Source organism: Salmonella sp. 32031103-2018-00083-FB-01-SM-01 (genome assembly GCF_017571995.1).
In the GTDB taxonomy this organism is placed as follows: domain Bacteria; phylum Pseudomonadota; class Gammaproteobacteria; order Enterobacterales; family Enterobacteriaceae; genus Salmonella; species Salmonella enterica.
The window spans coordinates 1-230,686 of sequence record NZ_JAGEQL010000005.1 but is presented as its reverse complement, the minus strand read 5'-3'; the positions used below and the strand labels follow the sequence as shown (position 1 = coordinate 230,686).

Sequence of the window (230,686 nt, the reverse complement as noted above, 5' to 3'; positions counted from 1 at the left end):
ACGTCCTGCCAGTTCATATCTGAACGGGTGCCTTGCAGCGGGTCGGAACCGGTGGGGCCGAAGGGACGAGCGGATTCATCGCCGTAAAAGATCTGCACCGCGCCCGGTGAAAGCAGCAGCAGTTCCGCCGCCTTATCACCGCCCTCACGGAAAAGGCGCGTATCATGCGAGGAGAGGTAACTTAATACGTTGAAATCCTGCATTTTATCCGCCATCTGCTGCCAGACTGGCCCCATTTCCGCCAGGCAATCGACCGCTTTCGCCGCCTGCTCCTGATAATCAAAATTGATCATCGCGTCGAAACCATAGCGATAATAATCACTTTTCATGACGCCGTGGCCCCACGCTTCGCCAGTCATCCAGAACGGGCTATCATCCAGCGCTTTGTCCGGATTGGCCTGCTTCCATTCATGTAACGCCGCGCTGGCCTGGGTTTTTAGCTGTTGCCAGGCAGGAAGCTCAACATTTTTGGCAGTATCGACCCGGAACCCGTCAATGCCGTAATCATGCACCCACTGGCTTAACCAGTGAGTCAGATAATCCCGTGGCGTATAGCCTTCAATGAACTTTGCTTTAGTATCGGGTTTGTTGGCATAGAACGCGGGTAGGCCGGAAGGCGTGGTAGATTCCGTTTTTATATCCGGCAGGAAGGCCAGCGACAGGGTTAAATCGTCAAATCCCGGACTGTCGTAGTCGCCAATATCGGTACGAATCCACTTTTTCCCCCACCATTTTTCCCAGGCGGCGCTGTCGCTGAAGTTGATGTAGTCGTTAAAGCTGTGCCAGCTTTGTCCGGCGGCGGGTCGCCAGTTTGTCCAGCGATCGCCGAGAATTTTTTGCCGTTCCGCGCCGGATAAATAGAGCGCGCCGAACTGATACTCCTGCATATCCGCCAGCGTGGCGTAACCGGCATGATTCATTACTACGTCAAATAAAATACGGATGCCGCGCTGGTGCGCGCCGTCGACCAGCGCGCGGAGATCGGCTTCGCTGCCCATATTGGCATCCAGCGTTGTCCAGTCCTGAGTGTAATAGCCGTGATAGGCGTAATGAGGAAAATCGCCTTTTGTTCCGCCGCCGACCCAGCCGTGGATCTGTTCAAACGGCGAGCTTATCCACAAGGCGTTCACGCCTAATTGCTGTAGATAGTCCAGTTTACTCGTCAACCCGCGTAAATCGCCGCCGTGGAAAGTGCCAATCTCTTGCATACCATCCTTATGGCGACCATAGCTGTGGTCGTTGGTTGGATCGCCATTGCGAAAGCGATCCGTAAGCACAAAATAAACGGTGGCGTTGCGCCAGTTAAAAGGCGCTGATGCATGGGTTTCCGCGCGTTCCAGCAATAAAAGCCCGTGGCTGTCGGCAGGTCGCAGCGTGATTTGTCCGTTTTGGACGGTATCGGTTTGACCACTGTAATAATCGCGCACTACCGTCCCTTCCGGAAAGGTTTGGCGAACATCCAGCGTGAGCGGCGAACCATCCCAGACGGGACACTGGTAGGCGAGCTGCGCGGTGCGTTCAGGTTCAGTTTTTATCGATAACAGCAGAGTCGGCGTACCGGAGCGGGTATCTACCGTTATTGTATAGTCGCCATCTTTAAACAAACGCCATTGCGGTGGCGCGCCTTCGCAGGGTTTTAACGACAACATCTGGTTGAGTTTTATGGCGCCGGAGGGCTGCCAGCACTGCTGGTCAATATGGAGCGTTAACGCGCGTGTACCTTTTGTTAATGCAGCATGGCTGGTAAAGCGTCCGGTTTCCTGCGTCGAGAACGTCGGAAAACCGGGCGAGGTCCATGATGAGGCGATCGCGATACCGGGTATCAGCGTCAGAGCGAAGGCGGCAAGTTTCATCACGCTATCCTTTGTGGGCAATATTCATCAGCTTGCCTGGTTTTTAGGCGAATGAACTCCTCCCCCGCAGAGAGTCGCGCAGGAGGAGGCGCGAGGGTGAGCGACGAGGCGCAAAAAAACGCCTCTATTTGCGATAAGCGCCACATTTTATTGGCATTATTGCTGTCTGTTATCGTTAATAGTTGACATAGTTTCGGATTAAGACTATTCCCTGAGGTGCTTTTTAAGCCTATTTTTGCTAGAATTTGGGGTTCAAACCTTAACTTCGTGAAAAATAAAAGGTGTTGGAATGTATCAATCCGACCAGGAGACCTAATGATATTGACTCCCATGCGACGATATGGGGCAATGATTCTTATGTTACTCACCATCGCATTTTCGGGTGAGGTGCTGGCAAAGACGCACGCAACGCAAACGAGTCAAAAGTCCCACATAACCGAGAAAAGTTATAAACAGGTTAGCAGTAAACAAGAGTATTCTCGCAATAGTGCAAAGAGCAGTTCACTTCCTGATTTGCGAAAATACCCTTCCGGAACCCCCAGAAAAAAAGCGTTTCTCCGGACCGTTATGCCTTACATCACCAGCCAAAATGCCGCGATTACCGCGGACCGTAATTGGCTGATCTCAAAACAGTACCAGAACCGCTGGTCGCCGTCTGAGCGCGCGCGTATGAAAGATATCGCGAAGCGCTATAAAGTGAGCTGGTCCGGCAACACGCGTCGTATTCCGTGGAATACGTTGCTGGAGCGCGTCGACATTATCCCAACCAGCATGGTGGCGACGATGGCGGCGGCGGAAAGCGGCTGGGGAACCTCTAAACTGGCGCGTAGTAACAATAACCTGTTCGGCATGAAGTGCACGAAAGGGCGTTGTACCAATACGCCGGGTAAGGTGAAAGGTTACTCGCAATTCGCGTCGGTTGAGGAGTCGGTGAGCGCGTATGTCGCCAACCTGAACACGCATCCGGCTTATTCCTCTTTCCGCAAGTCGCGCGCCCAACTGCGTAAGGCGGATCAGGAAGTCACCGCCACGGCGATGATTCATAAGCTGAAGGGTTACTCTACCCAGGGGTCGCGCTATAACAACTACTTGTTCGCGATGTACCAGGACAACCAGCGTCTGATCGCCGCGCATATGTAATTCTGTGTGCCGGATGGCGCTACGCTATCCGGCTTACAAGGCGTCTGTAGGCTGGATAAACTACAACAACGCTTCACTATGCTGGTCGCGATACTCCTTAGGCGTAGTGACGTACTCCTTTTTAAACACCGAATAGAAATATTGCAGTGACGGGTAGCCGCACATTTGCGAAATTTCGTTTATCGCCAACGTGGTAGAAATCAACAAACTACGCGCTTTTTCCAGCTTTTCGGCGTGGATCAGCGCATGTATCGTCTCGCCAACTTCTTCCTTAAAACGTTTTTCCAGGTTTGAACGTGAAATCCCAACCGCATCCAGCACCTGCTCGACTTTAATGCCCTTACAGGCATGGTTACGAATAAAGTGCATCGCCTGGATAACCGCCGGATCGGTCAGGGAGCGATAGTCTGTCGAGCGGCGCGCAATGACGCGCACCGGCGGCACCAGAATGCGCTGTAACGGCATCTCTTCGCGCGCCAGCAAACGGTGCAGCAGCTTCGCCGCCTGATAGCCCATTTGCCGCGCCCCCTGCGCGACGGAGGAAAGCGCCACGCGCGACAGATAACGGGTTAACTCTTCGTTATCAATACCGATAACGCAAAGTTTTTCCGGCACCGGAATATGCAGGTGTTCACAGGCCTGCAATACGTGGCGGGCGCGGGCATCCGTTACGGCAATGATGCCGGTTTGCGGCGGCAGCGTCTGAAGCCAGTCGGCGAGGCGATTTTGCGCGTGCTGCCAGTTTTCCGGCGCGGTTTCTAGCCCCTGATAGACTACGCCGCGGTATTTTTCCTCGGCGACCAGCTGGCGAAAGGCGTATTCCCGTTCCGCCGCCCAATGTTTACGGCTGGAGTCGGGCAAACCGTAAAACGCGAAGCGGTTAACGCCTTTTTCTTTTAAGTGCAGGAAAGCGCTTTCAACGAGCGCATGATTATCGGTGGCGATGTAATGAACGGCGGGATAATTTTCAGCAATATGGTAAGAACCGCCGACCCCGACAATGGGTACGTCGACATCGGCCAATAATTGAGCGATATCGTCATCATCGTAATCGGCAATAACGCCGTCGCCTAACCACTCTTTAATGTTATCGATACGGGCACGGAAATCTTCCTCAATAAATATATCCCATTCGGATTGCGAGGCTTGTAAATATTCACCCACCCCCTCCACTACCTGACGGTCATAGGCTTTATTCGCGTTAAATAACAGAGTGATGCGGTGACGTTTATCAAACATGAGGATATATCCTGCAAAAGTGAACCTGGACTCATGGATACTATCAAAACGGCTGACATAACGGTCTGGCGAATGATGACAAATTATTTTGCGCCTGAAACGTTATGCGAAATTCATCACAGCAAACGGCGGATGACAATTGTCATTTCTTATCTATATATTACGGTTTTTTGTTTATTTGCCAGGATTCGATCGCGATCGCTTTTTTCTTCTGTGGTTTTCAGCGTTTTTTTGAGAGCCAGAGCACATTTGGGGATTCTCTTAATAGCGGTGTGAAATAACGTAATTGAGCAATAAATCAGGAAATTCCAGTATGACGTTATGTCGTTTACTTGCCGTCTTATCTGATTATGGAGCTCACTATGCAGGCTTATTTTGACCAACTCGATCGTGTTCGCTATGAAGGCCCTCAATCGACTAACCCGCTGGCATTTCGTCATTACAATCCCGACGAGCTGGTTTTAGGTAAACGTATGGAAGATCACCTGCGTTTCGCGGCCTGTTACTGGCATACCTTCTGCTGGAACGGCGCGGATATGTTTGGTGTAGGCGCGTTTAATCGTCCGTGGCAGCAACCGGGCGAAGCGCTGGAGCTGGCGAAACGCAAAGCGGAGGTGGCGTTTGAATTTTTCCACAAACTGAATGTGCCTTTTTATTGCTTCCATGACGTGGATGTGTCGCCGGAAGGCGCGTCGTTGAAAGAATATAAAAACAACTTCGCGCAGATGGTGGATGTGCTGGCGGCGAAACAGGAGCAGAGCGGCGTAAAACTGCTGTGGGGAACGGCGAACTGCTTTACCAACCCGCGCTATGGCGCAGGCGCCGCTACTAACCCGGATCCGGAAGTCTTTAGCTGGGCAGCGACGCAAGTGGTTACGGCAATGAACGCCACGCATAAACTGGGCGGCGAAAATTACGTCCTGTGGGGCGGGCGCGAAGGTTATGAAACGTTGCTGAATACCGATCTGCGCCAGGAACGCGAACAGATTGGCCGTTTTATGCAAATGGTGGTCGAGCACAAACATAAAATGGGTTTCCAGGGCACGCTGCTGATTGAACCGAAACCGCAGGAACCGACAAAACATCAGTATGATTATGACGTTGCAACGGTCTATGGCTTCCTCAAACAGTTCGGCCTGGAAAAAGAGATCAAAGTGAACATTGAGGCGAACCACGCGACGCTGGCGGGTCATTCGTTCCACCATGAAATCGCGACCGCTATCGCGCTGGGTATTTTTGGCTCCGTTGACGCCAACCGCGGCGATGCGCAACTGGGCTGGGATACCGATCAGTTCCCGATTAGCGTTGAAGAGAACGCGCTGGTGATGTACGAAATCCTGAAAGCGGGCGGATTCACGACGGGCGGTCTCAACTTCGACGCCAAAGTTCGTCGCCAGAGCACCGATAAATACGATCTGTTCTACGGTCATATCGGCGCGATGGATACGATGGCGTTGTCGCTGAAAATCGCCGCGCGTATGGTTGAAGACGGCGAGCTGGATAAACGCGTGGCGAAGCGCTATGCCGGCTGGAATGGCGAGCTGGGTCAGCAGATTCTGAAAGGACAACTCTCCTTAGGCGAACTGGCGCAGTATGCGGAGCAGCATAATCTGGCGCCAGTACATCAAAGCGGTCATCAGGAGCTGTTAGAAAATCTGGTTAACCGTTATCTGTTTGATAAATAACCCTATCTACCGGGCGACTCCGCGTTAGCCCGGCCTGTAGTCGTGATTAGCCCGGTAAGCGTAGCGCTGCCGGGCGCTTTCAGTAAAGGAACCCACACTATGTATATCGGGATCGATCTTGGTACATCGGGTGTAAAAGCTATCCTGTTGAATGAGCAGGGCGATGTGCTGGCTACGCATACTGAAAAACTGACCGTATCGCGTCCGCATCCCTTATGGTCGGAACAGGAACCAGAGCAGTGGTGGCAGGCGACGGATCGTGCGGTTAAAGGTTTAGGTCGGCAACAGTCGTTAAGTGGCGTCCGGGCGTTGGGCATCGCCGGACAAATGCATGGCGCGACATTGCTTGATAGCCGTCAGCAGGTTCTGCGACCAGCGATTTTATGGAATGACGGACGCTGTAGCGAAGAGTGCGCCTGGCTGGAAAAACAGGTGCCGCAGTCGCGTGCGATAACCGGTAATCTGATGATGCCCGGTTTTACCGCGCCCAAATTAGTCTGGGTGCAGCGCCACGAACCGGATATTTTCCGCCAGATAGACAAAGTTCTGCTGCCGAAAGATTTTCTACGGCTGCGAATGACGGGCGTCTTTGCCAGCGATATGTCGGATGCGGCGGGAACGATGTGGCTGGACGTGAAAAAGCGCGACTGGAGCGACGTTATGCTCAACGCCTGTCATTTAACCCGACAGCAGATGCCAGCGTTATTTGAAGGTAGTGACATTACCGGAACGTTGCTGCCAGAGGTAGCCAGCGCATGGGGAATGCCAGCAGTACCTGTGGTGGCGGGCGGCGGCGACAATGCGGCTGGCGCGGTCGGCGTAGGAATGATCGATGCCGGACAGGCGATGCTCTCACTTGGAACATCGGGCGTCTATTTTGCCGTCAGCGACGGCTTTCTGAGTAAACCGGAGAGCGCAGTACACAGTTTTTGCCATGCGCTGCCGGAACGCTGGCATTTAATGTCTGTGATGTTGAGCGCCGCCTCTTGTCTGGACTGGGCGGCTAAACTCACCGGGCAGGAGAACGTCCCGGCGCTGATTGCCGCTGCACAGCAGGCGGATGAGCATGCCGATTCGATCTGGTTTTTGCCGTACCTGTCCGGCGAGCGCACGCCGCATAATAATCCGCAGGCAAAAGGCGTTTTCTTTGGTTTAACCCATCAGCATGGCCCGGCGGAACTGGCGCGGGCGGTACTGGAAGGCGTGGGATATGCTCTGGCGGATGGCATGGATGTGGTTCACGCCTGCGGCGTCAAGCCCGCCAGCGTGACGCTTATCGGCGGCGGGGCGCGCAGCGAATACTGGCGTCAGATGCTATCTGATATTAGCGGGCTACAGCTTGATTATCGTACTGGCGGCGATGTGGGACCAGCGCTGGGCGCGGCGCGTCTGGCGCAAATTGCGGTGAATAAACAGACTCCGCTCGCCGATGTATTGCCGCAGTTGCCGCTGGAGCAGGCGCATTATCCTGATGCGCAGCGTCATGCGGTTTATCAACAACGTCGTGAAACCTTCCGTCGACTCTATCAGCAGCTGTTGCCGTTGATGTCATAAGTCAGAATGCCTTTCGGTTTTGGCTGAAAGGCATTTCCCGTAAATATTGATTCTATTGAATTATATCGAAGTAAGTATGTGTGTTTTCTGATTTTTATATTATTGCTAAGCAGGCGCCTTTTTCATCGCTATTTCTTCGCTTAATGTGTCTCACTCAACCACAAGGAGAGTGAGATGGACGATCACGTTGCGCGCAGGAAACGGATATTCGGCCTGGGAATGTTAGTCGTCGGTGCAGTGGTATACCTGGTGGGACTGTGGCCAGGCTGTCATACATTAAGCGAAAAGGGATATTTTTTTGCGGCAATCGTCATGTGCGGTTTTCCTGTCTTAATTCGCCAGGAACACACGGGGAATGACCGCTTGCTTTCTCGTTGTAAATCTTTGCTGTTGCTTGGCATCGGCATGGTCGCGGTCGGCGTATTTAACCTGGCGCTGGCGGGCGCGCTGAAAATACTGTGTCTGGTGGCGCTGGGGGTCAGTATATATGGAACCGATCTTTACGCTTCCTACAGTGATGATGAATGATGGCCGGAGCCATCATTGTCGTTTAGCTAACCCATTTCCGTTTATCAATACGCTGTAACAGCATGGAAAGTAGCAGGCTTCCTGTCACCGTCGCGGCAAAAACCCACACGATGTCTAACGGCGGCCAACGTTTTAACTCCAGACCATTAGTACGTAGCGCATGGATAATCAGCGCGTGGAAACCATAAATACCCAACGAATGGCGGGAGATAAGCCCCAGTCCAGGTAACGTCCGCGCATTCAGCTTATTTTTAACTACCGTGAACAGTGAGACAGCGCAAATAAACACCATGGGACCGCAATACAGATACCAGGTATCGGCAAAATTTCCGCGCCAGCGTAATTCATGCAATGTGCCGCGAGAAATAACAAATACCGCGATGATGAACAGGGCAGTGCAGATAAGCGTCAGCGATGACTTTTGCGTCTCCATCATTCCAATGGCGCGGCCCAGGATACCGTAGAGAATGTAGTAGAACGTGTCGCCGCTGATATACAGATTGATGGGCAACCATTCAACGCCGCCGATTTTTTGCGGCACAGTATTTGGGTTAGCAATAATACCAATGACCACCATCAGCGTCAGGAGCATTTTGCCGCTCACGTTTTTTACCTGGATTAATGGCGATACCAGGTAGATCACCGCAATCGCAAAGAAAAACCACAGGTGGTAAAACACGGGTTTTTGCAGCACATTTTTTAGCGAAAGCTCGACGTTGATCGAAGTAAAAAGTGAAATGTAAGCCAGGGCGACAACGCTGTAAAAGATAAGGCACAGGGCGATACGTAAAAAATGCCGCGGTTGCGCGCAGCGCTCGCCAAAAAAAAGATAGCCTGAAATCATAAAAAACAGGGGAACGCTAACGCGCGAAGCCGAATTCAGGACATTCGCAATATCCCAGTTTAGCGGGCTGACGCTGTGGGCGTTGGTGATGTACCACGTTGTAGTATGGATCATCACTACCATTAAACAGGCGATCCCTCGCAGGTTATCAATCCAGTTAATTTTAGGCTGCATCAGTTCCTCAGCTTCCGTTTCAATAGAGTTCCAGCGCGGTGGCTCACTGGAAAAATCTGACTTTCTACGCTACATCTTGTGATGGCGTAAGGAGATTCGCACAATGTGTCTGCTACCCACAAACCTTAATAATAAGACTGACCAGCAAACCAGACGGTAATAAAAATGATAATGAAGTATTTCTGTACTGTGATGATAGCCATCGCTCTGGTGGGATGCACAGCGACACCGCCACCGACGCAAAAAGCCCAGCAGAGTAAAGTGAGCCCAACACGCACGCTGGATATGGAAGCATTGTGTAAAGCCCAGGCGGCGCAGCGTTACAACACTGGCGCACAGAAAATTGCTGTTACCGGCTTCGAGCAGTTTCAGGGGAGCTATGAGATGCGTGGTAATACCTTCCGTAAAGAGAGTTTTGTCTGCTCTTTTGATGCAGATGGGCAGTTTTTACATCTTTCTATGCGGTAAAAGCCGCGCCTGGTGAGGTGTGATGCCGCGAAATCCGGCAATTTTCGCTAAACAAACCGGTTTCATACTGTATATCTCGCATCCAGCGGGTATACTGGCTCCTTCCTTTAAATCCACACGTATCCAGCACGAAATAATATGCAAAAGTTTGATACCAGGACCTTCCAGGGCTTGATCCTGACCTTACAGGATTACTGGGCTCGCCAGGGCTGCACCATTGTTCAACCATTGGACATGGAAGTCGGCGCGGGAACTTCTCATCCAATGACCTGCCTGCGCGCGCTGGGGCCAGAGCCGATGGCGACTGCCTATGTGCAGCCTTCTCGTCGTCCGACCGATGGCCGCTACGGCGAAAACCCGAACCGCTTACAGCACTACTATCAGTTCCAGGTGGTGATTAAGCCGTCTCCGGAGAATATTCAGGAGCTGTACCTCGGTTCTCTGAAAGAGCTGGGTATGGACCCGACCATTCACGACATCCGTTTCGTGGAAGATAACTGGGAGAACCCGACGCTGGGCGCCTGGGGACTCGGCTGGGAAGTGTGGCTGAATGGCATGGAAGTGACGCAGTTCACCTACTTCCAGCAGGTCGGCGGCCTGGAGTGCAAGCCGGTGACCGGTGAAATCACCTACGGTCTGGAACGTCTGGCGATGTATATCCAGGGCGTGGACAGCGTTTACGACCTGGTCTGGAGCGATGGCCCGCTGGGTAAAACCACCTACGGTGACGTGTTCCATCAAAACGAAGTGGAGCAGTCCACCTATAACTTTGAATACGCCGATGTGGATTTCTTATTCACCTGCTTCGAGCAGTATGAAAAAGAAGCCCAGCAGCTGCTGGCGCTGGAAAACCCGCTGCCGCTGCCGGCCTACGAGCGTATTCTGAAAGCCGCCCATAGCTTCAACCTGCTGGATGCGCGTAAAGCTATCTCCGTCACCGAACGTCAGCGCTACATTTTGCGTATTCGCACCCTGACCAAAGCAGTGGCAGAGGCTTATTATGCTTCCCGTGAAGCCCTCGGCTTCCCGATGTGCAACAAAGACAAGTAAGAGGCGGCCATGTCTGAGAAAACTTTTCTGGTGGAAATCGGCACTGAAGAGCTGCCACCAAAAGCCCTGCGCAGTTTGGCTGAGTCCTTTGCTGCGAACTTCACTGCGGAGCTGGATAACGCCGGCCTCGCGCACGGTAACGTTGAATGGTTTGCCGCCCCGCGCCGTCTGGCGCTGAAAGTGGCGAACCTTGCTGAATCTCAGCCCGATCGCGAAGTCGAAAAACGTGGTCCGGCGATTGCCCAGGCGTTCGACGCCGAAGGCAAACCGAGCAAAGCGGCAGAAGGCTGGGCGCGCGGCTGCGGGATCACCGTTGATCAGGCCGAGCGTCTGAAGACCGACAAAGGCGAATGGCTGCTGTATCGTGCCCACGTGAAGGGCGAAAGTACCGAAGCGCTGGTGCCGAACATGGTAGCCACCTCGCTGGCGAAACTACCGATCCCGAAACTGATGCGCTGGGGTGCGTCTGACGTCCACTTCGTGCGTCCGGTGCACACCGTGACCCTGCTGTTGGGCGATAAGGTCATTCCGGCGACCATCCTGGGTATTCAGTCTGACCGCGTCATTCGCGGCCACCGCTTTATGGGTGAGCCTGAGTTCACTATCGACAATGCTGACCAGTACCCGCAAATTCTGCTGGAGCGCGGTAAAGTCATTGCGGACTACGAAGCGCGTAAAGCCAAAATCAAAGCGGACGCTGAAGAAGCAGCACGCAAGATTGGCGGTAATGCCGACCTGAGCGAAAGCCTGCTGGAAGAAGTCGCCTCGCTGGTGGAATGGCCGGTGGTATTGACGGCGAAATTCGAAGAGAAATTCCTCGCCGTGCCTGCCGAAGCGCTGGTGTACACCATGAAGGGCGACCAGAAGTATTTCCCGGTTTATGACAACGCGGGCAAGCTGCTGCCGAACTTTATCTTCGTCGCGAATATCGAATCGAAAGATCCGACCCAGATTATCTCCGGTAACGAGAAAGTGGTGCGTCCGCGTCTGGCGGATGCTGAATTCTTCTTCAATACCGACCGTAAAAAACGTCTGGAAGATCATCTGCCGCGTCTGCAAACCGTGCTGTTCCAGCAACAGCTGGGCACGCTGCGCGACAAGACCGACCGTATTCAGGCGCTGGCGGGCTGGATTGCCGGTCAGATTGGCGCTGACGTTAACCACGCCACTCGTGCGGGCCTGCTCTCCAAGTGCGACCTGATGACCAACATGGTCTTCGAGTTCACCGACACCCAGGGTGTGATGGGGATGCACTACGCGCGTCACGATGGTGAAGCGGAAGATGTCGCTGTGGCGCTTAACGAGCAGTATCAGCCGCGCTTTGCCGGTGATGACCTGCCGTCTAACCCGGTGGCCTGTGCGTTGGCGATCGCCGATAAGATGGACACTCTGGCGGGTATCTTCGGTATCGGTCAGCATCCGAAAGGCGACAAAGACCCGTTTGCGCTGCGTCGTGCCGCGCTGGGCGTGCTGCGCATCATCGTTGAGAAGAACCTCGCTCTTGATCTGCAAACGCTGACCGAAGAAGCGGCGCGTCTGTATGGCGACAAGCTGACCAATGCTAACGTAGTCGATGATGTGATCGATTTTATGCTGGGTCGCTTCCGCGCCTGGTATCAGGACGAAGGTTACACCGTCGACACCATCCAGGCGGTACTGGCGCGTCGTCCGACCCGTCCGGCAGATTTCGATGCTCGTATGAAAGCGGTATCGCACTTCCGCACCCTGGAAGAAGCCTCTGCGCTGGCGGCGGCGAACAAGCGCGTCTCCAACATCCTGGCGAAAGCCACTGAGCCGCTGAACGATATCGTCCACGCCTCCGTACTGAAAGAAGCGGCGGAAATTGAGTTGGCCAGACATCTGGTTGTGCTGCGTGATAAGCTTCAGCCGTACTTTGCCGATGGTCGTTATCAGGAAGCGTTGATTGAGCTGGCTGCTCTGCGCGCGCCGGTGGATGAATTCTTCGAAAATGTCATGGTTAACGCGGAAGAGAAAGATATCCGTATCAACCGCCTGACGCTGTTGTCGAAACTACGCGAACTGTTCCTGCAGGTTGCGGATATTTCGTTACTGCAATAAGCGTTCAGTTAAATAAATAAAAACCTGCTCTCGGGCAGGTTTTTTTATTTTTAACGTAATGGTAATTCCGTCAGACAGGTCTGGCTGTCATCTCTGGTGGCAATGGCATGTGACGCCGTTTTACCGTTGTAGCTTACTTCCAGCGTCCCTTCCATATTGCGCGGTAGCCAAACACCGATAAATCCGTTTCGATAGCTTTGCATCTCTTTTTGTACGATGACAGCGCCTTTACTGTCTGTCACTTTTACAGTGAACGGTTTATTCGGCATTTCTCCCTGACAGCCGGAAAGGCTGTGGTTAAAACAGGGGTGTGTCCGCCATTCATAGGGCGCAAAAGAGAGATAGAATTTGTCGCCTAACGGCAGCGTATAAATCTGCTCTCCGTCAGATAATTTGAGTTCGGTACTGGTAATCGACGCGGAGTAAGGCAAAGGACGGCTCTGCGGCGTCTGATCAATCGTATCCACGATCTGCTCAACCGTTTTTCCCGTCAGCCCATGTTGCGCCAGAAAAGCGGATTCTGCGGATGCCGCAAGCGCGGAGCCGCTGGCGCATAAACCCAAAAGTAATAACCATGATGATTTCGACATAACTTCAATTCCTTGTGAACAATCTCCTTGCCTACTATAGGGGTTCCCCTAAGGGAAAGGTCAAAGGGACGCAGGGTAAAGTAATGCAAAGTTATGCTGGGGGGAGGAGAGGGGGAATTGGAATAAAAAAAATCCCCGCCATCAGGCAGGGATTCAAAATTCTGAGCTTTTTAAGCTTACAGGCTGGTTACGTTGCCAGCTGCCGGGCCTTTAGCGCCGCTTTCGATGGTGAAGGAAACTTTCTGACCTTCGTCCAGAGATTTGTAACCATCGTTCTGAATAGCGGAGAAGTGTACGAACACGTCTTTAGAACCGTCATCAGGAGTAATAAAGCCAAAGCCTTTATCAGCGTTGAACCATTTTACGATACCAGTCATTTTACCGGACATAGTGTATTACCTTTTAAAAAATAAGTGTGCCTTTCGGCGTTATGGCGTGCTTTACAGATTTTTTAAGCGTTAAGGAAATGCGCACTACGAGGGGTATCTAATGGATAACTCTTGAAGGGACTTGCCTTACTAAACTGCTTTAATGGTCTGTACGTCAAACCGTTGAGCACATTAACTCATGTAATGCCGGGCGATGCAACTTTTATTTTACTTTATTTCTCCAGGTCAGGAATCGAGCGGGGAAAACGGTCCTTGCGCAGGACCGTTAAAACAGAAAGGGGTAAAAATTACTCCATCAATTGCTTACTTAAGCGTGGGTTTGCCTGTATCAGGCGCATCAATTTGAGCTCTGCTGGCGTGGGTTTTTCGCGTTTCGATTCCCATTCCTGAACCATGGCAACCGTTACGCCCAGCGCTCTGGCGAATTCATCTGTTTTTAGTCCCGTCCCTCTCCGTAACTGTTCAAATTCGGTAAAAGGATTGGGTTTTTGCGTCAGGGTGATCTTTCGCGTTTCATCTTTAAAAACAATTTGTTCCAGGCTGCTCAGCAGCTCAAACATCGGATCTTTATATTCCATTGAGAACTCCTGTAAATCATACAGCGGGATCGTGAAGTGCATCGAAGCCTCTTAAGAATAGTCGGGAAACTTGCGGGTGGGGGGTGACGCGCCGCCAGGAAGCGCTATCGATTCGTTTCGATGCCTTACGCTACGCGACTTTTAGGACGCTAACAATTTGATCCAGGAAGGTATATCCGTCTTTCAGAAAATAATTGTAAAGATTAAAAAAATATTACATTCCCCGCTGGAAAGCTCTCTTGCCGCGTTTTTTATCGCAGTGTCAGGTCAAAAATTAACAATAAAATAACAAATTAAGCATTGATGCAGATAAACATAATTTTCCGCTACAAGATCGCGTGGAAAGGGTATCCTGCAAGCCTGACCTGGACTATCCTTGTAAGCCGTCAGGCACGCAGGTGTCGTTGTGCGCATTTTTGGGTGAAAGGAGTATTAACAATGGCGACAGGTAAGTCCTGCTCTCGCTGGTTTGCGCCTGTTGTGGCGTTATTAATGGTGTTTAGCCTGAGCGGGTGTTTTGATAAAGAAGGCGATCAGCGCAAAGCGTTTGTCGATTTCCTGCAGAATACAGCAATGCGTAGCGGAGAGCGTTTACCAACGCTGACGGCCGATCAGAAAAAACAGTTTGGTCCGTTCGTGTCTGATTACGCGATACTGTATGGCTACTCGCAGCAGGTAAACCAGGCGATGGATTCCGGTTTGCGCCCGGTGGTCGATAGCGTTAACGCCATCCGCGTTCCGCAGGATTATATGACGCAACGTGAGCCGCTGCGGCAGGCAAATGGTTCGTTAGGCGTGCTGGCGCAACAGTTGCAGAATGCAAAACTGCAGGCTGATGCCGCGCATGGCGCGTTAAAGCAGGCCGATGACCTGAAGCCTGTGTTTGATCAGGTCTACAAAAAAGTGGTCACCGTGCCGGCAGATGCTTTGCAGCCGCTGATCCCGGCGGCGCAGATCTTTACGCAGCAGTTGGTACAAGTGGGCGATTATATTGCGCAACAGGGCGAGCAGGTGAGCTTTGTCGCGAACGGCATTCAGTTCCCGACCTCACAGCAGGCCAGCCAATATAATGCGCTGATTGGGCCGTTGGCCTCGCAGCATCAGGCGTTTAATCAGGCCTGGACGGCGGCGGTAAACGCGACTCAGTGATGACAGTCTGCCCGATAAGCGCAAGCCAGCGCTTATCGGGCCTGTAGCGTTATCCCGCCGCCTGCGGATTGACGCAGTTCTTCTCTATTTTTCCCTGCAGCGCATCAATCAAATTATCCACCGCACAGGCCATCATGTTATAGCGCGTCTCATGCGTTGCCGAGCCAATATGCGGTACCGCGACGACATTAGACATGTTCAGCAAGGGCGAATCCACGGATAGCGGTTCCTGTTCAAAAACATCCAGACCTGCCGCATATATTTCACCGTTTTGCAGCGCGGCAATCAGCGCGTTTTCATCGACCACCGGGCCGCGTCCGGCATTAATAAAAATGGCGGACGATTTCATTCTGGCAAACTGTGTTGCGCCAAACAGATGTCGCGTTTCTGCCGTTAGCGGCAGGATCACGCAGACAAAATCAGCCTCCTGCAACAGCGTATCCAGATCGCAGTAGCGGGCGTTAAAACGGTCTTCCGCCTCCTGATGCCGCCGACGGGCGTGATAGAGAACCGGCATGGTAAACCCAAAGTGCGCTCGCTGCGCCAGCGCCATCCCGATACGCCCCATCCCAACGATACCGAGTGTTTTGTGATGCACATCGACGCCAAACCACGCCGGGCCAATGCTTTCTGTCCATTCACCCGCTTTAACCCGTTCTGCGACGTCCACCACGCGGCGGGCAGTGGCCAGCATCAACGCCATCACCGTATCGGCAACGGTTTCCGTCAAAACGGCAGGCGTGTGCATCAGGACTATTTTGCGGGCAGTAAGGGCGTCCACCTCGACATTATCGTATCCCACCGAGATGGTCGACGCCGCGCGTAGCGCCGGCATTTTTTCCAGCAGCGCGCGGTTAATGGTTTCGCTGGCGCCCAGAAGGCCTTGCGCGCTGGCAAATGCCTGCGCGTGTCGCGCGACCGTTTCCGGATGCAGGTTCGGTACCTGGGTGACGGTAAAATGCGCCTCCAGGCGATGCAGCAAATCATCAGGCAGGGTTTTGTAGAGAATGATGGACGGCTTCATGCGACTCTCCGTAAATCAAAAGGTAAGCGCGGCATGCGCCAACCGGAACAGGCTTATTATTAACCCGTTTAGCCATCATCGACCAGCCAATTTCCCCGCTGTCGGCAGCCGTGTTGTGGTAAATGATGAATGAATACCGAATGATGCGCGATGTATCCGGTTTGGCGAGGGAATGGCGAGGGAGTAATGCAGGCCGGGTAAAGCATACCGCTTTACCCGGTACGGTAGTTTACTGCAATGGACTCAAGGTAATTTCGACGCGGCGGTTTTGCGCCTTACCTTCTGCCGTACTGTTGCTGGCGATCGGGTTCGCCGGACCCATTCCGCTGGTACGGATACGGCTGGCGTCGACGCCCTGGGTGATCAGCGAGCTGGCGACGGAGTCAGCACGCTGCTGCGACAGACGCATATTCAGATCGTGGCTACCGGTACTGTCGGTGTAGCCCACCACATTGACGGCGGTCTTGGGATACTCTTTCAGCACCATCGCCACGCCGGTCAGCGTGTTAGCGCCTGCCGGTTTCAGCGTCGCGCTGCTGCTGTCGAAGGTGACATTATTCGGCATATTCAGAATGATATTATCGCCGCTTCGCGTCACGCTAACGCCTGTGCCCCGCATTTTGTCACGCAGTTTCGCTTCCTGTACGTCCATGTAGTAACCCACGCCGCCGCCCAGCGCCGCGCCAGCTGCCGCGCCAATCAGCGCGCCTTTACCGCGATCTTTTTTGGAGGAGGAGAGTGCGCCGATGCCTGCGCCGACCAGCGATCCAATACCCGCACCAATGCCGGATTTACCTGCTTCGCGTTCGCCGGTGTAAGGGTTTGTTGTGCAGCCAGATACTGCCAGGGCGCCGCTCACGATGGCAGCAATCACAAATACACGTTTTTTCATCTTAAATCCTTATCACTTTTTTATTTTTACCACAGCGACCGTGGCGGTTGATTATGACGTCTGCACATGAAGAAAATTCCAGGGAAAACTCTGAAATTTGTAAGTAACATTGATCGGCAAAATAAATAATCCCAATAATTCAGGAGCGAACCTTGACCCACGTACCATCGCGTCATTCGGTATTGACCGCCGCACACTGGGGGCCAGTCCGCGTTGAAACCGACGGAGAACGCATTTTTGCCTCGTATGGCGAACTCCCGACGGCACACCAAAACTCCCTGCAAACCGTTGTGCATGACCAGGTTCACAGTAAAACGCGGGTTCGCTTCCCGATGGTGCGTAAAGGGTTCCTGGCTTCTCCCGATAAGCCGCAAGGCATACGCGGGCAGGATGAGTTTGTTCGCGTAAGTTGGGATGACGCGCTGGATCTGATCCACGCTCAGCACAAACGTATTCGCGAAAGTTATGGACCATCGTCCATCTTCGCCGGCTCCTACGGTTGGCGTTCGAACGGCGTATTGCATAAAGCGGCTACGCTATTGCAGCGTTACATGGCGCTGGCGGGAGGATATACCGGCCATCTTGGCGATTATTCCACCGGCGCGGCGCAGGCTATCATGCCTTATGTAGTGGGTGGTAACGAGGTTTACCAGCAGCAGACTAGCTGGCCGGTGGTGCTGGAACACAGCGAGGTGGTGGTGCTCTGGAGCGCGAACCCGCTGAATACTCTGAAAATTGCCTGGAACGCCTCGGATGAACAGGGGCTCGACTATTTTGCGGCGTTGCGACAAAGCGGCAAACGCCTGATCTGCATCGATCCAATGCGATCGGAAAGCGTCGACTTTTTTGGCGATAAGATGGAGTGGATCGCCCCACATATGGGCACCGATGTGGCGTTAATGTTGGGAATCGCCCATACGCTGGTGGAAAACGGTTGGCAGGATGAAGCGTTCCTTGCCCGCTGCACGACGGGTTATGATCGCTTCGCCGACTATCTTTTGGGCACGACCGACGGTACGGCCAAAACAGCGGAATGGGCGGCGGAAATTTGCGGCGTTTCTGCGGTGAAAATCCGCGAACTGGCGGAAATATTTCATCATAACACCACCATGTTGATGGCCGGTTGGGGAATGCAGCGTCAGCAGTTCGGCGAGCAAAAGCACTGGATGATCGTCACGCTGGCCGCAATGCTGGGGCAAATTGGTACGCCTGGCGGCGGGTTTGGTTTTACTTATCATTTTGCTAACGGCGGAAACCCGACGCGCCGCGCCGCCGTGTTAGCCTCGATGCAGGGAAGCCTCCCTGGCGGGGTCGATGCGGTAGATAAAATACCGGTGGCGCGTATTGTCGAGGCGCTGGAAAACCCCGGTGGGTTTTACCAACACAATGGGATGGATCGCCGCTTCCCGGATATTCGTTTTATCTGGTGGGCGGGCGGCGCGAATTTTACCCATCATCAGGATACCAACCGTCTGATTCGCGCGTGGCAAAAACCGGAACTGGTCGTTATCTCAGAATGTTTCTGGACGGCCGCCGCGAAACACGCGGATATTGTTCTGCCTGCGACCACCAGCTATGAGCGTAACGATTTAACCATGACCGGCGACTATAGCAATCAGCATTTGGCGCCGATGAAGCAGGTCGTGTCGCCCCGGTGGGAGGCGCGGAATGATTTTGACGTTTTTGCTGAACTGAGCGAACGGTGGGAAGTCGGCGGTTACGCTCGGTTCACCGAAGGAAAAAGTGAGCTGGCGTGGCTGGAGACTTTCTACAACATTGCCGCCCAGCGTGGCGCCAGCCAGGGGGTGACGCTGCCGCCGTTTGCCGCATTCTGGCAGGCTAACCGTTTACTGGAGATGCCGGAAAATCCCGCCAACGCGCAGTTTGTGCGCTTCGCGGATTTTCGCCGCGATCCTGATAACCATCCGCTAAAAACGGCCAGCGGCAAAATCGAAATCTATTCTGCGCGCATTGCCAGCTATGGTTACGCGGATTGTCCCGGCCATCCGATGTGGCTGGTGCCGGATGAGTGGCACGGGAACGCTGATGCGGGGCAGGTTCAGCTACTTTCCGCGCATCCGGCGCACCGTCTGCATAGCCAGCTTAACTACAGTTCGTTACGGGAGCGGTATGCGGTAGCCGGACGCGAACCGGTGACGATTCATCCGCAGGATGCGACAACGCGTGGAATCGTCGATGGCGATACGGTACGCGTCTGGAATCATCGCGGGCAGGTTCTGGCGGGCGCGGTCGTTACCGACGGAATTCGGCCTGGCGTGATCTGTATTCACGAAGGCGCATGGCCGGACCCTGAACCTACCGCAGGCGGCATATGCAAAAACGGCGCGGTAAACGTCCTGACAAAAGATCTTCCCAGTTCCCGGCTGGGGAACGGTTGTGCGGGCAACACCGCGCTGGTCTGGTTTGAGAAATATACCGGCCCGGCGCTACCGCTTACGGCGTTTGATCCGCCTGCCAACTCATAATCCAGGTGGGGTGGGCGGTATCCTCCTGCCAGGCGCTATCTTCAATACGAAAACCAAGCGCATGGTAGAAGTTTACGGCGGATTGATTTTTCTGGTAAACCTCAAGGCTCAGCAGAGGAAAACGTTGCTGGACATATTCCAGAAGCGCTTTGCCAATGCCGTGTCTTAACGCGTCGGGGGCGACAAATAGCGCCCCGACAAAACGGGCTTCCAGTACGCTGACGAAGCCTTTCAGTTGTCCATTTTCCTCCCATACCCAGGTTTGCGCGGCGGGTAAATAGACGTCGCGTACAATTGCTTCGCTCTCGTGCCAGTAACGTTCTTCGATAAAGGGATGGGCATAAATAGTACTTTTCATCCACAGCGCCAGAATAGACGCCATGTCTTCACTCTGGGATTTGCGAATCATGTTTTTCTCCCGGATGGCAAAAACAGCCGGTAATATGGTCGTTGACCAGTCCGCACGCCTGCATAAAGGAGTAACAGATAGTCGTACCGACAAACTTGAAACCGCGTTTTTTCAATGCCTTAGCAAGCGCATCGGACGCAGGTGTTGAGGTGGGGATCTTATCCAGGCTGGCCGCCTGGGTGATCTGCGGCTGGCCATCAACGAATGACCAGACAAAATCGGCGAAAGACTCGCCGTTTTGCTCCATCGCAAGCCAGGCGCGGGCGTTACTGATAATGGCCTGAATTTTACCGCGATGTCGTATGATGCCCGTGTTCTGCAGCAGGCGTTCAACATCCTCCTCCTGCATAGCTGCGATGCGTACCGGGTCAAACTGATGAAAACAGGCGCGGTAGTTCTCCCTCTTTTTAAGCACGGTGATCCAGGATAAACCGGCCTGCTGACCTTCAAGACAGATCATTTCAAACAGCTTTCTGCTGTCAGTCTCCGGCACGCCCCACTCGTTATCATGATAGGCAATATAAAGGGGGTCCTGGCTGACCCAGTCGCAACGCTGCATAGACTTCCTCGTTATTGTGGTTACCGCGAAAATTTCCTTCAACCCGCCTTGACGGGCCCGCTAAAAGGACAATAGTTAATACAGGGCTGATGCCCGACATCCTTCATTCAATGACAATAATATCGCCGAATTCGGCTCTACTCTGGAGTCGCGTTGATGATTGTAAGAAAACGCCGTGGTCGCCGGACATTGCGTTGTCTGGCGGGCCTTATGGCCTGCTCGTTTTTTATCAATACCACGTATGCCTGGCAACAAGAATATATCGCTGAAGCGGCTCCGGGGCATACGACGGAACGCTATACCTGGGACAGCGATCACCAACCGAATTACAACGACATACTGGCCGAACGTATTCAGTCTACGCAAAATATGGTGGGTCCGGTGCTTAGCCTGGCGGATGAAACCCCGCTTGATGCGACCAGCGGTATCAGTATGGGCTGGAATTTTCCGCTTTCCCGACGCGTGACCACTGGGCCGGTCGCGGCGCTGCATTACGACGGTTCGACGTCATCAATGTATAACGAATATGGCGATAGCGCGACGACATTAGCGCTTACCGATCCGTTATGGCACGCCAGCGTCAGTACGTTAGGCTGGCGGGTAAACTCGCAGTTCGGCGATGTCCGTCCCTGGGCGCAAATTAGCTATAACCAACAGTTTGGGGAAAATATCTGGAAAGCGCAGTCCGGGTTGAGTCGTATGACCGCAGGAAATCAGGCGGGAAATTGGCTGGATGTCACCGTAGGCGCGGACGTGTTACTTAACCCGCACATGGCGGCGTATGCGGCGTTTTCCCAGGCGGAAAATAGCGCTACGGATAGCGATTATTTGTATACCCTGGGGGTGAGCGCTCGCTTTTAACGAGATAAACCGCCGCCTGGACTTATTAGAAGTTCATCTAATACCCTGTCTATATATTTACAAAAATATATAGGTCAATCACATTCTCTATAGACACTTTTTGCGCTTCCTGTGGTCTACTTAGCCGCGCTTGTAGACTTTCTCACATCTGCGTTAGCCGCATATTTACCTGTTTGATTAAAGAATCGTTGTACAGGTCGTTTTTATCCCGATTCCCAGGGTTTGTTTGCATGAGATACATTAAATCGATGACGCAACAGAAACTTAGTTTCTTGCTTGCGCTCTATATCGGTCTGTTTATGAATTGCGCCGTGTTTTACCGCCGTTTCGGCAGTTATGCGCAAGAATTTACCATTTGGAAAGGCCTCTCCGCAGTTGTCGAACTTGGCGCCACGGTGCTGGTCACTTTCTTCTTACTTCGTCTTCTTTCACTGTTTGGCCGACGCGTCTGGCGTGTGCTGGCCACGCTGGTGGTGCTGTTTTCCGCTGGCGCCAGTTATTACATGACCTTCCTGAACGTGGTGATTGGCTACGGCATTATTGCGTCTGTTATGACCACCGATATCGATCTCTCGAAAGAGGTGGTGGGGCTGCACTTCGTATTGTGGCTGATTGCCGTGAGCGTGCTTCCGCTCATCTTTATCTGGAGTAACCACTGTCGCTACACGTTGTTGCGCCAGCTACGTACGCCGGGGCAGCGTTTTCGCAGCGCCGCTGTAGTGGTACTCGCAGGCGTAATGGTGTGGGCGCCTATCCGCCTGCTGGATATACAGCAAAAAAAGGTTGAACGGGCGACAGGTATCGACTTACCCAGCTATGGCGGCGTGGTGGCGAACTCCTATCTGCCTTCAAACTGGTTATCTGCGTTAGGGCTGTATGCCTGGGCGCAGGTAGATGAGTCGTCGGACAATAATTCGTTAATAAACCCGGCCAGGAAATTTACCTATGTTGCGCCGAAGGATGGGGATGACACCTACGTCGTTTTCATTATCGGTGAGACGACCCGTTGGGATCACATGGGGATTTTCGGCTACGAGCGTAATACCACGCCGAAGCTGGCGCAGGAAAAAAATCTGGCGGCGTTCCGCGGCTATTCTTGCGATACCGCGACGAAGCTTTCTTTACGCTGTATGTTTGTACGGGAAGGCGGGGCGGATAATAACCCGCAGCGTACCTTAAAAGAGCAGAATGTGTTTGCCGTTCTCAAACAGCTCGGATTCAGTTCCGATCTGTACGCCATGCAGAGCGAGATGTGGTTCTATAGCAATACCATGGCGGATAATATCTCCTACCGCGAGCAGATCGGCGCCGAGCCGCGTAACCGTGGTAAAACGGTTGATGACATGCTGTTGATTGATGAGATGCAGAACTCGCTTGCCCAGAATCCGGAGGGTAAGCATCTGATTATCTTGCATACTAAGGGGTCGCATTTTAACTATACGCAACGTTATCCGCGCAGCTACGCTCAGTGGAAGCCCGAATGTATTGGGGTCGATAGCGGCTGCACGAAAGCGCAGATGATCAACTCTTACGATAACTCCGTGACCTATGTGGATCACTTTATTACCAGTGTGTTCGATCAGCTACGTGATAAAAAAGCGATTGTGTTCTACGCGGCTGACCACGGCGAGTCGATTAACGAACGCGAACATTTGCACGGTACGCCGCGCAATATGGCGCCGCCGGAGCAATTCCGTGTTCCGATGCTGGTATGGATGTCGGATAAATATCTTGCCAGTCCGCAACATGCGCAGATGTTCGCTCACCTGAAGCAGCAGGCGGAGATCAAAGTGCCGCGTCGTCATGTGGAGCTATACGATACGATAATGGGCTGCCTGGGGTATACATCGCCGGATGGCGGCATTAACCAGAACAACAACTGGTGCCATATTCCCGATGCGCAGAAAGTCGCCGCGAAGTAGGTTGTCTGCCGACTTTCTCGCCGATTGAATTGTATTTTGCGACTAAGGGATTGACGGGCGTGCGCCTGAGCAGTAAGATGCGCCCGCATTCGGTGATTGGCGCAGCCTGGTAGCGCACTTCGTTCGGGACGAAGGGGTCGGAGGTTCGAATCCTCTATCACCGACCAAATTCAGAAACCCTGCTCAATGAGCAGGGTTTTTTTGTATCTGAAGCCTGACGAGGATGAGAACCTCCGGGGGCAAGAGGTTCGACTCGAGCGAAGCGAGAGAACGTTGCGTCAGCAACGGCCCGCAGGGCGAGCCACGCAGTGGCGAGTCATCCTCTATCACCAGCAGGTTGACGCTCGCACCACCAGTTCAGGCATGATCCCGTCGCTGTGACTGACCTTCTTGCCCGCCAGCAAATCAAATAATAGTGTGATTGCCTGTCGCGCCACCTCATCAAGATGCATATTCACTGCCGTCAGCGGCGGCAGCGATTCGCGCGCGCGGATACCATCATAGCGGGTGACCACGCGCATCCGCTCCGGGATAGCTACTGCCTGTTCCTGAAAAGCGCGTACCGCGCCGCTGGCAAAGGTATCGATCAGCACCAGCACGCCGTCAACGTCGGGATGCGCCTGTAATAGCTGCTGCGCGGCCTGGTAGCCGGCATTTTCACCCTCGCTTTCATTGAGAGAGTAGACGACGGGGTCCTGGCGCCCCGCGCACCAGCGCTGGTAAGCCGCTTCGCTCTCCTGAACTGATGTTCGCCGAGTGTTACCGACAAATAACGCACATTTGCTGGCGCCGGAGGCCTCCAGATGCGTTAGCAGAAGCTGTGCTGTTGCCGCCGAGTGCAGCTCAACCCACGGCACAGGCGTGTCGGTGCCCGGCGTGCGGCCAATGGTGACGCAGGGAATGCCCGCTTGCGCCAGCGCCTGGAGCTGCGGGTCGTTCTCCGCCGGCTCAATCAGGATCGCCGCGTCAAAGCTGACGGCATCCAGTGGATTTGCCCCCGGCGGCACCAGAATCAGCGCATGCTGTTTTTCCAGCGCCATCATCGCGGACGTTAACGCCACCTCCATCATAAATCCCAGTCGTGACGCACCGGAGGCAATCGCCAGCGGCACCGAAGAGAGCAAGGCAATGGTATTGGTTTTGCCGGTTCGCAACTGGCGGGCGCGAATATTCGGCGTGTAGTTGAGCGCAACAATGGCCTCTTCAATACGCCGTCGCGTCTGCGGCTCGACAAAGCGGGTGTTGTGCAAGGCATTGGATACCGTCCCTGGCGACACGCCTGCATGGCGGGCAACATCAATCAACTTTGCGCGTTTTTTATTTTGAACAGCCATCTGCTTCCTGACCTTCGAAAGTTTGCGCACAGGGTAGCATATTTACCAGACGGTAACGTTTGCTTTTTTTCGGTGAGGATCGTAAAAAACTCTTCATTAAAACGTTTTAATGGGGTATTTTGGCGCAAATTTATTCCTCAGGAGGCGATGTGGCACACTTAACTCAGGATTCGACTTTCACCCTTGGACGCCGTCTGGCGGGCCTTATCTACGCTGATAAGGCGAAGAGCTTTGGCGGCTATACGCTTTTTGCGCCGCAAACCGCCGAAGGGCGGGTTTACCTGGTGGACGAGCAGGGCGAAGTCGCGCATCAGTGGCAGCTTCCGGTTCGCGCCGGGCGTGATGCAGTGCTGCTGCCGAACGGTAATCTGGGTTATAACGGCAGCCACCGCACTTCAGCGAACCTCTATCCGGCGTGGGATCTCTGGCACGGCGGCGACTTCTACGAAGTGACGCCGGATAACGAAATCGTCTGGCATTACGAAGATATTTACCATCACCACGATGCGCAGTGGCTGGAAAACGGTAACCTGCTGTATACCGCCGCGTCGCCGTTACCTGCCGATATCGCCGCCCGTGTTACCGGCGGCGACCCACGCCGCGATGCGCCGGACGGCGTGATTCAGAGCGACGTCGTCAAAGAGGTCAATCGCGACGGTGAAGTGGTCTGGGAATGGCGTGCCTGGGAGCATTTGAATCCGGAAGATTTCCCGATTCATGATATTTTCGATCGCCGCCACTGGCCGATGATTAACGGCCTGTCCGTCACCCGTGATGGCCTGGTACTGATGAGCCTGCGTACCACTTCCGGTGTCATTGCCGTGGATAAAGAGAGCGGGAAGGTTATCTGGCATGCAGGGCCGGAAGTCGTAGCGCAGCAGCACACGCCGGTTGAGATGGAGAACGGATCGATTCTGGTTTTCGATAACGGCAACCTGCGTCCCGGCGTCACCTCGCCGCACTCCACGGTGCTGGAGTTCGATCCGCAGACCAAAGCGATTACCTGGCAGTATCGCGATATCTTCCCGCCGGCGTTTTTCTCGCCGTATATGGGGAGCGCGCAGCGGCTGGCGAACGGCAACACCTTTATCTGTGAATCGGCGTTTGGCCGCCTGTTTGAAGTCACCCCGGAAGGCGAAACGGTATGGGAATATATCATTCCGTTCTTTAATGAATATCCGGAGCACCTCAGTAAAGGCATTATTCCTGGAAAACAGAACAGCGCCTTCCGTGCGCATCGCTATGCCGCTGATGCCATTAGTTGGTTGAAATAATGCAGACCGCCAGCCCGCGCTGGCGGTTATTTTTTTGATGTTTTATGGGAGTTAATCATGCCGCAACCTGGCCTTACTACGCCGGATAACGATGCATTACCCTGGCAAACCACCTTACTTTTGGCGCTTCAGCATGTGCTGGTCGTTGCCGCCACCCCCATTACCTCCGTCTTCCTGATCGCCAAAGCGCTGCACTTTACCGATACGGTGACAGCCTCGGTACTTAGCGCGACCTTTCTGATGTGCGGTCTGGGCGCTATTTTGCAAAGCCTGGGCGTGAAAGGGGTGGGCGCGCGTTTGCCGTTTATTATGGTACCGGGGGGCGCGCCGATTGCGATTTTCGTTGCGATCGCTTTACAGACCAATATCCAGACCGCGATTGGCGCCGTAATTCTGACCTCGCTGTTCTACTTTATCGCGTTGCCGATTTTCCGCCGCTGCCTGCACCATTTTCCCCCCTTTATCATTGGCATCATGCTGCTAATGGTGTCGATTAACCTTATTCGCCTGTACGGCGGGTTGATCATTGGCCAGCCAGGGAGCGCCGACTTCGCTCATCCAACCAGTATCATTTTATCGCTGGGGACTATCCTGATAACGCTGATTTTCGCGCTGGCGTTTAGCGGTATTTTGCGCCAGTTGGCGGTGATGTTCGGCCTTTTAGCGGGAACGCTGCTGGGAATGGCGCTGGGTAGCACCGATTTTAGCGGTGTTGGTCACGGGCCGCTGTTTAGTTTCCCACAGCTTTTGCCGTTCGGCTGGCCGATTTTTGATCTCTCCGCCTCGCTGCCGTTACTGATTTACGCGGTCATCTCTATGGCTGAAGCAACCGGGCAAACGATTGCTACCGCGGAAATAGTCAATTCCACGCAAAATGTGCAGCAGGCGATTCCACGTACCATTCGTGGTGATGCGGTAATGTCGCTGCTGGGGGGGATTTTTGGCACCTCCTTAATTATCACTTCCGGCGAAAATATTGGGGTGGTACGCACCACTAATGTGAAATCGCGTTTCGTGACTGCGGCTGCCGGAGGGTTGTTAATCCTGATTGCCATATTCGCGCCGCTGGTACGTCTGGCGACCTGTCTGCCAGGTTCGGTGGTGTGCGGTACGGCGGTGATTGTCTTCAGCATTATCGGGGTTATCGGTATTGATATGATTGCGCGTGAGCCACTGCATACGCCGGGTAAAACCTACGCGCTGGCGATGGGGCTGGCCATGGGAATGCTACCTATACTGGTACCCGGCCTGTATCAGAATTTCCCGGCGGGCGTACAGATGGTCTTTGGCAACGGCATGGCAGCGGGGACGTTGACGGCGATTCTGGTGAACTCGTTGTTTAACTGGAGCGAAAAGCGCACGCAGGCCAGGGTCAAAAGTTAGTTTTTGTGATCGCGGTAGGCCGCACGACGGCCTACTTATTTACAATTTTGTGACATATTCGATGGTGTTTTTCAATGTCCGGATAACTCTTTTTTGCACACGGCTTATGGATAACCTCAGCATTTTCGCCTGTGCGTTTTAGCGTTAGTGGTATTAATCGCTCAGATAATCAACATATCGAAAGAAATTTTTCAATTAATGGCTAATTGTTAATCACTAACTGTTGCAAAATATTAAGTGAATAACTCTGCCTTTCTGCCCATAGCACAAATTTCCCTGCTGAAAATACCCTTCTGAACTTTTTTTAATCTTTGTTTGTTAATTCTCACCGTTGTTGTAAAAGCTGGTTACCTGTATTGACGTTTTGACATTCTATTGACAGATTGTAGGGAATGAGGGGCATTTTATGGAGAATCCGCACTGCAACTCAGTCGATTATGCGAACGGAATCCCCACCTCTCACTACTGACCTGACCAGGTAAAAAACAAAAAAGGCCGGGCGGTAAAAGCCTTTGCAAAGGGCAAAACAACATACATCACAATTATTGGAGCAGAAGAATGAGTATTTCCTTGAAGAAGTCAGGGATGCTGAAGCTTGGTTTGAGCCTGGTGGCCATGACCGTTGCAGCCAGCGTGCAGGCCAAAACCCTGGTTTATTGTTCAGAAGGCTCGCCGGAAGGCTTTAACCCACAGCTCTTTACGTCTGGCACCACCTATGATGCCAGCTCCGTACCTATCTATAACCGTCTGGTTGAATTCAAAACCGGCACCACGGAAGTGATCCCGGGTCTTGCTGAGAAGTGGGATATCAGCGAAGACGGTAAAACCTATACGTTCCACCTACGTAAAGGGGTGAAATGGCAATCCAGCAAGGATTTCAAACCCACGCGCGAGCTGAACGCCGATGATGTCGTGTTCTCTTTTGACCGGCAGAAAAACGAGCAGAACCCGTACCATAAAGTGTCTGGCGGCAGCTATGAATACTTTGAAGGCATGGGGCTGCCGGATCTGATTAGCGAAGTGAAGAAGGTAGACGATCACACGGTGCAGTTTGTGCTGACGCGTCCGGAAGCGCCGTTCCTTGCCGATTTAGCCATGGACTTCGCCTCTATTCTTTCTAAAGAATATGCTGACAACATGCTGAAAGCCGGTACGCCGGAAAAAGTGGATCTGAACCCGGTCGGCACTGGCCCGTTCCAACTGGTGCAATATCAGAAAGATTCCCGCATTCTCTACAAAGCTTTTGACGGCTACTGGGGCACGAAGCCGCAGATCGACCGTCTGGTCTTCTCCATCACCCCTGACGCCTCTGTGCGTTACGCCAAACTGCAGAAGAACGAATGTCAGGTGATGCCGTATCCGAACCCGGCGGATATTGCGCGCATGAAAGAAGATAAAAACATCAACCTGATGGAGCAGGCCGGTCTGAACGTGGGTTATCTCTCCTACAACGTACAGAAAAAACCGCTGGATAACGTCAAAGTTCGCCAGGCGTTGACCTATGCCGTGAATAAAGAGGCCATCATCAAAGCCGTTTATCAGGGCGCGGGCGTTGCGGCGAAAAACCTGATCCCGCCGACAATGTGGGGCTACAACGACGATATTAAAGACTACGGCTACGATCCGGAAAAAGCGAAGGCGCTGCTGAAAGAAGCCGGTCTGGAAAAAGGCTTCACCATCGATCTGTGGGCGATGCCGGTACAGCGTCCCTATAACCCGAATGCGCGTCGTATGGCGGAAATGATCCAGGCGGACTGGGCGAAGATTGGCGTTCAGGCCAAAATTGTCACCTATGAATGGGGCGAATACCTCAAGCGCGCTAAAGATGGCGAGCACCAGACGGTGATGATGGGCTGGACCGGCGATAATGGCGATCCGGATAACTTCTTCGCCACGCTGTTCAGCTGCGATGCCGCCCAGCAAGGCTCCAACTATTCAAAATGGTGCTACAAGCCGTTTGAAGACCTGATTCAGCCTGCGCGTGCGACCGATGACCACAACAAGCGTATTGAACTCTATAAACAGGCCCAGGTCGTGATGCATGACCAGGCGCCAGCGCTGATCATCGCTCACTCCACGGTTTATGAGCCAGTGCGTAAAGAAGTTAAAGGCTATGTGGTTGATCCATTAGGCAAACATCACTTCGAAAACGTCTCTGTCGAATAATTAAAAGAGCGCTGCGCCCCGGTGTTGTGTAGGCCGGATAAGCGCAGCGCCATCCGGCGTAATGCTTTATCCGCGATGCAGTTTGCGTGGGATAAGATTTGTGAGCAATACAGACTCACGGTTCCAGGCCGTGGGTCATGAGAGAGAATTCGGGTTATGTTGCAGTTCATTCTCCGACGTTTGGGACTCGTTATCCCGACGTTTATCGGTATTACCCTTCTCACCTTTGCCTTTGTCCACATGATCCCCGGCGATCCGGTGATGATCATGGCGGGTGAGCGAGGTATTTCCCCTGAGCGTCATGCTCAACTGCTGGCTGAACTCGGTCTTGATAAACCGATGTGGCAGCAGTACCTCCATTATATCTGGGGGGTGATGCATGGCGATTTAGGCATCTCGCTGAAAAGCCGAATCCCCGTGTGGGACGAGTTTGTGCCTCGCTTTAAAGCGACGCTGGAACTTGGCGTCTGCGCCATGATTTTTGCCGTCGCCGTGGGGATTCCGGTGGGCGTGCTGGCCGCAGTGAAGCGCGGTTCTATCTTCGATCACACTGCTGTTGGCCTGGCGCTGACCGGTTACTCTATGCCTATCTTCTGGTGGGGCATGATGCTGATCATGCTGGTCTCCGTCCACTGGAACCTGACGCCGGTTTCCGGGCGCGTGAGCGATATGGTGTTCCTTGATGATACCAATCCGTTGACGGGCTTTATGCTGATCGACACCGCTATCTGGGGCGAAGAGGGTAACTTTATTGATGCGCTGGCGCATATGATCCTGCCTGCGATGGTGCTCGGTACAATCCCGCTGGCCGTCATTGTGCGTATGACCCGTTCGTCGATGCTGGAAGTGCTGGGGGAGGATTACATCCGTACCGCACGCGCCAAAGGGTTGACCAGGATGCGCGTCATTATCGTCCATGCTCTGCGTAACGCCATGCTGCCAGTCGTCACCGTGATCGGCCTGCAGGTCGGGACGCTGCTGGCGGGCGCGATTCTGACAGAAACTATCTTCTCGTGGCCCGGTCTGGGGCGCTGGCTGATCGATGCGCTGCAACGCCGCGATTATCCGGTAGTGCAGGGCGGCGTGTTACTGGTAGCGACGATGATTATTCTCGTCAACCTGCTGGTAGACCTGCTGTACGGCGTGGTGAACCCGCGTATTCGGCATAAGAAGTAAGGGGCCATCATGTCACAGGTTACTGAAAATAATGTTAATGCCGCACCGGCGCCCATGACGCCATTGCGGGAGTTCTGGCACTATTTCAAACGCAATAAAGGCGCGGTCGTCGGGCTGGCGTATGTTCTCATCGTGATCCTGATTGCGGTGTTTGCCAACTTTATTGCGCCGTACAACCCGGCAGAGCAGTTCCGCGATGCGCTGCTGGCGCCGCCGGTCTGGCAGGAAGGCGGCAGTTGGGCGCATATTCTGGGAACGGATGATGTTGGTCGCGATGTCCTCTCGCGCCTGATGTATGGCGCGCGTTTGTCGCTGCTGGTCGGCTGTCTGGTGGTTGTCCTGTCGCTGGTAATGGGGATTATTCTCGGCCTGGTCGCGGGCTACTTCGGCGGTCTGGTCGATAACATCATCATGCGCGTGGTCGATATTATGCTGGCCCTGCCGAGCCTGCTGCTGGCGCTGGTGCTGGTGGCGATCTTCGGCCCCTCCATCGGCAACGCTGCGCTGGCGTTGACGTTTGTGGCGCTGCCGCACTATGTCCGCTTAACCCGCGCGGCGGTTCTGGTAGAGGTGAACCGCGATTATGTGACTGCCTCCCGCGTGGCGGGCGCAGGCGCGATGCGTCAGATGTTCGTCAATATTTTCCCGAACTGCCTTGCGCCGCTGATCGTTCAGGCATCGCTCGGTTTCTCTAACGCCATTCTCGATATGGCCGCCCTCGGCTTTCTTGGCATGGGCGCGCAGCCGTCAACGCCGGAGTGGGGCACCATGCTCTCTGACGTATTGCAGTTCGCGCAAAGCGCCTGGTGGGTCGTGACCTTCCCGGGGCTGGCGATTCTGCTGACGGTACTGGCATTTAACCTGATGGGTGACGGTCTGCGTGACGCGCTCGATCCCAAACTGAAGCAGTAAGAGGTTCGAGATGGCGTTATTAAATGTAGATCAATTATCGGTGCACTTCGGCGATGAAGGGACACCGTTCAAAGCCGTCGACCGCATTAGCTACAGCGTGAAGCAGGGTGAGGTGGTCGGTATTGTCGGCGAGTCTGGTTCCGGCAAATCCGTCAGCTCGCTGGCGATTATGGGGCTTATCGATTACCCAGGCCGCGTGATGGCGGAAAACCTGCTCTTTAACGGACAGGATCTGAAGCGCATTTCCGAGAAGGAACGTCGCAACCTGGTGGGCGCTGAAGTGGCGATGATTTTCCAGGACCCGATGACCAGCCTCAATCCTTGCTATACCGTTGGCTTTCAGATTATGGAAGCCATCAAGGTACATCAGGGCGGGAACAAGAAAACCCGTCGTCAGCGAGCGATTGACCTGTTGAACCAGGTGGGTATTCCCGATCCGGCTTCTCGTCTGGATGTCTATCCGCACCAGCTTTCTGGCGGCATGAGTCAGCGCGTGATGATTGCGATGGCAATAGCCTGTCGACCAAAGCTGTTAATTGCCGATGAACCGACCACGGCGCTGGATGTGACCATTCAGGCGCAAATCATTGAGCTGCTGCTGGAGTTGCAGCAAAAAGAGAACATGGCGCTGGTGCTGATTACCCATGACCTGGCGCTGGTGGCGGAAGCGGCGCACAAAATTATCGTCATGTACGCCGGGCAGGTCGTCGAAACTGGCGCTGCGCAGGATATTTTCCGCGCGCCGCGTCATCCCTACACGCAGGCACTGCTACGCGCGTTGCCGGAGTTTGCGCAAGATAAAGCGCGTCTGGCGTCGCTGCCGGGCGTGGTGCCGGGGAAATATGACCGACCGACGGGGTGTCTGCTTAACCCGCGCTGCCCCTACGCCACGGACAGATGTCGTGCGGAAGAACCTGCTCTCAACCAACTGGACGATGGACGTCAGTCAAAATGTCATTACCCACTTGATGATGCCGGGAGGCCCACACTATGAGTACGCATGAGGCCACCTTGCAACAGCCGCTGTTGCGGGCTATCGACCTGAAAAAACACTATCCGGTGAAGAAGGGGATCTTTTCTCCGGAACGGCTGGTAAAAGCGCTGGACGGCGTGTCGTTTAATCTCGAACGCGGTAAAACGCTGGCCGTAGTGGGGGAGTCCGGTTGTGGAAAATCCACACTGGGCCGCCTGCTGACGATGATTGAAACGCCAACCGGCGGCGAGCTTTATTACCAGGGGCAGGATCTGCTCAAACACGATCCGCACGCGCAGAAACTGCGGCGGCAGAAAATTCAGATTGTGTTTCAGAACCCCTACGGTTCCCTGAACCCACGCAAGAAAGTGGGGCAGATTCTGGAAGAGCCGTTGCTGATCAATACCAGCCTGAGTAAAGCGCAGCGTCGTGAAAAAGCGCTGGCGATGATGGCGAAGGTGGGGCTGAAAACCGAGCACTACGACCGCTATCCGCATATGTTCTCCGGCGGCCAGCGTCAGCGTATCGCTATCGCCCGCGGTCTGATGCTTGATCCGGACGTAGTGATTGCCGATGAACCGGTCTCCGCGCTCGACGTGTCGGTGCGCGCCCAGGTGCTGAACCTGATGATGGATTTGCAACAGGATATGGGGCTGTCTTATGTCTTTATCTCGCACGACCTGTCGGTGGTGGAACACATCGCCGATGAAGTGATGGTCATGTACTTAGGCCGCTGCGTGGAGAAAGGGACCAAAGAGCAGATTTTTAACAATCCACGTCATCCCTATACCCAGGCGTTGCTCTCCGCCACGCCGCGGCTGAATCCGGACGATCGCCGTGAGCGGATTAAGCTGACCGGCGAGTTGCCGAGCCCGCTGAACCCGCCGCCGGGCTGCGCCTTCAACGCCCGCTGCCGCCGTCGCTTCGGACCCTGTACGCAGTTACAGCCGCAGCTTAAAGAGTACGACGGCCAGTTGGTGGCCTGCTTTGCCGTCGATCAGGATGAAAATCCGCAGAAACCGCTGAGTTAATTGCGTTTTATGCCGGATGGCGGCTGCGCCTTATCAAGCCTACACCGTACCTGTAGGCCTGGTAAGCGTAGCGCCACCGGGCATGGCTCTCCGGTACGACTTATTCAATCAATTTTAATAACGGCGACAGGCACAACAATATTCCATATAACAGAATAAGCCAGGTTTTCAGGCCGCGTAATTTTTCCAGTTGCGCTACTTTATAAATCAGAAAAAAGGGAATAATACACGCGACAATGCCATAAAGCGGACTGCCTAACTGGAAAAAGACCAATACTGAGACGCGAAACGAAACCCAAATAACCAGAGTCACCACGATAAAGACACAGATTCCAGATGTCAGTAACAGTGGGTTGACGTTTTTGACATCCATAATACGACTCAATACATTCAGCACAATACCTTTAAGCGCTTCGTGAAAACCTAAATAAATACCAAAGAACGCGGTAAGTACGGCAAAAATATTGAGGATGGTAGAGGTAATGTGGATGATATGGCCAGGGATTACCTGAGCTGCCAGTGCAAGGGCGGAAATATTCTGCTCGAACGCTGATACCGCCTCTTCATGGCTAATCGAAAAGGTAAACGAGAACGAGAAAAAGAGAATAATGGCAATCAGCGTAATATAGCTAATGCGATGCGTGCGAATCGCCATCCGGGTGGCCAGCACACGGTCAGGTTCGCGCTTACGATAGGCGATGTTCATTGGGTTTAGTACCTGAATGAAGACCGCAGAAAAGAAGCAAAATGGGATAGTGAGCAGTACGTCGCGAAAGAAAACCGATGCGGCGGGAAAGGCGGAAATATTATCAAGGTTCCAGTGTGGGAGCATCGCAAAACCGAATATCAGAATGATCCCGACTTTTACCACCACCATCGGGCCGGAAATTTTAAATAATAATTTTTCCCCGCCGGAGGCAATCGCCACCAGCACGGCGAAAATCGCGACTTTATAGATAATAGACTGCGAAAGATCGGCCTCAGTAAGGCCGAAGGTTTTGATATAGGAGGCGCTATCAAACACCACCGACAGGGAGTAAATAAACACCCCGTGGATAATCATAAGAAAATAGATTACACCGAGGAAAACGCCCCAGTTTTTGCCAAGATAGTGACTGATAATATCCGTATAATCGTCACAGGTTTCGCTTTCAGATAACGTTTTTAGATAAATATCCTGCACAATATAGGTAGCGGGATAGGCGATGATAAAAGCGGTAATAAATACCCAGATCCCCTTGAGACCGATTTGCACTGGCATTAAGACGGTACCGGCGCCGATCGCCATACCGATACACAAGAGCACCCAGCCAAAATCATATTTTGTAAACGGTAATCTCGTTGAAAGCGGTGTGGTCGTAGCGTTACTGTTATTTAATGGTAATGTGTCGTCCTGCATAGAGCCCCCTGCCCAAAATATAGGCAGCTCTCTCATAAAGAATGCTGCCTATAACCAGGCTATAGTGCCTTGATACCCGATGCGGCAAACCGGTGACAGCGGTTCGCCGAGCAATCGTCAGAATGCTGCTTTTCTGCTGGCGCGTTCAAGGTCATGAATAATATCGTCGGGATCTTCAGGTCCCGCTGAAAGACGGATAAGTTCGTCGGTAATACCTGCTTTTAGCCATTCCTCTGGCGCAACAGGCGAATATGTCATAGACGCAGGATGCTGAACGAGGGTTTCGGTATCACCGGGACTGGCCGCGAGGAGGCATAATTTACAGAATTGAGCGGCTGACTGCCAGCCTCAGAAATGCTGAATGTATTCTGGCAAATAAAAGTAATCGTCTGCGAAGCGTCACGCAGATTGTACGTTAGCGCCGTGCCGGGACGGGGATTTTGCCGTAATATCAGCAGCAAGCCGGGTTTACCCGGTGAGGCGCAATGTTGCGGGGGCTTGATCCCCGGCGGCATAGGTTGCTGGATAGAGAAAACCCCCGCACGTTAACTGGTATAAACCTGGCAACCTGACGGGGGCTAACTTGAACCTCAACACATCAAGGATAGCCGCGAACGGTTGCCATTGCAACAAGGCGGCTATATGACGCTTACGCAGTTGGGCGTGGCCTTCTGGCACGATCTGGCGGCGCCGATCATTGCTGGCATTATCGCCAGTGTGATCGTCAACTGGCTACGTGACAGGAAGTAACGCGTTTTGAGCGTCTGTCCGCCGTAATGGCAACATGCGCCCGAACCAGGCCGCAGGGGAAACCTTGCGGCCTTTTTCGGTTTACTGCGGGTAAGGCACCCAGTCGCCGCCATTCAGACGAACGTAGGGCTTACCCTGGTACTGAATTACCACCGCATTAGCGTTTTCTGAAACCGGCGCGGTTTGCGGCAGATTGCTGGTCAGCTTGTTCCAGTTCACACTGTCTTCGGTAAAGAGCTTACCGTCCACGGCGCGTACGACCAGTTCGGAAATCGCCAGGTAGCTGCTCGGCTGGTTAATATCAATCGGCGCGCCCTCATGCGGGGCTTTCATGCCAAAAAATTTCACGCCCGCCGGGACGTTGGTGATGGAGGGGCTGGGAATATCGCGCAGGCCTGAGATCTGCATTCTGTCGCCCTTCAGCGCGCCGCCGTGCTCCGGTACGACGACCACCATCACCTTACGCCCGGATTTCTCCAGTTCGGTAAAGAAAGCGTCCAGTTCATCGAACAGTTTCTGCGCGCGGATTTTATAATCCGCCGTTTTGCTGACGCCGGGGAAGTGGTTGCCATCGTGCAGCGGCAGCAGGTTAAAGAAAGTCGCGGAGCGGGAATTGGCTTCACGTTCTTCCCCTGTCAACCAGCGGTTCAGGACCGCCAGATCGTCATATACCGGCGAGCCGTCGAATGACAGCAGGGCGGTTGGCAGGCCGGACTGGTTCATCAGTTCGCTCTGCATACCGCCGTTTTCGCGAACTTCTTTCAGGAAGCCGCCAAATTCACCGTTATGATCCATCATCAGATGCTGAGTAAAACCCAGCTTCGCCAGGTTATCAAACAGATAACATTCGTTATCGGCTGGTTGATAAAGTCGGGTATGCGATGGTTGACCACAGCTGGCGCGCAGCAGACGAATGGCCGCCGGGCCGCTGTAAGACGTACCGGAATTAAAGTGTTTAAACAAAATGTCAAAGTGCGACCATAGCGGATGTGACATCAAGCCTGCCGCTTCGACATCCGACCAGGAGAGCGAACAAATATTGATGACCAATAGGTCGAACGGCTGCGCATCAGGCGGAAGCTGCGCCGGGAACGTCGTTTTCCGCTTTTCTTCCGCGGCATAGAAGGTGTTCAACCAGGCGTTCAGATTTGCGGTCGTCGGCGGCGCGGTTTGCGCAGGCATATCGCCGATGACCGGCTTATCGCCCGCTGTCGCGACGGTAGCGGCCGCATTACCGCCAGTCGTCGTCACCGTATCGGTTGGCTGGCCTGCCGGCCACAGCGTAAAAACCGGGCCGGTTAATGTCAGGACATTCAGCCATACCATGATGGCGACCACAAACACCGTGACCCGAATCCACTGTGATAAAAAAAGCCAGGCAACCAGCAGTACGAAGATGGCGCCGATCATTTGCCAGTTAATAAAACGGGCGATCAGATCGAGCAGATAACCGGAGCTGAATTCCGCCACCTGCGTCCCCTGGCTCATAATGCTTTGCGGGCCGGGCAGCCAGGTATCATGCCAGAACAGCGCGAAGCCGACGGGAATGGCAATCCAGTGGCGCAACCGGTGAAGGCGATACTTTGGTATTGGCATGAGCAGAAACGCCATGAATACCAGATTCAGTAAAGGATGAAAATTCAGATAGCCTGCCCATAGCAGGCCAAACTTGACCAGAAAATAGAAGTTCCAGCCGGAAAGACCGCGCCAGTATTGCCAGAGCGGAGAAGGCATTGAAGGAGTTTGAGTATGCTGAGTCATTTTTTGTCTGCCTTGACTTTCGTAGCGCGGCGCAGAGTTCCGGCTGGTTTTACATAACGAGGTTTGGCAAATAGCAGCCGGGTCGTATCACTGATACGGCGTAGCGAATGACGCGCCAGATACCCCAGCGGAAAGAAAATCAGCGCGCAAAAAAGAATAATTTGCACGATATCGCTGATGGTCATCATGATGCACGCTCCGCGGTGTCGTCGAGCAATCGCAGGGGTTCAGGAATACGACGCCAGATACGGCCATCGTGTTCGGCATTTATTACCGGGTCGGCGCGTTTTGCCAGCGGTAGCGGCGTTCCCCACAGTTCCGGCGACAATAAGCGCATCTGCACCAGCTCGGCGCTGATTTGTTTATCTTCGAACCAGACCATACGATTAGAGAAAATATCGCCCGTCGGCAAAGGGAAAATATGGTTTAACGCGGTATCCAGATCGTTGACCCGGCAGAATGATAAAAACAGCACCAGACGGTTGCCGCCGATGGTCATAATGTCGCCGGTTCGGTTTGGCCGACATAATGTTAACGCCTGTTCAACCCGAATGCCCGGCACCGGGCGCAGCGCGACCAGAACGCCTTTCCCGTCGGCGGGGAGCAGGGTGTTGCTCATCATCGTATGGATGGCATCGCAGAAGGTATCCCACGGCTGAAAACCGCGCAGTTTCAACGGCTGCGTCATCGACAGTAGCGTGGTGATGTCTTCCGGTACGTAACGGCTGAACTGCTGCCCCTGCACGCTTTCAATAAGCGTCAGACAGCGTGAAAGCGGGGCATTCCAGGGAATGATCATATTCGCGCCGCAGCCCAGCAGCAGGCGCTCATCGGTGGCGCGCAAACTGGCGATATTTTCGCGCACGACAATTTTCAGCGCGCTTCCCCGCTGGCGCCGCAAAGTATGAATGCGACGAGCAAGCGGCTCGATTTGGTTGTTCTGTGTAAGCGAAAAAATAATTGTCGCGGCCTGCGCCGTGCGCGCGTCGTTGAATAGCGCTTCGTTATTGTCGAAAAGCGTCCAGTGTTCCGAGAGCGGCGGCGCGCCTTCAAGGACGGCGACGTGGCTAAGAATGCGTTTTTCATCGCTACGCGGCTGAATTGCCGTCTCCTCCTGATGGGATAGCGTCCAGCGTTCGTCCTGCTGACACAGCAATAACTGCTGTCGGGCGCTGACGCCTTTTTCGTTACACCAGAAGGCAATATCGAACAAATGTTGGTCGCCCTGAAAACGTAAACTGGCGAGGCCGAAAAGTGAGCGATACTCGCCCATCAACAACGAGGACTGTTTATCGCTATTATTACAAGGGTTAATAACCAACAATGAACAGTGATGAAAACGAGTCCATTTATTCATTTTTTCCAGCCATTTATGCAGGCTTTCTGACGTTATATTCCGCCACGTGTTATTTGCACAAATAAGAATGAAAAAGTAATGCGTCGGGTTAACAGAACAAAGCAAATCGTGGGGCAAAGAGTATAGCCCTTTTTCTGAATCCGGCATGGTAAATAAGCGGATTTTCTCCGGACCGTGAGATTCATCTAATTTGATTACTTTGCCAGGATCGCCTTCCATGCCGATGACGGCGACATTTGCATTCTCCGTTTGTGACGCAATCGTTTGATTCACCAGGCTGATGGCATCTTGCTGGCGATCGGCGTTAACCCACCAGACGCCGCCGGTTGGCATATGGCGCAGTTCATCCCATAATGATGAGATGCCGAGAGAAAATACGGGGTCCACAGTGTCCCTCATGTCACTATTTTAACTGTTTATCAGTTTACTAGCGAAAGCACAGAAATAAACCTAACATTGAAATTAAAACGCATCAGATTTAGCATGTGAATCAATTTGTCCGGCAGGATGCCCTGTAACTCTGCGCTTTGCATTTTTACACATTATAAATGATGTCACGGAAAGATGAAAAATGCGCGTTCTCCCGTATTGACGACGGGGCGTAATGCTGCCAGTGAGAAATATTTAAAAAGGAGCAACCAGAATGTATAACAATGAACCTGGCGCTCAGTCCGATCCAACGTTGGGCTACACTTTTCAAAATGATTTTCTGGCATTAAGCCAGGCGTTTTCTCTACCCGAAATAGATTATACCGATATTTCCCAACGCGAACAGTTGGCGGCGGCGATTAAAAGATGGCCACTCCTGGCTGAATTTGCGCAACCACATTCATTAAGGAAGCCATGAATGGCGATTCTGGGACTGCAGGGCGTGCGCGGCGGGGTGGGAACCACATCTCTCACCGCAGCACTCGCCTGGGCGTTACAAATCTTAGGGGAAAATGTCCTGGTGATTGACGCCAGCCCCGATAACCTGCTGCGCATGTCGTTTAACGTCGACTTTGTCCATCAGGGCGGCTGGGCGCGATCGTTGCTGGACGGCCAGGACTGGCGCGATGCCGGATTACGTTATACCTCACAGCTTGATCTACTGCCGTTTGGACAGCTCACCGCGCAAGAGCGGGAAAATCCGCAGGCCTGGCAGGAGACGCTGGGAGAGATCGGATCGGCTATCCAGGCGCTGAAAGCGAGCGGGCGTTATAGCTGGATTTTACTGGACTTGCCCTACGGCGCGTCACCGCTGACACGGCAGCTGGTGAGCCTCTGCGACCATACGCTGGCGATAGCCCAGGTTGACGCTAACTGCCATATTCGCCTTCATCAGCAGGCGTTGCCTGCCGGGGCGCATATTCTGATCAATGACTTACGCATTGGCAGTCAGTTACAGGACGATCTGTACCAGGTCTGGCTGCAAAGCCAGCGCCGGTTGCTGCCCATTGTGATCCATCGCGATGAGGCGATGGCGGAGTGCATGGCGTCGAAACAACCGTTAGGCGAATATCGCAGCGATTCGTTAGCCGCCGAAGAGGTGTTAACGCTGGCGAACTGGTGCCTGCTGCATGATGCGGGCGACAAAACGTCCGCCGGGAGCCTGCGATGAGCGCCCTTTCCCGGTGGCTGCTTATCCCGCCGGTTAGCGCGCGTTTGAGCGAGCGCTATCAGGGTTACCGCCGCCACGGCGCGTCGCCGTTTAGCGCAGCGCTCGGCTGCCTGTGGATGATTCTGGCGTGGATAGTGTTTCCGCTTGAGCATCCGCGCTGGCAGCGTATTCGCGACGGGCATAAAGCGCTTTATCCGCATATTAACGCCGCCCGCCCGCGCCCGCTGGACCCGGCCCGTTACCTCATTCAGACCCTCTGGCTGGTGATGATCTCGTCGACTAAAGAACGTCATGAACCGCGCTGGCGGTCATTTGCGCGCCTGAAGGACGTTCGTGGACGTTACCATCAATGGATGGATACCTTACCGGAACGGGTGCGCCAAAAGACAACGCATCTGGAAAAGGAAAAAGAGCTGGGACATCTTAGCAACGGCGCCCGGCGTTTTATTCTGGGCGTTATCGTGACCTTTTCACTGATACTGGCGCTGATCTGTATTACGCAGCCATTTAACCCGCTATCGCAATTTATCTTTCTGCTATTGCTGTGGGGCGTTGCGCTGTTGGTACGACGTATGCCGGGACGCTTTTCCGCGCTGATGCTCATCGTGCTGTCGCTAACGGTCTCCTGTCGTTATATCTGGTGGCGCTATACCTCGACGCTAAATTGGGACGACCCGGTCAGTCTGGTGTGCGGGCTGATCCTACTGTTTGCGGAAACCTACGCCTGGATTGTGCTGGTGCTGGGGTACTTCCAGGTGGTGTGGCCGTTAAATCGTCAACCGGTGCCGTTGCCGAAAGAGATGTCGCAGTGGCCGACGGTGGATATTTTTGTACCGACCTATAACGAAGACCTTAACGTGGTCAAAAATACCATTTACGCTTCGCTTGGCATTGACTGGCCGAAGGACAAGCTGAATATCTGGATCCTTGATGACGGCGGACGCGAATCATTTCGTCAGTTTGCCCGGCATGTCGGCGTGCATTACATTGCCCGCGCCACGCATGAACACGCCAAAGCCGGCAACATCAACAATGCGCTAAAACACGCGAAAGGCGAGTTTGTGGCGATCTTCGATTGCGACCATGTGCCGACACGCTCGTTTCTGCAAATGACAATGGGCTGGTTCCTGAAAGAAAAACAGCTGGCGATGATGCAGACGCCGCATCATTTCTTCTCCCCGGACCCGTTTGAGCGCAACCTGGGACGTTTTCGTAAAACGCCTAACGAAGGCACGCTGTTTTATGGACTGGTGCAGGACGGTAACGATATGTGGGACGCCACTTTCTTTTGCGGATCGTGCGCGGTGATTCGCCGTAAGCCGCTGGATGAGATTGGCGGTATCGCCGTTGAGACGGTGACGGAAGATGCGCATACTTCGCTCCGGCTGCACCGGCGAGGTTATACCTCAGCGTATATGCGCATTCCGCAGGCGGCGGGGCTGGCGACGGAAAGCCTGTCGGCGCATATCGGGCAGCGTATTCGTTGGGCGCGGGGCATGGTGCAAATTTTCCGCCTCGATAACCCTCTGTTTGGTAAAGGCTTAAAACTGGCGCAGCGGCTGTGCTACCTCAACGCGATGTTCCATTTCTTGTCCGGCATTCCGCGTCTGATCTTTCTGACCGCGCCGCTGGCTTTTCTGCTGCTGCACGCCTATATCATTTATGCGCCTGCGTTGATGATTGCGCTATTTGTGATACCGCACATGGTCCACGCCAGCCTGACTAACTCGAAGATTCAGGGCAAGTATCGTCACTCTTTCTGGAGTGAAATCTATGAAACGGTACTGGCATGGTATATCGCACCGCCGACTCTGGTCGCGTTGATCAATCCGCACAAAGGGAAATTTAACGTCACGGCGAAAGGCGGGCTGGTGGAAGAGAAGTACGTCGACTGGGTAATCTCGCGTCCGTATATCTTCCTTGTCTTGCTTAACCTGCTCGGCGTGGCGGCGGGCGTATGGCGATACTATTACGGGCCGGAAAATGAAACGCTGACCGTCATCGTTAGCCTGGTGTGGGTCTTCTATAACCTGGTCATTCTCGGCGGCGCGGTTGCGGTTTCGGTAGAGAGTAAACAGGTCAGACGCGCGCATCGGGTCGAGATTGCCATGCCGGGGGCCATCGCCCGTGAAGATGGACATTTGTTCTCCTGTACCGTACATGACTTCTCCGACGGCGGGTTAGGCATCAAGATCAACGGTCAGGCGCAGGTGCTGGAAGGGCAGAAAGTGAATCTGTTGCTTAAACGCGGGCAGCAGGAATATGTCTTTCCAACGCAGGTGGTGCGCGTAACGGGCAATGAGGTCGGACTGCAACTGATGCCGCTCACCACCAAACAACATATTGATTTTGTGCAGTGTACCTTCGCGCGCGCCGATACGTGGGCGCTTTGGCAAGATAGCTTTCCGGAAGATAAACCGCTGGAAAGCTTGCTGGATATTCTGAAGCTGGGCTTCCGCGGATATCGCCACCTCGCGGAGTTCGCGCCGCCTTCAGTAAAAGTAATTTTCCGATCGTTGACGGCGTTAATTGCCTGGATTGTATCGTTTATTCCGCGTCGCCCGGAGCGGCAAGCGGCGATACAGCCGTCGGATCGGGTTATGGCTCAGGCTCAACAATGATGATAATGCGATGAAAAGAAAATTGTCCTGGATTTGTGCGGCGGTAATAGGATTAAGCGCGTTTCCTGCTTTCATGACGGCGGCGGCGCCTGCTACGCCGCCATTGATAAATGCTGAACCCACCGAGCCTGCGCCGTCGCCCGCAACTCAGGCGCCCGTCGTGGCGCAGACCGCGCCTTCGCGCGAGGTCAAGCTGACCTTTGCGCAAATCGCGCCGCCGCCGGGCAGTATGGCGCTGCGTGGCGTTAACCCTAACGGCGGCATTGAATTTGGTATGCGCAGCGATGAAGTGGCGTCGAAAGCGGTGCTGAATCTGGAATATACGCCCTCGCCGTCGCTCCTGCCGGTTCAGTCGCAGCTCAAGGTTTATCTCAATGATGAACTGATGGGCGTACTGCCGGTGACAAAAGAGCAGTTGGGGAAAAAGACGCTGGCGCAGGTACCTATCAATCCGCTATTTATCACCGACTTTAACCGGGTGCGGCTGGAGTTTGTCGGCCACTATCGCGACGTGTGTGAAAACCCGGCCAGCAGTACTCTGTGGTTAGACATCGGGCGAAATAGCGCCCTGGATCTGACCTATAACATGCTGGCGGTGAATAACGATCTGTCCCACTTCCCGGTGCCGTTTTTTGATCCGCGGGATAACCGTCCGGTGACGTTGCCGATAGTGTTTGCTGACATGCCGGATCTGGCGCAGCAGCAGGCGGCTTCTATTGTCGCGTCCTGGTTTGGCTCGCGGGCGGGCTGGCGCGGTCAGCGCTTCCCGGTGTTGTATAATCACCTGCCGGATCGCAATGCGATCGTGTTCGCCACCAACGATCGACGCCCCGATTTCCTGCGCGATCATCCTGCGGTTAACGCGCCGGTTATCGAGATGATGAGCCATCCGGATAATCCGTATGTGAAGTTGCTGGTTGTGTTTGGTCGAGATGATAAAGACCTGTTGCAGGCGGCAAAAGGTATCGCGCAAGGGAATATTCTCTTCCGTGGTTCCAGCGTGGTGGTCAACGATGTAAAACCGCTGCTGGCGCGCAAACCGTATGATGCGCCGAACTGGGTGCGTACCGATCGCCCGGTCACTTTTGGCGAGCTGAAAACCTATGAAGAGCAGCTCCAGTCGAGTGGGCTGGAGCCGGCGCCCATCAACGTTTCTTTGAATCTGCCGCCGGACCTCTATTTGCTGCGTAGCAACGGTATTGATATGGATCTCAACTACCGTTATACCTCGCCGCCGACCAAAGACAGTTCACGGCTGGATATCAGTCTGAATAACCAGTTCCTGCAAGCCTTTAGCCTTAATAGCACGCAGGAAACTAATCGACTCCTGTTGCGCTTGCCGGTACTTCAGGGACTGCTGGATGGTAAAACGGATGTGTCTATTCCGGCGCTCAAACTGGGGGCGATGAACCAACTACGTTTTGACTTCCGCTACATGAACCCGATGCCGGGCGGGTCGGTGGACAACTGTATTACCTTCCAGCCGGTACCGAATCATGTGGTGATAGGGGATGACTCCACTATCGATTTTTCGAAATATTACCACTTTATCGCGATGCCGGATTTACGCGCGTTCGCCAATGCGGGTTTCCCGTTCAGCCGGATGGCCGACCTGTCTGACACGCTGGCGGTGATGCCGAAGACCCCAACCGAAGCGCAAATGGAAACGCTGCTGAATACGGTCGGCGCCATTGGCGGGCAGACCGGTTTCCCGGCAATTAATCTGACCATCACCGATGATAGCGCTCAGATAGCCGACAAAGACGCCGATCTGCTGATTATTGGCGCTATTCCGGGCAAGCTAAAAGATGATAAGCGTATCGATCTGTTGGTGCAGGCGACACAAAGCTGGGTAAAAACCCCGATGCGGCAGACCGCTTTCCCGTCGATTATGCCGGATGAGGCCGATCGCGCGGCGGATGCGCAGTCCACCGTCACCGCCAGCGGCCCGATGGCGGCGGTGGTGGGCTTCCAGTCGCCGTTTAATGATCAGCGCAGCGTGATTGCTCTGCTGGCTGACAGCCCGCGCGGTTACCAGCTACTGAACGACGCTGTGAACGACAGCGGTAAACGCGCCGCGATGTTTGGTTCCGTGGCAGTGATCCGCGAGTCCGGCGTTCACAGTCTGCGCGTTGGCGATATCTATTACGTCGGACATCTGCCGTGGTTTGAGCGGCTGTGGTATGCGCTGGCGAATCACCCGGTGCTGCTGGCGGTACTGGCGGCCCTCAGTGTGGTATTACTGGCGTGGGTATTGTGGCGTCTGCTACGTATTCTCAGTCGCCGTCGTCTCGACCCTGACCATGAGTAACGCATGATGACTATGCTGCGCGGATGGATAACGATGCTCGTCATGCTGACGGCAATAAATGCGCAGGCAGCCTGTAGCTGGCCTGCGTGGGAACAGTTCAAGAAAGATTACATTAGCCAGCAGGGACGCGTTATCGATCCGGGCGATGCGCGAAAAATTACCACCTCCGAAGGGCAAAGCTACGCCATGTTCTTTGCCCTGGCAGCGAACGATCGACCGGCGTTCGCGCAACTGTTTAACTGGACGCAAAACAATCTGGCGCAGGGATCGCTGCGTGAACATCTGCCCGCCTGGCTGTGGGGGCAAAAAGATCCCGACACCTGGTCGGTGCTGGACAGCAACTCCGCGTCCGACGGCGATATCTGGATGGCATGGTCGCTGCTGGAGGCCGGTCGTCTGTGGAAAGAGACGCGTTATACCGAGGTGGGCACGGCGTTGCTAAAACGCATCGCCCGCGAAGAGGTCGTGAATGTGCCGGGGCTGGGCTCAATGCTGCTACCTGGCAAAATCGGCTTTGCCGAGGCGAATAGCTGGCGTTTTAACCCAAGCTATCTGCCGCCGCAGTTGGCGCAATACTTTAGCCGTTTTGGCGCGCCGTGGTCGACGCTACGGGAAACCAATTTGCGGCTTTTGCTGGAAACCGCGCCGAAAGGTTTCTCGCCGGACTGGGTGCGTTATGAAAGCAAGCAAGGCTGGCAGTTGAAAGCGGAAAAGACGCTGATCAGTAGCTACGATGCGATTCGCGTCTATTTATGGGCGGGAATGATGCATGATGGCGATCCGCAAAAAGCGCGTTTACTGGCGCGATTTAAACCGATGGCGACGTTAACGATGAAAAACGGCGTTCCACCGGAGAAAGTGGATGTCGTCAGCGGGAACGCGCAAGGGACGGGGCCGGTCGGGTTTTCCGCCGCCTTACTGCCTTTCCTGCAAAATCGCGACGCCCAGGCCGTGCAGCGACAGCGGGTCGCAGACCATTTTCCTGGCAGCGATGCCTATTACAACTATGTGCTGACTCTCTTTGGACAAGGCTGGGATCAGCACCGTTTTCGCTTCACCGTCAAAGGTGAATTATTACCTGACTGGGGCCAGGAATGCGTAAGTTCACGTTAAGTCTCATGCACGCTTTTTTGCCGGCTGGCGGTCGAAATGCCTTACCTGGCAAAAGGGGCGTTTCTCGGGCATTGTTGGGTTTATCGCTTGGTATGGCGCTAACACCGCTTGCCGGCGCAGCGACCTCCGCGCAGCAACAGTTGCTGGAGCAGGTTCGGCTGGGCGAGGCCACGCACCGTGAGGACTTAGTCCGTCAGTCGCTCTATCGCCTGGAGCTGATCGACCCCAATGATCCACAGGTTATCGCCGCCCGTTTCCGCTATCTGTTGCGTCAGGGGGATAGCGACGGGGCGCAGAAGCTACTTGACCGGCTGGCGCAACTGGCGCCGGAGTCGACGGCGTATCAATCTTCCCGCACCGCGATGCTGCTCTCCACGCCGCAAGGACGCCAGTCTTTGCAGGAGGCGCGTTTACTGGCGACGACCGGCCATACTGAACAAGCGATCGCCAGCTACGACAAGCTGTTTAAAGGTTATCCGCCGGAGGGCGAACTGGCGGTCGAATACTGGACGACCGTGGCGAAATTGCCCGCCCGCCGTCACGAAGCGATTAACCAGCTACAGAAAATCAATGCCGTCAGTCCGGGTAATAACGCTCTGCAAAATGCGCTGGCGCAACTGTTGTTCGCCAGCGGGCGGCGCGATGAGGGATTCGCGGTGCTAAAACAGATGGCGAAATCCAGTACGGGACGCAGCGCGGCCTCCGCCATCTGGTACCAGCAGATAAAAGATCTCCCGGTGAGCGACGCCAGCGTAAAAGCGTTGCAAGACTATCTGACGCAGTTTAGCGAAGGCGATAGCGTGTCTGCCGCCCGCGCCCAGCTTAGCGAGCAGCAAAAACAGTTAGCCGATCCGGCGTTCCGCGCGCGCTCGCAGGGCATCGCGGCGGTTAATGCCGGAGAAGGCGGCAACGCTATTGCGCAATTGCAGCAGGCGGTAAGCGCCCGGCAGGACGACAGCGAGGCGGTCGGCGCGCTGGGGCAGGCATACTCACAGCGTGGCGATCGCGCCCGCGCCGTCGTGCAGTTTGAAAAAGCGCTGGCGATGGCGCCGCACAGCAGCAGCCGCGATAAGTGGGAGAGTCTGCTGAAGGTCAATCGCTACTGGCTGTTAATTCAGCAGGGCGACGCGGCCTTAAAAGCGAATAATCTGGCCCAGGCGGAGCGTTTCTATCAGCAGGCGCGAGCAGTGGATAACACCGACAGCTACGCTGTGCTGGGGCTGGGGGATGTGGCGATGGCGCGCAAAGATAATGCCGCCGCCGAACGTTATTATCAGCAGACGCTGCGTATGGATAGCGGTAATACAAATGCTGTACGCGGGCTGGCGAATCTTTATCGCCAGCAGTCGCCGCAAAAAGCCGCCGCGTTTATCGCTTCTCTTTCCGCCAGCCAGCGGCGCAGTATCGACGATATCGAACGCAGTCTGGAAAATGACCGTCTGGCGCAGCAGGCGGAAACACTGGAAAGCGAGGGCAAATGGGCGCAGGCCGCAGAACTGCACCGTCGTCGGCTGGCATTAGATCCGGGGAGCGTGTGGGTGACGTACCGACTGTCACGCGATCTGTGGCAGGCCGGGCAGCACGCCCAGGCCGATGCGCAAATGCGCTCTCTGGCGCAGCAGAAGCCAAACGATCCGGAACAGGTCTATGCTTATGGGCTTTATCTTTCCGGCAGCGATCGGGACCGGGCGGCGCTGGCGCATCTCAATACCCTGCCGACCAGCCAGTGGAACAGCAATATTCAGGAACTGGCGGGCCGATTGCAAAGTAACCAGGTGCTGGAAAGCGCTAACCGCTTGCGCGATAGCGGCAAAGAACGCGAAGCGGAAGCGTTGTTACGTCAGCAGCCTCCCTCTACGCGCATTGCGTTAACGTTGGCGGACTGGGCGCAGCAGCGTGGCGATAATGCAGCGGCCCGCGCCGCTTATGACGCTGTTCTGGCGCGGGAACCGGGTAATGTCGATGCCATGCTGGGGCGGGTGGAAATCGACATCGCACAGGGCGATAACGCCGCGGCGCGCGCTCAACTGGCGGCGCTGCCTGCGTCGCAAATCACCTCTCTTAACATGCAGCGCCGCGTCGCGCAGGCGCAGCTCCAGCTTGGCGATATCACGGCGGCGGCGCGGACCTTCAACCGCATTACGCCGCAGGCAAAAGCACAGCCGCCATCAATGGAAAGCGCGATGGTATTGCGTGACGCCGCCGCTTTTCAGGCGCAAACGGGCGAGCCGCAGCGGGCGCTGGAGACCTACAAAGACGCAATGGTCGCCGCGGCGATTACGCCGGTTCGTCCCCAGGATAACGATACCTTTACCCGCCTGACGCACAATGATGAAAAAGATGACTGGCTAAAACGCGGCGTGCGTAGCGATGCGGCGGAGTTGTACCGTCAGCAGGATCTCAATGTCACGTTGGCGCACGATTATTGGGGGTCGAGCGGGACTGGCGGCTACTCCGATCTGAAGGCGCATACCACGATGCTTCAGGTGGATGCGCCCTGGTCGGACGGGCGGGCGTTCTTTCGTACTGATATGGTGAATATGGATGTTGGCCGCTTCTCTACGGATGCGGATGGAAAATACGATAATAACTGGGGTACCTGTACGCTGGAGAAATGCAGCGGACATCGTAGCCAGGCCGATACGGGCGCGAGCGTGGCGGTCGGCTGGCAGAATGAGACCTGGCGCTGGGATATCGGCACGACGCCGATGGGCTTTAATGTCGTTGATGTGGTCGGCGGCGTCAGCTATAGCGACGATATCGGGCCGTTGGGTTATACCCTGAACGCGCATCGTCGCCCGATCTCCAGCTCGCTGCTGGCGTTTGGCGGGCAAAAGGACGCCAGCAGCAATACCGGCACCAAATGGGGCGGCGTGCGGGCCAACGGCGGCGGCGTCAGTCTCAGCTATGATAAAGGCGAAGCAAACGGTGTTTGGGCGTCGCTCAGCGGCGACCAGTTGAGCGGTAAAAATGTGGAAGATAACTGGCGCGTGCGCTGGATGACCGGTTATTACTATAAGGTGATTAACGAGAATAACCGCCGCGTTACCGTCGGGCTGAATAACATGATCTGGCATTACGACAAAGATCTGAGCGGTTATTCACTGGGTCAGGGCGGTTATTATAGCCCGCAGGAATACCTGTCGTTTGCGGTGCCGGTGATGTGGCGGCAGCGTACGGAAAACTGGTCGTGGGAGCTAGGCGGCTCGGTATCCTGGTCGCACTCCCGCAACCGTACCATGCCGCGTTATCCGCTGATGAATTTGATCCCGGCGGATTATGAGGAGGATGCGCGTGACCAGACCAACGGCGGCGGTAGCAGCCAGGGATTTGGCTATACCGCACGGGCGCTCATTGAACGCCGGGTCACTGCCAACTGGTTTGTGGGTACGGCTGTCGATATTCAGCAGGCGAAAGACTATACCCCCAGTCATCTGCTGCTGTATGTCCGTTATTCCGCGGCGGGCTGGCAGGGGGATATGGATTTACCGCCGCAGCCTCTGGTGCCTTACGCTGACTGGTAATTATTGCGTCAGGCCTACGTATTGACAGGCGTCGTAGGCCTGAGAAGCGCAGCGCCATCAGACGCTATTATTAACCGTTATTCAGAAAAGTCCTTTTCAGATACAGCCTCTCTTAATGCCGCTGCAATCGGGTATACTCAGGCGGCAGTCCGGGATATCCAGGGAGAGTCAATTTGCGCGTCAGCCGCTCGTTAACAATTAAACAGATGGCAATGGTTGCGGCCGTTGTCATGGTGTTTGTTTTTGTCTTTTGCACCGTTTTGTTGTTCCATCTGGTACAGCAGAACCGCTACAACACGGCTACGCAACTGGAAAGCATCGCGCGATCTGTTCGGGAACCTCTTTCTTCCGCGATTTTAAAAGCGGATCTCCCCGGCGCGGAAACCATTCTGGAAAGTATTAAACCTGCGGGCGTGGTGAGTCGCGCCGATGTGGTATTGCCGAATCAGTTCCAGGCGTTGCGTAAGCGCTTCATTCCTGAACGCCCCGTCCCGGTTATGGTGACGCGTCTCTTCGAACTGCCGGTACAAATTTCTTTGCCGGTTTATTCGCTGGAGCGTCCCGCCAATCCGCAACCGCTGGCCTACCTTGTATTGCAGGCGGATTCGTACCGTATGTACAAATTCGTCATGAGCGCGCTCTCTACGTTAGTGACCATTTACTTACTTTTATCGCTGATCCTGACGGTGGCCATCGCCTGGTGCGTAAACCGCCTGATTGTGCATCCGCTGCGCAAAATCGCCCGCGAGCTGAACGACATTCCGCAGCAGGAGCTGATCGGACATCAGCTGGCGTTGCCGCGTCTGCATCAGGATGATGAAATTGGGATGCTGGTGCGCAGCTATAACCTCAACCAGCAGCTTATGCAGCGTCAACGCGAGGAGCAAACGGACAACGCGATGCGTTTTCCGGTTTCCGAGCTGCCCAATAAAGCCTTTTTAATGGCGCTGCTGGAACAGGTTATCACCCGCCAACAGACCACCGCGCTTATTATCGTGACGTGCGAAACGTTGCGTGACACGGCAGGCGTGCTGCAAGAAACGCAGCGGGAGATTCTATTACTGACGTTGGTTGAGAAGCTGAAGTCGGTGCTGGCGCCGCGCATGGTGCTTACGCAGGTCAGCGGCTATGACTTTGCCATTATCGCCCACGGCGTCAAAGAGCCGTGGCACGCCATCACATTAGGTCAGCAAATACTCACTATCATTAATGAACGACTACCCATTCAGGGTATTCAACTGCGCCCAAGCTGCAGTATTGGCATTGCGATGTATTATGGCGATCTGACCGCCGAAGAGCTCTATGGTCGCGCCGTCTCCGCCGCGTTTACCGCGCGCCGAAAAGGTAAAAATCAGATCCAGTTCTTTGACCCGGCGCAGATGGAGGCCGCTCAACAGCGCCTTACCGAAGAGAGCGATATCCTTACCGCGCTGGATAACCATCAGTTTGCCATTTGGCTGCAGCCGCAGGTCGAGATGCGCAGCGGCAACGTATTAAGCGCCGAAGCCTTGTTACGTATGCAGCAGCCGGACGGTAGCTGGGAATTGCCGGAGGGGCTGATTGAGCGCATTGAATCCTGCGGCCTGATGGTCACGGTGGGCCATTGGGTGCTGGAAGAGTCCTGCCGCCAGCTTGCCGCCTGGCAGGAGCGCGGCGTGACATTGCCGCTCTCCGTCAATCTTTCCGCGTTACAGCTCATGCACCCTGGCATGGTATCGGAGCTGTTGGAATTGTTAAACCGCTATCGTATTCAACCAGGTACGCTGATTCTTGAGGTCACTGAAAGCCGCCGTATCGACGATCCGCACGCTGCCGTCGCCATCTTACGTCCGTTACGTAATGCTGGCGTGCGTATCGCACTGGATGATTTTGGCATGGGTTACGCGGGGCTGCGCCAGTTACAGCATATGAAGTCGCTACCGGTCGATATCCTTAAAATTGATAAAATGTTTGTCGATGGGTTACCAGATGATCACAGTATGGTGACGGCGATTATCCTGATGGCCCGCAGTCTTAATTTACAATTGATTGCCGAGGGCGTGGAGAACGAGGCACAACGCGCGTGGCTGGAACAGGCTGGAGTCAACGTCGCGCAAGGCTTCCTGTTTGCTCGGCCCGTTCCCGCGGATATCTTTGAAGAACGGTATCTGTCGCACGAAAATCCTGATTACAAAAGTTAAAAAAGGTCGCGCTTGTGCGAGCCAGCTCAAACTTTTTAACATTTTTGTTTCAATTATGATCCTGGCGCATTTCTGTCATGTTGTGTGGGTGTTATTTTAAGGCCGCAGGTTACTCATAACCTTACAAGACCTGTGGTTTTTACTTCAAGGACACCCTATGAAAACCTCTCTGTTCAAAAGTCTTTATTTTCAGGTCCTGACAGCAATCGCCATTGGTATTCTCCTTGGCCATTACTATCCTGAACTGGGCGCACAAATGAAACCGCTTGGCGACGCGTTCGTTAAGCTCATTAAGATGATCATCGCTCCTGTCATTTTCTGTACTGTCGTGACGGGCATCGCAGGCATGGAAAGCATGAAAGCGGTGGGCCGTACCGGCGCGGTCGCGCTGCTTTACTTTGAAATTGTCAGTACGATTGCGCTGATTATCGGTCTTATCATCGTCAACGTCGTGCAGCCTGGCGCCGGGATGAACGTCGATCCGGCAACGCTGGATGCGCAGGCGGTGGCCGTTTATGCCGCACAAGCCAAGGAGCAGGGCATTATTGCCTTCCTGATGGATGTTATACCGGGCAGTGTGATCGGCGCGTTTGCCAGCGGCAACATTCTGCAGGTCTTACTGTTTGCGGTGTTGTTTGGTTTTGCGCTGCACCGTTTGGGCAGCAAAGGCCAGCTCATTTTCAATGTGATTGAGAGTTTTTCGCAGGTCATTTTCGGCATCATCAATATGATCATGCGCCTGGCGCCGATTGGCGCATTCGGCGCGATGGCCTTCACCATCGGTAAATACGGCGTCGGTTCTCTGGTGCAACTGGGGCAGCTCATTATCTGCTTCTATATCACCTGTATTCTCTTCGTGGTGGTGGTGCTGGGGACGATTGCACGGGTAACGGGCTTTAGCATTTTTAAATTTATTCGCTATATCCGGGAAGAATTACTCATTGTGCTCGGCACCTCCTCTTCCGAGTCAGCGTTGCCGCGTATGCTCGATAAGATGGAAAAACTGGGGTGCCGTAAGTCGGTGGTAGGGCTGGTGATCCCGACGGGGTATTCGTTCAACCTCGATGGCACCTCTATCTACCTGACGATGGCGGCGGTGTTTATCGCCCAGGCGACCAACAGCCATATGGATATCTTCCACCAGATAACGCTGCTGGTCGTGCTGCTGCTATCGTCAAAAGGCGCCGCGGGCGTGACCGGAAGCGGCTTTATTGTGCTGGCGGCCACTATCTCCGCCGTAGGCCATTTACCGGTTGCGGGACTGGCGTTAATCCTCGGTATCGACCGCTTTATGTCCGAAGCGCGCGCGCTGACTAACCTGGTGGGTAACGGCGTGGCGACGGTGGTGGTTGCCAAATGGGTGAAAGAGTTAGATCACCAAAAGCTGGACGATGTGCTTAATAATCGTGCGCCGGATGGCAAAACGCACGAAATTTCCTCCTAATCTCGCCACTTATGCCCGTAGTCCCTTCCAGGACTGCGGGTGTTTGCGCATAATTGACCCCTGCGCCCAAAGCATACAGCATGATGCTTAGGGATTATTTCACTTCTTCCGTGACATTTTTAGGTTCTCGCGGTCTAACACGAAGTGTTTTTACGTCATATTCAGGCATCCCTGCCGGGGCTGTCTTTTTATTACCAGGATTGTTGATCAGGGGTTCACATGCAGGGCACAAAAATTCGACTCTTAGCGGGCAGTCTGTTGATGCTGGCCTCTGCCGGCTATGTGCAGGCAGATGCGCTCCAGCCCGATCCGGCATGGCAACAGGGGACGCTGGCTAATGGGTTACAGTGGCAAGTGTTGGCTACGCCTCAGCGCCCCAGCGATCGTATTGAAGTTCGTCTCCAGGTTAATACCGGTTCGCTCACCGAAAGTACGCAACAGAGCGGGTTCAGCCATGCGATTCCCCGTATCGCGCTGACGCAAAGCGGTGGTCTGGATGCCGCACAGGCACGTTCTTTATGGCAGCAAGGGTTTGATCCGAAACGTCCCATGCCGCCCGTTATTGTTTCTTATGATTCCACGCTCTATAACCTCAGTTTACCCAATAACCGTAACGATCTGCTGAAAGAAGCGCTGACCTATCTGGCTAACGTCTCCGGTAAATTAACCATTACGCCAGAGACGGTGAATCATGCGTTAAGCAGCGAAGATATGGTTGCGACGTGGCCAGCAGATACTAAAGAGGGCTGGTGGCGTTATCGGCTGAAAGGGTCAGCGTTATTGGGGCACGATCCCGCGGAACCGTTAAAGCAACCGGTAGACGCAGCCAAAATTCAGGCTTTCTATGAAAAATGGTACACCCCGGATGCCATGACGCTGATTGTTGTCGGCAACATTGATGCGCGCTCCGTCGCCGAGCAGATCAATAAAACGTTCGGTACGCTGAAAGGTAAACGCGAAACGCCCGCCCCGGTGCCGACGCTTTCGCCGCTGCGGGCGGAATCAGTGAGCATTATGACCGATGCGGTGCGCCAGGATCGTCTCTCCATTATGTGGGATACGCCGTGGCAACCGATTCGCGAGTCGGCGGCGCTGTTGCGCTACTGGCAGGCGGATCTGGCGCGCGAAGCGCTGTTCTGGCATATCCAGCAAGAGCTTACTAAAAATAACGCGAAAGATATTGGTCTGGGGTTTGACTGCCGGGTTCTGTTTCTGCGCGCGCAGTGCGCCATCAACATTGAATCACCTAATGATAAGCTCAATACCAATTTGAGCCTGGTGGCGAATGAACTGGCGAAAGTACGCGACAAAGGTTTGTCGGAAGAGGAGTTTACTGCGCTGGTGGCGCAGAAAAATCTCGAATTGCAAAAGCTGTTCGCGACCTACGCGCGTACCGATACTGACATTTTGACTGGACAGCGTATGCGCTCGCTGCAGAATCAAGTGGTGGATATCGCGCCGGAGCAGTATCAGAAGCTGCGCCAGAATTTCCTCAACAGCCTGACCGTCGATATGCTCAATCAGAATCTACGTCAGCAGCTATCGCAGGAGATGGCATTAATTTTGCTGCAACCGCAAGGCGAGCCGGAATTTAATATGAAGGCGTTAAAGGCGACGTGGGATGAAATCATGGTCCCGACTACTGCCGCCGCTGTTGAAGCAGATGAGGCGCATCCGGAAGTGACGGAGACACCGGCGGCACAGTAAGCTGCCGCCTGTCGGCCCGGTAAGCGCAGCGCCACCGGGCAAGAGCGAATGATTTACTGCGGCATCGCGTCGTGCGGAATAATGGCCCCACGGTACTGAATCACCGTGCTGGCCGTCAGGTGTCCGCGCTTCGCGGCATCCGTCGCGCTGCCGCCCGTCAAACGAACGGCCAGATAACCGGCGCTGAAGGAGTCGCCTGCGGCAGTGGTGTCTATCACTTTCTCTTTCGGCAGTTTCACTGCCGGAACGTCAATGAGCGCCTCGCCCTGAATCGAGACCAGGCATGAGTCCGCCCCGCGTTTTACCACCACTTCCTGCACGCCTGCCGCATGGGTGCGGGCAATGACCTCTTCCACGGGTTGCTGACCCCATAGCGCGTCTTCATCGTCCAGTGTCAGGAAGGCGATATCAGTACATTCCAGCATCTTTTGATAGACCTGCTGCGTTTCTTCGCGACTTGTCCATAAACGCGGGCGATAGTTATTATCAAAAATGACTTTCCCGCCGTTGGCCCGACATTCACGCAATAAAGACAGCAGCTTATCACGGCTGGTCGGGCTTAAAATCGCGAGGCTAATGCCGCTCAGGTAGAGATAATCGAAGGTCGCCAGCGCCTCGCAGATAGCCGCTGACTGCTCGCTCTCCAGCCAGAATTTCGCTGCCGCTTCGTTACGCCAGTAGTAGAAGGTACGCTCGCCAGTATCATCGGTTTCGATGTAATAGAGGCCTGGCAGGCGATTTTCCATCCGCTGCGTTAGCGAGGTATCCACATTTTCATGCTGCCACGCCTCCAGCATCTGTTGGCTGAAACTGTCAGTACCCAGCGCCGTCACATAGTGAACGGCCAGAGCGGCAGAATCGACCTGACGGGCAATATAAACGGAGGTATTCAGCGTGTCGCCGCCGAAGCCGCGCTGAACATCAGCGCCTTTCTGCGACAGCTCAATCATGCATTCGCCAATCACGGCAATCTTTTTAGACATAGTCGTGAACCTGATCTGTAAAAATTAGCGTTAGTGTGCGCTGTGGATGTTTAGTGGTCAATAATATTAAAACATCGGTCCATTATTTTTTTGAGCAAGTGCGTATTTTTGACAAGTTTCGTGGTCTGTTTTTATTTTGCCAGGGACTGAGGGTAAAGTTCTCTGCCTGAACGCCGATAACCTTTGACGAGTCCGGACAGTCACACTCCCATTAACAGGACAACTGAGATGATAAAGCAGGTTATCCAGCAGCTACGCGTTCCTGATGCAGGTATAGAAAATTTGCAGGAACGGCGCTATTGGCTGCAATGCGAGCGTGCCTATACTTACCAGCCGATATACCAGACGGATGGCCGTCTGATGGCGGTTGAACTTCTCACTGTCGTCACCCATCCTGATAACCCTTCCAGACGTATTGCCCCGGATCGTTATTTCGCGGAGTTAGCGGTTCGACACCGCATTGACGTAGTGAAAGAACAACTTCATCAGCTTGAACAAAAAGCGGATTTTTTCACTCGCCATCACTTATTGGCATCAGTCAATGTTGACGGTCCTACGCTGATTGCCATGCGACGACAGCCGGACATTCTGGCAGCGATGGAGCGCTTACCCTGGCTGCGTTTCGAACTGGTGGAACATATTCGTTTGCCGAAAGACTCCTCTTTCGCCTCGATGTGTGAGTTCGGCCCGCTGTGGCTGGATGATTTTGGTACCGGTATGGCCAATTTTTCAGCGCTGAGCGAAGTGCGTTATGACTACATTAAAGTGGCGCGCGAGCTGTTCGTCATGCTGCGCCAGTCCGCGGAGGGGCGCAACCTGTTCATTCTGCTGCTGCAACTGATGAACCGCTACTGCCGCGGCGTTATTGTCGAGGGCGTGGAGACGCTGGAAGAGTGGCGTGATGTGCAGCGTTCGCCCGCCTTTGCCGCCCAGGGCTATTTTCTTTCTCGACCCGTGCCGCTGATATCGCTCGAAGAGGTGATTCTGACCCTGTAATGCCAGACTGTTCCCGTAATACGTGGTATTACGAGGCGCGGTCATCCTCCTTTTTCGTCTGGCTGAACTATCTTTAGGACAGGCAAGGGAAGAAGTGAGGAAATAACACATGACTAAAGCAGGCAAAATAACCGCCGCCATCACAGGGACTTTCTTGTTGTTGATCGCCATAGTGATTTTGTTGATCGCAACATTTGACTGGAACCGCCTCAAACCGACCATCAACCAGAAAGTCTCTACCGAATTGAACCGGCCTTTCGCTATTCGCGGCGATTTAGGCGTGGTGTGGGAGCGCCAAAAACAGGAGACCGGCTGGCGAAGCTGGGTACCGTGGCCGCATGTTCACGCGGAAGACGTCATTGTCGGCAATCCGCCGGATATTCCGGAAGTCACGATGGTACATCTGCCACGCGTTGAGGCGACGCTTGCCCCACTGGCGCTCCTGACCAAAACCGTCTGGCTGCCGTGGATCAAACTGGTGAAACCCGACGCGCGTCTTATTCGCCTGTCTGAGAAAACCAATAACTGGACCTTTAACCTCGCGCAAGACAAGAATACGGACCCCAATGCTAAACCTTCCGCCTGGTCCTTCCGGCTGGATAATATTCTCTTCGACCAGGGGCGAATCGCGATCGATGATAAGGTCAGCAAAGCGGATATCACTATTCTGATCGATCCGTTAGGCAAACCGTTGCCGTTCAGCGAAGTGACGGGAACGAAAGGAAAAGAAGACAAATCCAGCGTGGGCGACTATGTCTTCGGCCTGAAGGCGCAGGGGCGTTATAACGGGGAACCGTTGACCGGTACGGGCAAAATAGGCGGTATGCTGGCGCTACGCAGCGAAAGTACGCCTTTTCCTGTGCAGGCCGATTTCCGCTCTGGCAACACGCGGGTGGCTTTTAGCGGCGTGGTGAACGAGCCGATGAAAATGGGCGGCGTCGATCTGCGGCTTAAATTCTCTGGCGATTCACTGGGCGATTTATATGATTTAACCGGCGTGCTGCTGCCGGATACGCCGCCGTTTGAGACCGATGGGCGATTGGTGGCGAAAATTGACGCCGAAAAGTCATCGGTATTTGATTATCGCGGTTTTAACGGGCGCATTGGCGACAGTGATATCCACGGCTCCCTCACTTATACCACCGGTAAACCGCGCCCTAAACTGGAAGGCGATGTCGAATCGCGCCAGTTACGACTGGCCGATCTTGGGCCGCTGATTGGCGTGGATTCCGGGAAAGACGCTGAGCAGTCGAAACGGTCTGAACAGCGCAAAGGCGAGAAGAATGTTCAGCCGGCGGATAAAGTGTTGCCTTACGATCGCTTTGAAACCGACAAATGGGACGTTATGGACGCCGATGTCCGGTTTAAAGGCCGACGTATTGAGCATGGCGGCAGTCTACCGATTAGCGATCTTTCGACCCATATCATCCTGAAAAACGCCGACTTACGTCTACAGCCGCTGAAGTTTGGTCTGGCAGGCGGCAGTATTGTCTCCAACATCCATCTGGAAGGGGATAAAAAGCCAATGCAGGGGCGGGCGGATATACAGGCGCGTCGGCTGAAGCTTAAAGAACTGATGCCGGATGTGGAGCTGATGCAGAAAACGCTGGGCGAGCTGAACGGCGATGCGGATATTCGCGGGACGGGCAACTCGGTCGCCGCGCTGCTTGGCAACAGTAACGGCAATCTGAAATTATTGATGAATGATGGATTGATTAGCCGCAACCTGATGGAAATCGTGGGGCTGAACGTCGGCAACTATATTGTCGGGCAGATTTTTGGCGATGACGAAGTGCGGGTTAACTGCGCGGCGGCGAATCTCAATATTGCGAACGGCGTGGCGCGACCGCAAATTTTTGCTTTTGATACAGAAAATGCGTTGATTAACGTGACCGGTACGGCGAGCTTCGCCTCTGAACAGCTCGATTTAACCATTGATCCGGAAAGTAAGGGGATTCGTATTATTACGCTGCGATCGCCGCTGTACGTGCGTGGGACATTTAAAAATCCGCAGGCGGGCGTCAAGCCCGGCCCGCTGATTGCGCGCGGCGCGGTTGCGGCAGCGCTGGCGACGTTGGTAACGCCCGCCGCCGCGCTATTGGCGCTCATTTCGCCCTCTGAAGGCGAAGCCAATCAGTGCCGGACGATTTTAACGCAGATGAAGCAGTAACGTGAAACGTAGCGCCGGATGATGCCATCCGGCGTCCTATTACAACGCCTGATGACGCGTCTCATGGGTTAACAGCAGTGCAATCAGCGTCAGCGCCGCCATTGACGCCAGGTAAACCCCTACCGCCGCCAGCCCGTAGTGGCTTTGCAGCCATGCGGCAATATATGGCGCGACGGAAGCGCCCAGAATTGATGACACATTGTAGGAAAACGATGCGCCGGTATAGCGCACTTCCGTCGGAAATAGCTCCGGCAGCAGCGCTCCCATTGGGCCGAAGGTCAGTCCCATCAGGCTCAGGCCTAACAACAGGAATACGAATACCAGCGCTGGATTGCCTGAACCCAGCAGCGGGGTAAAGGCGAACAACGCGAAGAGAATGATGAGCGTGGTAATGATGACCATGCTTTTCCGACGGCCAAATGCGTCCGCCAGCAGGCCGGCGACGGGCACCATCACGCCGAAACCAATCACCGCCATCATCAGCATCCACAGTATTTCATTGCGCGGCAAGCCAAGCCCTACCGGCGCGGCGGCAGTGCTGTAAGTCATGGAATAGACGGTCATGATATAGAACAGCGTGTAGGTCGCCAGCATGATAAACGTGCCGAGAATGGTTACGCGGACATGCTTCGTCAGCAACGTGCCCAGCGGTATTTTTACCTGTTTTTTCGCTGCGGCGACTTTCGCAAACACCGGCGTTTCATGCAGCGACACGCGCACATACAGGCCAATAATCACCAGCACCGCCGAGAAGATAAACGGCACGCGCCAGCCCCAGCTCATAAACTGCTCGTCGGTCAGCAGCCAGGAGAGCAACAGGAAGGTGCCATTGGCAAAAAAGAAGCCGATCGGCGCGCCCAACTGTGGGAAGGAGCCATACAGCGCGCGTTTGCGCGGCGGCGCATTCTCCGTCGCTAATAACGCTGCGCCGCCCCATTCGCCGCCCAGCCCCAGTCCCTGACCGAAACGCGCCAGCGCCAGCAGCAACGGCGCGAAAATACCTATCGTCGCGTAGCCCGGTAACAGACCGATAATGACCGTGGAGATCCCCATCGTCAGCAGCGAAGCCACCAGCGTGACTTTGCGGCCTACCCGGTCGCCGAAGTGGCCGAATAGCGCAGAGCCGATCGGACGCGCCACAAACGCGATAGCGAAGGTGGCGAGCGATTGTAGCGTTGCCGCAGTGGGATCGCCCTGGGGGAAGAAGATAAGGGGGAACACGATCACCGCAGCGGTGGCGTAAATATAGAAGTCGAAGAACTCAATTGCGGTGCCGATAAGCGAGGCAATAACGACTTTATTGCGTGAGTTTACCGGAACATGTTCCTGCTCATGGTCGAGTGTTGTGGCGGTTGCTTGCATACTATTTTCTTATTTTTAGCGAACGAATAGCCATATTACGCACAGCAAAAGTTATATTTCAATGTGTAACAAAAGCCAAAAATGGTCAAAAAAAGCGCAAAAAGGGGATAATGTTTAAGCCAGCCATTTTGCGTCTATGAAATGCTTCACATAATTTTAGAATTGGTGGATAAAACTGGTTTCTGGTTAAATAAAAGTTAATTACTGGATTTATATGCTGAAACAATGAGATGAGGCGGAAGGACGTGCCTGATTGTACCGCCGGGTACGCTTTGCTTGCCCGGCCTGGGTACACACAGCAGTAGGCCGAATGACGACGCCGTGCGTGCCATTCGGCAGCAAGCCGCAGACTAGCGTTGCGTTTTACCCGGCATTCGCGGGTCGTCCTTGTATTCGGCGGTGGCTATCCAGGCCGCGCAGAATAACGTCAGACGGGCAAAAAAGTAGAAGAAGGCCATCAGACCGAGTACGGAGCCAAACGCTGCGCCGGAAGGCGATTTCACCAGTGACGGCAGCGTATAGGTCATAATGATTTTAATCACCTCAAAACCGATAGCGGCAATAAATGTCCCGCGAATCAACGCTTTTTTACGGGGACGATGGCGAGGCAGTCGCCAGAAAATCCAGAAGAAAAGCAGATAGTTGGCAAAAATAGAGATGGCCAGACCGATCAAATGCCAGGCCGGTTTTAACCATTCGATGCTGTCGAGATACAAGGCGGAGATGATCATCTGCTGGGCGGAACCGGCGATGGAAGTAATGGACAGCGTAATGATTAAAGCGATTAATAATCCAATCAGCGAGATAAAATCGCGTAGATATTTGAGCCAGATTTTCTCCTGATCCTGCGGCTTGCGCTCCCAGACGTCCCGTGACTGGGCGCGAATCGCTTCCCGCAGGTTGCCCATCCAGTTAACGCCGGAATAGAGCGCGATACCCAGTCCGACCAGCCCTACCGTGGTACGCTGTTGAACCGCCGTATTAATCGTATTTTTAAGCGTGGACGCCAGCGTAGGATCGCTCACATTCATCAATATCTTGCTGAAAATATCTTCCAGTAGATTAGGGTGCGAGGCGAGGATAAAACCTGCCGCGGCAAAGGACACCATCATTATCGGGATCATCGACAGAAACGAAAAGTAGGTGATAGCCGCGCCAAACTGATTACCCAGTCGATCGTTAAAACGTTCGGTCGCGCGAATGAGGTGGGCCACCATTGGTTGACGCTGAATTTTTTGCACCAGGGAGGTGACGGAATGCAACGCCTGATTTGCCTTTTCGTTTTTTTCCGGGGCGTCATGCGGCTGCGTTTCTATTTTTTGTATCGGGTCGTGCTCCAGTTCCTGAATAGGGCGTTTTACGTCATTTTCCTGCGTCATCAGGTCGGTAGTCCTTCATCATTAATAGAATATGTCAGTATAGCTTCTCCCCGGTGGATGCTGAAAATGCGGCTACTCTGCGGCCTCTTTAATGGTTTCAGTCAGCCATACCATAAACAGGTGTACCCGGCGGGAAAGATTACGGCGATGGGGATAATGCAGCGTCACCGGCAGTGGAGCGGCGCGATATTGCGGTAAAATTTCAATGAGCGTTCCGGCGCGTAACGCCTCCCGTACAGCAATGCGCGGCGTCTGAATGATCCCTAATCCTGCCAGACAGGCCGTATGCCAGGTCTCCGTACTGTTTACCGTTAGCATTCCGCCGGTTTTTACCCACTGCATACCGTGGGGAGTTTCAAAGGCAAAACCCGGTGAAGAGACTCCCGGTGTTAATGAATAATGCACCACCGCATGTGAGGCGAGGTCGTCAAGGTTTTCTGGATACCCAAAGCGCGCCAGGTATTGTGGGCTGGCGCAGTTCACCATCCTCAGTTTGCCAAGCGGGCGCGTCAGTATCCCTGGCGCATGTAGCGGCTCTGTGCGCACCACGCAGTCGAAATCTTCCCGTAGTAAATCGACCTGTCGATCGCTACTACAAAATTCCAGCGCAATGCCGGGATACTGATGCAAAAAAGTGGGCAGGCGCGGCATGATGAGGCTGTTTGCGAGACATGGCGGTATATCTACCCGTATTTTGCCACTGATACTGGCGGGATCAGGCTGGAAAAGACCTTCCAGTTCATCAAGGTTACTCAACAGATCTTTTGCCCGTTCGTAGTAAACCATTCCGTCCTGAGTAAGCTGTACCCGCCGGGTGGTGCGGTGGAGCAGGCGGATGCCCAGTTGATGTTCTAACGCTTGTATTTGCCGTGAGACGCTGCCTTTGGGAAGGCCGATATCCTCTGCTGCACGGGAAAAACTTTCCCGTTCCGCCACGCGTACAAACAATTTCATTGCATATATTTTATCCATCATCAGGCTCTATTATTGTTTTTATTGAAACAGTGACGCTGAAGCGGCTGGTTTTATTGATTTTCTAGCATCTAATAAGCCCTTTCGCAATCATTGCTCGCGTGACGAATACGTCTGATCACGTTGCGCGGCGGATTTATCGCCTTCCGGCCAGGCTTTTTAGCGCCAAAAAGCCGATAAACGGGACGAGAGCGGTAAAACACGCTGATAGCCGCGGGTGTAGTGGGAGAGAGAAATGCATGTACATACACGGTATTGTCATTGACCCATCGTCGCGGTTTTCAGGCAGATTGGCTATTTTTTAACAAAATGTGCTACTTTATTTTTTGTAACACATCAGGCGAAAAGCAGATATTTCCTTTGTGACGCGCCAGGCGTACTCTTCATTGAATTAATATTCAAATTAGCCTTGTCTGTTTGTACTAATAAGATATTCCTTACTTTAAAAGGCTAATTTTAGCGAATTCTGTAATCCCGATGTTGAAGCTGTAAATATTCATAACCTTTCCCTTCCTCAACCAATGACTATCGGTAAAATGGCCTATACCAAATGGCGACTTCTTATTTTACCCTACGGGTAATACCCTTCCTCATCTTGAGACTATTATCTTACCCAGGTGGAGAAAAGTAATGCAGGTAATCATGTTTGACAGGCAGTCAATATTTATTCATGGAATGAAAATCAGTTTGCAGCAGCACATTCCAGGAATAAGTATCCAGAGTGTCGGTCAGGCAGAAGAACTCTGGCAAAAAATAGAAAGCGCGCCGGATGCGCTGGTCATGCTGGATAGCGGCCTGGATGCTGAATTTTGCCGCGAGGTGTTACAAAGAATCGCGCAGCAATTTCCGGAGGTGAAGATTATTATCACGGCGATGGATGGCAGTCAAAAGTGGCTGCATGAAGTCATGCAATTTAACGTTCAGGCCGTGGTGCCACGCGATTCTGATGCCGAAACCTTTGTCCTTGCGCTCAATGCTGTCGCTCGCGGGATGATGTTTTTACCGGGGGATTGGTTAAATTCAACGGAGCTGGAGTCCCGTGATATAAAAGCGTTAAGCGCCCGCCAGCGGGAAATTTTACAGATGCTTGCCGCAGGAGAATCAAATAAACAAATTGGGCGGGCGTTAAATATTAGTACCGGGACGGTTAAAGCGCATCTGGAGTCGCTTTACCGGCGGTTGGATGTAAAAAATCGTACCCAGGCCGCCATGATGTTAAATGAATCGAATTAACGACGTTAAATTCGCAGTCCGCTTATTTCTGGCTGTGAAATATCACCCGTATTGATTAATGATAAAAAACGCTGATGTCCGATGCTGAACATCAGCGCAATAAGCGTTTCGCGTTGAAACCGATCATTAAGTTCCGGCAAACAATTCTGTAGCAGCATATCGCAGCTATTGAGGTCATCCAGCAAGAATGCCTCCGCCTGGTCGGGCGTAATGAACGTCAGCGTCTCATCCGGCGTCAACATATGCCCGTAACCAATCACCCAGTTACCCTGCCGATCGCGATACTTTTCCAGCGACAGACCCTGCCACTGTTTAATAAACGCGATGCAGGCGGAGCTAAAGCGAGATGAAATGTGCGGCATGGCATCTTTCTCATAAAAAGCGCGATTATAAAGTGTGCTGCACGCGTGGCTAGCGGTCAGATGGCCAAACGCAGGCAGGGAAAAGGTCTATGCCGTTCAGCGTCACGCCGCGTTGACAGAATGAAAAACTGATGTTTTTGGTTAGTAACCGATCTTCTTATAAATTTGCAATCATTAAGATTAAGTCACTGAAATGTGGCTAAATCTGTTATATCTATGAAAAAACATAATTAAAAGAAAACGAAGATCTCGTCGCGGGATCGTCTTTTTAGGGAAGATAATGACGAATAGCGCTTCGCAGGCGACACGCGCGCCTTTTGAACATAGCCTGGGGATTATCCGCCAGGCATCAATAGAAATCCTGCTGTTGCTGGGTATTCATACCACAGAGGGAAAAGAGCCCCGGTGGTTCATGGAACAACTTGAGCAGGCGCGTCTTAACCTGGGCGGTTGGGGCGCAGTGGCGAAAAAATTGCGGATAAATGACGCGCAGTTGAGCCAGTTTATGCTGCAACTGCGTCATCTTCAGCAGCATGTTCCCCAGTATGACAGCGGGCAAGAGGTGAGCGAAAATCAACTCCTTGCCGCGTTGCGTTTTGTCACCTCGCTGGAACATCTACGTCAGCAGCAGCCGCTACTGACGTATCAAACTGAGCTGGAAGACCCCGACCAGGAGGCGCATCTTGAGGCGCAGCGTCAGCTTCGGGCGATAGAACTGACGTTAAAAGCGCTTATTGCGCGCGCATGGCCGGATCGGGCGTCGCTGAATCACTACCTCAAGCAACATTTTGGCCCGGACCGTTTGCGCCAGTGGTTAAAACAGGGAGAAGATCAACATGCGCTGGAGGGCATGTTGTTCAGCGAACTGGCGCTTATGGTGGTCGATAAAAAATTGTTTGCCCGTCATTACGTCAGAATTTTTAATGACGCCTCAGCGTTAACGCTGTTCGCCGAGTCGCGCACCACTCTGCGTATGTTTCTGGATGATTGTCGCCTCGCGCGAAACGAGGTTATCGCCAGGCAGCCGCTCACCTCAGCGCAGCTTATGCTGCTAAACGTTCAGTATCAGCAAATCGTTCGGCCCATCCAGCGCGCCTATGCCGAAAAACGTACCCGCGTGAATCCCGCTTCGTTTCTGCTGGCGGATGAACGTGAATTGCGCCAGTTCTGGGAAACCGCGCGGCTTAAAGATCGGCAGGCCGGGGGAGATAAGCATGAGATTAGCGAGGGCATAGAACCACCGCGTAAGCGGCCTCCGCGTACGCCTGAAGAGCGTGAGCAACTTATTTCCGGCGCTTTGTGGGGCGGGGTTGGCGTCATGACGCTGGCGATACTGGCGGGCGCGTTCTGGCTATTTAGTTCGTCGTCGCCAGGCTCCGATAACGGGCAAGCTCCCGCAATGGCGCAGGATGAACCGCCGCGCGAGGCGCCTTCCGCGCGGGAAACGCTCAATCATATGGGGATTACCTGGGATGCGTTTACCATGCGGGCGGCGATAGAGCGCAATGATACGCGGGTGACGGCGCTGTTCCTCCAGGGCGGAATGAACTGGCAGCTCGCGTGGACGGAGCAGGCGTTTGCGGCAGGACATACCGAGGTGCTGCAACTGTTGTTGCGTTATCCCGCGCTGATGGATGAGGTCAAACCCTGCCGACGATTTATCACAACGTTAAGTCATGACATGTCGAGCGGCGCGCCGCTGACCGCGATGCATAAAACCTATTTGCAAACGTTTTGCACCGTTCCGGCTGTTGTGACGCGCCAGCAGCACGATACGGAGCAGGCCCGGCTGCGCGCTCAGGCACGGCCCAGCGCAGACAATAAAAAATGGCTGAAAATTCAGTCAGCCATTTATGATGCGATTCACTGAGGCCGGAGCAGGTTAAGGCTCTCCGTAAAGGCCAATCAGGCGGCGCACCACGCCATTGGTCCAGCCGAATCCATCCTGTAGCGGATACTCGCCCCCGCCGCCTTCGCGGGGCGTACCGCCGGAAATATGGTATTTCTCGATCAGTTTATGGTGCTCCTGATAAAAATGGTTCACCGTTTTTAACCAGTTATGGGCGATTTCATCGCCCAGCATATCGTCGCCATACAGTTTGAAGCCCTGAATCGCCATCCATTGCAGCGGTGCCCAGCCGTTCGGTTTATCCCACTGTTCGCCGGTTTCGTATTCGGTCGCCATAATCCCGCCGGGCGTTAACAGACGGCTGCGTACCACGTTTGCCAGACGGTCGGCCTGCTCATGGTTCGCCATACCGACATACAGCGGCACGATACTGGCGGCGGAAAAGAGCGCCATTTCTTCGCGTCGCCAGTCATAGTCCCGATAACAGCCGTTTTCATCATCCCACAGATAATGGTTCACGGCGGCGCGTCGATCGCTGGCTTTCTGGCGAAATAGCGCCTCGGTGTCACGTTCGCCTTTCAGTGCTGAAATATTGGCGATAGCGCTCTCCAGTTTATACAGAAAAGCGTTCAAATCGATAGGGATAAACTGGGTCGTACGTATGCTGGCAAGCCGGCCCGCATCGCGTAGCCAGCGTGAAGAATAGTCCCAGCCGGACGCCGCCCCGGCGCGCAAATCCCGGTAGACTTCATTGGGTGGACGACCGGAATGTTTTGCGGTTTCGACATCTTCCAGCCAGGACTCGTCGCGCGGCGTGTCGCGATCGTCCCAGTAGCGGTTCAGCAGGGAACCGTCCGGCATCCGCACAACGTGGCGATAAGCCTGGTTGAGTGCCAGCGATTCGGCGCCGTCCATCCAGAAGGCGTATTCCATTTTGAGATGGTCGAGATAACGCCGTGCGCCGCGCACGCCATCTTCTTCGAACAGTTCAACCATCAGGGCGAAAACCGGCGGCTGCGAGCGGCTCAGATAATAGGTCCGGTTGCCGTTGGGAATATGGCCATAGTTTTCAATCATCCAGGCGAAATTATCCGCCATACATTTAAGTAAGTCTTCGCGCCCGCTTTCCGCCAGACCCAGCATGGTAAAATAAGAGTCCCAATAATAGGTTTCGCTAAAACGGCCTCCCGGCACGATATAGGATTGCGGCAGCGCCAGCAGCGAAGACCACGGAATATGATCCTGCGGTTCGCGCGTCAGTATCGGCCAAAGCTGGTCAATATGTTCTTTGAGCGAGTTTTCGGGGTTAGAGACATACTCGCTGGATAAGGTTTCCGGTAGCCAGAAATGGTTCTCGACGAAGCGGCGTAAGTCAAAATCACGGTGGCGTCTGACCTTACGGTAGCGGATCAGGATATCAAGCGGGTCCATCTTCGGCGCGCAGTCCGGGAACGTTTTACTGTCTGGAAACAGTTTTGTTGACTGTACATGCTCGAACAGTTCGAGATACCGATCGGCAGGGGTCAGGGCGTCAGAGGCGGGAAGCCCCTCGATCATCTCCGGCTCCGGTTCCGCCTCGATCATTTCATCCAGCTTTAACTCGCACGGGTCTGTTTCATAAAGCAGATCGACATCAATAGTCAGATCTTCAGAAGGCGTGGGGTTTAATTTCTGGTTGAGCATAATGACAAGGACCTCCGGCTTGCGTCGTAAAAGATACGGGTGTTGCCCGGCTGTCTATTAAGCGTAGACATTCGCTTCGATACCTGAGTGGCAAAGTGTGCGGTAGATCACATTTTACAATTTGCCTCTCAAGAAAAACACTTCATAAGTTACTGAATAATATTGCGAAAATCCTATTTTCATGACGCCCGTCCCAGACCTAAAATCAGAACATTCGTTTCATAGCGGTATCACTACATCGCCGCATGGCGTGGATTCACAAGCAAAGGTAACGTAAATAGTTATAATACAAGCTATGGCACCATGATAATACAAATGGATACAAATGATCGAGCAACCCGACAGTAAAAGCGCCAAACCGCTTTATAAGCAGCTTGAAGCCGCCTTAAAAGAGGCCATTGCGCGTGGAGAGTATAAACCAGGCCAGCAGATCCCGACGGAAAATGAACTGAGCGCGCGCTGGCAGGTGAGCAGGGTCACGGTCCGTAAGGCGCTGGATGCGCTGACGCGTGAAAATTTGCTGACCCGTGTCTCCGGCAAAGGCACCTTTGTCTCTGGTGAGAAATTTCAGCGTAGCATGACCGGCATCATGAGTTTCAGCGAGTTATGCCAGTCCCAGGGACGTCGCCCGGGGTCACGCACCATCAAATCCGTTTTTGAATCGGTAGACGATGAGACAAAAGCGTTACTGAATATGAACGATGGCGAAAAAGCGGTCGTCATTGAACGTATCCGCTATGCCGACGATGTGGCGGTATCGCTGGAAACCGTACATCTTCCCCCACGTTTTGCGTTTTTGCTGGACGAAGATCTTAATAATCACTCTTTGTATGAATGCTTACGCGAGAAATACCATTTATGGTTTACCCACTCCCGTAAGATGATCGAACTGGTTTATGCCAGCTTTGAAGTCGCCCATTATCTTGGCGTCAACGAGGGTTATCCGCTGATCCTGATAAAAAGTGAAATGATTGATAACAAAGGAGAACTCTCCTGCGTTTCGCAACAGTTGATTGTCGGCGATAAAATACGGTTTACCGTATGATGTCAGCATTACGCTAACGAAGAGCAGGCTGAATCGGGATCCCGATCGCGGATCCCGATTTTTTTTGGTTTCCATCTTGAATAAATGTCTTTAAATGTCATATAAAAATAACAATACATTATGAGTCATTTATGGCGAATCCTCGCCTGTATCATTGATGGAACCAGAGGAAAGCATGATGGGTATGAAAGAGACAGTTAGCAATATTGTGACCAGCCAGGCAGAGAAAGGAGGCGTTAAACACGTCTATTATGTGGCGTGCGGCGGTTCTTATGCGGCATTCTATCCGGCGAAAGCATTTTTAGAAAAAGAAGCGAAAGCGTTGACTGTCGGTCTGTATAACAGCGGAGAATTTATTAACAACCCGCCGGTAGCGCTGGGAGAAAATGCCGTTGTGGTTGTCGCCTCCCACAAAGGTAATACGCCAGAGACAATTAAAGCGGCTGAAATCGCCCGTCAACACGGCGCGCCGGTCATTGGTTTAACCTGGGTAATGGATTCACCGTTGGTGGCGCATTGCGACTATGTGGAAACGTACACGTTTGGCGACGGTAAAGATATTGCCGGAGAGAAAACGATGAAAGGCCTGCTGAGTGCGGTCGAACTGCTCCAGCAGACGGAAGGGTATGCGCACTACGACGATTTTCAGGATGGCGTCAGCAAAATCAACCGTATCGTCTGGCGCGCTTGCGAGCAGGTTGCGGAGCGTGCGCAGGCGTTCGCGCAGGAATATAAAGACGATAAAGTCATTTACACCGTCGCCAGCGGCGCGGGCTATGGCGCAGCCTACCTACAGAGCATCTGTATCTTTATGGAAATGCAATGGATACATTCCGCCTGTATTCATAGCGGTGAGTTTTTCCACGGGCCGTTTGAAATTACCGATGCGAATACGCCTTTCTTCTTCCAGTTTTCCGAGGGCAATACGCGGGCGGTGGATGAACGCGCGTTAAACTTCCTGAAAAAATATGGCCGCCGGATTGAAGTTGTCGATGCGAAAGAGCTGGGGCTATCGACCATTAAAACCACGGTTATTGATTACTTTAACCACTCTCTCTTTAATAACGTTTATCCCGTTTACAATCGGGCGTTAGCTGAGGCGCGCCAGCATCCGTTAACGACGCGCCGCTATATGTGGAAAGTGGAATATTAATTACATCAGGATGGATAAAAAAGCAGGGACGCTTTTTATTGTAAAGACAAACAAGGAATAATGATGAGCATCAGCGTATTGGGTATTGGCGACAACGTTGTCGATAAATACCTGCATTCCGGCATCATGTACCCCGGCGGTAATGCATTAAATTTTGCTGTCTATGCGAAATTAGCAGACATCCCCAGCGCGTTTATGGGGGCGTTTGGCAATGACGACGCCGCGCAGCACGTACAGGATGTATTACACCAGCTACAGATAGATATCTCTCACAGCCGCCATTATACCGGCGAAAATGGATATGCTTGTATCCGTCTCTCGCATGGCGATCGACAATTTGTCGCCAGCAACAAAAACGGCGTATTGCGGGAACATCCTTTTAGCCTTTCTGACGACGATCTTCGTTATATATCACAATTTACCTTAGTCCATTCCAGTATTAACGGCCATCTGGAATCGGAGCTGGAGAAAATTAAACAACAAACCGTCTTACTCTCTTTTGATTTTTCCGGGCGCGGTACAGACGACTATTTTGAAAAGGTATGCCCGTGGGTAGATTACGGATTTATCTCCTGCAGCGGGTTATCGCCAGATGAAATAAAAATAAAACTCAATAAACTTTATCGTTATGGCTGTCGGCATCTTATTGCCACCTGCGGGCATGAAAAAGTTTATTATTTTTCCGGCGCGGATTATCTGGAGTGGCAACCTGTTTATATCGAACCTGTCGATACGCTGGGCGCAGGCGACGCCTTCTTAACCGGTTTTTTGCTTTCCATTTTGCAATCGGGTATGGCGGAACCCGATAAAGAAAGCGTGTTACGCGCCATGTGGCAGGGCGGGAAATCGGCGGCGCAGATTTTATCTCATTACGGCGCATTTGGTTTTGGTAAACCGTTTGCACAATAGGTTACGTCCCTCAATGTAAAGCGACACTCACTCCAGATAACCCAGGAGGAAGTATGTTTTGGACGGAATTATGTTTTATCCTTGTGGCCCTGATGATAGGAGCCAGGATCGGCGGCGTATTTTTAGGGATGGTCGGCGGGTTAGGCGTCGGCGTGATGGTTTTTATTTTTGGCCTGACGCCTTCTACGCCACCGATTGATGTTATTCTGATAATTCTTTCTGTTGTCCTGGCGGCCGCATCTTTACAGGCCTCCGGCGGGCTGGATTTACTGGTCAAACTGGCGGAAAAAATTCTGCGTCGCCACCCTCGTTACATTACGTTATTAGCGCCGTTTATCTGTTATATCTTCACGTTTATGTCAGGAACGGGGCATGTCGTTTATAGCTTGCTGCCGGTTATTTCTGAAGTCGCACGGGATTCAGGTATTCGACCGGAACGTCCTTTATCTATTTCTGTTATTGCATCGCAACAGGCGATCACCGCCAGTCCTATATCTGCCGCCATGGCGGCGATGATTGGTTTAATGGCGCCGTTGGGCGTCTCTATTTCAACCATTATGATGATTTGCGTGCCCGCCACGTTAATCGGTGTAGCGATGGGGGCAATAGCGACCTTTAATAAAGGAAAAGAGTTAAAAGACGATCCGGAATATCAACGTCGGCTTGCTGAAGGGTTAATTAAACCTGCGCAGAAAGAAAGTAAAAATACGGTGGTCACTTCGCGCGCCAAATTGTCGGTGGCGTTATTTCTGACCAGCGCGATCGTTATCGTTCTCTTAGGACTGATTCCGGCGCTTCGGCCCATGGTGGAGACAGCGAAAGGGCTACAACCGCTTTCGATGTCCGCCGCTATCCAGATTACGATGCTCTCTTTTGCCTGCCTGATTGTGTTGTTATGCCGGCCGCAGGTCGATCAGATTATCAGCGGTACGGTATTTCGGGCGGGCGCGCTGGCGATTGTCTGCGCCTTCGGCCTGGCCTGGATGAGTGAGACGTTCGTGAATGGTCATATCGCGTTGATTAAGGCAGAAGTGCAAACTCTATTGCAACAGCATACCTGGCTTATCGCCATTATGATGTTTTTCGTGTCCGCTATGGTCAGTAGTCAGGCGGCAACGACGTTAATTCTGTTGCCGCTGGGGCTGGCGTTAGGGTTGCCCGCTTATGCGTTAATCGGCTCCTGGCCTGCCGTTAACGGCTATTTCTTTATTCCGGTGGCGGGGCAGTGTCTGGCGGCGCTGGCGTTTGACGATACCGGTACGACGCGTATCGGCAAATATGTGCTTAACCATAGTTTTATGCGTCCGGGATTAGTTAACGTGATTGTCTCGGTCATTGTCGGGCTGTTAATAGGAAAAATGGTTCTGGCCTGATTGTTATTAATATTTTTATAGCACACGTCACTTATTATTTTTAATTCAGAGGAAGAAAATGAAAATCAGAGTTTTCATGGCCGCCGTGTTGCTGCTCATCAGCCACTGTGTATTTAGCACAACGTCACTACCGCATATTGTTATTCTCGCGACAGGCGGTACTATCGCCGGGACGGCAGCCAATCATACGCAAACCGCCGGATATAAATCTGGTGAACTTGGCGTGCAAACATTAATAAATGCCGTGCCGGAAATGAATAATATCGCTCGCGTTGACGGCGAGCAGGTGGCGAATATTGGTAGCGAAAATATGACCAGCGATATTATCCTGAAACTTTCACAGAAGGTGAATGCGTTATTGGCGCGGGATGATGTTGACGGTGTAGTCATTACTCACGGCACTGACACGCTCGATGAAACCGCCTACTTTCTTAATTTGACCGTGAAAAGCGACAAACCGGTGGTGTTTACCGCTGCAATGCGGCCCGCGTCGGCAATCAGCGCCGATGGCGCAATGAACCTGCTGGAAGCGGTCACGGTGGCTGCTGACCCGAATGCGAAGGGACGCGGTGTGATGGTGGTTTTAAACGATCGTATTGGTTCGGCGCGCTTTGTGACGAAAACTAATGCCACGACTCTGGATACCTTTAAAGCGCCGGAAGAGGGCTATCTGGGGGTCATCGTTAATGGTCAGCCACAGTTCGAAACGCGGGTGGAAAAAATTCATACCCTGCGATCTGTTTTTGACGTACGTAATATCAAAAAATTACCCAATGTGGTGATTATTTACGGCTATCAGGACGACCCGGAATATATGTATGATGCGGCGATCGCCCATCACGCGGACGGTATTATTTATGCCGGAACCGGCGCAGGTTCGGTCTCGGTACGCAGCGACGCGGGGATTAAAAAAGCGGAGAAAGCCGGGATTATCGTGGTGCGCGCTTCCCGCACCGGAAACGGCGTCGTACCGTTGGATAAAGGGCAGCCAGGGCTGGTGTCTGGCTCGCTCAACCCGGCGAAGGCGCGGGTGTTGCTGATGACGGCACTAACTCAGACGCGTAATCCGGAACTGATCCAGAGTTATTTCAGTACGTATTAATCATGCAGGCCTGTGCGCCCACCCTCGAAGATGGGCGCACAAGATATTAACGCATGGTCACAAACTCTTCCGATGCGGTCGGGTGAATGGCGACGGTATTATCGAAGTCTTTCTTGGTAGCGCCCATCTTCAGCGCTACCGCGAAGCCCTGCAACATTTCATCCATGCCGAAGCCGATACCGTGGATACCCACAATTTTTTCTTCCGGCCCGACGCAGACCAGCTTCATACGGCACGGCTGGCGGTGTGTCGTTACCGCGGTATACATAGCGGTAAACGATGATTTATAGACTTTCACCTGCTCGTCGCCGTACTGCTCGCGCGCCTGCGGCTCGCTTAACCCGACAGTGCCGATAGGCGGATGGCTAAAGACCACGGTCGGGATGTTGCTGTAGTCCAGATGCTCGTCCGGCTTGTTGTTAAACAGGCGTTCGGAGAGACGGCGACCGGCGGCGACGGCGACAGGCGTTAGTTCTACCGCGCCAGTATTGTCGCCAACGGCGTAAATGCCTTCAACGTTGGTATTCTGGAATTTATCGACAATGATGTAACCTTTTTCATTGGTTTTCACGCCCGCCGCCGCCAGATTAATATTGTCGGTCGACGGTTCGCGACCAATGGCCCAGATCAGGCAATCAACGGTTTCACTGCGGCCATCTTCCAGTTCCAAAGTCAGACTGCCGTCGGCGTTTTTCACCACCGCTTTCGGCACGGCGTGAGTATGCAGTTGCGGGCCTTCGGCGTTCATCACCTCAACCAGCGTTTCGCTAATCATCGGGTCAAAACTGCGCAGCGGCGCATGTTTACGGACAAACAGATGCGTTTTCGCCCCCAGCGCGTTGATAACGCCAGCCAGTTCAACGGCGATATAACCTGCGCCTACCACCGCGACGCGCTCCGGCAAGGCAGACAGCGCAAAGAAACCGTCGGAATCAATGCCGTATTCCACGCCTGGAATCTCAGGATGGCTTGGACGGCCGCCGGTAGCGATCAAAATATGGTCGGCGGTAATGGTTTCGCCGTTCACTTCAATGGTTTTGGCATCGACAAAGCGGGCAAAGCCTTTAATCACATCCACGTTATTTTTGCCCAGCACGTTGTCGTATGAAGTATGGATGCGGTCAATATACGCGGTACGGCTGGCAATCAGCTTGCTCCAGTCGAACTGATTAATCGTGGCGTCAAAACCGTAGTCCGGGCCATACAGATGAATCGCTTCACGAATCTGCGCGGCATGCCACATCACTTTCTTCGGCACGCAGCCCACGTTAACACAGGTGCCGCCCAGCTCTTTGGCTTCGATGAGCGCACATTTCTGGCCGTACATAGCGGCGCGGTTAATCGAGGCGATACCGCCGCTGCCGCCGCCGATAGCGATGTAATCATAGTGTTTGGTCATGACCGCTCCTTTATGTTCGTTGTCGGACGGATAGATTCTGCGCTACCCGCCAAAATATTCGCGATTGTATACCTGAAGGTGAAAGGTTCCACCGATGGCTGTGATTACTCCGGCACGATCCAGCTTACCGAAGTGTGTCCGTGACCGTTTGGCGCCAACCTGCTGTGCAACCACGGTAGCACGTTGTTCATCTGCTGCTCCAGTTTCCACGGCGGGTTAACCACGATCATACCGGACGCCGTCATTCCGCGCTGATCGCTGTCCGGGCGGATCGCCAGCTCAATTTGCAGGATTTTACGGATGCCGGTGGCCTCCAGATCATGAACCATGCGCTTAATTTGCTGGCGGAGCACCACCGGATACCATAGCGCGTATGTACCAGTGGCGAAACGTTTATAACCCTCGCTGATGCCGCTGACTACCGCCTGGTAGTCGGTTTTCATTTCATAAGGCGGGTCAATGAGGATCAGACCGCGGCGGGAAACCGGTGGCAATTTGGCTTTCAGTTGCTGATAGCCGTCAGCGCGTTCCACGCGGGCGCGGTTGTCTTTTTGAAACTCCGCGCGCAACAGTGGGAAGTCGCTGGGATGCAATTCCGTGAGTTGCAGACTGTCCTGCTCACGCAGCAACTGGCGGGCGATTAACGGGGAGCCCGGGTAGTAGCGTAACTGCCCGCTGCGGTTGAAATGTTTTACGACGCTAATATACGGTTCCAGTTCGGCGGGCAGATCGTCCTGCTGCCAGATACGGGCGATGCCTTCCAGATACTCTCCGGTACGTTCAGCATGTTCGCTGCCCAACTGATAACGCCCCGCGCCCGCGTGCGTGTCCAGATAGAGAAACGGTTTTTCTTTCTCTTTTAGCGACTCGATGATCAGGCTCTGAACGGTATGTTTAAGGACGTCGGCGTGGTTGCCAGCGTGAAAGCTGTGACGATAACTGAGCATGGATGCAGATATTCCGGGAAGTAAACAAGTTAGCCGATAGTTTACCGCAGATCCGCGCAGATTACCCCAGTACCGCCATGTTGTTTCGCGCGTTGTGAAAGTATTGCAAGACGTGTTCGTATCATCAAACCGTCAACTGCGCAGGCCAGCATCGCCTGTGGGCAAGGTAGTAGTTTTGACCTGGCGTTATTTTTAATGAAAGGAACCATAATGAAACTACACATTACTGTACTGGCGTCATCTCTGGCGCTGGCGATGCCGGCACTGGCGAAAGATATTCCCCTGTCCCAGGCGGAGTCGATAGCGAAAAGCGTGACGCCCGACTCGGCGAGCGTCGCCTTTAATGACCTTGAGGCTCAATGGCTGACACAGTTGCGTAAGGCATTACAAGGCGATACCGCCGCGTTGACTCGCGACGCCCTGGCTCAGATGCGACAGAATTCCATCCAGGCGGATAATGCCTGGTTACAGGCTAGCGGTTATGATTTTCATACTACTGAGAATCAACAGATGGGAATTACCCTACTTTCCGCCTTCAATACATTGCCGGAAGCAGTATTGAAAGACAATCTGGCGACGGTGACGGCGATTAATCACGATGCCGATGTTAATACCCGTCACCAGGCGCTGGCGGATGCGGAAAGCGTGGAGTATCTCTATTTCCTGAGCGACGCAATGGGGCCGCGGCTGGGGCGGGCATTTCTCGCCGCTTATGATAAAGGTGAGTTGGGCAAAGCGGCGGCGTTGATTAAAGCCTCGGAAGTCAGCACCGGCGCGGCGAAAAAATATTTTCATTACCCGCGTCCTTACCAGGTGCCGGGTAATACTATCCATTTGACGCCGGATGATGTGGTGGTAAAAGATGGTCATCCTTATACCGCGGGTGGCGGTGCTTTCCCCAGCGGACACACGAATACCGGTTATACGGATGCGCTGTTGATGGCGGAAATGATCCCGGAACGCTTTGATGCGCTGGTGATTCGTGGCGCGCGTTATGGCTATTCTCGCCTGGTCCTTGGCGTACACTATCCGCTGGATGTGATGGGCGCGCGGATGGTCGCGCAGCGTAATGTCGCGCATTATCTTAACGATCCGTATTATCGTACGTTGTTCAACGAAGCTCGCGCTCAACTGCGCGAGGCGCTGGTGAAAGAGTGCGGTACGACGATTGTCGAATGCGCGGCATCGACCGGAAAAGACGATCCGTACCGCGATCCGGCCATGCATACCTTCTACCGCTTCACCATGACTTATAACCTGCCGCAACAGAAAGGCGAGCATCAGCCGTTGAAAATACCAAAAGGCGCCGATGTTCTGCTACAGGCAGCGCTGCCGAACCTGTCGCCAGCGCAGCGTCAGGCGTTAATGGAAGAGACGGCGTTACCGGCAGGATATCCGTTGTCGGGCGAGACCGAGGATCAACAGTTCTGGCAGCGTCTGGATCTGTCCGCTGCTTACGAGATGGCGAGAAAAACGCGCTGACGTTGTCACCCGGCTTATAAAACGTAAGCCGGGATGATGTTAAAGGGGCGGCTTATTGCAGCGATACCCACGTCTGTACGCTGTCCATCATTGAAATTCCCCTTACTATCCCCCATTCTAGATCTCATCGCGAGAGCGCCAAAAGCGCGCTCCACTCACCTTCTTCTACAGGACTGCGCATATGACCAATCCATTACTAACGTCTTTTTCACTGCCGCCTTTTTCTGCAATTAAACCGGAGCATGTGGTGCCTGCGGTCACCAAAGCGTTGGCCGATTGCCGGGCGGCGGTAGAAGGCGTTGTGGCGCATGGCGCGCCGTATAGCTGGGAGAACCTCTGCCAGCCGTTGGCGGAAGCCGACGATGTTCTGGGGCGTATTTTCTCGCCAATTAGCCACTTAAACTCGGTGAAAAATAGTCCGGAGCTGCGTGAAGCCTACGAACAGACGCTGCCGCTGCTGTCTGAATACAGCACCTGGGTTGGGCAACATGAAGGGTTGTACAATGCGTACCGCGACCTGCGCGACGGCGATCATTACGCCACTCTGAATACCGCGCAGAAGAAAGCGGTTGATAACGCGCTGCGTGATTTTGAACTGTCCGGCATCGGCCTGCCGAAAGAGAAACAGCAGCGTTACGGCGAAATCGCCACTCGCCTGTCTGAGCTGGGCAACCAGTACAGCAACAACGTGCTCGATGCCACCATGGGCTGGACGAAGCTCATCACCGACGAAGCCGAGCTGGCGGGAATGCCGGAAAGCGCGCTCGCCGCCGCTAAAGCCCAGGCGGAAGCCAAAGAGCAGGAAGGTTACCTGCTGACCCTGGATATCCCGAGCTATCTGCCGGTCATGACCTACTGCGACAACCAGGCGTTGCGCGAAGAGATGTATCGCGCCTATTCCACTCGCGCCTCCGACCAGGGGCCGAACGCTGGTAAGTGGGATAATAGCCCGGTGATGGAAGAAATTCTTGCGCTGCGCCATGAACTGGCGCAACTGCTGGGCTTCGAAAATTATGCCCATGAATCGCTGGCCACCAAGATGGCGGAAAATCCGCAGCAGGTGCTCGATTTCTTAACCGATCTGGCGAAACGCGCCCGTCCGCAGGGGGAAAAAGAGCTGGCCCAGCTGCGCGCCTTCGCCAAAGCCGAATTTGGCGTTGAGGAGCTGCAACCGTGGGATATCGCGTACTACAGTGAAAAGCAAAAACAGCACCTGTACAGCATCAGCGATGAGCAGCTACGCCCGTACTTCCCGGAAAACAAAGCCGTGAATGGCCTGTTTGAAGTGGTGAAACGTATTTACGGCATCACCGCCAAAGAGCGTACTGACGTTGATGTCTGGCACCCGGAAGTGCGTTTCTTTGAACTGTATGACGAAAATAACGAGCTGCGCGGCAGCTTCTACCTTGACCTGTACGCGCGCGAACACAAACGCGGCGGGGCGTGGATGGACGACTGTGTCGGCCAGATGCGTAAAGCGGACGGCACATTGCAAAAGCCGGTCGCTTATCTGACCTGTAATTTCAACCGTCCGGTGAACGGTAAACCCGCTCTGTTTACCCATGACGAAGTGATCACCCTGTTCCACGAGTTTGGTCATGGCCTGCATCATATGCTGACCCGCATTGAGACCGCCGGGGTCTCCGGTATCAGCGGCGTGCCGTGGGACGCGGTCGAACTGCCAAGCCAGTTTATGGAAAACTGGTGCTGGGAGCCGGAAGCGCTGGCGTTTATCTCCGGCCACTATGAAACCGGCGAGCCGTTGCCGAAGGAACTGCTGGATAAAATGCTGGCGGCGAAAAACTATCAGGCGGCGCTGTTTATTCTGCGTCAACTGGAGTTCGGTTTGTTTGATTTCCGTCTGCATGCGGAATTTAACCCGCAGCAAGGGGCGAAAATTCTTGAGACGCTCTTTGAAATTAAAAAACAGGTCGCCGTGGTGCCGTCACCGACATGGGGCCGCTTCCCACACGCGTTCAGTCATATCTTTGCTGGCGGGTATGCGGCAGGCTACTACAGCTATCTGTGGGCCGACGTACTGGCGGCGGACGCTTATTCCCGCTTTGAGGAGGAAGGCATTTTCAACCGTGAGACCGGTCAGTCGTTCCTTGATAACATCCTGACTCGCGGTGGTTCTGAAGAGCCGATGGAACTCTTTAAACGCTTCCGTGGCCGTGAACCACAACTGGACGCGATGCTGGAGCATTACGGGATTAAAGGCTGATTTTACGTGCAAATCTGCTTAATGGATGAAACGGGCGCCACAGACGGCGCCTTATCTGTTCTGGCTGCCCGCTGGGGACTGGAGCATGACGAAGACAACCCGATGGCGCTGGTATTGACGCCGCAACATCTGGAGCTGCGCAAGCGCGACGAACCGAAGCTCGGCGGCATTTTTGTCGATTTTGTCGGCGGCGCGATGGCCCATCGACGTAAGTTCGGCGGCGGGCGCGGCGAAGCGGTGGCGAAAGCCGTTGGTATCAAAGGCGATTATCTGCCGGACGTGGTTGATGCCACGGCCGGACTGGGGCGCGATGCGTTTGTGCTGGCGTCCGTCGGTTGCCGCGTGCGGATGCTGGAGCGTAATCCGGTGGTCGCCGCGCTGCTCGACGACGGCCTGGCGCGCGGCTACGCCGATGCGGACATCGGTCCGTGGTTGCAGCAACGTTTGCAGTTGATTCATGCTTCCAGCCTGACGGCGTTAACCGATATCACGCCGCGCCCGCAGGTGGTCTACCTCGATCCGATGTTTCCTCACCGGCAGAAAAGCGCGCTGGTAAAGAAAGAGATGCGGGTATTTCAGTCGTTGGTGGGGCCGGATCTCGACGCCGACGGACTGCTGGAACCGGCGCGTCAGTTGGCGACCAAACGCGTGGTGGTTAAACGTCCCGATTATGCGCCGCCGCTGGCGGATGTCGCGACGCCCAACGCCATCGTTACCAAAGGGCATCGGTTTGATATTTATGCCGGAACCCCTCTGACGGAATAACGGATTGCCCGATGGCGTTGCGCTTATCGGGCCTACGATTCTCAATTATTTGTAGGCCGGATAAGGCGTAAGCCGCATCCGGCACTGAGTATTACTGTTCGGTATCTGGCGTATTAATCATTCGGTTTAACCACGGCACCATAATGGCCATCACCACGGTGACCGCCAGCGTTACCAGACCAATTTTGCTAAAGACGCCGGTATAAATTGGCAGCGTCTGCAACGGATCGGTGATGTTTTCCGGTACAGCAGTGAAGGTCGCCACATAACCGCCGAGCAGGAAGGCGGCGGCCTGGGTCAGGAACCACATTCCCAGAATAAAGCCCATCAGATGCTGCGGCACCAGAGCGGCGACCATTGCCAGCCCCAGCGCGCTAATCAGCAGCTCGCCCAGACTCTGGAACAGATACACCAGCACGATAAACCACGGCGACGTCAATCCTTGCGCATCGGCAAACCACATCCCGGCGGCGGCGGCGGTCAGAAAACCCAGCGCGCAGAGGAACATGCCGAGCGTAAACTTCATCGGCATAGTCAGATCTTTGCCTTTGCTACCCAGTCGGGTGTAAATCGCTGCCAGTACCGGACTGGCGACGACCACCCAGAATGGGTTCAGCGCCTGAAAACTCACCGGGTTAATGGCGAATCCAAGAATTTCATGATGTACGTTATTAATCGCAAAGAAGTTCAGCGAGGTAGGCATCTGCGCATACAGAATGTAAAACAGAACGGCTTCAATCATCAGAATAAACGCCACGAACATTTTATTGCGGCCGGTTTTATCCAGACGAAACGCTTCGCGAAAGAAGAAAATAGTGACGACGATAGAAAGGACGATGAGCACCAGATTGGCAATCTTAACGTTGTGCATCAGCCAGGCGCAGAGGAAAATCATGACGACGGTGCCGAGTAGTACCAGCAGCAAATTGCGAAAACGTAGCGGTTTATGATCCGGTTCAGAACCGATATTTTTCACCATGCCACGGCAGGCGAAGTACACCAGAAGCGCAACAATTAAACCAGCGCCGCACAGATTATAGGTCACCGCATAGCCAAATTTATCGGCAATCACCGGCGCCAGCGATAGCGATAACAAAGAACCGATGTTAATCGACATATAAAACAGGGTGAAAGCGCCATCCAGCCGGGGATCTTTAGGCTGATAGCATTTAGAGAGCAGGCTGGCGGGATTGGCTTTAAATAACCCGTTGCCCACGGCAATCGTACCCAGTGCGATAAAAATCAGATCGGGATTTAATAGCGACATGCCGGTCATAAAATAGCCAATCGCCAGCACAATCGCGCCCAGGACCAGGGTGCGTTTAGTCCCTAACAGATGGTCGCCAACATAGCCGCCGATGGAGATCAGGCCATAAACCAGCGCCGCAAAAGCGCCAAAGGTAATAAAGGCCTGTTCCTGAGAAAAACCCAATTGTTTAACGAAAAAGACCGCCAGGATGCCCTGGACGCCGTAATAGCCAAATCGTTCCCATAATTCTACAAAAAAGATCATGAAGAATGGACGAGGTTGCTGCAGCAAGCCCGTAGGTGCAGTTGTATTCATATTCCTTCGCCTTTTAATGCCATCCCGAAACGTATGAGCGCGTATATCAAAACGCGCCGAAAAGACTTACCCTGATATAGACTGCGGTTATTAGCCTGATCAATAGGTTATTATACAAATGATACGCAAACTAATTAGTGGATCACACTAATTATGTTTGGTGTGATGGAATGATGTACTGAGTACTGCGAAGAAGGGGGGATAAACAAAACGCCCACCTAAGCGGGCGTTGTTGTTGAGAGCCGGAATTTGCCTGATGGTTCAGGCAAACCTTATTGACTATAGACCAGATGCGGTTTTAGCCGCCAGCCGGCACGGCAAGTATTACTCTTCTTCGTCGCGCAGCGGCACAATCAGCATGTCAACGTGAACGGTGTTGATCAGCTGGCGCGCAGAAGACATCAGTTTGCTCCAGAAGTCCTGGTGATGACCGCAAACGACCAGATCCATATCGTATTTCTTGATGGCGTCAACCAGCACCTGGCCCAAATCGCCGCTACCGCTCAGGGTTTCAGTGATAGGGTAGCCAGCGTTGGTAGACAGCTCGGTCAGCGCGTGGTGGGTTTCTTCGGAGATACGTTTCTGCATATCGCCCAGATTGACGTCAATCAGACCGGTGTACAGGTCTGAATAATTCACGTCAACGTGGATGAGGGAGATTTTCGCGTTGTAGGGGCGCGCCATAGAGACCGCTTTTTCAACCAGAACTTTACTTTCCGGGGAGAGATCAACTGCGATAAGAATGTGTTTATAAGCCATAGTGTTACTCCTTCCATAAGTTGTCGATGACCATTGAGCTACTGGCGTTTCTTATGCCGCCGCGTCACCCGCGTCCTGCGAACTCTATGCGCGGGGCTAGCTCAGCCGTTTACCATAACTATCCTTACATTATAGCGACCAGGATAATCCGTCAATCTGCCTTGCTTGCCAGTTAGTTAAACAAAATTTTCAGGGAATTGCATTGATAGTGATTAACCTTCTGGTAAAAAAATTAACTGATCTCCTACAATGTGTATAAGAGCCGTTCGAATGCGGAGCGCTAATATGGACGGCTTTCGTAGTACTCTTTCACTGATTGTCTGGCAGGGTATCGGGGAGCGGTAGTCCCGGAGAGGAACTCCGTGGGCGGGTCGCCGGGGAGGAGATATGATAAGCACCGTCTCACTATTCTGGGCTTTATGTGTCGTTTGCATTGTTAATATGGCGCGCTATTTCTCATCGCTACGCGCACTGTTAGTGGTACTTCGTGGTTGCGATCCTTTGCTCTATCAATATGTCGATGGCGGCGGCTTCTTTACCACGCATGGTCAGCCCAACAAACAGGTGCGCCTGGTATGGTATATCTACGCTCAGCGCTATCGCGATCATCATGATGAAGAATTTATTCGCCGTTGTGAACGCGTGCGCCGCCAGTTTCTGCTGACCAGCGCGTTATGCGGTTTGGTGGTGGTGAGCTTGATTGCGCTCATGATTTGGCACTGAATAAAAAAAGCGGGCCAGTTTCCTGACCCGCTCGTGTTAGATAAGCCATCCCGGATGACGCCGCTTGTAGCGGCCTGTCAGGCCTGTGTTGCTTCATTCTGACAGGCCGGATTAGCGACAGCGCTATCCGGCCCATTTGGCTTAAATAATCTTCAGGGAAAGCCAGTACAGCACGCCGGAAAGAATAATCGCCGCCGGTAACGTAAATACCCAGGCCATCAGAATGCTGGTCACGGTTTTACGCTGCAACCCGCCGCCATCAACGACCATGGTTCCCGCCACTGAAGAGGAGAGTACGTGAGTGGTAGAAACTGGCATACCGGTGTAGCTGGCAAGACCGATAGAGACTGCCGCCGTCATCTGCGCCGACATTCCCTGCGCATACGTCATGCCTTTTTTACCAATTTTCTCGCCGATAGTGGTCGCCACGCGACGCCAGCCGATCATCGTACCAATACCCAGCGCCAACGCCACTGCCATAATGATCCACACCGGCGCATACTCAATGGTGCTTAACATATCGGTCTTCAGCTTTTTCAGCAGGCGCTGGTCATCGCTGCTTACGCCAGGCAATTTCACGACTTTGTCGGTCGTGTCGGAAATGCACAGCATAATGCGACGCAACTGGCTACGCTGTTCAACGCTTAACTTGTCGTAGCTTTCCACGTTTGCCAGCATCCCTTTCGCACGATTAAGCGCGTTAATGGTGTTAGCCGGATGGCAGTGGAATTCAGTCGGTTCAGTCGCGCCCGGTTCCGGAGAGGGAATCAGTTGGTCAACGCCGGTGACGGCTTTCAGCAGGTCAGGACGCTGCTCAAAGTACGTTTCGACATTGTTGATAGCATCGCGCGTACGGGTGATTTCGTAGCTGGAGGCATTCATATTGACCACGAAACCCGCAGGCGCGACGCCAATCAGCACCAGCATGACCAGGCCAATGCCTTTCTGACCATCGTTCGCGCCATGCGAAAACGCCACGCCGATAGCTGAGAGGATCAGCGCGATACGCGTCCAGAACGGCGGCTTTTTCTTGCCGTCTTTCTTTTCACGTTCGGCTGGCGTCAGGTGGATACGGGCACGTTTCTTAGTACCGCTCCAGTAGCGGCGCAGCAAGAAAATCAGACCGCCGGCGAATACCAGACCGACAATAGGGGAGATAATGAGTGAACCGAAAATATTGATAACTTTCGGGATGTTAAGCGCATCCACCACTGACGTGCCGGTCATCATCGCATTAGTTAAACCGATGCCGATAATGGCGCCAATCAGCGTGTGGGAACTGGACGCCGGCAACCCGAAATACCAGGTACCGAGGTTCCAGATAATCGCCGCCAGCAACATGGAAAAGACCATAGCGAGGCCGTGCGCGGAACCCATGTTGAGCAGGAGATCCGTCGGTAGCATATGCACAATGGCATACGCCACGCTGAGACCTCCCAGCAAAACGCCAAAAAAGTTAAACACCGCCGCCATGACAACCGCCAGCTGCGAACGCATCGCACGGGTGTAAATCACGGTTGCGACTGCATTGGCTGTGTCATGGAAGCCGTTAATCGCTTCGTAGAACAGCACAAAAGCCAGAGCAAGCAATAATAAAAGCCCGGTATGTAAATCCAGGCCAGCAAACAAATGTAGCATAGGACGTTACGCCATTTTGAGGACATGAACGCGGCGCATTATCAGTGACTTTGGCGGCGCGGGCAAAGTGAAATATAGACTTTTTTTGATGTACTTCGTGCTTTGTTTGATATCACTAAAGAATTATCTTATATATTTCAGATAAATACCATTTTCAGGTGCTTTTCGCGCTGGTGCGACCACTGAGGAAACTTTACAATTCCCGCCCGAATTTGAGAGAGGAAGGCGACGTGGAAAGGTTTGATGCCGTTATTATAGGCGCTGGCGCAGCGGGCATGTTTTGCGCCGCGCAGGCAGGACAGGCGGGTAGCCGCGTGCTGCTCATCGATAATGGCAAGAAGCCAGGACGTAAAATCCTCATGTCCGGCGGTGGGCGCTGCAACTTTACTAATCTTTATGTTGAGCCTGCTGCGTATTTGAGCCAGAACCCCCATTTTTGTAAATCAGCGTTAGCCCGCTATACCCAGTGGGATTTTATCGATCTGGTCGGCAGGTATGGGATAGCCTGGCATGAGAAAACGCTGGGACAGCTTTTTTGCGATGATTCCGCCCAACGCATTGTCGATATGCTGGTTGCCGAGTGCGACAAAGGCGGCGTAACGATGCGCCTGCGTAGCGAGGTACTGAGCGTCGAGCGTGATGAGTCGGGTTTCATACTGGCGCTGAACGGCGAGACGGTGACTACGCAAAAGCTGGTGATTGCCAGCGGCGGCCTGTCGATGCCGGGGCTTGGTGCATCGCCGTTTGGCTATAAAATCGCCGAACAGTTTGGTCTCAAGGTGTTGCCGACGCGCGCCGGGCTGGTGCCCTTTACGCTGCATAAGCCGCTGTTAGAACAGCTCCAGACGCTGTCTGGCGTCTCTGTGCCCTGCGTGATTACCGCCCGCAATGGCACGGTATTTCGGGAAAACCTACTTTTTACCCATCGTGGGCTGTCCGGCCCCGCTGTTTTACAGATTTCCAGCTACTGGCAACCGGGCGAGTTAGTGAGCATTAACTTATTGCCGGACCTCTCGCTGGAAGACGTTCTCAATGAACAGCGTAACGCGCACCCGAACCAGAGTCTGAAGAACACGCTGGCGATGCATTTGCCGAAACGGTTGGTGGAGTGTTTACAACAGTTGGGGCACATCCCGGATGTATCGCTCAGGCAGTTGAACGTTCGTGACCAGCAGGCGTTAGTTGACACGCTTACGGCCTGGCAAGTGCAGCCTAACGGCACCGAAGGCTATCGGACAGCGGAAGTGACGCTGGGCGGCGTGGATACAAACGAACTATCATCGCGGACTATGGAAGCGCGCCGCGTGCCGGGGCTCTATTTTATCGGCGAAGTGATGGACGTCACCGGCTGGTTGGGCGGCTATAACTTCCAGTGGGCGTGGTCGAGCGCCTGGGCCTGCGCGCAGGATTTGGCGGCAAAACGCTAAGTACCATTACAAACAATAAGCGAATAGACATCCCGGACAGAGGTGTTAGTATCGATTTATAGCAGTTATGAGTATGCGTGTTTCATTTACGGCCAGGAACGCTGATGATGACAACATTACTCCCTCTTTTCCGGGTACCTACATCATTCACTCCCTTTGACGGCGAGCGCTTCATCGGCGTCTGTTCGTCGTCTGGCCCCTTTTCTTTTTTCATTCTTATCCCGGATGGAAACCCCCGCTGAGCGCACGCCCGGCGGACTTTGTGACACGCATGGTTAGACAACAGGGATTACGGCGGGTCGATTATGGACAAAATGAAGCGTCATCTGGTGTGGTGGGGAGCGGGGATTCTTGTGGCGGTGGCCGCGATAGCCTGGTGGATGCTGCGCCCTGCGGGAATACCGGAGGGGTTTGCCGCCAGCAACGGCAGAATTGAAGCCACCGAAGTGGATATTGCCACTAAGATTGCCGGGCGTATTGATACCATCTTCGTTTCGGAAGGGCAGTTCGTTCGTCAGGGCGAGGTGCTGTCGAAAATGGATACCCGCGTATTGCAGGAGCAGCGGCTGGAGGCGATTGCGCAGATTAAAGAGGCCGAGAGCGCAGTTGCCGCCGCCCGTGCCTTGCTGGAGCAACGCCAGAGTGAAATGCGCGCCGCGCAGTCGGTCGTCAAACAGCGGGAAGCTGAGCTGGACTCCGTCTCTAAACGTCACGTGCGTTCTCGTTCGCTGTCACAGCGTGGCGCGGTATCTGTACAACAGTTAGATGACGATCGCGCGGCGGCGGAAAGCGCGCGCGCCGCCCTGGAGACCGCCAAAGCGCAGGTATCTGCGGCAAAAGCGGCGATTGAGGCGGCGCGTACCAGTATTATCCAGGCGCAAACGCGCGTGGAAGCGGCGCAGGCGACCGAGCGGCGTATTGTCGCCGACATCGACGACAGCGAATTAAAAGCGCCGCGCGATGGACGCGTGCAGTACCGCGTTGCGGAGCCGGGCGAAGTGTTATCGGCTGGCGGCCGGGTGTTGAACATGGTCGATCTTAGCGACGTTTATATGACATTTTTCCTGCCGACCGAACAGGCGGGGTTGTTGAAGATCGGCGGCGAAGCGCGACTGGTGCTGGACGCCGCGCCGGATCTGCGTATTCCGGCGACGATCAGTTTTGTCGCCAGCGTGGCGCAGTTCACACCCAAAACCGTGGAAACCCACGATGAACGGTTAAAGCTGATGTTCCGCGTCAAAGCGCGTATTCCGCCAGAGCTGCTGCGACAGCATCTGGAATATGTCAAAACCGGTTTGCCGGGAATGGCCTGGGTTCGTCTGGATGAGCGCGTGCCCTGGCCTGACGCTCTAAGCGTGAGGCTGTCGCAATGACGTCGCTGACGCTGGTGCCTGTTCCTCCCGTGGCGCAGCTTGAGGGGGTGAGCCAGCATTACGGAAAAACGGTCGCGCTGAACAATATCACGCTGGACATTCCCGCCCGTAGTATGGTCGGGCTGATTGGTCCGGACGGGGTGGGTAAGTCGAGCCTGCTGTCGCTGATTTCTGGCGCGCGGGTGATTGAGCAAGGGAACGTCATCGTCCTGGGCGGCGATATGCGCGATGCGAAACATCGCCGCGACGTCTGTCCGCGCATCGCCTGGATGCCGCAGGGGCTGGGGAAAAACCTTTATCACACGTTATCGGTTTATGAGAACGTCGATTTTTTCGCTCGTCTCTTTGGTCATGACAAAGCTGAACGCGAAGCGCGTATTACCGAGCTGCTGAACAGCACCGGCCTGGCGCCGTTTCGTGACCGTCCTGCCGGGAAGCTGTCCGGTGGGATGAAACAAAAGCTGGGGTTGTGCTGTGCGCTGATTCATGACCCGGAATTGCTGATTCTTGATGAGCCTACCACCGGCGTGGACCCGCTCTCCCGCGCTCAGTTCTGGGACTTAATCGACAGTATCCGCCAACGGCAGACCAATATGAGCGTGTTGGTCGCAACGGCCTATATGGAAGAGGCGGAGCGTTTTGACTGGCTGGTGGCGATGAATGCGGGCGAGATACTGGCAACCGGCAGCGCGCAGCAACTGCGGGCAAAAACCCATAGCGCGACGCTGGAACAGGCGTTTATCGCCCTGTTGCCAGAAGCGCAGCGCCAGGCGCATAAGCCAGTGGTGATCCCGCCCTATCACGCTGAGCAGGAAGAGATTGCCATTGAGGCGAAAGATCTGACCATGCGCTTCGGTAAGTTCGTCGCGGTTGACCATGTTAATTTCCGCATTCCGCGCGGCGAGATTTTTGGCTTCCTTGGTTCAAACGGTTGCGGCAAATCGACCACCATGAAAATGCTGACCGGTCTGCTTCCCGCCAGCGAAGGCCAGGCCTGGCTATTTGGCCAGCCGGTAGACCCGAACGACATCGATACCCGTCGCCGGGTCGGGTATATGTCGCAGGCTTTTTCGCTCTATAACGAACTCACCGTGCGGCAGAATCTGGAACTTCATGCCCGCCTGTTTCATATTCCGCCAGCGGAGATCCCGGCGCGCGTCGCGCAGATGATCGAACGCTTTATGCTAACGGAGGTGGAAGATACGCTCCCCGCTTCGTTGCCGCTCGGTATCCGCCAGCGTTTATCGCTGGCGGTAGCGGTGATCCATCGCCCGGAAATGCTGATTCTTGATGAGCCAACGTCCGGCGTTGATCCGGTCGCCAGGGATATGTTCTGGCAGCTTATGGTCGATCTTTCGCGTCAGGATAAGGTGACGATTTTTATCTCGACCCATTTTATGAACGAAGCGGAACGTTGCGACCGAATGTCATTGATGCACGCCGGTAAAGTGCTCGCCAGCGGTACGCCGCAGGAATTGGTGCAACAACGGGGCGCGGCCAATCTGGAAGCGGCGTTTATTTCCTGGCTACAGGAAGCTGCGGGAGCGGCGCCTGAAACCCCAATACCGCCATCCCAGACGCCCGCCGCGTCAGGTAAACCGTCGCGGCAGGGATTGAGCTTCCGGCGTTTGTTCAGCTACAGTCGCCGCGAAGCGCTGGAGCTACGCCGCGATCCGGTACGCTCGACGCTGGCGCTGCTGGGAACGGTAATTCTGATGCTGATTATGGGCTATGGCATCAGTATGGACGTGGAGAACCTGCGTTTTGCCGTACTCGACCGCGATCAAACCGTCAGTAGCCAGGCATGGTCGCTCAATCTGGCGGGATCGCGCTATTTTATCGAACAGCCGCCGCTCGCCAGCTATGACGAGCTTGACCGGCGGATGCGTTCGGGAGAGCTGGCGGTTGCCATTGAGATCCCGCCTAATTTTGGCCGCGATATTGCTCGCGGTACGCCAGCGCAGATTGGCGTCTGGGTGGATGGCGCCATGCCCAGCCGCGCCGAGACGGTGAAGGGGTATGTTCAGGCGATGCACCAAAGCTGGCTGCAGGAGGCGGCAAGTCGTCAGCCGAACCCGGTTAAACAGACCGGGCTGCTCAACATTGAAACGCGCTATCGTTATAACCCGGATGTGAAAAGTCTGCCCGCTATCGTTCCGGCGGTCATTCCGCTGCTGCTCATGATGATCCCGTCAATGCTTAGCGCCCTGAGCGTGGTGCGGGAGAAAGAGCTGGGGTCGATGATTAATCTGTACGTAACGCCGACGACGCGCAGCGAATTTTTGCTGGGTAAACAACTGCCGTATATCGCGCTGGGTATGCTGAACTTCTTGCTACTGTGCGCGCTGTCGGTCTTTGTGTTCGGCGTGCCGCTGAAAGGCAGCTTTCTCACGCTTACCCTGGCGGCGCTACTTTACGTCATCATCGCCACCGGTCTGGGGCTGCTGATCTCCACGTTTATGAAGAGCCAAATCGCCGCTATTTTTGGGACGTCGATTATTACCCTCATTCCGGCAACACAATTTTCCGGCATGATCGATCCGGTGGCTTCGCTGGAAGGACCGGGAAGATGGATCGGCGAGATCTACCCGACCAGCCATTTTCTGACGATCGCGCGTGGGACGTTTTCCAAAGCGTTGGATCTGTCCGATCTCTGGCCGTTATTTATGCCGTTACTGATTGCCGTCCCGGTGGTGATGGGTCTGAGCATTCTGCTGCTGAAAAAACAGGAGGGGTAATGCGCGGATTACGTAATATTTATAATCTCGGCGTTAAAGAACTGCGCAGTCTGCTGGGCGACAAAGCGATGCTGGCGCTGATTGTCTTCGCCTTTACGATTTCGGTTTACTCCTCCGCTACCGTCCTGCCCGGTTCGTTGCATCTTGCCCCTATCGCCATCGCCGATATGGATCAGTCACAGTTGTCGAACCGTATTGTGAATAGTTTTTACCGCCCGTGGTTTCTGCCGCCGGAGATGATTACGGCAACGGAAATGGATGCCGGACTGGATGCCGGACGCTATACCTTTGCGGTCAATATTCCGCCGAATTTCCAGCGTGATGTGCTGGCCGGACGTCAGCCTGATATTCAGGTTAACGTCGATGCGACGCGCATGAGCCAGGCGTTTACCGGCAACAGTTATATCCAGAATATTATTAGCGGCGAGGTCAACAGCTTTGTGGCGCGCGCGCGGGGAGATAACGTTCAGCCGGTGTCGCTGGAGATTCGGATGCGCTTTAACCCAAATCTGGACCCGGCGTGGTTTGGCGGCGTGATGGCGATTATCAACAACATTACCATGCTGGCGATAGTGCTGACCGGATCGGCGCTGATCCGCGAGCGAGAACACGGCACGGTAGAGCATCTGTTAGTGATGCCGGTCACGCCCTTTGAGATCATGATGGCGAAAGTGTGGTCGATGGGGCTGGTCGTGCTGGTGGTTTCCGGTTTGTCTTTGATGTTGATGGTGAAAGGCGTACTTGGCGTACCGATTGAAGGATCGATCCCATTGTTTATGTTGGGCGTGGCGCTGAGCCTTTTCGCCACCACTTCAATTGGGATTTTTATGGGCACCATCGCCCGTTCGATGCCGCAGCTGGGGTTATTAATGATTCTGGTACTGTTGCCGCTACAAATGCTTTCCGGCGGTTCCACGCCGCGCGAAAGTATGCCGCAGGCGGTGCAGGATATTATGCTGACCATGCCGACGACGCATTTTGTCAGCCTTGCCCAGGCGATTCTTTATCGCGGCGCAGGTTTGAGCATCGTCTGGCCGCAGTTCCTGACCCTGCTGGCGATAGGCGGCGTGTTCTTCCTGATAGCGCTGTTACGCTTCAGAAAAACGATTGGCACGATGGCGTGAACACTATTGCCGGAGGGCGGCTGCGCCTCATCCGGCCTACAAACGACGACGTGCGAGCGTAGGCCGGGCAAGCGAAGCGCCCCCGGCAAGGCGCTGGGGCATTAGTCTTCTTTCGGCAAGCACTGCAAGTGGCCGTGGCGCACGCCGCGCTGGGCGATAACATCATCGGCAAAATGCTGTACGTCGCCCATATCGCCCTTCAGAACGGCGATCTCCAGACAGTCATCGTGGTTGATATGGACGTGCAGCGTGGCGACGGATAAATCATGATGATGATGCTGGGTGGAGACGATGCGGCTGGCTAAATCCCGTTTCTCATGTTCATAAACATATGAAAGTACCGCGAAACCCTGTGTACCGTGTTCCTGGGTGGCCTCCTGCGCCAGAGCGCCGCGCAAAATATCACGGATCGCTTCGGAGCGATTGTTATAGCCGCGTCGCTGGCTCAGGCTGTCCAGCGTTTCCAGTAAATCGTCATCGAGGGTGATGGTGACACGTTGCATCTGACTTAAACCTTTTGGTATGGCGCGTCGGCGCATGGGAAGCTCCGCATTTTGTAACACACGTCCGCCGCCAGAGGGAAAAATTAATGTGTCATAACGCTTTTGTTATCGTCTGCGGCGTCAGCGTAAACGGTGTGGGGGTACAGACTGCCAGACTGAGCGTATCGAGCTGACACTGGCTGACCGACAAGGCAGAGGGCAACGTGCTGTCCACGCTGACGATTTGCCAGGCGCTGCCGCCGCGTTGTTTTACGATGGCTTCTTTACGCGTCCAGATACGCCAGAAGGCCGCCAGTTGTCGCTCCGGACGTTCCGCTTCCATTTCAGCATGTTCGCCGAGGCTGAATACCGCATTTGCCAGCGAACGCCAGTTATCGCGCGGGCGGATCACTTCAATATCGCAGCCGACTTCACCTTCGTCGCTAAGCAACAGAGCAATAGTGTCGCCGCTATGGCTGAGGTTAAACCACAGCGGCGTTCCGGCGGAAAAAGCCGGTTTACCCTGTTCGCCATACACCATCTCCGGTAGCGGCGAGAGCGCACGGGAAAGCAGCACGCGCCCGGCCAGCCAGCTTGCCCGGCGAACGCCCTGCGGTGCCTGAGCGATTAACGCGTCGGGCAATTGACCTGCGCTTAATGTTGACACTTTTCCCAGAACGATCTGGTACATATCAGGACCAACGTTGCCTATGAAGAAGAGGAGATTGTAGCATCTGTCGCCTCATCCCGGTAAACGGCTTTTCGGTCGGCCTGGCCCCAGCAAGATCGCCAGTTTGCTGCCGCCTTTAGTAGTTTCCATCCAGATTTTGCAGACGCTGGTCAAAGGAACGGACAAGAGCATCCCGACCGGGCCTAATAGCCATCCCCAGACCAATAACGAAAGAAATACCACCAGCGTGGACATTCCCAGACGATGGCCCATCATGCGTGGCTCCATAATGTTGCCAATCACCATATGGACCACCAAAAAGAGCGCGCCGACCAGTACGCACTCGTAAAAACCGTTAAATAACAGCGCCTGAATCATGGGGGGAACGGCGGAAATCACCGAGCCGATATTAGGAACGTAATTGAGCAAAAAGGCCAGTACGCCCCACATTAGCGCAAACTGAATATCCATTAACGCCAGTCCCAGCCAGATAATCGCGCCCGTCCATAAACTGAGCAGCGTTTTCAGCGCCAGATAATGCGAGACGCCTTTCAGGGCGCGGTGCAGGCCGGCAATATGGATTTGTGGATTGTTTAGCGCGAAACGTAATTTATAAGGCACGTGACGCACCTCAAACAGCATAAAAACCACGGTCATCACCAGCAGCACAATGCTTGCCATCGCGCCCGATACGCCGGTCATTAATGTTGTGGTGAAGAGCATGATTTTATCGGAATCCATCCCGCGGAGCATACGTTCCGGCGACATATGTAAATTCAGGAAGGGCATTAACTCCTGAAGGTGTAAGACCTTACGCGTCAGCTCCTTGCTGTATTTAGGCAGCATAGCGATAAATTCATTAAGCGATGCAGCAAGCACACCCACCAGCGCGGTAAGCACGATCAGCATGACGACCACCACGATAGTAATCGCCAGCGGTCGCTTCACGCCCCGACGAATAAACCAGGTCACTAATGGGTTAAGAACGATGGCAAAAAAGAGCGCCAGCAAGAGTTGTACAATAATATCCGCCGCGGCATGAATCCCGGCGAGAATAATAACCAGGGAGGCCAGTTTCAGCAGAATATGCATACCCGTTTTGTCGGGTTGAGCGGTTGCCATGAAGTTTTCCTTGTTGTGTTTTTTTCTAAGTGTAGCGGCTGCCCTGATACCGATAATCTGAATCTCACTACTGATTTTCACCGCGCGCCATGATAGAAAAGAAAACATGTTGTAAAAATGCGGTGATACTCATGCCCGAACCCGTCGCTGAACCGGCGCTAAACGGATTGCGCCTCAATCTGCGTATTGTCTCCATTGTGATGTTTAACTTTGCCAGCTACCTGACCATCGGCCTGCCGCTCGCCGTCTTGCCAGGCTATGTGCATGATGCGATGGGATTCAGCGCGTTCTGGGCGGGGCTTATTATCAGCCTGCAATACTTCGCCACTCTGTTAAGCCGTCCCCATGCCGGGCGGTATGCGGATGTATTAGGGCCGAAAAAAATCGTTGTCTTTGGCTTATGCGGCTGTTTTTTAAGCGGACTCGGCTACCTGCTGGCGGATATCGCCAGCGCCTGGCCGATGCTCAGTTTGTTGCTACTGGGGCTGGGTCGCGTGATTTTGGGGATTGGGCAAAGTTTTGCCGGCACCGGTTCGACACTGTGGGGCGTCGGCGTCGTCGGGTCGTTGCATATTGGTCGGGTTATCTCCTGGAACGGTATCGTCACCTACGGCGCAATGGCGATGGGCGCGCCGCTGGGCGTGCTGTGTTATGCCTGGGGCGGGTTACAGGGGCTGGCGCTAACGGTGATGGGCGTGGCGCTGTTGGCGATACTGTTAGCCCTTCCACGTCCGTCGGTGAAGGCGAACAAAGGCAAGCCGCTGCCGTTTCGCGCGGTGCTGGGGCGTGTCTGGCTGTATGGTATGGCGTTGGCGCTGGCCTCGGCAGGGTTTGGCGTCATCGCGACGTTTATTACCTTATTTTATGATGCTAAAGGTTGGGATGGCGCCGCCTTTGCGCTCACGTTATTTAGCGTCGCGTTTGTCGGCACGCGTTTGCTGTTCCCTAACGGCATCAATCGTTTAGGCGGGTTGAATGTCGCCATGATCTGCTTTGGCGTGGAGATTATTGGTCTGTTACTGGTGGGGACGGCAGCCATGCCGTGGATGGCAAAAATCGGCGTTTTACTCACGGGGATGGGGTTTTCGCTGGTCTTTCCGGCGCTGGGCGTGGTGGCCGTCAAAGCCGTGCCGCCGCAGAACCAGGGCGCGGCGCTGGCGACCTATACCGTCTTTATGGATATGTCTTTGGGGGTTACCGGGCCGCTGGCGGGGCTGGTGATGACCTGGGCGGGCGTGCCGGTGATTTATCTGGCGGCGGCCGGGCTGGTAGCGATGGCGCTATTACTGACCTGGCGCTTAAAAAAACGGCCTCCGTCTGCACTGCCGGAGGCCGCATCATCATCGTGAAGGTTACTTAATAACCAACGTATTGATGATGTTTTCAGCTGTGGTTTGCGCTTTTTGCTGATTGTCCGCAGGCAGCGTGACCTGAATCGTCAGCAATTGGTTATCCACTTTGCCCAGCACGATGGAAGAGTACGCCGTCTGGCCCTTCGCGGAGATAATGCTGTCCAGTTGTTGCAACGTATGGCCTTTGAGCTCAATAGACTTATTGGTGACGACCTGAAGCTGCGGGTCGCGGCTACGCTGTTGCTCAAGCAGGCGGTTCGCCAGCACCGGCAACGCTTCATCGGTATTATCGCCGACGATAACAATCACCGCTTTCTGGCCCGTCGGGTCAGAATAAACGTGCATATTATTCGCCTGGGTGCCCAGCTTACCGCTTTGATCGGTCATATCCGCCGGCAGTGAGAAACTGAGTTTGCCATCCATCAGACTGATGGGCTGACCGGAGGCCTGGCTTTCTGCGGCGGCGCTTTCTGCCGACGCTTTTGTATCGTTGTTATCACAGGCCGCAAGCCCCATAACCAGCAGGCCAATACCGGCATATTTAACCAAATTGCGCATTGACTTCTTCCTTTCGATAAACGGCCATAACGGCTCATTCGCTCATCTTATCACAACTCGGAAAACGAACCTTTAACTTGCCGGTAATGGGGAAATTTCAGATTTATCTGCCAGCTTTTTCAGCAACATATTCAGTAGAACGCCGTACATCGGCAGGAAGAAAATAATGCTGATGAGCACCTTAAAGCAATAATCCACCAGCGCAATTTCCATCCAGTGCTCGGCCATAAAGGCATCGGGGCTTCGCCAGAACGCAATGAAGAAAAAGGCAAGGGTATCGCTGATATTGCCAAACAGCGTTGAAGCGGTCGGCGCCAGCCACCAGCGACGATTTTGGCGCAGGCGGTTAAACACATGGACATCAAGGATCTGTCCCAGCGCGTAGGCCATAAAGCTGGCGGCGGCGATACGGGCGACAAACAGATTAAAGTTCGCCAGCGCGGCGAAACCTTGCCAGGCGCCCATATAGAACAGCGATGACACCACATATGACACCAGCAGCGCAGGGATCATGACGGCGAAGATAATGCGGCGCGCCAGCGGTGCGCCAAAAATACGCACGGTAAGATCGGTGGCGAGAAAAATAAAAGGAAAACTAAACGCGCCCCAGGTCGTGTGGAAACCAAAAATAGTGATGGGGAGCTGCACCAGATAGTTACTGGAAATGATCACCAGTAAATGGAATAGCGATAGCCAGAACAACGCTTTTACGCGCTGTGATTGTGTAAACGGAGTCATATTGTGACCTTTTTGTTGGATGGGGTGAGGGAACCCAATAAAGAACCGCCGCATAATACTGTTTTGCGCTGGCATTGCAATGGCTAATTTTCACGCAATCGTTAACCTGCCTGGCTTACTGACGAAGATGGGCGTAAAATATCGCCGTTTTTCTACCATTGAGACGAAGATGAGCGATCTGTTTTCCTCCCCTGACCATACGCTTGACGCCCTGGGGCTGCGTTGCCCTGAACCGGTAATGATGGTGCGCAAAACGGTGCGCAACATGCAAACTGGCGAAACATTGCTGATTATCGCCGACGATCCGGCGACAACGCGTGATATTCCGGGGTTCTGTACCTTTATGGAACACGATTTGCTGGCGCAAGAGACGGAGGGTCTGCCGTACCGCTATTTATTGCGTAAAGCGCATTAACCGCACGGCAGATAGCATTCTGATTAGAAGCTTTCCCAGTTCGCCTGTTCTGCGGCGGGCTGTGGCGTTAAACCTTTGCTTAACGGCGTTGGCGACGCCTCCCGACGAGGCTGTTTCTGGATGCGGAACGCGGCGACCGCCTGACGAAGTTCGTTAGCCTGATCTTCCAGCGCCGCTGCCGCTGCTGCGGATTCCTCTACCAGCGAGGCGTTTTGCTGCGTCACGCTGTCCATTTCCGATACCGCCTGCGCCACCTGCTCAATGCCTTTGCTTTGCTCATCGGAGGCAGAGGCGATTTCGCCCATAATATCGGTCACGCGAGTCACGGCGTTGACGATCTCTTTCATGGTTTCTCCCGCTTCGCGTACCTGCGTAGAGCCGGTATCAATGCGCGACACGGAGTTTTCAATCAGCACTTTGATCTCTTTGGCGGCCTGCGCGCTACGGCTGGCCAACGTACGTACCTCTCCGGCCACGACCGCGAATCCTCGCCCCTGTTCGCCGGCGCGGGCGGCTTCTACCGCGGCGTTCAGCGCCAGGATATTAGTCTGGAAGGCGATACCGTCAATCACGCTGGTGATGTCCACGATTTTTTCCGAGCTTTCGGCGATATCGTTCATGGTATTCACTACGTTATCCACCACGCGTCCTCCTTTACGCGCGGTTTCTGATGCGGTTTTCGCCAGACCCGTCGCCTGTCGTGCGTTATCGGTGTTTTGCCGTACCGTGGCGGTTAACTGTTCCATGCTGGCGGCGGTCTCCTCCAGCGCCGAGGCCTGCTGTTCGGTACGGGAAGAGAGGTCGCTGCTGCCAGCGGAAATTTCGCCTGCGCCAGTATAGATAGAGTCTGCGTTATCGCGCACCGCGCTGACGGTACGGATTAACGACTGCTGCATCGTTTTGAGACCGGCGGCCAGTTGACCCATTTCACTGCGTCCTTCAGCCTCTATCTCATGGGTAAGATCGCCGTCAGCAATAGTTTGAATGTGCGCCATAATCCGTTGCAGCGGGCGGAGTAGAACGCGTTGCAGCCCCAGCCAGATAAACGCCAGTACGATGAGCACGATAAGTAGAATTATCCCCAGCGTCCATTGCATCTGGGTAAAGCTGCTCTGATTCTGATCGCTGGCTAATTTTATTAATTGCGCATTTTGAGAGAGCCACTGGTTATATACCTGCTCCATGTCATCCTGCGCTTTTTGCGCGTCGAGGTTGCCATAGGCGGCGTAATTATCGGCTTTAAGATAGTGGATAGACTGCTGCAAAACGTCATACATCTGCTTGAAGCTGGCTTCGGCCTGGGCATCCAACGCCGGATCTTTTCCCGCGATCGCTTCGGAGTTCACGTAGTTGTTGAAATGTTTTTCCGCTTCGTTGAGCGACGCGCCAGCGTTGGTTAACAGCGTGTTCATGGCGTCCAGTGAGGCGGGATCGCGCTGATTTTTTAACATGCGTATCGCCACGCGGTTAATGGTGACGCGGGTTTCAATCAATGTCTGAAAACTGCCGCCCAGTTCCTGTTGTTGGTAACTCAGCGCGCTCGCATTCTGGAAATTCAGCCGATCGCTGCTGACGGCGGAATAAAACAGTATTCCTGTCACCAGCAATAAGGCGCTAAATATGCCCAGCGTCGCGATAACGCCGGTGATGACTTTGATATTTTTCATAGTGCCTAACATTCCTTATTTTGTAGACGGTATGATCAATATCGGTTGGATAAAAATTAACCTTACATCAAATCACGCTATTTCTGATTAATGGTTTGATAAGTAATAGAAAATAAATAATTTTCGCGTGAATAATATGTACAAAGAAAGGAATATCGCGGGATAACCCGGCGACACGACGCCGCCGGGTGGGAGAAGATTAGTTTTTACGCAGCAAACGTAGCGCATTGGCGGTCACCAATACCGTGGCTCCCGTATCCGCCAGGATTGCCAGCCATAGCCCGGTAAAACCCAGTAGCGTCGTCACCAGGAAAATAGCTTTCAGCCCCAGCGCAATGGTGATGTTCTGCCGGATATTCGCGTGGGTAGCGCGCGCCAGCGTAATCATCTGCGCTAACCCGCGCAGACGGTTATGAGTAAGGGCGGCGTCAGCCGTTTCCAGCGCGACGTCAGTACCGCTGCCCATCGCAATTCCGATACTGGCGGCTTTCATCGCGGGCGCATCATTAATGCCGTCGCCCACCATGGCCAGCGGCGCTTGTTGGTTAAGGGCGGTGACTGCCCGCACCTTGTCTTCCGGCAGTAGCCCGGCTTTAAACGCCAGATCCAGCTCGCCGGCAATCGCTGCCGCCGCCCGTGGGTTATCGCCGGTCAGAATCACGCCGTTAACGCCTAACTGATGCAGTTCGCGGATGGCGTCGCGCGCATCGTCACGCAACGTATCCTGGAGGGCGAGGACGCCAACAACGGTCTCGTTACGTAGCACCAGAACCACCGTCTGCCCGGCGTTTTCCAGTTCGCTAATTTGCCCGGCAAACGCTGCCGCAGGCTGTTTTCCCGCCGCGCAAATCAGAATACGTTCGCCGTTAACCTGCGCTTCAATTCCGGTGCCGGCCAGCGTTCGCTGCGATTCCGCCGTCGGGATCGCCAGATCGCGTGTCTGCGCTTCGCGGACAATAGCCTGCGCCAGCGGGTGCGTAGCGCCTTGTTCTACGGCTGCCGCCAGCGCCAACAGTTCAGCCTCGCTGATACCGCTTGCCGGATGAATCGCCGTCACCCGTGGTTTACCGATGGTCAACGTACCGGTTTTATCAAAGGCAACCTGCGTGATACGGCCCAGTTGCTCCAGCGCTGCGCCGCCTTTAATCAATGCGCCGCGCCGTGCCGCCGCCGCCAGCCCGGAGGTAATGGCCGCGGGCGTGGAGATCACCAGCGCGCACGGGCAACCGATTAATAGCAGCGTCAGCCCTTTATAAATCCACTCCTGCCAGCCGCCATCGAACATCAGCGGCGGAATAAGCGTCACCAGCAGCGCGATGACCATAATGACTGGCGTATAGATGCGGCTGAAACGGTCAATAAACCGCTCAATGGGCGCACGGCGCTCTTCCGCCTCTTCAATCAGCGTCAGGATACGGTCAATCGCGCTGGCGCCAGGTTCAGATAGCACCTCCAGGGTGACGAGACGGTCAACGCTGGTCGCGCCTGCCGGGACTTTGTCGCCCGTTGCGCGCTCCACTGGGATAGACTCGCCGGTGAGCGCGCTTTCATCAAAGCTGGCGAAACCGGAAACCAGTTTACCGTCGGCGGGTAAACGCCCCCCGGCGGCGACTTCGATAATATCGCCCGGTCGCAGGGTATTAATAGCGACCTCTTCCCGTACGCCGTCGCGCAGACGGGTCGCCGTTTCCGGTTTAAGCGCCATTAACGCGCTGACGCCTTTACGGGCGCGGCTGGCGGCCCATCCTTCCAGGCGCTCGCCGATGAGGAACAGCAGCAATACCATTGCCGCCTCCGCCGTCGCGCCAATAAACAGCGCGCCAATGGCGGCGACGCTCATCAGCGTTTCAATAGCGAACCAACTGCCGCTTTTCATCAGCCGCAGCGCCTGGCGGGCAATAGGATACAGACCGACCAGAGTGGTGACGATAAAGGCCAGTTGGCCGAACGGGTGGTTAAATTGCTCCAGCCCCCAGCTTATCGCCATCATAATGATCAGCGTAATAAGCGGCAGGTTCTCTTTAAGACGAGATTCAGGCGAGGCGTCGCGCGAATCTTCGCTACGCAAGGTATAACCCGCCTTCTGTACGGCGCGTTCAATTTGCGCGCGGAGGTCGGCGTCGGCATCGACCACTAACTTTTCGGTGGCGAACAGCACTTGCGCCTGGTTGACGCCGCGAATTTGGCGGACCGCATTCTCCACTTTTCGGGCGCAGGCGGCGCAGTCCATGCCGGAGATTTTCCAGGTATAGCGCGTGCCTGCCACGGCAGTAGAAACAGGCGCGCTGGACGCGCAATGTTCTTCGCAGCAGCAGCTATCGGCCTTCTGTATTGCCGGGGCTAATCTGAAGGAGGTAAAGGGCGGGACTTTTTTGCCATCGGTATCAGGGGTCGACATAACGTCCTCCGGTTGATGATAATTTTATCATTAACCGGAGGATACACTCTGGAGTCGACTCCAGAGTCAAGCGCTATTATTTACAGGTACAGCGAGCGAACAATCAGGAAGTGTCCGGCAAAGTAGCAGGCGGCGGCAATCGCGTTATCCGCCCGGAAACGGCGGCGGTAATGGCTACCCAGCCAGACGATATTGCCGATAAACAGCAGCGTCGCGCCGGTAAAGGCCGAAAGGGCTGGCGCCGTTGGGCGGAAGAACCACAGTTCGCCCGCCAGCCAGACCATGACCAGAGTCATGGCGATAAAAGTACATACCGGCCAGCGTAGCTCCTCCAGTCGCGTCCAGATAACGGCGATAAGCAACGCGCCGACTATCAGTAACGCCAGCGGCAGCGGCCAGAAGAACGACAACGTCATTTGGCTGGCAAAGTAAATGGTGTAGAGCAGATGCGATAAGAAAAATGCCCCGACGGCGTACAGCAGGCGTTGACGCGGTAAGAGCGTTAACGCATCGCCGACCAGCGAGGCGCACAGCCCGGCCAACACAAGATAACTGATGGCGTCAAACATCGGCGCTTGCCAGGCCAGTAACAGCAACAGTAATAACGTGACGGGCTTAAAAACCCAGCGTTGCCAGGCTGGCCCGCGATAGGAGGCGTCCACATACAGCCATGCGGACAGGCAGACAGCGATAAACGACCAAAGCATCTTAATTCCTTGAATTCGTTATTTTTTCGCAAACGGTATGCTTGCGGCTCTATTATTCAGTGTAGAGGCCGTGACGGTCAGATGACAACACTATAACGGGCAGGGTATGCTTATTTCCGCATTTTCTGACAGGTTAACAGTATGAGTAAGCCACCGATTTTCTTCATTATAATCATTGCATTAATCGTAGTTGCCGCGTCGTTTCGCTTCGTTCAGCAACGGCGGGAAAAAGCCGCTAATGAGGCGGCGCCGTTACAGCAAAAGCAGGTCGTGGTCAGCAATAAACGGGAGAAGCCGGTTAATGACCGACGCTCTCGCCAGCAGGAAGTGAGCCCGGCGGGAACCAGTATGCGCTATGAGGTCAGTTTTAAGCCGCTCAATGGCGGTCTGGAAAAAACGTTCCGTTTACAAGCGCAGCAGTACCACGCTTTGACGGTGGGCGATCAAGGTACGCTGAGCTATAAGGGAACGCGGTTCGTCGGGTTTGTTAGCCGTACCCCGGATAACGAATAAACCGTCATCCGGCAGCAAACGTTATTTTTTGTTCTTAAACTTCTTCTGCCAGACCAGCAGCTCAAACACGCCGAACAGGAAAATGCGGATTTTCTCTCCCGTCGTCATCTGCGGACCCTCTTTCGGTATCGTTGATTTCAGCAACGCCAACTGCATACCGTGCATCAGCGCCATGAACACCAACGCCACGTTGACGAAGATATTGAGCGGGCGCGGGAAGGGTTGCACCAGATTAAGAATCAAAAATGCCCACACGAAGAGCATTAATAAGCGGCCCAGATTAATCAACATCATTTTCTCCTTGCGCGTCGCGCTGATACAGACGATAAGCGACCTGTCCGGCCACCTTCTCTCGATACAATGCCCAGTTCGCCGGAACGGGCGGCAGACCGTTTTCCACCTCGCTTTCTACGTAGATTAGCGCGTCGTCGGCCAGCCATCCCTGGGTTTCCAGCAATTGTAACGTCTCTTCCAGCAGCCCTTTACGAAACGGCGGGTCGACAAAGACGACGTGATGCGGCGTTCCCGGCTGGCTGAGGAAGGCCAGAGTATTGGTATTGACGACGCGAGCATTGTTGGCTTTCAGCGTCGCCAGATTTTTTTGCAACTGCTGCGAAACGGCGCGATCCATTTCCAGTAACGTTGCCTGGGCCGCATAACGCGATAGCGCCTCCAGGCCCAGAGCGCCGCTGCCGGCAAAGCAATCCAGACAATGGGCGTCTACCATTACCGGAGCCAGCCAGTTAAATAACGTTTCGCGCACGCGATCGGTGGTGGGACGCAGACCCGGGCTGTCCGGAACCGGTAATTTACGGCCACGCCATTGCCCGCCAATAATGCGGATTTGGCCGCTGCCAGAGTGAGTCGGTTTTTTCATTTCTCTTGCTCGAACCGCCTGTTGCAAGTTATTCCAGGCGGTGATGTGAATTAAGTTAAGTGATAGACTATTTCATCATTTTTTTAGCTTCCATGTATATAGCGCCGCGAGGGGTGTAGTCGCAGATGGCAAAACAGAAAAAACGTGGCTTCTTTTCCTGGTTGGGCTTCGGTGATAAAGAGCAGAAGCAGGAACAGACCGAAGAACAGCAGATTGTTGAGGAACAACGACCGGTTGAGCCCCCTGTTGAAACGGCGGCAGACATAGACGCGCAAACGCCCGCGCACAGCAAAGCAGAAACCGAAGCCTTTGCGGAAGAGGTGGTGGACGTTACTGAGAAGGTTCAGGAGAGCGAAAAACCGCAGCCGGTAGAGCCGGAGCCCGCGGCGGCTGTTGAGACGGCTGCGCCGCAGATCGCGGTGGAACGCGAAGAATTGCCGTTGCCGGAAGAGGTCAAAGACGAGGCTATCTCGCCGGAAGAGTGGCAGGCCGAAGCGGAAACCGTAGAGGTCATTGCCGCGGTAGAAGAAGAGGGCGAAAACGCGGCGAAATTCACCGACGAAGAGCTGGAAGCGCAGGCGCTAGCCGCTCAGGCGGCGGAAGAGGCGGTGATGGTTGTTCCGCCAGCGGAAGAAGACGCGCCGGTGGAAGCGATCGTTCAGGAGCAGGAAAAACCGACTAAAGAAGGTTTCTTTGCCCGCCTGAAACGCAGTCTGCTGAAAACCAAAGAAAATCTCGGTTCCGGATTTATCAGTCTGTTCCGCGGCAAGAAAATCGACGATGATTTGTTCGAGGAGCTGGAAGAGCAGTTGCTCATCGCTGATGTCGGGGTAGAAACCACGCGTAAGATTATCGCTAATCTGACGGAAGGCGCCAGCCGCAAACAGCTTAAAGATGCCGAGGCGCTGTATGGTCTGTTGAAAGACGAGATGGGCGAGATTCTGGCGAAGGTAGACGAACCGCTTAATATTGAAGGTAAAACGCCTTTTGTTATTCTGATGGTTGGCGTGAACGGCGTGGGTAAAACCACCACTATCGGTAAACTGGCGCGCCAGTTTGAGCAGCAGGGTAAATCAGTGATGCTGGCGGCGGGGGATACTTTCCGCGCGGCGGCGGTCGAACAGCTACAGGTCTGGGGACAGCGTAATAACATTCCGGTTATCGCCCAGCATACCGGCGCGGACTCCGCCTCGGTGATTTTTGACGCTATCCAGGCCGCGAAGGCGCGTAATGTGGATGTGTTAATTGCCGATACGGCAGGGCGTCTGCAGAACAAGTCGCACCTGATGGAAGAGCTGAAAAAAATCGTTCGCGTCATGAAAAAGCTGGACGAAGAAGCGCCACATGAAGTTATGCTGACCATTGACGCCAGCACCGGACAGAACGCGGTAAGCCAGGCCAAACTGTTCCATGAAGCGGTAGGCTTAACCGGTATTACCCTGACCAAGCTGGACGGTACGGCGAAAGGCGGGGTGATTTTCTCGGTAGCTGACCAGTTTGGCATTCCTATTCGTTACATTGGCGTGGGCGAACGTATCGAGGATTTGCGTCCGTTTAAGGCGGACGATTTTATTGAGGCACTTTTTGCCCGAGAGGATTAACAATGATTCGCTTTGAACATGTCAGCAAGGCCTATCTCGGCGGGAGACAAGCGCTGCAGGGAGTGACATTCCATATGCGGCCAGGCGAGATGGCGTTTCTGACCGGCCACTCCGGCGCGGGGAAAAGTACCCTGCTGAAGCTAATCTGTGGGATTGAGCGGCCCAGCGCCGGCAAAATCTTCTTCAGCGGGCATGATATTACGCGCCTGAAAAACCGCGAAGTGCCGTTTTTGCGCCGCCAGATTGGGATGATTTTCCAGGATCACCATCTGCTGATGGATCGCACGGTCTATGACAATGTGGCGATACCGTTAATCATTGCCGGCGCCAGCGGCGATGATATCCGTCGTCGTGTGTCGGCGGCGCTGGATAAGGTTGGACTACTGGACAAAGCGAGAAACTTCCCGATTCAACTCTCCGGAGGCGAACAGCAGCGCGTGGGCATCGCCCGCGCGGTGGTCAATAAGCCAGCGGTATTGCTGGCGGATGAACCGACCGGGAACCTGGACGACGCGTTGTCGGAAGGGATTTTACGTCTGTTTGAAGAGTTTAACCGCGTAGGGGTGACGGTACTGATGGCGACGCACGATATTGGACTTATCTCCCGTCGTTCCTATAGGCAGCTCGTCCTGAGCGATGGACATCTGCATGGAGGCCTGGCCAATGAATAGGCGCGACGCGATTAACCAAATCAGGCAGTTCGGCGGACGGCTGGATCGACTGCGTAAGTCTCGCGGCGGAACAGGCGGCGGGCGCAACGCGCCAGGACGCCAGAAGCCGACGCCGAAACCGAACTCACGTAAAACAAATGTCTTTAATGAACAGGTGCGCTATGCCTGGCACGGCGCGCTGCAGGATCTGAAAAGCAAACCGCTGGCGACGTTTCTGACGGTGATGGTGATCGCCATCTCCCTGACGCTGCCCAGCGTCTGTTACATGGTCTATAAGAACGTCAACCAGGCGGCGACTCAGTATTACCCGTCGCCGCAGATCACCGTTTATCTGCAAAAAACGCTGGATGATGACGCGGCGGCGCGGGTCGTTGGGCAGCTTCAGGCCGAGCAGGGCGTTGAGAAGGTCAACTACCTGTCCCGTGAGGACGCGCTGGGAGAATTCCGCAACTGGTCGGGTTTTGGCGGCGCGCTGGACATGCTGGAAGAGAACCCGCTGCCGGCAGTGGCGGTGGTGATCCCCAAGCTGGACTTTCAAAATACCGCCTCGCTTAATACGCTGCGCGACCGTATCTCGCAGATTAACGGCATTGACGAAGTCCGCATGGATGATAGCTGGTTTGCGCGCCTGGCGGCGCTCACCGGGCTGGTGGGCCGTGTGTCGGCGATGATCGGCGTGCTGATGGTCGCGGCGGTCTTCCTCGTTATCGGCAACAGCGTGCGCCTGAGCATTTTTGCCCGTCGCGATACCATTAACGTGCAAAAGCTGATTGGCGCGACCGATGGCTTTATCCTGCGTCCGTTCCTCTACGGCGGCGCGTTGCTCGGTTTTTCCGGCGCGTTTCTTTCACTGATATTGTCTGAAATTTTGGTGATGCGTTTATCATCGGCGGTGACTGAAGTGGCGCAGGTCTTCGGCACGAAGTTTGATCTCAATGGCTTATCGTTCGATGAGTGCCTGTTGCTGCTGCTGGTCTGTTCCATGATCGGCTGGATCGCCGCCTGGCTGGCCACGGTGCAACATTTACGTCACTTTACTCCCGATTGATAAAATCGTGGTATAATCTTTCCCTGCAATGGGCTTCCGTTCGCAGGGAAAGAGTCCCTGTTGTCTCTTCCCCGCGCATCATCTTTATGTCACAAGATTTGTGCAAATTATGCACAGTGTTACATTGAACTTGTGGATAAAATCACTGTCTGATAAAAGAGTGGGTGATATTCTCGTTGCTCATCGGCTTTGGCACGGTTGTTGCTCGCTGACGGTGCCAGGCAATACTGATTGAGAGGATTTGAATGACCAAAGAAATGCAAAATTTAGCTTTAGCCCCTGTTGGCAACCTGGAATCTTATATCCGGGCGGCGAACGCGTGGCCGATGTTATCGGCTGACGAGGAGCGGGCATTGGCTGAAAGGCTGCATTACCAGGGCGATCTGGAAGCAGCTAAAACGCTGATCCTGTCTCACCTGCGCTTTGTTGTTCATATTGCTCGTAACTATGCGGGCTATGGTCTGCCGCAGGCGGATTTGATCCAGGAAGGCAACATCGGCCTGATGAAAGCCGTACGTCGTTTCAACCCGGAAGTAGGCGTGCGCCTGGTCTCCTTCGCCGTACACTGGATTAAAGCAGAAATTCACGAATACGTGCTGCGTAACTGGCGTATCGTTAAAGTCGCAACCACGAAAGCGCAGCGTAAGCTGTTCTTTAATCTGCGTAAAACCAAGCAGCGTCTGGGCTGGTTTAATCAGGATGAGGTTGAAATGGTGGCGCGCGAACTGGGTGTTTCCAGTAAAGACGTGCGTGAGATGGAGTCGCGTATGGCGGCGCAGGACATGACGTTTGACATGTCTTCGGACGATGAGTCCGACAGCCAGCCAATGGCGCCGGTGCTGTATCTGCAGGATAAATCGTCTAACTTTGCCGACGGCATTGAAGACGATAACTGGGAAGAGCAGGCCGCCAACCGACTGACCGACGCGATGCAGGGGCTCGACGAGCGTAGCCAGGATATTATCCGCGCTCGCTGGCTGGACGAAGACAATAAGTCTACGCTGCAGGAGCTGGCCGATCGTTACGGCGTCTCCGCTGAGCGTGTGCGCCAGCTTGAAAAGAACGCCATGAAAAAGCTTCGCGCTGCGATCGAAGCGTAATCTTCGCGAATTGCCAATGAACCCTCGAATGTGAATTCGGGGGTTTTGTTTTTTGTAGGCCGGATAAGGCGTTTACGCTGCCATCCGGCAACACGTTTGCCCGATGGCGCTTCGCTTATCGGGCCTACGGGCCCTTCCTCTCCCCCACCGACACAAATCTGTTATCTGGATGTAAATTTAGCTATTCCAAAATAATAAAAATCGGGTATGTTTTAGCAGAGTATGCTGCTAAAGCACGAGTAGCTAGCCAATAATCGAAATAAAGTGCTGAACAATAACACCACAACACACGTAACAACCAGAATAATGGGGATTATCAGGATGAATATGAAGGGTAAAACGTTATTGGCAGGATGTATCGCCCTGTCATTAAGCCATATGGCATTCGCCGAGGACATTAAAGTCGCGGTTGTCGGCGCGATGTCCGGTCCGGTAGCGCAGTATGGCGATCAGGAGTTTACCGGTGCGGAACAGGCAATTGCCGATATCAATGCGAAAGGCGGTATTAAAGGCGATAAGCTCGTCGCGGTGAAATATGACGACGCCTGTGACCCAAAACAGGCGGTAGCTGTCGCTAACAAAGTGGTGAACGACGGCATCAAGTATGTTATCGGTCACTTATGCTCCTCTTCCACACAGCCAGCGTCTGATATCTACGAAGACGAAGGCATCCTGATGATAACCCCGGCGGCGACCGCGCCGGAGCTGACCGCACGCGGCTATAACCTGATTTTGCGCACGACCGGCCTGGACTCTGACCAGGGGCCAACGGCGGCAAAGTATATTCTGGAGAAGGTAAAACCGCAGCGCATCGCGATTATCCACGATAAGCAGCAGTACGGCGAAGGGCTGGCGCGCGCGGTGCAGGACGGTCTGAAGAAAGGCGGCGTTAATGTCGTATTCTTTGACGGCATCACCGCCGGCGAAAAAGATTTCTCCACTCTGGTAGCGCGTCTGAAAAAAGAGAATATCGACTTTGTCTACTACGGCGGTTATCACCCGGAAATGGGGCAGATTTTGCGCCAGTCCCGCGCCGCAGGGCTGAAAACTCAGTTTATGGGGCCGGAAGGGGTCGCGAACGTCTCGCTGTCTAACATCGCCGGAGAGTCGGCGGAAGGCTTACTGGTCACCAAACCGAAGAACTACGATCAGGTGCCAGCGAACAAACCGATTGTGGATGCCATCAAAGCCAAGAAACAAGATCCTAGCGGCGCATTCGTGTGGACCACCTACGCCGCGCTGCAATCCTTACAGGCGGGCCTGAACCAGTCTGACGATCCGGCGGAAATTGCCAAATACCTGAAAGGCGCCACGGTCGACACCGTAATGGGACCGCTGTCGTGGGATGAGAAAGGCGATCTGAAAGGATTTGAGTTCGGCGTATTTGACTGGCATGCGAACGGTACGGCGACAGACGCTAAGTAATTTTCCTGGCGCCTTTCGCGCTGCAGGTGCGTTGGCTACGTTATTCAACCCCGGTCACTTACTTATGTAAGCTCCCGGGGATTTCATAACTTGCCGCCTGCCTGCAACGCGAAATTCTTGGAAAATTGCGAGGTGGTTTTTATCTTTTCTCCCGGCATGTAGGCCGGATAAGCGTCAGCGCCATCCGGCTTTCTTTTAGCGCTTCTCCCAGCCGTCATGCTGGGCGGTAAAACCTAACGCCTGCATAAACGCGGCCATCACGCTGCGGTCTTCAACACCGACATCCGCCATCCACCACGACGAGACGTTGGGATTATCGCGGATGACTTCTTCTACCAGGTATTGCCCGACGCCGCGACGACGGGTGATTTCACGCACGCGTAAGGAATCCAGCGCGCCCTGCGTTCCGCTCAGCGTCACTCTTACGGCGCCCAACAAACGCTCGTTAAACCGCGCGGCATAAATCCGGTGCGTTTCATCTACGCTTAATGAGGAGGCGGAATATTCCGGCCAGATTTTGCCCAGATCGATCTGATCCTGAGCGCTAAAGTGTTCTAAACGAAGGATAGTCAGCTTCATCGACGGCTTGTCCCGATTTCAAAAGATGCGATCAGTGTACCGAAACAGGCAGGCCAGATGCTTTCTCTTTTTTGTGTCATTTACCAGGTTATTAATTTTTTAACAACGATAATTACAGTTTGAAGCATTAGAGAATGGAAAACAGGCAGCATAATTCCCTGAATGCTAGTGAATTATTCCGCTTAATATGCCGTTATTTTATGCTGACAAGCATGCTTTTTTTTGTTTATCTATAGCGAAAAGCAGAATATTATCTTTTCTTAATAGACTGAAAAATAGAGATTTTAATCTTATTATGCTTTAAATGCTGCGCTAACTCATTAATGAGTCAGTAAAAAGCGCACCATTTATAAAAAGTACAGTCTGCTTTTTAACCAGCAAAAAACAAAACATATAACATCACGAATGGGGATACAGGCACATGAAACGGAAAGCGAAAACAATAATCGCAGGGATTGTTGCATTAGCAGTCTCGCAGGGGGCAATGGCAGATGATATTAAAGTCGCCATAGTCGGGGCGATGTCCGGCCCGGTAGCGCAATGGGGCGATATGGAATTTAACGGCGCGCGCCAGGCCATTAAAGACATCAACGCTAAAGGCGGTATTAAAGGCGATAAGCTGGTCGGCGTAGAGTACGATGATGCCTGCGATCCAAAACAGGCGGTGGCGGTGGCCAACAAAATCGTTAACGACGGTATTCAGTACGTTATTGGTCACTTGTGTTCTTCTTCTACTCAGCCAGCATCCGATATCTATGAAGATGAAGGTATTCTGATGATCTCCCCGGGGGCGACTAACCCGGAGCTGACCCAGCGCGGCTATCAGTACATTATGCGTACCGCCGGCCTGGACTCCTCCCAGGGGCCAACAGCCGCGAAATATATCCTGGAAACGGTGAAACCGCAGCGCATCGCTATCATTCACGATAAACAGCAATACGGCGAAGGACTGGCGCGCTCCGTGCAGGATGGTCTGAAGCAGGGCAATGCCAATATTGTCTTTTTTGATGGTATTACCGCCGGTGAAAAAGATTTCTCCGCCCTGATTGCTCGCTTGCAAAAAGAGAATATCGACTTTGTGTATTACGGCGGCTACTACCCGGAAATGGGGCAGATGCTGCGCCAGGCGCGGGCTAATGGCCTGAAAACGCAATTTATGGGGCCGGAAGGCGTGGGTAACGCGTCGCTGTCCAATATTGCGGGCGGTGCGGCGGAAGGCATGTTGGTGACGATGCCAAAACGTTATGACCAGGACCCGGCGAATAAAGCGATTGTCGAGGCGCTGAAAGCCGACAAGAAAGATCCCAGCGGTCCGTATGTCTGGATCACCTACGCCGCCGTCCAGTCGCTGGCGACCGCAATGACGCGTAGCGCCAGCCATGCTCCGCTGGATCTGGTGAAAGATCTTAAAGCTAACGGGGCTGATACCGTTATTGGGCCGCTGAAATGGGATGAAAAAGGCGATCTTAAGGGATTTGAATTTGGCGTCTTCCAGTGGCACGCCGACGGCTCGTCAACCGTCGCGAAGTAATGCCAGAAGATAAGTTATCCCACCGCCCGCACGCCGGGCGGGTTTAAAAAGGTTACCTTATGTCCGAGCAGTTTCTCTATTTCTTGCAGCAGATGTTTAATGGCGTCACGCTGGGGAGCACCTACGCGCTGATTGCTATCGGTTATACGATGGTGTACGGCATTATCGGCATGATCAACTTCGCTCATGGCGAGGTGTATATGATCGGCAGCTACGTCTCTTTTATGATCATCGCCGCGCTAATGATGATGGGAATAGACACCAGTTGGCTCCTGGTGGCCGCCGGATTTATCGGCGCGATTATTATTGCCAGCGCCTACGGCTGGAGTATCGAGCGAGTCGCTTACCGGCCTGTGCGCAACTCCAAGCGCCTGATCGCCCTGATTTCCGCCATCGGGATGTCTATCTTTCTGCAAAACTACGTCAGCCTGACGGAAGGTTCGCGCGACGTGGCGTTACCCAGCCTGTTTAACGGCCAGTGGATTGTGGGCAGCAGCGAAAACTTTTCCGCGTCCATCACCACCATGCAGGCGGTTATCTGGATAGTCACCTTTCTGGCTATGCTGGCGCTCACCATTTTCATTCGCTACTCCCGGATGGGCCGCGCCTGCCGCGCCTGCGCGGAGGATCTGAAAATGGCCAGCCTGCTCGGCATTAATACCGACCGCGTCATTGCGCTAACGTTTGTTATCGGCGCGGCAATGGCGGCGGTGGCGGGTGTGCTGCTTGGGCAATTTTACGGCGTGATTAACCCCTACATCGGTTTTATGGCCGGGATGAAAGCGTTCACCGCGGCGGTGCTGGGCGGTATTGGCAGCATTCCGGGCGCGATGATCGGCGGTCTGATTTTGGGCGTCGCCGAAGCGCTCTCGTCTGCATATTTAAGTACCGAATATAAAGATGTCGTGTCGTTCGCTCTGCTGATTCTGGTACTGCTGGTGATGCCGACCGGTATCCTGGGGCGTCCGGAGGTAGAGAAAGTATGAAACCGATGCATATTGCGATGGCTCTGTTCTCTGCGGCGATGTTCTTCGTTTTGGCTGGCGTCTTCATGGGCGTACAACTGGAGCTGGACGGCACCAAACTGGTGGTGGATACCGCCGCCGACATCCGCTGGCAGTGGATCTTTATCGGTACGGCAGTGGTTTTTTTCTTTCAGTTGCTGCGTCCGATGTTCCAGAAAGCGGTGAAGCACGTCTCCGGACCGAAGTTTATTCTGCCGGCGATCGATGGCTCTACCGTTAAGCAAAAGCTGTTTCTGATGGCGCTGCTGGTTATCGCCGTGGCGTGGCCGTTTATGGTGTCGCGCGGTAGCGTCGATATCGCCACCATGACCATGATTTATATCATCCTCGGTCTGGGGCTGAACGTGGTGGTAGGGCTGTCCGGCCTGCTGGTATTGGGCTACGGCGGCTTTTACGCCATCGGCGCTTATACCTTTGCGCTGCTCAACCACTATTATGGTTTGGGTTTCTGGACCTGCCTGCCGCTGGCGGGACTGGTCTCCGCCGCCGCTGGTTTCCTGCTCGGCTTCCCGGTACTGCGCCTGCGCGGCGACTATCTGGCGATTGTGACGCTCGGCTTCGGCGAAATCGTCCGTATCCTGCTGCTCAACAACACTGAAATTACCGGCGGCCCGAACGGTATCAGCCAGATCCCCAAACCGACGCTGTTTGGTCTGGAGTTTAGCCGCAACACCCGCGAAGGCGGCTGGGATACCTTCAGCAATTTCTTTGGCGTGAAGTACGACCCATCCGATCGGGTCATTTTCCTCTATCTGGTGGCCCTGTTGCTGGTGGTCCTGTCGCTGTTTGTCATTAACCGCCTGCTGCGTATGCCGCTGGGCCGGGCGTGGGAAGCGTTGCGTGAAGATGAGATCGCCTGTCGCTCATTAGGTTTAAGCCCGACGCGCATCAAGCTGACCGCTTTTACTATCAGCGCCGCGTTTGCCGGTTTCGCTGGGACGTTGTTTGCCGCCCGCCAGGGCTTTGTCAGCCCGGAATCCTTCACCTTCGCCGAATCCGCCTTCGTGCTGGCGATTGTGGTGCTGGGCGGAATGGGCTCGCAGTTTGCGGTGATCCTGGCGGCGGTTCTGCTGGTGGTGTCGCGCGAGTTGATGCGCGACTTCAACGAATACAGCATGTTGATGCTCGGTGGTTTGATGGTGTTGATGATGATCTGGCGCCCGCAGGGATTGCTGCCGATGACGCGTCCGCAGTTGAAGCTGAAAAGTGGTCAGGCGAAAGGAGAGCAGGCATGAGTCAGCCATTATTAGCGGTTAACGGCCTGATGATGCGCTTTGGCGGTTTGTTGGCGGTCAACAATGTATCACTGGAATTGCGTGAGCGGGAAATTGTGTCGCTGATTGGCCCTAACGGCGCGGGTAAAACGACGGTGTTTAACTGCCTGACCGGTTTCTATAAGCCGACAGGCGGTACGATCATGTTGCGCGAGCGGCATCTGGAAGGGTTGCCGGGCCAGCAGATCGCCCGCATGGGCGTGGTACGCACTTTCCAGCATGTGCGCCTGTTTCGCGAAATGACGGTGATTGAAAACCTGCTGGTGGCGCAGCACCAGCAACTGAAAACGGGCCTCTTTTCCGGCCTGTTGAAAACGCCCGCTTTCCGCCGCGCGCAAAGCGAAGCGCTGGACCGCGCGGCGACCTGGCTTGAGCGTATTGGCCTGCTGGAACATGCCAACCGCCAGGCCAGTAATCTGGCCTACGGCGACCAGCGCCGGCTGGAGATTGCCCGCTGCATGGTGACGCAGCCAGAAATTCTGATGCTCGACGAACCGGCGGCTGGTCTTAACCCGAAAGAGACCAAAGAGCTGGATGAGCTGATTGCCGAACTACGTAACCATCACAACACCACTATCCTGCTGATTGAACACGATATGAAGCTGGTGATGGGCATTTCCGATCGCATTTACGTGGTGAACCAGGGCACGCCGCTGGCGAACGGCACGCCGGAAGAGATCCGCAACAACCCGGACGTCATCCGCGCTTATCTGGGTGAGGCATAAGATGGAAAAAACGATGTTAACGTTTGAAAAAGTCAGCGCCCACTACGGCAAGATTCAGGCGCTGCACGACGTCAGTCTGCACATCAACCAGGGGGAAATCGTTACCCTGATTGGCGCTAACGGCGCGGGGAAAACGACGCTGCTTGGCACCTTGTGCGGCGATCCGCGCGCCTCCAGCGGACGGGTGGTGTTTGACGGTAAAGACATCACCGACTGGCAGACGGCGAAAATCATGCGTGAAGCGGTGGCGATAGTACCGGAAGGGCGGCGCGTCTTCTCGCGGATGACGGTGGAAGAGAACCTGGCGATGGGCGGTTTTTTTGCCGAGCGCGATCGGTTTCAGGAGCGTATCAAATGGGTGTACGAGCTGTTTCCGCGCCTGCATGAACGCCGTATCCAGCGAGCGGGCACCATGTCCGGCGGCGAACAGCAGATGCTGGCGATTGGCCGCGCGCTGATGAGCCAGCCGAGGCTATTGCTGCTGGATGAACCGTCGCTGGGGCTGGCGCCGATCATCATCCAGCAGATCTTCGACACCATTGAGCAGTTGCGCGAGCAGGGTATGACCATCTTCCTTGTCGAGCAAAACGCTAACCAGGCGCTGAAGCTCGCCGACCGCGGTTATGTGCTGGAAAACGGCCACGTGGTGCTATCCGATACCGGTGATGCACTGCTGGCGAACGAAGCGGTGCGCAGCGCCTATCTGGGCGGATAAGGCGCAGTTTACAGCTGCCATCTGGCAAACGCGCCCGGTGGCGCTACCGCTTACCGGACCTGGCGGATTACTCGCCATTCGGCAAATCAGTAGAACATTTTTCGTACCAATATGTTATAGTTGAGAATAGTTATCAACTATAACCACCGAAGAAGGAGCAAGGATGATACGTTCAGGCGCCTGCATAATGGGAACGCTGTTGTTCGCGGCTTCGTTCAGTGTTAACGCCTTAACCTCAAACGATTTTGATCCCCGCGATCCTGCTATCTGGCAAGAAGAAACCGCAACGCCTAATCCACTGGCCGCAACGACCTGCGAAGTGCGTCATCATCCGGATTGTGCAACGTGGGAGGATGAAAAATCCGACATTCAGCGTGAACGCGAGCGGCGAGATCAGCGGCGCTTACAAAATCAGTACAAAAAGTATTCTCATCGTGATTAACTGCTGACGCCAGCCAAATAACGCATGTCTGGTCAGCATTACGCTGTCAGACGTGCCGTAGCTCCCACTTTTCTTTTCCGGCGCTTTCACTGCCTTGCCATCTCTCTGTCGCCTTACTATCTTTTTTTTGTAATAAAAAAGTTATTTTTCTGTCATTCGAGCATGTCATGTTACCCCCGCGAACATAAAACGCGTGATATCGCGCATCCCGGCACAAAAAGAGAGATAACCGATGATATCGTTACGACATACAGCTTTAGGACTGGCGCTGAGTCTGGCATTTACGGGTCAGGCGTTGGCTGTCACCACTATTCCATTCTGGCATTCAATGGAAGGGGAGTTAGGCAAAGAAGTTGATTCACTGGCGCAACGTTTCAACCAGGCCAATCCGGATTACAAAATCGTTCCGGTCTATAAGGGGAACTATGAACAGAACCTGAGCGCCGGGATCGCGGCATTCCGTACCGGCAACGCGCCGGCAATATTGCAGGTTTATGAGGTTGGGACGGCGACCATGATGGCCTCGAAAGCCATTAAGCCGGTTTATGAAGTGTTTAAAGACGCCGGTATTAACTTTGACGAGTCCCAGTTTGTACCAACCGTTGCAGGCTACTACACCGATGCTAAAAGCGGGCATCTGCTCTCCCAGCCCTTTAACAGCTCCACGCCGGTACTGTACTACAACAAAGACGCCTTTAAGAAAGCCGGTTTAGATCCGGAACAGCCGCCGAAAACCTGGCAGGAGCTGGCTGACTATACCGCGAAACTGAGAGCGGCAGGCATGAAATGCGGTTACGCCAGCGGCTGGCAAGGCTGGATCCAACTGGAAAACTTCAGCGCCTGGAACGGTCTCCCCTTCGCCAGTAAAAACAATGGATTTGACGGTACAGATGCGGTGCTGGAATTTAATAAGCCAGAGCAGGTGAAACATATCGCGCTGCTGGAAGAGATGAATAAGAAAGGCGATTTTAGCTATGTTGGGCGTAAGGACGAGTCTACCGAGAAGTTTTATAACGGTGACTGCGCGATGACAACCGCGTCCTCCGGTTCGCTCGCCAATATCCGCCAGTATGCCAAATTTAACTATGGCGTGGGTATGATGCCGTACGACGCTGATATCAAGGGCGCGCCGCAAAACGCCATTATCGGCGGAGCCAGCCTATGGGTCATGCAGGGTAAAGATAAAGAAACCTATACCGGCGTCGCCAAATTCCTCGACTTCCTGGCAAAACCGGAAAACGCTGCTGAATGGCATCAAAAAACTGGCTACCTGCCGATTACCACCGCCGCCTACGAGCTGACCCGCGAGCAGGGTTATTACGATAAAAACCCCGGTGCGGATATCGCCACTCGCCAGATGTTGAATAAGCCGCCGTTACCCTTCACCAAAGGCTTGCGTCTGGGCAATATGCCGCAGATTCGTACTATCGTGGACGAAGAGCTGGAAAGCGTCTGGACCGGGAAGAAAACCCCACAACAGGCGTTGGATACCGCAGTGGATCGCGGGAATCAGTTACTGCGTCGTTTTGAGAAAGCGAGCAAATCTTAAGTGTATAAGTGCCTGATGGCGCTGCGCTTATCAGGCCTACAGCGTTTGTAGGCCGGATAAGGTGCTTGCACCGCCATCCGGCACCTTCCAGGAAAAGAACCTTCATGTCATCATCCCGTCCGGTGTTCCGCTCGCGTTGGCTGCCGTATTTACTGGTTGCCCCGCAGTTGGTTATCACCGTTATTTTCTTTATCTGGCCTGCGGGCGAAGCGCTGTGGTATTCGCTGCAAAGCGTCGATCCGTTTGGTTTTTCCAGCCAATTTGTCGGGCTGGAGAATTTCGTCGCGCTTTTTCACGACAGTTATTATCTTGACGCCTTCTGGACGACGATTAAATTCAGCGCGCTGGTCACGTTTAGCGGCCTGCTGGTCTCGTTGTTTTTCGCCGCCCTGGTGGATTACGTGGTACGCGGCAGCCGTTTTTATCAGACGCTGATGCTGCTGCCTTATGCCGTCGCGCCCGCCGTCGCCGCCGTATTGTGGATTTTCCTGTTTAACCCGGGGAGGGGATTAATCACTCATTTCCTCGGCGAATTCGGCTATGACTGGAACCATGCGCAAAACAGCGGTCAGGCGATGTTCCTGGTGGTATTTGCGTCAGTCTGGAAGCAGATTAGTTACAACTTTTTATTTTTCTTTGCCGCGCTGCAATCCATTCCCCGCTCGCTGGTGGAAGCGGCGGCCATTGACGGCGCCGGGCCGATTCGTCGTTTCTTCCGGCTTTCTTTGCCGCTTATTGCGCCGGTCAGTTTCTTCCTGCTGGTGGTCAACCTGGTGTATGCCTTTTTCGACACCTTCCCGGTGATCGACGCCGCGACCGCCGGCGGGCCGGTACAAGCCACCACGACGCTGATTTATAAGATTTATCGCGAAGGGTTTACCGGTCTGGATCTCTCGGCGTCCGCCGCGCAGTCGGTGGTGTTGATGTTCCTCGTCATCATTCTGACGGTGGTGCAGTTCCGCTATGTGGAAAGTAAGGTGCGTTACCAATGATAGAGAATCGTCGCGGGCTGACAATATTCAGCCATACCATGCTGATTCTGGGGATCGCGGTCATTTTGTTTCCGCTGTATGTCGCGTTTGTCGCGGCGACGCTGGACGACCGCGCGGTGTTTGAGACGCCGATGACGCTGCTTCCCGGCACGCAGTTACTGGAGAATATCAAAACTATTTGGGTCAACGGCGTCGGTGTTAATAGCGCGCCATTCTGGCTGATGATGCTTAACAGTTTCATTATGGCGTTCAGCATTACGGTAGGCAAAATCACGGTATCTATGCTTTCCGCATTCGCCATCGTCTGGTTTCGTTTTCCCCTGCGTAACCTGTTCTTCTGGATGATTTTTATCACCCTGATGCTGCCAGTTGAAGTGCGTATCTTCCCGACGGTGGAAGTGATCGCCAACCTGAAAATGCTCGACAGCTATGCTGGTCTGACGCTACCGCTGATGGCGTCCGCTACCGCCACTTTCCTGTTTCGTCAGTTCTTCATGACGCTTCCGGATGAACTGGTGGAGGCGGCCCGTATTGACGGCGCGTCGCCGATGCGCTTTTTCCGCGACATCGTGTTGCCGCTGTCAAAAACCAACCTGGCGGCGTTATTCGTCATCACCTTTATCTACGGCTGGAACCAGTATCTGTGGCCGCTGTTGATTATCACCGACGTGAATCTTGGCACTGCCGTAGCGGGGATCAAAGGGATGATCGCCACTGGCGAAGGTACCACGCAATGGAACCAGGTGATGGCGGCAATGCTGCTTACCCTTATCCCTCCGGTCGTTATCGTTTTAGCCATGCAACGGGCGTTTGTACGTGGTTTAGTGGACAGTGAGAAATAACATGGCAGGACTGAAATTACAGGCAGTAACCAAAAGCTGGGACGGTAAAACCCAGGTCATTCAACCGTTAACGCTGGACGTGGCGGATGGCGAATTTATCGTGATGGTCGGGCCGTCCGGCTGCGGCAAATCAACGTTGTTGCGGATGGTGGCCGGTCTGGAACGCGTGACCAGCGGCGATATCTGGATTGATCGCAAACGTGTCACCGAGATGGAGCCCAAAGATCGCGGCATCGCGATGGTATTTCAGAACTATGCTCTCTATCCCCATATGAGCGTAGAGGAGAACATGGCGTGGGGGCTGAAAATTCGCGGTATGAGCAAAGCGCATATTGAAGAACGCGTGCGGGAGGCGGCGCGCATTCTGGAGCTGGACGGCCTGCTTAAACGCCGTCCACGCGAGCTTTCCGGCGGTCAACGGCAGCGCGTGGCAATGGGGCGCGCGATCGTCCGCGAGCCGGCAGTCTTTTTATTCGACGAACCGCTTTCTAACCTCGACGCCAAGCTGCGCGTGCAGATGCGTCTGGAGTTACAACATCTGCATCGTCGCCTTCGTACCACCTCGCTCTATGTTACTCACGATCAGGTAGAGGCGATGACGCTGGCCCAGCGGGTGATGGTGATGAATAAAGGCGTCGCAGAACAGATTGGCACGCCGGTAGAGGTGTATGAAAAACCGGCCAGTCGCTTTGTGGCAAGCTTTATTGGCAGCCCGGCGATGAACCTGTTGGATGGCGTTATCAGCGCTTCCGGCGACCGTTTCGAATTGCCTGGCGGTCTGGCGTTGCCGATTGGTGCGGGCTATCTAGGTCATGCCGGACGTAAAATGACGCTGGGTATCCGCCCGGAACATATTGCGTTAAGCTCGCAGGCGGAAGGCGGCGTGCCGCTAACGGTAGACACGCTGGAGATTCTGGGCGCGGATAATCTGGCGCATGGGCGCTGGGGCGATCAGAAACTGGTGGTGCGATTGGCGCATCAGCAGCGCCCGGCAGCGGGCAGTACGCTATGGCTGCATCTGCCGGAGCATCAGCGGCATCTTTTTGATGGCGAAACAGGACAACGTGTATGAGTAACTGGCCTTATCCCCACATTGTCGCCCATCGCGGCGGCGGTAAACTGGCGCCGGAAAACACTCTGGCGGCGATTGACGTGGGCGCGCGATACGGGCACACCATGATTGAGTTTGATGCCAAGCTGTCGAAAGACGGCGAAATTTTCCTGCTGCATGACGATAACCTGGAGCGCACCAGCAACGGTTGGGGCGTGGCGGGCGAGTTGAACTGGCAGGATTTATTGCGTGTGGACGCTGGCGGTTGGTTTAGCGGCGAATTTAAAGGCGAGCCGCTGCCGTTGCTTTCGCAGGTGGCGGAGCGCTGCCGTAAACACGGCATGATGGCGAATATTGAGATAAAACCGACAACGGGGAGCGGAAGGCTAACAGGACGTGTCGTGGCGTTGGCCGCCCGCGAACTGTGGGCCGGGATGACGCCGCCGCTGCTTTCTTCCTTTGAGATAGAGGCGCTGGAAGCGGCGCAGGCGGCAGCACCTGAACTGCCGCGCGGGTTACTGCTGGATAAATGGCGTGAAGACTGGCGTGAACTGACGACCCGTCTGGGCTGTGTTTCCCTCCATCTCAACCATAAATTACTCGATGAGACGCGAGTGCAAGAGATTAAGGCCGCGGGTCTGCGGATTCTGGTGTATACCGTCAATCAGCCCCAGCGGGCGGCAGAGCTGCTGCGCTGGGGCGTGGATTGTATCTGCACCGATCGCATTGATGACATCGGCCCTCACTTTCAGTTTTAAGGGCCGTCAGTTTTAAGGGCTGATGGTTTTCAGCGGGATGTCAGGCTGCGGCGTCCCGCTGCCCTGCTGCAACATTGGCTGGGAATGGTTTAGCATCCGGTCCGGATTTCCGCTACCGCTGAGCATTCCGCCCTGCGTATTGGGCAGCGTTTGCTGACCGAGCATACCGTTGCCCGGCTGTCCCTGCTGAACCCGCTGCGTATTGGCATTCAACTGCGACTGTAGATTTTGCTGCTGGCTGCGAGCCTGCGTTTGCATCTGTTGTTTCAACATACCCTGCTGCTGAATCTGCTGCGTTTGCATCTGCGTCTGCATACGCTGCTGGCTGGGAATCTTATAACCCGGCTGATTAGGGTTATTGAGTGTATTAATTGGCTGGGCCAATACAGCAAAGGGTAACAAAGCCGTAATAAGTAGTAAGCGTTTCATTGTCGTCTCCTCCCGATGAGGCCTCTTTTTAAGTGTACCTCTATTTCGCCATGATGATGATTTTTTAAGCGTTGTGGACCAGGATTAAACGGGACATACACCCATTTATCTGGAGAAAAACAACGATGAAACCAACGTTTATGCGCTGGGTGGCGATCGCCGCTCTGCTGGCCGGGGGGACGTTTAGCGCGGTGGCCAATCCTCCCGTCGCGCCGCCAGTCTCCTATGGTGTTGAAGAAGATGTCTTTCATCCTGTGCGGGCGACGCAAGGGATGGTGGCCTCGGTGGATGCAATGGCGACGCAGGTTGGCGTGGATATCTTAAAGCAGGGCGGTAATGCCGTGGATGCCGCCGTCGCCGTGGGCTATGCGCTGGCTGTGACGCATCCGCAAGCCGGGAATCTGGGCGGCGGGGGATTTATGCTGCTGCGCACTAAAGATGGCGCTACTACGGCGATTGATTTTCGTGAAATGGCGCCTGCTGGCGCGACCCGTGATATGTTCCTCGACGAGCAGGGTAACGCCGATGCGAAAAAGTCGCTGACGTCGCATCTGGCATCCGGTACGCCGGGTACCGTGGCGGGGTTCTCGCTGGCGCTGGAGAAATACGGCACGATGCCGCTGAATAAAGTGGTGCGTCCGGCGATGAAGCTGGCGGAAGAGGGTTTTGTGGTTAACGATGCGCTGGCCGACGACTTAAAAACTTACGGCAGCGAAGTGATCCCTAATCATGAGAACAGCAAAGTCATTTTCTGGAAAGACGGCGAGCCGCTGAAAAAAGGCGATAAGCTGGTCCAGAAGAATCTGGCGAAAAGCCTGGAAATGATTGCCGAAAACGGCCCGGATGCGTTTTATAAAGGGGCGATTGCCGACCAGATTGCCGGGGAAATGCAGAAGAACGGCGGTCTGATGACCAAAGAGGATTTAGCCAGCTATAAAGCCGTTGAGCGTACGCCAATCAGTGGTGACTATCGCGGGTATCAGGTCTTCTCCATGCCGCCGCCATCCTCGGGCGGTATTCACATCGTACAGATCCTGAATATCCTCGAAAATTTCGACATGAAGAAGTACGACTTTGGCAGCGCCGATGCCATGCAAATCATGGCGGAAGCGGAAAAATATGCCTACGCTGACCGCTCAGAGTATCTGGGCGATCCGGACTTTGTGAAAGTGCCGTGGCAGGCGCTGACCCACAAAGCCTATGCAAAAACGTTGGCCGATCAAATTGATATTAATAAGGCAAAACCTTCCAGTCAGATCAAACCGGGCAAGCTCGCCCCGTATGAAAGCAACCAGACCACCCACTTCTCGGTGGTGGATAAAGACGGCAATGCTGTGGCGGTGACCTATACCCTGAACACCACCTTCGGCACAGGAATTGTGGCGGGAAATACCGGTATTCTGCTGAATAATCAAATGGATGATTTTTCTGCTAAACCCGGTGTACCTAATGTTTATGGCCTGGTGGGCGGCGATGCTAACGCGGTCGGTCCGAAGAAGCGTCCGCTGTCGTCGATGTCGCCGACTATCGTCGTTAAAGATGGCAAAACCTGGCTGGTGACCGGCAGCCCTGGCGGGAGTCGAATCATCACTACCGTGCTGCAAATGGTAGTGAACAGCATTGATTTTGGCATGAACGTCGCCGAAGCGACCAACGCGCCGCGTTTCCATCATCAATGGTTGCCGGACGAACTGCGGGTAGAAAAGGGCTTCAGCCCCGATACGCTGAAGTTGCTGGAACAGAAAGGGCAGAAAGTCGCGCTGAAAGAAGCGATGGGCAGCACCCAAAGTATTATGGTTGGACCGGATGGCGAACTGTACGGCGCGTCTGACCCGCGTTCGGTGGATGATTTAACGGCGGGATACTGATTTTTAATTCCAGGCCCGGTGTCAGACACCGGGCTATTTGCAGATTATGCCGTGAGTAATCGGGCTGGATTATCAATACAAAGCTTGCGCAGAGTATCGTTGTCTACTCCGCGAGCAGCCAGATAGGCGAGGAAGACATTCGGGACAAACCCCCAGCCATTTCCGCCATTTTTCGCCCACATCTGTTTGAGAAAAACATCATGGCTTAAAACGATTTGGTCGGCGTAACCCAGTGCAATCAGATTCGCTACTGCATCTGCGGTCTCCTGAACGCCCGGCGCGACACCTTCTTTTGGGAAGGTGATGTCCAGACCAATCATGTCAAATTCAAGCCATACGCCACGGTCGAGCATTTTACGTTGATAGACGACATCTTTTCCTGAAGGGTCCGAATGCGCCAGCGAGACTTTTGCCGGAGAGACGTTCATTTCTTCCAGCATGATATCCAGCACCTCATCACCCAGTCGCAGCCACCCTGGCATATGGATATTCATCGCCGTGTGGGGGTTGTTACATTGTGCCAGAGACGCTGCCCGCAGGCTGTTACGCTCCGCTTGGGTAAACGCGGGAGATACGCCGATTTCACCGATCATGCCCGCGCGAATATCCGTCTCGCCAATACCCTGATTCAGTTCTTTATCAATGAGTGAGGCTAACAGCTCAACAGGTTTATGGATCCGGGTGCTTTCAAATTTCTCCAGATAAGGTCCGGATGACGCAACGATATTCAAACCCGTTTTTAAGGCAACTTCTCGCAGCGCTGAGGCGTCCCGTCCAATGGATTCTGATCCGGTGGCGTCGACAATCGTCCTGCCGCCCAAAGACATAAAGTTATTGATTTCGAAGATAACATCATCAATCTCTTTGCGGTCCATGTTATCGGCGCAGCAGTATGGGTCGTGTTTCAGCCCCCACTGCAGGTCAGCACTGACTTTCTTTCCCACCAGTTGCTGTGAAAAAGCATAATGTGGCTCGTCTACGACCGAAGACAGATCGTTAAACAGATGTTCATGCGGTAGCGTCAGCCCCATATCCGTATGCGCCACCGGGCCTGTTACGGTTTGCAGGAAACCTTTCATTCTGACACCTCTATTCTTTGCGCCATTTTGGATGCTCTGTATTCAGGGATGGTGGTCACAATCGCACCGACTAACGCGAACAGCGTACCGATGATGGTGACCAGGTAGACCGTATTGCCTAATGAAGGGATCAATTCATCAATTAGCACTGAGCCAAGCAGTTGGCCTGCTGTTGACGCTACGCCCAGCATCAATAGCCCTAAGCCTCTCACCAGAATCGCCATTAGCCCGATGGACAGCAGACCCAGCGGACCACCGAGATACATCCACCATGTATCGGGTAACTGGATGGTGACATGGCCTAATGCGATACGTATCGCCAGCGCCGCGCCCAGGACACAAAAGCCGACGATGAAGTTCCATGTAATGGACACCAGCATGGAGCCCGTTGCCTCGGCGACTTTCGCATTCCCTGCAGGCTGCCAGCCAGCGAGTAACCCTGCCAAAAAGGGGAGGATAGCGAGCAGGATAAACGAGGTTGAGTGCCACTGTGGCGACACGACAAAAATGGTGGCGATAACGGCGAACAATGCGCCAGTAATGCGCCATGGCGTAAAATATTTCTTCTCCTCCACACCGATGCCAAAACGGTCGCACAGCAGGCCGGAAAGGAGCAGAGCGGAAATTAATGCCGTTTGAAAGGTGGCAACGCCCAGCGCGCTGGCAGATGCGCCTTCAGAAAATACAACCATCGCCCCGCATAATCCTGCAAACCAATTCCATAGCGGGATTTTTCTCTTTTTAATCAGAGTAGGGATTGAGGCGAATTGCTGGCGTGTTTCTTTGCGCGCAATAATAATAAAAAACATGACGACCAGACCGCTGGCAAACGAGATTACTGCACAAGCATTACCGTCTTGTAACCAATGTCCTAACTGCCCATTAACGGCAGACTGCATCGGGGAAAGCATACCGGCTAAGATGGTGGCAAGCATCAGTAAGGGGGTTGAGTACTTATTCTTGTTCATACATCAATCCTTATATTTTATAAAAGGAGTAACTTTCGTTACTCCATTGTTTTTTATTTTCTGGCGATGAATTGAAGCGTGTTGACCCACAGGTCGGTATAAAATGGCCATGACATAAACTGCTGGGTTCCCCAGTGTGGGGAGCAGTCGCTCATAAAGCAGGCGGTTTTACCCTGTTGGTATTCACCGAACACTAACAATGGGTCATTATTTATTGTTAATACGACATTGGCATCGTCTCTGGCGACGGCCTGGTTATATCCAAGAAATACCGGATAATCTGAGAACCCGTTAACAACAGGATGTTCAGGTGAGACAGCCTCAGCACAAATACCCTCTGGCTTTTCTACCCGGTCATCGCCATCAAGCATAATAACTGGCAGAACCTCAGCAAGAACGGTGTTCTTATAATTGGCTTTTGCCTCAATACCCATGAACGACAGATAGCCGCCAATCATGAGTAGTCCACCGCCATTTTTGACGTACTCTTTAATGGACTCCAGAGCGTTTGGTTTTATTTTTAGCTGATAAAATGTCTCGTTTTGCAACAGGAAGGTATTACTACCAATGTCGCTAATAACAATCACATCGTAACGATTTAATTCGTCAATACTCTCTGGAAAGGCAATTTGTACCGTGTGGGCAGGCATGTAATCAATATCAACGCCGCCTTTCCTCAAGCATTCCAGTAACCATGTAGCGCCTTCTTCATATTTACTGGAGGTGAAACTGTCATAACCTTTTGAATGAATCATATGAATATGCCAGGATTCTCCAATAAAGAGCACCTTTAGTTTTTTCTGCGTATTGTTCATAGTCTGCTCCTTGATTTAGTGAGTAGAGATAGTTTGTTTGTAATGTGAACCCTGAATACGATGAAGAACGGAGTCGTTTTCCGGCATATCAGAGGCATTAGGCGTTTCAACCGCAAGTGAGGCAAATGCGCTGGCGTAGCACAATGCGGATGCCAGTGACTTTCCTTTTGCAAGACCAGATGCGAGGGCGCCATTGAAAGCGTCACCCGCTCCCGCCGTATTTTTTACAACTGCCGGAAATGCCGGGGAATAGATGAATTGTGTGCCATCATAAGCAAGCGAACCTTTGCTACCTAATGTAATAATGGTATTTTTGACGCCTTTCTGATGAATAATTTTGGCCGCGCATTTGGCTGATTCGATATCATTAACCGCCATATTGGCCAGCAGGCCTGCTTCCGTTTCATTTGGCGTAATATAGTCAATGTTATCAATGATGGTGTTAACCATGTCATTGTATGGCGCTGGATTGATGATGACCGGTATGTCATTTTTTTGTGCGAGACGAATTGTTTGCTGCAGCGCTTCGTAATTCGTCTCCAGTTGGACAAGAACAATATCTGAATGAATAATGGCTTCTTTCTGAATGGTGATTTCATCAGGGGAAATTGTCATGTTGGCGCCAGGGTAGATAGCGATGACGTTATCTCCGGTATCTCCATTCACCATGATGGTTGCTGTACCTGTTTGTGTTTCTTTGGTCTGGTAGATAACACTTTTATGGATTTTTGATGAGTTTATAAAATTAATGGCGTAATCACTAAAATGGTCTGAGCCGACTTTAGTAATAAAATGCACATCAGAGTCGGCATAGCTTGCTGCTAATGCCTGATTACATCCCTTACCGCCGGGTGAAAAAATAAATTTATCGGCCAGCAATGATTCTCCCGTTGAGGGTAATCTCGGTAGATAACTGATAATATCAACATTGAACGAGCCAATAACACATACATTATTTTTCATGGCAGAGAGACCTTTTTTTATTTTCTGCGCTGATTCATATTTTTCCAGCACATAAGCAATTTCATTTTTTGCGACGTTATCAAGAGAATCAAGGGTAATAAATGCACCACCATGACAGCGAGTAAGATATCCCTGTCCGGCAAGTTCATTGAGATCTGAACGAATAGTTTCCTTTGTTACCTTGAGACTTTTCGCCAGATTTGAAACTTTTACAACTCCCGAAATACTGAGTTCCTTCAATATTCTATGATGGCGTTCAAATTTCATTTTTTACCTCACCGTGGTTAAATTAGTCCCGGGAGGAGTATATTGTTGTGATTGTCACCATAAAGTGATGGCAGAAACCAAAAAAAAACAAAAATGTAATATTGATATTGCTAAAATTACGGAAAAAACGGTGATAAAGCTTAAAGCGGCAATAACCATGCGGTTCAGATGGTTATTGTTTTGATATAGGGGAAGTAGGTTGCAATAACTGGAATGTTGTGAAGGTTTGTGACGTTTCGCCCCACAGGGTGGGGCGGGGAAGCGCTATTTCACGCGCGCCATAAAGTACGCATCAACGTACTCACCGTTGCGCAGGCCGTATTTCTTACCGGTGCCTTCGATTTCAAAGCCGTACTTCTTATACACCGCCACCGCGGGCTCGTTATCAACAAATACCGTTAACTCGATACGCTCGACGCGCAGCCAGTTGTCACACATGTCGATTATCGTGCGGATCAGCGCGCTGGCAATGCCGCGATTGTGCCACCGGGCATCCACGCAGATACCAAAATCGGCCACGTGGCTGCGGCGGGGACGTTGGGTGACCTGAATAGAAAGATGGCCAACGACAATATCGTCAATGCAGGCAACCAGTTGTTTAACCCCGGCTTGCTCGGTTAGCCGCGCCTGCCACATTTCGAGGGAAGGATGAGGAACCTGTAGCGTGTTGTGATACACCTCCGGCTGGGCGTGGATCTGACGAATGGCGTCGTAATCTTTCGGTTCAGCGTGGCGTATCACTATTTCACTCATTCCTTATCTCCTGCAGGGGTAATTGTGTATTTACACTCGCTGAGAAAGAAAATTCCGTCAACCGCATTTTTTTGCAAAAAGAAGTAGACAAGTGCGAATGAGAATGATTATTATTGCCGTGCGTTCAGGGGAACCCCTACGGAGAACCTGAAAGCACGACATTGCTCACATTGCTTCCAGTATTACTTTAGCCAGCTTTTGCTGGCTTTTTTTTGGGTTTTGTTTCAGCCTGGCTTACTTGTCATTTTGTCCCCGGGAAGTGCTCGTGCTCCTCACGTACATTTAGTACGCTCCGGGCCCTGCGCGCTTGCCGTGAACAAACTGACCGCGACGCCGACGGCCGATCTTGAGGCATCTGCTTTTGTAGGCCCGAAAAGTCTTCTCCGCCACCGTCAAAGAATCCAACATTCAGTCTCCTCACGCTTTGCGCTATGGTGTAAACAATCATCTTCAAAAGGATCGTCTCATGACCTTACACTGCGCATTTATTGGATTCGGTAAAAGCACCACCCGTTACCATCTCCCCTACGTTCTGAATCGGAAAGATTCCTGGCATGTCGCGCATATTTTCCGTCGTCACGCTAAACCGGAAGAGCAGGCGCCGCAGTATTCACATATTCACTTCACCAGCGATCTGGATGAGGTGTTGGGCGATCCGCAGGTAAAACTGGTGATCGTCTGTACGCATGCTGACAGCCATTTCGAATACGCCAAACGCGCGCTGGAAGCGGGTAAAAATGTGCTGGTTGAGAAACCTTTCACGCCGACGCTGGCGCAGGCAAAAGTGTTGTTCGACCTGGCGCGAAGCAAAGGACTGACCGTCACGCCATATCAGAATCGGCGTTTTGATTCCTGTTTTCTCACGGCTAAAAAAGCGATTGAGAGCGGGAAACTGGGCAAGATTGTCGAAGTTGAAAGCCATTTTGACTACTACCGACCCGTGGCGGAAACCAAACCGGGCCTGCCGCAGGATGGCGCTTTCTACGGACTTGGCGTCCACACCATGGATCAAATTATTTCGCTATTTGGCCGCCCGGATCATGTCGCGTATGACATTCGTAGCCTGCGTAATAAAGCGAATCCGGATGACACCTTTGAAGCGCAACTGTTTTATGGCGATTTGAAGGCTATCGTTAAAACCAGCCATCTGGTGAAAATTGATTACCCGAAATTTATCGTGCATGGGACTAAAGGTTCGTTTGTGAAGTACGGTATCGATCAACAAGAAACCAGCCTGAAAGCGAACATTATGCCCGGTGAACCCGGTTTCGCCGCTGACGAATCCGTCGGTGTGCTGGAGTATGTCAATGACGACGGCGTTACGGTGAAAGAAGAGGTGAAACCGGAAACGGGTGACTATGGTCGTGTTTATGATGCGCTGTACCAGACGTTGACCGTCGGTATGCCTAATTACGTCAAGGAATCTGAAGTTCTTACCAATCTGGAAATCCTCGAACGTGCTTTCGAACAGGCATCGCCTACGACGATAACCCTCGCTAAATAGCCATTACAGACTCCTCTGCGCTTATTCATATTTTTTGAACAGAGGAGTCAATTTTCACCCTCTATGATCCCGGACGGAATGAGTCCACACTTATTCCATCGAAAACATCTGGGGGTGAATACAATGATCTACTTACGCAAAGCAAACGACCGCGGTCATGCGAATCATGGCTGGCTTGACTCCTGGCATACTTTTTCTTTTGCCGATTATTACGATCCGAACTTTATGGGGTTCTCGGCGCTGCGTGTGATTAACGACGATGTGATCGACGCAGGCCAGGGGTTCGGCACGCATCCGCATAAAGACATGGAAATTTTGACCTATGTGCTGGAAGGTGCCGTAGAACACCAGGACAGTATGGGCAATAAAGAACAGGTTCCGGCCGGTGAATTCCAGATTATGAGCGCCGGGACCGGCGTTCGCCACTCCGAGTACAACCCGAGCAAAACGGATCGTCTGCGGCTGTATCAGATCTGGGTCATTCCGCAAGAAACCGGCATCACGCCGCGCTACGAACAGCGTCGCTTCGACGCCGCGCAGGGCAAGCAACTGGTGCTTTCGCCAGATGCTCGTGATGGTTCGCTGAAGGTCCACCAGGATATGGAGCTGTACCGCTGGGCGCTGCTCAAAGATGAGCAGTCGGTGCATCAGATTGCCGCTGAACGCCGCGTCTGGATCCAGGTGGTAAAAGGTAACGTGACCATTAACGGTACCAAAGCGACGACCAGCGACGGCCTGGCGATTTGGGATGAGCAGGCAATCTCGATTCATGCCGACAGCGACAGCGAAGTGTTGTTGTTTGACTTGCCGCCAGTCTAACGTGCTGTAACCTTTTGTAGGCCGGATAAGACGCGAAAGCGTTGCCATCCGGCTTTTCATCGTTTGTCATTAATTCCGCACGTCCGTGGTAAACTGGGCAAATCTATCCCTTTTATACCTTTCAGGACGATGAAAAAGAAAAGACCCGTACTTCAGGATGTGGCCGACCGTGTGGGCGTGACCAAAATGACGGTCAGCCGTTTTTTGCGTAATCCGGAGCAGGTCTCCGTCGCGCTGCGGGGTAAAATTGCGGCTGCGCTTGATGAGCTCGGGTACATTCCTAATCGCGCGCCTGACATTCTTTCCAACGCCACCAGCCGCGCCATTGGCGTTCTGCTGCCGTCTTTAACCAACCAGGTCTTTGCGGAAGTGTTACGCGGCATTGAGGCTGTCACCGACGCGCATGGTTATCAAACCATGCTGGCGCACTACGGCTATAAACCGGAGATGGAGCAGGAGCGCCTGGAATCGATGCTCTCCTGGAATATCGACGGCCTGATCCTCACTGAGCGTACCCATACGCCGCGCACCTTAAAAATGATCGAAGTCGCCGGGATTCCGGTGGTGGAACTGATGGACAGCCAGTCGCCGTGTCTCGATATTGCCGTTGGTTTTGACAACTTCGAGGCCGCCCGTCAGATGACCGCCGCGATTATCGCGCGCGGTCATCGTCATATCGCCTATCTGGGGGCGCGCCTCGACGAACGTACTATCATCAAGCAGAAGGGCTATGAACAGGCGATGCGGGACGCAGGCCTGGTTCCTTACAGTGTGATGATGGAGCAATCTTCATCCTACTCTTCCGGTATCGAACTCATGCGCCAGGCGCGACGCGAATACCCACAGCTTGACGGTATTTTTTGCACCAACGATGACCTGGCGGTGGGGGCGGCCTTCGAATGCCAGCGCCTGGGGCTAAAAATCCCGGACGACATGGCGATCGCCGGGTTCCACGGTCATGACATCGGCCAGGTGATGGAACCGCGTCTGGCAAGCGTCCTGACGCCGCGCGAGCGAATGGGCAGCATTGGCGCGGAACGCCTGTTGGCCCGCATTCGCGGCGAAACGGTCACGCCGAAAATGTTAGATTTAGGTTTCACCTTGTCACCGGGCGGATCTATTTAGTCTGACAACTTTGAAGTAGCTCACACTTATTCACTTTTGGCACGAATGGTCATTGCGTCGTGAATGGTGCGGTTGGACAATGTTACCGATAACAGTTACCCGTAACAAATTTTGCAACTTGTAGAGTGGGGGCCCGCTTTGAGCACGACTAATCATGATCACCACGTTTACGTTCTGATGGGCGTATCAGGCAGCGGTAAATCCGCTGTCGCAAGCGCCGTGGCGCATCAGCTTCATGCCGCGTTTCTGGACGGCGATTTTCTGCATCCGCGCTGCAATATTGAAAAAATGGCCTCCGGCGAGCCGTTGAATGATGATGACCGCAAACCGTGGTTGCAGGCGCTGAACGACGCCGCTTTCGCGATGCAGCGTACCAATAAAATCTCGCTGATCGTCTGTTCCGCACTGAAAAAACACTATCGCGACCTGCTGCGCGAGGGAAACCCGAACCTCTCCTTTATCTATCTGAAAGGTGATTTCGACGTCATTGAAAGCCGTCTGAAAGCGCGCAAAGGTCATTTCTTCAAAACCCAGATGCTGGTGACGCAGTTTGAAACGCTGCAAGAGCCGGGTGCCGACGAACGCGATGTTCTGGTGGTGGATATCGACCAGCCGCTGGAAGGCGTCGTGGCGAGCACCATTGAGGTCATCAATAAAGGCAGTACGCTGTGAGTACATTAACACTGGTTTTAACCGCCGTCGGTTCCGTCTTACTGCTGCTGTTTCTCGTGATGAAGGCGCGTATGCACGCCTTCGTCGCGTTAATGGTCGTCTCAATGGGCGCGGGGCTTTTTTCAGGGATGCCGCTTGATAAAATCGCCGCGACCATGGAAAAAGGGATGGGCGGCACGCTGGGCTTCCTGGCGATTGTGGTCGCGCTGGGGGCGATGTTCGGTAAAATTCTGCATGAAACCGGCGCGGTCGATCAGATAGCCGTCAAGATGCTTAAATCCTTTGGCCATAACCGCGCGCACTATGCGATTGGCCTGGCCGGCTTGATTTGCGCGCTCCCGCTGTTCTTTGAAGTGGCGATTGTGCTGCTGATAAGCGTGGCGTTCTCAATGGCGCGTCATACCGGCACAAACCTGGTGAAGCTGGTCATTCCGCTGTTTGCGGGCGTGGCGGCAGCCGCGGCGTTTTTGTTGCCTGGGCCTGCGCCGATGCTGCTGGCTTCCCAGATGCATGCTGATTTCGGCTGGATGATCCTGATTGGGCTGTGCGCCGCCATTCCTGGCATGATTATCGCCGGGCCGCTGTGGGGGAATTTTATCAGCCGTTACGTTGAGCTGCGTATTCCTGACGACATTACCGAGCCGCATCTGGGCGAAGGCAAAATGCCTTCTTTCGGCTTCAGCCTGTCGCTGATCCTGCTGCCGTTGGTGCTGGTAGGACTGAAAACGATCGCCGCGCGTTTTGTGCCGGAAGGTTCCACCGCTTACGAATGGTTTGAGTTTATCGGCCACCCCTTCACTGCGATTCTGGTCGCTTGTCTGGTAGCGATTTACGGCCTGGCGATGCGTCAGGGGATGCCGAAAGACAAAGTGATGGAAATCTGCGGCCACGCGCTGCAACCGGCGGGCATTATTCTGCTGGTGATTGGCGCAGGCGGGGTGTTCAAACAGGTACTGGTTGACTCCGGCGTCGGCCCGGCGCTGGGCGAAGCGTTAACCGGTATGGGACTGCCGATTGCCATTACCTGCTTTGTACTGGCGGCGGCGGTGCGCATCATTCAGGGTTCCGCGACCGTGGCGTGTTTAACCGCGGTCGGTCTGGTGATGCCGGTCATTGAGCAACTGAATTTCTCCGGCGCGCAGATGGCGGCGCTCTCTATCTGTATCGCCGGCGGTTCAATTGTGGTTTCTCATGTTAACGACGCCGGCTTCTGGCTGTTCGGTAAATTTACCGGCGCGACCGAAGCGCAGACGCTGAAGACCTGGACGATGATGGAAACTATCCTCGGCACGGTCGGCGCGATTGTCGGAATGATTGCTTTCCAACTGCTGAGCTGAGTCTTGTTGCCCGGTGGCGCTGTGCTTACCGGGCCTGGAAACGGGCACATATCGACACCGTAAGCCGGGTAAGGCGTAATCGCTACCCGGTTTTTTTATTGAGGTGTGCATGGCAATCGCCCAACGACATTTTGCCTCGCCATGTTTCAGTACGCGCATAAAAGCAGGCAAATTTCTACGCTGATCCATAATTAGGATCAATAAAACAGCGACGGAAATGATTCCCTTCCTAACGCAAATTCCCTGATAATCGCCACTGGACTTTCTGCTTGCGCGGTAAGGCAGGATAAGTCGCATTACTGATGGCTTCGCTATCATTGATTAATTTCACTTGCGACTTTGGCTGCTTTTTGTATGGTGAAGGATGCGCCACAGGATACTGGCGCGCATACACAGCACATCTCTTTGCAGGAAAAAAACGCTATGAAAAATGTTGGTTTTATCGGCTGGCGCGGAATGGTCGGCTCTGTTCTCATGCAACGCATGGTAGAGGAGCGCGATTTCGACGCTATTCGCCCTGTTTTCTTTTCTACCTCCCAGTTTGGACAGGCGGCGCCCACCTTCGGCGACACCTCCACCGGTACGCTACAGGACGCTTTTGATCTGGATGCGCTAAAAGCGCTCGATATCATCGTGACCTGCCAGGGCGGCGATTATACCAACGAAATTTATCCAAAGCTGCGCGAAAGCGGATGGCAGGGTTACTGGATTGACGCGGCTTCTACGCTGCGCATGAAAGATGATGCCATTATTATTCTCGACCCGGTCAACCAGGACGTGATTACCGACGGCCTGAACAATGGCGTGAAGACCTTTGTGGGCGGTAACTGTACCGTTAGCCTGATGTTGATGTCGCTGGGCGGTCTCTTTGCCCATAATCTCGTTGACTGGGTATCCGTCGCGACCTATCAGGCCGCCTCCGGCGGCGGCGCGCGCCATATGCGCGAGCTGTTAACCCAAATGGGTCAGTTGTATGGCCATGTCGCCGATGAACTGGCGACGCCGTCTTCCGCAATTCTTGATATTGAACGCAAAGTTACGGCATTGACCCGCAGCGGCGAGCTGCCGGTTGATAACTTTGGCGTACCGCTGGCGGGAAGCCTGATCCCCTGGATCGACAAACAGCTCGATAACGGCCAAAGCCGCGAAGAGTGGAAAGGCCAGGCGGAAACCAACAAGATCCTCAATACTGCCTCTGTGATCCCGGTTGATGGTTTGTGTGTGCGCGTCGGCGCGCTGCGCTGTCACAGCCAGGCGTTCACCATCAAGCTGAAAAAAGAGGTATCCATTCCGACGGTGGAAGAACTGCTGGCGGCACATAACCCGTGGGCGAAAGTGGTGCCGAACGATCGTGATATCACTATGCGCGAATTAACCCCGGCGGCGGTGACCGGCACGTTGACTACGCCGGTTGGTCGTCTGCGTAAGCTGAACATGGGGCCAGAGTTCTTGTCGGCGTTTACCGTAGGCGACCAGTTGTTATGGGGCGCCGCCGAGCCGCTGCGTCGAATGCTGCGCCAGTTGGCGTAGTAGCTATTGCAGCGCTTATCGGGCCTGCGTGTGGTTCTGTAGGCCGGATAAGGCGTGTCAGCGCCGCCATCCAGCAATATCCGCCAGATAAGGTGTAGTCGGCAAGCAGACGTCAGATTGATATGTAGGGTGCATCGTCACCCTTTTTTTTGCGTAATACAGGAGTAAACGCAGATGTTTCATTTTTATCAGGAGTTAAGCAGAGCATTGGCTATTCTTTAAGGGTAGCTTAATCCCACGGGTATTAAGCCTAACCTGAAGGTAGGACGACGCAGATAGGATGCACAGTGTGCTGCGCCGTTCAGGTCAAAGAAGTGTCACTACCTGATGTTGAATTCAGTGAGATGGAGTGACGCCACAAAACAGGATGACAAACCATGTCCAGTCGTATCGATAGAGACGTGATTAATGCGCTAATTGCAGGACATTTTGCGGACCCTTTTTCCGTACTCGGAATGCACCAGACCCAAGCCGGACTAGAAGTCCGCGCCCTATTACCTGACGCCACCGACGTATGGGTGATTGAACCCAAAACCGGACGTAAAGTCGGCAAACTGGAATGTCTCGACGCTCGCGGTTTTTTCTGCGGCGTTTTACCCCGACGTAAAAATTTCTTTCGCTATCAGCTCGCCGTGACCTGGCACGGACAGCAGAACCTCATCGACGATCCTTACCGTTTTGGTCCATTAATACAGGAAATGGATGTCTGGCTATTGTCGGAAGGCACCCACCTGCGTCCTTATGAAACGCTGGGCGCGCACGCCGATACGATGGATGGCGTCACCGGCACCCGTTTCTCCGTCTGGGCGCCTAATGCTCGTCGCGTTTCGGTTGTCGGGCAATTCAACTATTGGGATGGGCGTCGCCACCCGATGCGTCTGCGCAAAGAGAGCGGTATTTGGGAGCTGTTTATCCCCGGCGCGCATAATGGACAACTGTATAAATTCGAGCTGCTTGATGCGAATGGTAATCTGCGCATTAAAGCCGATCCCTATGCTTTTGAGGCGCAGATGCGTCCGGAAACGGCGTCGATGATTTGCGGACTGCCGGAGAAAGTGACGCCAAGCGAAGAACGACAAAAAGCCAATCAGTTTGATGCGCCGATCTCGATTTATGAGGTGCATTTAGGTTCATGGCGCCGCCATACGGATAACAATTTCTGGCTGAGCTATCGTGAGCTGGCGGATCAGCTTGTGCCTTACGCCAAATGGATGGGCTTTACGCACCTTGAACTCTTGCCGGTCAACGAACATCCGTTTGACGGCAGTTGGGGCTACCAGCCGACCGGCCTCTACGCGCCGACCCGCCGCTTTGGTACGCGGGACGACTTCCGCTATTTCATCAATGCGGCCCATGCGGCGGGCCTTAACGTCATTCTCGACTGGGTGCCGGGCCATTTCCCGTCCGATGAATTTAGCCTCGCGGAGTTTGACGGCACCCACCTCTATGAGCACAGCGATCCGCGCGAGGGCTATCACCAGGACTGGAATACGCTGATCTACAACTATGGTCGTCGTGAAGTCAGTAATTATCTGGTGGGCAACGCCCTGTACTGGATGGAGCGTTTTGGGATTGATGCGCTGCGTGTCGATGCGGTGGCCTCTATGATCTACCGCGACTACAGCCGCAAAGAGGGCGAGTGGATACCGAACGAGTTCGGCGGTCGTGAAAACCTGGAAGCCATTGAGTTTCTGCGTAATACCAACCGCATTATTGGCGAGCAGGTGCCCGGCGCGGTCAGCATGGCGGAAGAGTCGACAGACTTCTCTGGCGTGACGCGTCCACCGGAAACGGGCGGCCTGGGGTTCTGGTACAAGTGGAACCTGGGCTGGATGCACGACACGCTGGACTATATGAAGCTGGACCCAGTGTACCGCCAGTATCATCACGACAAGCTGACCTTTGGTATGTTGTACAACCATACCGAAAACTTTGTTCTGCCGCTGTCGCACGATGAGGTGGTTCACGGCAAGAAATCCATTCTCGATCGTATGCCGGGCGATGCGTGGCAAAAATTCGCCAACCTGCGCGCCTACTATGGCTGGATGTGGGCCTTCCCCGGCAAGAAACTGCTGTTTATGGGGAATGAGTTTGCCCAGGGACGCGAGTGGAACCATGACGCCAGCCTCGACTGGCACTTGCTGGAGGGGGGCGATAACTGGCACCACGGGGTTCAGCGTCTGGTACGCGATCTCAACCACACCTATCGCCACCATAAAGCGTTGCATGAGCTGGATTTTGATGCTTACGGCTTTGAGTGGCTGGTGGTCGATGACAATGAACGCTCGGTACTGATTTTTGTACGCCGTGATAAAGCCGGTAACGAGATCATCGTCGCCAGCAACTTTACGCCCGTTCCTCGCCACGACTACCGTTTTGGCATCAACCAGCCGGGACGCTGGCGTGAAATTCTCAATACTGATTCGATGCATTATCACGGTAGCAACACCGGCAACGGCGGCGTGGTGCACAGCGATGAGATCGAAAGCCATGGCCGTCAGCACTCTCTTAGCCTGACGTTACCGCCGTTGGCGACGATCTGGCTGATGCGGGAGGGGGAATGACGCAGCTTGCGATCGGCGAAGCAACGCCGCATGGCGCAACGTATGACGGTCATGGCGTGAATTTCACGCTCTTTTCCGCCCATGCGGAGCGCGTAGAGCTGTGCGTTTTTGATTCCCGAGGGAATGAGCGCCGCTATGACCTGCCAGGACGTCGCGGCGATGTCTGGCATGGTTATCTGGCAGGCGCCAGGCCAGGTTTGCGCTATGGCTATCGCGTACATGGCCCGTGGCAACCAGCGCAGGGGCATCGGTTTAATCCGGCGAAGTTACTGCTTGATCCTTATGCGCGCCGGGTGGAGGGCGAACTAAAAGATCATCCGCTGTTGCACGGCGGACACGATGAACCGGACTACCGCGATAACGCGGCGGTGGCGCCGAAAAGCGTGATAATCAGCGACCATTATGACTGGGAAGATGACGCCGCGCCGCGCACGCCGTGGGGAAAAACGGTCATCTATGAAGCGCATGTCAAAGGGCTTACCTACCTGCATCCGGAACTCCCCCAGGAGAGACGCGGCACCTATAAAGCGCTCGGTCATCCGGTCATGGTGGCGTATTTCAAACAGCTTGGCATTACGGCGCTGGAACTGTTGCCGGTGGCGCAGTTTGCCAGCGAGCCGCGCCTGCAACGTATGGGACTGACCAATTATTGGGGTTATAACCCGATGGCGATGTTCGCGCTGCATCCCGCCTGGGCCAGTTCGCCCGAGACGGCGCTGGACGAGTTTCGCGACGCGGTGAAAGCGCTGCATCGCGCGGGGATTGAGGTCATTCTGGACATCGTATTAAACCATAGCGCCGAGCTGGATCTGGACGGTCCAACCTTCTCCCTGCGCGGAATTGATAACCGTAGCTATTATTGGATAAGGGACGATGGCGATTATCACAACTGGACGGGGTGCGGCAACACGCTCAATTTAAGCCATCCTGGCGTGGTGGAATACGCGTGCGAGTGTTTGCGCTATTGGGTGGAAACCTGTCATGTCGATGGTTTTCGTTTTGATTTGGCGTCCGTCATGGGGCGCACGCCGACGTTTCGCCAGGATGCGCCGCTGTTCGCCGCGATTAAAGCGTGTCCTGTGTTATCAACGGTCAAGCTGATTGCTGAACCGTGGGATATTGGCGAGGGCGGCTATCAGGTCGGGAATTTTCCGCCACCGTTTGCCGAGTGGAACGATCATTTTCGCGATGCGGCCCGCCGATTCTGGTTGCCGCGTAACCTGACGACGGGGGAATTTGCCTGTCGTTTCGCCGCTTCCAGCGATGTGTTTAAACGCAATGGCCGCACGCCCGGCGCCTCTGTCAATCTGCTCACGGCGCATGACGGTTTTACGCTCCGGGACTGCGTCTGTTTCAATCAGAAACACAATGAGGCGAACGGTGAGGAAAATCGCGACGGCACCAACAGCAATTACAGCGACAATCATGGTAAAGAAGGATTAGGCGGTCCGCTTGATTTAATGGAGCGGCGGCGCGACAGCATTCATGCCCTGCTGGCGACGCTACTGCTCTCTCAGGGAACGCCGATGCTGCTGGCAGGCGATGAACATGGCCATAGCCAGCACGGCAACAATAACGCCTACTGTCAGGATAATGCCTTAACCTGGCTGGACTGGCAGCAGGCAAACCGTGGGTTAACCACGTTTACCGCCGCGCTGATTCGTTTGCGTCAGCAGATACCGGCTTTAACCGGCAATAGCTGGTGGGAAGAAGGCGATGGCAACGTGCGTTGGCTGAATAAAAAAGCACAACCCTTGAGTGCGGATGAGTGGCAAAACGGGCCTAAGCTGATGCAAATTCTGTTGTCGGACCGTTTTCTGATTGCGATAAATGCCACGCTTGAGGTGACAGATATAGTTTTACCCGAAGGGGAATGGCGCGCCGTTCCCCCATTCGCTGGAGAGGATAATCCGGTGATAACGGCGGTCTGGCAGGGACCTGCGCATGGACTGTGTGTGTTCCAGAGAGGATAAAAAAGGAGTTAATCATGGTGAGTTTAGAGAAGAACGATCGTGTAATGTTGGCGCGCCAGCTGCCATTGAAATCTGTTGCCCTAATCCTGGCCGGCGGCCGCGGCACGCGTCTAAAAGATTTAACGAACAAACGCGCCAAACCAGCCGTCCACTTTGGTGGGAAGTTCCGCATCATCGATTTCGCCTTATCTAATTGTCTGAACTCCGGGATTCGCCGTATCGGCGTGATCACTCAGTATCAGTCCCATACGCTGGTGCAGCATATTCAGCGCGGCTGGTCACTGTTTAGCGAAGAGATGAACGAATTTGTCGATCTGCTGCCAGCCCAACAGCGTATGAAGGGCGAAAACTGGTATCGCGGCACGGCAGACGCGGTGACCCAGAACCTGGATATTATTCGTCGCTATAAAGCGGAATATGTCGTCATCCTGGCAGGCGATCATATCTATAAGCAGGACTACTCGCGTATGTTGATCGATCACGTTGAAAAGGGCGCGCGTTGCACGGTGGCCTGTATGCCGGTGCCGATCAAAGAAGCGACGGCGTTCGGCGTGATGGCGGTCGATGAAAGCGACAAGATTATTGATTTTGTCGAAAAACCGGCGAATCCCCCCGCAATGCCTGGTGACGCCAGCAAATCGCTGGCCAGTATGGGCATTTACGTTTTTGACGCCGATTACCTGTATGAATTGCTGGCGGCAGACGATAAAGATGACGCGTCCAGCCACGATTTCGGTAAAGACATTATCCCCAAAATCACCCGCGAAGGTATGGCTTACGCGCATCCTTTCCCGCTCTCCTGCGTGCAGTCCGATCCACAAGCCGAACCGTACTGGCGCGATGTAGGTACGCTGGAAGCTTACTGGAAGGCGAACCTGGATTTAGCCTCGGTGACGCCGGAGCTGGATATGTATGACCAGAACTGGCCTATCCGTACGCATATGGAATCGCTACCGCCTGCGAAATTCGTGCAGGACCGCTCCGGTAGCCACGGTATGACGCTGAACTCGCTGGTCTCCGGCGGCTGCATTATCTCCGGTTCGGTGGTGGTGCAATCTGTGCTCTTCCCACGGGTGAGAATAAATTCTTTTTGTAATATTGATTCGGCAGTGTTGTTACCTGAGGTTTGGGTAGGGCGCTCCTGCCGTTTACGTCGCTGTGTTATTGACCGTGCCTGTATTATCCCGGAAGGCATGGTGATTGGTGAAAATGCGGAAGAGGACGCTCGTCGTTTCTACCGTTCAGAAGAAGGTATTGTACTGGTCACGCGTGAAATGCTGCGCAAACTGCAGGTCAAACAGGAGCGATAATGCAGGTTTTACATGTATGTTCAGAGATGTTCCCCCTGCTGAAGACTGGGGGGCTGGCGGATGTGATAGGCGCGTTGCCTGCGGCACAAATTGCGGATGGTGTTGATGTTCGCGTTCTGCTTCCAGGGTTTCCCGATATCCGTCGGGGGATACCCGATGCGCATGTGGTGAGCCGCCGCGATACTTTCGCCGGTAAGATATCGCTGCTGTTCGGGCATTATAACGGCGTGGGCATTTATCTGATCGACGCGCCGCATCTGTACGAGCGTCCAGGCAGTCCCTATCACGATACGAATTTATATGCTTATACCGATAACGTGCTGCGCTTTGCCCTGTTAGGGTGGGTCGGCTGTGAAATGGCCTGCGGACTTGATCCATTCTGGCGCCCCGACGTGGTGCACGCCCATGACTGGCACGCCGGGCTGGCGCCCGCCTATCTGGCGGCGCGCGGGCGGCCGGCGAAATCGGTCTTTACCGTACACAACCTGGCCTATCAAGGCATGTTTTATGCAAAGCATATGGATGACATCGAACTGCCGTGGTCATTCTTTAATATGCATGGGCTGGAGTTCAACGGACAACTCTCCTTTTTGAAGGCCGGTTTGTACTATGCCGACCATATTACGGCGGTGAGCCCGACCTATGCGCGTGAAATTACCGAACCGCAGTTTGCTTATGGTATGGAAGGCCTGCTGCGTCAGCGTCATCTGGAAGGGCGCTTGTCCGGCATACTGAACGGCGTGGATGAGAAGATCTGGAACCCGGAATCCGATCTGCTGCTGGCGTCGCGCTACACGCGCGATACCCTGGAAGAGAAGGCGGAAAACAAACGTCAGCTACAAATTGCGATGGGGTTGAAGGTTAACGACAAAGTGCCGCTGTTCGCCGTGGTAAGCCGTCTGACCAACCAGAAAGGTCTGGATCTGGTGCTGGAGGCGTTACCGGGGCTGCTGGAGCAGGGCGGGCAGTTGGCGCTACTCGGCGCGGGCGATCCGGTGCTTCAGGAGGGGTTCCTCGCGGCGGCGGCGGAACACCCAGGGCAGGTTGGCGTACAGATCGGCTATCACGAAGCTTTCTCGCATCGCATTATGGGCGGCGCGGACGTCATTCTGGTGCCCAGTCGTTTCGAACCGTGCGGCTTAACGCAGTTATATGGCTTAAAGTATGGCACGCTGCCTCTGGTGCGGCGTACCGGGGGGTTGGCCGATACGGTCTCCGACAGTTCGCTGGAAAATCTGGCGGACGGTATCGCCAGCGGTTTCGTCTTCGAAGACAGTAACGCCTGGTCGTTGCTACGCGCGATTCGGCGTGCTTTTGTGTTGTGGTCACGGCCTTCGCTTTGGCGGTTTGTACAACGGCAGGCGATGGCGATGGATTTTAGCTGGCAAGTTGCCGCGAAATCATACCGCGAGCTGTACTATCGCTTGAAATAGTCATCCAGGAATCATTTATATGAATGCTCCGTTTACTTATGCATCGCCCACACTCAGCGTTGAGGCGCTTAAGCATTCTATTGCCTATAAGCTGATGTTTACGATTGGTAAAGACCCGGTCATTGCCAATAAACATGAATGGCTGAACGCCACATTGTTCGCGGTGCGCGATCGTCTGGTGGAGCGCTGGCTGCGTTCTAATCGAGCCCAATTATCGCAGGAAACCCGGCAGGTTTATTACCTGTCGATGGAGTTTTTGATTGGTCGTACCCTCTCTAACGCGCTGCTTTCGCTGGGCATTTATGACGACGTTAAAGGCGCGCTGGAGGCCATGGGCTTAGATCTCGAAGAGCTGATCGATGAAGAGAATGACCCAGGGCTTGGCAACGGCGGCTTAGGACGGCTGGCGGCTTGCTTCCTGGACTCGCTGGCGACGCTAGGATTACCGGGTCGCGGGTATGGCATTCGCTACGATTACGGCATGTTTAAGCAGAATATTGTCGACGGGCGGCAAAAAGAATCTCCGGATTACTGGCTGGAATATGGCAACCCGTGGGAGTTCAAGCGCCACAATACGCGCTATAAGGTGCTTTTTGGCGGGCGCATTCAGCAGGAGGGTAAAAAAGCACGCTGGATTGAGACGGAAGAGATTCTGGCCGTCGCGTATGATCAGATCATCCCCGGTTACGACACCGACGCCACTAACACACTGCGGCTGTGGAATGCGCAGGCCAGTAGTGAAATCAACCTCGGTAAATTCAACCAGGGCGACTACTTTGCGGCGGTGGAAGATAAAAACCACTCTGAGAACGTTTCACGGGTGCTCTACCCGGACGATTCCACCTATTCCGGACGCGAGCTGCGCTTGCGCCAGGAGTATTTTCTGGTCTCGGCGACAGTGCAGGATATCCTGCACCGTCATTATCAACTGCATAAAACCTATGAGAATCTGGCGGATAAAATCGCCATTCACCTCAACGATACCCATCCGGTGCTGTCAATTCCGGAGCTGATGCGTCTGCTGATTGATGAACATAAATTTAGCTGGGACGACGCGTTTGAGGTGTGCTGTCAGGTCTTCTCTTATACCAACCATACGCTGATGAGCGAGGCGCTGGAAACCTGGCCTGTCGATATGCTGGGGAAGATTCTGCCCCGTCACCTGCAGATTATCTTCGAGATTAACGACTATTTCCTGAAAACGTTGCAGGAGCAATATCCCAACGATACCAGCTTGCTTGGACGAGCGTCGATTATTGATGAGTCGAACGGTCGCCGGGTACGGATGGCCTGGCTGGCGGTGGTGGTCAGCCATAAAGTCAACGGCGTTTCTGAACTCCATTCCAACCTGATGGTGCAGTCGCTGTTCGCTGATTTTGCGAAGATTTTCCCGACCCGTTTTTGTAACGTCACTAACGGCGTTACGCCGCGCCGCTGGCTGGCGTTGGCAAACCCGCCGCTGTCTGACGTGCTGGATGAGAATATTGGTCGTACCTGGCGTACCGATCTTAGTCAGCTCAGCGAGCTGAAACAGCATTGTGATTATCCGCTGGTCAATCATGCGGTGCGTCAGGCGAAGCTGGAAAATAAAAAACGGCTGGCGGTAGTGATAGCGCAACAACTGAATGTGGTGGTAAACCCTAAAGCGTTATTTGACGTGCAGATTAAGCGTATTCACGAATACAAGCGGCAGTTGATGAACGTACTGCATGTCATTACCCGCTATAACCGCATTAAAGAAAATCCGGAGGCCGACTGGGTGCCGCGGGTGAATATTTTTGCCGGTAAGGCGGCTTCCGCCTATTACATGGCAAAACATATCATTCATCTGATCAACGACGTGGCGAAAGTGATTAACAACGATCCGCAGATTGGCGACAAGCTGAAAGTGGTGTTTATCCCGAACTACAGCGTCAGCCTGGCGCAGGTGATCATTCCCGCTGCCGACCTGTCTGAGCAGATTTCGCTGGCAGGAACAGAAGCTTCCGGCACCAGTAATATGAAATTTGCCCTGAACGGCGCGCTCACCATTGGTACGCTGGATGGCGCGAACGTAGAGATGCAGGAGCATGTCGGCGAGGAGAATATCTTTATCTTCGGTAATACTGCCGAAGAGGTGGAAGCGTTGCGCAGGCAGGGTTATAAGCCTCGCGACTATTATGAAAAAGATGAAGAGCTACATCAGGTACTGACGCAGATTGGTAGCGGCGTCTTTAATCCGGAAGAGCCAGGCCGTTACCGCGATCTGGTAGATTCGCTGATTAACTTTGGCGATCACTATCAGGTGCTGGCGGACTACCGCAGCTACGTGGACTGCCAGGATAAGGTGGATGAGTTGTATCGTCGCCCGGAAGAGTGGACGACGAAAGCGATGCTCAACATTGCCAATATGGGCTACTTCTCATCGGACAGAACCATCAAAGAGTATGCCGAAAATATCTGGCATATTGATCCGGTGCGGTTGTGATTATTTTTCCGATGTGACTTAATATTTTTATTAAGCTATTAAGATGGGTGGTAGCGAATATCGCGATTGCCCATTTTTATATTTAGGATGAATAATTGTATGGATGCTGATTTATTAAATAAATATTTATGGACTGTGAAAAAACAGGCTATTGCATTTATTTCTTCAATTCTGTTGCTGGAGATGATTTCACCGCTGGGCCTGGCAGAAGACGCCTTACCAAAAGGTAAAGATTACCCTGCGGTTATTTATCATGGGAAAACGGCGACAAGCGTAGACCGCACGGATGAGTTCACCAATATGTTCCACACACGTTTCAAAGAAGCATTGCAGAACGACGCAGTTTTTGCGGGTGAGTATGCCCAGACCGAATGGGGCTGCGGCGGTTCTGGGTGTCATGTTATTGCTTTTATCAACAAGCGAACAGGGCGCGCGTTATCCCACACCTTTCAGGTCTATTATAGCGGGACGGACGAAGAGCCGCAGCCTATAGGTGAAGAGATTCTGTATATGGATAAAAAGAGTCGATTGCTGGTAGCTTATAAAACCACTGAGTCGTTGGAGAAGTCTTATGATTATTATCTTCTCAATGGCAATGAGTTAGTGCTTATTCGCAAAGTTCCAGATAAAGGAGGCTACTGACAAACGCCGGAGCCTAGTAAATGTTGGATTGCATCCAACGAAAATTTGTAACGCATTGATATTTTGGACTTGTTGGGTGGGGCGAAGCGTAACCCAACATCAAACAGCGCCAATAGCTTCGTCAGCGGTCTGAAAGGCTTATAGATTCTGGCAGCCAGACGGTGATGCTGGCGAAAGTAATGAAAAATACCCGGATGATGTCGCCACAGAAAACTGAAGTAGTGAGCGTAATGGACGGCATGATTAAGGTAATTGCCGAATATCGCAACACTCACGGCGCAATTGGCTACGCCTTCCGCTATTACGCTACGCAGATGCACAGCAATAAAGAGATTAAATTACTGGCGATAAACGATGTTGCGCCGACGGTTGAAAATATTCGTAACGGCAGTTACCCGTACACGGTTGATGTTTATATGGTCACCCGTGAACACCCCACAGCGGAAACACAAAAGCTGGTGGACTGGTTTCTAAGCCCGCAGGGACAACAGTTGGTGCAGGATGTGGGATATGTACCGCTGTATCCGGCCGCGAAATAAAGGGACTAAATGGAAGAGGTTAAATTATATGTGGAACTGGTAGGCGTAGACCCGGCCAGCGACGCTGATATTCGTATTGCACGGCGTGAATCCACTTCGTGGCATAAAGATATTGTTGCTGAGCTGATTAATCAGGTCCTCGACGAGAGTGAAGCATTCATGGGCGCGCAGGGGCTGGAAGGGCTGCATGTATATGATGTCATGTTAGGGATTGGCTTAACATCTAGTGGTATCTGGCCTGGATTTTCTCTTGAGCCTGATACGATTAGCCGTATTAGCGCCTGCGGTGCGTCGTTGGACTTCGATCCTTATATTGATGTGGTGCCAGCTCATACCTGCGACATCAAAACACTCGATGATTTCACGGTCATTTTTTCCGCGCAGGGTTTTCATCAGCAGCGGAGCGTGATAGCCACGCGTGGCCTTCGTGAGTACGGCGATGCGACTGATATTTTTATCTTTCAGGTATTTAAGGACGCCTTGAAATACCACAACGACAATAGCCTGAGGGTATTCAGGAAAAAGCAGTCGGCGTTGACGCTATACGCCCGGTTCTATCAGGCTAAAAGCGGTTGCGAGGAAAGTTGTACGAGCTGTCAGGAGTTGTGTACCAGGCCTGGCTTTCATTTGCCGCGTGAGGTCTTTATTCGCCTCAATGCCGCTCAGGCGCGCTTTGTATATTGGCCATTTGAGAGACGGCGGCTACCGGTATGGTGAGGTGGGGCGCTGCATTGAGCATCATCGCTGTGCTGACCGCCTGCGATGATCGCCTGGTAAGCTATTTTCCTGATTATGCCGCCATACCCGAGCAGTCCGGTATCTGGACCTGGCTGCCTGTGTTCTTTCCATCGTCCGCCAGTGAAATAGAAATGACGTTTAACCTGGACAGCAATCTTTTTTATGCTGACTTTAGCGTGGCCGACGGTGATAAACGCGCGCATTTTGAAAGGGTGCTGGGGGAGGAGAGCGTGGTTCATTATGCCAACTTTTCTCATAAAAGCTGGTGTAAAACGGGGAAAACTCTCTGGAATAGCGAAGCGCTGGCAAAACCCTTCTTTATTACCCAAATAAGTGTCGAGCGCTACCGTATCACTAATCATATGCCCGGCTGTACAAAACCCGGCGAGTGAATGCGGTATGTGGCGAAAAGGGCGGTATAAACCGCCCCGGATTTTATTACGACGCCAGTGAAAGCTGGTGTTTCTCAACATACGCCGCCAGCCACTGGGTGATGCGGGACTGCTGCTCGGCGGTCAGCCACATGCCTTCTTTGGTGCGACGCCAGATAGCGTCTTCAGTACGGCGCACCCATTCGTGATCCACCAGGTACTTGAGTTCCGCTTCGTAAAACTCATGACCGAAATCTTCGCCTAAATCAAGCAGTGACGTAGCTTCGCCGAGAATCCACTCCGTGTTGCTACCGTAAGTGCGCGAATAGTGGCGCGCCAGCGATTCCGTCAGGAACGGATAACGACGACGCAGCTTCGCCGCGTAATCTTCGCGGCTGCCGTCGATGTCGCCGCCGGGCAGTACGCACGTTTTGGTCCATGCCGGCCCGATGCCTGGATAATAAGACGCCAGTTTTTCCATCGCGTGTTCGGCCAGCTTACGGTAGGTCGTGAGCTTACCGCCAAACACGGAAAGCAGCGGCGCTTTGCCGTTTTCATCATGGATATCCAGGGTATAATCGCGAGTGATCGCCTGCGGTGAGTCGGACTCATCATCGCACAGCGGACGGACGCCGGAGTACGTCCAGACGATGTCATCGCGCCCCAGTTGTTTCTGGAAGTGCGCGTTATAGACCTTCAACAGGTAATTAATTTCGCTCTCTTCGATTTTTACCGCTTTCGGATCGCCTTTATATTCGACATCGGTTGTGCCAATGATCGAAAACTCCTCCATCCACGGAATGACAAAGACGATACGTTTATCTTCGTTTTGCAGAATATACGCCTGCTTCTGATTATGGACGCGCGGCACGACGATATGGCTGCCTTTGATCAGGCGGATGCCATACGGTGACGGCAGATGCATCCCTTCGTCGAAGAACTGTTTGACCCACGGTCCGGTGGCGTTAACCAGTCCGCGCGCCTGCCAGACATATTTTTTACCGGTGTCGATATCTTCCGCTTCGACAATCCACAGGCCATTTTCCCGACGAGCGGCGGTTGCGCGAGTACGGGTAAGGACTTCGCCGCCTTTACGCACCACCATCTGTGCGTTAGCCAGCACCAGACGCGCATCGTCTACCCAGCAGTCGGAGTATTCGAATCCGCGCACAATTTCCGGTTTGAGTACCGAATCTGCGCCAAACCGCACACCGGTGGAACCGGGTAGACTGGTACGTTTGCCGAGGTGATCGTACATAAACAGACCGATACGGATCATCCAGGCCGGACGTAAATGCGGGCGGTGCGGCAGACGAAAACGCATCGGGAAGGCGATGTGCGGCGCCATTTTCAACAGCACTTCACGTTCGGCCAGCGCTTCGCTGACCAGACGGAACTCGTAGTGTTCAAGGTAGCGTAAGCCGCCGTGGATAAGTTTCGAACTGGCGGAAGAGGTCGCGCAGGCCAAATCCTGCGCTTCCAGCATGAGTACGGACAAACCGCGTCCGGCGGCATCAGCCGCGATGCCTGCACCGTTAATGCCCCCGCCTATCACGATCAGATCTTTGGTTTCCATGCTGCCCTCTTGCACTTTCGTTAAAGTTCAAAAATGTTCGTTATCGAACATAATAGCAAAGAAACGCGCTATTGGTAACATCGAAAAAACATTTTAGAGTGATATGTATAACATTATGGCGTTAAGCTACTCCGTCAACGTACACTGGGCGATAAAATGCCTTAATTGGCTTCACCGGCAATCATGAAAGAGCGATTCATGGAACAATTTGAATGTATCACTGTAGAAGAGGCGTATCAGAAACTGCACCAGGGCGCGGCGGTGCTGGTCGATATTCGCGATCCGCAAAGTTATGCCATGGGTCATGCGCCGCAGGCGTTTCACTTAACTAACGATACGCTGGGCGCGTTTATGCGTGAGCATGGTTTCGATACCGCCGTGATGGTAATGTGCTATCACGGCAACAGTAGTAAAGGCGCCGCGCAGTATCTGCTCCAGCAAGGCTATGATGCGGTTTACAGCATTGATGGCGGGTTTGAGGCCTGGCATCGCCGTTTCCCTGCCGATGTCGCGAATGGCGCGTAATCCCATAAAGATGCAGCCTCCGACGAGAAGGGTATATATACTGTCTTCTTTTGTATGGACTAAGCGACAGCAATAATGTTGATGATTACTTCCTTTGCGAATCCTCGCGTGGCGCAGGCATTTGTTGATTACATGGCCACCCAGGGCGTCATTCTTACTATTCAGCAACATAATCAAAGCGATATCTGGTTGGCAGATGAATCGCAGGCCGAACGTGTGCGGGTCGAGCTGGCGCGGTTTATAGAAAATCCCGGCGATCCGCGTTATCTGGCGGCTAGCTGGCAGTCCGGGCAGACGAACAGCGGGCTACGCTACCGCCGTTTTCCCTTTCTCGCCACGCTGCGTGAACGAGCCGGCCCTGTTACCTGGATCGTGATGCTCGCCTGCGTGCTGGTCTATATCGCGATGAGTCTCATCGGCGATCAGACGGTGATGGTGTGGCTGGCGTGGCCGTTCGATCCGGTTTTAAAATTTGAATTCTGGCGCTACTTCACCCATATCTTTATGCACTTCTCACTGATGCATATTCTTTTTAACCTGCTGTGGTGGTGGTATCTCGGCGGGGCGGTAGAGAAGCGCCTGGGCAGCGGTAAATTAATCGTCATTACGGTGATAAGCGCGCTGCTAAGCGGCTATGTACAGCAGAAATTTAGCGGCCCGTGGTTTGGCGGGCTGTCTGGCGTCGTCTATGCGCTGATGGGTTACGTGTGGCTGCGCGGAGAGCGCGATCCGCAAAGCGGAATTTACCTCCAGCGCGGCTTAATTATTTTTGCATTATTGTGGATAGTCGCTGGTTGGTTTGACTGGTTTGGCATGTCTATGGCGAACGGCGCGCACATCGCCGGGCTTATCGTCGGTTTAGCGATGGCCTTTGTTGATACGCTGAATGCGCGAAAACGAACGTGAGGCGTATCCGGCCTGTGGTCGAGATATTTTTCCAGGCCGGGTAGGGCGAATGCCGCTATCCGGCGCAAGGTTGGTTACTTTCAGAGATTATTCATGAAACAAACACAACGGCATGACGCGATCATTGAACTGGTGAAAAAACAGGGGTACGTCAGTACGGAAGAGCTGGTGGAGCATTTTTCTGTCAGCCCGCAAACCATTCGTCGGGATCTTAACGATCTGGCGGAACAGAATATGATTTTGCGCCACCACGGCGGCGCGGCGTTGCCCTCCAGCTCGGTGAACACGCCGTGGCACGATCGTAAGGCGACGCAAACGGAAGAAAAAGAGCGCATCGCTCGCAAAGTCGCGGCCCAGATCCCCAATGGTTCAACGCTGTTTATTGATATCGGCACGACGCCGGAAGCCGTAGCGCACGCCCTGTTAGGGCACAGTAATTTGCGGATCGTGACCAACAATTTGAACGTAGCGAACACGCTAATGGCGAAAGAGGATTTTCGTATTATCCTCGCCGGCGGCGAACTCCGCAGCCGCGACGGCGGCATTATTGGCGAAGCGACGCAGGACTTTATCGCCCAGTTCCGTCTCGATTTCGGCATTCTCGGTATTAGCGGTATTGATAGCGACGGCTCATTGCTGGAATTTGACTACCATGAGGTACGCACCAAGCGCGCAATTATCGAAAATTCGCGCCATGTGATGCTGGTGGTGGATCACTCTAAATTTGGTCGTAATGCGATGGTAAACATGGGCAGCATTAGTATGGTCGATGCGGTCTACACCGATACCCTGCCGCCGCCGGGCGTGATGCAGGTGATTGCCGACCACCATATTCAATTAGAGCTGTGCTAAAGAGACTGTCTTATTAGGCATTAATTTAAACCCCGTACCCCATCATCTTCAGCAACTGCTGCGCGTGCTGTACCGCGTCCTGACGGTGCGCGACGCCGAGTTTCTGGTAGAGGTTGCGGATATGCGTCTTAATGGTGGTCGCGGCCACCGCCAGTTCGCCGGCAATCTGTTCGTTGCTGTAACCGGAATAGATAAGCCCTAACACCTGCCATTCACGCTGGGTGAGCGGGCTGGTGCGAATAAGCTCCGGGACATCCGGATGGTTAAGCAGGCGCTCGACGAAGCCTTCGTCAAAATGGGCGAATTTATGCCGGTGATGTTGGTTAATCTCTCGCAGGATGCGCTGCGCGCGATGCTGCTCCATCTCCGGCAGCGTATTTAGCTGGATAAGCTGACGCAATTGCTGCGCCATGGCTTCGCCTTCAATCACAAAATGGCTGATAAATCCGGTGCGGTTGGCGAGCTGTAAGGCATCAAGCAATACGCGCTGGGCGTCGTTTTTCCGCCCGGATTGCCAGTAAAGCTGATTGAGTAACAGCAGATTGCGGTTTAAATCGCTCATTAAGCGCAGGCTACGGGCATTCTCATTTAACTCTTCCAGCACGATTTCCGCAGGCTCGAATTCGCCCAGCAGGATCTGCGCGCGGGCGATATTCCGCCATTGCCCTTGCAGAAAATGGTTATTGGCAAACGCCGGTTTGGGCGTATGACGTAACCAGTTTGCGGCGGATTTCTTGTCGCCGGTTAACTGCCAGTAAATGACACGCACCTTATCGGCGTTAGAGATCCAGTCGCAGTGATAACGACCATTGCCTAATAAATTTTCCAGTCGGTTAAGCTGACTACGGGCATTATCCAGATCGCCGCGCGCCAGCGAGCACTGCACCAGTAACGTCAGGCACTGCAACTGTTGTTGCGGCTGGAAGGTGGACAGCACAGCGATACCGCTGCGCGCCGAGGCCTCCGCTTCGTCAAGGCGCGCCCACGCCCACAGCAATTGCGCGCGGATACGTACCAGAAACTCATGCATCGGCAGTTGTTCCAGATGTTGCTCTTTGATCAACTGGAAGGCTCTCTCCTGCGTTTCCCATGCGGCCTGCAGGAATCCCTGGGCGAACTGAATTTCGCTTTGTTGAATTAAGCTCCACAGCGCGTAATGCCAGACGTCATGATGGCGCGCCATTTGTTCGGTTTGCTGCATCAGCGATAAAGACTGGCTGAGATCGCCTTTACAGTGCAGCACTTCACCGTGAACGGAGGTCGCGACAATACGGCTATAAAACCAGGCGAGAGGAAGCTCATCCAGCGCCAGTTTCGCCAGCCGCTCTGCCTCTTCCGGATTGCCGTCGTTGATGGCGACCTGAGCGCGCAGCGCGTTAAATTCAGCATGCAGCGTGCCGTCCATGACCCCTTTGATCTCTTGCTCGGCGCGCGCCAGCAACGTATTCACTTCGCTGTAGCGGTGTTGGCTTTGCATCAGCCAGGCCTGTAACAACACCAGCCGCGGATTTTCCAGCAGGCTTTCCCACGGCAGCGCTTTTAATGACTCTTCCAGCAGCGCCAGTTCACTGTGATTAAACAGCCCCCACGCATGATTAAGCAGGATATCGCGCAGCATTTGCGCGTCACCCGCCGCCAGCGCATGATGTATAGCTTCGCTGGGAAAACCTTGTTCCATCCAGCTTTCTGCGGCCGCGCGGTGGATCTCCGGCAGTTCCGCCGCCAGTTCCCACTGGCAACGCTGGCGCAGAAAGCTACCAAACAACGGGTGATAGCTAAACCACTCGCCCGTGTCGTCCATGCGTTGTAGGAATAACCCCTGGCGCTCAATCTCCTCCAGCCGCATCTGGCCGTTTTCTTCGCCGGTCACACGCACGATCAACGCGTCATTCATTGAGCGTAAGATCGCGCTTTTAAGTAAGAAATGTCGGGTGCTGACATCCACGTTATCCAGTACTTCGTCCACCAGATAATCAGAAAGGTGGCTGGCATTAATCCCGGCAAGACGGCGGGCGGAGTGATGCGCAGAGGTATGGTTCTGGCGCGCGGAGAGGGCGATCAACTGTAGCGCAGTGGCCCAACCGGCCACATCGTCGCACATGCGGCTGCTCTCAGCGGCTTCAATGGGCGACGAAAGACGACGGTCAAAAAATTGCTTTGCTTCCTGATGGTTAAAAGCCAACTGCTGGCTGCCGATTTCCAACAGCTGATCGCGCACGCGCAGGTTAGCGATGCCCAGTTGTGGCAAATTACGCGATAACACCACCAGGGTGAAATTTTCCGGCTGATGACGTAAGAAAAAGCGCATCGCGTCGTGAATCACCGGATTGGTAATCAAATGGTAATCGTCAATCACCAGATAAAGCGGGCGATGCCACTGCGCCAGTTCAATAAAGAGCTGTGCGAAGAGGGACGTCAGGCTGGCGTACTGACGTTTTTGCGCCATCGCTTCGCTGGTAGAGCAGTGTCCGCCGGTGGCCTGTTGGATTGCGGCAATTAAGTAACTGGCGAACCGCTCTTGCTGGTTATCGCCTTCGTCGAGAGAGTACCAGCCTAATTCATTTTTGCCCGCCGCCCACTGTGAGACAAGCGTGGTTTTCCCATAGCCAGCAGGACTGGTTACCAGGGCGAGCCTGAAATTGTTCGCGCCGGAAAGTTTAGCCAACAGCCGCTCACGAACCACGGTATGGTCGAGACGAACCGGACGACTTAATTTAGACGGAATCAACATAGCAATCACTTCACTGTGGGAAATGGGGGGAACTGCGATTTTTTTTGCGCTTCGTAATTAATAGATATAAGGTCGGCCAGAAAGCATTTTAATGCAAGCTAAGCAGACTTTTTATGTGTCTGAATTTGCACTCTGTCACAATTCTAAATAACGGTATTAAAAAAGTATTCAGCGCGGTTGAAACGAGCGTCAGAGCTGGGCTGAGGTCATATTTTCGTTATTGTAAATAATGTCCTGGACATGATGCGGATTTAACACAATGACGATACCAGGCGTTTAATTAATTATGTTTAGTTAGTGAATCTCCCGCCGCTGAATATTTCAGATAAGAAACTATTTCGGCGTTCATATAATCTTCGAAAATACCCCTTCGCGATTTACTGTTATTTCTGTTTATTCATTTGATTATGCGTAACACTGAGTGTCGTTGACAGGAATCGGCGCGTTTATACAGGGGTAAGTGGCGGCGATCACACTTTTATGCTCATCCCCGCTCCTCCTCCCTCCCTAATCATTGCCGGGAGGAGGAAGGTCAACATCGAGCCTGGCAAACTAGCGATAACGTTGTTTTATTACCCGAGGACGGATTTCCTATGTCACAGCCAACCTTCAATAAAGATCAATTCCAGGCCGCCCTGACGCGTCAGTGGCAGCGTTTCGGTTTACTGTCGGCGTCCGACATGACGCCTCGTCAGTGGTGGCAGGCCGTTAGCGGCGCGCTGGCGGAATTACTGAGCGCGCAACCGGTAGCGCAGCCGACAAAAGGCCAGCGTCATGTGAACTACATTTCGATGGAATTTTTGATTGGTCGCCTGACGGGAAATAACCTGTTAAATCTGGGATGGTACCAGGACGTTAGCGATGTACTGAAAGCGCACGATATTAATCTGACCGATCTGCTGGAAGAGGAAGTCGATCCGGCGCTCGGCAACGGTGGTTTGGGACGTCTGGCCGCCTGCTTCCTCGATTCGATGGCCACCGTCGGGCAGTCCGCTACGGGCTATGGTCTGAACTACCAGTATGGGCTGTTCCGTCAGTCATTTGTTGAAGGCAAGCAGATGGAAGCGCCGGATGACTGGCATCGCGGCAGCTATCCGTGGTTCCGCCACAACGAGGCGCTGGACGTCCAGGTTGGGATCGGCGGTAAAGTCACCAAAGAAGGGCGCTGGGAGCCAGGCTTTGTGATTACAGGCCAGGCCTGGGATCTGCCGGTGTTAGGCTATCGTAACGGTGTCGCGCAACCGCTGCGTTTGTGGCAGGCGACCCACGCGCATCCGTTTGATCTGACCAAATTCAACGACGGCGCTTTCCTGCGGGCGGAACAGCAGGGTATCGATGCGGAAAAACTGACGAAGGTGCTTTATCCCAACGATAACCACACGGCGGGCAAAAAACTGCGCCTGATGCAGCAATACTTCCAGTGCGCCTGCTCGGTAGCGGATATTCTGCGTCGCCATCATCTGGCCGGACGCAAACTGCATGAGCTGGCGGATTATGAGGTCATTCAGCTAAATGATACCCACCCGACTATTGCCATCCCTGAACTGCTGCGCGTGCTGATTGACGAGCACCAGCTGAGCTGGGATGACGCCTGGGCTATCACCAGCAAAACCTTCGCCTACACCAACCATACCCTGATGCCGGAAGCGCTGGAGTGCTGGGACGAGAGGTTAATCAAAGCGCTGCTGCCGCGTCATATGCAGATTATCAAGCAGATTAACGACCGCTTTAAGACGCTGGTCGATAACACCTGGCCTGGCGATAAGCAGGTATGGGCAAAACTGGCGGTGGTGCATGACCGTCAGGTGCGCATGGCCAATATGTGCGTGGTCAGCGGCTTTGCGGTCAATGGTGTGGCGGCGCTGCACTCCGATCTGGTGGTGAAAGATCTGTTCCCTGAATATCACCAGCTTTGGCCGAACAAATTCCACAATGTCACCAACGGCATTACGCCGCGTCGCTGGATCAAACAGTGCAATCCGCAGCTTGCGGCGTTGCTGGATAAAACGCTGAAAAAAGAGTGGGCTAACGATCTCGACCAGTTGATCAACCTCGAAAAATACGCTGACGATGCGAAGTTCCGTCAGCAGTATCGCGACATCAAACGGGCGAACAAAGAACGGCTGGTGAAATTCATCCAGGCCCGTACCGGGATTGAGATTTCGAGCCATGCGATTTTTGATATTCAGATCAAACGCCTGCATGAGTACAAGCGTCAGCATCTGAATCTGTTGCATATTCTGGCGCTGTACAAAGAGATCCGCGAAAACCCGCAGGCTGATCGCGTACCGCGCGTATTCTTGTTTGGCGCGAAGGCGGCGCCGGGCTATTACCTGGCGAAGAACATCATTTTTGCTATCAATAAGGTTGCGGAAGCCATTAATAACGACCCGGCGGTGGGTGATAAGCTGAAGGTGGTTTTCCTGCCGGATTACTGCGTCTCGGCGGCGGAAATGCTCATTCCGGCGGCGGATATTTCCGAGCAAATTTCCACTGCCGGGAAAGAGGCGTCCGGCACCGGCAATATGAAACTGGCGCTGAACGGGGCGTTGACAGTGGGAACGCTGGACGGCGCTAACGTTGAAATCGCTGAGAAGGTGGGTGAAGAGAATATCTTTATCTTTGGCCATACTGTGGAAGAGGTCAAGGCGCTCAAAGCCAAAGGCTACGATCCGGTGAAATGGCGTAAAAAAGACAAAGTGCTGGATGCGGTGCTAAAAGAGCTGGAAAGCGGTCAATACAGCGATGGCGATAAACATGCCTTTGACCAGATGCTGCATAGCCTCGGCAAACAGGGGGGCGATCCGTACCTGGTCATGGCGGACTTCGCCGCTTATGTCGAGGCGCAAAAGCAGGTGGATGCACTGTATCGCGACCAGGAAGCGTGGACGCGCGCCGCGATCCTCAATACCGCGCGCTGCGGTATGTTCAGTTCCGATCGCTCTATTCGCGATTATCAGGCCCGTATCTGGCAGGCAAAACGCTAAGGGAGCGCGATGGAAAATAAACGTCTCGATAGTGCCGCGCTGGCGGCGGGGATCAGCCCCAGTTACATCAATGCTCATGGCAAACCGCAGTCTATTGGCGCTGAAACCAAGAGACGTTTGCTGGCGGCGATGCACGGCACGACAACAGGACCACAGGCGGTCGTGCCGAATGTGAAGGTTTATACCGCGGGTAAAAAAATGGCGTTGCCGGTAGAGGGGCACGGTGAGTTTGCCTGGCTGCTGACTACGGAAGAGGGCGTGCATTACAAAGGGCGCGTGACGGGCGGTAAAAAACTTAACCTTCCGGCTACATTGCCGGAGGGCTACCACACCCTGACGTTGACCCAGGATGAACAGCGTACGCACTGCCGTATTATCGTCGCCCCGCCGCGATGCTATGAGCCGCAGGCGCTACTGGAAGGGAAAAAACTGTGGGGGGCCTGCGTCCAGCTTTATACTCTGCGTTCAGAAAAAAACTGGGGTATTGGCGATTTCGGCGATTTAAAGTCGATGCTGGTCGATGTGGCGACACGCGGCGGCGCGTTTATCGGCCTGAACCCGATCCACGCGCTTTATCCGGCGAATCCGGAGAGCGCCAGTCCCTACAGCCCCTCGTCTCGTCGCTGGCTGAACGTGATATATATCGACGTCAATGCCGTCGAAGATTTCCGCCTGAGCGAAGAGGCGCAGGCATGGTGGCAAATGCCCGCCACACAGCAAAAGCTGCGACAGGCGCGCGATGCGCAATGGGTGGATTACGCTACCGTTACCGCGCTGAAAATCACGGCGCTGCGGATGGCGTGGACGCGCTTTGCCGCTCGCGACGATGCGCAAATGGCGGAGTTTCGTCACTTTATCGCCCGTGAAGGCGAGAGCCTTTACTGGCAGGCGGCATTCGACGCGCTGCATGCGTATCAGGTGAAAGAGGATGAGCAGCGCTGGGGCTGGCCAGCCTGGCCGGAGGCGTACCAGTCGGTAGAGTCTCCCGCTGTAAAACAATTCTGTGAAGCGCACCGCGAAGAGGTGGAGTTTTACCTCTGGCTTCAGTGGCTGGCCTGGCGCCAATTCGCCGCCTGCTGGGATACCTGCCAGAGTTTTAAACTACCGATTGGTCTGTACCGCGATCTGGCGGTTGGCGTAGCGGAAGGCGGCGCGGAAACCTGGTGCGACCGGGAGCTGTACTGCCTGAAAGCATCTGTCGGCGCGCCGCCGGATATCCTCGGCCCGCTCGGTCAGAACTGGGGGCTGCCGCCGATGGACCCGCATATCATTGTCGCCCGGGCGTATGAGCCCTTTATCGACCTGCTGCGCGCCAATATGCAAAACTGCGGCGCGTTGCGCATTGACCATGTCATGTCGTTGCTGCGTCTGTGGTGGATACCGTATGGCGAAACCGCGGATCGCGGGGCATATGTTCAGTATCCGGTTGACGATCTGTTGGCTATTCTGGCGCTGGAGAGCCAACGTCACCGCTGTATGGTGATAGGCGAAGATCTGGGGACTGTGCCAGTTGAGATTGTCGGCAAGCTGCGCGATAGCGGGGTCTATTCTTATAAAGTGCTGTGGTTTGAAAATGACCTTGAGAAAAACTTCCGCGCGCCAGGCGCATATCCGCAACAATCGATGGCTGTCGCCTCGACGCACGATCTCCCCACGCTGCGCGGCTATTGGGAATGCGGTGACCTGACGTTGGGTAAAGCTCTGGGGCTTTATCCGGATGAAGTGATTCTGCGCGGGCTGTATGAGGATCGCGAGCGGGCGAAACAGGGGCTATTGGACGCGCTGCATAAATATGGCTGTCTGCCAAAACGCGCCGGGCATAAGGCATCGTTAATGTCGATGACGCCAACGCTAAATCGCGGACTTCAGCGCTATATCGCCGACAGTAACAGCGGTCTGTTGGGGCTTCAGCCGGAGGACTGGCTGGATATGGCCGATCCGGTTAACGTACCGGGCACCAGCGATCAGTATAAAAACTGGCGGCGGAAATTGTCTGTATCTCTTGAGGCCATGTTTGCCGATGAGGGCGTAAACAAGCTAATTAAGGATTTGGATAAGCGCCGAAAAGCGGCCGCGAAGAAGAAGTAATAAAGCCGGGGATTTCCCCGGCTTTGTTATGGAGAGAGCACGTAGGCCTGATAAGCGTAGCGCCATCAGGCAATCCTGGCGCACATTGCTGCCTTATCCGGCCTACAAGCCGCCTCGCTTAAACCACCATACCCAGTAGCAGACAGCCGATCAGGCCGCAGACGGAGATGATCGTTTCCAGCATCGACCAGGATTTAATGGTCTCGCCGATAGTCAAATTGAAATACTCTTTGAACAGCCAGAAGCCCGGGTCGTTGACGTGAGAGAAAATCACGCTCCCGGAACCGACTGCGATAACCATCAGTTCAGGGCTAACGCCGGTAGTGGCGATCAGCGGCGCCGCAATGCCGCCTGCGGTAATCGCCGCGACAGTCGCGGAGCCCAGCGCGATACGCAGCACCGCCGCGATAGACCACGCCATCAACAGCGGAGAGACATTGGTTTCATGCATCATTGAAGCGATGTATTTATCCACGCCGCTATCGACCAGCACCTGCTTGAACGCGCCGCCGCCGCCGATGATCAGCAGCATCATGGCGATAATTTTGATGGAAGAGACCAGCGTATCGTTAATCTGATCCATGGAACGCCCGCGGTTCAGGCCAAAGGTGAACATCGCAATCAGTACGGCAATTAACGTAGCCATTACCGGGTCGCCCAGGAACTCGGCAACGGGCAGGAAAGCGTGGCCTTTTGGCAGAATCATCTCGGCAACCGCACGCATCGCCATCAGAATCACCGGAACCAGCGACGTCCAGACGCTGACGCCAAAGCCCGGCATCTCTTCTTCCGTAAAAGTTTTCGCGCTGTACAGGCCTTCCGGGATCGGCTTATCGATGCCTTTCAGAAAACGGGCGTAAACCGGTCCGGCAAGGATCACGGTCGGGATTGCCAGAATCGTACCAAACAGCAGCGTCTTACCCATATCGGCATGGAAAATCGTGGCGATCGCGGTTGGGCCCGGGTGCGGCGGCAGGAAACCGTGTGTGACGGAGAGCGCCGCAGCCATCGGCACGCCGACGTACAGTAACGGGATATTCGCCGCTGCGGCAATGGTGAATACCAGCGGCAGCATCAGAACAAAGCCCACTTCATAGAACAGAGCGAAGCCGACGGTAAAGCCGGTTAACACTACGGCCCACTGAATATGCTTTTTACCAAATTTCGCGATCAGGGTAGTGGCGATACGTTGAGCGCCGCCGCAGTCGGCAAGCATTTTGCCCAGCATGGCGCCGAACCCCATAATCAGGGCCAGACTGCCAAGCGTACCGCCGACACCGGCTTTGATGGAGCCGATGACTTTATCCAGAGGCATTCCCTGCATCAACCCGACAGCGAGCGCTACCAGGACAAGGGCGATAAATCCGTTCATTTTGAAGCGGATCATCAGAAGAAGTAACAAGATAACACCGATAGCAACGATGACTAATGGCATGATTTACCTGGCCTTTACTTTGTTATGGGTAACGTCATTGTTTCGACGACAAATTCCTGTTGTTCCCGACGGGAACAGAGTCGCAATAGCACCAATACTGATTACCGTTGAAACGAATGAGCGTAGTCAGATGTTATATGGATGTTAGGTGCCCATAAGAATGATACGGGTAACATATGGGTGTTGAAAATGACCCTGGCAGGCAAAATTTAAATTATGAGACACAGGTCATGTTATCGGCGAAAGAAGAAGGACCATTGTTCTGAGATGTGGCTGATAGCGCCGGATGGCGGCGTATACGCCTTATTCGGCCTACGGTTGGGCAGACAAGGCCCGACAGGCGCAAGCGCCATCGGGCATGGATGCAGGGAAAATCTTAGTAGTAGGAGTGCTCGCCGCGCTGGTGTTCGGTCAGATCGCGAACCCCTTTCAGTTCCGGGAATTCATTCAGCAACTGTTTCTCGATCCCTTCTTTCAGCGTGACGTCAACCATCGAGCAACCGTTACAACCGCCGCCAAACTGCAGAATTGCATAGCCTTCATCGGTAATTTCCATCAGCGAGACGCGACCGCCGTGGCCCGCCAACTGCGGGTTAATCTGCGATTGCAGAGCATATTCCACGCGCTCCATCAGCGGCGCGTCATCGGCCACTTTGCGCATCTTCGCGTTTGGCGCTTTCAATGTGAGTTGAGAACCTAGCTGGTCGGTCACGAAATCAATTTCCGCGTCTTCCAGATAGGGCGCGCTCAGCTCGTCGACATAAGCGGTCAACAGGTCAAATTTCAGTGCAGTATCGGTGGCTTCTACGGCGTCGGGCGGACAATAAGAAACGCCGCACTCTGCGTTAGGAGTGCCGGGATTAATGACAAATACGCGGATTTGCGTCCCTTCTTCCTGATTTGCCAGCAGTTTGGCAAAGTGCGCTTGTGCAGCATCGGAAATACGGATCATAGTAATGGCCTAATAGTTGACTATTTTAGTTGGTTATAATACGCCCATCATCGAGGCTCTACAAGGTTCGACACAGGCACCATACCTGGACAGTCGCTGCGCCGTTGCGCAAAAGCAGTTGCGCGATTTCCGCGACGGTACTTCCGGTAGTGACGACATCATCCACAATAACCATATGGAGACCCTGTACCGGCAATTCAAGGCGAAACGCGTTTTTCAAATTGCGTTTGCGTAACCTGGCGCTGAGATGATGTTGTGTTGCGGTCGCCCGTACCCGCGTAATGGTCTGGCTGTCCCACGCGCAGCCCAGCCAGCGCGCTAACGGATGACATAACAGATCGCTTTGGTTAAATCCCCGCCGCCAGTGTCGGCGCGACCAGAGCGGAACGCTGACGATTCTGTCGGGAAGCTGCAAGCCAGTGCTGCGGCGCGCCATGAGTACTTCCTGCAGCAGTAGACGCGCCAGTGCGGCGGCAATTTCGCTGCGGCGGGTAAATTTAAGCTGATGCACCAGTAAACTCAAGGGCGGCGTATAGTCACTGACGCTCACCAGACGCTGCCAGGGCGGTGGTTTTTGCAGGCAGCGACCGCAGGGGAGCGAAGGATACGCGGCAGGTAATCCGCATTGCGGACACAGGCTGACGCGCTGACGAACGGCGCGCGCGCATACGGAACAAATCCCCCAGTGGCTTAACGCCAGCGGCATTCGGCATAGCCAGCATAATCCCGGTACTGTTAGCATAGGTGCATCCTTGTTAGACAAAAGAGAACAGTAACTGATGAATGACATCTGGTGGCAGACCTACGGCGAGGGAAATTGTCATCTTGTGCTGCTGCACGGATGGGGATTGAACGCGGAGGTATGGCATTGCATTCGCGAGGAACTCGGCTCGCATTTTACGCTGCATCTGGTCGATTTGCCGGGCTATGGCCGTAGTTCGGGGTTTGGCGCTATGACGTTTGAAGAGATGACGGCGCAGGTAGCGAAGAACGCGCCGGACCAGGCTATCTGGCTTGGCTGGAGCCTGGGTGGCCTGGTGGCGAGTCAGATGGCGCTCACCCACCCTGAACGCGTTCAGGCGCTGGTGACAGTCGCCTCTTCGCCATGCTTTAGCGCGCGTGAGGGGTGGCCGGGAATAAAACCGGAAATCCTCGGTGGATTCCAGCAGCAGCTTAGCGACGATTTTCAGCGCACGGTGGAGCGTTTTCTGGCGCTGCAAACGTTAGGGACGGAGACGGCGCGTCAGGATGCCCGCACCTTAAAAAGCGTGGTGCTGGCGCAGCCTATGCCGGATGTAGACGTGCTCAATGGCGGACTGGAAATCTTAAAAACGGTTGATCTACGAGAAGCGCTTAAAAATGTGAACATGCCGTTTTTGCGTTTGTATGGTTATCTGGACGGTCTGGTGCCGCGTAAAATCGTGCCTTTGCTCGATACGTTATGGCCGCACAGTACATCACAGATAATGGCGAAGGCGGCCCATGCGCCGTTTATCTCGCATCCGGCGGCGTTTTGTCAGGCGCTGATGACGCTAAAATCATCGCTGTAACCAGGGCGTTGCCGGGCCCGGACCATTCTGCCAGATTAATGGTTTTCAGATGCCAGATCGGCAGGCGCCAGCCCGGTAACCCTAAGCACGGTATCGCGATCGAAACCATCGTTTAGCATGGAGCGGGCAATGCGCAATGCGGCGAGCCGTTGGCCTTCCTGTTTGCCTTGCTGTAGCCCGTTACGATGTCCTTCCTGACGTAATCTTTCTGCGATAGTCATGATCTTCTCCTTATGCTGTGGGATACGCATAGCCACCTGGCGGATAAACGTATTGAAGCGCGCGGCGTCGCCAGTGTGCATCATGTAATTAAACAAACTTTGAAGCTGGGTGTCATTAGCGTATCCCTTAACCAGCAGGGCGACCAGCTGTTCGACAAGCCCCATTAGATCACGCTGGCGGATGTGTTTTTGTATGAGTTCCAGCAGCGCGACCCGTCGGTGCCGCATAATCTCGTCGTCCGGCACGACCGTAATATCGACCAGAGGAAAGGCGGTGGCGTATAGCTTACGCGCCATCACCGGGTCGGCAAATTCATCCAGCCAGCATAATGAGAACGGATACGGGCTTCGGTTTCCGTGGTAAAACAGCATTGGCACCACTAACGGCAACGTCTTATGCCCGGCCTCCAGGTGCCGTTGCATTGCAGCCATCGCGTAACGCATCAGCCGAAATGCCATATGCGCGTCCGGCGTACTCTGATGTTCAATAACCACGTAAATGTAACCTTCACCTTCACTTGTTTCCAGCGACCAAAGAATATCGGAATAATGGGGGCGTAAATCCTCTTCAATAAAGCTACCGGACTCCAGCCGTAACGTATTCAGATTACAGATTTGACGTAATGTCGTCGGGAGATGAATTTCCAAAAAATCCCGTGCAGTATCGGGGTGGCATAAAAACTGTTTGAATACCGCGTCATGCGGCGTGGATGTTGTTGAGGTCGCCATATCGATCCGTCATCGGTGAAGTTCAATGGCGTGACACTACGCGCAGACCGGGCTGATTGCAGTAGGGGATTAGTGCGCTTGCGAGGCGCATGGGGAGATAAATGCGCACGGCGGTAACGCTTTCATCTTTGTGGAAGACATGACGCAAAATTGCCCGGCAGCGTGACGCGTACCGGGCAACATAACGCGGGATAAAGGCCGGATAAGACGCGTTACGTCGCTACCCGGCGAAGGCTAACGCAAGGCCCACCATTCGCGCAGGCAGGCTTTACCTTCCGGACAACTTTTACAGCTGCCTGAAAGGCAGCCGTCCGGTTCTTCCGGGATACGTACCGCTTTACCCATGATCTCCAGTTGATTCAGCATGGCGTCGATCATGGGCTGCGGAGCGTGCAGCGTATGGCTGATTTGCGTTGCCTCCATACGCCCCCGTAGCGCCAGTAGATCGCGAACCTGTATCAATGAAGCCATTTTTTACATCCCTTAGTGACAATTGCCCGCAGTGCCCGAACAACAGGAACTGACGTTTTTGCGGGTTGCCAGCAGTTCAATGTCTACACGGCTGCGGGCGCGGCGCAACAGGCTTAACACCACAACGTTAAAGACGATCACTGCCAGAATACAGATCAGACTGTATGTCGGGTGTTGACTGAAGCTGGTAACCTGGTAGAACAGCGTGGCGAGCGAATAGGCGATATTCAGTCCCCACAGGATGGAGAAGCCCATCCAGCCGCGGCTGGACTCGCGGGCGATAGCGCCCATTACCGAGATACACGGTACGTAAAGCAGGACGAAAATCAGGTAACTGTACGCCGCCGCGGCGCTGCCGAATTTTTGATCCATCACGCCCATCGCGCCGGTCGCCATTTCGCCGTCGCCTTTACTCGCTTCGATCGGGTTAGCCAGTACGCTCAGGCTAAAGGTGTCTTTCAGGCTTTGCCAGGTATCGTCAACCGCGCCCAGCAGTTCATCGCCGAGGTGGAAGTCGGCAGGATTAAACGCTTCGTCCTGAATATTTTCGGCGGTGTAGAGCGTGTTCAGCGTACCGACGACAACCTCTTTCGCCATGGCGCCCGTAAACAGACCCACGGTCGCTTGCCAGTTATCCTCATGGACGCCGATCGGTTTAAAGACTGGCGTGATGATGCGGCTTACGGAGGCGAGGGCGGAGTCATTAATGTTATCGACGATTTTGCCGCTCAGCGAGAAACTGTTAAACGCGCTCAGGAAAATACTCACGATGATAATGACTTTACCGGCGCGTAGTACAAAACCTTTCAGGCGTTGCCAGGTCTGGATGATCAGGCTCTTGATATGCGGGACGTGGTAAACCGGCAGCTCCATCACAAACGGAGAGGCTTCGCCGCGCATAATGGTATGCTTCAGCATCAGGCCGGTTAATACCGCCATGACAATACCCAGCACGTACAGCGAGAAGACCGCCAGCGCGCCGTTTTGCCCGAAGAAGGCGGCGGCAAAGACGGCGAAAATCGCCAGGCGCGCGCCACAGGACATAAACGGCGCCATCATGATGGTCATCAGGCGTTCGCGCGGAGCGTCAAGCGTGCGGGCGCCCATCACGGAAGGTACGTTACAGCCGAAGCCGACAATCAGCGGCACGAAGGATTTACCCGGTAGTCCCAGCGCCTGCATCAGGCGATCCATGACGAAGGCCGCGCGCGCCATATAACCGGAGTCTTCAAGGAAGGAGAGGAACAGGTACATCATCCCGATTTGCGGCACCAGCGGCAGGACGGTATTGATCCCGCCGCCAAGACCTTGCGCCAGGAAGATGGTTAACCAATCCGGGAAGTGCAGCGTGTAGCCAATCCATTGAATGCCATGAATAAAGATGGCGACGGAACCGGCATCAAACAGGGGTTGCAACGCGCCGCCGATGTTAATGGCGAGCAGGAACATCAGGTACATCACGAACAAAAAAATCGGTAAGCCGAGGAAGCGGTTCAGGATAATTTTATCGACCGCCCTGGTGAAGCGGCTGGGTTCGGCTGTCAGGGTATTGCTGACCACGTCGCAAATAGCGGCGATACACTGATAACGGGCGTCGGCGATATGCAGCGCCGGGTCGTCCATTTCGTCCTTCAGACGGGCTAGGGAGGTGTCCAGGTTTTGCGCCGCCTCGCCTGCGTAAGCCCGGCTGTAGATATCGCCCTCCAGCATTTGCAGACCCAGCCAGCGGCGCTGTTGTAAAGGCATCTCCTGGGCCATCGCGTCGGCCAGGAAATCCGCTTCGCGCAGCAGCGGCTGGGCATAATGCACCAGTTCGACGTTGTCGTTAGCGTTGTGACGGTCAATGGCCAGTTTCAGCGCCTCGATACCGCGACCGCGAGTCGATACCAGCGGTACGACAGGGCAACCCAGACGCGTGGACAGAGCGTCGACATCAATACGAACCTGCTGTTTTTCAGCGATATCCAGCATATTGAGCGCGACAATACAGGGGATACCCAGCTCCAGCAGTTGCAGCGTCAAATAGAGGTTGCGCTCCAGATTGGAGGCGTCTACAACGTTTATCAACAGGTCGGCGTCGCCGCTCAGGATGTAGTGGCAGGCGATCTGTTCGTCGAGAGAGGTTTGTGACGAGATGGTCGTCAGAGAATAGGTGCCGGGTAAATCTACCAGCGTGACCTGGTGGTCAGTTGTCGCGAACTGGCCCTCTTTACGCTCGACGGTGACGCCCGACCAGTTCCCCACGCGCTGACGCGCGCCGGTGAGTTGGTTAAATAAGGTGGTCTTGCCGGAATTAGGATTACCAATTAAACCAATGGTTAATTTTTTCATTTTTATAGACTCACTGTATTAACAGGAAACCGCTTCCACTTCTATTAACGCCAAATCCTTTTTACGCAAAACCAGACTCACGCGTCGTGTTTCGATATGGATCGGATCGCCTAAGGGCGCGACGCGGACGACATTAAATGAAGAGCCGGGCAACATGCCGAGCGAAAGCAGTTTTTGACGATACGCCGGGCTGATTTCACGCGCAAAGCCGGTGATTTTCCACGCAGTGTCAGGAGTGAATTGCATACGACCTACTTGTTTCTTACTAACTGGATGTATACCTCATGCGGCGCTCAGGGGGGCGGCAGGAGACCCGATGTTTAGCCAACGAAGGAAAGAGTAAATAATCAACAACACAATGATAATGAGAATGGTTTCTATCTTCAACGATTAAAATGTGACGGAATGTACAAATAAGCGATAATTTGCGCCGATGTTGATATGGCTCAACATTTATTTGTCTTTTTGCAAATACCCCTAATGTGCAAATATTCACCGTTTTTAATGTTTAATTAAGGTTTCATCTGTTAATAAAGTGATAATTAATAGTGCGGATAGCAGAAGAAAATTAATTAACAGGTTCTAATGGGTAAGATTTAATTGTTAATTAAAAAAGAAAGGGTTGGACGTATTGCAAAATCGCAGGCCGGATAAGAAGTAACCCAGCCTGCGTATTACCCGATTAGCGTTTTTTTCCCATTGCGGCTGCCAGCGCGTCCATCATGGCGCTGTTACCAGCTGGCTGGGCGTCACGACCGCGCGGTTTCGCCGCTTTAGATGCCGGGCGGTTGCCCTGAGCGCGATCGGCGCCGCCGCCGCGGCGAGCGGCGGTTTCGCCGGGCTGTTCGTCCAGACGCATCGTCAGCGCAATACGCTTACGTTGCAGATCCACTTCCAGCACTTTCACCTTCACGATGTCGCCCGCTTTCACCACGGTGTGCGGATCTTCAACGAACTTATTCGAGAGCGAGGAGATATGCACCAGGCCATCCTGATGAACGCCGATATCGACAAACGCGCCGAAGTTAGTGACGTTAGTGACCGCCCCTTCCAGAATCATCCCCGGCAGCAGGTCGTTCATGGTTTCGACGCCATCGGCGAATTGCGCGGTTTTAAATTCAGGACGCGGGTCGCGGCCCGGTTTTTCCAGCTCTTTGATGATATCGCTCACGGTCGGCATGCCGAATTTATCGTCGGTAAAATCAGCGGCCTTGAGGTGACGCAATTCGTTGCTGTTGCCCATCAGATCTTTTAGCGCTTGCTGCGTCGCCGCCAGAATGCGTTCGACAACCGGATAGGCTTCCGGGTGGACGGTGGAGGCATCCAGCGGGTTATCGCCGTGGTTAATACGCAGGAAGCCCGCGCACTGCTCAAACGCTTTCGGCCCCAGACGGCTCACCTTCAACAGTTGCTGGCGGTTCTGAAACTGACCGTTCTCATCGCGCCAGGCGACGATGTTTTGCGCCATCATGCGCGTTAAGCCCGCGACGCGGGTCAGCAGCGGTACGGAGGCGGTATTCAAATCGACGCCGACGGCGTTTACGCAGTCTTCGACCACCGCATCCAGCTTACGCGCCAGCTGCGTCTGGCTGACATCGTGTTGATATTGGCCGACGCCGATCGATTTCGGATCGATTTTCACCAGTTCCGCCAGCGGATCCTGCAGACGACGCGCGATAGAGACCGCGCCGCGCAGGGAGACGTCGAGATCCGGAAACTCCTGCGCCGCCAGCTCAGAAGCGGAATACACGGACGCCCCCGCTTCGCTGACGATCACTTTCTGCGCCGTCACGTTCGGGAACTGTTTCTGTACGTCGAGATAGAAGCGTTCGGTTTCACGCGAGGCCGTACCGTTGCCAATCGCGACCAGTTCGACGTGGTATTTTTCGCACAGCGCGGCGATCACGGTAGCCGCTTTGGCCGCCTGACCGGTATGCGGATAAATGGTATCCGTCGCCACCAGCTTGCCGGTGCCGTCAACGACAGCGACTTTTACGCCGGTACGCAGGCCAGGATCAAGGCCCATTGTGGCGCGCAGGCCTGCGGGGGCTGCCATCAGCAGGTCGTGCAGGTTACGGGCAAACACGTTAATCGCTTCATCTTCCGCACGTTCGCGCACGGTGCCCATCAGTTCGGTTTCGAGGTGCATTAAGACTTTGATACGCCACGTCCAGCTCACTACGCCTTTGCGCCAGCTATCCGCCGGGGCGTTATTTAGCCGCAGGCCGAGATGGTCCATGATGATTTGCTCGCAGTAGCTTTCTTTCGGCGGCTCATCAAACTGTGGGTCGGCATTGAGCGAAAGTTGCAGAATGCCTTCGTTACGACCACGGAACATGGCCAGCGCACGGTGAGACGGGACGTTAGCAATGGGCTCATGATGGTCGAAATAGTCGCGGAATTTTGCCCCTTCTTCCTCTTTGCCGCTCACGACCGTGGCGACCAGATGGGCGTTCTTCCACAGGTAATCACGCACTTTCGCCAGCAATGCGGCGTCTTCGGCAAAGCGCTCCATCAGAATGTAGCGTGCGCCGTCGAGCGCGGCTTTCGTGTCCGCCACGCCTTTGTCGCCATCAATGTACTTTGCCGCTTCCACGTCAGGATCGTGGGACGGCTCGTTCCAGAGCAGATCGGCCAGCGGCTCAAGGCCGGCTTCAATGGCGATTTGTCCACGGGTGCGGCGTTTAGGTTTATAGGGCAGGTAGAGGTCTTCGAGCTCGGTCTTACTTAACGTAGCGTTGATGGCGCCAGCCAGCTCATCGGTCAGTTTGCCTTGTTCGGAAATGGACTTGAGGATGGCCTGACGTCTGTCTTCCAGCTCACGCAGATAGCCCAGACGCGTTTCCAGGTTACGCAACTGCGTGTCATCCAGACCGCCGGTGATTTCTTTACGATAACGTGCGATAAACGGCACGGTGTTCCCTTCGTCAAGCAGGCGAACGGCAGCTTCAACCTGCCCGGCATTTGCCTGGATTTCACCCGCAATAATGCGGCAGAAAGAATCATTCATCATGGGTTAGCTTCGTCTTCAGGATAAAAATCAGGGGATAGTTATACGGATTGGCTGGCAAAAATGCCAGCCATCAGCGGGGGCTTAGGATTCTTCTTGTCTTATTTGACGTATTCGATCGCATTGACGTACCAGTTTGCTTCGCCGACAGGGGTGTTGACCACCGCCAGATCGCCCACTTCTTTTTTCAGTAGCGCCCGCGCCATCGGCGAGTCGATAGAGATGTAATCCTTACGTCCGAAAATTTCATCGTAGCCGACAATGCGGAACTTCAGCGTATCGCCGTCATCATTTTCAATTTCCACCCAGGCGCCGAAGAAGACTTTGCCCTCCTGCTGCGGGGAATAATCCACGATTTTGAGATTTTCCATGCATTTGGTCAGATATCTGACGCGTCTGTCGATCTCACGCAGGCGCTTTTTATTATACTGATAGTCGGCATTCTCGCTGCGGTCGCCCAGACTCGCAGCCCAGGTCACTTTTTTGGTGACCTCCGGGCGCTCTTCACGCCAGAGATAATTGAGCTCTTGTTTGAGTGTTTCGTACCCTTCGCGGGTGATCAGGGGCGTTTTCATCTCGTTGATTTACCTTTGCTGTCGATATTGCGCACACGGGGTATAACGTGATCGTCCCGACAGAATAAATAATGGGGTTGCCGATTAATTGTATATTTAAGCTGCTGTTAAATATGCTTTGTAACAATTTAGCCTGAAATTCATACCAGAATTTGCTGGTGACTCACGTGAGCTTTTTTAAGAATACACACTTACATTTGTTGCGAACCTTTGGGAGTACAGACAATGCAAGAGAATTATAAGATTCTGGTGGTTGATGACGATATGCGTCTGCGGGCGCTACTGGAACGTTATCTGACCGAGCAGGGCTTCCAGGTTCGAAGCGTCGCTAACGCCGAGCAGATGGATCGTCTGCTGACCCGTGAATCTTTCCATCTCATGGTACTGGATTTAATGCTGCCAGGTGAAGATGGTCTGTCGATTTGTCGTCGCCTGCGTAGTCAAAGTAATCCAATGCCGATCATTATGGTCACGGCGAAGGGTGAAGAAGTTGACCGTATCGTCGGGCTGGAAATCGGCGCCGATGACTACATTCCTAAACCGTTTAACCCGCGCGAGCTGTTGGCGCGTATCCGCGCCGTGTTACGTCGTCAGGCAAACGAACTGCCCGGCGCGCCGTCGCAGGAAGAGGCCGTTATTGCGTTCGGTAAGTTTAAACTGAACCTCGGTACGCGCGAGATGTTCCGTGAAGATGAACCGATGCCGCTGACCAGCGGGGAGTTTGCGGTACTGAAAGCGCTGGTAAGCCACCCGCGCGAGCCGCTCTCTCGCGACAAGCTGATGAATCTGGCCCGTGGCCGCGAGTATTCCGCGATGGAACGCTCCATCGACGTCCAGATCTCCCGCCTGCGCCGTATGGTGGAAGAAGATCCGGCGCATCCGCGTTATATTCAGACCGTCTGGGGCCTGGGCTACGTCTTCGTACCGGACGGTTCTAAAGCATGAGGCGAATGCGCTTCTCGCCGCGAAGTTCATTTGCCCGCACGCTGTTGCTCATCGTCACCTTGCTGTTCGTCAGCCTGGTGACGACCTACCTGGTGGTGCTGAACTTCGCGATTTTGCCGAGCCTCCAGCAGTTTAATAAGGTTCTGGCTTACGAAGTCCGTATGCTGATGACCGATAAGCTGCAACTGGAGGACGGCACGCAGTTAGTCGTGCCGCCTGCGTTTCGTCGGGAAATCTATCGCGAGCTGGGGATCTCTCTCTACACCAACGAAGCCGCCGAAGAGGCCGGGCTGCGTTGGGCGCAACACTACGAATTCTTAAGCCACCAGATGGCGCAGCAATTAGGCGGCCCGACGGAAGTGCGCGTTGAGGTCAACAAAAGCTCGCCTGTCGTGTGGCTCAAAACCTGGCTGTCGCCCAATATCTGGGTGCGCGTGCCGCTGACCGAGATTCATCAGGGCGATTTTTCTCCGCTTTTCCGTTACACGCTGGCGATTATGCTCCTGGCGATAGGCGGCGCGTGGCTGTTTATTCGTATACAGAACCGACCGTTAGTGGATCTTGAACATGCCGCCCTGCAGGTAGGGAAGGGAATTATTCCGCCGCCGCTGCGTGAATATGGCGCCTCTGAGGTGCGCTCTGTGACTCGGGCGTTTAACCATATGGCAGCCGGCGTGAAACAATTGGCTGATGACCGTACGCTATTGATGGCGGGCGTCAGCCACGACTTGCGCACGCCGCTGACCCGTATTCGTCTGGCGACGGAGATGATGGGCGAGGAAGACGGTTATCTCGCGGAGTCGATCAATAAAGACATCGAAGAGTGTAACGCCATTATCGAACAGTTTATTGACTATCTGCGTACCGGTCAGGAAATGCCAATGGAGATGGCGGATCTCAATTCCGTGCTGGGCGAGGTGATTGCGGCGGAAAGCGGCTATGAGCGTGAGATTAACACTGCGCTTCAGGCAGGCAGCATCCAGGTGAAAATGCACCCGCTCTCGATTAAGCGCGCGGTGGCGAATATGGTGGTCAATGCTGCCCGTTATGGCAACGGTTGGATTAAGGTCAGCAGCGGCACCGAGTCGCATCGCGCCTGGTTCCAGGTAGAAGATGACGGGCCGGGCATTAAGCCGGAGCAGCGTAAACATCTGTTCCAGCCTTTTGTACGCGGCGACAGCGCCCGTAGCACCAGCGGCACAGGGCTGGGGCTGGCGATTGTGCAGCGCATTATCGATAACCATAACGGGATGCTGGAGATTGGCACCAGCGAGCGTGGCGGATTGTCGATTCGCGCCTGGCTACCGGTTCCTGTGGCTCGCGTCCAGGGGACGACAAAAGAGGCATAAGAAAGGGAGGTATTACCCTCCCTGTCTTCTTAACGCTGGATGACGCAGTTCAAAGCCGTCATCCGGCCTGTTCCTTACAGCTTCGGTCCGGCGCTAACCAGCGCTTCGCCTGCCGGGGTATCCGTATACTTCTCGAAGTTCTCAATGAACAGTTTCGCCAGCGCGGTGGCTTTTTCCTGCCATTGTTCCGGCGACGCGTAGGTGTTACGCGGGTCGAGAATGTGGGTATCCACGCCTGGCAGTTCAGTCGGGATCGCCAGATCGAACAGCGGCAGACGGAAGGTTTCCGCGTTATCAAGAGAACCGTTCAGAATGGCGTCGATAATCGCACGCGTATCTTTGATGGAGATACGTTTACCGGTGCCATTCCAGCCGGTGTTAACCAGATAAGCCTGCGCGCCTGCTGCCTGCATACGTTTCACCAGCACCTCAGCATACTGCGTCGGGTGCAGCGTCAGGAACGCGGCGCCGAAGCAGGCGGAGAAGGTGGGGGTCGGTTCGGTGACGCCGCGTTCGGTGCCGGCCAGTTTAGCGGTGAAACCCGACAGGAAGTGGTACTGCGTCTGGTTAGCGGTTAAACGGGAAACCGGCGGCAACACGCCGAAGGCGTCCGCCGTCAGGAAGATAACCTTGGTGGCGTGACCTGCTTTGGACACAGGCTTAACGATGTTATCGATATGATAGATCGGGTAAGAGACGCGGGTGTTTTCGGTTTTGGAACCATCATCGAAATCAACGGTGCCGTCTTCGCGCACGGTGACGTTTTCCAGCAGCGCATCACGGCGAATCGCATGATAAATTTCTGGCTCCGCTTCTTTCGACAGTTTGATGGTTTTGGCGTAGCAGCCGCCTTCAAAGTTGAACACGCCGTCGTCATCCCAACCGTGCTCATCATCGCCAATCAGACGACGTTTCGGGTCGGTGGACAGAGTGGTTTTTCCGGTACCGGAAAGGCCGAAGAAGACCGCGACATCGCCTTTTTCACCCACGTTGGCGGAACAGTGCATTGAGGCGATACCTTTGAGCGGCAGCAGGTAGTTCATTACCGAGAACATCCCTTTTTTCATTTCGCCGCCGTACCAGGTGCCGCCAATAAGCTGAATACGTTCAGTCAGGTTGAACGCCACGAAGTTTTCCGAGTTCAGCCCTTGCTCTTTCCACTGCGGGTTGGTGCACTTCGCGCCGTTCATGACAATAAAGTCAGGTTTGAAGCCTACCAGCTCTTCGTCCGTTGGGCGAATGAACATATTTTTAACGAAGTGGGCCTGCCAGGCGACTTCCGTAATAAAGCGCACGGAAAGACGCGTGTCGGCATTTGCGCCGCAGAACGCATCAACAATGAATAAGCGTTTACCGGAAAGCTGATGCGTCACCAGACCTTTCAGGTGTTGCCAGGTTTCCTGAGAAAGCGGCTTATTATCGTTTTTACCTTTACCCTTATCGGACCACCACAGCGTATCACGCGTGGTGTCGTCGCGAACAATGTACTTATCCTTAGGCGAACGACCGGTAAAAATACCGGTATCAACGGCAACAGCGCCCAGGTTAGTTAACACGCCACGCTCATAGCCTTCCAGACCAGGATTAAGTTCTTCCTGATAAAGGGTGTCGTAGCTGGGATTGTAAACGATATCCTGGACGTCGTTGATACCATAAGCCTTGAGATCTTGCGGGGTTAAATTGTTAACGCGCATATCACTGCTCCTTAGCCAATATATATTACCGAAAATAGTAAGGTTTTTTGAGGTTGGTTAACCGCGACAAGGCTCATAGATTTACGTATCTGGACAAAATCACGATTGACGAAAAACACTGTGACTCCTGTCACGCAGCGGCGGTTATTATGGCAGGAAACCTACTTTTGTTGTGGAAAATGTTCTGAAAACGTTAAAAGGAAGTGTTTTTGACCGACATAATGTGACTGTAATCGCATTCATGTAAGAAAGTTACGTAACACCAACATTAACAATATCGATTCACCTCTCTGCGTTTTTTTCTGAATTATGCATGACGACGCCTGGCGGTGAACAGATGATGCAATAATGCGACTTTCTCATCATTCTGGATAACGACATGGAAAGTGTAGCGCTTTCACGTACTACTCGCTGGGGTATGTTGCTCACCGGTTTGCTGCAGGGCGTCTTGTGCTACCTGCTGATGGCCTGGCTGGTACCACAAAATAGCGACTGGCTGTTCTATGGTATGCCTGCGACGATAGCGTTGTCGTCAATGCTATTGCTTACCGTGGTCTCTTTTAAACAGCGCGCGCTGTGGGGCTGGCTGGGGCTGACCTTTGTGGTCGTGCTGGCAATGAGCGGCTGGCTGAAATGGCAGGTTGAGGCGGTGGAGAAATGGCGCCTGGCCGAGCTCCTCTGGCTGTATGGTCTCCGGCTTGTGTTGATGGCGATGCTGGTATTACCCTGGATGCAATATCAGTTACATTCGCAAACCGGTTCGGCGCGTTATCCCCAGTTTTATATGCGGTTATGGCATAACGTACTGACATTGTTTATCGTCCTGGTCGCTAACGGACTGTTCTGGCTGGTGCTTCTGCTCTGGAGCGCGCTATTCAGGCTGGTGGGCATCCGCTTTTTCAGCACCCTTTTCTTTGAAACTGAAGCCTTTATTTATGTGACCATCGGCTTAATTACGGCGCTGGCGGTCATTCTCGCCCGCACGCAGTCGCGCCTTGTGGCGGCGGTGCAAAAGCTGCTGACGCTGATCGCGACGGGTTTACTGCCAGTGGTGTCGCTGCTGGCATTGCTGTTTATTGTGACGTTACCCTTTACCGGACTGGAGGCGATTTCTGCGCGTGTTTCCGCTGCGGGGCTGCTATCCACGCTGACGCTGATGCTGCTGCTCCTCGTGGCGATTGTCAACGAACCGCAAAAGCGCGTATTACCCTATCCGCGCGTACTACGCGGCATGATTAGCGCCTCGCTGTGCGTTGCCCCGATATATATGCTGCTGGCGGGCTGGGCGTTATGGGTACGCATTCAGCAATACGGCTGGACGCCGGATCGTCTGTATGGCGCGCTGACGGCGTCTGTCTTGCTGGTATGGTCCTTCGGTTATCTGATCGGTCTGTTACGCCGCGGACGCGACCCTGGTGAGTGGCAAGGCAAGGTGATACTGAGCGTCTCTTTGTTGACGCTGGTGATATTGCTGCTGCTGGCCTCGCCTGTACTTGATGTCTGGCGTATTAGCGTCAACAGCCATATGGCGCGTTACCATAGCGGTAAAATTACTGCGGATCAGATCAGTCTGTATATGCTGGATCACAGCGGCAAACCTGGCCAGGAAGCGCTGAAATCGTTGCGGGATGACGAGGCGTTTACGCAGAACAGAAAGCGCAATCGTGAACTGATGACGTTTTTGCAGAGAAATAAGGTCTCTCCGACGGCGGACGATTTAGCGCGGGTGGTGATGATTGCGCCCGGTAGTCAGAAGCCGGATGCCGCATTTTGGGCGTTTGTCAAAGAGCAGAGTTATTCGGGCGCTTCCTGCCTTGAACCGGATGCCTGCGTGCTGGTGAGTCAGGATCTTAACGGTGACGGTCAGCCTGAGCAGGTGCTGTATAACTTTATTGTTGCCGAGAGCCAGGTCTACGGCTTAAAAGAGGGGAAATGGACGCAGAAAGCGTTCGCCCGACTGCCGGACGGGTTTTCTAAGACGCAACTGTTGCACGCGATTGCCGGGCATCAGTTAGACTCAGCCCCCAAAGCCTGGCGCGATATCATTGTTGATGGTCAGCGGTTGGATGTGGATTACTACAACGAGTAAGTTTTTTGCCGGATGGCGGCATAAATGCCTTATCCGGCCTACGGAGCGGGATGCTGTAGGCCAGATAAGCGCAGCGCCATCAGGCAATGATGTTGTCGACTGAAAGGCGATTAATGAACCTGTGGATCGGCAGGAGAGGCGTTGTTACGGATCTCCGCGATATCCATCGCATTGAACAGATAATGATTGCCGCAGTAATCGCAGTGCATATCGATTTCGCCTTCTTCCGCCAGAATGCTGTCCACTTCTTCATCCGGCAATGTTTTCAGCGCGCCCGCGCAACGTTCGCGTGAACAGGTGCATTTGAATTCAACATCTTGCGGATCGTAGAGCGTGACTTCTTCTTCGTGATACAAACGCCACAGCACGTCATTTGCCGGTAACGTCAGCAGCTCTTCGCTTTTAATGGTTTCCGTCAACATAGCCAGATGGTCGAAATCCTCCGCCTGCGCGTTCTGTGCTGGCATCACCTGGAGCAACATTCCACCTGCCGCCGGTTTACCGTCGACATCGCCGGTACGAATAAACAGGCGCGTCGGCAACTGCTCGGAGCGCAGGAAGTAATCTTCCAGGCACGCCGCCAGAGTATCGCCTTCCAGACCCACCACGCCCTGATAGCGTTCACCCTCTTCCGGCGTAATGGTGATCACCAGATAGCCGTTGCCAACCAGCGTTTTGAGATCCGCATTGTCAGGGATGTCGCCCTGAACGCGAGCCACGCCGCGCATCTGCTGCTGATTATTGCCATTGATCACCGCCAGGCTTAACGGCCCGTCGCCCTGGAGCTGTACCGTAATGTCACCGGCAAACTTCAGCGTTGCGGTCAGCAGGCTAGTGGCGACCAGCAGTTCGGCCAGTACGGTTTTCACCGGCTGCGGGTAGGTATGATTGTCGAGGATCTGTTGCAAGGTTTCCGAAACGGTCACCAGCTCGCCGCGAACGGCAAAGTTTTCAAACAGATAACGATGTAATTGGTCATGTTGCGGCATAATCATCTCTCTTGCGGGTGACAGTTATTCGCTGTCGCCGTGTTTAAATCGTAACAGGTCGCGGCGCTCTTTCTTGTCCGGTCGCCTGTCCGGATGCGGCATGGTCAGGGCGTTAAGCTTGCGCGCCTGCGCCATTTTTTCGCGTTTTTCCACGCTTTCCGCCGTCTCTTCATACAGAGCGACGGCTTCGCTGGCCGGACGGCGCTGTTCGGTGATGGCTTTAACGATCACCGTCCGTTCGTCATTTCCCTGACGCAGGCTAAGGGTAGCGTTCAGCTCGACGATTTTGCTCGGCTTACTGCGCTGGCCGTTGTAATGCACCTTACCGCCTTCAATCATCTCGCGGGCCAGCGCGCGGGTTTTATAAAAACGCGCGGCCCACAGCCATTTATCCAGTCTGACCTCAACGGAGGACTTTTCTTTCATGGCGTCTCCTTCACATCAGCGAGGGGATCAGACGGCGGTAGTCGTTCAGAGACGGATGGCGCGTATAGTGCTTTTCCGCCAGGCCGGAATCAGGATTCGTCACGCCAAGACAGTAGCGAATACCAAACCGGGCGGCGGCGTCGAGAATCGGTTCGCTGTCATCGATAAACAGCGTTTTCTCTGCGCTTATTCCCGTTTCCTCAGTGACAGCGCGCCATAACCGCTGATCCTCTTTGGGATAACCAAATGTGTGGGTGGAAAGTAATAAATCAAGGTGTGAGGCCAGACCGGTATGCTCCAGCTTCACCGCCAGGTTATGTGGATGCGCATTGGTGAGCAGAATCCGACGTTTTCCGCTGGCTTTTAACGCATTCAGAAACGGTACGGTATCGTCGCGCAAAACGGCGCGCGGCCCTTGCGCCGTCGTCATGGCGCAAATATCCAGACCCAGACGCTCGCTCCAGTAATCCAGACAGTACCAGTTTAGCGTATGCTGTACGGCATGATACTGCTGGCGAATATATTCCTGCGCGTCCTGCGGCGAAATACCCTGCTGCGCGCCGTAGGTTTCCGGTACCAGCTTTTGCCAGAAATAGTTATCGAACGCGAGATCGAGCAGCGTGCCGTCCATATCCAGCAAAACGGTATCCACGTTTTGCCAGTCAATATCAATATGCATGGGGAACTCCAGGGTAACGCAATTTGCGCGACAGGGTAGCATACCCTGTCGCACGGCGGCGCTATCAGATGAGATTTTCCGGAGAGACGGTTAACCTGGGATTGAGGCAGCTTTCATAGTATTCCTGGATGTCCGCCATACGGGTACGGTGGCGTTGATAACGTCTGAACGCCTGAATGCCGTTGTAGACCGCGCTCACTATCATTGCCAGCATCAGCAGCGTGGTACCGAGGTAACGCCACCAGCCGGATTTATCGGGGATACGATGCAGGCTGATATGCTGCGTGCCGTTGGCATCGGTATACACGCTGGTGACAATGCCCTCGGCGCTAAATGGCGTCTGCATGAGCGTTTGCGCCAGACGCTGGAAGGCGCTCCACTGTTCCTGCGCGGGATAGTCATACAGCGGCGTTGACGGCCAGGCCTGATCAACCAGTTCGCTGCCTTCATCGCTGGCGATCAGGAATCCGCCGGGAGCGGGGCTATTCAGCGACTGGGCGGCACGCGCGGTCTCGCGAGAAATAAACGGCGCCGTTGAGGTCGTGACCAGATTTTCCAGCGACTCTGCGCTTACGGGGCGTAGCAGCACGTTGACGCCGTCCAGTTTGCCAGCGTTCGCGCGTTTCACCAGCGCGTTCCAGTCCTTACTGTTACCGAGATTAACCAGCGCATTTTTCAGACGCACGCACTCGTCTTCCGCCGCGCACAAATCAGCGGTTTTCAGAACAATATCGCCAAAGTCATCTAATAATACCATGCCCGATTTTTGTATCGCGGAGCGTAAAGATGCGCTGACGCGCGAGTCGTCTTCGGGTTTTGGATGGAGCTGACGATTTACCGCCTGGCTTAGCGCCATCGCTTTATTCACCAGGTCTGATTCCGGTAGCGGTAACGCAGGCGCGTCATTCCAGATGATTTGCGAGCAATCGAACGGCATAAACGGTGAGTTAGACTGGCCGCTCCAGGTCGCCCCGGAATGAATATTACACATTCCTTTACCGCTCAGGTGCAGTGTATCGCCCACCCGCACGCCAGCTTTTTCAAGCTGTTTTACCGTCGTCGCTTCAATGGTTTGCGCGCCTTTCATCCACGATAGCGTGAACTTGATTGGCATATCCAGCGGGATCCAGAACAGCAGCATAAACAACACCAGCAGCGAACCGATAGCAATAACAGTGCTGCGTAACCAGTGCTGCAACGGGAAGTTTTTCACTTCATCATGCAGGGATAAAAACCGGCCCTGGCGAGCGACATGGCGATCAAGGTAAATATCAATATCCGTTTGTTGCCCAAGATCCTGCGTAATGTAGGGTTGCCAGTGGGCAGGGTAAATAAGGTCGATGATGCCCAGCGAAATATTGTTAATCTGCTCCTGATTATTCTCCCCAAACAGTCCCCAGCGGCGGGGCGTTCCCCGCAGACAGTGAATTTCCCGCAGCGCGCTTTTCGACGGCGGCGCAAAAAGTCCCCAAAGTCCGGCTGCCAGCAGCAGGATCGCGCCGCCTATCATCCACGGTACAAAAACGTCTGGTGTTATCAGACAGAAAAAGAATAACAAAAAGGAGGCGACGATTAACAACGCTTCGCGCAAGCCAGCCGGGCGGCTGAGCGCATATTCTTCGTGGGTCTCCTGACGGATATTCAACAGCTCAATCTGCTCGCTCTCTTCGCCGCGAATCGACGCCTGCGTAGAGGCCGTATTCTGTAGCGCGTAGCCGCGCGACTCCTGCATATACTCTTGCAGCGTATGGCCGTTTAAAGAGATCACCAGCGGCAGCGTATCCGTGAGGATCAGCTCAACGTTGTTTTCATCATTGATGTACTGTTCCCAGAAAGGCGGCAGATGGACTTCGACGGAGTCGAGGTAGTAGCGCCATTTATTAGGATCGTCAGTGGTAATGCCGTAGCGGGTGATGGAGTGGGTCAGTATCACGACACTGTTGCTTTCCGCGTTCAGCGTCAGCGAGATGGGCGCAGCACTGGCGCCTGTCGGCCCCGGAACTTGCTGGATCTGGCTAAGGTTATCGAGATAGTTTTCTACCGCGCTGCGCTCTTCGGGCAACAGTTTACGCGTTTGCGCGTCCTGAAAGGCGCTGATCCACGGTAAGCTCCCTCGTCTGGACTTTACCCGGAACCGCCATATTGCCAGTAGAGAGCAGGCCAGCAAAGCAGCTATAAAAATCAGAATGGTGCTCATGCTTTCCCCATCTTACTAAGTCTGTCAGGCGTGGTCAGTCGCACCCTGTCCAATAAACATTTTTCTGTGGTTGGCTATCGGCAAGCGTGGAGTTGAACTTGAGCATTGTAAAGCGCATCCCAGTGAAGGCAAATCATAGCAATACCACCAAAAACGGAATATCAGCAAATTCCTGGAGTTATTTCAACCTATTGACTTTTAATTTGAAATAAGAATTAATTTTTATTACGTTACATAAATGTAAATAAACGGCAATTCGCATTGCCGAAACCGTGCGGTATGTCGCACAATGACCACAGATTACACTGCAAAGATTCTCACAATGAGCAAATCATTACAAAAACCCACCATTCTGAAAGTGGAAACCGTCGCACAATCCCGACTGTTTAACGTAGAAAGCGTGGATCTGGAGTTCAGCAACGGCGTGCGTCGCGTGTATGAACGTATGCGACCATCAACCCGTGAGGCGGTAATGATTGTGCCGATCGTTGATGAGCATCTGATTCTTATTCGTGAGTATGCGGTGGGAACCGAATCCTATGAGCTGGGCTTCTCGAAAGGATTGATCGACCCGGGCGAGACCGTTTTTGAAGCGGCGAACCGGGAGCTCAAAGAAGAGGTCGGGTTTGGCGCGCATAACCTGACCTTCTTAAAAAAACTCAGCATGGCGCCCTCTTATTTTTCCAGCAAAATGAATATTGTGGTGGCGGAAGATCTCTATCCGGAGTCGCTGGAAGGCGACGAGCCTGAGCCATTGCCGCAGGTACGCTGGCCGCTGGCGCATTTAATGGATCTGCTGGAAGACCCCGATTTTAACGAGGCCCGCAACGTCAGCGCGCTGTTTCTGGTACGCGAGTGGTTGAAAGCGCAGGGCCGAATTGCCTGATGGCGCGGCGTTGATCAAGCCAACGGAAAGTTCGTCTCCCCGTTCGCCGTCATCCGCTAAACACAATAAAAAAGGCGCCGGAGCGCCTTTTTTGATCAGAACAGTTCGTGTGTTTCACCATTATCAATAATGGTGGTTCCCACCTCGTGTACCGCCTGTTGTGTCGGCTGCGTGCCTTCGATGAAATACTCTTCACGGCTGTTACCGCCGCTCGCCAGTTGTCCGGTACTGCGGTCGATATTCACCGTGACGATGCCCGGCGGCGGCGTTAGCGGCTGTTCCGGCACGCCTTCCAGCACGGCTTTCATATAGGCGTCCCATGCAGGTTGCGCGCTCTTCGCGCCGCCCTCATAGCCGGAGATTTGATCTTTGATCGCGCCGGAAGCGGTAGTGCGGCCTAAATCACGGCGGTGATCGTCAAAGCCGATCCATACGGAAGTGACGACGCCAGGACCATAGCCGGAGAACCATGCGTCTTTCGAGCTGTTGGTCGTACCGGTTTTGCCGCCGATATCGCGACGTTTAAGGTCACGCGCCGCACGCCAGCCGGTACCCATCCAGCCGGGTTCGCCGAAGATATTGGTGTTCAGCGCGCTTTTGATCAGAAACGCCAGCGGCGTATTGATCACATGCGGCGCGTACTCCTGCGTGCCGTTTTGCGCGACCAGCGCCTGGTTTGCCTGTTCCAGCTCAGGCATCGGTACGGCGCTGTTTTGCTGCTCTTGCGAAACCGCGACCTCTTCCACATTGGTGTTTTCCAGCACGTCGGATTTCTGCGTATTGCCGTAAATGACCGGGATATCGCACTCCGGGCAGGCGATTTTCGGTTTCGCTTCGAAGATCACGCCGCCCTGATCGTTCTCAATCTTGCTGATGAAATACGGGTCGATCAGGAAACCGCCGTTCGCCATCACCGCATAACCGCGCGCAACCTGCATCGGCGTGAAGGAGGCGGAGCCCAGCGCCAGCGATTCGGTATGCACGATATTCTGCGCCGGGAAGCCGAAGCGTTGCAGATATTCCGCCGCATAGTCGACGCCCATGGCGCGCATGGCGCGTACCATCACCACGTTTTTCGACTGCCCCAGCCCCTGGCGTAAACGAATCGGTCCGGCGTACTGCGGCGGGGAGTTTTTCGGACGCCAGTCTGAACCTGCCCCGGCGTCCCAGCGGGAAATCGGCACATCGTTGAGCATACTGGCGAGTGTCAGCCCTTTATCCATTGCGGCGGTGTAGAGGAACGGTTTGATGTTCGACCCCACCTGACGCAAAGCTTGCGTCGCGCGGTTAAATTTACTCTGATTAAAATCGAAACCGCCGACCAGCGCCAGTACCGCGCCTGTTTGCGGGTTAAGCGAAACCAGCGCGGAGTTCACTTCCGGTACCTGCGCCAGCCACCAGTCGTTATCCACCTGACGAACCCAGATTTGCTGACCTGTCTGGACGACATCGGTAACTTTACGCGGCGTCGGCCCCTGCTGTGTATCCGAGCGGTAAGGCCGCGCCCAACGCATTCCTTCCATACGTAGCGAAACGGACGTACCGTCGGCAAGCGCAGCGGTCGCCTCTTGCGGATTAGCGCTGGTGACCACGGCGGGAAGCAGCGGTCCGTAGGTTGGCAACGCTTTCAACGTATCGGTAATTTTTTTACTGTCCCACGCCGTTTCGCCCACTTTCCATAGCACATTCGCCGGGCCGCGATAACCGTGGCGCATGTCATAGTCCAGCACGTTATTACGCACCGCCTGTTGCGCGGCCTGCTGCACTTTGCGGGTGATGGTCGTGTAAATACGATAACCATCTTCGTAGGCGCTTTCGCCATAACGGTTATACATTTCCTGGCGCACCATTTCCGACAGATAAGGTGCGGAGAAGGCGATTTCTGGCGCGTGATAATTTGCGTCGATAGGTTCGCTACGGGCCTGATTGTACTGCGCCTGAGTGATATATCCCTCGCTTAACATTCGCGAAAGCACTACGTTACGGCGCGCTATCGCCCGATCCATCGAGTAGAGCGGGTTAAAGGTAGAAGGCGCTTTAGGTAGCCCGGCGATAACCGCCATTTCGCTTAGGCTAAGCTGGTCGACCGTCTTACCAAAGTAGACCTGTGCCGCCGCGCCAACGCCATAGGCGCGGTAGCCGAGATAGATCTTGTTCAGATAGAGTTCGAGGATCTCATTTTTATTCAGCAACTGCTCAATACGAATCGCCAGAAACGCTTCCTTGATCTTGCGCATCAGCGTGCGTTCGGGGCTAAGGAAGAAGTTTCGCGCCAGTTGCTGGGTAATGGTACTTGCTCCCTGCGATGCGTGACCGGAGAAGAGCGCGACGCTGGCCGCACGGAAAATACCTACCGGGTCAATGCCGTGATGCTCATAAAAGCGGCTATCTTCGGTGGCGATAAAGGCGTTGATCATTTCCGGCGGAATTTGATCGAGCGTAACGGGAATACGGCGTTTTTCGCCATATTGCGCGATAAGTTCGCCATCCGCGCTGTAAACCTGCATCGGAATTTGCAAACGCACATCTTTCAATGTCGCGACGTCAGGTAGCTGTGGCTCAATATAGCGATAAAGGCCATAAATCGAGCCTGCTCCCAGCAGGATGCAACATACTGCAAGGATCAATAAATACTTTACGAACTTCACTGGAGATTTCCCATTTAGTGTCATTTGGGCAGTTTATAAACAAACGCGCGGTAGTATAAAGGCAAGCCAGACGCATTGATATACCCGTTAACGCGACGGGTGATAAGGAGATCGACCGTTATGGCTTTTAAAACCTGGCAAATAGGATTGCATATTCAGCAGCATGAAGCGCTGGCCATCGCCGTTATTCGCGGCGCATCGGGCTGGTCCCTGCAACGTTGGTGGCGACTGCCGCTGATGAACGCCTCCACGGCAGAGGGTACGATTCTTGACCCGCAATCGCTGGCTCACGTACTGCGACCCTGGAGCCGCGAGCTGCCGCTACGTCACCGTATTTATCTCTCTTTTCCCGCAAATCGGACATTGCAACGCGCTTTTCCACATCCGCCGATGCGTCTGCGGGAACGTGAGCAAGTCGCATGGCTTTCACAAACGATGGCGCGTGAGCTGGATATGGATCCGGACTTATTGCGTTTCGACTTTCAGGACGATGCGCTGAGCCCCGCGTTCAACGTTACCGCCGTGCAAAGCAAAGAAATTTCAGCGCTGTTAACGCTGGCGCAAACGCTCAATGTGCGCATCGCTGCTGTAACTCCCGATGCCTGCGCGTTACAGCGCTTGCTGCCGTTTATACCTTCGGGGCGGCAATGTCTGGTCTGGCGCGATGAGAGCCAGTGGCTGTGGGCGACGCGCTATGCGTGGGGGCGTAAATCGGCGCGCGAGGCGACGACGCTGCATGATCTTGCCGCGACGTTATCCGTCGTGCCGGAACATATTTCGTTATGCGCCGAAGGCGAATTCGACCCCTGGCGCGTCGTTACCGTCCGCCAACCGCCGGTTCCGCCGGACGGTTATCGCTTTGCGATTGCGCTGGGTTTAGCCATGGGGGAGATACGCTGATGGCGCATTCTGTCAATTTGCTCCCCTGGCGGCGCCAACATTACGTAGCGCGTCTGCGGCTGTGGTGCGTGGTATGGGGCGCGTCCCTGCTGCTGATAGCAAGCCTCGCGACGATCGCCCGGTTGGTTTTTTGGCAGGAGGGGAGGATTAATGAACTGCTACTGACGGCGGAAAACGGACGCACGACGGCGCTTGCGGCGAACATACCGCAGTTGCAGCAGCGTCAGCGGCAGCAACAGGCGCGATTACAACGTCAGGCGCAGCGTGAACTGACGCAAGCCTGGCAACCTATCTTGACTGACCTTGCCAACCTGTTGCCAGATCAGGCATGGCTGACAAGCCTCAATTATCAGCAAGAGACGCTAGAGCTGGAAGGGCTGGCGAGAACGTTTGACGCCCTGCTCACGCTTGAGACATCGCTTCGTCACTATGTCAGTTTTCCGCTAAACCGCACGGGCGCCACGCGGCAGGATGCGCAAGGGCGCTGGCAGTTCCATTATCAGTTAACGAGGAGCGCCGCCCGTGAACGCGCTCTTTGATATCTGGTACGGGATGTCGCGCCGTGGTCGGGTTTTTTGTTGGTGTGCAGGCGTGCTGTGCCTGGCGCTGACGGTCGCGTTATCTGTGGGCTATCCCGGCTGGAAAACGCTGGATACGCAACAAACGCGGTTAAGCCAGCAGCGCGAGGCCGCCCGACAACAGTGGCGTCATCTGCGCCGTCTGAGCATCGCGGCTGAACCGCTTTTCGGGGGCACCGTTGAAAATCCGCGTCCTTTTTCGCCGTTAGATTTCCAGGCGCCTCCCCTGCGTTTGCTGCACTGGCAGCCATCGGCGCAGGGGGGAGAAATGGCGCTGAAAACGTCCTGGGATGTGGTGCCGTCACTGTTTGTCCGGTTGGCCGAAAGCGAGATGAGCGTAAGTCGGTTTTCATTGCGTAGAGAGGGGGCGGAATTATTGATAACGCTGCAACTGGAGCGCCTGGCGAATGAAGGCTAGCCGTAGTGTATTGCTCTGTTTTTGTTTGCTGACGTTGACGGGAATGCGCGATCCCTTCCGCCCGCCGGAAGATCGCTGCCGGATAGCGGAACTCTCGCAGTGGCGATATCAGGGCGCGGTACGTAAAGGCGAGCGATGGACAGGCATTCTTAAAGATAGCCAGCAAAAATGGCGGCGAGTGGAAGAAGGGCAGACGCTGGAAAACGGTTGGACGATTGTCCGCCTGACGGCGGAAGCCTTAACGTTAACGACCGGTAAAAATTGTGCGCCGCCGCAGTGGCGGTGGCTACGTCAGGGAGCGGACAATGAAGCGATGGATAGCCATAATACTGATAGTCTTGATGCCCGCCGCACAGGCGGGAAAAGCGGCGAAAGTGACGCTGGTGGTTGACGACGTCCCTGTGGTGCAGGTTTTGCAGACTTTAGCCGAGCAGGAGCGGCAGAATCTGGTGGTGTCGCCGGACGTCAGCGGGACATTATCGCTACATCTGGCGGATGTGCCGTGGAAACAGGCGCTACAGACGGTGGTCAATAGCGCGGGGTTGGTGCTGCGTCAGGAGGGGAATATTCTTCATGTTCATTCACAGGCCTGGCAGAAAGAACACAGTGCGCGGCAGGATGCCGAGCGGTTAAGGCTTCAGGCTAATTTACCGCTGGAAAACCGCAGCATTAGCCTGCAATACGCCGATGCCGGCGAACTGGCGAAAGCGGGCGAGAAACTCCTGAGCGCGAAGGGAACCATCATGGTAGATAAGCGCACCAACCGCCTGCTGTTGCGCGATAACCGCGCGGCCCTGGCGGAGCTGGAAAAATGGGTATCGCAAATGGATCTGCCGGTGGCGCAGGTGGAGCTGGCGGCGCATATCGTCACCATTAACGAAAAGAGTCTACGGGAACTGGGCGTAAAGTGGACGCTGGCTGACGCGTCGCAAGCGGGCGCGGTGGGTGACGTGACGACGCTTTCCAGTGATTTATCCGTCGCCGCCGCCACCTCACGCGTCGGGTTTAACATCGGGCGCATTAACGGACGCTTGCTGGATCTGGAGCTGTCAGCGCTGGAGCAAAAGCAGCAGTTGGATATTATCGCCAGCCCCCGGCTGCTGGCTTCCCATCTGCAGCCAGCCAGTATCAAGCAAGGCAGCGAAATTCCTTATCAGGTTTCCAGCGGCGAAAGCGGCGCGACCTCCGTGGAATTTAAAGAAGCGGTGCTGGGAATGGAGGTGACGCCCACCGTTTTGCAAAAAGGGCGCATCCGCCTGAAGTTACATATCAGCCAGAATGTCCCCGGTCAGGTACTACAACAGGCTGACGGCGAAGTGCTGGCGATAGATAAACAGGAAATTGAAACGCAGGTAGAGGTAAAAAGCGGCGAGACGCTGGCGCTGGGCGGTATTTTTTCGCGAAAAAATAAATCGGGTAGCGATAGCGTGCCGCTGCTGGGGGATATTCCCTGGCTTGGTCAGCTCTTCCGCCATGACGGCAAAGAGGACGAGCGACGCGAATTAGTGGTGTTTATCACCCCCAGACTGGTGGCGACAGAATAATTTATGCATAAAAAAGCGCTGTTTTTGCACTGAACGCATCTGCGGGATTTGACGTGCGGATGTATTTAGCATACAAGGAGTACCGATTTGAGAGTCGTGCTTTTCGTTGCTGACGCATTGATTAATGCGCTTTGCCTTGCCGAAGGTGTGCATAAGACCGATGATAAACGGCTGAATGTCCGCTGATGCAGACGTATTGGTTCTGCGGATTGCGCACAATTGTTTGAAAGTAGAGCAATTTGTAGGCCGGATATGTTGTTCTGGTCGCCATCCGGCAACGCTAACTCGGGTTTTGCAACAATCAGGCTTGGTGATTTATTCAGTTGCCAAACCCGCTTGAGTATTGAGATAATTTTCAGTCTGACTCTCGCAATATCTTATGAGGTTTCAGTTCATGTCCTGCTGCGCTGGGTGTCTGTGAAGCGGGTTTACCATTAACGAATAGTCTTAGTAGTACCGAAAAAATGGCAGAGAAACGCAATATCTTTCTGGTTGGGCCTATGGGTGCCGGAAAAAGCACTATTGGGCGCCAGTTAGCTCAACAACTCAATATGGAATTTTACGATTCTGATCAAGAGATTGAGAAACGAACCGGAGCTGATGTGGGCTGGGTCTTCGATGTTGAAGGTGAAGACGGCTTCCGTAATCGTGAAGAAAAAGTTATCAACGAATTGACGGAAAAACAGGGTATTGTGCTGGCAACCGGCGGTGGCTCTGTAAAATCGCGTGAAACGCGTAACCGTCTCTCCGCGCGTGGCGTCGTGGTCTACCTTGAAACGACCATCGAAAAACAACTGGCGCGCACGCAGCGTGATAAAAAACGCCCGCTGTTGCAGGTTGAAGCGCCGCCTCGCGAAGTTCTGGAAGCGCTGGCTAACGAACGCAATCCGCTGTACGAAGAGATTGCCGACGTCACCATTCGCACCGACGATCAAAGCGCTAAGGTTGTGGCAAACCAGATTATTCATATGCTGGAAAGCAACTAATTCAAGCAGAATACGCTGGGTAAGCGGGCACAAGTAACTAAGGTGGATGTCGCGTCATGGAGAGGATTACAGTCACTCTCGGGGAACGTAGTTACCCGATCACCATCGCGGCTGGTTTGTTTAACGAACCAGCTTCATTCTTGCCGCTGAAATCAGGCGATCAGGTCATGTTAGTGACCAACGAAACCCTGGCGCCGCTTTATCTGGACAAGGTTCGCGGCGTACTCGAACGGGCAGGCGTTAACGTAGACAGCGTGATTCTTCCTGACGGCGAGCAGTATAAGAGCCTGACGGTGCTGGATACGGTGTTTACGGCGTTACTGAAAAAACCGCATGGTCGTGATACCACGCTGGTCGCGCTTGGCGGCGGCGTGATTGGCGATCTCACCGGTTTTGCGGCGGCCAGCTACCAGCGAGGCGTACGTTTCATCCAGGTGCCAACTACCTTACTGTCGCAGGTTGATTCTTCCGTGGGCGGGAAAACCGCCGTCAACCATCCCCTTGGCAAAAACATGATTGGCGCGTTTTACCAACCCGCTTCTGTGGTTGTCGATCTTGATTGCCTGAAAACGCTTCCCGCACGCGAACTGGCATCGGGACTGGCAGAGGTGATCAAATACGGCATTATACTCGACGCAGACTTCTTCACCTGGCTTGAGGAGAATCTGGATGCGCTATTGCGTCTGGACGGCCCGGCGATGGCGTACTGTATTCGTCGTTGTTGCGAGCTGAAAGCCGAAGTTGTTGCCGCCGACGAGCGTGAAGCGGGCTTACGTGCTTTACTGAATCTTGGACATACCTTTGGCCACGCCATTGAAGCGGAAATGGGATATGGCAATTGGTTACATGGTGAAGCCGTTGCCGCAGGTATAGTGATGGCTGCGCGCGCATCCGAGCGTTTGGGGCAGTTTAGTTCTGCTGATACGCAGCGCATCATCGCTCTACTCGAACGGGCCGGGCTGCCAGTCAATGGCCCTTGCGAGATGTCCGCGCAGGACTATTTGCCGCACATGCTGCGAGATAAAAAAGTGTTAGCGGGGGAGCTGCGTTTAGTGCTTCCGCTGGCCATAGGGAAAAGTGAAGTGCGCGGCGGAGTGTCGCACGAAGTCGTTCTTAGCGCGATTGCTGACTGTCAGCAGGCGTAACAACAAGAAAGGTCAGACTGATATTGCGTAGCTGTCAGTCTTTTAGCTTCAGGTTATGTGCAATGTCGTAAGCATTAACCTTTGAGTGGGGTGTTAAATGGATGAATTCAAACCAGAAGACGAGCTGAAACCCGATCCCAGCGATCGTCGTACTGGTCGTTCTCGTCAATCTTCAGAACGCGATAATGAGCCGCAGATCAACTTTGATGACGTTGATCTGGATGCCGACGATCGCCGTCCGACGCGTACGCGTAAAGCACGTAGTGAAGAACCTGAAGTTGAAGAAGAGTACGAATCCGATGAAGACGATACGGTGGACGAAGAGCGTGTTGAACGCCGCCCACGTAAGCGTAAAAAAGCGGCCCATAAGCCAGCCTCTCGTCAGTACATGATGATGGGCGTTGGCGTACTGGTGCTGCTGCTGTTGATTATCGGTATCGGCTCCGCGCTGAAAGCCCCCTCAACGTCTTCCAGCGAGCCGTCGGCCTCTGGCGAAAAGAGTATCGATCTTTCCGGTAACGCCGCCGATCAGGCGAATGCGACCCAGCCTGCGCCGGGCGCCACCTCCGCAGAACAAACCGCGGGCAATACGTCGCAGGATATTTCGTTGCCGCCGATTTCTTCAACGCCGACGCAGGGACAGTCGCCTGTGGTCGCTGACGGTCAGCAGCGCGTGGAAGTGCAGGGCGATCTGAATAATGCGCTGACGCAGAATCCAGAGCAGATGAACAATGTTGCGGTGAACTCTACGTTGCCGACAGAGCCTGCAACCGTCGCGCCAGTTCGCAATGGCAGCACGACGCGTCAGGCGGCGGTTAGCGAACCTGCCGAGCGTCATACCACGCGTCCGGAACGTAAACAGGCCGTCATTGAACCTAAGAAACCGCAGACCACGGCGAAAACCACGACTGCGGAACCGAAGAAACCGGTCGCGCCAGTGAAACGCACGGAACCGGCAGCGCCAGCCGCGACGCCGAAAGCGACCACCACGACGGCTGCGCCGACAGCGACGGCAAGCGCTGCGCCGGTACAAACCGCGAAGCCAGCGCAAGCCTCCACGACGCCTGTCGCAGGCGGCGGGAAAAGCGCCGGCAACGTTGGCGCGTTAAAGAGCGCGCCATCCAGCCACTACACATTGCAGCTCAGTAGTTCTTCAAATTACGACAACCTGAACGGTTGGGCGAAGAAAGAGAACCTGAAAAATTATGTGGTATACGAGACGACGCGTAATGGACAACCGTGGTATGTGCTGGTAACGGGGATGTATGCTTCGAAAGAGGATGCTAAACGTGCGGTGTCCACCTTACCTGCCGATGTGCAGGCGAAAAACCCGTGGGCAAAACCGTTGCATCAGGTTCAGGCCGATCTGAAATAATCCAGGCTGTGTCCTGCAATTGCCTGTGAGTGTCGCTGACAGCTATTTTTGTTCAGGACAGGCGCGAGGGGCGCATTTGCTACCGTCAAATGCGCCGTAAAGCAACGCGGCACAGCCTAAAGCGCAGGATGCTGTCGGAGCTTTCTCCACAGCCGGAGAAGGTGTAATTAGTTAGTCAGCATGAAAAAAAATCGCGCTTTTTTGAAGTGGGCAGGGGGAAAATACCCTCTGCTTGATGATATCAAACGACATTTGCCAAAAGGCGAGTGCCTTGTCGAACCTTTTGTGGGTGCCGGATCGGTGTTTCTTAACACCGACTTTTCTCGTTATATCCTCGCCGATATCAACAGCGACCTTATTAGCCTCTATAACATCGTGAAGTTACGTACTGACGAGTACGTACAGGCTTCGCGCGAGCTGTTTATGCCTGAAACTAACCAGGCTGAGGTCTATTACCAACTCCGTGAGGAGTTCAACACCTGCCAGGACCCCTTTCGTCGGGCGGTACTGTTTTTATATCTGAACCGCTACGGTTATAACGGACTCTGTCGCTATAACTTGCGCGGGGAATTTAATGTACCGTTTGGTCGTTATAAAAGACCTTACTTCCCGGAAGCGGAGTTGTACCACTTTGCAGAAAAAGCGCAGAATGCGTTCTTTTACTGTGAGTCATACGCAGACAGTATGGCGCGTGCGGACAAGTCGTCGGTGGTCTATTGCGATCCGCCTTATGCGCCGTTGTCCGCCACGGCTAACTTCACAGCGTATCACACCAATAGTTTTAGCCTGACGCAACAAGCGCATCTGGCGGAAATCGCTGAGAATCTGGTCAGTAACCGGATACCGGTGCTCATTTCCAACCATGATACGGCGCTCACACGCGAGTGGTATCAACTCGCAAAATTGCATGTCGTCAAAGTTAGACGCAGTATAAGCAGCAACGGCGGCACACGTAAAAAGGTGGACGAACTGCTGGCTCTGTACCAACCAGGAGTCGCCACGCCTGCAAGAAAATAATTCTCAAGGAGAAGCGGATGAAACAGTATTTGATTGCCCCCTCAATTCTGTCGGCTGATTTTGCTCGCCTGGGTGAAGACACCGCCAAAGCGCTGGCTGCCGGTGCTGATGTTGTACACTTTGATGTCATGGATAATCACTATGTGCCGAACCTGACTATCGGCCCGATGGTGCTGAAATCCCTGCGTCAGTACGGTATTACCGCGCCTATTGATGTCCACCTGATGGTCAAGCCAGTCGACCGTATCGTGCCCGACTTTGCCGCCGCTGGCGCGAGCATCATTACCTTTCACCCGGAAGCCTCCGAACATGTTGACCGCACGCTACAGCTGATTAAAGAGCACGGCTGTAAAGCGGGGCTGGTATTCAACCCGGCAACGCCGCTCAGTTATCTCGATTACGTCATGGACAAACTGGATGTGATCCTGCTGATGTCCGTGAACCCAGGCTTCGGCGGCCAGTCTTTTATTCCGCAGACGCTGGATAAACTGCGCGAAGTGCGACGCCGCATTGATGCGTCCGGTTACGACATTCGCCTGGAAGTGGATGGCGGCGTGAAGGTGAACAATATCGGCGAGATCGCCGCAGCAGGCGCGGACATGTTTGTTGCGGGGTCGGCAATTTTCGATAAGCCCGACTACAAAAAAGTGATTGATGAAATGCGCAGTGAGCTGGCAAAGGTAAGTCATGGATAAGTTGCAGAATATTCGGGGCGTCGCCTTTGATCTTGACGGCACGCTGGTGGATAGCGCGCCGGGTCTTGCCGCGGCGGTGGATATGGCGCTGTATGCGCTGGAACTGCCGGTCGCGGGCGAGGAGCGCGTGATTACCTGGATTGGTAACGGCGCAGACGTATTGATGGAACGCGCGCTGACCTGGGCTCGCGAGGAGCGCGCCACGCTGCGTAAGACGATGGGGAAACCGCCCGTTGATGAAGATATTCCTGCCGAGGAACAGGTACGCATTCTGCGTAAATTGTTCGACAGGTATTATGGCGAAGTGGCGGAAGAAGGCACCTTTTTATTTCCGCATGTCGCCGACACGCTGGGCGCGCTGCACGCCAGCGGATTGTCATTAGGTTTGGTGACCAACAAACCGACGCCGTTCGTCGCGCCGTTGCTGGAATCGCTTGATATCGCCAAATACTTTAGTGTGGTTATCGGCGGCGATGATGTGCAAAATAAGAAGCCGCATCCGGAGCCGCTGTTGCTGGTGGCAAGCCGGCTGGGCATGATGCCGGAGCAGATGCTTTTTGTCGGCGATTCGCGTAATGATATTCAGGCTGCAAAAGCGGCGGGCTGCCCTTCGGTTGGCCTGACATACGGCTACAATTATGGCGAAGCGATCGCTCTTAGCGAGCCGGACGTCATTTATGACAGTTTTAACGATCTTTTGCCCGCACTTGGGCTTCCGCATAGCGATAACCAGGAAATAAAAAATGACTAAGCCCATCGTTTTTAGTGGCGCACAGCCCTCAGGTGAATTGACCATTGGCAACTATATGGGGGCATTGCGTCAGTGGGTAAACATGCAGGATGACTATCATTGCATCTACTGCATCGTAGACCAACATGCTATTACCGTGCGTCAGGACGCACAGCAGCTACGTAAAGCGACGCTGGATACGCTGGCGCTGTACCTGGCATGTGGTATTGATCCTGAAAAGAGCACTATTTTCGTTCAGTCCCATGTGCCGGAACATGCGCAGCTTGGCTGGGCGCTGAACTGCTATACCTATTTCGGCGAGCTGAGCCGTATGACGCAGTTTAAAGATAAATCTGCGCGCTATGCGGAAAACATTAACGCCGGCCTGTTTGATTACCCGGTGCTGATGGCGGCAGACATCCTGTTGTACCAAACCAATCTGGTGCCGGTAGGCGAAGATCAGAAGCAGCATCTGGAACTGAGCCGCGATATCGCCCAGCGTTTCAACGGGCTGTATGGCGATATTTTCAAAGTACCGGAACCGTTTATTCCAAAATCCGGCGCGCGCGTGATGTCGCTGCTGGAGCCGACAAAGAAAATGTCCAAATCGGACGATAACCGTAATAACGTGATCGGCCTGCTGGAAGATCCGAAATCGGTAGTGAAGAAAATCAAACGAGCGGTCACTGACTCCGACGAGCCGCCGGTAGTGCGTTATGATGTGAAAGAGAAAGCGGGTGTCTCTAACCTGCTGGATATTCTTTCCGCCGTGACCGGTCAGAGCATTCCTGAACTGGAAAAACAGTTTGAAGGTAAAATGTATGGCCATTTGAAAGGCGAAGTAGCGGAGGCGGTTTCCGGAATGCTGTCTGAGTTGCAGGAGCGCTATCACCGTTTCCGCAACGACGAAGCGTTTTTGCAGAAGGTGATGAAAGACGGGGCGGAAAAAGCCAGCGCACGTGCGGCCGAAACGCTGAAAGCCGTTTACGAAGCCATTGGCTTTGTGGCGAAACCGTAACGGTTATTGCTTGCCCGATGGCGCGAGCTTATCGGGCCTACAAACGAGCGTAAGTTGGACAAGGCATCTGCGCCGTACCGTTTATCAGACCTGTAAAAAAAACCGGGAAAATCCCGGTTTTTTTGTATCTGCGCAGTCGTTTCTATTATTGATCGGCAGCCGGGCCGCAACCACCAATAATTTTAGAAATAGAAATTGCAGGGTGCAGCAAATAATCGTAGCTGCAGTTGTTTTTTTTGTTTTCGATATGACCAGTACAGGCGGTGAGCGTCGCCAGAACCCCTGCCACAACGGCAATTTTTACAAATTTGAACATGTCAAAATCCTTGTTGATAAAACGAACAGTAATGGTGGAATAAATATAAGATCTATTTAGCGTATAGTACGATAGCAATTAATAAACTATGCAGGTAGTCCAAATAAGGACTTCATCTTTACCTGGAAATCTGATTTAAAAAAGGTCGCTTAATAATAAGCGGCCTGTATTAGTGTTATATAATGTCGTTTATTTAACGAAATGTTTTCTTAACGTTAAGCATAAAGCCTTTATCGCTGATACCGTCTTCCTTCCACTGGTACGCATCCAGATGTAGCGCAGTATCATTGCTGCTATATTTCACGCCGATGGTTGCCAGGCCATTAACGCCGCCGCCTTTTTGACCGTCATCTATGCCGAACGATTGACCCGTCGCACCCTGTAATGACGCTGTACGCTGGCTCTTGCTGTAGCTCAGGTTCGGGCCGCCTTCCAGGGTAGCGGTGGCGCTCCAACCGTCTTTCCTGGCGTAATCCAGCTTCAGGCCGACAAGAGAGTCTACCGCCGTTTCGTTGCCAGAGTTCATGGACAGGTTAAAATCTCCGGCGCTGCGCTCTTTGTAGCCATCTTCCATGGTGTGACGGAATTTCACCCCGGCATACGGCGTGACTTTCAGCGTATCACTCATCAGAGTGAAGGTTTTTGCCCCTTCGCTGCGGAACTCAAGGTACTGCTGACGTACGTCGGAATCCGCCACCTTGTTGGTGTCGCCATACGAGACGGAGCGACTGCTGTCCAGGTTATGCACGTCATAACGCAGGCTGTTATTCCACGCCAGACCTTCATCAAACGCCATGCTGTGCTTCAGGCCGAAGAACTGACTGTAGCCGCCGGTCAGGCCGTTATCGCCCGCGGTTTTCGAACCGTCGCCATCCAGACGCGCAATACCGTACTCCAGCGTCAGATTCTGGCTTGTGGTCAAATCCAGCTTCTGGCGCAGCGCCAGCATGTCGTACTGAGTGTCGTTGCCCAGTTCAGCGCGCGGGTCGCCTTTCGCCACTACGTTAAACGCCAGGCCGTCTTTAATCTGCTGGGCCGCGTCGGCCAGCATGTTAAAGCGGTTACTGAGGATACGCGCTTCGCGGAACACGGTGGTGGCCTGAGCGCCGCTGACCTGTTTCAGGGCGTTGTTCAGTTCGGCGGTGGTGCCAACGTTGAGGCTGGTATACAGCTCGTTGTTGGTATAACCGGCGTCGAGCGCACTCGCCACGCCGGAGACGCTGGCGTCGGTCGCCACATCGGCATAGGCGTTTTTGGTCATGGTGACGTCAACGTTGCCGTCGCTGTCCTGGCTTCCCTGTGCTTTCCACACCACGGTGGTGGACTGGATAGCGCCGGCGTCAGACAGGTTGCTGCCTTCGACCACGTTGTCGAAGCTGACGGTGGTGTCGGCGGTACCTGCGGCAAAGCCGGTGTTGATTTCCACGCCGTTCATGCTGGCGTTGCTGACCTTGAGCTTACCGGCGCTGCCGTCGGCGCTGGTGCCGACCACGTAGCCGGACAGGTTGTTGGTGGTGGATGAGCCTGCGCTGTCGCCGGTGGTCACGGTCGCCATGCCATCGTTAATGGTCGGTTCCGTTGGCGCAATGAAGTCAACATAATGCACTTCCGTACCGTCGCCGTTTTCACCGCTGCCTTCGATGGTTTTACCGCTCTGCTTGATAAAGCCGGAGCCGGTTACGCTGTCATCAATATAGACCGTACCGTTGTTGACGATATGGCCATTGCTGCCCAACTGGCTGAATGCATACGAATTACTGGCGTAGATATTGATGGTGCCGTTGTTTTCAATGACGGCGGAACTGCTGGCATTGGACTCAAGCTGCATTCCGATCATGCCAGTGTCGGTCGTACCCTTTGTTCCCAGGTTAATTTCCCCGTTATTCACCATTTTGGCGCTGCCGGAGGCTGACATGGCGACGACATTATTACCGGTTACGTTAATCACGCCATCGTTTTCTACCATTCCTCCCTTGGCGCTGGCGGTCTTGATGTTGCCATTGAATGTCCCGGCGTTATAGAAGGTAAAGGTACCGTTGGCGATATCCATCGTGCCGTTTACTTCGCCCCAGTTATTCAGCGTCCCTTTCCACATTTGTTCGGGTATGCTGACCACACCGCCGCTCAGGTTATTCACAGTTGCACCGCTGGCGACAGCCAGATCGTTCACTGTGCCATTATTATTGAATACGGTCGCGGCTTTAAAATTCACAACATCAATAACACCTGTATTGCTTACCGCCCCGGAGGTGTTTTGCAGTATCAGAGTGCCAATATATCCTTGGTTATCCAGCGAGCCTTTCCACATATCGATGTGATTGACAGAACCCGTGGCGCTGTTGATGGCGCTTGCGCCACCTCCCACGGTTAACGTGTCGCTAATGTCGCCACTGTTGGTTAACGTCCCGCCCTCTTCAACGTCAACAGAGGTAATTTTGCCGCGGTTATCAATTTTCCCTCCATTCTCCGCGACGACGAAGCTGGTAATTTCGCCACTGGCGCTGTTGGTGAGGTATCCACTGTCAGTGACGTTAACTTTCTCGGTTGCTACTGCGCCTTCATTACCCACATCACCGAGAATGAGTATATTGTTGTTTAATTTAATATTCTCTCCATAAGCGGAGAGAAGCCCATCGTTATAAGCGAAAGAAACCATCGGGTCCGTGGGATTATACTGACTACTGTTTTGGCAAGAGTCAGCAACACAGATTGTGCCGTAGTTAACGACAACGCTGCTGTCATCAGCATAAAATGGCTTGCCATAGCTGGCATCGATATTGATGGTGCCAGTGGTATCGTTGATGACGGTCCCGCCGTTGAGCGCCGCCATGCCGACCAGCTGGTTATCATCGGTTTTGGTGACGCCCTCATCGGCGGTGAGATTAATGGTGCCCTGGTTAATGGCGGTGCCGCCATTGAGCGCCATCATGCCGAACCCGGCGTTATTAACGTTAATGGTGCCGGTATTGGTGGCTGTGGCGTCGCCGTCACCGCCATCAGTTGAGCCTGCGACCATACCTGCACTGGTGAGATAGAGCGATGACGGATGCCAGTAGCTTGTGCTGGTAATATCACCTTCATCGTCCAGCGTCGGGACAAAACCATCCAGATAAATATCGCCTGCGTTTAGCGCCGCTCCTTTGATGGCGCTAACGCCATATACGCCTGCGCCCTGCAAATGGATGGCGGCGTCTTTATCATTGACAACATCGCCATATCCAGAGGCGAGCATTGCATAGAAGGTATGGTTGTACCATTTCAGCGGGAAAAAGGAAAAACCTTTATATTTTACAGGTTGCTGGTCAGATATGATGGTGATATCACCGCCAGATTGGTTATGAATTACTGAACCTGCGTCGTCGGCGCGGGCAACGGCAGTACGATCGTCGCCGCCGCCGTTACTGGTTGCGTAAACCAGGATCTCACCGCTGTTGCCGATAGTTGCGCCATTGTCGACGCGCATAATGGAATAGACGCCGTGGCTTGTGATATCGCCCTGGTTCGCAATTGATGAATTTTCTCCGTTAGCGACTAATAGCGCATTGTTAATGGAAGCGCTAACATCTATATAATTGACATTAATATCAATGATTGAATTGTCATCCAGAATCAGAGAACCGCCGTTGCTGACCTTGGCCAGTGTGACAGCGCCTCCTATCATGGTGGCTGTATCTATTGTGGACTGACCGCTTAGCGTAACTTCGCTGTCGCCGTTGAGATTGATGCCTGTGACGATGCTGACCGAGCCATCCGTATTCTGGCTATGGGTAATGCTAATACCGCCGCGGATATCTACGTTGTTACCCTCGCCCGTAACGTTCAGACCGATAACGCTCAACGCTTGTCCACTGATTGTCGACAGATCGCCGACGTTGATGTCAAATGTGCCATCAAGGGTGATATCGTTGTTGGCGCCGTTAACGGTGACGCCGGTTAGCGGGGTATCGCCGGCGATCAAAGAATTTTGCTCGAACTCAGCGCTCATATTCACGTTGCCAGCGATATTGACGGTGTTGCTGTCGCCGCTCACGTTTACGCCCGTCGCGCCGCGGAATACGCCATCGCTGTCCTGCACGGAAATAACGTTAATATCGCCATCCAGCGTAACCTGTGACGTATTGCCGCTCACCAGCGCGCCGGTGCCGTTGAGGCTGACGTTAATATTCCCTTTGTTGCGGAAGGCGTTTTGTTCGCCAGCGACCACAAAACCCACCGAGTCCTGATCGCGGACGGTGGCGTTACCGGTATTTTTTGCTTCATTTCCGGTGCCGTAGGTGATGATACCCATCGCGCCGTCGGTGACCAGCAGATCGCCCGCCTGGGTCAGACTGCCGTTGTCGCCATTGATAACTACAGCGGCAGAGCCTGCGCCATCCACTGCGATATCGCCGGTATTGGCGATACGGGCCTTACTGCCGTCAATTCGCGTACCGGTCGCGCCGCCGGAGATGGTCTGATCGCCTTCATTGATAATGAGCGTGTTATCGCCATCGACATACAACGCAGCGGACCCCGCGCCGCTGACGGTGGTGTCCCCGACATTATCGATAACCGCGTTGTCGCCGATAATATGGCCGCCGGTGGCGCCGTCGGTGATGGTCATATCGCCGTCGTTGCTGACGCGCGCGTTATTGCCGTCAATGGTGGTGCCGGTGGAACCTGCGCCGCTGATACTGGAGGTACCAGTATTCTGAACCGTGGCGTTGTCGCCGTCGATGATGATGGCGGTGCCGCCGCCGCTCACGGTAATGTCGCCGGAGAAATCGGTGGTGGTATTATTACCGGAAATCAGCGCGCCGATGGCGTTGTCTACCGTTGAATGGCCCGAAATGGTGTTGGTGGTGCCGTCGCCGGAGATCACCATGCCGGTGGCGCCGTCGGTCACACTGGAGTCCCCGGTGAGCGTGTTGACGGTTCGATCGCCGGAAATAATCACGCCGGTGCGATCCTGGCCGCTGATATCCATGCCGCGATCGGAGGTATGCGATTCGCCGTCGCCGGTGATAACCGTGGTGTTATCGTCGGCAATAATCAGATAGCCCCGGCTGTCGTACTTCCAGTAGAGACCGTTTTCCTGGGTGCCTTCAATCACGGCGGCATTGGCGTCAGTCACGTCCCAGCCGGTGACGTTCAGCGTTTTGCCGTCTTCGGTGGTCAACTGCCACTGGTCATCCTGTTCTGAATAATTCCACACGGCGCCCTCGAGAACGCTGCCGTTATCCAGTTTGAAGCTATCGAAGGCCAGGGTGTCTTTGCCTTTATCGATGGTGACGCCGTTGCTGAAGGTAGTAACAGAATTATCTGTGGGCGTGTCGTCGTCATCGCCGCTATCGTCAGGCGGGGTTACATCGTCATCGCCGCTATCGTCAGGCGGGGTTACATCATCATCGCCGCTATCGTCGGGCGGGGTCACATCGTCATCGCCGCTATCATCGGGCGGGGTCACATCATCATCGCCGCTATCGTCAGGCGGGGTCACATCGTCATCGCCGCTATCGTCAGGCGGGGTCACATCGTCATCGCCGCTATCGTCAGGCGGGGTCACATCGTCATCGCCGCTATCGTCAGGCGGGGTCACATCGTCATCGCCGCTATCATCAGGCGGGGTTACATCGTCATCGCCGCTATCATCAGGCGGGGTCACATCGTCATCGCCGCCATCGTCGGGCGGAGTGACGTTGCCGCCATTATCGGGCGGAGTGACGTCGCCGCCATTATCGGGCGTAGGGGGGGTATAAGAATGAGTGGAATCTCCGCCACCGTTATTTTCAACGCCAATAGCCACACCTGCGACCAGCGCAGCAACGCCGCCAGCAACCCAGCCCCAGTGATTATCATTTTCAGGTAATGTAGCAAGGCAGGTCGGTGAGAGTTTTGCGCGTTTTTCTTTAGGCAGGGAGGAGATATTACTGGGACATTCTTTTTCATCATCGTTATTTTCTGCGGCGATGGCCGGAATGTAATAACTTTGTAGCGTTAAAGCGATCGCGATAGAAATAAGTTTTTTCTTTTGCATAGGGTTCATCCTTAATTAATATTTTCCTTGCGTGCATAAACATATGGAAATAGCGATACAGGCAATGATGAAATAGCCAGAAGAAAATTATGCTTTAGTGTTTATTTTATCACCCGATAACCAGGTCAGGTCAAATTGAGTGCTTAACGGTGTTATTTATTAGGTGAATGAATGATGGGGGAATTTGACGAATAAAAGGGTTTTTACGCAATATTATTAATATTTAAATTCACGTGATGTATTTAAAATGGATTGCTTAATTTAATTTTAAGTAAAAATAATTTGGGGTTACGAGTAGTTGTAAAATAAAGCCCTGAATAACAGGGCCTTATTTTAATTAATGATTAGAGAACCAATTTAATTTATCGCGTAAACCAACGACCCGGCCAACGATAATCAGCGCCGGGCTTTCAACCTGTTGCGCTAATTCCCCGAGCTGCGTCAGCACACCGTGGACGACGCGTTGCTTCACGGAGGTGCCGTTTTCTACCAGCGCAACCGGCATATCGGCCTGCATACCGAATGCGATCAGTTTTTCCTGGATAGTTGCTGCCTGATTAAGCCCCATGTAGAACACCAGCGTCTGTTTTTCTGCCGCCAGGTTTTCCCAGTCCAGCTCGCCGCCGGTTTTCAGATGACCCGTGACCAGACGTACGCTCTGGGCGTAATCGCGATGGGTTAGCGGAATACCGGAGTAGGCGGAGCAGCCGGAAGCCGCGGTAATCCCCGGCACGACCGAGAAAGGAATACCGGCATGGCACAGCGTTTCCAGCTCTTCGCCGCCGCGACCAAAGATAAAGGGATCGCCGCCTTTCAGGCGTACCACGCGTTTACCTTTTTGCGCTTCACGCAGCAGGATCTGGTTGATTTCCTCCTGTGGGACGCAGTGGTAACCCGCGCGTTTCCCCACAAAGACCCGATCGGCATCGCGGCGTACCAGGTTCATAATGTCGTCGGAGACGAGGCGATCGTAAACCACGATATCCGCCTGTTGGATTTGTTGTAACCCTTTCAGCGTCAGCAGTCCGGCATCGCCCGGCCCGGCACCAACCAGCACGACTTCGCCACGGTGATCTAGCGGTTCGCTAAACAGGTGCTCGGTTGTCGCGTTAACCGCTTTCTCATCGGCATTCGCCAGCGACTGCGCCAGTCGGTCATTGACGAAAAATTTTTCCCAGAAGCGACGACGTTCGCCCATCGTGGCAAACTGCTTTTTCACTCGGGCGCGGAGTTGCCCGGCGTAGCGCGCGACCTGCCCCAGATGCTGCGGCAGCAGCGACTCCAGTTTCTCGCGCAGCAGACGCGCCAGCACCGGGGAAGTGCCGCCCGAGGAGACGGCGACCATCAGCGGCGAGCGGTCAATAATGGAGGGCATGATAAAGCTGGCGGCTTTCGGCGCATCCACCACGTTGCAGAAGATGCGGCGTGACTCCGCCGCTTCGCTGACGCGCTGGTTGACGGTATCGTCGTCGGTGGCCGCGATCGCCAGCCAACACGAGTCGAGAAGCGTTTCGTCGAACGGTCCCTCAACCAGAGTCAACATGCCTTCATTTGCCCATACGGTGAACTGTGGAATAAAGGTGAGCGCATTGACCGTTAAACGTGCGCCTGCTTCCAGCAATAACCGTGCTTTGCGTTCTGCGACATCGCCACCGCCGACGATCAGACAGTCGCGGTTGCGTAATTGACAAAATATAGGCAAATGGTCCACGACATTACCCCTTAATTATTGGCAGCAGCCTCTGGCTGATTGATTTTTGCCGGAGCCGGACGCTCCGATTTCGGCGTAGCATACCAATAACCCAATCCCATGAACACGACGCCGGACAAAGTATTACCCAGAGTGACCCACAACAGATTGTGTCCGATTCCGGACAGGGTATAAGCGTCGCTGTGATGACCAAACCAGGAGAGGGCAAACAGCGTCATATTCGCGACGGAGTGCTCGTAGCCGGAAGCGATAAACGCCAGCAGGCACCACCAGATAGCAAGAAATTTCGCCGTGCCTTCGGTGCGGATCGCCATCCAGATTGCCAGACAAACCAGCCAGTTACACAGCGCGCCTTTGAAGAACAGTACCGTGGCGGGCGCGGTGGTTTTCGCCAGCGCGACTGAGTGAACGATGCTGGTATCGACCGGCAACAAACTGCCGCCGCCCCAGCTGTAAAGCAGGGCGACAAAGACGGAGCCGACCAGGTTGCCAAGCCAGGTTTGCGGCAGGATAGCCCACATTTGACCGTGGCTGATGGTGCCAGCTTTGACGCCCAGCGTCAGGAACATGGTGTGGCCGGTAAACAGTTCGGAACCGGCGATGATGACCAGCGTTAAGGCGATACCAAAGGTCGCTCCCATTACCAAAGGACGCACGGACGGGTCGAGCAGATTGCCGAGGGTGAAAATAAGAATGATGCCGAGACCGACATAAGCCCCGGCCATTGCCGAACTGACCCAGAAGCCGAGCGGATTATTCGCCGACAGGCGTGCAATGCGCGCAGCGTTAGCCGCACACTTATTGATAGTGTCTGTAAACATTTGATTATCCTTTTCTCACTTCATCCTTTGCACTGCCTCTTTGTTGGCTGCTCTCGCTCACCCCAGTCACATAGTGAACTATACTCCTGGGGATTAATGAGGGACATCCTTGTCCCTCACCGAAGGCAGCCAGCGGCTGTTCAAATTCGTTCCTGACGAATTTGTTGCTCAGTTGCCGCCGCGATGCAGTACAAATGATTTTGTGATAACAATTAAAATGAAAAAAAATACAAAAAAGGGGAGGCGTTGCGCCTCCCAAAAATAATTAACCGCGCAACTGCACCACGCCGTCTTTTACCCGCGCGTCGTAATGTTTCACAGAAAACTGTTCGTCTTCCATGCACAGCCCGTCGCTTAAACGAAAGCGCTGCTTTTTCAGCGGGCTGGCGACCCACAGTTCGCCCTGGTGTTCCGCAATCAGTCCACGAGACAGCACGCTGGCTTCAAAGAACGGGTCGATGTTGCTGATCGCGAATACCTGATCGCTATGGTAAGGACGGAAAATCGCCACCTGCTCGCCGCCTGACAGCGCGCAGACGCCGGTTCCCGGCAGAATGTCATCGATTTTGCAGATGTTTTGCCACTGGCTCATGCGTTTTCCTCCACCAGAGTGACCGGGATACGTTCATACGGCGTGGCCGGACGATGCTGTTCGCGTTCCGGCACAACCTGAACATTTGGGTCGCGCTTGTCGCTGTTGATAAAGTGTTTGAAACGAACCTGCGCCGCTGGCGTGTTGACGGTCTCCGTCCACTCGCAGACCACCGCTGCGCGCAGGCGCGCCATCTCTTCTTCCAGATGTTCGTTCAGGCCCAGCTTGTCGTCGATGATGACCGATTTCAGATAGTCGATGCCGCCTTCCAGGTTGTCTAACCACGGCGCGGTACGGGTCAGTTTGTCGGCGGTACGGATGTAGAACATCATAAAGCGGTCGAGATACTTGAGCAGCGTGTCGCGATCGAGATCGGCTGCCAGCAGATCCGCATGACGAGGTTTCATGCCGCCGTTACCGCAAACGTACAGGTTCCAGCCTTTCTCAGTGGCGATGATACCCACATCTTTACCCTGCGCTTCCGCACATTCACGGGTACAGCCGGAGACGCCGAACTTCATCTTGTGCGGGGTACGAATACCTTTGTAGCGGTTTTCCAGCTCCACGCCGAAACCGACGCTGTCGCCCACGCCGTAGCGGCACCAGGTGCTGCCAACGCAGGTTTTCGCCATCCGCAGCGCTTTGGCGTACGCGTGACCGGTTTCGAAGCCCGCTTCAATCAGTTGACGCCAGATTTCCGGCAGATCGTCTTTTTGCGCGCCAAACAGACCGATACGCTGAGAACCGGTAATTTTGGTATAGAGGTTAAACTCGCGGGCGATACGACCCACGGCCACCAGACCTTCCGGGGTGATTTCACCGCCAGCGGAGCGCGGGATCACCGAGTAGGTGCCGTCTTTCTGGATATTCGCCAGGAAGTTATCGTTAGTATCCTGTAGCGGCGTGTGCTGCGGTTTGAGGATGTATTCGTTCCAGCACGACGCCAGCAGCGAACCGACGGTCGGCTTACACACTTCGCAGCCGTAGCCTTTACCGTGTTTCGCCAGCAGTTCTTCAAAGGTTTTAATGCCTTCCACGCGTATTAAGTGGAACAGTTCCTGACGAGAATAAGCAAAGTGCTCGCACAGGTTGTTGTTGACTTCAATACCCTGTTTCGCCAGTTCGGTGTTCAGTACCTGCGTCACCAGCGGGATGCAGCCGCCGCAGCCGGTTCCGGCTTTGGTTTCCGCTTTCAGCGCCGCCACGGTATGACAGCCTTTATTGATAGCGGCGATCAGATCGCCTTTAGTCACATCGAAGCAGGAGCAGATCTGCGCGCTGTCCGGCAGTTTATCCACGCCGATAGAGGGTTTACCACTGCCCGCGTGCGACGGCAGGATCAGCGAATCCGGGTTTTCCGGCAGTTCGATGGCGTTCAGTACCAGTTGCAGCAAATTGCCGTAATCGCTGGTGTCGCCGACCAGTACTGCGCCGAGCAGCGTTTTGTTATCTTCGCTGACAATAAGACGTTTGTAGACTTCTTTGCTTTCATCGAGGTAAACGTAGCTACGCGCGCCCGGCGTGCGGCCATGCGCGTCGCCGATGCCGCCGACGTCCACGCCCAGCAGCTTCAGCTTGGCGCTGAGATCCGCCCCTTCAAAGGCGTTTTCACTGCCGAGGATATGGTCAACGGCGACCTGGGCCATTTTATAGCCTGGTGCGACCAGACCGTAAACGCGGTTGTTCCAACTGGCGCACTCGCCGATAGCGTAGATATCCGGGTCGGACGTCTGGCAGGTGTCGTTAATCACGATCCCGCCGCGCTGCGCGACGGCCAGACCGCACTGGGTAGCCAGCTTGTCGCGTGGGCGAATACCGGTAGAGAAGACGATAAAATCGACTTCCAGCTCGCTGCCGTCGGCAAAACGCATAGTCTTACGCGCTTCGTTACCCTGCTGAACAATCTCTTGCGTGTTTTTACTGGTGTGTACACGCACGCCCATGCTTTCGATCTTGCGACGTAGCTGCTCGCCGCCCATCTGATCGAGCTGTTCCGCCATCAGCATTGGCGCAAATTCAATGACGTGCGTTTCCACTCCGAGGTTTTTCAGCGCGCCAGCGGCTTCCAGCCCCAGCAGACCGCCGCCGACCACCGCCCCGCGCTTGCTGCGACGGGCGCAGGCTTCGATAGCGTTGAGGTCTTCAATGGTACGGTAAACGAAGCAATCCTGGGTTTCGGAGCCTTTAATCGGCGGAATCCACGGATATGAACCGGTCGCCATGATCAGCTTGTCATAATAAACGGTACGACCCGCGCTGGAGTGAATCACTTTCTCCTGACGGTTAATGGTAATTGCGCGTTCGCCAACCAGTACCTTCACGCCGTGCTTCTCGTAAAATCCTTCACGCACCAGAGAGAGCTCTTCCGCGGTGTGGTGAGAGAAGTAGGATGATAAGTGGACACGGTCATAGGCTTTACGGGGTTCTTCACAGAACACGGTAATGTCGAACAGGCTAGCGTCGGATTTATCAAGGAGATCCTCAATAAAGCGGTGGCCGACCATACCATTACCGATAATAGCGAGTCTGACTTTGCTCATTTTTGCCTCGATTTCTTTTCTATTACCGCCTACCTTAACGATTCAGCAACCCCGCTTATTGATGTAAATCAAATTCACCTTTATATACCTCTTAATGGGTATATGGCTGATTTGTCTGGATTTTTATAAGTGGCGGAATTGTCAGGTTTTTCAGGTTTGTACAAATAACATACAAAATGAGGGGTTTTTAGACCAACAGGCCTACCTCGTCAGGAGGGAGGATAGAGTGCCGGAGGGCGACGTCGCCTTATCCGGCCTACCAACAGCTTACGCTGTAGGCCGGATAAGACGCATCGCGTCGCCATCCGGCAATCATTATCAATGCGCCGCTGGCGCGCTATGCTGACGATGACGGGACACAAAGCCGAGCGCAAAGCACATCACAAAGACCACCGCATACAGACCATTCGCGGTGAGTAACGCCGCCTGTGGACCGCTGTGCGCCACAATCGGGCCGGTGACGACGAAGGTCAGCATCGTTCCGATGGTGCCGCAGGTCAGAATAAAGTTAACCAGCTTAGGCGAGGCCACTTTCGTTTGCTGCGATCCCAGCGTAATGATGGAGGTATAAATGGCGCTGGAGAAGAAGCCCAGCATCAGAATAAACCACGGCATATGCGCCTGCGTGCCGGTAATAAACAGATACATCAGGACCGCCGCCATACCCGCCAGTACGGTCAGGATGCGTTGCAGATCGAAAAAGCGCAGGATAAAGCTGAACGCCCACATACCAAACATATAGGACATCCAGAAATCACTCACCAGCGCCCCGGCGTCATTCAGGCTCATGCCGAGGCCTTTGGCATATTCCGGCACCCAGGAGATAAAGCCCAATTGACCGAGGATATAGCACAGCGCGGCGACGGCGAGAAACAGTACGCCAATGCCCCATTTTTCTTTGGCGACAGGTGCCTGAGAGTGCTGCGCATGTTTACCCAGCGCCGGAAATTCACAGCCGAAGGTCAGGATGAAAATCGCCAGGTAGACCAGGCCGATGCAGGCGTAGACCCAGTACCACTCAATACTACGCGCCAGCAGGAAGGCGGCGACCATAGGAAAAATCATCCCCGCCATGCTGAAGAAGGAGTCGGTAAACAGCAGTCGGGAACCGCGCTGACGCCCTTCATACAGTTGCGTAATCAGGAAGGTGCCAATCGACATGGTGATCCCGCTGACCAGCCCCAGCACAAACATCGCCGCTGAGAACAACGCCAGGCTGTGGCTGAACATCAGCCCGGCCACCGCCAGTACCATCAGGATAAAACCAAAGCGTAGCTGTGTTTTCAGCGGGATGATTTCCATCAGCCACGCATTGAGGAAGATCGAGATCAAAATCCCGGTGTTCAGGAAAGTGAAGGTGTTACTCATGCTGGAAACGGGCAGCTGAAAATAGTCTGCGATATTTCCCATCACCATCCCGGTGACAATCACCAGCGCCCCGGTCAGGGCGTAGGAAAGAAAGCTGATCCATGTGAGCTTGATGCGGTTGCTGTTAGTCATGTCTGGCCTTGAAGAGAAGTGAAGCGCGTGGAGGGCGCGTTAAGCGGGCAGATTTTAGGCGCTTTTGTGATGCATTTAAATAATTATTAGTGATAGTAATGTTCATTACATTTTTTAATGTGATGTTTGTCACATTATATTGCAAGAATACGGCGTTGCGTCGTAACGTTACATTTGTTTCATATACGTAAAATTAGGTAAAGGGCTGGCCTGGCCCAGGAAGGCTCTTTAAAATCATTCCACTTGCTTTATTTCTGCTCTCTTTAAGGAAATCTCATGCTCAAATCGACTCTGGCGGCTGTCGCAGCTGTTTTCGCTCTTTCTGCTCTTTCTCCCGCAGCGTTGGCAGCAAAAGGCGATCCTCATGTGCTGTTAACCACCTCCGCCGGGAATATTGAGCTGGAGCTGAACAGCCAGAAAGCGCCGGTTTCTGTGAAAAACTTTGTCGATTACGTCAACAGTGGTTTCTATAACAACACTACGTTTCACCGCGTTATTCCTGGCTTTATGATTCAGGGCGGTGGTTTTAACGAGCAGATGCAGCAGAAGAAACCGAATCCGCCGATTAAGAATGAAGCCGACAACGGTCTGCGTAATACTCGCGGCACGATCGCGATGGCGCGCACCGCAGATAAAGACAGCGCCACCAGCCAGTTCTTTATTAACGTCGCGGATAACGCTTTTCTCGACCACGGTCAGCGCGACTTTGGCTATGCGGTATTTGGTAAAGTGGTAAAAGGTATGGATGTCGCCGATAAAATCTCACAGGTACCGACGCACGATGTCGGGCCTTACCAGAATGTGCCGACAAAACCAGTCGTTATCCTTTCCGCGAAAGTCCTGCCATAAAACATGCCTGCGCGGGTGCGAGCCGCCCGCGTTTTCTCCCTGTCTCAGCGTAACCTGAAATTGCTGCTTATACTTGTGGTCAAGCACAGACATATTCAGGGAGGCCCGGTGAAGAAACTTACCGATAAACAAAAGTCACGCTTTTGGGAACAGCGGCGCAACGTTAACTTCCAGCAAAGCCGCCGTCTCGAAGGTATTGAGATCCCCTTAGTAACCCTAACCGCCGATGAAGCGCTGGCACGTCTTGACGAGCTTCGGAGGCACTATGAGCGATAAATTTGGCGAAGGGCGCGATCCGTACCTCTATCCGGGGCTGAATGTGATGCGTAATCGGCTGGGGATTCATCAGGCCCAGCGACTGGCGCAAGCGGCATATGAAATGACCGCGCTCCGCGCCGCCACGATTGAACTGGGGCCGCTGGTACGCGGCTTGCCTCATCTGTGCGCGATTCATCGCCAGCTCTATCAGGATATTTTCGACTGGGCAGGGCAATTGCGGGAGGTCGATATTTACCAGGGCGATACCCGTTTCTGCCACTTTGCCTATATCGAAAAAGAGGGCAACGCTCTGATGCAGGATCTGGAAGAAGAGGGCTATCTGGTCGGTCTGGCGCACGAGAAGTTTGTCGAGCGGCTGGCGCATTACTACTGTGAAATTAACGTGCTTCATCCGTTTCGTTTGGGGAGCGGGCTGGCGCAGCGCATCTTCTTTGAACAGCTGGCGCTACATGCAGGCTACGCGCTGAGTTGGCAAGGTATTGCGGCTGAAACATGGAAGCAGGCGAACCAGAGCGGCGCGATGGGCGATCTCTCCGCTTTGCAGGCGATTTTTCAGAAAGCGATAAGCGAAGCTCGCGAAACTGAGTAAAATAGTTCGGTTCTACTGACCACCCGGAGCCGCCATGATCCTGCTTATCGATAACTATGATTCCTTTACCTGGAACCTCTACCAGTATTTTTGTGAACTGGGCGCGGAAGTGCAGGTCCGGCGCAATGATGCGCTGACGCTGGCGCACATTGACGCTTTGAACCCGCAAAAAATCGTTATCTCTCCTGGCCCCTGTACGCCAAATGACGCTGGCATTTCACTGGCGGTTATCCGCCATTATGCCGGACGTATTCCGATGCTGGGCGTTTGCCTGGGTCATCAGGCGATGGCGCAGGCCTTTGGCGCGTCGGTGGTGCGGGCAGCGAAAGTGATGCACGGTAAAACGTCACCTGTTACGCATAATGGACAGGGCGTGTTTCGGGGATTGCCCAGCCCGTTAACCGTGACACGTTACCACTCGCTGATTGTCGACCCTGCCACGTTGCCAGAGTGTTTTGAGATCACCGCCTGGAGTGAAACGCAGGAGATTATGGGCATTCGCCACCGCGAGTGGGATCTGGAAGGCGTGCAGTTCCACCCGGAAAGTATTCTCAGCGAACAAGGACACGCTCTGCTGGAAAATTTCCTCCGGCGTTGATTTGTGGTTGCTATTGAGTGATTTTTTATTCATATTTTGTGATTATAATTTCACTGGCGTTTCTACTTAACCGGGTGGTAATGATATGGCAACTGAACAAACGGCTATTACGCGCGCAACTTTTGATGAGGTGATTCTGCCTGTTTATGCACCGGCGGACTTTATTCCGGTCAAAGGTAAAGGCAGCCGCGTATGGGATCAGCAGGGCAAAGAGTATATCGATTTCGCCGGCGGGATTGCAGTGACTGCGCTGGGCCATTGCCATCCGGCACTGGTCGAGGCGCTGAAATCCCAGGGGGAAACCTTGTGGCATACCAGTAACGTTTTTACCAATGAACCGGCGTTGCGTCTGGGACGTAAACTGATCGACGCCACGTTTGCCGAGCGCGTGCTGTTTATGAATTCCGGCACCGAAGCGAACGAAACCGCTTTTAAACTGGCGCGTCATTATGCCTGCGTGCGCCATAGCCCGTTCAAAACGAAAATCATTGCCTTCCATAACGCCTTTCATGGCCGTTCCTTGTTTACCGTCTCTGTCGGCGGGCAGCCAAAATATTCCGACGGCTTTGGGCCGAAACCCGCCGATATTATTCACGTTCCCTTCAACGATCTTCATGCGGTGAAAGCGGTAATGGATGACCACACCTGCGCGGTGGTGGTCGAGCCGATTCAGGGTGAAGGCGGCGTGCAGGCGGCTACACCGGAATTCCTCAAAGGGTTACGCGACCTGTGTGACGAGCATCAGGCGTTGCTGGTGTTTGATGAAGTGCAGTGTGGGATGGGGCGCACCGGAGACCTGTTTGCCTATATGCACTACGGCGTCACGCCGGATATCCTCACCAGCGCCAAAGCGTTAGGCGGCGGTTTTCCGGTGAGCGCCATGCTGACCACGCAGGAGATCGCCTCGGCCTTCCATGTCGGTTCGCATGGTTCAACCTATGGCGGTAATCCGCTGGCCTGTGCGGTGGCTGGCGCGGCATTCGATATTATTAATACGCCAGAGGTACTACAAGGCATTCACACTAAGCGGCAACAGTTTGTGCAACATTTGCAGGCGATTGACGAGCAATTTGACATTTTCAGCGATATTCGCGGCATGGGGCTGCTGATTGGCGCGGAACTGAAGCCGGAGTACAAAGGTCGGGCGCGCGATTTTCTGTACGCAGGCGCGGAGGCTGGCGTGATGGTGCTCAATGCCGGAGCCGACGTGATGCGTTTTGCCCCGTCGCTGGTGGTGGAAGAGGCGGATATCAATGAAGGAATGCAGCGCTTTGCGCAGGCGGTAGGGAAGGTGGCGGCCTGATGGCGGATTGCCGGATAAGCGTAGCGCATCCGGCAGTCGGACTTAACCTTTTGTATCCCGTAGCCGCTTACTCAGCCAGATACCGTGATGCGGACGCTGACGCCAGGCCATCGACGAAATGGTGTGCATGGTGTTCAGATGGCCAATGATGCGCTGTAAATGTTGTTCCAGAGTGCTCAATAAGCCATGTGACGGCATGTCCGGCGACTCCAGAATATTGACATCGCCGGAGCCGCCTGGCCTGTCGTACTCCAGGCGCTGCTGGCAGCGCTGAATCGCAATCTCGCAAGATTCCAGATAGCGCTGCGCCAGATCCGGCGTCAGCATGGTGTGTTCCCGCGCCAGCGTCGTCATGGCGTTGATATGCTCGACAATAAACTGGCTGTGCGTGACCCACAGTTTCATATCCGACAGATAGTGGGTATTGAACCCGGGTTCCTGCATTGCCTGATTTAACGAGTTGAATAACGTGTTATGCGCCTGGTTGACCCGCATTCTTTGATAAGCGAGCGGGGTGGCTTGCGGATCGTTACTGAGGATCAGTCGGATAGCTTCTTGATCGGCTTCCAGCGCATCATGGGCGTTTTTACGTAATAGCCCGCTTTGCCATTGCGGCCACAGCCAGACCATGCCGCCAAAGGCAATTAAACAGCCAATCAGCGTATCGATCAGCCGCGGCACAATAAACTGCTCTCCGTTTAACGTCAGTAACTGGATGGTGTATACCGCCGTCACCGTAAAGCCGACCGTCGCCCAGCCGTAGTTTTTACGAATAATCAGATAACTTGCCAGCGTTAGTACCAGCATGACCGCCAGCGTAATGCTTTCGGGAATATGTAAGTGCAGCGTGACGCCGGCAATCACCAGGCCGACCAGCGTTCCGACCGAACGATGCAGAATACGTACGCGCGTCGCGCCATAGCCGTTTTGGGTGACAAACAGCACTGTCATGAGGATCCAGTACGGTTTAGGCAGGTGCAACGCGCTGCCCATCAGACTGGCGATGCTCATCATCACGCTGATGCGTCCGGCATTGCGTAGCGCCGGCGATTTTAGAGACATATAATTTTTCAGCGCCGGAAGTAGCGGCAGGCGACGCTGTTTATCGGCCATCAGGTCGCGGGCGTACAGCGGTCGCTGAGTACGCAGCACACGGGCGATTCGACTGAAGTGCCAATAGCAGAACTGGCCTACCGGATTTTCAGGATGCTGATTGGCGATCTTCTCCAGAGCGCCAATCTGTTTTTCCATGGAGAAGCGCGTCGGCAGACGATGATAAAGAATGTCATCCGCCAGCACGCGCAGGCGGGCGGCGACCGTTTGCGCATTCCAGCGAATCACCTCTTCCGCATGGCTGCGTTCTACCAGTTTCTGTACCTCTTCCGGCTGATGCAAGCTGACGGAGATGTGCTCCTGCAAATCCATCGCTTCCTGAAAAGCCCGCAACAGGCGCTTGTAATCATTGTTGTTGTGCGCCGAAAGCATATGCATCTGTTGGTAACACTGGGTAATGAGATCGACCGCTTTTTGCTGGCGTATCAGCAGGGGAGGCAGCGCTTTTTCCGGATCGATATGTTGGGTGAGCAGGCTGTATTTCGCTTCGCAATAATCGGCCAGTTCACGGTATAACAAACTCAATGACTCGCGCAGCGGCTGTTCGCGCCATAGCCAGAACCAAAACCAGTTAAACACGCCGTACCATAGCGTGCCCATCGCATAAATGAGCAGCGGCTCCCAGACGGGCATGTATCCCGCAAGACTCAGGGTAAAGATGGCGGCAATCAGCGACGCTGGCAGTAGCCGCGCGTGAAGCGGGCTAATTTCCGCCGTCACGCCAAGCACCAGCGTGAGCCCGGTCAGGATCAACGGCAGGGGGATGGATTCCGCCAGCAGAAGTTGCGTTACCAGACTGCATCCGGCGAACAGCGACGCGCCGATGATCAGGCGTTTAAAAAAGCGTTTGTGCGGGGTATCCAGACCTGCAATGTTGCAGCAGGCGGGAACAAGAGAGAAAAGCAAGCCCAGGTGTAGCTGGCCTATCAATAAACCGACAGCCACAGGCAGGCACAGCACCAGCGTTTGCCGTAGTGCGTAATTAATCTCTGGGTGATAAATCAGTCTTCGCCACATCGATGCAAACAAAAATGGCGCATGATAAAACGCGCCATTCTGACGGAATTAACGGGTGCCGTAGACGACGATGGTCTTGCCATGCGCGGAGATCAGGTTTTGATCTTCCAGCATTTTCAAAATACGACCAACGGTTTCGCGGGAGCAGCCGACGATCTGGCCGATTTCCTGACGGGTGATTTTGATCTGCATCCCATCCGGGTGCGTCATGGCATCGGGCTGTTTCGCCAGATTCAGCAGCGTCTGAGCGATACGCCCGGTGACGTCAAGGAAGGCGAGGTTACCTACTTTTTCAGAGGTGACTTGTAAGCGACGAGCCATCTGGGAAGAGAGGCGCATCAGAATATCCGGGTTGACCTGGATTAATTGGCGAAATTTTTTGTAGGAAATTTCAGCGACCTCACATGCGGTTTTCGCACGTACCCAGGCGCTGCGTTCCTGGCCTTCTTCAAACAGGCCCAGTTCACCAATAAAATCACCCTGATTCAGATAAGAAAGGATCATTTCTTTCCCTTCTTCATCTTTGATCAGCACTGCCACGGAGCCTTTAACGATGTAGTACAGCGTTTCTGCTTTTTCACCCTGGTGAATCAGCGTGCTCTTTGACGGGTACTTATGAATGTGGCAATGAGACAAGAACCATTCAAGAGTCGGGTCTGTTTGCGGTTTGCCAAGCACCATGCGCGGTTATCCTCTGTTATAAGCTGTCTCCAGAGCCAGAAAACGGCACTGTCTCTGGGGTTGCAAAAATATACTTCCCGCTACCTGGGAAGGGGGCTACGAAAATAGATTGTAGCCTGTAATGTGATGTCCTCTGCATACATGCAGTACGTCAATGTATTACTGTAGCATCTTGTCTGTTTTAGCATAGCTTTCGCCGTGTGTCTCCTGGTGTCTCGCTTCAGCATGACCCAGGTCGCCTTCCATTGCGACTTTTGTGGTATGCGCGTAATCTTTCAGGAAAATTGAAACATTGGAGTTACGAAATATGCAAGCGCGTGTAAAGTGGGTTGAAGGACTCACGTTCCTCGGAGAGTCCTCCTCCGGCCACCAGATTTTAATGGATGGCAACTCCGGTGACAAAGCGCCGAGTCCGATGGAGATGGTATTAATGGCGGCTGGCGGATGTAGCGCTATTGATGTGGTATCAATCCTGCAAAAGGGCCGTCAGAATGTCACCAACTGCGAAGTGAAGCTGACATCCGAGCGCCGGGAAGACGCGCCGCGCCTGTTTACGCACATTAATCTGCATTTTATCGTTATCGGCAGCGATCTGAAAGAGGCTGCCGTCGCGCGCGCTGTCGATCTCTCCGCGGAAAAATATTGCTCGGTGGCGCTAATGCTGGAAAAAGCGGTCAATATTACCCATTCGTATGAAGTGATTGCGGCGTAACATGTGATGCCGGATGGCGGCGTGGCTTTATCCGGCCTACCCGTTTTTATCTCGTAGGCCCGATAAGCGTAGCGCCATCGGGCATTTCACCGCGGTTATTCGATTTTTTTGCCTTCCATTAATCGCTGCACCAGCGGCAACATAATCAGCTCCATCGCCAGCCCCATTTTGCCGCCCGGCACCACTAATGTATTAATGTGAGAAATGAACGAGCCCTGGAGCATCGCCAGAAGCCAGGGAAAATCGATCCCTTCCAGATTGCGGAAATGGATCACCACAAAACTCTCATCCAGCGAGGGAATACCCTTTGCGGCGAACGGATTGGACGTGTCGACGGTCGGCACGCGCTGGAAGTTAATATGGGTACGCGAGAACTGCGGCGTAATGTAATTGATGTAGTCGTCCATGGAACGCACCACGGAATCCATCACCGCTTCACGGGAGTGTCCGCGCTCGCTGGTGTCGCGGATTAGTTTCTGAATCCACTCGAGGTTGACGATAGGCACCACGCCAACCAACAGATCAACATGACGCGCGACATCATGTTGCGGGGTGACGACGCCGCCGTGCAGTCCTTCATAAAACAGCACATCGGTCGGTTCGGGAAGCGGCTGCCAGGGCGTAAACGTGCCGGGAACCTGATTCCACGGTACGGCTTCATCATAGGTATGCAGATATTTACGCGACTGGCCTTTACCCGTCTGCCCGTACTCAATAAAGGTATGTTCCAGTAGGCTAAAGTCATTGGCTTCAGGCCCGAAATAGCTGATATGCCGCCCGGCGTCACGCGCTTTGCGGATCGCCATGTCCATTTCCGGGCGGGTGTAACGATGAAAACTGTCGCCTTCCACCTCGGCGGCGTGCAGATTTAACTGCGCGAAAATTTTACGAAACGCGAGGCTGGTGGTGGTGGTCCCCGCGCCGCTTGACCCTGTTACTGCTATCACCGGATGTTTGGCTGACATGGCAACTCCATGATTGAGCTTTAGTAATAATGTATTGTCGGCAAAGGCGTTTTATTCGCGAAACTGCTTTTTCGGCATAATATTGACCGTTTCATGTAATTCAGACCATACCAGCACGGCCTCGCCGGATTGCAGTTGGCGTTTTACGTCAGCGACTTTTTGTTCAAGCGAACGTTCATGTTCACCATAATCGGTGCCTTCGCGCAACACAAAGCTTTCGATCAGGTTGTCCAGCGTGTCGGGGGCGAGCCCCTGCCAGGGAATGATCATGATGACGCCTCCAGGTACGTTGTCAGCCAGTCAGGAATTCGGCGTTCCAGCCACATTTCAGGGCGCAGCGGCGTACCGCCGATAAATCCTACGTGTCCGCCATGCTCAGTTAGCTGATACTCCACCTGCGGGGGCAGATCTTCCGCTTTAGGGATCACATGATGATCCATAAACGGATCGTCTTTAGCGTGAATAATCAGCGTCGGTTTAGCAATCTGGTTAAGCAACGGCATGGCGCTACACTGACGATAGTAGTCGATGGCGTCGGCAAAGCCGTGAATTTTCGCGGTGATCAGGTCGTCAAACTCGCGAATACGGCGCATTGATTTCAGTTGCGCCAGATTCACCGGCAGCGACCCGGGATACGCCGCCAGCTTGCGTGACGCATTCGCTTTTAACAGATTAAGCAAATAACGCTGATAGACGCGGGAAAACCCTTTGTCCATATGGTAGCTACAGGCTTCGAGAACAAAGGGCGCAGAAACAATCACCGCCGCCTCGATGGGAATATCGCGGCCTTCTTTCGCCAGCAGGCACGCCAGCATATTACCGCCGAGCGAATAGCCCACGGCGGCTGTCGGAACGGCGCCGAGCTCCCGCTGTAGCCAGCGTAAAAACCAGGCTCCGTCCTCCGTTTCACCGGAGTGGTAAATACGATTCAGACGGTTGGGTTCGCCGCTACAGCCGCGAAAGTGCATCACCACGCCCAGCCAGCCGCGCTTTTGCGCCGCCTCAATCAGCCCGTGGGCATAGGGGCTGTTCAGGCTGCCTTCCAGACCGTGAAAGACCACCAGCCGCGGTTTATGCTTTGCCTGTTGCGGTTCTTCGCTCCATGCCAGATCGACAAAATCGCCGTCCGGTAGCTCCAGCCGCTGCCAGTGGGCGTTGAACTTCACTTTGCGGCGGATTAAGCGCGGCAGCATAGTTTGTAAATGGCGATTACGAATGCCACGCATGGGAATAAATTCATGCGAGTCATTGACAGGCGGGGTCATTTCTGTGGACGTGATCTCAACCATAGCACCAGAACAATTGATAATTGGAAACAATACTATACCGCGCATAAGGTTCACAGATTAGTCAATATGTGATTTTACGTTCAATTGGTCGTCTGGCGAAATAAAATTGCGCCTCATTTCATCAGAGGGGGCGGTATGCAAGGCGCGCGCAATACCCCACAGAAATCGCGTGAACCCCTGCATCAGCCGAATTAATCGTGGTAGTGTGGCAACACGATAGTTATGCGACTCAAGGAGAAGGCATGTCGAAGACACTTTTACAGATCCATTTTAACTTTAGCGGCCCTTTTGGCGAGGAGATGACCCAGCAACTGGTCGGGCTGGCGGAGTCTATCAATGAGGAGCCGGGCTTCATCTGGAAAATCTGGACAGAAAGCGAGAAAAACCAGCAAGCTGGCGGCATTTACTTGTTTGAATCCGAAGAAACGGCGCAGGCTTATATTAAAAAACACACTGCGCGTCTGAAAAATCTTGGCGTTGATGAGGTGACGTTTAAATTATTTGGCGTGAACGACGCGCTGACGAAAATAAATCACGGCAACCTTTGCCGCTAAATCACATAACGCAGGCTTCTGTTCCGGTGCTGCCGACCGCAACGGTAATCTTTATACCGGGACGAGTACCGAAGAGGCCTTTATGGACGAACAGCGGACAACGAACGTTCTCTTCCAGCGTGTTCAGCGCCTCGGCGGTGCGGGCGATGTTACCTTTCTCCACAAACATCATGAAGATGGTGAGCTTGCGGAAGGTAATGTCATCGGTGATTGACAGGTTCATCGTCCGCCCCGCGCGTTAGTCGTTCTGCATCATTTGCTCAAGCTGCTCCTGCGCCTCAAGCCATGCCATTTCACATTCTTCCAGCCCGGATTTGGCGCTGGCCTGCTGTTGCAGACACTCGGTCATCTCCGCTTTACGGCTGGGGTCATACAGGCTGCTGTCGCCGAGCTTCTCTTCCGCCTGCGCTAACTGGGCGTTGAGCTTTTCCATCTCTTTTTCCAGACGGGTAATCTCTTTACGCAGCGGCTGCGTCAGAGTGCGTAGCTCGGCTTCGCGACGCTTCTGATCTTTGCGTGACTGGGCGCTGTTGGCGTTGTTTTCCTTCGGCGCGTCGTCGGCCTGGTTTTCCTGCTTCTGCACATCGCTCAACCACTGCTGATAATCTTCCAGGTCGCCGTCGAACGGTTCGACCTTTTTGTCGTGAACCAGATAGAGGTCGTCAGTGGTGGAGCGAATCAGGTGGCGGTCGTGCGACACGACGACCAATGCGCCTTCGAAATCAATCAGCGCTTCGGTGAGCGCCTGACGCATGTCGAGATCCAGGTGGTTGGTCGGTTCATCGAGCAGCAGCAGATTTGGACGCTGCCAGACGATCAGCGCCAGTACCAGGCGCGCTTTCTCGCCGCCGGAGAAACGTTGCGTCTCTTCCGTTACTTTGTCGCCCTGGAAACCGAAGCCGCCGAGATAGTCGCGCAGCTTCTGCTCCAGTTCCTGCGGCGCCAGACGCGCCATATGCTGCAACGGGGATTCATCCGCGCGCAGGAACTCCAACTGGTGCTGGGCGAAGTAGCCGAGCTTAATGCCTTTGGCGAGGCCGATTTCACCGTGCAACGGTTCCAGTTCGCCCGCCAGCAGCTTGATCAGCGTCGATTTCCCCGCGCCGTTGCGGCCCAGCAGGCCGATACGCGAGCCGGGCACCAGGTTCAGCTTGATGGATTCCAGAATGATGCGATCGCCATAACCTGCGCTGACTTTTTCCATCTTCAGCAGCGGGTTCGGCAGGCTTTCCGGCGCGCGGAAGCTGAAATGGAACGGGTTGTCGACATGAGCCGGCGCAATCAACTCCATACGCTCCAGCATCTTGATACGGCTTTGCGCCTGCTTGGCCTTGGTGGCCTTGGCTCGGAAACGGTCGATGTAGCTTTGCAGATGCGCCACACGCTCCTGCTGGCTCTCATACATCGCCTGCTGTTGCGCCAGGCGCGTGGCGCGCTGAACTTCAAACGCGCTGTAGTTGCCGGTGTACTCGAACAGAGTCTGCTGTTCGATATGGATAATTTTATCCACTATCGGGTCAAGAAAGTCGCGATCGTGGGAAATCAGAATCAGGGTGCCCGGATAGCTCTTCAGCCATTTTTCCAGCCAGATAACGGCATCCAGATCGAGGTGGTTGGTCGGTTCGTCGAGCAGCAGTAAATCGGAACGGCAAATCAACGCCTGGGCCAGGTTAAGGCGCATCCGCCAGCCGCCGGAAAAGTCGCTGACCGGACGTTCCAGCTGATCGTTAGAGAAGCCGAGGCCGTGTAGCAGGCTGGCGGCGCGCGAGCGAACGGTCCATGCATCGATGGCGTCCAGCTTGCCGTGTATGGAGGCGATAGCATGTCCGTCGTTACGTTCGTTGGCGTCGTTAAGCTGCGCCTCCAGCTGCCGGTATTCACGGTCGCCGTCAATGACATACTCAATCGCTGGCTGAGGCAACGCAGGTGTTTCCTGATTCACCCACGCTAATTGCCAGGTTCCGGGCAGGGTAAAACTCCCGGCATCGGCGCTGATTTCATTTTTTAGCAATGCCAGCAGGGTAGATTTACCGCAGCCGTTTTTACCCACCAGGCCGACTTTCTGGCCTGGATTAATGGTAGCCGAGGCATTGTCCAGTAGGACGCGCACGCCGCGACGAATTTGTAACGAGGAGAAAACAATCATAAGGCGCCGTATGTTCAGACTATGTTAATTTATCATTATGATAATGTAATATTCGGGCGTACCGCCGCGCTGGAGCGCAATGGTAGCTCAAAACAACAACGATACACAAAATCATTCAGGCCGCCTTTGGTGAGGGACAAGAATATCTCTCATTAATCCCAAGCGGCGGACATAGAGTACGTTCCTGAGTTGAACAAACGCTGTCAACGTAGAAGCGGCCTGAAGAATGGCATGTATCGACCCAAAACAACCGGGAGGGGGATTGATGTCTCAGCCAGCGAAAGTCTTGCTGTTGTATGCCCATCCGGAATCTCAGGACTCGGTTGCTAACCGGGTACTGCTTAAACCGGCCATACAGCACAATAACGTAACCGTGCACGATCTTTATGCGCGCTATCCTGATTTTTTTATCGACACGCCCTATGAACAAGCCCTGTTACGTGAGCACGACGTCATTGTTTTTCAGCATCCCCTTTACACCTATAGCTGTCCGGCTTTACTGAAAGAATGGCTTGATCGCGTTTTGAGTCGGGGGTTCGCCAGCGGACCAGGGGGAAACCAACTGGTGGGAAAGTACTGGCGTAGCGTGATTACGACCGGCGAGCCGGAGAGCGCTTACCGGTATGACGCGCTAAACCGCTATCCAATGAGCGATGTACTGCGCCCCTTTGAACTGACCGCGGCCATGTGCCGGATGCACTGGATGCCGCCCATTATTGTGTACTGGGCGCGGCGCCAGTCGCCGCAGACGCTGGCCAGTCATGCGAAAGCCTATGGCGAGTGGCTGGCGAATCCTGTGAGCGCGGGAGGCTATTGATGGAAGGTGCTGATTTATTGACAGCGGGAGTGTTGTTTCTCTTCGCGGCGGTGGCGGCGGTGCCGCTGGCGGCCAGGCTGGGCATCGGCGCGGTGCTAGGGTATTTGCTGGCGGGAATCGCCATCGGTCCGTGGGGGCTGGGATTTATCAGCGACGTTGACGAGATCCTGCACTTTTCCGAACTGGGCGTCGTGTTTCTGATGTTTATCATTGGTCTCGAACTCAATCCGTCCCGGCTTTGGCAACTACGGCGCTCTATCTTCGGCGTCGGCGCTGCTCAGGTGCTGTTAAGCGCGGCGGTGCTGGCGGGGTTATTGATGCTTGCTGATTTCTTATGGCAGGCGGCGGTCGTCGGCGGGATTGGCCTGGCGATGTCTTCGACGGCGATGGCGCTACAACTGATGCGCGAGAAAGGCATGAACCGTAGCGAGTCCGGGCAGTTAGGGTTTTCCGTCTTACTGTTTCAGGATTTAGCGGTGATCCCCGCGCTGGCGTTGGTGCCTTTACTGGCGGGATCGGTCGACGAGCACTTCGACTGGTTTAAAGTGGCAATGAAGGTACTGGCTTTCGCGGTAATGCTGATTGGCGGTCGTTACCTGCTGCGCCCGGTATTTCGTTTTATTGCTGCGTCCGGCGTGCGGGAGGTCTTCACTGCCGCGACGTTGTTGCTGGTGTTGAGCGCCGCCTTATTTATGGACGCGCTGGGACTGTCGATGGCCCTGGGAACCTTCATTGCCGGCGTTTTACTGGCAGAGAGCGAATACCGGCATGAGCTGGAAAACGCTATCGATCCCTTTAAAGGTTTACTGCTTGGGCTGTTCTTTATCTCCGTCGGTATGTCGCTAAATCTCGGCGTACTTTATACCCATTTACTGTGGGTGGCGGCGAGCGTTGTTATTCTGGTCGTCATAAAAATGCTGACGCTGTATCTGCTGGCGCGGCTATATGGAATAAGAAGTTCTGAACGGATGCAGTTTGCCAGCGTGCTGAGTCAGGGGGGCGAGTTCGCTTTTGTGCTCTTTTCTACCGCCTCTTCTCAGCGCCTGTTTCAGGGCGATCAGATGGCGTTATTATTGGTGACTGTCACGTTATCAATGATGACCACGCCGCTACTGATGAAAGGGATTGATAAGTGGTTATCGCGCCGTCTTAATGGCCCGGAAGAGAATGATGAAAAGCCGTGGGTTGAAGATGATAAGCCCCAGGTGATTGTCGTCGGCTTTGGCCGTTTTGGTCAGGTGATCGCTCGCTTATTGATGGCGAATAAGATGCGTATCACCGTGCTGGAACGCGATATCGGCGCCGTTAATCTGATGCGCAAATATGGTTATAAAGTGTATTACGGCGACGCTGCACAAGTCGAGCTGCTGCGTTCTGCGGGCGCGGAGGCGGCGGAGTCGATAGTCATCACGTGTAATGAACCGGAAGACACGATGAAGCTGGTGGCGCTGTGTCAGCAGCATTTTCCTCATCTGCATATTCTTGCGCGAGCGCGTGGACGTGTGGAGGCCCATGAGTTATTACAGGCTGGCGTCACGCAGTTTTCCCGTGAAACGTTTTCCAGCGCGCTGGAATTGGGACGTAAAACTCTGGTGTCGTTAGGTATGCATCCGCATCAGGCGCAACGCGCGCAGTTGCATTTTCGTCGGCTGGATATGCGAATGCTGCGGGAGCTGATCCCGGAGCATAGCGACATGGTACAGATTTCGCGCGCCAGAGAGGCCCGACGCGAACTGGAGGAGATTTTTCAGCGCGAAATGCAACAGGAACGGCGCCAGTTGGATGGCTGGGATGAATTTGAGTAGGGGTAAAACAATGGCAATCCGTAAACGTTTTATTGCAGGCGCGAAATGTCCGGCCTGTCAGGCGCAGGATACAATGGCGATGTGGCGTGAAAATAATGTCGATATTGTTGAATGCGTTAAGTGCGGGCATCAAATGCGGGAAGCGGATAAAGACGTTCGCGAGCATGTTCGCAAAGAAGAGCAAGTGATCGGGATTTTTCATCCGGACTAGCGATATGCCGCAGGTTTTTTTAAGCTAAGGGGTACACGGCTGCAGAATTCCGCTACAATCTGCGCCACTATTCTTCCCATGCTCAGGAGATATCATGAAAGTAGCAAAAGACCTGGTGGTCAGCCTGGCCTATCAGGTACGTACAGAAGACGGTGTGTTGGTTGATGAGTCTCCGGTGAGTGCGCCGCTGGATTACCTGCACGGTCACGGCTCCCTGATCTCTGGTCTGGAAACCGCGCTGGAAGGCCATGAAGTTGGCGACAAATTTGATGTCGCTGTTGGCGCGAACGACGCTTACGGCCAGTATGACGAAAATCTGGTGCAGCGTGTGCCTAAAGACGTCTTTATGGGCGTTGATGAACTGCAGGTAGGGATGCGTTTCCTGGCGGAAACCGACCAGGGCCCGGTACCGGTAGAGATTACCGAAGTGGAAGACGATCACGTTGTGGTTGATGGTAACCACATGCTGGCGGGCCAGAATCTGAAATTTAACGTAGAAGTTGTTGCGATTCGTGAAGCGACTGAAGAAGAACTGGCTCACGGTCATGTTCACGGCGCGCACGATCACCACCACGATCACGGTGAAGACGGCTGCTGTGGCGGTCATGGTCATGACCATGGTCACGAGCACGGCGGCGAAGGCTGCTGCGGCGGTGGTGGTAAAGGCGGTTGCGGTTGCCATTAATCCCCGTCGTCTTTCAAGCCACCGCGGTGTTGGCTACGCTTTCAAACCCCGGTCACATAGTTATCTATGCTCCCGGGGAATTTTCAAGCTTGCCGCCTTGCTGTGACTCGAAATCCTTAGGGTATTATCATTGGTTCGATAAATCATCGGGCACAAAAAAGCGGGTTATCCCCGCTTTTTTTCCGTCTCAATAATGCGGCGGCGGCGTTTCTTCTGCCTGAGAGGCGATATTTGACGGCTGACTGGCTTTTAACTTTTCCGTGAGCAAACGCAGATGATCGCGCAGCTTCGCCATCTCCATTTCATGTGCGGTTACCGTCAGGTTTAGTTCTTCTATGGTAATCTCCTGGAACGCCAGACGGCTTTCCAGTTCAGCCAGACGAGCTTCCATCGTGATATCCTGCATGATGTACCTCTTTATGTTGTCTCCGTCGGCGGATTCTACTTAACTTTACCGGCTTTCACAGCAACCATTACGCGCACTACGAAACTAATTTAAACAAAAAGAGTCTGAAAAGAAGTGATAATAGGGCGTGTTCGTATGTTGATTTGTTCTGCAACGATTTATAGTACGCTTCTTACGTAAGTTAACATGGGGTGAGATGCCCCGGCCCTGGAGATATGGATGAAATCACTGTTTAAAGCCACGCTGCTGGCAACTACGATGGCCGTTGCTATGCATGCACCGATCACTTTTGCTGCTGATGCGGCGAAACCGGCAGCTACCGCTGATAGCAAAGCAGCATTTAAAAACGACGATCAAAAAGCGGCTTATGCGCTGGGCGCCTCGCTGGGTCGTTACATGGAAAATTCGCTTAAAGAGCAGGAAAAGTTGGGCATCAAACTGGATAAAGATCAGTTGATTGCCGGCGTTCAGGATGCCTTTGCCGATAAGAGCAAACTGTCCGATCAGGAAATTGAGCAAACGCTGCAGACGTTTGAAGCACGCGTGAAGAGCGCTGCTCAGGCGAAGATGGAAAAAGACGCTGCCGATAACGAAGCAAAAGGTAAAACGTTCCGCGACGCTTTTGCTAAAGAGAAAGGCGTGAAAACCTCCTCTACCGGTCTGCTTTACAAAGTAGAGAAAGAAGGCACAGGCGAGGCGCCGAAAGATAGCGATACCGTTGTGGTGAACTACAAAGGTACGCTGATCGACGGTAAAGAGTTTGATAACTCTTACACGCGCGGCGAACCGCTCTCCTTCCGTCTGGATGGCGTTATCCCAGGCTGGACTGAAGGCCTGAAAAATATTAAGAAAGGCGGCAAGATCAAGCTGGTTATCCCACCGGCGCTGGCCTACGGTAAAACGGGCGTTCCGGGTATCCCGGCGAACTCCACCCTGGTATTCGACGTAGAGCTGCTGGATATCAAACCAGCGCCGAAAGCGGATGCTAAACCTGCCGATGCGGCTGACGCTAAAGCCGCAGATGCTGCTAAAAAATAAAAACTGAGAGCCGCCGCTTGTAATAGCGGCGGTTTTTTTTATTCAGGCCGGATATATTACTCACCATAATTTGATTTGCGGATAACGGCGCTTGTGCTGGTCGTTAAGGGCGAGACCGTAGGCTGAATGACCGCCAACGCGCACGTAGTCTGAAATAGACGAGCAAATTAGTACTGGAAAGATGAACCCTCACTGTATTAATTTAATCATCCGCGTAAATAATGAGCCTGCCCTGAAAACATAACGACAGGCTCCTGAAAAGGAGTGTTTTTTTTCATGTCCAGGTCGCTTTTAACCAACGAAACCAGTGAACTTGATTTGCTGGATCAGCGTCCCTTCGAGCAAACCGACTTCGATATTCTGAAATCCTACGAAGCGGTAGTGGACGGGTTAGCGATGCTTATAGGTTCCCATTGTGAAATCGTATTGCACTCTTTGCAGGATCTAAAATGTTCAGCCATTCGTATTGCCAATGGCGAACATACGGGCCGTAAAATTGGCTCGCCGATTACCGACCTGGCGTTGCGCATGTTGCACGACATGACAGGGGCGGACAGTAGCGTGTCGAAATGCTATTTCACGCGCGCGAAAAGCGGTGTCTTGATGAAGTCGTTGACGATTGCCATTCGCAACCGCGAGCAGCGCGTCATTGGTCTACTGTGCATCAACATGAACCTTGATGTGCCATTTTCACAGATTATGAATACCTTTATTCCGCCGGAAACGCCGGAAGTCGGCTCAGCGGTTAATTTTGCCTCCTCAGTCGAAGATTTAGTCACCCAGACGCTGGAGTTCACGATCGAAGAAGTGAATGCCGATCGTAATGTCTCTAACAACGCGAAAAATCGTCAGATCGTCCTTAACCTGTACGAAAAAGGCATTTTCGATATTAAAGACGCCATTAACCAGGTAGCCGATCGTCTGAATATCTCAAAACACACGGTTTACCTCTATATTCGCCAGTTCAAAAGCGGCGACTTTCAGGGGCAGGATAAATAATGCGTTATGCCATTATGGTCACCGGGCCGGCATATGGCACCCAGCAGGCCAGCAGCGCATTGCAGTTCGCCCACGCGCTGCTCAATGAGGGGCATGAGTTAGCCAGCGTCTTTTTCTATCGGGAAGGAGTCTATAACGCCAATCTCCTGACCTCGCCGGCGAGCGATGAATATGATCTGGTACGCGCCTGGCAGAAATTGAATACGCAGCATGGCGTAGCGCTGAACATCTGTGTCGCGGCGGCGCTTCGTCGCGGTATTATTGATGAAACTGAAGCCGGCAGACTGGAGTTGCCGTCCGCCAATCTTCAGCCGGGCTTTACGCTAAGCGGCCTGGGTGCGCTGGCGGAGGCATCTCTCACCTGCGATCGGGTGGTGCAGTTTTAATGAAACGTATTGCATTTGTCTTTTCCACCGCGCCGCACGGTAGCGCTTCAGGTCGTGAAGGGCTGGATGCGCTGCTGGCGACGTCAGCGCTAACGGAAGCGCTGGGCGTCTTTTTTATCAGCGACGGCGTCTTTCAGTTATTACCAGGACAAAAACCAGACGCTGTGCTGGCGCGTGACTATATTGCTACTTTCAAGCTCTTTGATTTGTACGATATTGATCAATGCTGGATCTGCGCGGCATCGCTGCGCGAGCGTGGTCTGGAGAACGTTAATTTTGTGGTAGACGCCACGCCGCTGGAACCCGTAGCGTTACGCCGCGAGCTTGGCAACTATGATGTCATCCTGAGATTCTGAGGCGTTTATGCTGCATACCTTACCTCATTGCGCCTCGGGCGTTGATTTTCCCGCTTTGCTGCGCCTGCTAAAAGAGGGCGATGCGCTTTTGCTGCTCCAGGATGGCGTTACCGTCGCGATTGAAGGTAACCGCTTCCTTGAAAGTCTGCGTGATGCCCCCATAACGGTCTATGCCTTGAAAGAAGACATTGACGCCCGCGGCCTGGGTGGTCAAATTTCAGACAGTGTCGTCAGGGTTGACTATACTGAGTTTGTCAGACTCACGGTTAAGTATGCCAACCAGATGGCCTGGTGATGGCGGGATCGTTGTATATTTCTTGACACCTTTTCGACACCGCCCTAAAATTCGGCGTCCTCATATTGTGTGAGGGCGTTTTATTACGTGTTTACGAAGCAAAAGCTAAAACCAGGAGCTATTTAATGGCAACAGTTAACCAGCTGGTACGCAAACCACGTGCTCGCAAAGTTGCGAAAAGCAACGTGCCTGCGCTGGAAGCATGCCCGCAAAAACGTGGCGTATGTACTCGTGTATATACTACCACTCCTAAAAAACCGAACTCCGCACTGCGTAAAGTTTGCCGTGTTCGTCTGACTAACGGTTTTGAAGTGACTTCCTACATCGGTGGTGAAGGTCACAACCTGCAGGAGCACTCCGTGATCCTGATCCGTGGCGGTCGTGTTAAAGACCTCCCGGGTGTTCGTTACCACACCGTTCGTGGCGCGCTTGACTGCTCCGGCGTTAAAGACCGTAAGCAAGCTCGTTCTAAGTACGGCGTGAAGCGTCCTAAGGCTTAATGGTTCTCCGTTAAGTAAGGCCAAACGTTTTAAATTAATGTCAAACTAAACTCGTAGAGTTTTGGACAATCCTGAATTAACAACGGAGTATTTCCATGCCACGTCGTCGCGTCATTGGTCAGCGTAAAATTCTGCCGGATCCGAAGTTCGGATCAGAACTGCTGGCTAAATTTGTCAATATCCTGATGGTAGATGGTAAAAAATCTACTGCAGAATCAATCGTATACAGCGCGCTGGAGACCCTGGCTCAGCGTTCTGGTAAATCTGAACTGGAAGCTTTCGAAGTCGCTCTCGAAAACGTTCGCCCGACTGTAGAAGTTAAATCCCGCCGTGTAGGTGGTTCTACTTATCAGGTACCAGTTGAAGTCCGTCCGGTCCGTCGTAATGCTCTGGCAATGCGTTGGATCGTAGAAGCTGCTCGTAAACGCGGTGATAAATCCATGGCTCTGCGCCTGGCGAACGAACTTTCTGATGCTGCAGACAACAAAGGTACTGCAGTTAAGAAACGTGAAGACGTTCACCGTATGGCAGAAGCCAACAAGGCGTTCGCACACTACCGTTGGTAATCCCTTCGGAGTCATAGTCACCAGGCGGGCGCTTCAGGTAAGTCGCCCGTTTTGGATAACTTAACTGAACGCCTAAAGATATCAACGAGGAATCAAATGGCTCGTACAACACCCATCGCACGCTACCGTAATATCGGTATCAGTGCGCACATCGACGCCGGTAAAACCACTACTACCGAACGTATTCTGTTCTACACCGGTGTAAACCACAAAATCGGTGAAGTTCATGACGGCGCAGCTACCATGGACTGGATGGAGCAGGAGCAAGAGCGTGGTATTACTATCACCTCCGCAGCGACTACTGCATTCTGGTCTGGTATGGCTAAGCAGTATGAACCGCATCGCATCAACATCATCGACACCCCGGGGCACGTTGACTTCACTATCGAAGTAGAACGTTCCATGCGTGTTCTCGATGGTGCGGTAATGGTTTACTGCGCAGTTGGTGGTGTTCAGCCGCAGTCTGAAACCGTATGGCGTCAGGCAAACAAATACAAAGTTCCGCGTATTGCGTTCGTTAACAAAATGGACCGCATGGGCGCGAACTTCCTGAAAGTTGTTGGTCAGATCAAAACCCGTCTGGGCGCGAACCCGGTTCCGCTGCAGCTGGCAATTGGTGCTGAAGAAGGTTTCACCGGCGTTGTTGACCTGGTGAAAATGAAAGCCATCAACTGGAACGATGCCGACCAGGGCGTTACCTTCGAATACGAAGATATCCCGGCTGACATGCAGGACCTGGCTAACGAATGGCACCAGAACCTGATCGAGTCCGCCGCAGAAGCTTCTGAAGAGCTGATGGAAAAATACCTGGGTGGTGAAGAACTGACTGAAGAAGAGATCAAACAAGCTCTGCGTCAGCGCGTTCTGAACAACGAAATCATCCTGGTAACCTGTGGTTCTGCATTTAAGAACAAAGGTGTTCAGGCGATGCTGGATGCGGTAATTGATTACCTGCCATCCCCGGTAGACGTACCTGCGATCAACGGTATTCTGGACGACGGTAAAGATACTCCGGCTGAGCGTCATGCAAGCGACGACGAGCCGTTCTCTGCGCTGGCGTTCAAAATCGCTACCGACCCGTTTGTGGGTAACCTGACCTTCTTCCGTGTGTACTCCGGTGTGGTTAACTCTGGTGATACCGTACTGAACTCCGTGAAAACTGCACGTGAGCGTTTCGGTCGTATCGTTCAGATGCACGCCAACAAACGTGAAGAGATCAAAGAAGTTCGCGCGGGCGACATCGCGGCTGCTATCGGCCTGAAAGACGTGACTACCGGTGACACCCTGTGTGATCCGGAAAACCCGATCATTCTGGAACGTATGGAATTCCCTGAGCCGGTAATCTCCATCGCGGTAGAACCGAAAACCAAAGCTGACCAGGAAAAAATGGGTCTGGCTCTGGGCCGTCTGGCGAAAGAAGACCCGTCATTCCGCGTATGGACTGATGAAGAATCTAACCAGACCATCATCGCTGGTATGGGTGAACTTCACCTGGATATCATCGTTGACCGTATGAAGCGTGAATTCAACGTTGAAGCTAACGTGGGTAAACCTCAGGTTGCTTACCGCGAAGCGATTCGCGCGAAAGTTACCGACATCGAAGGTAAACACGCGAAACAGTCTGGTGGTCGCGGTCAGTATGGTCATGTTGTTATCGACATGTACCCGCTGGAGCCGGGCTCTAACCCGAAAGGTTACGAGTTCATCAACGACATCAAAGGTGGTGTAATTCCTGGCGAATACATCCCGGCCGTTGATAAAGGCATCCAGGAGCAGCTGAAGTCTGGCCCGCTGGCGGGTTATCCGGTAGTTGATCTCGGTGTGCGTCTGCACTTCGGTTCTTACCATGACGTTGACTCCTCTGAGCTGGCGTTTAAACTGGCTGCGTCTATCGCCTTTAAAGAAGGCTTTAAGAAAGCAAAACCAGTTCTGCTTGAGCCGATCATGAAGGTTGAAGTAGAAACACCTGAAGAGAATACCGGTGACGTTATCGGCGACCTTAGCCGCCGTCGTGGTATGCTCAAAGGTCAGGAATCTGAAGTTACAGGCGTTAAGATCCACGCTGAAGTACCGCTGTCTGAAATGTTCGGATATGCAACTCAGCTGCGTTCTCTGACCAAAGGTCGCGCATCGTACACTATGGAATTCCTGAAGTATGATGATGCGCCGAACAACGTTGCTCAGGCCGTAATCGAAGCCCGTGGTAAATAAGCCGCAGGGTTAAAAACCAAAATCCCGTGCTCTCTCCTGAAGGGGAGAGCGCTATAGTAAGGAATATAGCCGTGTCTAAAGAAAAATTTGAACGTACAAAACCGCACGTTAACGTCGGCACCATCGGCCACGTTGACCACGGTAAAACTACCCTGACCGCTGCAATCACCACCGTACTGGCTAAAACCTACGGCGGTGCTGCTCGTGCATTCGACCAGATCGATAACGCTCCGGAAGAAAAAGCGCGTGGTATCACCATCAACACTTCTCACGTTGAATACGATACCCCGACCCGCCACTACGCACACGTAGACTGCCCGGGGCACGCCGACTATGTTAAAAACATGATCACCGGTG

At 53.9% G+C, this 230,686-nt stretch carries 197 protein-coding genes, 1 tRNA gene, 1 other RNA gene and 3 pseudogenes (1 of these 202 cut by a window edge); 124 read left to right on the top strand and 78 right to left on the bottom strand.

The genetic code is table 11. From position 1 onward, the window contains the following. Positions 1-1,853, bottom strand: the 5' portion of a protein-coding gene (locus tag J4614_RS16050; protein ID WP_061377058.1) for an alpha-amylase. Its footprint begins 175 nt before the window's first position; only the first 1,853 of its 2,028 coding nucleotides appear in the window; the start codon lies at positions 1,851-1,853; the stop codon falls past the left edge of the window. A 315-nt stretch (positions 1,854-2,168) separates the two neighbouring features. On the opposite strand from J4614_RS16050, the gene J4614_RS16045 reads away from it, so the two are divergent. After that, the gene (locus tag J4614_RS16045) at positions 2,169-2,993 is read left to right on the top strand and encodes a protein bax (RefSeq protein WP_001562170.1); all 825 of its coding nucleotides are present in this window, start codon (positions 2,169-2,171) and stop codon (positions 2,991-2,993) included. A gap of 60 nt (positions 2,994-3,053) precedes the next feature. Here the strand turns inward: J4614_RS16045 and xylR are convergent, their stop codons facing one another. Then, positions 3,054-4,232: a D-xylose utilization transcriptional activator XylR gene (gene xylR, locus J4614_RS16040; RefSeq protein WP_208293239.1), complete on the bottom strand. Its 1,179-nt coding sequence runs from the start codon at positions 4,230-4,232 to the stop codon at positions 3,054-3,056. Positions 4,233-4,594: 362 nt separating this feature from the next. Between xylR and xylA the strand changes: the two genes are divergently transcribed. The 3 genes from xylA to J4614_RS16025 all read left to right on the top strand — a co-directional run bounded on the left by xylA (position 4,595) and on the right by J4614_RS16025 (position 7,999). Next, on the top strand, positions 4,595-5,917 hold the full coding sequence (gene xylA / locus J4614_RS16035) for a xylose isomerase (protein WP_001149570.1): 1,323 nt from the start codon (positions 4,595-4,597) through the stop codon (positions 5,915-5,917). A gap of 99 nt (positions 5,918-6,016) precedes the next feature. Next, complete coding sequence (xylB, locus tag J4614_RS16030) at positions 6,017-7,471, top strand: xylulokinase (protein WP_000275320.1); 1,455 nt, start codon at positions 6,017-6,019, stop codon at positions 7,469-7,471. Between the two features lie 174 nt (positions 7,472-7,645). Beyond that, complete coding sequence (locus J4614_RS16025) at positions 7,646-7,999, top strand: YiaA/YiaB family protein (RefSeq protein ID WP_000340932.1); 354 nt, start codon at positions 7,646-7,648, stop codon at positions 7,997-7,999. Positions 8,000-8,021: 22 nt separating this feature from the next. Here the strand turns inward: J4614_RS16025 and J4614_RS16020 are convergent, their stop codons facing one another. Continuing rightward, on the bottom strand, positions 8,022-9,017 hold the full coding sequence (locus J4614_RS16020) for an acyltransferase (protein ID WP_001182584.1): 996 nt from the start codon (positions 9,015-9,017) through the stop codon (positions 8,022-8,024). Positions 9,018-9,182: 165 nt separating this feature from the next. On the opposite strand from J4614_RS16020, the gene J4614_RS16015 reads away from it, so the two are divergent. The 3 genes from J4614_RS16015 (at position 9,183) to glyS (ending at position 12,614) form a co-directional block, all read left to right on the top strand. After that, the gene (locus J4614_RS16015) at positions 9,183-9,485 is read left to right on the top strand and encodes a YsaB family lipoprotein (RefSeq protein ID WP_000605592.1); all 303 of its coding nucleotides are present in this window, start codon (positions 9,183-9,185) and stop codon (positions 9,483-9,485) included. Between the two features lie 138 nt (positions 9,486-9,623). Then, positions 9,624-10,535: a glycine--tRNA ligase subunit alpha gene (gene glyQ / locus J4614_RS16010; RefSeq protein ID WP_001168556.1), complete on the top strand. Its 912-nt coding sequence runs from the start codon at positions 9,624-9,626 to the stop codon at positions 10,533-10,535. A 9-nt stretch (positions 10,536-10,544) separates the two neighbouring features. Beyond that, positions 10,545-12,614, top strand: coding sequence for a glycine--tRNA ligase subunit beta (gene glyS / locus J4614_RS16005; protein WP_023220761.1), 2,070 nt, complete (start codon positions 10,545-10,547; stop codon positions 12,612-12,614). A gap of 50 nt (positions 12,615-12,664) precedes the next feature. On the opposite strand, the gene cueP is transcribed toward glyS, so the two are convergent. From cueP to J4614_RS15990, 3 genes are all read right to left on the bottom strand, one after another. Beyond that, a complete protein-coding gene (cueP, locus tag J4614_RS16000) occupies positions 12,665-13,204 on the bottom strand; it encodes a copper-binding periplasmic metallochaperone CueP (RefSeq protein WP_069720998.1) in 540 nt (179 codons plus the stop codon). Between the two features lie 176 nt (positions 13,205-13,380). After that, the gene (cspA, locus tag J4614_RS15995; protein WP_000014594.1) at positions 13,381-13,593 is read right to left on the bottom strand and encodes an RNA chaperone/antiterminator CspA; all 213 of its coding nucleotides are present in this window, start codon (positions 13,591-13,593) and stop codon (positions 13,381-13,383) included. A gap of 287 nt (positions 13,594-13,880) precedes the next feature. Next, positions 13,881-14,171 (bottom strand): HTH-type transcriptional regulator, encoded by a 291-nt coding sequence (locus tag J4614_RS15990; RefSeq protein WP_000455790.1) that lies wholly within the window; start codon positions 14,169-14,171, stop codon positions 13,881-13,883. A gap of 438 nt (positions 14,172-14,609) precedes the next feature. On the opposite strand from J4614_RS15990, the gene J4614_RS15985 reads away from it, so the two are divergent. Then, entirely contained in the window at positions 14,610-15,320 is a 711-nt protein-coding gene (locus J4614_RS15985; protein ID WP_000190524.1) for a DUF3053 domain-containing protein, read from the top strand. 49 nt (positions 15,321-15,369) lie between these two features. On the opposite strand, the gene ghrB is transcribed toward J4614_RS15985, so the two are convergent. Then, positions 15,370-16,344: a glyoxylate/hydroxypyruvate reductase GhrB gene (gene ghrB / locus J4614_RS15980; RefSeq protein ID WP_140040138.1), complete on the bottom strand. Its 975-nt coding sequence runs from the start codon at positions 16,342-16,344 to the stop codon at positions 15,370-15,372. Between the two features lie 229 nt (positions 16,345-16,573). Next, positions 16,574-17,236, bottom strand: coding sequence for an OmpA family lipoprotein (locus tag J4614_RS15975; RefSeq protein ID WP_000747548.1), 663 nt, complete (start codon positions 17,234-17,236; stop codon positions 16,574-16,576). A 152-nt stretch (positions 17,237-17,388) separates the two neighbouring features. Here J4614_RS15975 and J4614_RS15970 point away from each other — a divergent pair, with 152 nt between their 5' ends. Then, complete coding sequence (locus J4614_RS15970; protein ID WP_208293238.1) at positions 17,389-19,722, top strand: molybdopterin guanine dinucleotide-containing S/N-oxide reductase; 2,334 nt, start codon at positions 17,389-17,391, stop codon at positions 19,720-19,722. Here the strand turns inward: J4614_RS15970 and J4614_RS15965 are convergent. Further along, complete coding sequence (locus J4614_RS15965) at positions 19,691-20,131, bottom strand: N-acetyltransferase (RefSeq protein ID WP_000619902.1); 441 nt, start codon at positions 20,129-20,131, stop codon at positions 19,691-19,693. The genes J4614_RS15970 and J4614_RS15965 overlap by 32 nt on opposite strands. Continuing rightward, positions 20,109-20,690, bottom strand: a complete 582-nt coding sequence (tag, locus tag J4614_RS15960; protein ID WP_001188418.1) for a DNA-3-methyladenine glycosylase I — start codon at positions 20,688-20,690, stop codon at positions 20,109-20,111. Before tag ends, J4614_RS15965 begins: the two co-directional genes overlap by 23 nt. A 156-nt stretch (positions 20,691-20,846) precedes the next feature. Between tag and J4614_RS15955 the strand changes: the two genes are divergently transcribed. The 4 genes from J4614_RS15955 (at position 20,847) to J4614_RS15940 (ending at position 23,808) form a co-directional block, all read left to right on the top strand. Further along, complete coding sequence (locus tag J4614_RS15955) at positions 20,847-21,551, top strand: autotransporter outer membrane beta-barrel domain-containing protein (RefSeq protein WP_208293237.1); 705 nt, start codon at positions 20,847-20,849, stop codon at positions 21,549-21,551. A gap of 230 nt (positions 21,552-21,781) precedes the next feature. After that, positions 21,782-23,473 (top strand): kdo(2)-lipid A phosphoethanolamine 7''-transferase, encoded by a 1,692-nt coding sequence (gene eptB / locus J4614_RS15950; RefSeq protein WP_001269257.1) that lies wholly within the window; start codon positions 21,782-21,784, stop codon positions 23,471-23,473. A gap of 90 nt (positions 23,474-23,563) precedes the next feature. Continuing rightward, positions 23,564-23,640: transfer RNA gene (locus J4614_RS15945), tRNA-Pro, on the top strand. Positions 23,641-23,675: 35 nt separating this feature from the next. Then, positions 23,676-23,808, top strand: a non-coding RNA gene (locus J4614_RS15940) — RtT sRNA. On the opposite strand, the gene J4614_RS15935 is transcribed toward J4614_RS15940, so the two are convergent. Continuing rightward, positions 23,800-24,807: a substrate-binding domain-containing protein gene (locus J4614_RS15935; protein WP_000290712.1), complete on the bottom strand. Its 1,008-nt coding sequence runs from the start codon at positions 24,805-24,807 to the stop codon at positions 23,800-23,802. The genes J4614_RS15940 and J4614_RS15935 overlap by 9 nt on opposite strands. 149 nt (positions 24,808-24,956) lie before the next feature. Here J4614_RS15935 and J4614_RS15930 point away from each other — a divergent pair, with 149 nt between their 5' ends. From J4614_RS15930 to dppF, 7 genes are all read left to right on the top strand, one after another. Continuing rightward, positions 24,957-26,081 carry an aryl-sulfate sulfotransferase gene (locus tag J4614_RS15930; RefSeq protein WP_000940805.1) on the top strand — a complete coding sequence of 375 codons (1,125 nt, stop codon included), beginning with the start codon at positions 24,957-24,959 and terminating at the stop codon, positions 26,079-26,081. Positions 26,082-26,138: 57 nt separating this feature from the next. Beyond that, complete coding sequence (locus J4614_RS15925; RefSeq protein WP_001136076.1) at positions 26,139-27,464, top strand: uracil-xanthine permease family protein; 1,326 nt, start codon at positions 26,139-26,141, stop codon at positions 27,462-27,464. Positions 27,465-28,022: 558 nt separating this feature from the next. Beyond that, on the top strand, positions 28,023-29,630 hold the full coding sequence (gene dppA, locus J4614_RS15920; RefSeq protein ID WP_000028049.1) for a dipeptide ABC transporter periplasmic-binding protein DppA: 1,608 nt from the start codon (positions 28,023-28,025) through the stop codon (positions 29,628-29,630). Positions 29,631-29,786: 156 nt separating this feature from the next. After that, positions 29,787-30,806, top strand: coding sequence for a dipeptide ABC transporter permease DppB (gene dppB / locus J4614_RS15915; RefSeq protein WP_000938843.1), 1,020 nt, complete (start codon positions 29,787-29,789; stop codon positions 30,804-30,806). A gap of 9 nt (positions 30,807-30,815) precedes the next feature. After that, the gene (gene dppC / locus J4614_RS15910; protein WP_208293236.1) at positions 30,816-31,718 is read left to right on the top strand and encodes a dipeptide ABC transporter permease DppC; all 903 of its coding nucleotides are present in this window, start codon (positions 30,816-30,818) and stop codon (positions 31,716-31,718) included. A gap of 10 nt (positions 31,719-31,728) precedes the next feature. Beyond that, complete coding sequence (gene dppD, locus J4614_RS15905) at positions 31,729-32,712, top strand: dipeptide ABC transporter ATP-binding protein (RefSeq protein ID WP_001196509.1); 984 nt, start codon at positions 31,729-31,731, stop codon at positions 32,710-32,712. Beyond that, positions 32,709-33,722, top strand: coding sequence for a dipeptide ABC transporter ATP-binding subunit DppF (gene dppF, locus J4614_RS15900; protein WP_000103561.1), 1,014 nt, complete (start codon positions 32,709-32,711; stop codon positions 33,720-33,722). Before dppD ends, dppF begins: the two co-directional genes overlap by 4 nt. A 100-nt stretch (positions 33,723-33,822) precedes the next feature. Here the strand turns inward: dppF and J4614_RS15895 are convergent, their stop codons facing one another. Both J4614_RS15895 and J4614_RS22170 read right to left on the bottom strand, forming a co-directional pair. Then, entirely contained in the window at positions 33,823-35,121 is a 1,299-nt protein-coding gene (locus J4614_RS15895; protein WP_001528183.1) for an aromatic amino acid transport family protein, read from the bottom strand. Between the two features lie 117 nt (positions 35,122-35,238). Then, positions 35,239-35,391 (bottom strand): annotated as a pseudogene (locus tag J4614_RS22170) (PLP-dependent transferase); the annotation flags it as partial. A gap of 372 nt (positions 35,392-35,763) precedes the next feature. On the opposite strand from J4614_RS22170, the gene J4614_RS15885 reads away from it, so the two are divergent. Further along, positions 35,764-35,871: a type I toxin-antitoxin system toxin Ldr family protein gene (locus tag J4614_RS15885; protein WP_001537650.1), complete on the top strand. Its 108-nt coding sequence runs from the start codon at positions 35,764-35,766 to the stop codon at positions 35,869-35,871. A gap of 81 nt (positions 35,872-35,952) precedes the next feature. Here J4614_RS15885 and bcsG read toward each other — a convergent pair whose 3' ends face one another. Genes bcsG through bcsE form a run of 3 tightly spaced genes read right to left on the bottom strand, consistent with a single transcriptional unit; the run spans position 35,953 to position 39,388 of the window. After that, positions 35,953-37,632 (bottom strand): cellulose biosynthesis protein BcsG, encoded by a 1,680-nt coding sequence (gene bcsG / locus J4614_RS15880; RefSeq protein ID WP_000192022.1) that lies wholly within the window; start codon positions 37,630-37,632, stop codon positions 35,953-35,955. Next, positions 37,629-37,820 carry a cellulose biosynthesis protein BcsF gene (gene bcsF / locus J4614_RS15875; RefSeq protein ID WP_000988321.1) on the bottom strand — a complete coding sequence of 64 codons (192 nt, stop codon included), beginning with the start codon at positions 37,818-37,820 and terminating at the stop codon, positions 37,629-37,631. Before bcsF ends, bcsG begins: the two co-directional genes overlap by 4 nt. Next, positions 37,817-39,388 (bottom strand): cellulose biosynthesis c-di-GMP-binding protein BcsE, encoded by a 1,572-nt coding sequence (bcsE, locus tag J4614_RS15870; RefSeq protein ID WP_001205771.1) that lies wholly within the window; start codon positions 39,386-39,388, stop codon positions 37,817-37,819. Before bcsE ends, bcsF begins: the two co-directional genes overlap by 4 nt. Before the next feature lie 244 nt (positions 39,389-39,632). On the opposite strand from bcsE, the gene bcsR reads away from it, so the two are divergent. From bcsR to J4614_RS15825, 9 genes are all read left to right on the top strand, one after another. Further along, positions 39,633-39,836, top strand: a complete 204-nt coding sequence (gene bcsR / locus J4614_RS15865; RefSeq protein ID WP_000282616.1) for a cellulose biosynthesis protein BcsR — start codon at positions 39,633-39,635, stop codon at positions 39,834-39,836. Continuing rightward, on the top strand, positions 39,837-40,589 hold the full coding sequence (gene bcsQ, locus J4614_RS15860; RefSeq protein WP_000996118.1) for a cellulose biosynthesis protein BcsQ: 753 nt from the start codon (positions 39,837-39,839) through the stop codon (positions 40,587-40,589). Continuing rightward, positions 40,586-43,210 (top strand): UDP-forming cellulose synthase catalytic subunit, encoded by a 2,625-nt coding sequence (gene bcsA / locus J4614_RS15855; protein ID WP_001275331.1) that lies wholly within the window; start codon positions 40,586-40,588, stop codon positions 43,208-43,210. The genes bcsQ and bcsA overlap by 4 nt, the downstream gene beginning before the upstream one ends. A gap of 10 nt (positions 43,211-43,220) precedes the next feature. Continuing rightward, on the top strand, positions 43,221-45,521 hold the full coding sequence (gene bcsB, locus J4614_RS15850) for a cellulose biosynthesis cyclic di-GMP-binding regulatory protein BcsB (protein ID WP_080232103.1): 2,301 nt from the start codon (positions 43,221-43,223) through the stop codon (positions 45,519-45,521). Between the two features lie 3 nt (positions 45,522-45,524). Further along, positions 45,525-46,634: a cellulose synthase complex periplasmic endoglucanase BcsZ gene (bcsZ, locus tag J4614_RS15845; protein ID WP_000988811.1), complete on the top strand. Its 1,110-nt coding sequence runs from the start codon at positions 45,525-45,527 to the stop codon at positions 46,632-46,634. Next, a complete protein-coding gene (gene bcsC / locus J4614_RS15840) occupies positions 46,616-50,158 on the top strand; it encodes a cellulose synthase complex outer membrane protein BcsC (RefSeq protein ID WP_208293235.1) in 3,543 nt (1,180 codons plus the stop codon). Before bcsZ ends, bcsC begins: the two co-directional genes overlap by 19 nt. A gap of 173 nt (positions 50,159-50,331) precedes the next feature. Continuing rightward, positions 50,332-52,338 (top strand): biofilm formation regulator HmsP, encoded by a 2,007-nt coding sequence (gene hmsP, locus J4614_RS15835; protein WP_001266362.1) that lies wholly within the window; start codon positions 50,332-50,334, stop codon positions 52,336-52,338. Positions 52,339-52,495: 157 nt separating this feature from the next. Next, positions 52,496-53,782 (top strand): C4-dicarboxylate transporter DctC, encoded by a 1,287-nt coding sequence (gene dctA / locus J4614_RS15830; protein ID WP_000858228.1) that lies wholly within the window; start codon positions 52,496-52,498, stop codon positions 53,780-53,782. 219 nt (positions 53,783-54,001) lie between these two features. After that, the gene (locus J4614_RS15825; RefSeq protein ID WP_001163182.1) at positions 54,002-55,489 is read left to right on the top strand and encodes a pitrilysin family protein; all 1,488 of its coding nucleotides are present in this window, start codon (positions 54,002-54,004) and stop codon (positions 55,487-55,489) included. A gap of 53 nt (positions 55,490-55,542) precedes the next feature. On the opposite strand, the gene J4614_RS15820 is transcribed toward J4614_RS15825, so the two are convergent. After that, positions 55,543-56,472, bottom strand: a complete 930-nt coding sequence (locus J4614_RS15820; protein ID WP_000037575.1) for a sugar kinase — start codon at positions 56,470-56,472, stop codon at positions 55,543-55,545. A gap of 228 nt (positions 56,473-56,700) precedes the next feature. Between J4614_RS15820 and pdeH the strand changes: the two genes are divergently transcribed. Both pdeH and J4614_RS15810 read left to right on the top strand, forming a co-directional pair. Beyond that, positions 56,701-57,468 (top strand): cyclic-guanylate-specific phosphodiesterase, encoded by a 768-nt coding sequence (gene pdeH / locus J4614_RS15815; RefSeq protein ID WP_000595623.1) that lies wholly within the window; start codon positions 56,701-56,703, stop codon positions 57,466-57,468. Between the two features lie 109 nt (positions 57,469-57,577). Further along, a complete protein-coding gene (locus tag J4614_RS15810; RefSeq protein ID WP_000158689.1) occupies positions 57,578-59,638 on the top strand; it encodes an AsmA family protein in 2,061 nt (686 codons plus the stop codon). Between the two features lie 39 nt (positions 59,639-59,677). Here J4614_RS15810 and J4614_RS15805 read toward each other — a convergent pair whose 3' ends face one another. From J4614_RS15805 to J4614_RS15795, 3 genes are all read right to left on the bottom strand, one after another. After that, a complete protein-coding gene (locus J4614_RS15805) occupies positions 59,678-61,000 on the bottom strand; it encodes an MFS transporter (protein ID WP_001148981.1) in 1,323 nt (440 codons plus the stop codon). A gap of 350 nt (positions 61,001-61,350) precedes the next feature. Beyond that, positions 61,351-62,379, bottom strand: coding sequence for an inner membrane protein YhjD (gene yhjD / locus J4614_RS15800; protein ID WP_000191230.1), 1,029 nt, complete (start codon positions 62,377-62,379; stop codon positions 61,351-61,353). Positions 62,380-62,451: 72 nt separating this feature from the next. Then, positions 62,452-63,351, bottom strand: a complete 900-nt coding sequence (locus J4614_RS15795) for a LysR family transcriptional regulator (protein ID WP_023208289.1) — start codon at positions 63,349-63,351, stop codon at positions 62,452-62,454. A gap of 630 nt (positions 63,352-63,981) precedes the next feature. Here J4614_RS15795 and J4614_RS15790 point away from each other — a divergent pair. Further along, positions 63,982-64,584, top strand: a complete 603-nt coding sequence (locus J4614_RS15790; RefSeq protein ID WP_001196081.1) for a response regulator transcription factor — start codon at positions 63,982-63,984, stop codon at positions 64,582-64,584. Positions 64,585-64,589: 5 nt separating this feature from the next. Here J4614_RS15790 and J4614_RS15785 read toward each other — a convergent pair whose 3' ends face one another. Continuing rightward, complete coding sequence (locus J4614_RS15785; RefSeq protein WP_001120251.1) at positions 64,590-64,946, bottom strand: lysozyme; 357 nt, start codon at positions 64,944-64,946, stop codon at positions 64,590-64,592. Positions 64,947-65,226: 280 nt separating this feature from the next. Here J4614_RS15785 and J4614_RS15780 point away from each other — a divergent pair, with 280 nt between their 5' ends. Next, positions 65,227-66,816 carry an STY4199 family HEPN domain-containing protein gene (locus tag J4614_RS15780; protein ID WP_023215178.1) on the top strand — a complete coding sequence of 530 codons (1,590 nt, stop codon included), beginning with the start codon at positions 65,227-65,229 and terminating at the stop codon, positions 66,814-66,816. A 12-nt stretch (positions 66,817-66,828) separates the two neighbouring features. On the opposite strand, the gene J4614_RS15775 is transcribed toward J4614_RS15780, so the two are convergent. Beyond that, positions 66,829-68,478, bottom strand: a complete 1,650-nt coding sequence (locus J4614_RS15775) for an alpha,alpha-trehalase (RefSeq protein ID WP_000934254.1) — start codon at positions 68,476-68,478, stop codon at positions 66,829-66,831. A 325-nt stretch (positions 68,479-68,803) separates the two neighbouring features. Between J4614_RS15775 and J4614_RS15770 the strand changes: the two genes are divergently transcribed. The 5 genes from J4614_RS15770 (at position 68,804) to fraE (ending at position 74,060) form a co-directional block, all read left to right on the top strand. After that, complete coding sequence (locus J4614_RS15770; protein ID WP_000572566.1) at positions 68,804-69,523, top strand: GntR family transcriptional regulator; 720 nt, start codon at positions 68,804-68,806, stop codon at positions 69,521-69,523. Positions 69,524-69,698: 175 nt separating this feature from the next. Continuing rightward, complete coding sequence (gene fraB / locus J4614_RS15765; protein ID WP_077905336.1) at positions 69,699-70,676, top strand: 6-phosphofructose-aspartate deglycase; 978 nt, start codon at positions 69,699-69,701, stop codon at positions 70,674-70,676. Positions 70,677-70,739: 63 nt separating this feature from the next. Continuing rightward, on the top strand, positions 70,740-71,585 hold the full coding sequence (fraD, locus tag J4614_RS15760) for a fructose-aspartate kinase (protein ID WP_000028428.1): 846 nt from the start codon (positions 70,740-70,742) through the stop codon (positions 71,583-71,585). Between the two features lie 53 nt (positions 71,586-71,638). After that, positions 71,639-72,958: an anaerobic C4-dicarboxylate transporter family protein gene (locus J4614_RS15755; protein ID WP_000498935.1), complete on the top strand. Its 1,320-nt coding sequence runs from the start codon at positions 71,639-71,641 to the stop codon at positions 72,956-72,958. A 58-nt stretch (positions 72,959-73,016) separates the two neighbouring features. Continuing rightward, positions 73,017-74,060 (top strand): fructose-asparagine asparaginase, encoded by a 1,044-nt coding sequence (gene fraE, locus J4614_RS15750; RefSeq protein WP_023217415.1) that lies wholly within the window; start codon positions 73,017-73,019, stop codon positions 74,058-74,060. A 46-nt stretch (positions 74,061-74,106) separates the two neighbouring features. Here the strand turns inward: fraE and gorA are convergent, their stop codons facing one another. Both gorA and J4614_RS15740 read right to left on the bottom strand, forming a co-directional pair. Next, positions 74,107-75,459: a glutathione-disulfide reductase gene (gene gorA / locus J4614_RS15745; RefSeq protein ID WP_000160764.1), complete on the bottom strand. Its 1,353-nt coding sequence runs from the start codon at positions 75,457-75,459 to the stop codon at positions 74,107-74,109. 104 nt (positions 75,460-75,563) lie between these two features. Further along, positions 75,564-76,406, bottom strand: a complete 843-nt coding sequence (locus J4614_RS15740) for a 23S rRNA (adenine(2030)-N(6))-methyltransferase RlmJ (RefSeq protein ID WP_000954238.1) — start codon at positions 76,404-76,406, stop codon at positions 75,564-75,566. Between the two features lie 210 nt (positions 76,407-76,616). Between J4614_RS15740 and J4614_RS15735 the strand changes: the two genes are divergently transcribed. From J4614_RS15735 to rsmJ, 3 genes are all read left to right on the top strand, one after another. Then, a complete protein-coding gene (locus J4614_RS15735; protein ID WP_023217414.1) occupies positions 76,617-77,888 on the top strand; it encodes a phosphatase PAP2 family protein in 1,272 nt (423 codons plus the stop codon). Positions 77,889-78,069: 181 nt separating this feature from the next. Next, on the top strand, positions 78,070-80,112 hold the full coding sequence (gene prlC, locus J4614_RS15730; protein WP_000184178.1) for an oligopeptidase A: 2,043 nt from the start codon (positions 78,070-78,072) through the stop codon (positions 80,110-80,112). A gap of 6 nt (positions 80,113-80,118) precedes the next feature. Then, entirely contained in the window at positions 80,119-80,877 is a 759-nt protein-coding gene (gene rsmJ, locus J4614_RS15725; protein WP_001631171.1) for a 16S rRNA (guanine(1516)-N(2))-methyltransferase RsmJ, read from the top strand. Positions 80,878-80,968: 91 nt separating this feature from the next. Here rsmJ and dtpB read toward each other — a convergent pair whose 3' ends face one another. Then, positions 80,969-82,441 (bottom strand): dipeptide/tripeptide permease DtpB, encoded by a 1,473-nt coding sequence (gene dtpB, locus J4614_RS15720; RefSeq protein WP_001098274.1) that lies wholly within the window; start codon positions 82,439-82,441, stop codon positions 80,969-80,971. Positions 82,442-82,765: 324 nt separating this feature from the next. Next, positions 82,766-83,200, bottom strand: a complete 435-nt coding sequence (gene uspA, locus J4614_RS15715) for a universal stress protein UspA (protein ID WP_000323565.1) — start codon at positions 83,198-83,200, stop codon at positions 82,766-82,768. Positions 83,201-83,587: 387 nt separating this feature from the next. On the opposite strand from uspA, the gene uspB reads away from it, so the two are divergent. Further along, a complete protein-coding gene (uspB, locus tag J4614_RS15710) occupies positions 83,588-83,923 on the top strand; it encodes a universal stress protein UspB (RefSeq protein WP_000626193.1) in 336 nt (111 codons plus the stop codon). Positions 83,924-84,064: 141 nt separating this feature from the next. On the opposite strand, the gene pitA is transcribed toward uspB, so the two are convergent. Then, a complete protein-coding gene (pitA, locus tag J4614_RS15705; RefSeq protein WP_000902764.1) occupies positions 84,065-85,561 on the bottom strand; it encodes an inorganic phosphate transporter PitA in 1,497 nt (498 codons plus the stop codon). 230 nt (positions 85,562-85,791) lie between these two features. Between pitA and J4614_RS15700 the strand changes: the two genes are divergently transcribed. The 4 genes from J4614_RS15700 to J4614_RS15685 all read left to right on the top strand — a co-directional run bounded on the left by J4614_RS15700 (position 85,792) and on the right by J4614_RS15685 (position 92,223). Beyond that, positions 85,792-86,988: an NAD(P)/FAD-dependent oxidoreductase gene (locus tag J4614_RS15700; RefSeq protein ID WP_001627041.1), complete on the top strand. Its 1,197-nt coding sequence runs from the start codon at positions 85,792-85,794 to the stop codon at positions 86,986-86,988. Positions 86,989-87,293: 305 nt separating this feature from the next. Further along, positions 87,294-88,361: an HlyD family efflux transporter periplasmic adaptor subunit gene (locus tag J4614_RS15695; RefSeq protein WP_208293234.1), complete on the top strand. Its 1,068-nt coding sequence runs from the start codon at positions 87,294-87,296 to the stop codon at positions 88,359-88,361. Further along, entirely contained in the window at positions 88,358-91,099 is a 2,742-nt protein-coding gene (gene rbbA, locus J4614_RS15690) for a ribosome-associated ATPase/putative transporter RbbA (protein WP_000202924.1), read from the top strand. The genes J4614_RS15695 and rbbA overlap by 4 nt, the downstream gene beginning before the upstream one ends. Continuing rightward, positions 91,099-92,223: an ABC transporter permease gene (locus tag J4614_RS15685; RefSeq protein ID WP_001214750.1), complete on the top strand. Its 1,125-nt coding sequence runs from the start codon at positions 91,099-91,101 to the stop codon at positions 92,221-92,223. Before rbbA ends, J4614_RS15685 begins: the two co-directional genes overlap by 1 nt. Positions 92,224-92,324: 101 nt before the next feature. Here the strand turns inward: J4614_RS15685 and nikR are convergent, their stop codons facing one another. The 3 genes from nikR to J4614_RS15670 form a co-directional block, all read right to left on the bottom strand. Then, on the bottom strand, positions 92,325-92,726 hold the full coding sequence (gene nikR / locus J4614_RS15680; protein ID WP_001190057.1) for a nickel-responsive transcriptional regulator NikR: 402 nt from the start codon (positions 92,724-92,726) through the stop codon (positions 92,325-92,327). Positions 92,727-92,817: 91 nt separating this feature from the next. Then, a complete protein-coding gene (acpT, locus tag J4614_RS15675) occupies positions 92,818-93,396 on the bottom strand; it encodes a 4'-phosphopantetheinyl transferase AcpT (RefSeq protein ID WP_000284366.1) in 579 nt (192 codons plus the stop codon). 51 nt (positions 93,397-93,447) lie between these two features. Beyond that, positions 93,448-94,497 carry an AI-2E family transporter gene (locus J4614_RS15670; RefSeq protein ID WP_000179588.1) on the bottom strand — a complete coding sequence of 350 codons (1,050 nt, stop codon included), beginning with the start codon at positions 94,495-94,497 and terminating at the stop codon, positions 93,448-93,450. A gap of 89 nt (positions 94,498-94,586) precedes the next feature. Here J4614_RS15670 and J4614_RS15665 point away from each other — a divergent pair, with 89 nt between their 5' ends. After that, positions 94,587-95,846 (top strand): MFS transporter, encoded by a 1,260-nt coding sequence (locus J4614_RS15665; RefSeq protein WP_094914871.1) that lies wholly within the window; start codon positions 94,587-94,589, stop codon positions 95,844-95,846. A gap of 3 nt (positions 95,847-95,849) precedes the next feature. On the opposite strand, the gene J4614_RS15660 is transcribed toward J4614_RS15665, so the two are convergent. Beyond that, complete coding sequence (locus tag J4614_RS15660) at positions 95,850-96,407, bottom strand: DcrB family lipoprotein (RefSeq protein WP_001245277.1); 558 nt, start codon at positions 96,405-96,407, stop codon at positions 95,850-95,852. 72 nt (positions 96,408-96,479) lie between these two features. Beyond that, complete coding sequence (locus J4614_RS15655) at positions 96,480-97,145, bottom strand: 7-cyano-7-deazaguanine/7-aminomethyl-7-deazaguanine transporter (protein ID WP_001519906.1); 666 nt, start codon at positions 97,143-97,145, stop codon at positions 96,480-96,482. A gap of 169 nt (positions 97,146-97,314) precedes the next feature. Between J4614_RS15655 and tusA the strand changes: the two genes are divergently transcribed. Further along, a complete protein-coding gene (tusA, locus tag J4614_RS15650; protein ID WP_001541054.1) occupies positions 97,315-97,560 on the top strand; it encodes a sulfurtransferase TusA in 246 nt (81 codons plus the stop codon). Positions 97,561-97,583: 23 nt separating this feature from the next. Here tusA and J4614_RS15645 read toward each other — a convergent pair whose 3' ends face one another. From J4614_RS15645 to J4614_RS15635, 3 genes are all read right to left on the bottom strand, one after another. Continuing rightward, positions 97,584-99,227, bottom strand: coding sequence for a methyl-accepting chemotaxis citrate transducer (locus J4614_RS15645; RefSeq protein WP_023215176.1), 1,644 nt, complete (start codon positions 99,225-99,227; stop codon positions 97,584-97,586). Between the two features lie 199 nt (positions 99,228-99,426). Further along, positions 99,427-101,625, bottom strand: a complete 2,199-nt coding sequence (gene zntA / locus J4614_RS15640) for a Zn(II)/Cd(II)/Pb(II) translocating P-type ATPase ZntA (protein WP_208293233.1) — start codon at positions 101,623-101,625, stop codon at positions 99,427-99,429. Between the two features lie 80 nt (positions 101,626-101,705). Further along, entirely contained in the window at positions 101,706-102,332 is a 627-nt protein-coding gene (locus J4614_RS15635) for a lysoplasmalogenase (RefSeq protein WP_000964735.1), read from the bottom strand. Positions 102,333-102,473: 141 nt separating this feature from the next. Here J4614_RS15635 and J4614_RS15630 point away from each other — a divergent pair, with 141 nt between their 5' ends. Then, positions 102,474-102,845 carry a DUF2500 domain-containing protein gene (locus tag J4614_RS15630; protein WP_001631156.1) on the top strand — a complete coding sequence of 124 codons (372 nt, stop codon included), beginning with the start codon at positions 102,474-102,476 and terminating at the stop codon, positions 102,843-102,845. Between the two features lie 21 nt (positions 102,846-102,866). Here J4614_RS15630 and J4614_RS15625 read toward each other — a convergent pair whose 3' ends face one another. Together J4614_RS15625 and rsmD are read right to left on the bottom strand one after the other, a co-directional pair. Next, the gene (locus J4614_RS15625) at positions 102,867-103,136 is read right to left on the bottom strand and encodes a DUF1145 family protein (RefSeq protein WP_000906762.1); all 270 of its coding nucleotides are present in this window, start codon (positions 103,134-103,136) and stop codon (positions 102,867-102,869) included. Continuing rightward, complete coding sequence (rsmD, locus tag J4614_RS15620) at positions 103,126-103,722, bottom strand: 16S rRNA (guanine(966)-N(2))-methyltransferase (RefSeq protein WP_000743275.1); 597 nt, start codon at positions 103,720-103,722, stop codon at positions 103,126-103,128. Before rsmD ends, J4614_RS15625 begins: the two co-directional genes overlap by 11 nt. A 125-nt stretch (positions 103,723-103,847) precedes the next feature. Between rsmD and ftsY the strand changes: the two genes are divergently transcribed. From ftsY to livJ, 5 genes are all read left to right on the top strand, one after another. Continuing rightward, entirely contained in the window at positions 103,848-105,323 is a 1,476-nt protein-coding gene (ftsY, locus tag J4614_RS15615) for a signal recognition particle-docking protein FtsY (protein ID WP_079972306.1), read from the top strand. A gap of 2 nt (positions 105,324-105,325) precedes the next feature. Beyond that, positions 105,326-105,994, top strand: coding sequence for a cell division ATP-binding protein FtsE (gene ftsE / locus J4614_RS15610; RefSeq protein ID WP_000617729.1), 669 nt, complete (start codon positions 105,326-105,328; stop codon positions 105,992-105,994). Next, on the top strand, positions 105,987-107,042 hold the full coding sequence (gene ftsX, locus J4614_RS15605; RefSeq protein WP_001081704.1) for a permease-like cell division protein FtsX: 1,056 nt from the start codon (positions 105,987-105,989) through the stop codon (positions 107,040-107,042). The genes ftsE and ftsX overlap by 8 nt, the downstream gene beginning before the upstream one ends. A gap of 245 nt (positions 107,043-107,287) precedes the next feature. Then, positions 107,288-108,142 carry an RNA polymerase sigma factor RpoH gene (gene rpoH, locus J4614_RS15600; RefSeq protein ID WP_000159621.1) on the top strand — a complete coding sequence of 285 codons (855 nt, stop codon included), beginning with the start codon at positions 107,288-107,290 and terminating at the stop codon, positions 108,140-108,142. Positions 108,143-108,463: 321 nt separating this feature from the next. Further along, complete coding sequence (gene livJ, locus J4614_RS15595) at positions 108,464-109,567, top strand: branched chain amino acid ABC transporter substrate-binding protein LivJ (RefSeq protein ID WP_001533929.1); 1,104 nt, start codon at positions 108,464-108,466, stop codon at positions 109,565-109,567. Positions 109,568-109,650: 83 nt separating this feature from the next. Here livJ and J4614_RS15590 read toward each other — a convergent pair whose 3' ends face one another. Further along, positions 109,651-109,785 (bottom strand): hypothetical protein, encoded by a 135-nt coding sequence (locus J4614_RS15590; protein WP_001517957.1) that lies wholly within the window; start codon positions 109,783-109,785, stop codon positions 109,651-109,653. Further along, positions 109,763-110,146: an aspartate 1-decarboxylase autocleavage activator PanM gene (gene panM / locus J4614_RS15585; protein WP_000778873.1), complete on the bottom strand. Its 384-nt coding sequence runs from the start codon at positions 110,144-110,146 to the stop codon at positions 109,763-109,765. Before panM ends, J4614_RS15590 begins: the two co-directional genes overlap by 23 nt. A 421-nt stretch (positions 110,147-110,567) precedes the next feature. Here panM and livK point away from each other — a divergent pair, with 421 nt between their 5' ends. The 11 genes from livK (at position 110,568) to ugpQ (ending at position 121,050) form a co-directional block, all read left to right on the top strand. Further along, the gene (gene livK, locus J4614_RS15580) at positions 110,568-111,677 is read left to right on the top strand and encodes a high-affinity branched-chain amino acid ABC transporter substrate-binding protein LivK (RefSeq protein ID WP_000822976.1); all 1,110 of its coding nucleotides are present in this window, start codon (positions 110,568-110,570) and stop codon (positions 111,675-111,677) included. Positions 111,678-111,736: 59 nt separating this feature from the next. Further along, complete coding sequence (gene livH / locus J4614_RS15575) at positions 111,737-112,663, top strand: high-affinity branched-chain amino acid ABC transporter permease LivH (RefSeq protein ID WP_000003007.1); 927 nt, start codon at positions 111,737-111,739, stop codon at positions 112,661-112,663. Continuing rightward, positions 112,660-113,937 carry a branched chain amino acid ABC transporter permease LivM gene (livM, locus tag J4614_RS15570; protein WP_000803764.1) on the top strand — a complete coding sequence of 426 codons (1,278 nt, stop codon included), beginning with the start codon at positions 112,660-112,662 and terminating at the stop codon, positions 113,935-113,937. Before livH ends, livM begins: the two co-directional genes overlap by 4 nt. Further along, the gene (livG, locus tag J4614_RS15565; protein WP_000082080.1) at positions 113,934-114,701 is read left to right on the top strand and encodes a high-affinity branched-chain amino acid ABC transporter ATP-binding protein LivG; all 768 of its coding nucleotides are present in this window, start codon (positions 113,934-113,936) and stop codon (positions 114,699-114,701) included. The genes livM and livG overlap by 4 nt, the downstream gene beginning before the upstream one ends. 1 nt (position 114,702) lies before the next feature. Next, positions 114,703-115,416, top strand: coding sequence for a high-affinity branched-chain amino acid ABC transporter ATP-binding protein LivF (livF, locus tag J4614_RS15560; protein WP_000416114.1), 714 nt, complete (start codon positions 114,703-114,705; stop codon positions 115,414-115,416). A 163-nt stretch (positions 115,417-115,579) separates the two neighbouring features. Further along, positions 115,580-115,858: a hypothetical protein gene (locus J4614_RS15555; protein ID WP_000621258.1), complete on the top strand. Its 279-nt coding sequence runs from the start codon at positions 115,580-115,582 to the stop codon at positions 115,856-115,858. A 232-nt stretch (positions 115,859-116,090) separates the two neighbouring features. After that, positions 116,091-117,407 (top strand): sn-glycerol-3-phosphate ABC transporter substrate-binding protein UgpB, encoded by a 1,317-nt coding sequence (gene ugpB / locus J4614_RS15550; RefSeq protein ID WP_000624747.1) that lies wholly within the window; start codon positions 116,091-116,093, stop codon positions 117,405-117,407. Positions 117,408-117,511: 104 nt separating this feature from the next. Then, the gene (gene ugpA, locus J4614_RS15545) at positions 117,512-118,399 is read left to right on the top strand and encodes a sn-glycerol-3-phosphate ABC transporter permease UgpA (protein ID WP_000099303.1); all 888 of its coding nucleotides are present in this window, start codon (positions 117,512-117,514) and stop codon (positions 118,397-118,399) included. Then, complete coding sequence (gene ugpE / locus J4614_RS15540) at positions 118,396-119,241, top strand: sn-glycerol-3-phosphate ABC transporter permease UgpE (protein ID WP_000572196.1); 846 nt, start codon at positions 118,396-118,398, stop codon at positions 119,239-119,241. Before ugpA ends, ugpE begins: the two co-directional genes overlap by 4 nt. A 1-nt stretch (position 119,242) precedes the next feature. Further along, positions 119,243-120,313 carry a sn-glycerol-3-phosphate import ATP-binding protein UgpC gene (locus tag J4614_RS15535; RefSeq protein WP_023220502.1) on the top strand — a complete coding sequence of 357 codons (1,071 nt, stop codon included), beginning with the start codon at positions 119,243-119,245 and terminating at the stop codon, positions 120,311-120,313. Next, positions 120,310-121,050: a glycerophosphodiester phosphodiesterase gene (ugpQ, locus tag J4614_RS15530; RefSeq protein WP_000073548.1), complete on the top strand. Its 741-nt coding sequence runs from the start codon at positions 120,310-120,312 to the stop codon at positions 121,048-121,050. The genes J4614_RS15535 and ugpQ overlap by 4 nt, the downstream gene beginning before the upstream one ends. Positions 121,051-121,062: 12 nt before the next feature. Here ugpQ and J4614_RS15525 read toward each other — a convergent pair whose 3' ends face one another. Next, the gene (locus J4614_RS15525) at positions 121,063-121,479 is read right to left on the bottom strand and encodes a DUF2756 family protein (RefSeq protein ID WP_000826034.1); all 417 of its coding nucleotides are present in this window, start codon (positions 121,477-121,479) and stop codon (positions 121,063-121,065) included. 125 nt (positions 121,480-121,604) lie between these two features. Between J4614_RS15525 and ggt the strand changes: the two genes are divergently transcribed. Continuing rightward, entirely contained in the window at positions 121,605-123,347 is a 1,743-nt protein-coding gene (ggt, locus tag J4614_RS15520; RefSeq protein WP_000805104.1) for a gamma-glutamyltransferase, read from the top strand. A 44-nt stretch (positions 123,348-123,391) separates the two neighbouring features. Here the strand turns inward: ggt and J4614_RS15515 are convergent, their stop codons facing one another. From J4614_RS15515 to yhhY, 5 genes are all read right to left on the bottom strand, one after another. After that, positions 123,392-124,426: a phosphotriesterase gene (locus J4614_RS15515; RefSeq protein WP_208293232.1), complete on the bottom strand. Its 1,035-nt coding sequence runs from the start codon at positions 124,424-124,426 to the stop codon at positions 123,392-123,394. After that, entirely contained in the window at positions 124,423-125,394 is a 972-nt protein-coding gene (locus J4614_RS15510; protein WP_001038948.1) for a DMT family transporter, read from the bottom strand. Before J4614_RS15510 ends, J4614_RS15515 begins: the two co-directional genes overlap by 4 nt. Before the next feature lie 53 nt (positions 125,395-125,447). After that, entirely contained in the window at positions 125,448-126,209 is a 762-nt protein-coding gene (locus tag J4614_RS15505) for a glutamine amidotransferase (RefSeq protein ID WP_039513560.1), read from the bottom strand. A gap of 15 nt (positions 126,210-126,224) precedes the next feature. Continuing rightward, entirely contained in the window at positions 126,225-127,439 is a 1,215-nt protein-coding gene (locus J4614_RS15500; protein WP_023181724.1) for a PfkB family carbohydrate kinase, read from the bottom strand. Positions 127,440-127,703: 264 nt separating this feature from the next. After that, positions 127,704-128,192 (bottom strand): N-acetyltransferase, encoded by a 489-nt coding sequence (gene yhhY, locus J4614_RS15495; RefSeq protein ID WP_080191471.1) that lies wholly within the window; start codon positions 128,190-128,192, stop codon positions 127,704-127,706. A 466-nt stretch (positions 128,193-128,658) separates the two neighbouring features. Here yhhY and J4614_RS15490 point away from each other — a divergent pair, with 466 nt between their 5' ends. From J4614_RS15490 to gntU, 5 genes are all read left to right on the top strand, one after another. Beyond that, positions 128,659-129,696, top strand: coding sequence for an oxidoreductase (locus J4614_RS15490; RefSeq protein WP_208293231.1), 1,038 nt, complete (start codon positions 128,659-128,661; stop codon positions 129,694-129,696). 123 nt (positions 129,697-129,819) lie between these two features. Further along, positions 129,820-130,515 carry a pirin family protein gene (locus tag J4614_RS15485; protein ID WP_000639793.1) on the top strand — a complete coding sequence of 232 codons (696 nt, stop codon included), beginning with the start codon at positions 129,820-129,822 and terminating at the stop codon, positions 130,513-130,515. 129 nt (positions 130,516-130,644) lie between these two features. Beyond that, positions 130,645-131,640 (top strand): gluconate operon transcriptional repressor GntR, encoded by a 996-nt coding sequence (gene gntR, locus J4614_RS15480; protein ID WP_000730239.1) that lies wholly within the window; start codon positions 130,645-130,647, stop codon positions 131,638-131,640. A gap of 138 nt (positions 131,641-131,778) precedes the next feature. Beyond that, a complete protein-coding gene (gene gntK, locus J4614_RS15475) occupies positions 131,779-132,312 on the top strand; it encodes a gluconokinase (protein ID WP_000108342.1) in 534 nt (177 codons plus the stop codon). Beyond that, positions 132,309-133,649, top strand: coding sequence for a gluconate transporter (gene gntU / locus J4614_RS15470; protein ID WP_000105950.1), 1,341 nt, complete (start codon positions 132,309-132,311; stop codon positions 133,647-133,649). The genes gntK and gntU overlap by 4 nt, the downstream gene beginning before the upstream one ends. On the opposite strand, the pseudogene J4614_RS15465 reads toward gntU, so the two are convergent. Further along, a pseudogene (locus tag J4614_RS15465) lies at positions 133,572-133,946 on the bottom strand (MarC family protein); the annotation flags it as partial. The gene gntU and the pseudogene J4614_RS15465 sit on opposite strands and share 78 nt — an antisense overlap. 126 nt (positions 133,947-134,072) lie before the next feature. Here J4614_RS15465 and asd point away from each other — a divergent pair. From asd to J4614_RS15415, 10 genes and pseudogenes are all read left to right on the top strand, one after another. Next, positions 134,073-135,179: an aspartate-semialdehyde dehydrogenase gene (asd, locus tag J4614_RS15460; RefSeq protein WP_000799940.1), complete on the top strand. Its 1,107-nt coding sequence runs from the start codon at positions 134,073-134,075 to the stop codon at positions 135,177-135,179. 377 nt (positions 135,180-135,556) lie between these two features. Beyond that, positions 135,557-137,743: a 1,4-alpha-glucan branching enzyme gene (glgB, locus tag J4614_RS15455; RefSeq protein WP_000098558.1), complete on the top strand. Its 2,187-nt coding sequence runs from the start codon at positions 135,557-135,559 to the stop codon at positions 137,741-137,743. Beyond that, positions 137,740-139,716: a glycogen debranching protein GlgX gene (gene glgX / locus J4614_RS15450; protein WP_208293230.1), complete on the top strand. Its 1,977-nt coding sequence runs from the start codon at positions 137,740-137,742 to the stop codon at positions 139,714-139,716. Before glgB ends, glgX begins: the two co-directional genes overlap by 4 nt. A 14-nt stretch (positions 139,717-139,730) precedes the next feature. Further along, the gene (gene glgC / locus J4614_RS15445; protein WP_000253995.1) at positions 139,731-141,026 is read left to right on the top strand and encodes a glucose-1-phosphate adenylyltransferase; all 1,296 of its coding nucleotides are present in this window, start codon (positions 139,731-139,733) and stop codon (positions 141,024-141,026) included. Continuing rightward, complete coding sequence (glgA, locus tag J4614_RS15440; protein WP_001197669.1) at positions 141,026-142,459, top strand: glycogen synthase GlgA; 1,434 nt, start codon at positions 141,026-141,028, stop codon at positions 142,457-142,459. The genes glgC and glgA overlap by 1 nt, the downstream gene beginning before the upstream one ends. A 19-nt stretch (positions 142,460-142,478) precedes the next feature. Beyond that, the gene (gene glgP / locus J4614_RS15435) at positions 142,479-144,926 is read left to right on the top strand and encodes a glycogen phosphorylase (RefSeq protein WP_000993424.1); all 2,448 of its coding nucleotides are present in this window, start codon (positions 142,479-142,481) and stop codon (positions 144,924-144,926) included. 99 nt (positions 144,927-145,025) lie between these two features. Continuing rightward, complete coding sequence (locus tag J4614_RS15430; RefSeq protein ID WP_000338410.1) at positions 145,026-145,568, top strand: hypothetical protein; 543 nt, start codon at positions 145,026-145,028, stop codon at positions 145,566-145,568. A 47-nt stretch (positions 145,569-145,615) separates the two neighbouring features. Next, positions 145,616-146,107: pseudogene (locus J4614_RS15425) on the top strand (substrate-binding domain-containing protein); the annotation flags it as partial. A 9-nt stretch (positions 146,108-146,116) separates the two neighbouring features. Beyond that, positions 146,117-146,824 carry a hypothetical protein gene (locus J4614_RS15420; protein ID WP_079849672.1) on the top strand — a complete coding sequence of 236 codons (708 nt, stop codon included), beginning with the start codon at positions 146,117-146,119 and terminating at the stop codon, positions 146,822-146,824. Next, on the top strand, positions 146,818-147,237 hold the full coding sequence (locus tag J4614_RS15415; protein ID WP_000252749.1) for a hypothetical protein: 420 nt from the start codon (positions 146,818-146,820) through the stop codon (positions 147,235-147,237). The genes J4614_RS15420 and J4614_RS15415 overlap by 7 nt, the downstream gene beginning before the upstream one ends. Positions 147,238-147,283: 46 nt before the next feature. On the opposite strand, the gene glpD is transcribed toward J4614_RS15415, so the two are convergent. After that, the gene (gene glpD, locus J4614_RS15410) at positions 147,284-148,792 is read right to left on the bottom strand and encodes a glycerol-3-phosphate dehydrogenase (RefSeq protein WP_000448178.1); all 1,509 of its coding nucleotides are present in this window, start codon (positions 148,790-148,792) and stop codon (positions 147,284-147,286) included. A 198-nt stretch (positions 148,793-148,990) separates the two neighbouring features. Between glpD and glpE the strand changes: the two genes are divergently transcribed. From glpE to J4614_RS15395, 3 genes are all read left to right on the top strand, one after another. Then, positions 148,991-149,317 (top strand): thiosulfate sulfurtransferase GlpE, encoded by a 327-nt coding sequence (glpE, locus tag J4614_RS15405; protein WP_000434523.1) that lies wholly within the window; start codon positions 148,991-148,993, stop codon positions 149,315-149,317. Positions 149,318-149,392: 75 nt separating this feature from the next. After that, a complete protein-coding gene (gene glpG / locus J4614_RS15400; protein ID WP_000928701.1) occupies positions 149,393-150,223 on the top strand; it encodes a rhomboid family intramembrane serine protease GlpG in 831 nt (276 codons plus the stop codon). A 93-nt stretch (positions 150,224-150,316) separates the two neighbouring features. After that, positions 150,317-151,075 (top strand): DeoR/GlpR family transcriptional regulator, encoded by a 759-nt coding sequence (locus J4614_RS15395; protein WP_000815084.1) that lies wholly within the window; start codon positions 150,317-150,319, stop codon positions 151,073-151,075. Positions 151,076-151,100: 25 nt separating this feature from the next. On the opposite strand, the gene malT is transcribed toward J4614_RS15395, so the two are convergent. Beyond that, positions 151,101-153,806: an HTH-type transcriptional regulator MalT gene (gene malT, locus J4614_RS15390; RefSeq protein ID WP_000907030.1), complete on the bottom strand. Its 2,706-nt coding sequence runs from the start codon at positions 153,804-153,806 to the stop codon at positions 151,101-151,103. 593 nt (positions 153,807-154,399) lie between these two features. Between malT and malP the strand changes: the two genes are divergently transcribed. Together malP and malQ are read left to right on the top strand one after the other, a co-directional pair. Further along, positions 154,400-156,793, top strand: coding sequence for a maltodextrin phosphorylase (gene malP, locus J4614_RS15385; protein ID WP_000082250.1), 2,394 nt, complete (start codon positions 154,400-154,402; stop codon positions 156,791-156,793). A 9-nt stretch (positions 156,794-156,802) separates the two neighbouring features. Continuing rightward, on the top strand, positions 156,803-158,881 hold the full coding sequence (gene malQ, locus J4614_RS15380) for a 4-alpha-glucanotransferase (RefSeq protein ID WP_023208272.1): 2,079 nt from the start codon (positions 156,803-156,805) through the stop codon (positions 158,879-158,881). A gap of 118 nt (positions 158,882-158,999) precedes the next feature. Here malQ and gntT read toward each other — a convergent pair whose 3' ends face one another. The 3 genes from gntT to gntX form a co-directional block, all read right to left on the bottom strand. Beyond that, on the bottom strand, positions 159,000-160,316 hold the full coding sequence (gene gntT, locus J4614_RS15375; RefSeq protein ID WP_001131741.1) for a gluconate transporter: 1,317 nt from the start codon (positions 160,314-160,316) through the stop codon (positions 159,000-159,002). Positions 160,317-160,692: 376 nt separating this feature from the next. Next, complete coding sequence (nfuA, locus tag J4614_RS15370; RefSeq protein WP_000619387.1) at positions 160,693-161,268, bottom strand: Fe-S biogenesis protein NfuA; 576 nt, start codon at positions 161,266-161,268, stop codon at positions 160,693-160,695. Positions 161,269-161,326: 58 nt separating this feature from the next. Continuing rightward, a complete protein-coding gene (gntX, locus tag J4614_RS15365) occupies positions 161,327-162,010 on the bottom strand; it encodes a DNA utilization protein GntX (protein WP_000958738.1) in 684 nt (227 codons plus the stop codon). 37 nt (positions 162,011-162,047) lie between these two features. On the opposite strand from gntX, the gene bioH reads away from it, so the two are divergent. Continuing rightward, positions 162,048-162,818, top strand: a complete 771-nt coding sequence (gene bioH, locus J4614_RS15360; protein WP_000998138.1) for a pimeloyl-ACP methyl ester esterase BioH — start codon at positions 162,048-162,050, stop codon at positions 162,816-162,818. Between the two features lie 35 nt (positions 162,819-162,853). Here the strand turns inward: bioH and J4614_RS15355 are convergent, their stop codons facing one another. The 6 genes from J4614_RS15355 to greB form a co-directional block, all read right to left on the bottom strand. After that, positions 162,854-163,768, bottom strand: coding sequence for an Rpn family recombination-promoting nuclease/putative transposase (locus J4614_RS15355; protein WP_000235958.1), 915 nt, complete (start codon positions 163,766-163,768; stop codon positions 162,854-162,856). Positions 163,769-164,002: 234 nt separating this feature from the next. Next, complete coding sequence (gene feoC, locus J4614_RS15350; protein WP_000157589.1) at positions 164,003-164,239, bottom strand: [Fe-S]-dependent transcriptional repressor FeoC; 237 nt, start codon at positions 164,237-164,239, stop codon at positions 164,003-164,005. A gap of 12 nt (positions 164,240-164,251) precedes the next feature. Next, positions 164,252-166,570 (bottom strand): Fe(2+) transporter permease subunit FeoB, encoded by a 2,319-nt coding sequence (gene feoB, locus J4614_RS15345; protein WP_080188538.1) that lies wholly within the window; start codon positions 166,568-166,570, stop codon positions 164,252-164,254. A gap of 18 nt (positions 166,571-166,588) precedes the next feature. Beyond that, a complete protein-coding gene (gene feoA, locus J4614_RS15340) occupies positions 166,589-166,816 on the bottom strand; it encodes a ferrous iron transporter A (protein ID WP_001160955.1) in 228 nt (75 codons plus the stop codon). Positions 166,817-167,252: 436 nt separating this feature from the next. Further along, positions 167,253-169,583, bottom strand: coding sequence for a Tex family protein (locus J4614_RS15335; protein ID WP_208293229.1), 2,331 nt, complete (start codon positions 169,581-169,583; stop codon positions 167,253-167,255). A 98-nt stretch (positions 169,584-169,681) separates the two neighbouring features. Next, positions 169,682-170,155 carry a transcription elongation factor GreB gene (gene greB / locus J4614_RS15330; RefSeq protein ID WP_000856695.1) on the bottom strand — a complete coding sequence of 158 codons (474 nt, stop codon included), beginning with the start codon at positions 170,153-170,155 and terminating at the stop codon, positions 169,682-169,684. Positions 170,156-170,380: 225 nt separating this feature from the next. Between greB and ompR the strand changes: the two genes are divergently transcribed. Next, a complete protein-coding gene (gene ompR, locus J4614_RS15325; RefSeq protein ID WP_001157751.1) occupies positions 170,381-171,100 on the top strand; it encodes a two-component system response regulator OmpR in 720 nt (239 codons plus the stop codon). Next, a complete protein-coding gene (gene envZ / locus J4614_RS15320; protein WP_001253818.1) occupies positions 171,097-172,449 on the top strand; it encodes a two-component system sensor histidine kinase EnvZ in 1,353 nt (450 codons plus the stop codon). The genes ompR and envZ overlap by 4 nt, the downstream gene beginning before the upstream one ends. Positions 172,450-172,523: 74 nt before the next feature. On the opposite strand, the gene pckA is transcribed toward envZ, so the two are convergent. Then, positions 172,524-174,143, bottom strand: a complete 1,620-nt coding sequence (gene pckA / locus J4614_RS15315) for a phosphoenolpyruvate carboxykinase (ATP) (protein ID WP_001265689.1) — start codon at positions 174,141-174,143, stop codon at positions 172,524-172,526. A 379-nt stretch (positions 174,144-174,522) separates the two neighbouring features. Between pckA and J4614_RS15310 the strand changes: the two genes are divergently transcribed. Next, positions 174,523-176,232 (top strand): DUF4153 domain-containing protein, encoded by a 1,710-nt coding sequence (locus tag J4614_RS15310; protein ID WP_000446456.1) that lies wholly within the window; start codon positions 174,523-174,525, stop codon positions 176,230-176,232. 110 nt (positions 176,233-176,342) lie between these two features. Here J4614_RS15310 and hslO read toward each other — a convergent pair whose 3' ends face one another. The 4 genes from hslO to igaA all read right to left on the bottom strand — a co-directional run bounded on the left by hslO (position 176,343) and on the right by igaA (position 180,523). Beyond that, positions 176,343-177,221, bottom strand: coding sequence for an Hsp33 family molecular chaperone HslO (hslO, locus tag J4614_RS15305; protein WP_001135571.1), 879 nt, complete (start codon positions 177,219-177,221; stop codon positions 176,343-176,345). Between the two features lie 24 nt (positions 177,222-177,245). Next, positions 177,246-177,647, bottom strand: coding sequence for a ribosome-associated heat shock protein Hsp15 (gene hslR / locus J4614_RS15300; RefSeq protein ID WP_000660718.1), 402 nt, complete (start codon positions 177,645-177,647; stop codon positions 177,246-177,248). A 10-nt stretch (positions 177,648-177,657) separates the two neighbouring features. Further along, complete coding sequence (gene yrfG / locus J4614_RS15295; protein WP_001520508.1) at positions 177,658-178,326, bottom strand: GMP/IMP nucleotidase; 669 nt, start codon at positions 178,324-178,326, stop codon at positions 177,658-177,660. Between the two features lie 64 nt (positions 178,327-178,390). Further along, entirely contained in the window at positions 178,391-180,523 is a 2,133-nt protein-coding gene (gene igaA / locus J4614_RS15290) for an intracellular growth attenuator protein IgaA (RefSeq protein ID WP_000104092.1), read from the bottom strand. Between the two features lie 322 nt (positions 180,524-180,845). Here igaA and nudE point away from each other — a divergent pair, with 322 nt between their 5' ends. Continuing rightward, the gene (gene nudE, locus J4614_RS15285) at positions 180,846-181,409 is read left to right on the top strand and encodes an ADP compounds hydrolase NudE (RefSeq protein WP_000045725.1); all 564 of its coding nucleotides are present in this window, start codon (positions 180,846-180,848) and stop codon (positions 181,407-181,409) included. Positions 181,410-181,504: 95 nt separating this feature from the next. Here nudE and mrcA read toward each other — a convergent pair whose 3' ends face one another. Continuing rightward, entirely contained in the window at positions 181,505-184,057 is a 2,553-nt protein-coding gene (mrcA, locus tag J4614_RS15280; RefSeq protein ID WP_000673818.1) for a peptidoglycan glycosyltransferase/peptidoglycan DD-transpeptidase MrcA, read from the bottom strand. Between the two features lie 120 nt (positions 184,058-184,177). Here mrcA and J4614_RS15275 point away from each other — a divergent pair, with 120 nt between their 5' ends. The 12 genes from J4614_RS15275 (at position 184,178) to trpS (ending at position 194,463) form a co-directional block, all read left to right on the top strand. Continuing rightward, a complete protein-coding gene (locus J4614_RS15275; protein ID WP_208293228.1) occupies positions 184,178-184,957 on the top strand; it encodes a DNA utilization protein HofM in 780 nt (259 codons plus the stop codon). Beyond that, the gene (locus tag J4614_RS15270; RefSeq protein WP_001646520.1) at positions 184,957-185,496 is read left to right on the top strand and encodes a PilN domain-containing protein; all 540 of its coding nucleotides are present in this window, start codon (positions 184,957-184,959) and stop codon (positions 185,494-185,496) included. The genes J4614_RS15275 and J4614_RS15270 overlap by 1 nt, the downstream gene beginning before the upstream one ends. Further along, positions 185,480-185,953 (top strand): hypothetical protein, encoded by a 474-nt coding sequence (locus J4614_RS15265; RefSeq protein WP_079826858.1) that lies wholly within the window; start codon positions 185,480-185,482, stop codon positions 185,951-185,953. The genes J4614_RS15270 and J4614_RS15265 overlap by 17 nt, the downstream gene beginning before the upstream one ends. After that, positions 185,943-186,344 (top strand): HofP DNA utilization family protein, encoded by a 402-nt coding sequence (locus J4614_RS15260; RefSeq protein WP_023208276.1) that lies wholly within the window; start codon positions 185,943-185,945, stop codon positions 186,342-186,344. The genes J4614_RS15265 and J4614_RS15260 overlap by 11 nt, the downstream gene beginning before the upstream one ends. After that, the gene (gene hofQ, locus J4614_RS15255) at positions 186,259-187,497 is read left to right on the top strand and encodes a DNA uptake porin HofQ (protein WP_023208277.1); all 1,239 of its coding nucleotides are present in this window, start codon (positions 186,259-186,261) and stop codon (positions 187,495-187,497) included. Before J4614_RS15260 ends, hofQ begins: the two co-directional genes overlap by 86 nt. Positions 187,498-187,961: 464 nt before the next feature. Further along, on the top strand, positions 187,962-188,483 hold the full coding sequence (aroK, locus tag J4614_RS15250; protein ID WP_000818621.1) for a shikimate kinase AroK: 522 nt from the start codon (positions 187,962-187,964) through the stop codon (positions 188,481-188,483). A gap of 56 nt (positions 188,484-188,539) precedes the next feature. Beyond that, positions 188,540-189,628, top strand: a complete 1,089-nt coding sequence (gene aroB / locus J4614_RS15245; protein WP_000439821.1) for a 3-dehydroquinate synthase — start codon at positions 188,540-188,542, stop codon at positions 189,626-189,628. 97 nt (positions 189,629-189,725) lie between these two features. Beyond that, a complete protein-coding gene (damX, locus tag J4614_RS15240) occupies positions 189,726-191,003 on the top strand; it encodes a cell division protein DamX (protein WP_000343142.1) in 1,278 nt (425 codons plus the stop codon). A 180-nt stretch (positions 191,004-191,183) separates the two neighbouring features. Next, entirely contained in the window at positions 191,184-192,020 is an 837-nt protein-coding gene (dam, locus tag J4614_RS15235; protein ID WP_000742132.1) for an adenine-specific DNA-methyltransferase, read from the top strand. 17 nt (positions 192,021-192,037) lie between these two features. Beyond that, positions 192,038-192,715 (top strand): ribulose-phosphate 3-epimerase, encoded by a 678-nt coding sequence (gene rpe, locus J4614_RS15230; protein WP_000816283.1) that lies wholly within the window; start codon positions 192,038-192,040, stop codon positions 192,713-192,715. Next, positions 192,708-193,466, top strand: a complete 759-nt coding sequence (gph, locus tag J4614_RS15225) for a phosphoglycolate phosphatase (RefSeq protein ID WP_000359652.1) — start codon at positions 192,708-192,710, stop codon at positions 193,464-193,466. Before rpe ends, gph begins: the two co-directional genes overlap by 8 nt. Further along, on the top strand, positions 193,459-194,463 hold the full coding sequence (trpS, locus tag J4614_RS15220; RefSeq protein WP_000165562.1) for a tryptophan--tRNA ligase: 1,005 nt from the start codon (positions 193,459-193,461) through the stop codon (positions 194,461-194,463). The genes gph and trpS overlap by 8 nt, the downstream gene beginning before the upstream one ends. A 145-nt stretch (positions 194,464-194,608) precedes the next feature. Here trpS and J4614_RS15215 read toward each other — a convergent pair whose 3' ends face one another. From J4614_RS15215 to tsgA, 7 genes are all read right to left on the bottom strand, one after another. After that, on the bottom strand, positions 194,609-194,779 hold the full coding sequence (locus tag J4614_RS15215; RefSeq protein ID WP_000472323.1) for a YhfL family protein: 171 nt from the start codon (positions 194,777-194,779) through the stop codon (positions 194,609-194,611). A gap of 193 nt (positions 194,780-194,972) precedes the next feature. Beyond that, complete coding sequence (locus J4614_RS15210; RefSeq protein WP_208293227.1) at positions 194,973-200,795, bottom strand: autotransporter adhesin BigA; 5,823 nt, start codon at positions 200,793-200,795, stop codon at positions 194,973-194,975. A gap of 337 nt (positions 200,796-201,132) precedes the next feature. Next, positions 201,133-202,506, bottom strand: coding sequence for a siroheme synthase CysG (gene cysG, locus J4614_RS15205; protein WP_183070405.1), 1,374 nt, complete (start codon positions 202,504-202,506; stop codon positions 201,133-201,135). 11 nt (positions 202,507-202,517) lie between these two features. Further along, the gene (nirC, locus tag J4614_RS15200) at positions 202,518-203,327 is read right to left on the bottom strand and encodes a nitrite transporter NirC (RefSeq protein ID WP_000493571.1); all 810 of its coding nucleotides are present in this window, start codon (positions 203,325-203,327) and stop codon (positions 202,518-202,520) included. Between the two features lie 265 nt (positions 203,328-203,592). Continuing rightward, entirely contained in the window at positions 203,593-203,919 is a 327-nt protein-coding gene (gene nirD / locus J4614_RS15195; protein ID WP_000084814.1) for a nitrite reductase small subunit NirD, read from the bottom strand. Then, entirely contained in the window at positions 203,916-206,459 is a 2,544-nt protein-coding gene (gene nirB / locus J4614_RS15190; protein WP_000049257.1) for an NADPH-nitrite reductase large subunit, read from the bottom strand. Before nirB ends, nirD begins: the two co-directional genes overlap by 4 nt. A gap of 318 nt (positions 206,460-206,777) precedes the next feature. Then, positions 206,778-207,959 (bottom strand): MFS transporter TsgA, encoded by a 1,182-nt coding sequence (tsgA, locus tag J4614_RS15185; protein ID WP_031602272.1) that lies wholly within the window; start codon positions 207,957-207,959, stop codon positions 206,778-206,780. 276 nt (positions 207,960-208,235) lie between these two features. Between tsgA and ppiA the strand changes: the two genes are divergently transcribed. The 5 genes from ppiA (at position 208,236) to J4614_RS15160 (ending at position 211,577) form a co-directional block, all read left to right on the top strand. After that, a complete protein-coding gene (gene ppiA / locus J4614_RS15180; RefSeq protein ID WP_000920478.1) occupies positions 208,236-208,808 on the top strand; it encodes a peptidylprolyl isomerase A in 573 nt (190 codons plus the stop codon). 108 nt (positions 208,809-208,916) lie between these two features. Further along, positions 208,917-209,084, top strand: coding sequence for a YhfG family protein (locus J4614_RS15175; protein WP_001519136.1), 168 nt, complete (start codon positions 208,917-208,919; stop codon positions 209,082-209,084). Then, positions 209,074-209,676, top strand: coding sequence for a putative adenosine monophosphate-protein transferase Fic (locus J4614_RS15170; protein ID WP_001280672.1), 603 nt, complete (start codon positions 209,074-209,076; stop codon positions 209,674-209,676). The genes J4614_RS15175 and J4614_RS15170 overlap by 11 nt, the downstream gene beginning before the upstream one ends. A 34-nt stretch (positions 209,677-209,710) precedes the next feature. Then, positions 209,711-210,274 (top strand): aminodeoxychorismate synthase component 2, encoded by a 564-nt coding sequence (gene pabA / locus J4614_RS15165; RefSeq protein ID WP_000601879.1) that lies wholly within the window; start codon positions 209,711-209,713, stop codon positions 210,272-210,274. A gap of 85 nt (positions 210,275-210,359) precedes the next feature. Then, positions 210,360-211,577: an aspartate aminotransferase family protein gene (locus J4614_RS15160; protein WP_086776922.1), complete on the top strand. Its 1,218-nt coding sequence runs from the start codon at positions 210,360-210,362 to the stop codon at positions 211,575-211,577. Positions 211,578-211,619: 42 nt separating this feature from the next. Here J4614_RS15160 and J4614_RS15155 read toward each other — a convergent pair whose 3' ends face one another. Together J4614_RS15155 and crp are read right to left on the bottom strand one after the other, a co-directional pair. Beyond that, positions 211,620-213,707 (bottom strand): YccS/YhfK family putative transporter, encoded by a 2,088-nt coding sequence (locus tag J4614_RS15155; protein ID WP_080191462.1) that lies wholly within the window; start codon positions 213,705-213,707, stop codon positions 211,620-211,622. A 48-nt stretch (positions 213,708-213,755) separates the two neighbouring features. Next, entirely contained in the window at positions 213,756-214,388 is a 633-nt protein-coding gene (gene crp, locus J4614_RS15150) for a cAMP-activated global transcriptional regulator CRP (protein ID WP_000242758.1), read from the bottom strand. Positions 214,389-214,695: 307 nt separating this feature from the next. On the opposite strand from crp, the gene J4614_RS15145 reads away from it, so the two are divergent. Continuing rightward, positions 214,696-215,100, top strand: coding sequence for an OsmC family protein (locus J4614_RS15145; RefSeq protein ID WP_058653660.1), 405 nt, complete (start codon positions 214,696-214,698; stop codon positions 215,098-215,100). 95 nt (positions 215,101-215,195) lie between these two features. Here the strand turns inward: J4614_RS15145 and J4614_RS15140 are convergent, their stop codons facing one another. From J4614_RS15140 to J4614_RS15130, 3 genes are read right to left on the bottom strand one after another with little or no spacing between them, the layout of a single operon-like run. Further along, complete coding sequence (locus J4614_RS15140) at positions 215,196-216,065, bottom strand: phosphoribulokinase (protein ID WP_001274690.1); 870 nt, start codon at positions 216,063-216,065, stop codon at positions 215,196-215,198. A 51-nt stretch (positions 216,066-216,116) separates the two neighbouring features. Then, positions 216,117-216,335, bottom strand: coding sequence for a YheU family protein (locus J4614_RS15135; RefSeq protein WP_000586568.1), 219 nt, complete (start codon positions 216,333-216,335; stop codon positions 216,117-216,119). Beyond that, positions 216,332-217,399, bottom strand: a complete 1,068-nt coding sequence (locus J4614_RS15130) for a hydrolase (RefSeq protein WP_001214117.1) — start codon at positions 217,397-217,399, stop codon at positions 216,332-216,334. Before J4614_RS15130 ends, J4614_RS15135 begins: the two co-directional genes overlap by 4 nt. A 197-nt stretch (positions 217,400-217,596) precedes the next feature. On the opposite strand from J4614_RS15130, the gene J4614_RS15125 reads away from it, so the two are divergent. Next, positions 217,597-217,908 carry a monooxygenase gene (locus J4614_RS15125; RefSeq protein ID WP_000047689.1) on the top strand — a complete coding sequence of 104 codons (312 nt, stop codon included), beginning with the start codon at positions 217,597-217,599 and terminating at the stop codon, positions 217,906-217,908. Between the two features lies 1 nt (position 217,909). Here J4614_RS15125 and J4614_RS15120 read toward each other — a convergent pair whose 3' ends face one another. Beyond that, entirely contained in the window at positions 217,910-218,131 is a 222-nt protein-coding gene (locus J4614_RS15120; RefSeq protein WP_001054031.1) for a LysR family transcriptional regulator, read from the bottom strand. Positions 218,132-218,146: 15 nt separating this feature from the next. Next, on the bottom strand, positions 218,147-220,054 hold the full coding sequence (locus J4614_RS15115; protein ID WP_023233146.1) for an ABC transporter ATP-binding protein: 1,908 nt from the start codon (positions 220,052-220,054) through the stop codon (positions 218,147-218,149). A gap of 265 nt (positions 220,055-220,319) precedes the next feature. Here J4614_RS15115 and kefG point away from each other — a divergent pair, with 265 nt between their 5' ends. The 4 genes from kefG (at position 220,320) to slyD (ending at position 223,572) form a co-directional block, all read left to right on the top strand. Next, complete coding sequence (gene kefG, locus J4614_RS15110; RefSeq protein ID WP_000081820.1) at positions 220,320-220,871, top strand: glutathione-regulated potassium-efflux system ancillary protein KefG; 552 nt, start codon at positions 220,320-220,322, stop codon at positions 220,869-220,871. Beyond that, entirely contained in the window at positions 220,871-222,676 is a 1,806-nt protein-coding gene (gene kefB / locus J4614_RS15105) for a glutathione-regulated potassium-efflux system protein KefB (RefSeq protein ID WP_116722912.1), read from the top strand. Before kefG ends, kefB begins: the two co-directional genes overlap by 1 nt. A gap of 10 nt (positions 222,677-222,686) precedes the next feature. Next, a complete protein-coding gene (locus tag J4614_RS15100; RefSeq protein ID WP_001007735.1) occupies positions 222,687-222,887 on the top strand; it encodes a YheV family putative zinc ribbon protein in 201 nt (66 codons plus the stop codon). 94 nt (positions 222,888-222,981) lie between these two features. Next, positions 222,982-223,572: a peptidylprolyl isomerase gene (gene slyD / locus J4614_RS15095; protein ID WP_000861341.1), complete on the top strand. Its 591-nt coding sequence runs from the start codon at positions 222,982-222,984 to the stop codon at positions 223,570-223,572. Between the two features lie 187 nt (positions 223,573-223,759). Here slyD and J4614_RS15090 read toward each other — a convergent pair whose 3' ends face one another. Continuing rightward, positions 223,760-223,978 carry a protein SlyX gene (locus J4614_RS15090; protein WP_001152701.1) on the bottom strand — a complete coding sequence of 73 codons (219 nt, stop codon included), beginning with the start codon at positions 223,976-223,978 and terminating at the stop codon, positions 223,760-223,762. Positions 223,979-224,197: 219 nt separating this feature from the next. Here J4614_RS15090 and fkpA point away from each other — a divergent pair, with 219 nt between their 5' ends. The 9 genes from fkpA to J4614_RS15045 form a co-directional block, all read left to right on the top strand. Beyond that, positions 224,198-225,016, top strand: coding sequence for an FKBP-type peptidyl-prolyl cis-trans isomerase (gene fkpA / locus J4614_RS15085; RefSeq protein WP_000838225.1), 819 nt, complete (start codon positions 224,198-224,200; stop codon positions 225,014-225,016). A 276-nt stretch (positions 225,017-225,292) separates the two neighbouring features. Next, positions 225,293-226,015, top strand: a complete 723-nt coding sequence (locus J4614_RS15080; protein ID WP_000091471.1) for a transcriptional regulator — start codon at positions 225,293-225,295, stop codon at positions 226,013-226,015. Further along, on the top strand, positions 226,015-226,401 hold the full coding sequence (tusD, locus tag J4614_RS15075) for a sulfurtransferase complex subunit TusD (RefSeq protein ID WP_001268011.1): 387 nt from the start codon (positions 226,015-226,017) through the stop codon (positions 226,399-226,401). The genes J4614_RS15080 and tusD overlap by 1 nt, the downstream gene beginning before the upstream one ends. Beyond that, the gene (tusC, locus tag J4614_RS15070) at positions 226,401-226,757 is read left to right on the top strand and encodes a sulfurtransferase complex subunit TusC (RefSeq protein WP_000820705.1); all 357 of its coding nucleotides are present in this window, start codon (positions 226,401-226,403) and stop codon (positions 226,755-226,757) included. Before tusD ends, tusC begins: the two co-directional genes overlap by 1 nt. 7 nt (positions 226,758-226,764) lie before the next feature. Beyond that, a complete protein-coding gene (tusB, locus tag J4614_RS15065; RefSeq protein WP_000903398.1) occupies positions 226,765-227,052 on the top strand; it encodes a sulfurtransferase complex subunit TusB in 288 nt (95 codons plus the stop codon). A 125-nt stretch (positions 227,053-227,177) separates the two neighbouring features. Further along, positions 227,178-227,552, top strand: coding sequence for a 30S ribosomal protein S12 (gene rpsL, locus J4614_RS15060; RefSeq protein ID WP_000246815.1), 375 nt, complete (start codon positions 227,178-227,180; stop codon positions 227,550-227,552). A gap of 95 nt (positions 227,553-227,647) precedes the next feature. Further along, a complete protein-coding gene (gene rpsG, locus J4614_RS15055) occupies positions 227,648-228,118 on the top strand; it encodes a 30S ribosomal protein S7 (RefSeq protein WP_001138042.1) in 471 nt (156 codons plus the stop codon). Between the two features lie 96 nt (positions 228,119-228,214). Further along, entirely contained in the window at positions 228,215-230,329 is a 2,115-nt protein-coding gene (gene fusA, locus J4614_RS15050) for an elongation factor G (protein ID WP_000124693.1), read from the top strand. A gap of 71 nt (positions 230,330-230,400) precedes the next feature. Next, positions 230,401-230,686, top strand: a 286-nt coding sequence (locus J4614_RS15045; RefSeq protein WP_000031682.1) for a GTP-binding protein, incomplete at its 3' end; no start/stop codon positions are given.

Bases quoted from the DNA above. Each gene is read 5' to 3' on its own strand.
- J4614_RS16045 (WP_001562170.1), top strand. From the start codon at position 2,169: ATGATATTGACTCCCATGCGACGATATGGGGCAATGATTCTTATGTTA.
- xylR (WP_208293239.1), bottom strand. From the start codon at position 4,232: ATGTTTGATAAACGTCACCGCATCACTCTGTTATTTAACGCGAATAAA.
- xylA (WP_001149570.1), top strand. From the start codon at position 4,595: ATGCAGGCTTATTTTGACCAACTCGATCGTGTTCGCTATGAAGGCCCT.
- xylB (WP_000275320.1), top strand. From the start codon at position 6,017: ATGTATATCGGGATCGATCTTGGTACATCGGGTGTAAAAGCTATCCTG.
- J4614_RS16025 (WP_000340932.1), top strand. From the start codon at position 7,646: ATGGACGATCACGTTGCGCGCAGGAAACGGATATTCGGCCTGGGAATG.
- J4614_RS16020 (WP_001182584.1), bottom strand. From the start codon at position 9,017: ATGCAGCCTAAAATTAACTGGATTGATAACCTGCGAGGGATCGCCTGT.
- J4614_RS16015 (WP_000605592.1), top strand. From the start codon at position 9,183: ATGATAATGAAGTATTTCTGTACTGTGATGATAGCCATCGCTCTGGTG.
- glyQ (WP_001168556.1), top strand. From the start codon at position 9,624: ATGCAAAAGTTTGATACCAGGACCTTCCAGGGCTTGATCCTGACCTTA.
- glyS (WP_023220761.1), top strand. From the start codon at position 10,545: ATGTCTGAGAAAACTTTTCTGGTGGAAATCGGCACTGAAGAGCTGCCA.
- cueP (WP_069720998.1), bottom strand. From the start codon at position 13,204: ATGTCGAAATCATCATGGTTATTACTTTTGGGTTTATGCGCCAGCGGC.
- cspA (WP_000014594.1), bottom strand. From the start codon at position 13,593: ATGTCCGGTAAAATGACTGGTATCGTAAAATGGTTCAACGCTGATAAA.
- J4614_RS15990 (WP_000455790.1), bottom strand. From the start codon at position 14,171: ATGGAATATAAAGATCCGATGTTTGAGCTGCTGAGCAGCCTGGAACAA.
- J4614_RS15985 (WP_000190524.1), top strand. From the start codon at position 14,610: ATGGCGACAGGTAAGTCCTGCTCTCGCTGGTTTGCGCCTGTTGTGGCG.
- ghrB (WP_140040138.1), bottom strand. From the start codon at position 16,344: ATGAAGCCGTCCATCATTCTCTACAAAACCCTGCCTGATGATTTGCTG.
- J4614_RS15975 (WP_000747548.1), bottom strand. From the start codon at position 17,236: ATGAAAAAACGTGTATTTGTGATTGCTGCCATCGTGAGCGGCGCCCTG.
- J4614_RS15965 (WP_000619902.1), bottom strand. From the start codon at position 20,131: ATGATTCGCAAATCCCAGAGTGAAGACATGGCGTCTATTCTGGCGCTG.
- tag (WP_001188418.1), bottom strand. From the start codon at position 20,690: ATGCAGCGTTGCGACTGGGTCAGCCAGGACCCCCTTTATATTGCCTAT.
- J4614_RS15955 (WP_208293237.1), top strand. From the start codon at position 20,847: ATGATTGTAAGAAAACGCCGTGGTCGCCGGACATTGCGTTGTCTGGCG.
- eptB (WP_001269257.1), top strand. From the start codon at position 21,782: ATGAGATACATTAAATCGATGACGCAACAGAAACTTAGTTTCTTGCTT.
- J4614_RS15935 (WP_000290712.1), bottom strand. From the start codon at position 24,807: ATGGCTGTTCAAAATAAAAAACGCGCAAAGTTGATTGATGTTGCCCGC.
- J4614_RS15925 (WP_001136076.1), top strand. From the start codon at position 26,139: ATGCCGCAACCTGGCCTTACTACGCCGGATAACGATGCATTACCCTGG.
- dppA (WP_000028049.1), top strand. From the start codon at position 28,023: ATGAGTATTTCCTTGAAGAAGTCAGGGATGCTGAAGCTTGGTTTGAGC.
- dppB (WP_000938843.1), top strand. From the start codon at position 29,787: ATGTTGCAGTTCATTCTCCGACGTTTGGGACTCGTTATCCCGACGTTT.
- dppC (WP_208293236.1), top strand. From the start codon at position 30,816: ATGTCACAGGTTACTGAAAATAATGTTAATGCCGCACCGGCGCCCATG.
- dppD (WP_001196509.1), top strand. From the start codon at position 31,729: ATGGCGTTATTAAATGTAGATCAATTATCGGTGCACTTCGGCGATGAA.
- dppF (WP_000103561.1), top strand. From the start codon at position 32,709: ATGAGTACGCATGAGGCCACCTTGCAACAGCCGCTGTTGCGGGCTATC.
- J4614_RS15895 (WP_001528183.1), bottom strand. From the start codon at position 35,121: ATGCAGGACGACACATTACCATTAAATAACAGTAACGCTACGACCACA.
- J4614_RS15885 (WP_001537650.1), top strand. From the start codon at position 35,764: ATGACGCTTACGCAGTTGGGCGTGGCCTTCTGGCACGATCTGGCGGCG.
- bcsG (WP_000192022.1), bottom strand. From the start codon at position 37,632: ATGACTCAGCATACTCAAACTCCTTCAATGCCTTCTCCGCTCTGGCAA.
- bcsF (WP_000988321.1), bottom strand. From the start codon at position 37,820: ATGATGACCATCAGCGATATCGTGCAAATTATTCTTTTTTGCGCGCTG.
- bcsE (WP_001205771.1), bottom strand. From the start codon at position 39,388: ATGAGGGACACTGTGGACCCCGTATTTTCTCTCGGCATCTCATCATTA.
- bcsR (WP_000282616.1), top strand. From the start codon at position 39,633: ATGTATAACAATGAACCTGGCGCTCAGTCCGATCCAACGTTGGGCTAC.
- bcsQ (WP_000996118.1), top strand. From the start codon at position 39,837: ATGGCGATTCTGGGACTGCAGGGCGTGCGCGGCGGGGTGGGAACCACA.
- bcsA (WP_001275331.1), top strand. From the start codon at position 40,586: ATGAGCGCCCTTTCCCGGTGGCTGCTTATCCCGCCGGTTAGCGCGCGT.
- bcsB (WP_080232103.1), top strand. From the start codon at position 43,221: ATGAAAAGAAAATTGTCCTGGATTTGTGCGGCGGTAATAGGATTAAGC.
- bcsZ (WP_000988811.1), top strand. From the start codon at position 45,525: ATGATGACTATGCTGCGCGGATGGATAACGATGCTCGTCATGCTGACG.
- bcsC (WP_208293235.1), top strand. From the start codon at position 46,616: ATGCGTAAGTTCACGTTAAGTCTCATGCACGCTTTTTTGCCGGCTGGC.
- dctA (WP_000858228.1), top strand. From the start codon at position 52,496: ATGAAAACCTCTCTGTTCAAAAGTCTTTATTTTCAGGTCCTGACAGCA.
- J4614_RS15825 (WP_001163182.1), top strand. From the start codon at position 54,002: ATGCAGGGCACAAAAATTCGACTCTTAGCGGGCAGTCTGTTGATGCTG.
- J4614_RS15820 (WP_000037575.1), bottom strand. From the start codon at position 56,472: ATGTCTAAAAAGATTGCCGTGATTGGCGAATGCATGATTGAGCTGTCG.
- pdeH (WP_000595623.1), top strand. From the start codon at position 56,701: ATGATAAAGCAGGTTATCCAGCAGCTACGCGTTCCTGATGCAGGTATA.
- J4614_RS15810 (WP_000158689.1), top strand. From the start codon at position 57,578: ATGACTAAAGCAGGCAAAATAACCGCCGCCATCACAGGGACTTTCTTG.
- J4614_RS15805 (WP_001148981.1), bottom strand. From the start codon at position 61,000: ATGCAAGCAACCGCCACAACACTCGACCATGAGCAGGAACATGTTCCG.
- yhjD (WP_000191230.1), bottom strand. From the start codon at position 62,379: ATGACGCAGGAAAATGACGTAAAACGCCCTATTCAGGAACTGGAGCAC.
- J4614_RS15795 (WP_023208289.1), bottom strand. From the start codon at position 63,351: ATGGATAAAATATATGCAATGAAATTGTTTGTACGCGTGGCGGAACGG.
- J4614_RS15790 (WP_001196081.1), top strand. From the start codon at position 63,982: ATGCAGGTAATCATGTTTGACAGGCAGTCAATATTTATTCATGGAATG.
- J4614_RS15785 (WP_001120251.1), bottom strand. From the start codon at position 64,946: ATGCCGCACATTTCATCTCGCTTTAGCTCCGCCTGCATCGCGTTTATT.
- J4614_RS15780 (WP_023215178.1), top strand. From the start codon at position 65,227: ATGACGAATAGCGCTTCGCAGGCGACACGCGCGCCTTTTGAACATAGC.
- J4614_RS15775 (WP_000934254.1), bottom strand. From the start codon at position 68,478: ATGCTCAACCAGAAATTAAACCCCACGCCTTCTGAAGATCTGACTATT.
- J4614_RS15770 (WP_000572566.1), top strand. From the start codon at position 68,804: ATGATCGAGCAACCCGACAGTAAAAGCGCCAAACCGCTTTATAAGCAG.
- fraB (WP_077905336.1), top strand. From the start codon at position 69,699: ATGATGGGTATGAAAGAGACAGTTAGCAATATTGTGACCAGCCAGGCA.
- fraD (WP_000028428.1), top strand. From the start codon at position 70,740: ATGAGCATCAGCGTATTGGGTATTGGCGACAACGTTGTCGATAAATAC.
- J4614_RS15755 (WP_000498935.1), top strand. From the start codon at position 71,639: ATGTTTTGGACGGAATTATGTTTTATCCTTGTGGCCCTGATGATAGGA.
- fraE (WP_023217415.1), top strand. From the start codon at position 73,017: ATGAAAATCAGAGTTTTCATGGCCGCCGTGTTGCTGCTCATCAGCCAC.
- gorA (WP_000160764.1), bottom strand. From the start codon at position 75,459: ATGACCAAACACTATGATTACATCGCTATCGGCGGCGGCAGCGGCGGT.
- J4614_RS15740 (WP_000954238.1), bottom strand. From the start codon at position 76,406: ATGCTCAGTTATCGTCACAGCTTTCACGCTGGCAACCACGCCGACGTC.
- J4614_RS15735 (WP_023217414.1), top strand. From the start codon at position 76,617: ATGAAACTACACATTACTGTACTGGCGTCATCTCTGGCGCTGGCGATG.
- prlC (WP_000184178.1), top strand. From the start codon at position 78,070: ATGACCAATCCATTACTAACGTCTTTTTCACTGCCGCCTTTTTCTGCA.
- dtpB (WP_001098274.1), bottom strand. From the start codon at position 82,441: ATGAATACAACTGCACCTACGGGCTTGCTGCAGCAACCTCGTCCATTC.
- uspA (WP_000323565.1), bottom strand. From the start codon at position 83,200: ATGGCTTATAAACACATTCTTATCGCAGTTGATCTCTCCCCGGAAAGT.
- uspB (WP_000626193.1), top strand. From the start codon at position 83,588: ATGATAAGCACCGTCTCACTATTCTGGGCTTTATGTGTCGTTTGCATT.
- pitA (WP_000902764.1), bottom strand. From the start codon at position 85,561: ATGCTACATTTGTTTGCTGGCCTGGATTTACATACCGGGCTTTTATTA.
- J4614_RS15695 (WP_208293234.1), top strand. From the start codon at position 87,294: ATGGACAAAATGAAGCGTCATCTGGTGTGGTGGGGAGCGGGGATTCTT.
- rbbA (WP_000202924.1), top strand. From the start codon at position 88,358: ATGACGTCGCTGACGCTGGTGCCTGTTCCTCCCGTGGCGCAGCTTGAG.
- J4614_RS15685 (WP_001214750.1), top strand. From the start codon at position 91,099: ATGCGCGGATTACGTAATATTTATAATCTCGGCGTTAAAGAACTGCGC.
- nikR (WP_001190057.1), bottom strand. From the start codon at position 92,726: ATGCAACGTGTCACCATCACCCTCGATGACGATTTACTGGAAACGCTG.
- acpT (WP_000284366.1), bottom strand. From the start codon at position 93,396: ATGTACCAGATCGTTCTGGGAAAAGTGTCAACATTAAGCGCAGGTCAA.
- J4614_RS15670 (WP_000179588.1), bottom strand. From the start codon at position 94,497: ATGGCAACCGCTCAACCCGACAAAACGGGTATGCATATTCTGCTGAAA.
- J4614_RS15665 (WP_094914871.1), top strand. From the start codon at position 94,587: ATGATAGAAAAGAAAACATGTTGTAAAAATGCGGTGATACTCATGCCC.
- J4614_RS15660 (WP_001245277.1), bottom strand. From the start codon at position 96,407: ATGCGCAATTTGGTTAAATATGCCGGTATTGGCCTGCTGGTTATGGGG.
- J4614_RS15655 (WP_001519906.1), bottom strand. From the start codon at position 97,145: ATGACTCCGTTTACACAATCACAGCGCGTAAAAGCGTTGTTCTGGCTA.
- tusA (WP_001541054.1), top strand. From the start codon at position 97,315: ATGAGCGATCTGTTTTCCTCCCCTGACCATACGCTTGACGCCCTGGGG.
- J4614_RS15645 (WP_023215176.1), bottom strand. From the start codon at position 99,227: ATGAAAAATATCAAAGTCATCACCGGCGTTATCGCGACGCTGGGCATA.
- zntA (WP_208293233.1), bottom strand. From the start codon at position 101,625: ATGTCGACCCCTGATACCGATGGCAAAAAAGTCCCGCCCTTTACCTCC.
- J4614_RS15635 (WP_000964735.1), bottom strand. From the start codon at position 102,332: ATGCTTTGGTCGTTTATCGCTGTCTGCCTGTCCGCATGGCTGTATGTG.
- J4614_RS15630 (WP_001631156.1), top strand. From the start codon at position 102,474: ATGAGTAAGCCACCGATTTTCTTCATTATAATCATTGCATTAATCGTA.
- J4614_RS15625 (WP_000906762.1), bottom strand. From the start codon at position 103,136: ATGTTGATTAATCTGGGCCGCTTATTAATGCTCTTCGTGTGGGCATTT.
- rsmD (WP_000743275.1), bottom strand. From the start codon at position 103,722: ATGAAAAAACCGACTCACTCTGGCAGCGGCCAAATCCGCATTATTGGC.
- ftsY (WP_079972306.1), top strand. From the start codon at position 103,848: ATGGCAAAACAGAAAAAACGTGGCTTCTTTTCCTGGTTGGGCTTCGGT.
- ftsE (WP_000617729.1), top strand. From the start codon at position 105,326: ATGATTCGCTTTGAACATGTCAGCAAGGCCTATCTCGGCGGGAGACAA.
- ftsX (WP_001081704.1), top strand. From the start codon at position 105,987: ATGAATAGGCGCGACGCGATTAACCAAATCAGGCAGTTCGGCGGACGG.
- rpoH (WP_000159621.1), top strand. From the start codon at position 107,288: ATGACCAAAGAAATGCAAAATTTAGCTTTAGCCCCTGTTGGCAACCTG.
- livJ (WP_001533929.1), top strand. From the start codon at position 108,464: ATGAATATGAAGGGTAAAACGTTATTGGCAGGATGTATCGCCCTGTCA.
- J4614_RS15590 (WP_001517957.1), bottom strand. From the start codon at position 109,785: ATGACGGCTGGGAGAAGCGCTAAAAGAAAGCCGGATGGCGCTGACGCT.
- panM (WP_000778873.1), bottom strand. From the start codon at position 110,146: ATGAAGCTGACTATCCTTCGTTTAGAACACTTTAGCGCTCAGGATCAG.
- livK (WP_000822976.1), top strand. From the start codon at position 110,568: ATGAAACGGAAAGCGAAAACAATAATCGCAGGGATTGTTGCATTAGCA.
- livH (WP_000003007.1), top strand. From the start codon at position 111,737: ATGTCCGAGCAGTTTCTCTATTTCTTGCAGCAGATGTTTAATGGCGTC.
- livM (WP_000803764.1), top strand. From the start codon at position 112,660: ATGAAACCGATGCATATTGCGATGGCTCTGTTCTCTGCGGCGATGTTC.
- livG (WP_000082080.1), top strand. From the start codon at position 113,934: ATGAGTCAGCCATTATTAGCGGTTAACGGCCTGATGATGCGCTTTGGC.
- livF (WP_000416114.1), top strand. From the start codon at position 114,703: ATGGAAAAAACGATGTTAACGTTTGAAAAAGTCAGCGCCCACTACGGC.
- J4614_RS15555 (WP_000621258.1), top strand. From the start codon at position 115,580: ATGATACGTTCAGGCGCCTGCATAATGGGAACGCTGTTGTTCGCGGCT.
- ugpB (WP_000624747.1), top strand. From the start codon at position 116,091: ATGATATCGTTACGACATACAGCTTTAGGACTGGCGCTGAGTCTGGCA.
- ugpA (WP_000099303.1), top strand. From the start codon at position 117,512: ATGTCATCATCCCGTCCGGTGTTCCGCTCGCGTTGGCTGCCGTATTTA.
- ugpE (WP_000572196.1), top strand. From the start codon at position 118,396: ATGATAGAGAATCGTCGCGGGCTGACAATATTCAGCCATACCATGCTG.
- J4614_RS15535 (WP_023220502.1), top strand. From the start codon at position 119,243: ATGGCAGGACTGAAATTACAGGCAGTAACCAAAAGCTGGGACGGTAAA.
- ugpQ (WP_000073548.1), top strand. From the start codon at position 120,310: ATGAGTAACTGGCCTTATCCCCACATTGTCGCCCATCGCGGCGGCGGT.
- J4614_RS15525 (WP_000826034.1), bottom strand. From the start codon at position 121,479: ATGAAACGCTTACTACTTATTACGGCTTTGTTACCCTTTGCTGTATTG.
- ggt (WP_000805104.1), top strand. From the start codon at position 121,605: ATGAAACCAACGTTTATGCGCTGGGTGGCGATCGCCGCTCTGCTGGCC.
- J4614_RS15515 (WP_208293232.1), bottom strand. From the start codon at position 124,426: ATGAAAGGTTTCCTGCAAACCGTAACAGGCCCGGTGGCGCATACGGAT.
- J4614_RS15510 (WP_001038948.1), bottom strand. From the start codon at position 125,394: ATGAACAAGAATAAGTACTCAACCCCCTTACTGATGCTTGCCACCATC.
- J4614_RS15505 (WP_039513560.1), bottom strand. From the start codon at position 126,209: ATGAACAATACGCAGAAAAAACTAAAGGTGCTCTTTATTGGAGAATCC.
- J4614_RS15500 (WP_023181724.1), bottom strand. From the start codon at position 127,439: ATGAAATTTGAACGCCATCATAGAATATTGAAGGAACTCAGTATTTCG.
- yhhY (WP_080191471.1), bottom strand. From the start codon at position 128,192: ATGAGTGAAATAGTGATACGCCACGCTGAACCGAAAGATTACGACGCC.
- J4614_RS15490 (WP_208293231.1), top strand. From the start codon at position 128,659: ATGACCTTACACTGCGCATTTATTGGATTCGGTAAAAGCACCACCCGT.
- J4614_RS15485 (WP_000639793.1), top strand. From the start codon at position 129,820: ATGATCTACTTACGCAAAGCAAACGACCGCGGTCATGCGAATCATGGC.
- gntR (WP_000730239.1), top strand. From the start codon at position 130,645: ATGAAAAAGAAAAGACCCGTACTTCAGGATGTGGCCGACCGTGTGGGC.
- asd (WP_000799940.1), top strand. From the start codon at position 134,073: ATGAAAAATGTTGGTTTTATCGGCTGGCGCGGAATGGTCGGCTCTGTT.
- glgB (WP_000098558.1), top strand. From the start codon at position 135,557: ATGTCCAGTCGTATCGATAGAGACGTGATTAATGCGCTAATTGCAGGA.
- glgX (WP_208293230.1), top strand. From the start codon at position 137,740: ATGACGCAGCTTGCGATCGGCGAAGCAACGCCGCATGGCGCAACGTAT.
- glgC (WP_000253995.1), top strand. From the start codon at position 139,731: ATGGTGAGTTTAGAGAAGAACGATCGTGTAATGTTGGCGCGCCAGCTG.
- glgA (WP_001197669.1), top strand. From the start codon at position 141,026: ATGCAGGTTTTACATGTATGTTCAGAGATGTTCCCCCTGCTGAAGACT.
- glgP (WP_000993424.1), top strand. From the start codon at position 142,479: ATGAATGCTCCGTTTACTTATGCATCGCCCACACTCAGCGTTGAGGCG.
- J4614_RS15430 (WP_000338410.1), top strand. From the start codon at position 145,026: ATGGATGCTGATTTATTAAATAAATATTTATGGACTGTGAAAAAACAG.
- J4614_RS15420 (WP_079849672.1), top strand. From the start codon at position 146,117: ATGGAAGAGGTTAAATTATATGTGGAACTGGTAGGCGTAGACCCGGCC.
- J4614_RS15415 (WP_000252749.1), top strand. From the start codon at position 146,818: ATGGTGAGGTGGGGCGCTGCATTGAGCATCATCGCTGTGCTGACCGCC.
- glpD (WP_000448178.1), bottom strand. From the start codon at position 148,792: ATGGAAACCAAAGATCTGATCGTGATAGGCGGGGGCATTAACGGTGCA.
- glpE (WP_000434523.1), top strand. From the start codon at position 148,991: ATGGAACAATTTGAATGTATCACTGTAGAAGAGGCGTATCAGAAACTG.
- glpG (WP_000928701.1), top strand. From the start codon at position 149,393: ATGTTGATGATTACTTCCTTTGCGAATCCTCGCGTGGCGCAGGCATTT.
- J4614_RS15395 (WP_000815084.1), top strand. From the start codon at position 150,317: ATGAAACAAACACAACGGCATGACGCGATCATTGAACTGGTGAAAAAA.
- malT (WP_000907030.1), bottom strand. From the start codon at position 153,806: ATGTTGATTCCGTCTAAATTAAGTCGTCCGGTTCGTCTCGACCATACC.
- malP (WP_000082250.1), top strand. From the start codon at position 154,400: ATGTCACAGCCAACCTTCAATAAAGATCAATTCCAGGCCGCCCTGACG.
- malQ (WP_023208272.1), top strand. From the start codon at position 156,803: ATGGAAAATAAACGTCTCGATAGTGCCGCGCTGGCGGCGGGGATCAGC.
- gntT (WP_001131741.1), bottom strand. From the start codon at position 160,316: ATGCCATTAGTCATCGTTGCTATCGGTGTTATCTTGTTACTTCTTCTG.
- nfuA (WP_000619387.1), bottom strand. From the start codon at position 161,268: ATGATCCGTATTTCCGATGCTGCACAAGCGCACTTTGCCAAACTGCTG.
- gntX (WP_000958738.1), bottom strand. From the start codon at position 162,010: ATGCTAACAGTACCGGGATTATGCTGGCTATGCCGAATGCCGCTGGCG.
- bioH (WP_000998138.1), top strand. From the start codon at position 162,048: ATGAATGACATCTGGTGGCAGACCTACGGCGAGGGAAATTGTCATCTT.
- J4614_RS15355 (WP_000235958.1), bottom strand. From the start codon at position 163,768: ATGGCGACCTCAACAACATCCACGCCGCATGACGCGGTATTCAAACAG.
- feoC (WP_000157589.1), bottom strand. From the start codon at position 164,239: ATGGCTTCATTGATACAGGTTCGCGATCTACTGGCGCTACGGGGGCGT.
- feoB (WP_080188538.1), bottom strand. From the start codon at position 166,570: ATGAAAAAATTAACCATTGGTTTAATTGGTAATCCTAATTCCGGCAAG.
- feoA (WP_001160955.1), bottom strand. From the start codon at position 166,816: ATGCAATTCACTCCTGACACTGCGTGGAAAATCACCGGCTTTGCGCGT.
- J4614_RS15335 (WP_208293229.1), bottom strand. From the start codon at position 169,583: ATGATGAATGATTCTTTCTGCCGCATTATTGCGGGTGAAATCCAGGCA.
- greB (WP_000856695.1), bottom strand. From the start codon at position 170,155: ATGAAAACGCCCCTGATCACCCGCGAAGGGTACGAAACACTCAAACAA.
- ompR (WP_001157751.1), top strand. From the start codon at position 170,381: ATGCAAGAGAATTATAAGATTCTGGTGGTTGATGACGATATGCGTCTG.
- envZ (WP_001253818.1), top strand. From the start codon at position 171,097: ATGAGGCGAATGCGCTTCTCGCCGCGAAGTTCATTTGCCCGCACGCTG.
- pckA (WP_001265689.1), bottom strand. From the start codon at position 174,143: ATGCGCGTTAACAATTTAACCCCGCAAGATCTCAAGGCTTATGGTATC.
- J4614_RS15310 (WP_000446456.1), top strand. From the start codon at position 174,523: ATGGAAAGTGTAGCGCTTTCACGTACTACTCGCTGGGGTATGTTGCTC.
- hslO (WP_001135571.1), bottom strand. From the start codon at position 177,221: ATGCCGCAACATGACCAATTACATCGTTATCTGTTTGAAAACTTTGCC.
- hslR (WP_000660718.1), bottom strand. From the start codon at position 177,647: ATGAAAGAAAAGTCCTCCGTTGAGGTCAGACTGGATAAATGGCTGTGG.
- yrfG (WP_001520508.1), bottom strand. From the start codon at position 178,326: ATGCATATTGATATTGACTGGCAAAACGTGGATACCGTTTTGCTGGAT.
- igaA (WP_000104092.1), bottom strand. From the start codon at position 180,523: ATGAGCACCATTCTGATTTTTATAGCTGCTTTGCTGGCCTGCTCTCTA.
- nudE (WP_000045725.1), top strand. From the start codon at position 180,846: ATGAGCAAATCATTACAAAAACCCACCATTCTGAAAGTGGAAACCGTC.
- J4614_RS15275 (WP_208293228.1), top strand. From the start codon at position 184,178: ATGGCTTTTAAAACCTGGCAAATAGGATTGCATATTCAGCAGCATGAA.
- J4614_RS15270 (WP_001646520.1), top strand. From the start codon at position 184,957: ATGGCGCATTCTGTCAATTTGCTCCCCTGGCGGCGCCAACATTACGTA.
- J4614_RS15260 (WP_023208276.1), top strand. From the start codon at position 185,943: ATGAAGGCTAGCCGTAGTGTATTGCTCTGTTTTTGTTTGCTGACGTTG.
- hofQ (WP_023208277.1), top strand. From the start codon at position 186,259: ATGAAGCGATGGATAGCCATAATACTGATAGTCTTGATGCCCGCCGCA.
- aroK (WP_000818621.1), top strand. From the start codon at position 187,962: ATGGCAGAGAAACGCAATATCTTTCTGGTTGGGCCTATGGGTGCCGGA.
- aroB (WP_000439821.1), top strand. From the start codon at position 188,540: ATGGAGAGGATTACAGTCACTCTCGGGGAACGTAGTTACCCGATCACC.
- damX (WP_000343142.1), top strand. From the start codon at position 189,726: ATGGATGAATTCAAACCAGAAGACGAGCTGAAACCCGATCCCAGCGAT.
- dam (WP_000742132.1), top strand. From the start codon at position 191,184: ATGAAAAAAAATCGCGCTTTTTTGAAGTGGGCAGGGGGAAAATACCCT.
- rpe (WP_000816283.1), top strand. From the start codon at position 192,038: ATGAAACAGTATTTGATTGCCCCCTCAATTCTGTCGGCTGATTTTGCT.
- gph (WP_000359652.1), top strand. From the start codon at position 192,708: ATGGATAAGTTGCAGAATATTCGGGGCGTCGCCTTTGATCTTGACGGC.
- trpS (WP_000165562.1), top strand. From the start codon at position 193,459: ATGACTAAGCCCATCGTTTTTAGTGGCGCACAGCCCTCAGGTGAATTG.
- J4614_RS15215 (WP_000472323.1), bottom strand. From the start codon at position 194,779: ATGTTCAAATTTGTAAAAATTGCCGTTGTGGCAGGGGTTCTGGCGACG.
- J4614_RS15210 (WP_208293227.1), bottom strand. From the start codon at position 200,795: ATGCAAAAGAAAAAACTTATTTCTATCGCGATCGCTTTAACGCTACAA.
- nirC (WP_000493571.1), bottom strand. From the start codon at position 203,327: ATGTTTACAGACACTATCAATAAGTGTGCGGCTAACGCTGCGCGCATT.
- nirD (WP_000084814.1), bottom strand. From the start codon at position 203,919: ATGAGCCAGTGGCAAAACATCTGCAAAATCGATGACATTCTGCCGGGA.
- nirB (WP_000049257.1), bottom strand. From the start codon at position 206,459: ATGAGCAAAGTCAGACTCGCTATTATCGGTAATGGTATGGTCGGCCAC.
- tsgA (WP_031602272.1), bottom strand. From the start codon at position 207,959: ATGACTAACAGCAACCGCATCAAGCTCACATGGATCAGCTTTCTTTCC.
- ppiA (WP_000920478.1), top strand. From the start codon at position 208,236: ATGCTCAAATCGACTCTGGCGGCTGTCGCAGCTGTTTTCGCTCTTTCT.
- J4614_RS15170 (WP_001280672.1), top strand. From the start codon at position 209,074: ATGAGCGATAAATTTGGCGAAGGGCGCGATCCGTACCTCTATCCGGGG.
- pabA (WP_000601879.1), top strand. From the start codon at position 209,711: ATGATCCTGCTTATCGATAACTATGATTCCTTTACCTGGAACCTCTAC.
- J4614_RS15160 (WP_086776922.1), top strand. From the start codon at position 210,360: ATGGCAACTGAACAAACGGCTATTACGCGCGCAACTTTTGATGAGGTG.
- J4614_RS15155 (WP_080191462.1), bottom strand. From the start codon at position 213,707: ATGTGGCGAAGACTGATTTATCACCCAGAGATTAATTACGCACTACGG.
- crp (WP_000242758.1), bottom strand. From the start codon at position 214,388: ATGGTGCTTGGCAAACCGCAAACAGACCCGACTCTTGAATGGTTCTTG.
- J4614_RS15145 (WP_058653660.1), top strand. From the start codon at position 214,696: ATGCAAGCGCGTGTAAAGTGGGTTGAAGGACTCACGTTCCTCGGAGAG.
- J4614_RS15140 (WP_001274690.1), bottom strand. From the start codon at position 216,065: ATGTCAGCCAAACATCCGGTGATAGCAGTAACAGGGTCAAGCGGCGCG.
- J4614_RS15135 (WP_000586568.1), bottom strand. From the start codon at position 216,335: ATGATCATTCCCTGGCAGGGGCTCGCCCCCGACACGCTGGACAACCTG.
- J4614_RS15130 (WP_001214117.1), bottom strand. From the start codon at position 217,399: ATGCGCGGTATAGTATTGTTTCCAATTATCAATTGTTCTGGTGCTATG.
- J4614_RS15125 (WP_000047689.1), top strand. From the start codon at position 217,597: ATGTCGAAGACACTTTTACAGATCCATTTTAACTTTAGCGGCCCTTTT.
- J4614_RS15120 (WP_001054031.1), bottom strand. From the start codon at position 218,131: ATGAACCTGTCAATCACCGATGACATTACCTTCCGCAAGCTCACCATC.
- J4614_RS15115 (WP_023233146.1), bottom strand. From the start codon at position 220,054: ATGATTGTTTTCTCCTCGTTACAAATTCGTCGCGGCGTGCGCGTCCTA.
- kefG (WP_000081820.1), top strand. From the start codon at position 220,320: ATGTCTCAGCCAGCGAAAGTCTTGCTGTTGTATGCCCATCCGGAATCT.
- kefB (WP_116722912.1), top strand. From the start codon at position 220,871: ATGGAAGGTGCTGATTTATTGACAGCGGGAGTGTTGTTTCTCTTCGCG.
- J4614_RS15100 (WP_001007735.1), top strand. From the start codon at position 222,687: ATGGCAATCCGTAAACGTTTTATTGCAGGCGCGAAATGTCCGGCCTGT.
- slyD (WP_000861341.1), top strand. From the start codon at position 222,982: ATGAAAGTAGCAAAAGACCTGGTGGTCAGCCTGGCCTATCAGGTACGT.
- J4614_RS15090 (WP_001152701.1), bottom strand. From the start codon at position 223,978: ATGCAGGATATCACGATGGAAGCTCGTCTGGCTGAACTGGAAAGCCGT.
- fkpA (WP_000838225.1), top strand. From the start codon at position 224,198: ATGAAATCACTGTTTAAAGCCACGCTGCTGGCAACTACGATGGCCGTT.
- J4614_RS15080 (WP_000091471.1), top strand. From the start codon at position 225,293: ATGTCCAGGTCGCTTTTAACCAACGAAACCAGTGAACTTGATTTGCTG.
- tusD (WP_001268011.1), top strand. From the start codon at position 226,015: ATGCGTTATGCCATTATGGTCACCGGGCCGGCATATGGCACCCAGCAG.
- tusC (WP_000820705.1), top strand. From the start codon at position 226,401: ATGAAACGTATTGCATTTGTCTTTTCCACCGCGCCGCACGGTAGCGCT.
- tusB (WP_000903398.1), top strand. From the start codon at position 226,765: ATGCTGCATACCTTACCTCATTGCGCCTCGGGCGTTGATTTTCCCGCT.
- rpsL (WP_000246815.1), top strand. From the start codon at position 227,178: ATGGCAACAGTTAACCAGCTGGTACGCAAACCACGTGCTCGCAAAGTT.
- rpsG (WP_001138042.1), top strand. From the start codon at position 227,648: ATGCCACGTCGTCGCGTCATTGGTCAGCGTAAAATTCTGCCGGATCCG.
- fusA (WP_000124693.1), top strand. From the start codon at position 228,215: ATGGCTCGTACAACACCCATCGCACGCTACCGTAATATCGGTATCAGT.